193 protein-coding genes, 4 tRNA genes, 2 rRNA genes and 1 pseudogene (1 of these 200 cut by a window edge) are annotated in these 230,686 nt (G+C 40.9%); 128 read left to right on the top strand and 72 right to left on the bottom strand.

What is annotated here, in order from left to right:
* A protein-coding gene (locus KXJ59_RS12460; protein ID WP_295205063.1) for a M20/M25/M40 family metallo-hydrolase crosses the window boundary here: on the top strand, positions 1 to 44 show its 3' portion. The gene continues 1,321 nt to the left of window position 1, outside the view; the window shows 44 of its 1,365 coding nt (coding positions 1,322–1,365); the start codon falls outside the window, past its left edge; the stop codon is at positions 42 to 44.
* Position 45: 1 nt separating this feature from the next.
* Complete coding sequence (locus KXJ59_RS12455; RefSeq protein WP_295205061.1) at positions 46 to 444, top strand: hypothetical protein; 399 nt, start codon at positions 46 to 48, stop codon at positions 442 to 444.
* Positions 445 to 491: 47 nt separating this feature from the next.
* Here the strand turns inward: KXJ59_RS12455 and KXJ59_RS12450 are convergent, their stop codons facing one another.
* Entirely contained in the window at positions 492 to 1,190 is a 699-nt protein-coding gene (locus KXJ59_RS12450; protein ID WP_295205059.1) for an SAM-dependent methyltransferase, read from the bottom strand.
* Between the two features lie 3 nt (positions 1,191 to 1,193).
* Positions 1,194 to 1,955 (bottom strand): EI24 domain-containing protein, encoded by a 762-nt coding sequence (locus tag KXJ59_RS12445; RefSeq protein ID WP_295205057.1) that lies wholly within the window; start codon positions 1,953 to 1,955, stop codon positions 1,194 to 1,196.
* A gap of 49 nt (positions 1,956 to 2,004) precedes the next feature.
* Between KXJ59_RS12445 and KXJ59_RS12440 the strand changes: the two genes are divergently transcribed.
* Positions 2,005 to 2,649 carry a DNA-3-methyladenine glycosylase gene (locus KXJ59_RS12440; RefSeq protein WP_295205055.1) on the top strand — a complete coding sequence of 215 codons (645 nt, stop codon included), beginning with the start codon at positions 2,005 to 2,007 and terminating at the stop codon, positions 2,647 to 2,649.
* A 102-nt stretch (positions 2,650 to 2,751) separates the two neighbouring features.
* On the opposite strand, the gene KXJ59_RS12435 is transcribed toward KXJ59_RS12440, so the two are convergent.
* On the bottom strand, positions 2,752 to 3,765 hold the full coding sequence (locus tag KXJ59_RS12435; protein ID WP_295205053.1) for a PorP/SprF family type IX secretion system membrane protein: 1,014 nt from the start codon (positions 3,763 to 3,765) through the stop codon (positions 2,752 to 2,754).
* A 110-nt stretch (positions 3,766 to 3,875) separates the two neighbouring features.
* Positions 3,876 to 4,529 carry a uracil phosphoribosyltransferase gene (upp, locus tag KXJ59_RS12430; RefSeq protein ID WP_295205052.1) on the bottom strand — a complete coding sequence of 218 codons (654 nt, stop codon included), beginning with the start codon at positions 4,527 to 4,529 and terminating at the stop codon, positions 3,876 to 3,878.
* Positions 4,530 to 4,708: 179 nt separating this feature from the next.
* Here upp and KXJ59_RS12425 point away from each other — a divergent pair, with 179 nt between their 5' ends.
* Positions 4,709 to 5,140, top strand: a complete 432-nt coding sequence (locus KXJ59_RS12425; protein WP_295205050.1) for a hypothetical protein — start codon at positions 4,709 to 4,711, stop codon at positions 5,138 to 5,140.
* Positions 5,141 to 5,144: 4 nt separating this feature from the next.
* On the opposite strand, the gene ade is transcribed toward KXJ59_RS12425, so the two are convergent.
* Positions 5,145 to 6,812, bottom strand: a complete 1,668-nt coding sequence (gene ade, locus KXJ59_RS12420; protein WP_295205048.1) for an adenine deaminase — start codon at positions 6,810 to 6,812, stop codon at positions 5,145 to 5,147.
* A 132-nt stretch (positions 6,813 to 6,944) separates the two neighbouring features.
* On the opposite strand from ade, the gene KXJ59_RS12415 reads away from it, so the two are divergent.
* Both KXJ59_RS12415 and KXJ59_RS12410 read left to right on the top strand, forming a co-directional pair.
* Positions 6,945 to 7,820, top strand: coding sequence for a hypothetical protein (locus tag KXJ59_RS12415; RefSeq protein WP_295205046.1), 876 nt, complete (start codon positions 6,945 to 6,947; stop codon positions 7,818 to 7,820).
* A 117-nt stretch (positions 7,821 to 7,937) separates the two neighbouring features.
* Positions 7,938 to 11,078, top strand: a complete 3,141-nt coding sequence (locus tag KXJ59_RS12410) for a hypothetical protein (protein WP_295205045.1) — start codon at positions 7,938 to 7,940, stop codon at positions 11,076 to 11,078.
* 50 nt (positions 11,079 to 11,128) lie between these two features.
* Here KXJ59_RS12410 and trmD read toward each other — a convergent pair whose 3' ends face one another.
* The 5 genes from trmD to KXJ59_RS12385 form a co-directional block, all read right to left on the bottom strand.
* Positions 11,129 to 11,824, bottom strand: coding sequence for a tRNA (guanosine(37)-N1)-methyltransferase TrmD (gene trmD / locus KXJ59_RS12405; RefSeq protein ID WP_295205043.1), 696 nt, complete (start codon positions 11,822 to 11,824; stop codon positions 11,129 to 11,131).
* A gap of 73 nt (positions 11,825 to 11,897) precedes the next feature.
* Complete coding sequence (locus KXJ59_RS12400) at positions 11,898 to 12,542, bottom strand: hypothetical protein (RefSeq protein ID WP_295205041.1); 645 nt, start codon at positions 12,540 to 12,542, stop codon at positions 11,898 to 11,900.
* 323 nt (positions 12,543 to 12,865) lie between these two features.
* Positions 12,866 to 13,255, bottom strand: a complete 390-nt coding sequence (locus tag KXJ59_RS12395) for an RNA-binding S4 domain-containing protein (RefSeq protein ID WP_295205039.1) — start codon at positions 13,253 to 13,255, stop codon at positions 12,866 to 12,868.
* Between the two features lie 46 nt (positions 13,256 to 13,301).
* Positions 13,302 to 14,669, bottom strand: coding sequence for a dipeptidase (locus KXJ59_RS12390; RefSeq protein WP_295205037.1), 1,368 nt, complete (start codon positions 14,667 to 14,669; stop codon positions 13,302 to 13,304).
* Positions 14,670 to 14,789: 120 nt separating this feature from the next.
* The gene (locus tag KXJ59_RS12385; RefSeq protein WP_295205035.1) at positions 14,790 to 15,770 is read right to left on the bottom strand and encodes a cation diffusion facilitator family transporter; all 981 of its coding nucleotides are present in this window, start codon (positions 15,768 to 15,770) and stop codon (positions 14,790 to 14,792) included.
* 114 nt (positions 15,771 to 15,884) lie between these two features.
* Between KXJ59_RS12385 and KXJ59_RS12380 the strand changes: the two genes are divergently transcribed.
* Positions 15,885 to 19,151, top strand: a complete 3,267-nt coding sequence (locus KXJ59_RS12380; RefSeq protein ID WP_295205033.1) for an amidohydrolase family protein — start codon at positions 15,885 to 15,887, stop codon at positions 19,149 to 19,151.
* Positions 19,152 to 19,204: 53 nt separating this feature from the next.
* Positions 19,205 to 19,741 (top strand): hypothetical protein, encoded by a 537-nt coding sequence (locus KXJ59_RS12375; RefSeq protein ID WP_295205031.1) that lies wholly within the window; start codon positions 19,205 to 19,207, stop codon positions 19,739 to 19,741.
* A gap of 35 nt (positions 19,742 to 19,776) precedes the next feature.
* On the opposite strand, the gene KXJ59_RS12370 is transcribed toward KXJ59_RS12375, so the two are convergent.
* From KXJ59_RS12370 to KXJ59_RS12360, 3 genes are all read right to left on the bottom strand, one after another.
* Positions 19,777 to 20,187 (bottom strand): OsmC family protein, encoded by a 411-nt coding sequence (locus tag KXJ59_RS12370; protein ID WP_295205030.1) that lies wholly within the window; start codon positions 20,185 to 20,187, stop codon positions 19,777 to 19,779.
* A gap of 63 nt (positions 20,188 to 20,250) precedes the next feature.
* Complete coding sequence (locus KXJ59_RS12365) at positions 20,251 to 20,868, bottom strand: superoxide dismutase (RefSeq protein WP_295206247.1); 618 nt, start codon at positions 20,866 to 20,868, stop codon at positions 20,251 to 20,253.
* 147 nt (positions 20,869 to 21,015) lie between these two features.
* Positions 21,016 to 22,455 carry an LptF/LptG family permease gene (locus KXJ59_RS12360; RefSeq protein WP_295205028.1) on the bottom strand — a complete coding sequence of 480 codons (1,440 nt, stop codon included), beginning with the start codon at positions 22,453 to 22,455 and terminating at the stop codon, positions 21,016 to 21,018.
* A gap of 89 nt (positions 22,456 to 22,544) precedes the next feature.
* Here KXJ59_RS12360 and KXJ59_RS12355 point away from each other — a divergent pair, with 89 nt between their 5' ends.
* On the top strand, positions 22,545 to 23,168 hold the full coding sequence (locus tag KXJ59_RS12355; protein WP_295205026.1) for a hypothetical protein: 624 nt from the start codon (positions 22,545 to 22,547) through the stop codon (positions 23,166 to 23,168).
* On the opposite strand, the gene KXJ59_RS12350 is transcribed toward KXJ59_RS12355, so the two are convergent.
* Positions 23,150 to 23,533 carry an START-like domain-containing protein gene (locus KXJ59_RS12350; RefSeq protein WP_295205025.1) on the bottom strand — a complete coding sequence of 128 codons (384 nt, stop codon included), beginning with the start codon at positions 23,531 to 23,533 and terminating at the stop codon, positions 23,150 to 23,152. The genes KXJ59_RS12355 and KXJ59_RS12350 overlap by 19 nt on opposite strands.
* A gap of 294 nt (positions 23,534 to 23,827) precedes the next feature.
* Here KXJ59_RS12350 and KXJ59_RS12345 point away from each other — a divergent pair, with 294 nt between their 5' ends.
* From KXJ59_RS12345 to rimM, 5 genes are all read left to right on the top strand, one after another.
* Positions 23,828 to 24,700, top strand: coding sequence for an RNA polymerase sigma factor RpoD/SigA (locus KXJ59_RS12345; RefSeq protein ID WP_363266103.1), 873 nt, complete (start codon positions 23,828 to 23,830; stop codon positions 24,698 to 24,700).
* A gap of 84 nt (positions 24,701 to 24,784) precedes the next feature.
* Positions 24,785 to 26,107, top strand: coding sequence for a signal recognition particle protein (ffh, locus tag KXJ59_RS12340; RefSeq protein ID WP_295205023.1), 1,323 nt, complete (start codon positions 24,785 to 24,787; stop codon positions 26,105 to 26,107).
* Positions 26,108 to 26,168: 61 nt separating this feature from the next.
* A complete protein-coding gene (locus KXJ59_RS12335) occupies positions 26,169 to 28,376 on the top strand; it encodes a gliding motility-associated C-terminal domain-containing protein (protein ID WP_295205021.1) in 2,208 nt (735 codons plus the stop codon).
* 121 nt (positions 28,377 to 28,497) lie between these two features.
* Positions 28,498 to 28,950 carry a 30S ribosomal protein S16 gene (gene rpsP, locus KXJ59_RS12330; RefSeq protein WP_295205020.1) on the top strand — a complete coding sequence of 151 codons (453 nt, stop codon included), beginning with the start codon at positions 28,498 to 28,500 and terminating at the stop codon, positions 28,948 to 28,950.
* 167 nt (positions 28,951 to 29,117) lie between these two features.
* Complete coding sequence (gene rimM / locus KXJ59_RS12325; protein ID WP_295205019.1) at positions 29,118 to 29,642, top strand: ribosome maturation factor RimM; 525 nt, start codon at positions 29,118 to 29,120, stop codon at positions 29,640 to 29,642.
* A gap of 60 nt (positions 29,643 to 29,702) precedes the next feature.
* On the opposite strand, the gene KXJ59_RS12320 is transcribed toward rimM, so the two are convergent.
* From KXJ59_RS12320 to KXJ59_RS12310, 3 genes are all read right to left on the bottom strand, one after another.
* Complete coding sequence (locus KXJ59_RS12320; RefSeq protein WP_295205017.1) at positions 29,703 to 30,329, bottom strand: DinB family protein; 627 nt, start codon at positions 30,327 to 30,329, stop codon at positions 29,703 to 29,705.
* Between the two features lie 147 nt (positions 30,330 to 30,476).
* On the bottom strand, positions 30,477 to 31,070 hold the full coding sequence (locus KXJ59_RS12315) for a Crp/Fnr family transcriptional regulator (protein WP_295205015.1): 594 nt from the start codon (positions 31,068 to 31,070) through the stop codon (positions 30,477 to 30,479).
* Positions 31,071 to 31,075: 5 nt separating this feature from the next.
* Entirely contained in the window at positions 31,076 to 32,521 is a 1,446-nt protein-coding gene (locus KXJ59_RS12310) for a S41 family peptidase (protein ID WP_295205014.1), read from the bottom strand.
* Positions 32,522 to 32,630: 109 nt separating this feature from the next.
* Here KXJ59_RS12310 and dinB point away from each other — a divergent pair, with 109 nt between their 5' ends.
* Positions 32,631 to 33,791, top strand: coding sequence for a DNA polymerase IV (gene dinB / locus KXJ59_RS12305; protein WP_295205013.1), 1,161 nt, complete (start codon positions 32,631 to 32,633; stop codon positions 33,789 to 33,791).
* Positions 33,792 to 33,905: 114 nt separating this feature from the next.
* On the top strand, positions 33,906 to 35,183 hold the full coding sequence (locus KXJ59_RS12300; protein ID WP_295205011.1) for an amidohydrolase family protein: 1,278 nt from the start codon (positions 33,906 to 33,908) through the stop codon (positions 35,181 to 35,183).
* Between the two features lie 71 nt (positions 35,184 to 35,254).
* On the opposite strand, the gene KXJ59_RS12295 is transcribed toward KXJ59_RS12300, so the two are convergent.
* From KXJ59_RS12295 to rlmN, 3 genes are all read right to left on the bottom strand, one after another.
* Positions 35,255 to 35,962: an RluA family pseudouridine synthase gene (locus KXJ59_RS12295; protein WP_295205009.1), complete on the bottom strand. Its 708-nt coding sequence runs from the start codon at positions 35,960 to 35,962 to the stop codon at positions 35,255 to 35,257.
* A gap of 35 nt (positions 35,963 to 35,997) precedes the next feature.
* Positions 35,998 to 37,077, bottom strand: coding sequence for a pseudouridine synthase (locus KXJ59_RS12290; protein ID WP_295205006.1), 1,080 nt, complete (start codon positions 37,075 to 37,077; stop codon positions 35,998 to 36,000).
* A 139-nt stretch (positions 37,078 to 37,216) separates the two neighbouring features.
* Entirely contained in the window at positions 37,217 to 38,260 is a 1,044-nt protein-coding gene (gene rlmN, locus KXJ59_RS12285; RefSeq protein ID WP_295205004.1) for a 23S rRNA (adenine(2503)-C(2))-methyltransferase RlmN, read from the bottom strand.
* A 143-nt stretch (positions 38,261 to 38,403) separates the two neighbouring features.
* On the opposite strand from rlmN, the gene KXJ59_RS12280 reads away from it, so the two are divergent.
* Both KXJ59_RS12280 and KXJ59_RS12275 read left to right on the top strand, forming a co-directional pair.
* Complete coding sequence (locus KXJ59_RS12280) at positions 38,404 to 39,597, top strand: acetyl-CoA C-acyltransferase (RefSeq protein ID WP_295205003.1); 1,194 nt, start codon at positions 38,404 to 38,406, stop codon at positions 39,595 to 39,597.
* Between the two features lie 101 nt (positions 39,598 to 39,698).
* Entirely contained in the window at positions 39,699 to 40,091 is a 393-nt protein-coding gene (locus tag KXJ59_RS12275) for a hypothetical protein (protein WP_295205001.1), read from the top strand.
* 45 nt (positions 40,092 to 40,136) lie between these two features.
* On the opposite strand, the gene KXJ59_RS12270 is transcribed toward KXJ59_RS12275, so the two are convergent.
* The 3 genes from KXJ59_RS12270 to KXJ59_RS12260 form a co-directional block, all read right to left on the bottom strand.
* On the bottom strand, positions 40,137 to 40,643 hold the full coding sequence (locus tag KXJ59_RS12270) for a hypothetical protein (RefSeq protein WP_295204999.1): 507 nt from the start codon (positions 40,641 to 40,643) through the stop codon (positions 40,137 to 40,139).
* Between the two features lie 96 nt (positions 40,644 to 40,739).
* A complete protein-coding gene (hisS, locus tag KXJ59_RS12265; RefSeq protein WP_295204997.1) occupies positions 40,740 to 42,107 on the bottom strand; it encodes a histidine--tRNA ligase in 1,368 nt (455 codons plus the stop codon).
* A gap of 123 nt (positions 42,108 to 42,230) precedes the next feature.
* On the bottom strand, positions 42,231 to 42,692 hold the full coding sequence (locus KXJ59_RS12260) for a low molecular weight protein-tyrosine-phosphatase (protein WP_295204995.1): 462 nt from the start codon (positions 42,690 to 42,692) through the stop codon (positions 42,231 to 42,233).
* A 259-nt stretch (positions 42,693 to 42,951) separates the two neighbouring features.
* Between KXJ59_RS12260 and KXJ59_RS12255 the strand changes: the two genes are divergently transcribed.
* The 21 genes and pseudogenes from KXJ59_RS12255 to KXJ59_RS12160 all read left to right on the top strand — a co-directional run bounded on the left by KXJ59_RS12255 (position 42,952) and on the right by KXJ59_RS12160 (position 62,438).
* Positions 42,952 to 43,185, top strand: a complete 234-nt coding sequence (locus KXJ59_RS12255) for a hypothetical protein (RefSeq protein WP_295204993.1) — start codon at positions 42,952 to 42,954, stop codon at positions 43,183 to 43,185.
* Between the two features lies 1 nt (position 43,186).
* Complete coding sequence (locus tag KXJ59_RS12250) at positions 43,187 to 44,113, top strand: substrate-binding domain-containing protein (RefSeq protein WP_295204992.1); 927 nt, start codon at positions 43,187 to 43,189, stop codon at positions 44,111 to 44,113.
* A 24-nt stretch (positions 44,114 to 44,137) separates the two neighbouring features.
* Positions 44,138 to 45,886 carry a tetratricopeptide repeat protein gene (locus KXJ59_RS12245; protein ID WP_295204990.1) on the top strand — a complete coding sequence of 583 codons (1,749 nt, stop codon included), beginning with the start codon at positions 44,138 to 44,140 and terminating at the stop codon, positions 45,884 to 45,886.
* A gap of 91 nt (positions 45,887 to 45,977) precedes the next feature.
* Positions 45,978 to 46,379 (top strand): NADH-quinone oxidoreductase subunit A, encoded by a 402-nt coding sequence (locus KXJ59_RS12240; RefSeq protein WP_295204988.1) that lies wholly within the window; start codon positions 45,978 to 45,980, stop codon positions 46,377 to 46,379.
* Between the two features lie 86 nt (positions 46,380 to 46,465).
* A complete protein-coding gene (locus tag KXJ59_RS12235) occupies positions 46,466 to 47,056 on the top strand; it encodes an NADH-quinone oxidoreductase subunit B (RefSeq protein ID WP_295204986.1) in 591 nt (196 codons plus the stop codon).
* Positions 47,057 to 47,102: 46 nt separating this feature from the next.
* Entirely contained in the window at positions 47,103 to 47,609 is a 507-nt protein-coding gene (locus KXJ59_RS12230; protein ID WP_295204984.1) for an NADH-quinone oxidoreductase subunit C, read from the top strand.
* A gap of 96 nt (positions 47,610 to 47,705) precedes the next feature.
* A complete protein-coding gene (locus KXJ59_RS12225) occupies positions 47,706 to 48,938 on the top strand; it encodes an NADH-quinone oxidoreductase subunit D (protein ID WP_295204982.1) in 1,233 nt (410 codons plus the stop codon).
* A gap of 106 nt (positions 48,939 to 49,044) precedes the next feature.
* Entirely contained in the window at positions 49,045 to 49,545 is a 501-nt protein-coding gene (locus tag KXJ59_RS12220) for an NAD(P)H-dependent oxidoreductase subunit E (protein ID WP_295204980.1), read from the top strand.
* Between the two features lie 2 nt (positions 49,546 to 49,547).
* Positions 49,548 to 50,030, top strand: coding sequence for a copper resistance protein NlpE (locus KXJ59_RS12215; protein ID WP_295204978.1), 483 nt, complete (start codon positions 49,548 to 49,550; stop codon positions 50,028 to 50,030).
* Positions 50,030 to 50,461: a nuclear transport factor 2 family protein gene (locus tag KXJ59_RS12210; RefSeq protein ID WP_295204976.1), complete on the top strand. Its 432-nt coding sequence runs from the start codon at positions 50,030 to 50,032 to the stop codon at positions 50,459 to 50,461. The genes KXJ59_RS12215 and KXJ59_RS12210 overlap by 1 nt, the downstream gene beginning before the upstream one ends.
* A gap of 44 nt (positions 50,462 to 50,505) precedes the next feature.
* Entirely contained in the window at positions 50,506 to 51,861 is a 1,356-nt protein-coding gene (gene nuoF / locus KXJ59_RS12205) for an NADH-quinone oxidoreductase subunit NuoF (protein ID WP_295204974.1), read from the top strand.
* A 56-nt stretch (positions 51,862 to 51,917) separates the two neighbouring features.
* A pseudogene (locus KXJ59_RS16025) lies at positions 51,918 to 52,274 on the top strand (four helix bundle protein).
* Positions 52,275 to 52,326: 52 nt separating this feature from the next.
* A complete protein-coding gene (locus tag KXJ59_RS12200; RefSeq protein ID WP_295204972.1) occupies positions 52,327 to 53,445 on the top strand; it encodes a 2Fe-2S iron-sulfur cluster-binding protein in 1,119 nt (372 codons plus the stop codon).
* A 12-nt stretch (positions 53,446 to 53,457) separates the two neighbouring features.
* Positions 53,458 to 54,510 (top strand): NADH-quinone oxidoreductase subunit NuoH, encoded by a 1,053-nt coding sequence (gene nuoH, locus KXJ59_RS12195; protein ID WP_295204970.1) that lies wholly within the window; start codon positions 53,458 to 53,460, stop codon positions 54,508 to 54,510.
* Positions 54,511 to 54,634: 124 nt separating this feature from the next.
* On the top strand, positions 54,635 to 55,168 hold the full coding sequence (nuoI, locus tag KXJ59_RS12190) for an NADH-quinone oxidoreductase subunit NuoI (RefSeq protein WP_295204968.1): 534 nt from the start codon (positions 54,635 to 54,637) through the stop codon (positions 55,166 to 55,168).
* 64 nt (positions 55,169 to 55,232) lie between these two features.
* Complete coding sequence (locus tag KXJ59_RS12185) at positions 55,233 to 55,736, top strand: NADH-quinone oxidoreductase subunit J (protein ID WP_295204966.1); 504 nt, start codon at positions 55,233 to 55,235, stop codon at positions 55,734 to 55,736.
* Between the two features lie 84 nt (positions 55,737 to 55,820).
* Entirely contained in the window at positions 55,821 to 56,156 is a 336-nt protein-coding gene (gene nuoK / locus KXJ59_RS12180) for an NADH-quinone oxidoreductase subunit NuoK (RefSeq protein ID WP_295204964.1), read from the top strand.
* Positions 56,157 to 56,233: 77 nt separating this feature from the next.
* Positions 56,234 to 58,156, top strand: coding sequence for an NADH-quinone oxidoreductase subunit L (nuoL, locus tag KXJ59_RS12175; protein WP_295204962.1), 1,923 nt, complete (start codon positions 56,234 to 56,236; stop codon positions 58,154 to 58,156).
* A 25-nt stretch (positions 58,157 to 58,181) separates the two neighbouring features.
* Entirely contained in the window at positions 58,182 to 59,615 is a 1,434-nt protein-coding gene (locus tag KXJ59_RS12170; RefSeq protein ID WP_295204960.1) for an NADH-quinone oxidoreductase subunit M, read from the top strand.
* An 81-nt stretch (positions 59,616 to 59,696) separates the two neighbouring features.
* A complete protein-coding gene (locus tag KXJ59_RS12165; RefSeq protein WP_295204958.1) occupies positions 59,697 to 61,082 on the top strand; it encodes an NADH-quinone oxidoreductase subunit N in 1,386 nt (461 codons plus the stop codon).
* A 75-nt stretch (positions 61,083 to 61,157) separates the two neighbouring features.
* On the top strand, positions 61,158 to 62,438 hold the full coding sequence (locus KXJ59_RS12160) for an ABC transporter permease (protein ID WP_295204957.1): 1,281 nt from the start codon (positions 61,158 to 61,160) through the stop codon (positions 62,436 to 62,438).
* Positions 62,439 to 62,571: 133 nt separating this feature from the next.
* On the opposite strand, the gene KXJ59_RS12155 is transcribed toward KXJ59_RS12160, so the two are convergent.
* Positions 62,572 to 63,285: a hypothetical protein gene (locus tag KXJ59_RS12155; RefSeq protein ID WP_295204956.1), complete on the bottom strand. Its 714-nt coding sequence runs from the start codon at positions 63,283 to 63,285 to the stop codon at positions 62,572 to 62,574.
* 103 nt (positions 63,286 to 63,388) lie between these two features.
* A complete protein-coding gene (locus KXJ59_RS12150; RefSeq protein ID WP_295204954.1) occupies positions 63,389 to 67,195 on the bottom strand; it encodes a S8 family serine peptidase in 3,807 nt (1,268 codons plus the stop codon).
* Between the two features lie 86 nt (positions 67,196 to 67,281).
* Here KXJ59_RS12150 and KXJ59_RS12145 point away from each other — a divergent pair, with 86 nt between their 5' ends.
* Positions 67,282 to 67,749, top strand: a complete 468-nt coding sequence (locus KXJ59_RS12145; RefSeq protein ID WP_295204952.1) for a hypothetical protein — start codon at positions 67,282 to 67,284, stop codon at positions 67,747 to 67,749.
* A 65-nt stretch (positions 67,750 to 67,814) separates the two neighbouring features.
* Complete coding sequence (gene mfd, locus KXJ59_RS12140; RefSeq protein ID WP_295204950.1) at positions 67,815 to 71,213, top strand: transcription-repair coupling factor; 3,399 nt, start codon at positions 67,815 to 67,817, stop codon at positions 71,211 to 71,213.
* A 43-nt stretch (positions 71,214 to 71,256) separates the two neighbouring features.
* On the opposite strand, the gene KXJ59_RS12135 is transcribed toward mfd, so the two are convergent.
* From KXJ59_RS12135 to gyrB, 3 genes are all read right to left on the bottom strand, one after another.
* Entirely contained in the window at positions 71,257 to 72,810 is a 1,554-nt protein-coding gene (locus tag KXJ59_RS12135; protein ID WP_295204948.1) for a DUF4394 domain-containing protein, read from the bottom strand.
* Positions 72,811 to 72,927: 117 nt separating this feature from the next.
* Positions 72,928 to 73,134: a hypothetical protein gene (locus KXJ59_RS12130; RefSeq protein WP_026768059.1), complete on the bottom strand. Its 207-nt coding sequence runs from the start codon at positions 73,132 to 73,134 to the stop codon at positions 72,928 to 72,930.
* Positions 73,135 to 73,326: 192 nt separating this feature from the next.
* Entirely contained in the window at positions 73,327 to 75,306 is a 1,980-nt protein-coding gene (gene gyrB / locus KXJ59_RS12125; protein WP_295204946.1) for a DNA topoisomerase (ATP-hydrolyzing) subunit B, read from the bottom strand.
* Between the two features lie 209 nt (positions 75,307 to 75,515).
* Here gyrB and KXJ59_RS12120 point away from each other — a divergent pair, with 209 nt between their 5' ends.
* Positions 75,516 to 76,439: an AraC family transcriptional regulator gene (locus KXJ59_RS12120; RefSeq protein ID WP_295204944.1), complete on the top strand. Its 924-nt coding sequence runs from the start codon at positions 75,516 to 75,518 to the stop codon at positions 76,437 to 76,439.
* 178 nt (positions 76,440 to 76,617) lie between these two features.
* On the top strand, positions 76,618 to 78,246 hold the full coding sequence (locus KXJ59_RS12115) for an amidohydrolase (protein WP_295204942.1): 1,629 nt from the start codon (positions 76,618 to 76,620) through the stop codon (positions 78,244 to 78,246).
* A 109-nt stretch (positions 78,247 to 78,355) separates the two neighbouring features.
* On the opposite strand, the gene fumC is transcribed toward KXJ59_RS12115, so the two are convergent.
* Positions 78,356 to 79,756, bottom strand: coding sequence for a class II fumarate hydratase (fumC, locus tag KXJ59_RS12110; RefSeq protein ID WP_295204940.1), 1,401 nt, complete (start codon positions 79,754 to 79,756; stop codon positions 78,356 to 78,358).
* Positions 79,757 to 79,944: 188 nt separating this feature from the next.
* Here fumC and KXJ59_RS12105 point away from each other — a divergent pair, with 188 nt between their 5' ends.
* The 4 genes from KXJ59_RS12105 (at position 79,945) to KXJ59_RS12090 (ending at position 84,018) form a co-directional block, all read left to right on the top strand.
* Positions 79,945 to 81,027 carry an alkaline phosphatase family protein gene (locus tag KXJ59_RS12105; RefSeq protein ID WP_295204938.1) on the top strand — a complete coding sequence of 361 codons (1,083 nt, stop codon included), beginning with the start codon at positions 79,945 to 79,947 and terminating at the stop codon, positions 81,025 to 81,027.
* A 186-nt stretch (positions 81,028 to 81,213) separates the two neighbouring features.
* Positions 81,214 to 81,468: a hypothetical protein gene (locus KXJ59_RS12100; protein WP_295204936.1), complete on the top strand. Its 255-nt coding sequence runs from the start codon at positions 81,214 to 81,216 to the stop codon at positions 81,466 to 81,468.
* A 101-nt stretch (positions 81,469 to 81,569) separates the two neighbouring features.
* Entirely contained in the window at positions 81,570 to 83,312 is a 1,743-nt protein-coding gene (locus KXJ59_RS12095) for a GMC family oxidoreductase (protein ID WP_295204934.1), read from the top strand.
* Positions 83,313 to 83,358: 46 nt separating this feature from the next.
* Complete coding sequence (locus tag KXJ59_RS12090; RefSeq protein ID WP_295204932.1) at positions 83,359 to 84,018, top strand: gluconate 2-dehydrogenase subunit 3 family protein; 660 nt, start codon at positions 83,359 to 83,361, stop codon at positions 84,016 to 84,018.
* A gap of 43 nt (positions 84,019 to 84,061) precedes the next feature.
* Here KXJ59_RS12090 and metG read toward each other — a convergent pair whose 3' ends face one another.
* Positions 84,062 to 86,179: a methionine--tRNA ligase gene (metG, locus tag KXJ59_RS12085; RefSeq protein WP_295204930.1), complete on the bottom strand. Its 2,118-nt coding sequence runs from the start codon at positions 86,177 to 86,179 to the stop codon at positions 84,062 to 84,064.
* A gap of 154 nt (positions 86,180 to 86,333) precedes the next feature.
* On the opposite strand from metG, the gene KXJ59_RS12080 reads away from it, so the two are divergent.
* The 3 genes from KXJ59_RS12080 to KXJ59_RS12070 are packed head-to-tail and all read left to right on the top strand — an operon-like array spanning position 86,334 to position 88,352.
* Entirely contained in the window at positions 86,334 to 87,212 is an 879-nt protein-coding gene (locus tag KXJ59_RS12080; protein ID WP_295204929.1) for an SPFH domain-containing protein, read from the top strand.
* A 26-nt stretch (positions 87,213 to 87,238) separates the two neighbouring features.
* Positions 87,239 to 87,424: a hypothetical protein gene (locus KXJ59_RS12075; RefSeq protein WP_295204928.1), complete on the top strand. Its 186-nt coding sequence runs from the start codon at positions 87,239 to 87,241 to the stop codon at positions 87,422 to 87,424.
* A 19-nt stretch (positions 87,425 to 87,443) separates the two neighbouring features.
* Positions 87,444 to 88,352: an LD-carboxypeptidase gene (locus KXJ59_RS12070; RefSeq protein ID WP_295204926.1), complete on the top strand. Its 909-nt coding sequence runs from the start codon at positions 87,444 to 87,446 to the stop codon at positions 88,350 to 88,352.
* Positions 88,353 to 88,388: 36 nt separating this feature from the next.
* Here the strand turns inward: KXJ59_RS12070 and KXJ59_RS12065 are convergent, their stop codons facing one another.
* The 4 genes from KXJ59_RS12065 to KXJ59_RS12050 form a co-directional block, all read right to left on the bottom strand.
* Positions 88,389 to 89,189: an alpha/beta fold hydrolase gene (locus KXJ59_RS12065; protein ID WP_295204923.1), complete on the bottom strand. Its 801-nt coding sequence runs from the start codon at positions 89,187 to 89,189 to the stop codon at positions 88,389 to 88,391.
* A gap of 117 nt (positions 89,190 to 89,306) precedes the next feature.
* Positions 89,307 to 90,089 (bottom strand): alpha/beta fold hydrolase, encoded by a 783-nt coding sequence (locus tag KXJ59_RS12060; RefSeq protein WP_295204921.1) that lies wholly within the window; start codon positions 90,087 to 90,089, stop codon positions 89,307 to 89,309.
* Between the two features lie 115 nt (positions 90,090 to 90,204).
* A complete protein-coding gene (locus KXJ59_RS12055) occupies positions 90,205 to 90,501 on the bottom strand; it encodes a rhodanese-like domain-containing protein (RefSeq protein ID WP_295204920.1) in 297 nt (98 codons plus the stop codon).
* A complete protein-coding gene (locus tag KXJ59_RS12050) occupies positions 90,498 to 92,486 on the bottom strand; it encodes a KUP/HAK/KT family potassium transporter (protein WP_295204919.1) in 1,989 nt (662 codons plus the stop codon). The genes KXJ59_RS12055 and KXJ59_RS12050 overlap by 4 nt, the downstream gene beginning before the upstream one ends.
* A gap of 248 nt (positions 92,487 to 92,734) precedes the next feature.
* Between KXJ59_RS12050 and KXJ59_RS12045 the strand changes: the two genes are divergently transcribed.
* The 5 genes from KXJ59_RS12045 (at position 92,735) to KXJ59_RS12025 (ending at position 98,502) form a co-directional block, all read left to right on the top strand.
* Positions 92,735 to 94,255 (top strand): hypothetical protein, encoded by a 1,521-nt coding sequence (locus KXJ59_RS12045; RefSeq protein ID WP_295204917.1) that lies wholly within the window; start codon positions 92,735 to 92,737, stop codon positions 94,253 to 94,255.
* A 17-nt stretch (positions 94,256 to 94,272) separates the two neighbouring features.
* On the top strand, positions 94,273 to 95,262 hold the full coding sequence (locus KXJ59_RS12040; protein WP_295204916.1) for a hypothetical protein: 990 nt from the start codon (positions 94,273 to 94,275) through the stop codon (positions 95,260 to 95,262).
* Between the two features lie 118 nt (positions 95,263 to 95,380).
* On the top strand, positions 95,381 to 96,040 hold the full coding sequence (purQ, locus tag KXJ59_RS12035; protein WP_295204914.1) for a phosphoribosylformylglycinamidine synthase subunit PurQ: 660 nt from the start codon (positions 95,381 to 95,383) through the stop codon (positions 96,038 to 96,040).
* A gap of 44 nt (positions 96,041 to 96,084) precedes the next feature.
* The gene (locus KXJ59_RS12030; protein WP_295204913.1) at positions 96,085 to 96,537 is read left to right on the top strand and encodes a protein-disulfide reductase DsbD domain-containing protein; all 453 of its coding nucleotides are present in this window, start codon (positions 96,085 to 96,087) and stop codon (positions 96,535 to 96,537) included.
* A 15-nt stretch (positions 96,538 to 96,552) separates the two neighbouring features.
* Positions 96,553 to 98,502: a thioredoxin family protein gene (locus KXJ59_RS12025; RefSeq protein WP_295204912.1), complete on the top strand. Its 1,950-nt coding sequence runs from the start codon at positions 96,553 to 96,555 to the stop codon at positions 98,500 to 98,502.
* 4 nt (positions 98,503 to 98,506) lie between these two features.
* Here the strand turns inward: KXJ59_RS12025 and KXJ59_RS12020 are convergent, their stop codons facing one another.
* A complete protein-coding gene (locus KXJ59_RS12020; RefSeq protein WP_295204910.1) occupies positions 98,507 to 99,088 on the bottom strand; it encodes a sigma-70 family RNA polymerase sigma factor in 582 nt (193 codons plus the stop codon).
* 381 nt (positions 99,089 to 99,469) lie between these two features.
* Here KXJ59_RS12020 and uvrA point away from each other — a divergent pair, with 381 nt between their 5' ends.
* A complete protein-coding gene (gene uvrA / locus KXJ59_RS12015; protein WP_295204908.1) occupies positions 99,470 to 102,322 on the top strand; it encodes an excinuclease ABC subunit UvrA in 2,853 nt (950 codons plus the stop codon).
* A gap of 72 nt (positions 102,323 to 102,394) precedes the next feature.
* Here uvrA and KXJ59_RS12010 read toward each other — a convergent pair whose 3' ends face one another.
* Entirely contained in the window at positions 102,395 to 102,802 is a 408-nt protein-coding gene (locus tag KXJ59_RS12010) for a DUF4293 domain-containing protein (RefSeq protein ID WP_295204907.1), read from the bottom strand.
* Between the two features lie 65 nt (positions 102,803 to 102,867).
* A complete protein-coding gene (gene glyA / locus KXJ59_RS12005; RefSeq protein ID WP_295204905.1) occupies positions 102,868 to 104,148 on the bottom strand; it encodes a serine hydroxymethyltransferase in 1,281 nt (426 codons plus the stop codon).
* 280 nt (positions 104,149 to 104,428) lie between these two features.
* Here glyA and KXJ59_RS12000 point away from each other — a divergent pair, with 280 nt between their 5' ends.
* Together KXJ59_RS12000 and KXJ59_RS11995 are read left to right on the top strand one after the other, a co-directional pair.
* A complete protein-coding gene (locus KXJ59_RS12000; RefSeq protein ID WP_295204903.1) occupies positions 104,429 to 105,421 on the top strand; it encodes a sugar phosphate nucleotidyltransferase in 993 nt (330 codons plus the stop codon).
* 142 nt (positions 105,422 to 105,563) lie between these two features.
* Positions 105,564 to 106,508 carry a nitronate monooxygenase gene (locus KXJ59_RS11995; RefSeq protein WP_295204901.1) on the top strand — a complete coding sequence of 315 codons (945 nt, stop codon included), beginning with the start codon at positions 105,564 to 105,566 and terminating at the stop codon, positions 106,506 to 106,508.
* 82 nt (positions 106,509 to 106,590) lie between these two features.
* Here KXJ59_RS11995 and KXJ59_RS11990 read toward each other — a convergent pair whose 3' ends face one another.
* The 8 genes from KXJ59_RS11990 to dprA form a co-directional block, all read right to left on the bottom strand.
* Entirely contained in the window at positions 106,591 to 107,079 is a 489-nt protein-coding gene (locus tag KXJ59_RS11990; protein WP_295204899.1) for a DinB family protein, read from the bottom strand.
* A 7-nt stretch (positions 107,080 to 107,086) separates the two neighbouring features.
* Entirely contained in the window at positions 107,087 to 107,842 is a 756-nt protein-coding gene (locus tag KXJ59_RS11985) for an SDR family NAD(P)-dependent oxidoreductase (protein ID WP_295204897.1), read from the bottom strand.
* 105 nt (positions 107,843 to 107,947) lie between these two features.
* On the bottom strand, positions 107,948 to 110,578 hold the full coding sequence (locus KXJ59_RS11980) for a PKD domain-containing protein (protein ID WP_295204896.1): 2,631 nt from the start codon (positions 110,576 to 110,578) through the stop codon (positions 107,948 to 107,950).
* 233 nt (positions 110,579 to 110,811) lie between these two features.
* Positions 110,812 to 113,412, bottom strand: coding sequence for a gliding motility-associated C-terminal domain-containing protein (locus tag KXJ59_RS11975; RefSeq protein WP_295204895.1), 2,601 nt, complete (start codon positions 113,410 to 113,412; stop codon positions 110,812 to 110,814).
* A gap of 35 nt (positions 113,413 to 113,447) precedes the next feature.
* Positions 113,448 to 114,335 carry an alpha/beta hydrolase gene (locus KXJ59_RS11970; RefSeq protein ID WP_295204894.1) on the bottom strand — a complete coding sequence of 296 codons (888 nt, stop codon included), beginning with the start codon at positions 114,333 to 114,335 and terminating at the stop codon, positions 113,448 to 113,450.
* Positions 114,332 to 115,891, bottom strand: coding sequence for an apolipoprotein N-acyltransferase (lnt, locus tag KXJ59_RS11965; protein ID WP_295204892.1), 1,560 nt, complete (start codon positions 115,889 to 115,891; stop codon positions 114,332 to 114,334). Before lnt ends, KXJ59_RS11970 begins: the two co-directional genes overlap by 4 nt.
* 86 nt (positions 115,892 to 115,977) lie before the next feature.
* Positions 115,978 to 117,477 carry an IMP dehydrogenase gene (gene guaB, locus KXJ59_RS11960; protein WP_295204890.1) on the bottom strand — a complete coding sequence of 500 codons (1,500 nt, stop codon included), beginning with the start codon at positions 117,475 to 117,477 and terminating at the stop codon, positions 115,978 to 115,980.
* A gap of 125 nt (positions 117,478 to 117,602) precedes the next feature.
* Positions 117,603 to 118,703 (bottom strand): DNA-processing protein DprA, encoded by a 1,101-nt coding sequence (dprA, locus tag KXJ59_RS11955; RefSeq protein WP_295204888.1) that lies wholly within the window; start codon positions 118,701 to 118,703, stop codon positions 117,603 to 117,605.
* A 97-nt stretch (positions 118,704 to 118,800) separates the two neighbouring features.
* Here dprA and KXJ59_RS11950 point away from each other — a divergent pair, with 97 nt between their 5' ends.
* On the top strand, positions 118,801 to 119,499 hold the full coding sequence (locus KXJ59_RS11950; RefSeq protein ID WP_295204886.1) for a GLPGLI family protein: 699 nt from the start codon (positions 118,801 to 118,803) through the stop codon (positions 119,497 to 119,499).
* Here the strand turns inward: KXJ59_RS11950 and KXJ59_RS11945 are convergent, their stop codons facing one another.
* The 3 genes from KXJ59_RS11945 to KXJ59_RS11935 form a co-directional block, all read right to left on the bottom strand.
* Positions 119,500 to 121,419, bottom strand: a complete 1,920-nt coding sequence (locus tag KXJ59_RS11945; RefSeq protein WP_295204885.1) for an OmpA family protein — start codon at positions 121,417 to 121,419, stop codon at positions 119,500 to 119,502.
* Positions 121,420 to 121,468: 49 nt separating this feature from the next.
* On the bottom strand, positions 121,469 to 122,050 hold the full coding sequence (locus tag KXJ59_RS11940) for a 7-carboxy-7-deazaguanine synthase QueE (protein ID WP_295204883.1): 582 nt from the start codon (positions 122,048 to 122,050) through the stop codon (positions 121,469 to 121,471).
* A 96-nt stretch (positions 122,051 to 122,146) separates the two neighbouring features.
* The gene (locus tag KXJ59_RS11935; RefSeq protein ID WP_295204882.1) at positions 122,147 to 123,031 is read right to left on the bottom strand and encodes a bifunctional 5,10-methylenetetrahydrofolate dehydrogenase/5,10-methenyltetrahydrofolate cyclohydrolase; all 885 of its coding nucleotides are present in this window, start codon (positions 123,029 to 123,031) and stop codon (positions 122,147 to 122,149) included.
* Positions 123,032 to 123,415: 384 nt separating this feature from the next.
* Here KXJ59_RS11935 and KXJ59_RS11930 point away from each other — a divergent pair, with 384 nt between their 5' ends.
* The 3 genes from KXJ59_RS11930 (at position 123,416) to KXJ59_RS11920 (ending at position 128,617) form a co-directional block, all read left to right on the top strand.
* Positions 123,416 to 126,634, top strand: coding sequence for a SusC/RagA family TonB-linked outer membrane protein (locus KXJ59_RS11930; protein ID WP_295204880.1), 3,219 nt, complete (start codon positions 123,416 to 123,418; stop codon positions 126,632 to 126,634).
* A 20-nt stretch (positions 126,635 to 126,654) separates the two neighbouring features.
* A complete protein-coding gene (locus KXJ59_RS11925) occupies positions 126,655 to 128,097 on the top strand; it encodes a SusD/RagB family nutrient-binding outer membrane lipoprotein (RefSeq protein WP_295204878.1) in 1,443 nt (480 codons plus the stop codon).
* A 211-nt stretch (positions 128,098 to 128,308) separates the two neighbouring features.
* Positions 128,309 to 128,617: a DUF3467 domain-containing protein gene (locus KXJ59_RS11920; protein WP_295204876.1), complete on the top strand. Its 309-nt coding sequence runs from the start codon at positions 128,309 to 128,311 to the stop codon at positions 128,615 to 128,617.
* A 62-nt stretch (positions 128,618 to 128,679) separates the two neighbouring features.
* On the opposite strand, the gene radC is transcribed toward KXJ59_RS11920, so the two are convergent.
* The gene (radC, locus tag KXJ59_RS11915; RefSeq protein ID WP_295204874.1) at positions 128,680 to 129,369 is read right to left on the bottom strand and encodes a DNA repair protein RadC; all 690 of its coding nucleotides are present in this window, start codon (positions 129,367 to 129,369) and stop codon (positions 128,680 to 128,682) included.
* A gap of 73 nt (positions 129,370 to 129,442) precedes the next feature.
* On the opposite strand from radC, the gene KXJ59_RS11910 reads away from it, so the two are divergent.
* The gene (locus tag KXJ59_RS11910) at positions 129,443 to 130,396 is read left to right on the top strand and encodes a ribose-phosphate pyrophosphokinase (RefSeq protein ID WP_295204873.1); all 954 of its coding nucleotides are present in this window, start codon (positions 129,443 to 129,445) and stop codon (positions 130,394 to 130,396) included.
* Between the two features lie 193 nt (positions 130,397 to 130,589).
* Positions 130,590 to 131,180 carry a 50S ribosomal protein L25 gene (locus KXJ59_RS11905; protein WP_295204871.1) on the top strand — a complete coding sequence of 197 codons (591 nt, stop codon included), beginning with the start codon at positions 130,590 to 130,592 and terminating at the stop codon, positions 131,178 to 131,180.
* Positions 131,181 to 131,231: 51 nt separating this feature from the next.
* Here KXJ59_RS11905 and KXJ59_RS11900 read toward each other — a convergent pair whose 3' ends face one another.
* On the bottom strand, positions 131,232 to 132,521 hold the full coding sequence (locus KXJ59_RS11900; protein WP_295204869.1) for a HAMP domain-containing sensor histidine kinase: 1,290 nt from the start codon (positions 132,519 to 132,521) through the stop codon (positions 131,232 to 131,234).
* A gap of 103 nt (positions 132,522 to 132,624) precedes the next feature.
* On the opposite strand from KXJ59_RS11900, the gene pth reads away from it, so the two are divergent.
* From pth to KXJ59_RS11880, 4 genes are all read left to right on the top strand, one after another.
* On the top strand, positions 132,625 to 133,200 hold the full coding sequence (gene pth, locus KXJ59_RS11895) for an aminoacyl-tRNA hydrolase (RefSeq protein ID WP_295204867.1): 576 nt from the start codon (positions 132,625 to 132,627) through the stop codon (positions 133,198 to 133,200).
* Between the two features lie 121 nt (positions 133,201 to 133,321).
* On the top strand, positions 133,322 to 133,933 hold the full coding sequence (locus KXJ59_RS11890; RefSeq protein ID WP_295204865.1) for a fumarylacetoacetate hydrolase family protein: 612 nt from the start codon (positions 133,322 to 133,324) through the stop codon (positions 133,931 to 133,933).
* The gene (locus tag KXJ59_RS11885; protein WP_295204863.1) at positions 133,914 to 136,025 is read left to right on the top strand and encodes an alpha-ketoacid dehydrogenase subunit alpha/beta; all 2,112 of its coding nucleotides are present in this window, start codon (positions 133,914 to 133,916) and stop codon (positions 136,023 to 136,025) included. The genes KXJ59_RS11890 and KXJ59_RS11885 overlap by 20 nt, the downstream gene beginning before the upstream one ends.
* Before the next feature lie 47 nt (positions 136,026 to 136,072).
* Positions 136,073 to 136,146, top strand: a tRNA-Met gene (locus tag KXJ59_RS11880).
* A gap of 331 nt (positions 136,147 to 136,477) precedes the next feature.
* Here the strand turns inward: KXJ59_RS11880 and KXJ59_RS11875 are convergent.
* Complete coding sequence (locus tag KXJ59_RS11875; protein WP_295204861.1) at positions 136,478 to 137,377, bottom strand: helix-turn-helix domain-containing protein; 900 nt, start codon at positions 137,375 to 137,377, stop codon at positions 136,478 to 136,480.
* A 150-nt stretch (positions 137,378 to 137,527) separates the two neighbouring features.
* Here KXJ59_RS11875 and KXJ59_RS11870 point away from each other — a divergent pair, with 150 nt between their 5' ends.
* The 20 genes from KXJ59_RS11870 (at position 137,528) to galE (ending at position 162,973) form a co-directional block, all read left to right on the top strand.
* A complete protein-coding gene (locus KXJ59_RS11870) occupies positions 137,528 to 138,379 on the top strand; it encodes an aldo/keto reductase (protein ID WP_295204859.1) in 852 nt (283 codons plus the stop codon).
* Between the two features lie 19 nt (positions 138,380 to 138,398).
* Positions 138,399 to 139,382 carry an aldo/keto reductase gene (locus KXJ59_RS11865; protein WP_295204857.1) on the top strand — a complete coding sequence of 328 codons (984 nt, stop codon included), beginning with the start codon at positions 138,399 to 138,401 and terminating at the stop codon, positions 139,380 to 139,382.
* A gap of 28 nt (positions 139,383 to 139,410) precedes the next feature.
* Positions 139,411 to 139,893, top strand: a complete 483-nt coding sequence (locus KXJ59_RS11860) for a nuclear transport factor 2 family protein (protein ID WP_295204855.1) — start codon at positions 139,411 to 139,413, stop codon at positions 139,891 to 139,893.
* Positions 139,894 to 139,967: 74 nt separating this feature from the next.
* The gene (locus KXJ59_RS11855; RefSeq protein WP_295204854.1) at positions 139,968 to 140,426 is read left to right on the top strand and encodes a cupin domain-containing protein; all 459 of its coding nucleotides are present in this window, start codon (positions 139,968 to 139,970) and stop codon (positions 140,424 to 140,426) included.
* 11 nt (positions 140,427 to 140,437) lie between these two features.
* Positions 140,438 to 141,025, top strand: coding sequence for a flavodoxin (locus KXJ59_RS11850; protein WP_295204852.1), 588 nt, complete (start codon positions 140,438 to 140,440; stop codon positions 141,023 to 141,025).
* A 37-nt stretch (positions 141,026 to 141,062) separates the two neighbouring features.
* A complete protein-coding gene (locus tag KXJ59_RS11845) occupies positions 141,063 to 142,655 on the top strand; it encodes a carboxylesterase family protein (protein ID WP_295204850.1) in 1,593 nt (530 codons plus the stop codon).
* Between the two features lie 10 nt (positions 142,656 to 142,665).
* On the top strand, positions 142,666 to 143,718 hold the full coding sequence (locus KXJ59_RS11840; protein ID WP_295204848.1) for a carboxymuconolactone decarboxylase family protein: 1,053 nt from the start codon (positions 142,666 to 142,668) through the stop codon (positions 143,716 to 143,718).
* Positions 143,719 to 143,939: 221 nt separating this feature from the next.
* Positions 143,940 to 146,201, top strand: a complete 2,262-nt coding sequence (locus tag KXJ59_RS11835) for a molybdopterin cofactor-binding domain-containing protein (protein ID WP_295204846.1) — start codon at positions 143,940 to 143,942, stop codon at positions 146,199 to 146,201.
* A 12-nt stretch (positions 146,202 to 146,213) separates the two neighbouring features.
* Entirely contained in the window at positions 146,214 to 146,681 is a 468-nt protein-coding gene (locus KXJ59_RS11830; protein ID WP_295204844.1) for a (2Fe-2S)-binding protein, read from the top strand.
* 35 nt (positions 146,682 to 146,716) lie between these two features.
* Complete coding sequence (locus KXJ59_RS11825) at positions 146,717 to 147,358, top strand: hypothetical protein (RefSeq protein ID WP_295204843.1); 642 nt, start codon at positions 146,717 to 146,719, stop codon at positions 147,356 to 147,358.
* A 603-nt stretch (positions 147,359 to 147,961) separates the two neighbouring features.
* Complete coding sequence (locus KXJ59_RS11820) at positions 147,962 to 149,329, top strand: PAS domain S-box protein (protein WP_295204842.1); 1,368 nt, start codon at positions 147,962 to 147,964, stop codon at positions 149,327 to 149,329.
* Between the two features lie 299 nt (positions 149,330 to 149,628).
* On the top strand, positions 149,629 to 151,542 hold the full coding sequence (nagB, locus tag KXJ59_RS11815) for a glucosamine-6-phosphate deaminase (protein WP_295204840.1): 1,914 nt from the start codon (positions 149,629 to 149,631) through the stop codon (positions 151,540 to 151,542).
* A gap of 53 nt (positions 151,543 to 151,595) precedes the next feature.
* Positions 151,596 to 152,621, top strand: coding sequence for a LacI family DNA-binding transcriptional regulator (locus KXJ59_RS11810; RefSeq protein ID WP_295204837.1), 1,026 nt, complete (start codon positions 151,596 to 151,598; stop codon positions 152,619 to 152,621).
* A 237-nt stretch (positions 152,622 to 152,858) separates the two neighbouring features.
* On the top strand, positions 152,859 to 155,834 hold the full coding sequence (locus KXJ59_RS11805; RefSeq protein ID WP_295204834.1) for a SusC/RagA family TonB-linked outer membrane protein: 2,976 nt from the start codon (positions 152,859 to 152,861) through the stop codon (positions 155,832 to 155,834).
* 18 nt (positions 155,835 to 155,852) lie between these two features.
* Positions 155,853 to 157,358 carry a RagB/SusD family nutrient uptake outer membrane protein gene (locus tag KXJ59_RS11800; RefSeq protein WP_295204832.1) on the top strand — a complete coding sequence of 502 codons (1,506 nt, stop codon included), beginning with the start codon at positions 155,853 to 155,855 and terminating at the stop codon, positions 157,356 to 157,358.
* 58 nt (positions 157,359 to 157,416) lie between these two features.
* Positions 157,417 to 157,974 carry a discoidin domain-containing protein gene (locus KXJ59_RS11795; protein ID WP_295204830.1) on the top strand — a complete coding sequence of 186 codons (558 nt, stop codon included), beginning with the start codon at positions 157,417 to 157,419 and terminating at the stop codon, positions 157,972 to 157,974.
* Between the two features lie 131 nt (positions 157,975 to 158,105).
* Positions 158,106 to 159,419 carry a DUF5077 domain-containing protein gene (locus tag KXJ59_RS11790; RefSeq protein ID WP_295204828.1) on the top strand — a complete coding sequence of 438 codons (1,314 nt, stop codon included), beginning with the start codon at positions 158,106 to 158,108 and terminating at the stop codon, positions 159,417 to 159,419.
* An 18-nt stretch (positions 159,420 to 159,437) separates the two neighbouring features.
* Positions 159,438 to 160,796 (top strand): Gfo/Idh/MocA family oxidoreductase, encoded by a 1,359-nt coding sequence (locus KXJ59_RS11785; protein WP_295204826.1) that lies wholly within the window; start codon positions 159,438 to 159,440, stop codon positions 160,794 to 160,796.
* A gap of 23 nt (positions 160,797 to 160,819) precedes the next feature.
* Positions 160,820 to 161,875: an aminoglycoside phosphotransferase family protein gene (locus KXJ59_RS11780; protein WP_295204824.1), complete on the top strand. Its 1,056-nt coding sequence runs from the start codon at positions 160,820 to 160,822 to the stop codon at positions 161,873 to 161,875.
* Between the two features lie 87 nt (positions 161,876 to 161,962).
* Positions 161,963 to 162,973, top strand: a complete 1,011-nt coding sequence (galE, locus tag KXJ59_RS11775; RefSeq protein WP_295204822.1) for a UDP-glucose 4-epimerase GalE — start codon at positions 161,963 to 161,965, stop codon at positions 162,971 to 162,973.
* 252 nt (positions 162,974 to 163,225) lie between these two features.
* On the opposite strand, the gene KXJ59_RS11770 is transcribed toward galE, so the two are convergent.
* Together KXJ59_RS11770 and KXJ59_RS11765 are read right to left on the bottom strand one after the other, a co-directional pair.
* Complete coding sequence (locus KXJ59_RS11770; protein ID WP_295204820.1) at positions 163,226 to 165,226, bottom strand: OmpA family protein; 2,001 nt, start codon at positions 165,224 to 165,226, stop codon at positions 163,226 to 163,228.
* 76 nt (positions 165,227 to 165,302) lie between these two features.
* The gene (locus tag KXJ59_RS11765; RefSeq protein ID WP_295204818.1) at positions 165,303 to 167,792 is read right to left on the bottom strand and encodes an Ig-like domain-containing protein; all 2,490 of its coding nucleotides are present in this window, start codon (positions 167,790 to 167,792) and stop codon (positions 165,303 to 165,305) included.
* A 473-nt stretch (positions 167,793 to 168,265) separates the two neighbouring features.
* Here KXJ59_RS11765 and KXJ59_RS11760 point away from each other — a divergent pair, with 473 nt between their 5' ends.
* The 4 genes from KXJ59_RS11760 (at position 168,266) to KXJ59_RS11745 (ending at position 173,035) form a co-directional block, all read left to right on the top strand.
* Positions 168,266 to 168,892, top strand: a complete 627-nt coding sequence (locus KXJ59_RS11760; RefSeq protein WP_295204816.1) for a hypothetical protein — start codon at positions 168,266 to 168,268, stop codon at positions 168,890 to 168,892.
* 362 nt (positions 168,893 to 169,254) lie between these two features.
* The gene (locus tag KXJ59_RS11755; RefSeq protein WP_295204814.1) at positions 169,255 to 170,469 is read left to right on the top strand and encodes a cellulase family glycosylhydrolase; all 1,215 of its coding nucleotides are present in this window, start codon (positions 169,255 to 169,257) and stop codon (positions 170,467 to 170,469) included.
* A gap of 136 nt (positions 170,470 to 170,605) precedes the next feature.
* On the top strand, positions 170,606 to 172,222 hold the full coding sequence (locus KXJ59_RS11750; protein ID WP_295204798.1) for a M20/M25/M40 family metallo-hydrolase: 1,617 nt from the start codon (positions 170,606 to 170,608) through the stop codon (positions 172,220 to 172,222).
* A 345-nt stretch (positions 172,223 to 172,567) separates the two neighbouring features.
* A complete protein-coding gene (locus KXJ59_RS11745; RefSeq protein ID WP_295204796.1) occupies positions 172,568 to 173,035 on the top strand; it encodes a response regulator in 468 nt (155 codons plus the stop codon).
* Positions 173,036 to 173,110: 75 nt separating this feature from the next.
* Here KXJ59_RS11745 and KXJ59_RS11740 read toward each other — a convergent pair whose 3' ends face one another.
* On the bottom strand, positions 173,111 to 174,505 hold the full coding sequence (locus tag KXJ59_RS11740; RefSeq protein WP_295204794.1) for a hypothetical protein: 1,395 nt from the start codon (positions 174,503 to 174,505) through the stop codon (positions 173,111 to 173,113).
* Between the two features lie 178 nt (positions 174,506 to 174,683).
* Between KXJ59_RS11740 and KXJ59_RS11735 the strand changes: the two genes are divergently transcribed.
* The 7 genes from KXJ59_RS11735 to KXJ59_RS11705 are packed head-to-tail and all read left to right on the top strand — an operon-like array spanning position 174,684 to position 178,620.
* Complete coding sequence (locus tag KXJ59_RS11735; RefSeq protein ID WP_295204792.1) at positions 174,684 to 175,244, top strand: RNA polymerase sigma factor; 561 nt, start codon at positions 174,684 to 174,686, stop codon at positions 175,242 to 175,244.
* A gap of 25 nt (positions 175,245 to 175,269) precedes the next feature.
* A complete protein-coding gene (locus tag KXJ59_RS11730; protein WP_295204790.1) occupies positions 175,270 to 175,590 on the top strand; it encodes a hypothetical protein in 321 nt (106 codons plus the stop codon).
* A 10-nt stretch (positions 175,591 to 175,600) separates the two neighbouring features.
* Positions 175,601 to 176,152 (top strand): Spy/CpxP family protein refolding chaperone, encoded by a 552-nt coding sequence (locus tag KXJ59_RS11725; protein ID WP_295204788.1) that lies wholly within the window; start codon positions 175,601 to 175,603, stop codon positions 176,150 to 176,152.
* Between the two features lie 57 nt (positions 176,153 to 176,209).
* Entirely contained in the window at positions 176,210 to 176,959 is a 750-nt protein-coding gene (locus tag KXJ59_RS11720) for a YHYH protein (RefSeq protein WP_295204786.1), read from the top strand.
* A gap of 10 nt (positions 176,960 to 176,969) precedes the next feature.
* Entirely contained in the window at positions 176,970 to 177,365 is a 396-nt protein-coding gene (locus tag KXJ59_RS11715) for a hypothetical protein (protein WP_295204785.1), read from the top strand.
* A gap of 2 nt (positions 177,366 to 177,367) precedes the next feature.
* Positions 177,368 to 178,006: an SCO family protein gene (locus KXJ59_RS11710; RefSeq protein ID WP_295204783.1), complete on the top strand. Its 639-nt coding sequence runs from the start codon at positions 177,368 to 177,370 to the stop codon at positions 178,004 to 178,006.
* Positions 178,003 to 178,620, top strand: coding sequence for a hypothetical protein (locus tag KXJ59_RS11705; RefSeq protein WP_295204781.1), 618 nt, complete (start codon positions 178,003 to 178,005; stop codon positions 178,618 to 178,620). Before KXJ59_RS11710 ends, KXJ59_RS11705 begins: the two co-directional genes overlap by 4 nt.
* Positions 178,621 to 178,895: 275 nt before the next feature.
* Here the strand turns inward: KXJ59_RS11705 and KXJ59_RS11700 are convergent, their stop codons facing one another.
* Positions 178,896 to 180,089, bottom strand: coding sequence for a pyridoxal phosphate-dependent aminotransferase (locus KXJ59_RS11700; RefSeq protein ID WP_295204780.1), 1,194 nt, complete (start codon positions 180,087 to 180,089; stop codon positions 178,896 to 178,898).
* A 97-nt stretch (positions 180,090 to 180,186) separates the two neighbouring features.
* Positions 180,187 to 180,579 (bottom strand): DUF1573 domain-containing protein, encoded by a 393-nt coding sequence (locus tag KXJ59_RS11695; RefSeq protein WP_295204779.1) that lies wholly within the window; start codon positions 180,577 to 180,579, stop codon positions 180,187 to 180,189.
* 220 nt (positions 180,580 to 180,799) lie between these two features.
* On the opposite strand from KXJ59_RS11695, the gene KXJ59_RS11690 reads away from it, so the two are divergent.
* On the top strand, positions 180,800 to 183,190 hold the full coding sequence (locus KXJ59_RS11690) for an alpha-ketoacid dehydrogenase subunit alpha/beta (protein WP_295204777.1): 2,391 nt from the start codon (positions 180,800 to 180,802) through the stop codon (positions 183,188 to 183,190).
* Between the two features lie 175 nt (positions 183,191 to 183,365).
* Here KXJ59_RS11690 and KXJ59_RS11685 read toward each other — a convergent pair whose 3' ends face one another.
* The 3 genes from KXJ59_RS11685 to KXJ59_RS11675 form a co-directional block, all read right to left on the bottom strand.
* Positions 183,366 to 183,785, bottom strand: coding sequence for a DCC1-like thiol-disulfide oxidoreductase family protein (locus tag KXJ59_RS11685; RefSeq protein WP_295204775.1), 420 nt, complete (start codon positions 183,783 to 183,785; stop codon positions 183,366 to 183,368).
* Between the two features lie 167 nt (positions 183,786 to 183,952).
* Positions 183,953 to 184,675 (bottom strand): YebC/PmpR family DNA-binding transcriptional regulator, encoded by a 723-nt coding sequence (locus KXJ59_RS11680; RefSeq protein ID WP_295204774.1) that lies wholly within the window; start codon positions 184,673 to 184,675, stop codon positions 183,953 to 183,955.
* A gap of 94 nt (positions 184,676 to 184,769) precedes the next feature.
* Positions 184,770 to 186,269, bottom strand: a complete 1,500-nt coding sequence (locus tag KXJ59_RS11675; protein ID WP_295204772.1) for an amino acid permease — start codon at positions 186,267 to 186,269, stop codon at positions 184,770 to 184,772.
* A 152-nt stretch (positions 186,270 to 186,421) separates the two neighbouring features.
* Between KXJ59_RS11675 and KXJ59_RS11670 the strand changes: the two genes are divergently transcribed.
* From KXJ59_RS11670 to KXJ59_RS11640, 7 genes are all read left to right on the top strand, one after another.
* Positions 186,422 to 187,681 carry a dicarboxylate/amino acid:cation symporter gene (locus KXJ59_RS11670; RefSeq protein ID WP_295204770.1) on the top strand — a complete coding sequence of 420 codons (1,260 nt, stop codon included), beginning with the start codon at positions 186,422 to 186,424 and terminating at the stop codon, positions 187,679 to 187,681.
* Positions 187,682 to 187,694: 13 nt separating this feature from the next.
* Positions 187,695 to 188,378, top strand: a complete 684-nt coding sequence (locus KXJ59_RS11665) for a VTT domain-containing protein (protein ID WP_295204768.1) — start codon at positions 187,695 to 187,697, stop codon at positions 188,376 to 188,378.
* 63 nt (positions 188,379 to 188,441) lie between these two features.
* On the top strand, positions 188,442 to 189,674 hold the full coding sequence (locus KXJ59_RS11660) for an MFS transporter (RefSeq protein ID WP_295204766.1): 1,233 nt from the start codon (positions 188,442 to 188,444) through the stop codon (positions 189,672 to 189,674).
* A 218-nt stretch (positions 189,675 to 189,892) separates the two neighbouring features.
* Positions 189,893 to 190,894: a glycosyltransferase family 9 protein gene (locus tag KXJ59_RS11655; protein ID WP_295204764.1), complete on the top strand. Its 1,002-nt coding sequence runs from the start codon at positions 189,893 to 189,895 to the stop codon at positions 190,892 to 190,894.
* Between the two features lie 295 nt (positions 190,895 to 191,189).
* On the top strand, positions 191,190 to 191,396 hold the full coding sequence (locus tag KXJ59_RS11650; protein ID WP_295204762.1) for a helix-turn-helix transcriptional regulator: 207 nt from the start codon (positions 191,190 to 191,192) through the stop codon (positions 191,394 to 191,396).
* A gap of 7 nt (positions 191,397 to 191,403) precedes the next feature.
* On the top strand, positions 191,404 to 191,727 hold the full coding sequence (locus tag KXJ59_RS11645; RefSeq protein WP_295204761.1) for a HipA N-terminal domain-containing protein: 324 nt from the start codon (positions 191,404 to 191,406) through the stop codon (positions 191,725 to 191,727).
* Positions 191,724 to 192,749 carry a HipA domain-containing protein gene (locus tag KXJ59_RS11640; protein ID WP_295204760.1) on the top strand — a complete coding sequence of 342 codons (1,026 nt, stop codon included), beginning with the start codon at positions 191,724 to 191,726 and terminating at the stop codon, positions 192,747 to 192,749. Before KXJ59_RS11645 ends, KXJ59_RS11640 begins: the two co-directional genes overlap by 4 nt.
* A 162-nt stretch (positions 192,750 to 192,911) precedes the next feature.
* Here KXJ59_RS11640 and KXJ59_RS11635 read toward each other — a convergent pair whose 3' ends face one another.
* From KXJ59_RS11635 to KXJ59_RS11600, 8 genes are all read right to left on the bottom strand, one after another.
* Complete coding sequence (locus KXJ59_RS11635) at positions 192,912 to 195,341, bottom strand: TonB-dependent receptor (RefSeq protein ID WP_295204759.1); 2,430 nt, start codon at positions 195,339 to 195,341, stop codon at positions 192,912 to 192,914.
* A 191-nt stretch (positions 195,342 to 195,532) separates the two neighbouring features.
* Positions 195,533 to 196,462: a malate dehydrogenase gene (gene mdh / locus KXJ59_RS11630; RefSeq protein WP_295204757.1), complete on the bottom strand. Its 930-nt coding sequence runs from the start codon at positions 196,460 to 196,462 to the stop codon at positions 195,533 to 195,535.
* A gap of 245 nt (positions 196,463 to 196,707) precedes the next feature.
* On the bottom strand, positions 196,708 to 197,217 hold the full coding sequence (locus tag KXJ59_RS11625; protein ID WP_295204754.1) for a redoxin domain-containing protein: 510 nt from the start codon (positions 197,215 to 197,217) through the stop codon (positions 196,708 to 196,710).
* 10 nt (positions 197,218 to 197,227) lie between these two features.
* Entirely contained in the window at positions 197,228 to 198,016 is a 789-nt protein-coding gene (locus KXJ59_RS11620; RefSeq protein WP_295204752.1) for an ATP-binding cassette domain-containing protein, read from the bottom strand.
* 24 nt (positions 198,017 to 198,040) lie between these two features.
* Positions 198,041 to 199,258: a diaminopimelate decarboxylase gene (gene lysA, locus KXJ59_RS11615; protein WP_295204750.1), complete on the bottom strand. Its 1,218-nt coding sequence runs from the start codon at positions 199,256 to 199,258 to the stop codon at positions 198,041 to 198,043.
* A gap of 50 nt (positions 199,259 to 199,308) precedes the next feature.
* Positions 199,309 to 200,106 (bottom strand): SMC-Scp complex subunit ScpB, encoded by a 798-nt coding sequence (gene scpB, locus KXJ59_RS11610; protein ID WP_295204749.1) that lies wholly within the window; start codon positions 200,104 to 200,106, stop codon positions 199,309 to 199,311.
* 132 nt (positions 200,107 to 200,238) lie between these two features.
* Entirely contained in the window at positions 200,239 to 201,123 is an 885-nt protein-coding gene (atpG, locus tag KXJ59_RS11605) for an ATP synthase F1 subunit gamma (RefSeq protein WP_295204747.1), read from the bottom strand.
* A 142-nt stretch (positions 201,124 to 201,265) separates the two neighbouring features.
* Entirely contained in the window at positions 201,266 to 201,811 is a 546-nt protein-coding gene (locus KXJ59_RS11600) for a hypothetical protein (RefSeq protein WP_295204745.1), read from the bottom strand.
* A 222-nt stretch (positions 201,812 to 202,033) separates the two neighbouring features.
* Between KXJ59_RS11600 and secA the strand changes: the two genes are divergently transcribed.
* From secA to KXJ59_RS11550, 10 genes are all read left to right on the top strand, one after another.
* Positions 202,034 to 205,339: a preprotein translocase subunit SecA gene (gene secA / locus KXJ59_RS11595; protein ID WP_295204743.1), complete on the top strand. Its 3,306-nt coding sequence runs from the start codon at positions 202,034 to 202,036 to the stop codon at positions 205,337 to 205,339.
* Between the two features lie 67 nt (positions 205,340 to 205,406).
* Positions 205,407 to 206,078 carry a deoxyribose-phosphate aldolase gene (gene deoC / locus KXJ59_RS11590; RefSeq protein ID WP_295204741.1) on the top strand — a complete coding sequence of 224 codons (672 nt, stop codon included), beginning with the start codon at positions 205,407 to 205,409 and terminating at the stop codon, positions 206,076 to 206,078.
* 177 nt (positions 206,079 to 206,255) lie between these two features.
* Positions 206,256 to 206,684 carry an SPOR domain-containing protein gene (locus KXJ59_RS11585; protein WP_295204739.1) on the top strand — a complete coding sequence of 143 codons (429 nt, stop codon included), beginning with the start codon at positions 206,256 to 206,258 and terminating at the stop codon, positions 206,682 to 206,684.
* A gap of 8 nt (positions 206,685 to 206,692) precedes the next feature.
* A complete protein-coding gene (locus KXJ59_RS11580; protein WP_295204737.1) occupies positions 206,693 to 207,874 on the top strand; it encodes a M20 family metallopeptidase in 1,182 nt (393 codons plus the stop codon).
* Positions 207,875 to 208,144: 270 nt separating this feature from the next.
* Complete coding sequence (locus tag KXJ59_RS11575) at positions 208,145 to 210,487, top strand: NADP-dependent malic enzyme (protein WP_295204734.1); 2,343 nt, start codon at positions 208,145 to 208,147, stop codon at positions 210,485 to 210,487.
* Positions 210,488 to 210,607: 120 nt separating this feature from the next.
* On the top strand, positions 210,608 to 211,345 hold the full coding sequence (locus KXJ59_RS11570) for an ABC transporter permease (protein ID WP_133473206.1): 738 nt from the start codon (positions 210,608 to 210,610) through the stop codon (positions 211,343 to 211,345).
* Between the two features lie 236 nt (positions 211,346 to 211,581).
* Complete coding sequence (locus tag KXJ59_RS11565) at positions 211,582 to 212,070, top strand: thioesterase (RefSeq protein WP_295204731.1); 489 nt, start codon at positions 211,582 to 211,584, stop codon at positions 212,068 to 212,070.
* A 17-nt stretch (positions 212,071 to 212,087) separates the two neighbouring features.
* A complete protein-coding gene (locus KXJ59_RS11560) occupies positions 212,088 to 213,494 on the top strand; it encodes an MBL fold metallo-hydrolase (protein WP_295204729.1) in 1,407 nt (468 codons plus the stop codon).
* A complete protein-coding gene (gene galK / locus KXJ59_RS11555; RefSeq protein ID WP_295204726.1) occupies positions 213,491 to 214,657 on the top strand; it encodes a galactokinase in 1,167 nt (388 codons plus the stop codon). Before KXJ59_RS11560 ends, galK begins: the two co-directional genes overlap by 4 nt.
* Positions 214,658 to 214,755: 98 nt before the next feature.
* Complete coding sequence (locus KXJ59_RS11550) at positions 214,756 to 215,163, top strand: hypothetical protein (protein WP_295204724.1); 408 nt, start codon at positions 214,756 to 214,758, stop codon at positions 215,161 to 215,163.
* 30 nt (positions 215,164 to 215,193) lie between these two features.
* Here KXJ59_RS11550 and KXJ59_RS11545 read toward each other — a convergent pair whose 3' ends face one another.
* From KXJ59_RS11545 to KXJ59_RS11530, 4 genes are all read right to left on the bottom strand, one after another.
* Positions 215,194 to 215,607 carry a hypothetical protein gene (locus KXJ59_RS11545; protein WP_295204722.1) on the bottom strand — a complete coding sequence of 138 codons (414 nt, stop codon included), beginning with the start codon at positions 215,605 to 215,607 and terminating at the stop codon, positions 215,194 to 215,196.
* A gap of 115 nt (positions 215,608 to 215,722) precedes the next feature.
* On the bottom strand, positions 215,723 to 216,124 hold the full coding sequence (locus KXJ59_RS11540) for a hypothetical protein (protein WP_295204719.1): 402 nt from the start codon (positions 216,122 to 216,124) through the stop codon (positions 215,723 to 215,725).
* Positions 216,125 to 216,204: 80 nt separating this feature from the next.
* On the bottom strand, positions 216,205 to 216,696 hold the full coding sequence (locus KXJ59_RS11535) for a hypothetical protein (protein ID WP_295204717.1): 492 nt from the start codon (positions 216,694 to 216,696) through the stop codon (positions 216,205 to 216,207).
* Positions 216,697 to 216,819: 123 nt separating this feature from the next.
* Positions 216,820 to 216,891, bottom strand: a tRNA-Glu gene (locus KXJ59_RS11530).
* Between the two features lie 300 nt (positions 216,892 to 217,191).
* Here KXJ59_RS11530 and gap point away from each other — a divergent pair.
* From gap to KXJ59_RS11505, 5 genes are all read left to right on the top strand, one after another.
* The gene (gene gap, locus KXJ59_RS11525) at positions 217,192 to 218,205 is read left to right on the top strand and encodes a type I glyceraldehyde-3-phosphate dehydrogenase (protein WP_295204715.1); all 1,014 of its coding nucleotides are present in this window, start codon (positions 217,192 to 217,194) and stop codon (positions 218,203 to 218,205) included.
* A 114-nt stretch (positions 218,206 to 218,319) separates the two neighbouring features.
* Positions 218,320 to 219,513, top strand: a complete 1,194-nt coding sequence (locus tag KXJ59_RS11520; protein ID WP_295204713.1) for a phosphoglycerate kinase — start codon at positions 218,320 to 218,322, stop codon at positions 219,511 to 219,513.
* A gap of 108 nt (positions 219,514 to 219,621) precedes the next feature.
* A complete protein-coding gene (locus KXJ59_RS11515; RefSeq protein ID WP_295204711.1) occupies positions 219,622 to 220,215 on the top strand; it encodes a LemA family protein in 594 nt (197 codons plus the stop codon).
* A gap of 71 nt (positions 220,216 to 220,286) precedes the next feature.
* Positions 220,287 to 220,748, top strand: coding sequence for a TPM domain-containing protein (locus KXJ59_RS11510; RefSeq protein WP_295204709.1), 462 nt, complete (start codon positions 220,287 to 220,289; stop codon positions 220,746 to 220,748).
* A gap of 41 nt (positions 220,749 to 220,789) precedes the next feature.
* Positions 220,790 to 221,578 (top strand): TPM domain-containing protein, encoded by a 789-nt coding sequence (locus KXJ59_RS11505; protein ID WP_295204707.1) that lies wholly within the window; start codon positions 220,790 to 220,792, stop codon positions 221,576 to 221,578.
* Positions 221,579 to 221,821: 243 nt separating this feature from the next.
* On the opposite strand, the gene KXJ59_RS11500 is transcribed toward KXJ59_RS11505, so the two are convergent.
* A complete protein-coding gene (locus tag KXJ59_RS11500; protein ID WP_295204705.1) occupies positions 221,822 to 224,284 on the bottom strand; it encodes a M1 family metallopeptidase in 2,463 nt (820 codons plus the stop codon).
* Positions 224,285 to 224,407: 123 nt separating this feature from the next.
* Between KXJ59_RS11500 and KXJ59_RS11495 the strand changes: the two genes are divergently transcribed.
* The 6 genes from KXJ59_RS11495 to KXJ59_RS11470 all read left to right on the top strand — a co-directional run.
* Positions 224,408 to 225,163 carry a hypothetical protein gene (locus tag KXJ59_RS11495; protein WP_295204703.1) on the top strand — a complete coding sequence of 252 codons (756 nt, stop codon included), beginning with the start codon at positions 224,408 to 224,410 and terminating at the stop codon, positions 225,161 to 225,163.
* Positions 225,163 to 225,927 carry a tRNA pseudouridine(38-40) synthase TruA gene (truA, locus tag KXJ59_RS11490; RefSeq protein ID WP_295204701.1) on the top strand — a complete coding sequence of 255 codons (765 nt, stop codon included), beginning with the start codon at positions 225,163 to 225,165 and terminating at the stop codon, positions 225,925 to 225,927. Before KXJ59_RS11495 ends, truA begins: the two co-directional genes overlap by 1 nt.
* A 692-nt stretch (positions 225,928 to 226,619) precedes the next feature.
* A 16S ribosomal RNA gene (locus KXJ59_RS11485) occupies positions 226,620 to 228,150 on the top strand.
* Between the two features lie 80 nt (positions 228,151 to 228,230).
* Positions 228,231 to 228,304: transfer RNA gene (locus tag KXJ59_RS11480), tRNA-Ile, on the top strand.
* 107 nt (positions 228,305 to 228,411) lie between these two features.
* Positions 228,412 to 228,485, top strand: a tRNA-Ala gene (locus KXJ59_RS11475).
* 240 nt (positions 228,486 to 228,725) lie between these two features.
* Positions 228,726 to 230,686 (top strand): 23S ribosomal RNA (locus KXJ59_RS11470); the annotation flags it as partial.

Below are 230,686 nucleotides of genomic sequence, written 5' to 3'. Positions count from 1 at the left end.
ATATGGCAGCACTGATTTATCTTATTGATAAATACGGGTTATAAAATGAATAAACGTAAGATTATCTGGACCATCGTAACGGTGCTGCTTCTGGCACTAATAATTTTTATTTACTGGCGTTACTATTTTATTTACGCAGAAGGCACCAAAGCAGGCTTGCTCAACACCTTTCAGAAGAAAGGTATTCTGTTTAAAACATGGGAAGGAAAGATTATCCAAAGCGGATTTCGGGCCAATGTACAAAGTAATGAATTTGATTTCAGTGTAACGAGTGAATCAGTGGCTGAACAATTACTTCGTTGCTCAGGTAAAGAAGTAGAACTGCATTATAAAAGATATATAGGTACATTGCCCTGGAGAGGATTGGAAAGAAATATTGTTGACAGTGTTTATGAAGTAAGGGGTGCGGCAACAGAAAGCATCATCGCACCTAAACAACCTTAATTTTTCTTTTAGCCCCAGACTTAAGTCTGGGGCTAAGAAAGAAAAAATTAAGCATGCAATAAAAATATAGCCAGCCGTTTATGAATATCAACCGGTTGCTTTTTCCATTCCTGTATGAGTTTGGTTTGAATGGATTCATTTACTGCAGTGATGTCTACAGCAATACAGAGTTTTGTTTCCTGTTTACAGGCTTGTAAAAGATCATTGATCAACGCATTGTTCCGGTAAGGGGTTTCAATAAAAAGTTGTGTGCAGTTTCTTTTGTATGAATCCGTTTCGAGTTCTTTTATTTTCTTTTTTCTTTCAGCAGCATCAATGGGCAAATAGCCGTGAAACTGGAAACATTGTCCGTTCATACCACTCGCCATAAGCGCCAGCAGGATTGAACTTGGTCCAACCAATGGTTTTACAACAGCATTGATGGCCTGTGCCGCTTCCACTAATACCTGACCGGGATCTGCTACGCCCGGACAACCGGCTTCGCTGATAATACCAATATTTTTACCTTCTTTTAGTAATTGTACAAACTGCGACCGTACTTCAGTCTCTGCTTTATGAATAGCAAACCACTGGTAATCATCGATAACCATTTCTCTCCATAGTTTTTTCAGAAATCTGCGTGCTGTTTTTTCCTGCTCCACAAAAAATACGGAACAATCTTTAACCGCATCCAGTATATAGGCAGGAATGGTTTGTAATGCTTCTTCGTGTAATACTGTAGGAATAAGATAAACTTTACCTGTCATGCTTTATTTCTTTGCGTTGGCAGGATAAATACTGAGGGTAGCTGCCACAACTGCATAGGCAGGGGCGAGTATCCAACCAATAATGGGTATTATATGCATCATATAAAAAACAACACCATTACCCAATGCCAATCCTTTATGATGTCCAATATAAAAAATACTTTCAGCGGGTGTTTTTTTCTGACGTTCCATACTGTAGTCGAGCATGGAGAATCCATAATAATAACATTCTACAAGAATGGCGAGCACAGGCGTTAACCAACCCACCAATGGTATTAAACTCAGGAATAAAATGGCCAATACATATACAGTCTGCCATACACTGTTTCGTAAAGCAATAGAAATGCCTCGGAGAATGTCTTTTCCGAGTTGTTTAAAACTGAATGGGTAATCTTTTCCTTCAATAATAGAAGCTGTTTTTTCACTCAGGTATGCAAATAAAGGAGAACCGAGAATAAGGAAAAGGTATTTGAATAATGAAAAATACAGGAGCATGAGTAACAGCCATAGCAATGCGGTGCCGAATACAAAAAGAAATCCGATAAAACTGCTTGATAATTCATCAATCCAGTTTCTTAAGCCGGTTTTCAGTGTCATCCAGGCAATAAAATCAGAAGCTGTTTGTCCGAAATAATACATGCCGGTGATAAAAAGCAGGGTATATAAAATACCGGGTATCAATATCCATTTCCATAGTTTATGGCGCACAATAAAATGGTGCGCCTGTATATAAGATTGGATGGCAATGATGAGTTCTTTGAGCACCGGGGGTATTTTAGATGCACTAAGTTAATGTATTCAGTATGTTTATCCAGTGAAAGCTTCAACAGAATACAGACATCAACAATTACTTCCTGCATTTTACCTCCAGAAAAATGTGTGTAAAATAGCAAAAGAGCTGATTGGCAAGCTTCTTATTTCCTGTTTTGATGGTCAGTTAACTGCAGGTCGTATTGTTGAAACAGAAGCCTATAATGGTGTTGTTGATAAAGCATCGCATGCATATGGTGGTCGATATACCAGCCGCACGGAAGTGATGTACGCTTCCGGTGGACTGGCTTATGTATATCTCTGTTATGGTATTCATCACCTGTTTAATGTAGTAACCAATGTGGAGGGTATTCCACATGCTGTTTTGATCAGAGGCATTGAACCTGTACTTGGTGTTGACATAATGCTGGACAGGATGCGGAAAACAAAAATGGATCATGCTGTTGGCAGGGGGCCGGGCAATGTATCGAAGGCACTGGGTATACAGGTAATACATTCGGGAACCGATCTCTGTAGTGATTCGATATTTATTGTAGATGACGCTTTTCGTGTTAAAAATTCTTCCATTATTGCCACACCGCGGATAGGCGTTGATTATGCGGAAGAAGATGCTTTATTACCTTACCGTTTTATCATAAAAGACCACCCGCATGTAACCAAACACCCCAATAATAAAAAAACTAATTAACCGCTCTGCGTAACCTCTGCTATCTCTTGTTCTTTGCGGTAAATTTACCCGGATGCTCACCGCAGAGAACGGGAGGACACAGCGTTTACGCTGAGGAGAGAATTAAAACTTTGGGCAATTCACAATCTTATCTGAAGAAGGTCTTCTGATATAAATTAAAGACAGCTCAATACCTCCGCGGTTCATCGAAGCTGTTTTTAAAGAAGAAGAGTTATAGTCGTAACTGACACCCAGTCTGAAATCATCAAACTCTAGTCCAACATAAGGAATAATGGCATCTTTAAAGCGCATCCATGAACCCACGTATAAACTGGTGGATTTAATATCGTCGGGGGTGGCATTGAATTGTAAAGCAGCACCAATCATCGTGGATGAAGCAGCTCCCTGAAACATTTGCATACCACTCAGGTGTAAGGTAGTAGTAGCGCCTACAGGAAAATAAGTACCGGCATGCACAGTAGTACGTGTTGGCAAAATATAATTGGCACCCGTAAATTGTTGTTTGGGCCGGTTAATATGATACATACTCACTCCAACATAAAAATTGTTTCGCTCATTTGAACTGCCATTGTATAACAAACCTGCATTGATGTCAACATAATTGGCTTTTAAATTCCCTGAATTAAATACTTCTGATGTTACACCGGTAAAACCAGCTGTTGTTAACTGATCTTCAAATTTCAGCATATTGGTGTTGATCAGCATATTGGCATAGGTTACCTGAAAACCTGCCCCTAACTGATGAAATCCATCTTCATCTAATCCTTTATGATAAGCTGTGGATACAGATCCGTAATTGAATTTAACTGCTCCATTGGCACTGTTGTCGGTATAACCCATAAAACCAAGTCCCCAGGTATCATTGTTCGAAATCTGGCCTTTCATGATCTGAAAATCGGCGGAGGCGGTAGCGGTAGTATAGGCTTTCTCAATACTGGGCCACTGATTACGGTAATTACCGGCAACGCGGTAAGACCCAAAGAATTTACCCGTAAAAGCAGGGTTTAAAGTAAGGGGGGATGAAAAAAACTGTGAGAAATTAGGATCCTGTGCTGATGCAGTATTCATCAACATCAACAAAAATCCCAGACAGCTTATTTGGTACAGCTTTTTCACTCAGGGGCTAATTTAGGGTAATCTGATTGAATCAAATACGGTTATCAGGAAGATTAGGTTGTCCTTAACGTAGATGATTGACCAGAAAAGGAGGCAGAGCGCTGCTCAGGTCAGGATTGATTTTTAGTGCCAAAAGCCAGATCGCCGGCATCTCCCAATCCGGGAACAATATATCCTTTGGCTGTGAGTTCATCATCAATATCCCCGCACCAGATATGAATATCATCGCCACATTCGCGGTGAATTAGTTCAATACCAACCGAACAGGCAATGGCAACCACTACATGAAATTCCTTAGGGGTGCCTTCGTCTTTCATATACTGAATGGTTTTTACAATAGAAGCACCTGTTGCCAGCATGGGGTCACTGATTATAACAATCCTGTCATCCAAAGAAGGGCAACTCATATATTCGAGACTGATCTCAAAAGAGCCGTCGCGATGGTGTTTGCGGTAGGCAGATACAAAAGCATTATCAGCCTTGTCGAAATAGTTCAGCATACCATTGTGCATGGGTAGGCCGGCACGCAGAATGGTAGCCAGCACAGGCTGCTGATCCAGTCGCTTGCTTTCATGAATACCCAGCGGGGTAGGCACTTCAACTATGCTGAAAGGCATGTGTTTGCTGATTTCATAGGCAGCAATCTCACCAATACGTTCCAGGTTCCGGCGAAAACGCATACGGTCGCCCTGGATATTGATATCTCTTAACTCGGCTACCCAGTTGCTCACAAGACTATGCTCCTGGCTAAGGTTTACAATCATAACTCGGGAATAAAGGTTGGAAAAGGCTTCAAAACTAAAATCTATCTGCTGGAATGAGAAATTTATGTTTAAATCTGTGAATCTCTTGCCAAAACTATTTTTGTGGGTATGTTCATTACTCCTCTTTTAACGCAATAAAAACAGGGAAAAACCTAATTTAGGTGAAATTAATAACCCTTATGCAAAAAATTGCCCTTGGTCTGGCCGTTTTGGTTTTCTTGACTGCCTGTAAAAATGATAAAAAAGAAAAAAGTTTTGATAACAGCAGTTATGAAACCGTAAAAGAATCTTTGGCTGAAAAAGAAAAAAATAACCCCCAACGTTTTTTAATCGTCAGTAACAGCGATCGCAAGAACCTGATTGGGCAAACAGTGGTAAAAGGGTCTATATCAAATAAAGCAACTGTATGCTGGTATAAAGACGTGGAACTGCGTCTTTCCTTTTACAGTAAAACAGGTGTAAAACTGGATGAAGGACTGGAAACGATTTATGAAAATATCGGCCCAGGCAAAAGCATCAAATTCAAAACCAAATATTTTGCACCCAAGGGAACAGATAGTGTAGCTATCAGTGTAAACAAAGCTACAGGCGATATTTCTGCAGCAGAATAATTTATTAAGCCATAGTACCTGATACAAATTCAAAACGATCTCCATCAAATAATCCCTTATCGCTTAGCTTCAAATGTGGTATTACGAGTAAAGCCATAAAACTTAAAGTCATAAAAGGAGCCTGTAAAGTTGAACCCATTTCTTTGGCCATGTGGTCAATATTGGTATAAGCTTCTGCTACTTTATATCCATCTTCTGTACTCATCAGTCCGGCAACAGGTAAACCCAATACCTGCTGCTCATCTGCTGTTGCATAACAGCTCACACCTCCCTGTTCTTTTATTACCAGATTGATGGCTGCTGCAAGGCTTTCATCATCTACGCCTACAGCCACTATATTATGACTGTCATGCGCCACCGAAGAAGCAATAGCGCCTTTCTTCAAACCAATATTTTTGATGAAACATTTAGCTACTGGTGCCTGGTGGTAACGATTTACAACCACCATTTTCAGGATATCATCGTTCGCATTTGTTGTCCATTGCCCGTTCATCAATGTCCCGGGAAGTGATAATTTATTGGTGATGAGCTGTCCTTCCAATGCTTCCATTACGGGAATAAACCCGCCTGATGAGGGGGAGCTGGTTTCCGGAATAATAAGATCGTTACTTGATACGGGTTTGCAGTCAAATTGATTGATAATAGTGGCATCCACTTTTTCAATCAATGTTTTTCCGTTTTTTGCCACAAGTATTCCGTTGATATAGGTTTCTAGTACTTCAAAAGTAGAAAGGTCTTTCACTACAATAAAATCAGCCGGATCTGTTTCCTGTAATAAACCGATAGGTAAACGATAATGAAGTACCGGATTAACACATGCTGCTTTCAATACATGAAATACATCAATTCCCTTGGCCACAGCTCTCGCACAAAGTTCATTGATATGTCCGGCCACCAAACTATCCGGGTGTTTATCATCACTGCAGAAAAGTGTATGATTGGGATGATCTTCCACCAGTTCAATCAATGCCTCAAAATTTCTGGCAGCACTTCCTTCACGGATGATGATTTTCATACCGTGTTGTAATTTGTCGATTGCTTCATCCAGTGTGAAACATTCGTGGTCGGTAGAAATGCCCGCTTCAATATATTGTTTCGCCTGTTCGCCCCTCAGGCCAGGAGCATGCCCATCAACAGGTTTACCCATTTTGTGTGAAGCAGCAATTTTTTTCATTACTTCAGGGTCCTTCATCAGTACGCCCGGAAAATTCATCATTTCGCTCAGGTAAACAATTTCAGGCCTTTGTAAAAGAGCCGCTACTGCTGAACTGTCAATGGCGGCACCTGCTGTTTCAAAAACAGTGGCAGGAACACAACTGGGTGCACCGAAATTAAATTTAAACGGTACTTTTTTGCCATTTTCAATCATATAATCAACCCCAGCCACACCACAAACATTGGCAATCTCATGCGGGTCACTTACCGTTCCCACTGTGCCATGAACCACGGCCAGTCTTGCAAACTCAGAGGGGATGAGCATACTGCTTTCAATATGAACATGGCTGTCTATAAAACCGGGTAAAATAAACCGATCAGGTACCTCGTTATTGTCTTCATGTTTTTCAATGGCACTGATTAGTCCGTCCTTTACCTGAACAGTGGCCGGATAGATTTGTTTTTTACGTATATCGACAAGTTGCCCCGAAACGCTGAAAGTGGTGTTTTGATACATGATACGAAGATAACAGATCTGCTGATGCACCAATAATTCCGGCACTTCCCCCGTTCATCATATCTTTTTTTTATTCAGGAGATGGTAGCGAAACTGTCTGTAAGTTTACAGACGATAGAAAACAAGATAAACATGAAAAAACAAATCCTGACCACCGGTCTCTTATTGTTGGTATTTTTTGCTTCTGCACAAACAGTTGAAGAAGTGATGACCAAATTTGAAGAGGCCAATGGTGGAAAAAATAAACTGAAAGCCATCAAAACACTTCAGATGGAAAGTGTGATGAAGATGAATATGATGGGACAAAGTTTTGATATCAGCCTGAATAGTATCCGTGAAAGAGGTAAACTTTTCCGCAGACAGATAGGTGGAATAATGGGCATGGGTAATTCATGGACCATGGTTACTGATACTGCAGGTTATATACTTATACCCGCCATGCCCAATTTTGGCGGTGGGGGAGGTTTTGGTGGCGGCCCCGGCGGTGGACAAGGCGGACAGAGAGGTGGAGGAAGTAACCAGGGGGCGTCGGGTAGCGGGGCTACGGTTACAAAAATGACTGATGACGATCTTCGCAAACAACAACATGAACTGGATTGTGCGGGTGTTTTTTCCATGTTGGTGGATTATGCCAAAAAAGGATATACAGCAGAATTGCTTGGCACATCGAAAGTGAATAAAGAAGAATGTTATAAAGTAAAACTGACCATGAAAGATGGTCTTACCGGCACTTTTTACATTAATAAAAATAATTTCCTTGTGCAACAGGTTGACGCAGCAGATGAAATGGCTGCTGCTATGACAGGTTTTGGCAGCATCATGCGAATGATGGGTGGAGGCAGACGTAGCATGAAAGTGTCTATTCAATACAGCGAGTACAAAGAAATAGCCGGGATCAAATTTCCGATGAAACAACTCATCAGCCTTGGCTCTGTTGAAACCCTGATTGAACACCTTGATATCAAACTGAATGAGCCGGTGGATGAAGTATGGTATAAAGTGAAATAAACAGAGAAACAGCGGAATATCCAATAATCAATTTCGAAGTTGGACATTCCTCAGTTTCTCTGTTCTGCTGTTTTACATTTTTCTTCGTAAATTCCCTATCCAATTTCAATACTGCATATGAAAAAACTTTACTGGCTGCTCTCTGCAGCTCTTCTGCTTGGTACTACAGTACAGGCTCAGAAACAGGATAATAAAAAAACAACCAATGCTGTTACTGCGGCAGATCCTTCCGCGGAATTTTTTTCCAAACTGAAATACCGACTGGCTGGTCCTTTTAAAGGAGGACGTAGTGCTGCGGTAGCAGGTAGTTATAAAAATAAAACCACTTTTTACTTTGGAGCCACAGGTGGTGGACTCTGGAAAACAACTGATGGAGGCAGCAACTGGAAAAATATTGGTGACAAATACTTGGGTGGTAATATCGGTTCAATTGCAGTGGCCCACACTGATGAAAATATTATTTATGCAGGTGAAGGAGAGAATACGGTTCGTGGTAATGTAGCTGAAGGATTAAATGGCATCTGGCGTAGCGATGATGGAGGACGTAGCTGGAAAAACCTGGGTTTAAAAGAAGGGCGTCATATCATTCGTATTATCATACATCCACGTGATCCGAATACGGTATGGGTGGCAGCATTAGGACATTTATTTGGGCCGAATGAAGAACGCGGTGTATTTAAAACAACAGACGGTGGCAAGAGCTGGAAGAAAGTATTATACGTGAATAACCAGACCGGTGCCTCAGACCTGGTTATTGATCCTGTAAATCCTAATGTGATGTATGCGGGTATGTGGAGGTTAATCCGTACCCCACATAGTCTTGAAAGCGGCGGTGAAGGAAGTGGTATTTATAAAAGTAATGATGGTGGTGAAACATGGACTAATATCAGTACTGCTAAAGGATTTCCCAAAGGTGTCTGGGGAATTGTAGGTGTGGCTGTGGCTCCGTCTAATACGGATAAAGTATATGCCATCATTGAAAATGCAAATGGTGGTTTATATACCAGTAATGATGCAGGAGAAACATGGACACTCGCGAGCAGCGATAATAATATTCGTCAGCGTGCATGGTATTACAGCAAAGTATTTGTTGATCCGAAAAATGAAAACCTGGTATATGCACTCAATGTAGGTTTTATGCGCAGTCGTGATGGAGGCAGAACTTTTCAGAGTGTAAGAACACCGCATAGCGACCATCATGATCTGTGGATTGATCCTGAAAATGGAAATCGTATGATTGTTGCCGATGATGGCGGCGGGCAGGTGAGTTTCGACGGAGGAGAGAACTGGAGCAGTATGGATAACCAACCTACCGGACAGTTTTACCGTGTGTCTACCGATAATGCACATCCTTATCGTATTCTTGGTGCACAACAGGATAACTCTACTATCCGAATGAGAAGCAGAACCGCAGGTGCCGGTATTACCGACCGCGATTGGGAAACAACAGCAGGTTCAGAAAGCGGTTATGTAGTAGCCGATCCATTGAATCCGGATATTGTATATGGAGGTAATTATGGTGGTTATCTGGCAAGACTCGATCACAGAACAGGCGAAAACCGTGCCATCAACGTTTGGCCCGATAACCCGATGGGTGCCGGTGCCGATGTTTTGAAATATCGTTTCCAATGGAATTTCCCCATTTTCTTTTCACCACATAATCCGAAACGACTGTATACAGCAGGTAACCATTTATTCGTAAGCGAAAATGAAGGACAAAGCTGGGAAATGATCAGTCCTGATTTAACTACCAATGATAAAACCCGTCAGGCATCAAGCGGCGGACCTATTACAAAAGACAATACTTCAGTTGAATATTATTGTACCATTTTCACCGCAACAGAATCCGGTTTGGAAAAAGATTTATTATGGACCGGCAGCGATGATGGGTTATTACATGTAAGTAAAGATGGGGGTAAGAACTGGGAAAATGTAACACCGGCAGATGCTGGTAAATGGATGATGTGGAACTGTATTGAAACAGATCCATTTAAAAAAGGAACGGCTTATGTGGTAGGAACAAAGTATAAACTGGATGATTTTACACCTTATATCTTTAAAACAGAAGATTATGGTAAAACATGGAAGAAGATTGTAAATGGAATTGATAAAATGCATTTCACCAGGGCCATGCGTGCGGATAAAAAAAGACCCGGTTTGTTGTATGCAGGAACGGAATATGGTATGTATATCAGTTATGACGATGGTGCCAACTGGAAAAAATTTCAGTTGAATTTACCTGAGACACCTATTACAGATCTTACCATCAAAGAAAATGATTTGATCGTTGCTACACAGGGTCGTGCATTTTGGGTATTGGACGACCTGAGTGTTGTTCAACAGATGAATGCAGCTGTACTTGATAAAAACCTGTATGTATTTGATGTAAATACCGTTTACAGATCGGAAGGTGGCGGAAGAGGCAGAAGAAATTTTGGCGGGGTAGTTACCAATATGGGAATGAATCCGGCTTCGGGCGTAGTTATTAACTATTACCTGAAAGGGGTAACAGATAGCGCCAGGGTCTCTGTCACTGTTTTTGATAAACAGTCGAAACCCATTCGCACATTCAGTAAAAACGCAAGAGAATTAACCGACAGGATAGAATTCAGTAACGGTATCAACCAGTTTGAATGGGATATGTTATATCCACCGGCTGAACGTTTGGAAGGACTGATTTTGTGGACTGGAGGTATTGGCGCCGCCAAAGCTGCCCCAGGAAAATACAAAGCTCGTATTCGTTATGGTAAAGACTCTGTAGATGTTCCTTTTGAAATTAAAGCCAATCCAAATTATGCCACTACAGAAGCAGAATACGACGAGCAACTAAGTTTTCTTTTACAGGTACGCGATAAATTCAGCGAAGTACAAAGAGCCATCAAAAATATCCGTGCCTTAAGAACACAGATGAGTGAATTTACCGGCCGACTGGATGGTAATAGAGAAATAAAATCTTTTGCAGACAGTATCAATAAAAAAATTACTGCTGTAGAAGAAGCACTCTACCAAACCAAAGCAAAAAGCAGTCAGGATGTATTGAATTTCCCTATTCGACTGAATGATAAACTTTCAGGTTTATACGGTGTTGCTTCCAGTGGACAAAACCCGCCAAGCAGGCAGGTGAAGGAAGCATTTGCAGAAATGGCCGGCCAGGCAGATGCTCAGCTGGCTAAACTAAAAGCTGTAATGGAAAATGATGTGAAAGCCCTGAATAAACTCATCAATGAAAAACAGGTGCCTGTAATCAATATTAAATAAGTAGTAAAAAAGTAAAAGCCACAGATTCACTTATTGAATCTGTGGCTTTTTTATATCCCAAATCCGACATCAGACATCAAATCCGGTCTTCTGTCTTTGGTACGTTGAACAGCTTGCTCATACCGCCACTCATCTACTTTTTTTGGATCACCCTGTAGTAATATATCAGGTACCTTCATACCTCTGAAGTCTGCAGGGCGTGTATACACCGGCGGTGCTAATAAATTGTCCTGAAAGGAATCTGTAAGGGCAGAGGTTTCATCATTTAATACACCGGGAATCAAACGGCCAATGGCGTCAACTACCACTGCTGCTGCGAGTTCTCCTCCACTCAATACATAATCGCCAATAGAAATCTCCATGGTTACATATTGCTGCCTGATGCGTTCATCAATGCCCTTATAATGACCACAGATGATAAGTATATTTCCTTTTAATGAAAGTTGATTGGCCATTCGCTGGTCAAAACGTTTACCATCGGGCGTCATATAAATAATTTCATCAAATGGCCTGTCTTTTTGCAATTCATCAATGGCATTGGCCAATGGTTCACACATCATAACCATGCCGGCACCACCGCCATACTGGTAATCGTCTACCATGCCGTATTTATTTACAGCCCATTTACGTAACTGGTGTATATGTACTTCCAGTAACCCTTTTTCCTGTGCCCTTTTCATAATACTGTGAGCGAATGGACTTTCGAGTAATTCGGGTAAAACGGTGAGAATTTGAATGCATAACATACAGCAAAGGTAAGAAAGAGATCGTAGGATAAATTATTGGAGGGATGAACCTTTCTCCTGTATTCATTACCATTTACCGACTCTGTAATAATTCGAAGGCTGACTGATGCAGTACCTGAAACCTGTTTGTTTGAGGTAGCCAGTTTGTCAGGTCCTTATTTAACCAGCTCAGAATATCCAGTATGGCTTTATGATTTTTCTCAAGAGCACTTAAATCATTACAAATCGGTTCATAATGGAAAATCCTGTTCCTGAACTTGCGTACATTCTCTAACTGGTAACTGATTTTATCTCTATGTTTTAGTTCAGCAGGTATATAAGGAAATGTATGCATTAGTGGTTTCCAGAAATATTTTGCATAGCGTTTATGAAATAATGAGGTCCAAAAACCAAATGTTAACTCAGCTACCAGTAAATCAGGCGTTGGTGTTTGTTGCCGGCTTATGATTTTTTTCGACGCCTTCTCTACCCGGTCATTTATACTGATGATACCACTCTCAAGTAACCAGCTGTCAGTTCCGAAATGCGCCGTGCACGAATTGTGTATGGCATTTCGTAGAACAATTTCTACAGTAGATAATAAGGGATAAAATGATTTCGAGATCTCGATATTTAACAGGTAATACGCAAACGCTTTTTCTTTATCGCCATGCAACAGCTGATAGTAAGTTTGCAAACGTTTTGATGAGAATAATATTTCCAGTTCTGAAATATGCACAAACGATATTTTTTTCTTTGAAAATAATTTTTTTCATAAATTTGTAGTGTTATGCCTGGTAACTCCTCTCTCCCCTGTGGGATGATGAAACCAGGTTTTTTGTTTTATATACCTCCTGTTTTTATATATCCGTTTGAAAATCAATTTCCTCAAAAAGGTGTTTGACAACAATTGCTTTTGTTTCCTGAAACCCGGGAGTAAAAAATATGCGGAAAATACGGAGTAGTTCTACCTGGCATAATCGTTCTGTTCAAACTAATTAGTAGGCTTCCTTTGAAATACAGAAATTAGATAAGGGTATTAATAGTAGAAGGTGGAAAGAATTAATCTGCCAAAAAATCGCCCAGGTCTCTTCTTTGTTTTTTAGTAGGTCTTCCAATTTTACTTAAACGTTTACCTGTTTGATAAGTAGCTGCTTCAAACTTTACCCGGTCCAATTCTTCGGCAGGAGTAATATCAATATAGAATTTTATCGCTTCACTGTATTGCACCCGGTGATCCAGTAATCCTGTTACTTTTACTACCCAGCGCTTGGTTTCAGTTTTTACTTCATATTCATCTCCCATACTTACGATACGGGATGCTTTAACGGCTGTTCCGGCCAGTTTTACTTTTCCTTTACTGCATGCGTCGCCCGCCTGGCTCCTTGTTTTAAACAAACGTATGGCCCAAAGGTATTTGTCGATCCGTAATTTTTCTTTCACTTCACTCATAACAAAAACAAAACAGGAGCAAATGTACATCTGCTCCTGCGCTTATTTATTTCCCTTCCGTATAATATTGATGGAAGTAAGGGATGGTTTCAATACCCTTATAAAAATTAAAAATATCGTACTTCTCATTCGGACTATGCAGGTTATCGCTGTCTAAACCAAAACCCATGAATACGATTTTCAAACCGAGTTCTTTTTCAAATAAAGCACAGATGGGAATACTGCCACCGCCACGAACAGGAATGGGTTCTTTGCCGAAAGTGGTTTCTATGGCTTTGGCTGCAGCGCGGTATTCATTAGAATCAATAGGAGTCATATACGGCTCCCCACCATGATGTTCATGTGCTTTTACGCTAACCCCTGCAGGCGCTATGCTGATAAAATAATCCAGTATTTTTTTGGTGATTTTTTCTGATGACTGATTAGGTACCAGCCGGCAGGAAATTTTTGCGTATGCTTTTGAAGGCAATACGGTTTTGGCACCTTCTCCTGTATATCCACCCCAGATACCATTTACTTCCAGTGTTGGACGAATACCGGTTCTTTCATTGGTGGTATATCCTTTTTCACCCCATAACTGATCAATACCCAGGTCGGTCTTGTATTCAGTTTCACTAAAAGGAGCTTTAGCCATTTTAGCACGTTCTTCAGCAGTAGCTTCTACCACATCATCATAAAAACCCGGAATAGTGATATGATTGTTTTCGTCGTGACAGGATGCAATCATTTTTGCCAGCATAGTAACAGGATTGGCAACAGCACCACCGTACACCCCGCTATGGAGATCGCGGTTAGGACCGGTTACTTCTACTTCAATATAACTCAGTCCACGTACACCAATATCAATGGAAGGATTATCCATGCTTAACATAGATGTATCGCTGATCAGTATTACATCGGCTTTTAATAATCCCTTATTTGCTTTTACAAAACTGGCGAGGTTTGGACTTCCAACTTCTTCTTCACCCTCAATCAGGAATTTTACATTGCAGAACAGGCTATTGGTTTGTACCATGGTTTCCAAAGCTTTTACATGCATATAAAACTGGCCTTTATCATCGCAGGCGCCACGGGCATAAATTTTTCCTTCTTTAATTACCGGTTCAAAAGGGCCGCTGTGCCAAAGTTCTAATGGGTCGGCAGGTTGTACATCGTAATGACCATATACCAGAACGGTGGGTTTATTCGGGTCAATTATTTTTTCTCCATAAACTATCGGGTGACCAGCAGTGGGGTAAATATGGGTGCTGTCTGCACCGGCATCTTTCAAGCTTTTTTCAACAGCTTCTGCGCAACGAATCATGTCGTCTTTATGTTCGCCCCGGGCACTTATGCTTGGTATGCGGAGCAGGTCGAGTAATTCATTCAAAAAACGATCCTTGTGTGCTTGTTGATAATCTTTCCAGGCTTGCATGGCAATGGTATTTGTATGAGGGTGCAATTTAGGATAACCTATTAAGAGTTGATGTTTTTTTCCAACAGAAATGAGTTGATATTGCTGAATTTGACATATGGTTACAATCCAAAAATATTTTTATAGCTGATGTTTCTTGTCAGAAATAATATTCTCAAGTGTCCACGCTATTTTTTGTTCAAAAGGATTTTGTCTTTCAGCGCAATCTTTATTGCAAATCCTGCAACTGAAAGGCAAACAACCATCTGTGTGAACAAACAATTCAATCGAATCGCCAAATTCCTGTTTAATCAATGCCGAAAGGCTATCAATCTCTTTGTGTGCCTCATGTATGTTGAGGTACCAGGGTACGGTAAGATGACAATCCACATGTAATAAGCTACCATATTTAATAACACGAAGATTATGAAGGTCGATCCAGTTAATACTACGATGATTGTTCAGCACTTCAATAAATCGCCCCAGTATTTGCATATCGGCTTCATCCATAATACCCGCCAATGATGAACGAATGATTTTATAACCATTATAAATGATTAGTATACTCATGGCAAAGGCAATCAGTTTGTCAAGCCAGTATAATTGTGTAACCAGTATAATAATCAAACCGGCTATAATACCAAGTGTGGAGTACGTATCTATTTGTAAGTGCTTTCCACTGGCCTGTAAGGCGAGAGAATTATTTTTTTTGCCAATGTTTAAACAGACAGAGCCTGCAACAAAATTTATAAAAGCAGTGGCACCCACCAGCCATAAGCCGGTATCTAATTGATGAACAGGTTCGTTGCGGAGTATATTGGCCACTGTTTCATAAATGATCATAAAGCCGGCTGCAACAATTAATCCGCCTTCTACGGCAGCTGAAACGAACTCGGCTTTTCCGTGCCCATAAGGATGTTCGAGGTCTTTGGGTTTTGCGGCAATATATAAACTGTATAATCCGATAAAACCTGCAATTACATTCACAATACTTTCCAGCGCATCTGATAAAATGGCAAGCGAATGTGTAACATAATAGGCCACAATTTTAGCAAGAAATAATACCACACTCAGCATGCTGATCCATAACTGTACCCTGAAATTTTGTTGTGCTGCGTTCAACTCCGGTCTTTTTATAAAGATAGTTGTCTGTTTAGAGATGCCCAACCCCGAATTTTTATAACCGGTCCCGACGACTCTCATCTTTACGTATCTTTCAACATTAAACCACTAACCATGCTTAGAACTATATTGTTCTCTACGGCAATTTTATCTGTAGCCATTGTTCAGGCCCAGGATAAGCCTACTGCAAAATGGGATGTAAATAATCCTCCCGGTCCAACCAAAGAAATCAGTTTTACAGTTAATGAAGGAACATGGATGAACCTTGATGTATCTCCGGATGGACAGGAGATTGTGTTTGATTTATTGGGTGATATTTATACAATGCCCATTGGTGGTGGTACCGCAAAACTATTGCGTGGTGGTCATGCATTTGAAGTGCAGCCAAGATACAGTCCCGATGGAAGTAAAATCTTATATACTTCCGATGCAGGTGGTGGCGACAATATCTGGGTGATGCAACGTGATGGGAGTAATCCGGTACAAATTACAAAAGAGACATTTCGTTTGCTGAATAATGCAGCATGGATGCCTGGAGGTGAGTATATAATAGCACGTAAACATTTTACTTCTACCCGTTCATTGGGTGCGGGTGAAATGTGGATGTATCATATCAGTGGAGGAGCCGGGTTACAATTAACTGTTCGTAAAAATGATCAGCAGGATGTAAACGAACCAGTAGTATCTCCTGATGGCAGGTATGTATATTTCAGTGAGGATATGTATCCGGGTGGACAATTCCAATACAATAAAGATCCCAATAACCAGATTTTTGTTATACGAAGGCTTGACAGGGAAACTGGGCGTATTGATAATATAACCGGAGGCCCGGGTGGTGCCGTTCGTCCGCAATTATCACACGATGGTAAAACATTGGCATTTGTAAAACGTGTGCGTACCAAATCTGTTTTATACCTGCGGAAACTGGAAACCGGAGAAGAATGGCCTGTATATGATGATTTATCAAAAGATCAACAGGAAGCATGGTCCATTTTTGGTTTATACACCGGGTTTAACTGGATGCCAAATGACCAGGAAATTGTGATCTGGAGCAGAGGTAAAATTGTTCGTGTTAATATTAATGAAGCGAATAAATCAACCAATATTCCTTTCACTGTTCATGTGAAACAGAAAATTGTTGAAGCAGTTCGTTTTCAGCAAAACCTGAATCCTGAAACTTTCCAGGCCAATGTCATTCGTCATGCAGTTACTTCTCCCAATGGTAAATGGCTGGTGTTTAATGCTATTGGTTATTTATGGAAAAAAGAATTACCCAATGGTAAAGCCACACGTATCAGTAATGGAACCGATTTCGAATATGAACCTTCATTTTCACCTGACGGTAATTCTATCGTATATACCACCTGGAACGATGAAAACAGCGGTGCTATTTACAGTATTGGTTTAAACGGTGGAGCCGCGAGAAAAATTACTGCAGTAAAAGGTATCTATCGTCAACCCTCATTCTCACCTGATGGCAAATGGATAGTATTCCGCAAGGAAAATGGTAGTGATGCCATGGGGCCGGCTTTTACTGCTGTAACCGGTACTTTTATGATGCAGACAGATGGTACTGCGGAGAAACTGGTAACGCAGAGAGGCGATCAGCCGCGCTTTAACGGAAATGGTACCCGTATCTATTATACATTGGGAGGTGGAATGAACCGACAGTTTGCAAGCTGCGATTTATCCGGTAATGATGAACGTATTCATCTGAGAAGCACTTATGGCAGTCAGTTTACTGTATCTCCCGATGATAAATGGATATCATTTATAGATCTCCATGAAGTATATGTGGCCTCTTTCCCGTTAACCGGTAAAACAGTTGATATCAGCGCCAATACCAAAGATTTCCCTGTTCGTATTGTTTCAAAAGATGCAGGTATTAACCTGCATTGGTCGGCCAACAGTAAAACATTGTATTATACCCTGGGTAACCAGTATTTCAGCATACCGTTGCAAGACAGGTTCGGATTTGTAGCAAACAAACCTGAATCAGATTTTAAAGTGCCTGAAAAAGGAGTCGATATTCAGGTAGAGGTATCGACTGATAAACCAACTGGTATGATAGCTTTTACCAACGCCACTATTATTACCATGAAAGGGGATGAAATAATAACTGGTGGAACCATTCTGGTAGAAAATAATATCATCAAACAAATCGGAAAAGCTGCTGCAATAAAAATTCCAACTGGGACTAAAATCATTGATTGCAAGGGTAAAACTATTATGCCTGGTTTTATTGATGCGCATGCACACGGCAGTCATTTTCGCTCCGGCATGTCGCCGCAAAAACACTGGCCTTATTACACCAATCTGGCTTACGGTGTAACTGCGATGCACGATCCGTCTGCCAATAGTGAAATGGTTTTCGCGCAAAGTGAAATGGTGAAAGCCGGAGTGATGACCGGTCCACGTGTATTCTCAACAGGAACTATTTTATATGGTGCCGATGGCGATATGAAAGCTGTGGTGAATTCAATTGATGATGCCCGTAGTGCCTTGCGCAGAACAAAAGCGTTCGGAGCTTTCTCTGTAAAAAGTTATAACCAGCCACGTCGCGAACAGCGACAGATGATTATACAGGCAGCAAGAGAACTGGGTATGGAAGTGGTACCTGAAGGTGGTTCTTTCTTCTTTCATAATATGACGATGGTAATGGATGGCCATACTACCATTGAACACAATATTCCGGTAGCACCTTTGTATAGTGATGTAATCAATCTCTGGAAAGAATCTAAAACAGCATACACACCTACACTTATAGTAAACTATGCAGGTGTAAGTGGTGAGTACTACTGGTATCAGCATACCAATGTATGGGAGAAAGAAAGATTGCTTCGTTTTACACCCCGAACTGTAATTGATACGCGTAGCAGACACAGAACCATGTTGCCTGAGGAAGAGTATAAAAATGGGCATATACTTACTTCTGAAAGTGCAAAGAAATTAAATGATAATGGCGTAAATGTAAATATTGGGGCACATGGACAGATTCAGGGTATGGGTGTGCATTGGGAAATATGGATGATGCAACAGGGAGGTATGAGTAACCTGCAGGCTTTGAAAACAGCTACCATTAATCCTGCGCAAAGTCTTGGACTTGATAAATGGATTGGTTCGCTTGAAGCGGGTAAACTGGCCGATATGATTGTGCTGGATAAAAGTCCACTGGAAAGTATCCGAAATACCGAATCCGTTAAATACACAATGGTAAATGGAAGATTGTACGATGCTGATACCATGAATGAAGTAGGTAATGCAAATAAACCCCGAACTAAATTTTATTGGGAACAGATTAAAAATGCAGCTGCATTCAGTTTCCCATGGGCTACAGAAGCATCCATAGAAACAGAAACCTGTTCCTGTGGTAAACATTAATATTCAGTGATAATCAATTGAACATGAAAAAATTCACTTTATATTTAGTATGTATGCTTCTTGCATTTCTCGTCAAGGCTCAGTCCGGGCAGGAATTATTTTGGAGCGAACTAAAAAAACTCTGTGGTAAAACATTTGAAGGTAAAGTAGTAACAGCCCCGCCCAACGATACCGCATTTGCCAATAAAAAATTACAGATGCATGTAAGGGCTTGTGAAGAAGAGAGAATCAGAATCCCTTTTCATGTTGGTACAAATTATTCACGTACATGGGTACTGACGAAAACAACAGATCGTATTCTCTTAAAACACGATCACCGGCATGAAGACGGAAGTGCAGATAGGGTAACTATGTATGGCGGCTTATCAACCAATACCGGAACCAATACTATGCAAGTATTTCCTGCAGATCAGGAAACAGTGAACCTGTTACCAAGGGCTGCAAATAATGTCTGGTGGATCAGCATTGTGCCGGGTCAATCTTTTACGTATAACCTGAGGGGTATTGGTTCTGAAAGGCAATTCAGTATAGCCTTCGACCTGACAAAAGAAATACCATCTTCGCCTGCACCATGGGGATGGAAAGATTAAAAGAAAAGGTCTTGTTATTCAACAAGACCTTTTCTTTATAGTAATTCAATTTTGTAGTTGATCGGACAATGTTTTCCAAGCATTGCAGAAATGCCACAATATTTTTCGTGTGATAAACTCACGGCCCTGTTCAGTTTATCAATATTATCGGCAGATATATCGCAACGGTATACCATATCGATAAATTTAAAAACTTTTGGATGATCATCGGTTTGTTCGGCCGAAGCTTCGATTTCCAGTTTGGTGAAGGATACTTTCATTTTATGAAGAATATCCACTACATCAATACCACTGCAACCACATAAAGATCCCAATAACATTTTTTTGGGATTCATACCTGTACCAGAGCCACCATTCTCAACGGTTGTATCAATACGTACAGTCTGACCCGTATCGGCTGTAACATCAAATGCTAATGTCTGAACCCAGCTTGTTGTAACTTTCATTGTATTCTTTTTCTTTGAAAAATATTATCCGGTCTTGCGGACTTATTGACTTTCTGACTTTTTTTATTTATTCATTCTCGCTGCCACTACATCCCAGTTCACTACATTCCACCAGCTATTGATATAATCGGGTCTTCTGTTCTGGTATTTGAGGTAATATGCATGCTCCCACACATCCAGACCCAGTAAAGGTGTTCCCCAGGTTTCACTCACATCCATTAAAGGGTTATCCTGATTAGGTGATGATACAATAGCAAGTGCATTATCGCTGTTAATAATAAGCCATGCCCAGCCACTTCCAAAACGAGCTTTTGCTGCATCTGAAAATTGTGTTTTGAATGCGTCAAATGAACCGAAGGATTGAATGATGGAACTGGCCAGTTGGCCTGAAGGAGTAGCTGACCCTCCTGGTTTCATGGTTTGCCAGAACATTTCATGGTTAAAATGACCACCCGCATTATTCCGCATTTTTGGAGAATATTTCGAGATATTTCTTAAAACAGACTCCAATGTTTTACTCCCTGTATTAACGCCCTCCGCTGCACAGGCTTCTCCTAAACTTTTGGCATATGCTGCAGCATGTTTGCTATAATGTATTTCCATAGTGAGGGCATCAATCGATGGTTCAAGTGCATTATAGGTATAGGGTAATGCCTGTTGCTGAAATTCATTGGCTGCCATACCACTCGCACGTAATACAGCTGGTAAACTTGCAGCTAAACCAATAGCGAGTCCGGCTTTACCAGATGTTTTGACAAAATTGCGACGTGATGTTTGATGGGTCATAAAAAAGATTAAATGGTGAATAAACCTGTATCTCTTGCTTCTTTATCCTTGGTTCTTTCTAAAATTATTCCAAATCTTACGGAATCGTGTAAAAGTTCGGTAATAAAATTCCTGGTTGAAAAGTTGTGAATCGCTCATGGCTTTAAAAATAAGGAATGCACCGATTGGTATTAGTATCAGGGTAGATAACCACATTCCTTCCATGGGGGAGGCCTGACCCGAGCGTACAAATTTCTCACCAAATGTGTTGAAGAGGTGAAAGAGTACAAAGAAGATAATCGCAAACACCAATGGGGTGCCTAATCCTCCTTTTCTGATAATAGAACCCAGAGGGGCACCAATGAGGAATAAAACAATACAGGCAACAGAAAGCGTGAATTTCCGGTGCCATTCAATTTCATGGTAACGCAGCGATTTGTATTTGTCTTCATAATCGGAAGCCAGAAAACCCACATTGCCCTTGATACTGGTAATTTGTCCAAGTGTGCCGTCGATAATACTTTCACGTAAAGAGTCGGGTAATAAAGCGTCGAATGTTTTAGCCGTTTTAATGGATGCAGTATCTGTTTTTATCCAGCCTGTATCATTTGCATAACGGGCAAAACGTACATATGGAGTTATCTCAGTCCGGGCTTTTCTTGTATAGAACGTATCAATATGTTCCAATGAATCGATGGCGGAGTTCAGTTGTCTTAGGCTCAACATTTTTGGGTCATAAAATGCACTGTCGCCCGATTTGTTCATCTGGAAACTTTTCAGGTCAAATACTTTTTTATATTCTTTAAAACCTAACCTGATAAATTCTGTATTGGTAGTGCCCCTGGAACCTCTTTCTTCAAAACGCCAGCCATTCTTTAAAATAAACTCAAGGAATTTTTTATCAGGGGTAATGCGCATAATACCGGTCTGGGCCATCAGCATATTATCCTGAAGACCATAATTCTTTTCAAACAAAACGATATCATGTATTACACTGTCATTTTTTTCCTTTTTACCCAGCTTTATTACATAACCGTCCAGTTTATCATAAAAAACACCTTCTTTAATATCAATGGCAGGTTTAGAAACGATGATATCATATTTTAAAGCAGCCAGTTTTAATTGTGTAACAGGAATAATATTATTGGAGAAAAGAAAAGCAAGTCCGCTTAAAAAAATGGTGATGATAAATAGCGGCCGCATAAAACGTAACAATGGAATACCAGACGCTTTGATAGCTACGAGTTCAAAACTTTCGCCCAGGTTACCAAAAGTCATGATAGAAGAAAACAGCAAAGCGAGTGGTAAAGCCATCGGCACCCAGAATAACATGACCAGTCCTACCAATTTCATCACCGTAAAAAAATCAAGTCCCTTCCCAACCAGGTCATCAATGTACAACCAGAAAAACTGCATGGTAAGTACAAACAATGAAATAGCAAAAGCCGCCAGAAAGGGGCCAATAAAGGAGCGGATGATGAGTATGTCTAGTTTTTTGAGCATCGGCAGAGTGAGTAGTGAGTAGTGAGTAGTCAGTAGGGATGTGATAGATTACTCACTACTGACTACTCACTACTCACTATCTTTAATCCATGTTACCCGCAAAACTAACACTTTCGGAAGAGGAAAGATTATTGATGATGGATACCCGCTTTATTTTAACAAAGAATGCGGTACTGAAAAAAGCAGAGCTCTTATTTGGCGCTGTAAGCGAAACAATGCGGCAGAGAGTGGCGGAACTGGGCTTAAACGACTCCTCATTGTTTATACTGAGTCCCAAAATTGCAAGAGGCGAACAGTACCAGAATCTCCCATGGGTAATGCTGGATGACCCAAGGATTTTTACGAAAACCGGAACCTGCGCGATCCGCTGCTTTTTCTGGTGGGGTCATTATTGGACCATTACATTGCAACTGGCTGGTTCTTATCTTGATCAATACCGGGAGGCAGTGAAACAATTTGTAACAGAACAGTCAGTTGAAAAAGACTGGTATTTGTCTGTAGGTGACAATCAATGGCAACATGAACTCGAACCTGCGGAGTATGCTGCAGCACATTCAATCGATATATCGTACTGGCAAAACCATCGGCCCTTTCTCAAACTGGTAAAAAAAATCCCACTCACGATGGAGTGGGATGATATAATGCCATTACTGGAAAAAAATATTTTTTCGTTGCTGATGATCCTCAAAATGCATCAGGCACCCAGTCGGTGAAACAACTCTTTCACCTGGTATTCCCATAGCTGACTCTGATCTTTGATTTCATTTTTTTCTGCAAAATCCTTGATCAGTAAAATTGTCTGATTGGAGATTTCAGTTTTTTCAATGCGGAACTCAAAATATTCATTCTTTTCAGTGTGCAGCCAATGAAAGCGAATAAACTTATCCTGTTCCTGGTCTAGAATAGAAGCTTTGTCGGGTGTGCCACCATTCCATGAAAAACTGTAAACACCTTCCCATTCATCTACTTTATCTGCAAACCATTCCTGCAAACCTGCTGGCGTAGCCAGAAACTCAAAAAGGATGGCTGGGGAACATCTCACTGGAAACTCTAATGTAAATAACTGCTTTTTGCTCATTACTATCTCTTTAACTACCGTCAATCGTAAGGCTGCAATAATATTAAATAATCTATACCCTCCAAATGTTTTTTTAATGAAGGGCTGTGTTTTAAGGGGGCGATTTCTAAATAATGAATTGCCAAGACCATAAGTGCTTGTTTTTCAGTATGTTGTATCAAATGTTTTTTTTGATAGAATATGAAAAATGCTTAAATTGCTGTAAAGACAGGATCAGACGCCAGCGCAGGAGAGGAGGGAGCTTATCCCAGGTTATATCTAATTACCCTAACATACAACCAAAACTATTTCCACATGAGTATGCGTCAACTCAAAATCACGAAATCGATTACGAACCGTGAATCGCAGAGTCTTGAGAAATACCTGCAGGAAATCGGAAAAGTAGACCTCATCAATCCGGAAGAAGAAGTACAACTGGCTATGCGTATTCGCCAGGGCGATCAGCGTGCACTGGATCGTTTGGTGAAATCGAATCTACGTTTTGTGGTTTCCGTGGCCAAACAATACCAGAATCAGGGGCTTACTTTACCTGACCTGATTAATGAAGGAAACCTGGGTCTGATAAAAGCAGCTTTACGTTTTGATGAAACAAGGGGGTTTAAATTTATTTCATATGCCGTATGGTGGATCAGACAAAGTATCCTGCAAGCGCTGGCTGAACAAAGCCGTATTGTAAGACTTCCATTGAATAAAGTTGGACTTACCAACCGCATCAGCAAAGCCTATCAGTTGCTGGAACAGGAATTTGAGCGTGAACCCACGGCCCAGGAACTGGCCGATTTACTGGAACTGAGTATTGAAGAAGTATCGGCTACTATGAGTGTTGGCTTCCGTCACGTAAGTATGGATACGCCTTTATCGGATGGGGAAGATGGTACACTGATGGATGTAATGGAAAATCCAAATGCCGAAAAAACAGACGAAAACCTCGTGCATTATGAGTCGCTGCGTCTGGAAATTGAAAGAAGCCTGAAAACACTTACTGAAAGGCAGAAGGATGTGCTCTGCTTTTTCTTTGGAATTGGTGTAGATAATCCATTGAGCCTGGAAGATATAGGCGAACGTTTTAATCTTACCCGTGAAAGGGTTCGGCAAATAAAGGACAAGGCCATTACCAAGCTGAGAAGTACCAGCAGATGTAAGCACCTGAAAGTGTATCTGGGATAAAAAATCCGTACTATATTTGCATCGCATAAGTGAACCTCAGATTGGTTCACTTTTTTATTGGTGAATGACCAGAAATAGTGAATTATGTTTCAGAATCTCTCCGAAAGATTAGAGTCGGCTTTTAAAAACCTCAAAGGTGAATCGCGTATTAATGACCTTAATATTGCGAATACCGTAAAAGATATTCGTCGTGCCCTCATTGATGCCGATGTAAACTTTAAAATAGCCAAAGAGTTTACTGATAAGGTAAAAGACAAAGCAGTTGGTGAGAAAGTAATCAATGCCATCAGTCCTGGTCAACTCATGGTGAAAATTGTACAGGATGAGCTGACAGAGTTAATGGGCGGAACAGAAGCTGCTTTCAATATTACCGGTAACCCGGCTGTTATTCTGATTGCGGGTTTACAGGGTAGTGGTAAAACAACTTTTAGCGGAAAACTGGCCAATTACCTCAAGACCAAAAAAGGGAAATCGCCTTTACTGGTTGCAGCTGATATTTACAGACCTGCAGCGATTGATCAGTTAACCGTACTGGCAGAGCAGGTAGGTGTTGATATTTACAGTGAGCGTGAAAACAAAGATGCAGTAGCCATTGCCTTAAATGCCATTAAAGAAGCGAAAGCAAAAAACAAGAACGTAGTCATCATCGATACCGCCGGCCGACTGGCTATTGATGAAGTGATGATGAAAGAAGTAGCAGATATTAAAGCTGCTGTAAACCCTGCTGAGATACTTTTTGTAGTAGATTCCATGACCGGTCAGGATGCAGTAAACACTGCCAAAGCATTTAATGACCGACTCGATTTTTCCGGCGTGGTATTGACCAAACTGGATGGTGATACAAGAGGTGGTGCTGCTTTATCGATCAAATACACGGTAAACAAACCCATCAAGTTTGTAAGCAGCGGAGAGAAGTTAGATACACTTGATATTTTCTATCCCGAAAGGATGGCACAGCGTATCCTGGGTATGGGTGATATTACCACACTGGTAGAAAAGGCACAGGCTCAGTACGATGAGGTGCAGGCAAAAAAACTGGAGAAAAAAATTCGTAAAAACCAGTTCGATTTTCAGGATTTTCTGGATCAGTTGCAGCAGATCAAAAAAATGGGTAACCTGAAAGACCTGATGGGTATGATTCCGGGAGTGGGAAAAGCCATAAAGGATGTAGACATTAATGATGATGCATTCAAAGGTATTGAAGCCATGATTAGCTCTATGACACCTTTTGAAAGAGCCAATCCCGACAGCCTTACGCCCAGCCGTAAACAAAGAATTGCCAAAGGAAGCGGGAAGGATATCGCAGAAATAAATGCTTTTATGAAGCAGTTCGAACAAATGAAACAGATGATGAAGATGATGAATAATATGCCCATGGGTGGCAGGCTCCCGGGAATGCGCCGATAAATTGTTTGTTCGGTACAATATTTTTCATTCGGGCGGTGTCATAGCTTTGATTTAAGATCTTATGCGGCGACTGGTTTTCATATCCATCTTATTAAGTACACTCATCAGCCATTACCATGTAAATGGACAAGCTGCGATATTGGTATCAGCGGAAGGAAAATTCTATGACTTTGATATTGTAAACGGGGTATGCGTTACAAAAGAAAAAACCAGTTTTTGCAACCTGAATGTACCAGGGTTTTCAGTGGCTCAGTATAAAAACAAAGTCTATTACAATACCACCGGTGGTGAATTGTATGAAACCGATCTGGTGAATCCGGCACTTTGCAAACCTCTTTCGGTATTCACAGTAGGTAATGCCATGACTGCAGATAAAAACGGCACTTTATATTGGGTATTCGCAAATAGTTTATACCGCTTGCCTAATGGCTGGACGCAACCAGAAAATCTTGGAGCACTTCCTTTTACAGCAGCTGGCGATCTTATTTTTTACGGGGATAAATTACTAATGGCTGCAAATCCTAATGGAACAGTTAACAATTTCAGTCTGGTTGAAATAAATATTGCATCGCCGCCGGCAAGTAAAGTATATATGGAAACTCCCGGGTATAGTTTTTTTGGCATAATGAGTGTATCTATAGGATGTAATGACAACAAAGTATTTGCTATTTCGAGTAGCCTGGTAGGGCCAGGTAGCGATATTGTAGAAATAGATATAGCCAATAAAAAAATTGTCGGGATATTTTGTTCGGTCAATTTTCAAGTTTATGATGCAGCGAGTGCTACAGAAACAGGAGAAGTGAAGGGGATTAATATTAATTCTATTACCGTAAAGCCACAATGTGATGGCTTGGGGTTGGGTGAAATAGGCGTAGCTGCAACCAGTGCTACTGCAGCTGCCAAACTCTTTTTCTCTTACAATAATAATCCTTCTATAGAGTCAGGATTATTTCCCAATTTAACTTCTGGAAACTATGCCATTAAAGTAACAAGTTCTGATGGGTGTAGTAAAGACACTTTCGCTACCGTGCCATTTATTGAAAGATTACGGGTGAGTACGTTAACGCGCCCCGATACATGTGGAGCTTTAAATGGTGCAGTAGAGATCAACCCAATAAGCAATCATACCGGGTTTCGTTTTTCGCTTGAAAATGCAGCTTATGTGGCGGGTAATGTGTTCAACAATCTTGGCGCAGGCATTAAATCATTGAAAGTAATAGAAACCAATGGATGCGTGCTCGATACAAGTTTTGTAGTGGGCACTTTTCAGCCACCCATACCTGTTACATCTTTAAATATCAGCAGTGCAAACTGTTCAAATGCGGATGGAACAATTACCGTTAATTATACAACAGGAGCCAATATTCAGGGAGCAAGAATAAATGGAGGTATTGTTCAAAACTCCAATCAGTTTACCAACCTTTTAGCAGGTATGCATCAGATACAGATTATTACTGCCAGTTGTATTTACGATACAACGGTAACTGTACCGCTTCAAAGTACGCCAGCACCTGCAGTTTCCTATATAACCAATTCACCTGATTGTGGTGGAAAATCGAATGGGTCTTTGCAGATTAACCTTACCGGAACGGTTGCTCCATATACTTATAGCTTTAATAATTCACCCTATACGAATGAAACCAGCTATCGTAACCTGACTCCGGGAAATTATCCGGTGGCGGTAAAAGATGCACAGGGTTGCATATTTACAGGATCAGCAACCATTCAGCCCTATATAGCCAAACCGGTAAACGTACAATGGAATATGACTCCGGCAGACTGCTGGCAGGGTGGTGGTAAAATAACCGTTACTGTTACAGGTTCCGAAGCACCCTATTTTTATAGAATCAATAACCAGGCATACCAGGCAGGGCAACAGGCAACAGGTTTAACAGCAGGTAATTATATGGCTTTGATCAGGAATGGGAATAATTGTTTGATTGATTCTGTACAGGTAACCGTTACGGAACAAAATACGCCTGGAGTGGTTTGTGATACAGTCTATGTTCCAACCGGATTTACACCCAATGCAGACGGTAAAAATGATATATTAAAACCTACCGCCGGTTCTGGCATTAATAACTTCATTTTCAGGGTATATAACAGGATTGGACAGGTTATTTTCGAAACCCGGCAATCCCAGAAAGGCTGGAATGGCCGTTTTAAAGGACTGGATCAACCCCAGGGGGCTTATGTTTGGACCTTCTCCTATACCCTGCAGAATGGTCAGACAAAAGTGTTTCGGGGTACAACAGTGCTGATACGGTAACACTATCTTAACTTTTATGGTGAATATGGCTTTGGAATTATACCTGTAAACACTTATTTTTGCCGCCTGATTCACCCTATTTATTAACGCCTTTAAATTTCTATTTAACATGGCAGTAAAAATGAGATTACAGAGACACGGCAGCAAAAAACGCCCGTTCTACTTCATCGTAGTGGCCGATGGCCGTGCTCCAAGGGATGGTAAGTTCATCCAGAAGATCGGAACTTACAATCCGCTGACTGTTCCAGCAACTATCCAGTTAGACCGTCAAAAAGCCCTGGAGTGGTTGAACAAAGGTGCTCAACCCACCGATACAGTCCGCCGAATCCTCTCTTTCAAGGGAGTGTTGTACCTGAAACACCTGTTAAGAGGTGTGAAACTGGGTCTGTTTGATGATGCAACCGCTATGACTAAATTTCAGGCATGGCATAATGAGCATGAAGCAAATGTTACCCGTCGTAATGAAGAGCACAGAAGAACCCAGCGTGCAAAAAGAGCTTATACGCCAGTCGTAAGAAAGGTGGAAGCTAAAGCTGAAGAATCTGCTCCCGCTGAAGGAAGTACCGAAGCTTAATCACGATAAGTTCAACATATTCCTGAAAGCCCCGATAGCAATATCGGGGCTTTCTAATTATTGCAGGATGGCAGATCTCAGATGGCAGATCTCAGATTTATATATTATCAATATAAATCTGAGATCTGCCATCTGACATCCTCAAATTCCTATCTTATTTTTGCATTATGGAATCATACATTCACATCGGTCGTATTGTAGCTAGTTTTGGATTGAAGGGAGAAGTGATCGTGCAACATGCACTGGGAAAAAAGACGGCATTGAAAGAAGTGAAGGTCTTATTTGTCGAAGAACAGAAAGGCTCTTACCTGCCTTATTTTGTAGAGAGCTCTAAAGCAAAAGATGATGATGAAATGTATGTAAAGCTCGAGGGAGTAAATACCAAAGAATCTGCTGCAAGAATCAGTACCAGAAATGTATGGTTAAAAGATACAGATTTTCGTAAGCTCGCCGGTAAATCATCACCCATTTCATTATTGGGCTATACCGTTATTACCGATGAAGAAGAAAACCTCGGCCCGGTTGAAGAAGTAATTGAACAGCCACACCAGGTACTATTAAAACTCATGCTCGATGGTCATGAGGCATTGATACCCCTTCATGAAGAAACACTCGATGGGATTGATCATGATAAAAAAGAAATCCATGTAGTACTACCCGACGGTCTGCTGGATATCTATAGAGAAAGTTGATAGTAGATAGTTCGTGGTGCATAGACCATAGACCATGGACCATGGTCTATGGTCTATGGTCTATCTCACCAGCTTATTCAGATCAAATTCAATAATACTTGTTCCGGTTACTACGTTGGCTACTTTTAATGCTCTTTCGGCCTGTAGTATATGTCTGTATTGATGTGCAATATAGAACAGGAAAGTATCTCCCAGTTTTAGTTTAACCAATTTTGAAATGGAAATAGCGCAAGTGGCTTTATTAAGGTCTATGCTTTGTGCGGCATCAAGTAATTGCAATAATTGCTCCTGCTGCTCTATAAATTCAGCAATTACTTTATAACTATCTGCGTTGCTGGTTGGATAATGATCTTTGGGTGATGACATTTTTTTGCCAACAGATCCGTCTTTAACAGGCATCATCAGTTTTGTAAAATAATTACCCAGCCATCCTGATTTAAAATGTGTAGCAGGCTCCCAGCTTTTTGCTTTTGCCTTGTTGATGGCTTTTTCCATTTCAGGTAAATAAAAACGACCATAACTGTTCAGGTGCTCGATACATTGGGTAGCACTCCATTTTTCAGGCGATGCTTTATAACCAAACTGGCTATGCCTGAGTAACTGCCACTCACTGATGGCTTTATTTAAAAATGATTCTGTTTGTTCCTGTAACTCGCTCAGGAGTTTGTTTGATAAGTAAATAGGCATTTTGCTTTGATTTTGTTACAGCAAAGCTGCGACAGCACGTTTATTAAAATCTTGGTCTGTACCAAGATTTTAGTGAGTAGTGAATAGTCAGTAGTGAGTAAGAGGTAAAGATTAATTACTCACTACTGACTACTCACTACTCACTATTCATATCCTCACTTTCCCAAGCAGCTTACTAAACGTTGTTGCATCGATACCGAGGTAAGAGGCAAGGTATTTATGTGGTATGAGCCGGAGTACATGCGGACTTCTTTTGAGTAATACTTTAAATTTTTCTTCAGCAGAAAAACATTGTAATTCAATCTGTCGCTCCAATACACCTGCCAGCGAAAAGCTGGTTGCTTTTCGAATCAGGGTTTCAAAATTGTGGTAACGTATCATCAGCTCATTTACCTGCTGGTAAGTAGTTCTTATAAATTCACTTTTAGTAAGCGCTTCAAGAAAGAACCTGGAAGGGGTTTGTGTTAGAAAAGAATCGGCCACCCCGGAGAAGGAAAAAGGATAAGTAAATACAATGGTGGCTTCTCTTTCATCATCACCGGTATAATAAGCACGCTGTACACCTTCAGTTACAAAATAAAGGTAGCGTTCTGTTTCACCCTGTTTGGTGAGTATGGTTTTTCTTTTAGCTGAAAAAGACTGCCAGCAGGCAGAAAAATCAGTCCATTCATCCTCCTGTAAAGGGTGAATCTTATGACAAAATTGTTTCAGTTCTGCTAAAGCATTTGTATCGGTGTTCAAAACGGCTATTGATTTAATACCCAATTTACGGCTGTTTCCAATACCTTATCTTTTTTCAGCTTAAGGTCTGTATCAGTGGGGCGAACAATGACATCAGGTATAACCGCACCAAAATCTTTTTCATCTTTATTGGCCCTCGTAAACATTTTTGTAGAGCCCCGGGCAATAATATAGCTGTTGGGTAACATAAAATTGAACATCTCACCAAAATCGTTTGGCGACTCACCTGTGGGTTCTCCAAAAGTTTTAGCCAGTTCATAACTCACTACACCATCAGCCAGCATATTGGCACTGGAGAAAGTGCCGGTGCCTATCAGAAAAGCCACTTTGCCTGAAAAGAAAGGTTCTTTAACTGCTGGCTTTTTCAATTCCTTATTAAGGTAGACATAGGTGTCGCCGTCTTTCTGATTCATATAAAAACGATTATCGGCTTCGTTATAATTAGCCTGACTTTTCAGGAAGGTTTTATAAGCGGCACTTATTTTCCATTTCATACCTCCGGCAAAAATGTAGGGTTTACGGTTAAAATAACGAAGCAATAATTCCCCTAACTGCGAATCGCCACCACCATTTTCACGCAGATCGATGATTAATCCTTTTGCATTGCTGTCATTCAAACGCGTAAATGTTTCGTCGAGAAATTTTTCAAAAGGCTCCGACCTCTCATTGCGCATGCTTCTGTAATTCAGGTAGCCGATTTGTGCTGATAAAAAACGAAATTCATAAGGTTTATTACCCTGGCTGTTCATCTTTGCTGTTAACACACGATTAATACTGTCGGCCTGAGAACGAGGAAAGCCGGTAACGCTGAAACTGCGCTGCTCACCGTTTTCTTTGATGGCTTCAATGTGGAATGGACTATGTACCCCATCCAGAAACAAAAGCTTGCGGCTGTAAAAAGCAACCTGCTCATGTTTCCAGGTGTCAAGACCTCCAAATAACCGCAGATAACGTTTATTCAGCTCTTCAATTGAAATGCCATTGATGCTTGTGATGCGATCGTTCATGTCGAGTTGCTGCGCAGCACTTAGGTCATATGAAATACGCCAGGACTCTTTTTCCACTTTCCGGATCATAAAAGGGAAACGTAAACTGTTATTATACAAACTATCGGTAATACGACTACTAACGAGCCCCAGGTGTCCCTCATTTAAAGCTGCGCTCAGGCGGCTGAATAAAAAAACGGTTTCGGTATGGTTGAGGCTATCTGTATGATTGCTCAGTAAGTCGTTCGACAATGATAATAACTGATTTTTACTGATGGTATGATAGAGGTTTACATGAGAAGCTTCCATGGTTTCTATCCAGAAACGAATATCTTCCCGAACCTGGTTTATCGCGATTCTTTTCGCATAAAAATCTACAGGATGCTTTTGCTCAAAGGCGATGCTTTGTTGTGCGGAAGCAGTAATGGTTAAGATCGACAGCAAAAAGGAAAAAACAATTTTCATCAAGGGTGTTTTGTGGTCAAACGTACAAACATGCGGTGGAGTTACAATCACATAAACGGGGGATTGTTTCCGGGATAAGCGGGCTTAAATTTTTATCTTAGCTGTATAGATGCCATCACCACAACGTTATATTGCCCATTTTGATCTCGATTCATTCTTTGTAAGTGTAGAGATGATTAACGATCCTTCATTAAAAGGCAAAGCTGTTATTGTTGGAGGCTCAAGAGACAGGGGAGTGGTTACCACCTGTAGCTATGAGGCCCGGAAATTTGGCGTAAAAAGTGCCATGCCCATGAAAACGGCCATGCGTTTATGTCCGCATGCCATACTGGTTCGTGGTACAAGGGGTGAGTACAGTCGCTATTCACGTTGGGTAACAGAAATAATTGCGGCAAAAGCACCGTTATTTGAAAAAGCATCCATTGATGAATTTTATATTGACCTGACGGGGATGGATCGATTTTTTGATCCCTACCAATGGACCATCGACCTGCGAACAGAAATTATTGAAAAAACACAGTTGCCTATTTCCTTCGGTTTAGCTACCAATAAAATGGTAGCCAAAATTGCAACCGATGAAGCAAAGCCCAATGGTTACCTGTTTATAAAACCGGGTATGGAAAAGGCTTTTCTTGCGCCCCTGCCCGTGAATAAATTTTCAGGTGTAGGTGAAAACACTTTTAAAACCTTACAGGCAATGGGTATTCATACCATTCGCGATGTAAGTGAAACTGCAATCGAAGTGCTTGAGAAAAAACTGGGCAAATGGGGTTCGGATCTTTGGTATAAATCGCAGGGCCTGCATAATGGAGAAGTACATGCTTACCATGAGGCAAAATCTATTTCCACTGAAAATACTTTTGAAGAAAATAAGACCGATGTTGATTTTCTCTTGAGTGAATTGGTTCGAATGACAGAAAAAGTGGCGTATGAATTGCGCCGCGATGAAAAATTAACGGGCTGTATAGCTGTGAAAATCCGGTATCCCGATTTTGAAACCACATCCAAACAAACCACTATTGATTATACATTAAGGGATGACGAACTGATACCTGTAGCGATAGATCTTTTTCATAAACTTTATCGAAAAGGTCAGCCTGTTCGATTATTGGGTGTACGCCTCTCTGAGCTTACCAATCATGCCGTACAAGGAAGCCTGTTTGATGATGCCGAAAAGAAGAATGAACTCTATAAAGCCATTGATGATGTAAAGAATAAATTCGGTAAATCACTACTGCAGAAAGCAAGAACGGTAAAAGGGAAGAAGTAACGGGGAAGGGATGAAGGAAGACAGGCAAGAAAATATTAGCTACGCATGGTGAATCAGGTAGACTTGCGAGATGAAATATGATGTATCTTACTAGACAAACATTAAAAATTTACTATGATTAAATTTCTATCCGCCATTATTGGCATGCTATTGCTATCTGTTTCCATAGCCCAGCGAACTGTGATTCATTGCGGACAACTGGTAGATGTGAAAAACCTGCAGCTACTAAAAGAAATGACCATCATTACCGAGGGTAATAAAATTGTAGATGTACAGAAAGGATATATTGCAGGAGCAGCCGGAGATAAACTGATAGACCTTAAATCAAAAACCGTGATGCCGGGTCTGATAGATATGCATGTGCACATGGAAAGCGAAACCAATCCGGGTAAGTACATGGAAACTTTTACATTCAATCCGGCTGATTATGCATACCAATCAGTTGTATTTGCTGAAAGAACATTGATGACTGGTTTTACCGCTGTGCGCGACCTGGGTGGAAGCGGCGTGAATATTTCATTGCGTAATGCCATTAATAAGGGATTGATCAAAGGTCCACGTGTGTATACTGCTGGAAAATCTATTGCTACAACCGGTGGGCATGCCGATCCTACCAACGGGTACAGGAGAGATTTAATGGGAGATCCTGGTCCGGATGCCGGTGTAGTGAATGGTACTGATGAGGCGGCTAAAGCAGTAAGACAGCGTTATAAAGAGGGGAGTGATGTAATAAAAATTACTGCTTCAGGTGGTGTATTGAGTGTTGCGAAGAGCGGAGAGAATCCTCAGTTTACAGAAGTGGAAATAAAAGCAATTGTTGAGACAGCAAAGGATTATGGTTTTAAAGTAGCAGCGCATTGTCATGGTACAGAAGCCATGAAAAGAGCTGTAAATGCAGGTGTTCATTCGATTGAACATGGAACTTATATGACAGAAGAAGTTATGACGCTGATGAAAAAAATGGGAACTTATTATGTACCCACTATCACTGCTGGTAAATCGGTGGGAGATTCGGCCAAGAAACCCGGTTATTATCCAGAACTGGTAACACCCAAAGCATTAGCCATCGGCCCAAAAATTCAAAATACATTTTCGAATGCATATAAAGCCGGTGTGAAAATTGCGTTTGGAACAGACGCAGGTGTATATGCGCATGGTAAAAACTGGCTTGAATTTGTGTATATGAATGAAGGGGGAATGCCCGCACTGGAAACCATTCGCGCAGCAACCTTATATGCTGCCGATTTATTGGGAGATGACAGGATTGGCGTTATTGAAAAAGACAAACTGGCCGATATTGTTGCCATCGATGGCGACCCAGTAAAAGATATCCGCGCAATGGGCAAAGTGAAATTTGTGATGAAGAATGGGGTGGTGTACAAACAAGAATAAACAGAAGAACAGAAGAACAGAGAAACAGAGGAACATCCAATTTCGAAATTCGATGTTTCTCTGTTCTTCTGTTATTTCACTTTTCTTAACTGCGCCAACATAGCCCTCAAATCTTTGGGTAGTTCTGCTTCTAACTCAAATTTTTCTCCATTGAAGGTAAAACTCAATCTGTGCGAGTGAAGAGCAAGTCTGTTCATGAGAGGTCTTTCCTGCTCATCGTGTTTCGATAATTTGAATTTCTTTTTCAGTGCAGACAATAAAACGGGAGAAGGATCTCCATATAATTCGTCGCAAACAATCGGGTGACCCAAATGCTGCATATGAACGCGTATCTGATGTGTGCGGCCAGTATGTATCTGAAACTGTAACCAGCTGTATAAGCGAAAACTTTCTAATACTGCATAATCAGTAAGCGAATGTTTGCCCTTTACATGGGTAATCATTTTCCCGATCTTACCCGGATGTTCCATAATTGCGGCATCAATACTACCGGTCTCATTGATCAGCTTGCCATGTACAAGCCCGAGGTAAAATTTCTCTACTTCTCTTCCTTCAAATAATTGCGAAAGCTGTTTGTGTGACTCTTCGTCTTTGGCAAATACAATAATACCACTGGTGTCTTTATCCAACCGGTGAACGGTATAAATATGCTCATAACGTGCTTTCAATAGGTCTTTCAAAGAAAGTTCCTGCCCCAGGCGGTCGGGAATACTCAACAGACCGGAAGGTTTATTTACAGCAACAAAAAAAGAGTTTTCGAATATAATATCTGGACGCATAAGAAGATAATAGACCATAGTCCATGGTCCATGGTCTATTGACTAGTTACTTTCTTTTTCAAAAAGGAATTATTCATAAATTTCAACAGCCTCACTTCCTTCTCATTCAGAAAACGCCATTTACCACGGTCTACGTTCTTTTTGGTGAGATTGGCAAACATTACACGATCAAGCCCTTTAACATCATAACCCAGGTGTTCAAAAATGCGACGAACAATCCGGTTACGGCCGCTATGGATTTCAATACCTACTATATTCTTTAGTTTGTCATCTGCATAACCAACAGCATCGGCCTGCACAAAGCCATCTTCCAAAGTAATACCACTGAGAATAGCTTCCAGGTCTTTTTTAATGACTGGTTTATCAAGCGTAACCTCATATATTTTTTTCACTTCAAAAGAAGGGTGAGTAAGTTTCTGGGCCAGTTCGCCATCATTGGTAAGGATAAGTACGCCTGTAGTGTTTCGGTCTAAACGACCTACCGGATATACTCTCTCAGGTGTAGCGGTTTTAACCAGGTCAAGTACCGTTTTTCGTCCCTGAGGGTCGCTGGCTGTAGTAATATAATCTTTGGGTTTGTTCAGTAAAATATAGACAGCATTTCTTTGCAGAAAAACCTGCTTACCTTTTACCAATACCTTGTCTTTGGACGATACTTTGTAACCGGGTTCAAAAACCTTATCACCATTCACGGTTACTTTGCCATCTTTTACCAGGTCGGCTGCTTCTCTTCTGCCGCAAACCCCTGCATGTGCAATAAACTTGTTCAAAGGCATTTGTTCATCCCCTGTTTTACCCTGAATAGGGAGATTCGGAGCCTGTGCTTCTGGTACAGTATTTTTTTGTTTTGAACTAGTATGTTTCTTGGCACCTGTATGGCTCGATGCCCGTGGCTCAAAGCCCGCAGCTTTTCCCTTACTAGCGGCTTGCGGCTTAAAGCTTGTAGCTTTCTCCTGTTCCCCCCGCATTTTTTCAATCTTCTTTTTCCGCATTTCTTCGCCGGCGGCCCTGGCTTCAGCTTTTATTTTTTTCTTTTCCTGGCGGAAAGCTTCTTTAATCGCACTGCCTTTTTTCTGATTGGCAAACTTGTCGAAATTGTCTGTTCTTTTTTTCATTTTTTTGTTTTTGCTGTTTTACAACAGGATCAGAGGAAAGCTCCAAGCCACAAGCTACAAGCTGCAAGATAATCTGGTAATAAAATTAACCTTTCTTGTAGCTTGTGGCTTGAAACTTGCAGCCTGCGGCTTGCAGCTTTTACCCTTTGTTCGCCAATTGCCCACAAGCCGCATCTATATCTTTTCCGCGGCTTCTTCTCAAACGAGCATTTACACGGTTCGAGTCAAGGAACTGCATGAAATTTTGAATGCCTTCTTCATCGGGTTTGGTGAACCTGAATGCATCTATCGGATTGTATTCAATAATATTTACAAGATCGGCAGGAACCTGTCGGTATATTTTAATCAACTCTTCCGCATCTTTTTGCGAGTCATTAAAATTCTTGAAGAGAATATATTCAAAAGTGATTTCGTTACCTGTTTGTTTATAGAAATAATTCAGTGCATCGATCAATACCTTGATATTATTGGTTTCATTGATCGGCATAATTTCATTACGCTTGGTGTCATTAGCCGCATGTAAAGAGAGTGCCAGCTTAAAACGAACCTGATCATCACCCAGTTTGCGGATGGCTTTGGCAACACCTGCGGTTGAAACGGTGATCCTTCTTGAACTCATGAACAAACCATCTTCGGCCGATATCCGTTCTATAGCTTTGAGTACATTGCCATAATTAAGTAATGGCTCGCCCATACCCATGAATACAATATTGGATAATTTTTTCTGGAATTTTTCCTCGCTCTCTTTGTTAATCAACACTACCTGATCATAAATCTCATCATAAGTGAGGTTGCGTTTACGGTCCATATAACCTGTAGCACAAAATTTACAACTCAGGCTGCAACCAATCTGGGAAGAAACACAGGCTGTTTTTCTTTCATCAGTAGGAATCAAAACACCTTCTATCAGGTGATTATCATGTGTACGAAAACGACTTTTGATGGTGCCATCTTCACTGTATTGAACAGCATCTACTTTCAGAGCGGGTAAAATGTAGTTCTGAGCAAGCTTTGCACGAAGCTCTTTGCTCAGGTTGGTCATGTCGTCAAAACTGTGTGCATGTTTCTGCCATAACCACTCATGCACCTGTTTTACCCTGAACTTCTTCTCGCCAATGCTATTGAAATAATCTTCCAAGTCATTGATACTCAGGTGCCTGATATTTGGTAGTTCCGTATTCATCCTGCAAAGATACCCAAGAAACAGAGAAATGTCGAATAATGAATATTCAACGTTCAACGGAGGTATTATTTCGATATTCGATATTCGACATTTCTCTGTTTCTCTGTTACATTCCTGTTATCTTGCGCATCAATTATTTTTATATGAACGCTTGTTATGTTATAGATGCAGTACGCACGCCCATTGGACGATATGGTGGCAAATTGAGCTCTATTCGTCCGGATGATTTACTGGCTCATGTAATTACAGCTTTATTACAAAGAAACAATACCATTGACCCGGCTGCTTTCGAAGATGTTATTGCAGGTGCGGCCAACCAGGCGGGAGAAGATAACAGAGATGTGGCACGCATGGCGGCTTTACTCGCCGGCTTACCGGTAACTGTTGGTGGTAATACTGTAAATCGGTTATGTGCCAGCGGATTACAGGCAGTGATGGATGCTTCCCGCGCCATTATGTGCGGAGAAGGAATGTTGTACATAGCAGGGGGAGTGGAAAGCATGACGCGAGCACCCTTTGTAACCGCCAAAGCAGAAACAGCTTTCAGCAGAAAAACAGAAACATTTGATACAACCATCGGATGGCGTTTTGTAAATAAAAAACTGGCATCCATGTATCATCCATACAGCATGGGCGAAACGGCAGAAAACGTGGCAAAAGACTGGAACCTAACGCGAGAAGAGCAGGATGCTTTTGCATTATCATCTCAGCAAAAATATTTTGCTGCACTGGAAGCTGGTAAGTGGGACGATGAAATTGTAGCAGTAGAAATGATCAATGACAGACTCATATCATGGTTCAATCAGGATGAACATCCTCGTCAGACTTCCATGGAGAAGCTGGCTGCATTAAAACCTGCATTTGCAAAAGACGGAACTGTTACAGCCGGGAATTCATCTGGTATTAACGACGGTGCTGCTGCAATGATATTGGCGAGTGAAGAAGCAGTAAAACTGTTTAACCTGAAACCAATGGCACGTGTAGTAAGTATGGGTGTAGCAGGTGTTGATCCCGCCATCATGGGCATTGGCCCGGTACCCGCTTCACAAAAAGCGATGATAAGAGCCGGACTATCAGCAAAAGACCTTGATCTGGTTGAGCTGAATGAAGCTTTTGCTTCACAGAGTCTTGCCTGTATGAAAGACCTTGAACTCGACTCCTCCAGGGTAAATGTAAATGGCGGATCTATTGCCATCGGTCATCCCCTGGGTTGTAGTGGTGTGCGCATTTCCGCCACATTATTACATGAAATGAGCAGGCGACAGTCTAAATACGGACTTGCTACCATGTGTGTGGGAGTAGGTCAGGGTGCAGCAGTTATTTATGAAGGATTATAAACCGGTGCATGAAGCTTTTGTAAACAGCTTCTTTTGTGATATGTTTTTTGTAACTTTTCGTTGCTAAAAACGTTACGCTAAAAAACTAAAACCTGATACACATGAAAAAGTTGATGATGTTCTGTCTTTTATTAAGCACTGTAGTTTTTGTACAAGCACAGACAAAGGACAGCACTTTACAAGATTTTGTAGGTAAATATAAATTCCCTGAAGGAAGTATCGTTACCGAAGTGGTAGTGAGTATGGAGGGTGAGGGGCTGGTAATGAGTTCGAGTGTAGGAAATTCAACACTGGTTAAAACAGGGGAAGATCTTTTTTCTATCACCGCTTATGATGGCACGGCACAATTTAAAAGAGATGCCAATAAAAAAATAATAGGTATCAACATCAATGCAGGTGGCTATGTGCTGGAAGGAACCAGATCGGATGGTATTGCATTGAATCATGCTTCAGCCGTATTATTGAAACGACAACTATTTTTTCAGCGGAAATAATTGGAAGGAATAAAATATAAATAACAAAGGGCCACTGGCCCTTTGTTATTTATAATAAGTTTCATCCAGGTAAAACAATCCGTCTTCTTTTTGCCAGTACCAGAATTTTTTTCTGTACACCACATATTTACCTCTTGTAGTTGTTTTGATATAATTCTCAGGAACAAATAAAATTCGTGGTGGAACAATTTTATAACGGTAAATCAGATTGGTACGTTGGTTGGGGGTGAATGCCCGGCTCAATATCCTGTAATCTGCTTTGGCGGCGATGTCTTCGGGTAATTTATCTTTTGGTGTGATAACATTCCCCATTCCATCGATTACAACCATTGGCAAGAGTTCTTCTTTTGCTTCGGTTTTTACATCCGTTTTTTCCTTCTCCTCTTTTTCTTTTTTTAGGAGTGGTGGCGCTGTCGGCAAACTTTTACTCTCCGGTGCTTTTACGGCTGGCGATTTTGCACCCGCAGTTGTTGTTTTACCAGGTAAGGTTTTTCTTCCACAACTCATTATGAGCAGCGTACAAGCAGCTAGTATCAAGATTGGCTGTTTCATAACGTTATTTTGCTATGACATGCCAATATTGTGCCAGAATAGGGGGGTGGTTGATAGTCAATAGTCCATGGACCATAAACTATGGACTATGGTCTATCAACTCATAGCTGTTATAAGTGCAGACTGGGCTATCTCCTCCTGTGTTCCTTTTGCAAGGTCTTTTACGATACAGGTGCCCTGTTCCAGTTCTTTTGACCCAATGATGACTGCATAGGGAATATTTTTCTTTTCAGCGTATTTGAACTGTTTATCAAACTTGCTTTGTTCATGGAACAATTCTGCTGCAATATTATTTTTCCTGAGTTCCTGTAATAAACCAAAAGCTGTTTTGCTTTCAGCCTCGCCAAGGTTAAAAAACAATACTTTGGTGCCTATTTGTACCGTATCAGGAAAAACCTGTAATTCTTCCATTACATCATAAATACGATCTACACCAAAACTAATTCCAACGCCAGGCACATTGGGTACGCCAAATAAACAGGTGAGGTCGTCGTAGCGCCCGCCACCACCAATGCTTCCCATCTGTACATTCAATGCTTTTACTTCGAAGATGATACCCGTATAATAATTCAGGCCACGTGCAAGTGTGAAATCGGTAACAAGACAGTTAGGACTGTTTTCTAAATTGCAGTTCGACAACAGGTATTGTATTTCTTCCAGCCCTTTTTTACCCGATTCGTTATTGCCAATCAATGCAGATAGCCGGGCAATCTTTTCTTCATTACTTCCGCTGATGGATAAATATTGTTCGATGACAGCAACCTGTTCATTGTTTAATCCACGTTGTGCCAGCTCTTCTTTTACTTTATCGATACCAATTTTATCCAGTTTGTCGATGGCTACTGTTATGTCTACCATTTTATCGGCACCTCCACAAACTTCTGCCAGTGCAGCCAGAATTTTACGGCTGTTGATGCGAATTTCTACAGGTACATTCAGTTGTTCAAAAACGGAAGCGTAAATAAGTGTCAGTTCAACTTCATTCAACAAACTGTTGCTGCCAACCACATCTGCATCACATTGATAGAACTCTCTGTAGCGGCCTTTCTGCGGGCGATCAGCACGCCATACCGGTTGTAGCTGATATCTTTTGAACGGCATGGTAAGCTGGCCATAGTTCATGGCTACATAACGTGCAAAAGGAATGGTGAGATCATAGCGAAGTGCTCTTTCTGTAATGCCTTTATTGTTTTTTCCTTCCAGTATTTTTTCGAAATCGGTTTTTGCCTGCTCATGTTTGGCCGGGTTATCAAGACCATTATTGAGTATTTTAAAAATCAGTTTATCACCTTCTTCACCATATTTGCCCATGAGTGTATCGAGGTTTTCCATGGCGGGTGTTTCCAATGGCTGAAAACCATATAATTCAAATACAGAACGGATGGTCTGGAAAATATGGTTGCGTTTGCGCACCACTGCCGCGCTGAAATCTCTTGTTCCTTGTGGTAAACCTGGTTTACTCATAATCTTTTATGATAATTGATTTCTCTGCGAAACCTCTGTTATCTCTCGTTCTCTGCGGTGAATGTGCAATTTTATTCACCGCAGAGAACGAGAGATAACAGAGGTTATAAGCAGAGTCGTTTTTTATTTAATTGAACCGTATTTTTCAATGATCCTGTCACAGGCTGCCGATAAAAGTCCGAAAACATGGTGGTAATCTTTTTCAGTACCATACCAGGGGTCTGGTACTGCATTATCCACAGCTTCCATTTCATCTAGTATTAACATGGTTTTTGTTTCATCCCATATTGGCCCACTCATCCTTTTTACTTCCTTATAATTATCATGATCCATTACATAAATCAGATCAAAATCTTCCATATCAGATGCCCTGAATTGTCGGCAGCGTTGCTGGCTGATGTCGATCCCATTTAACCTGGCTACTTTCTGAGAAAGTATATGTGGTGCTTCACCAATATGATAATTACCTGTACCCGCACTGTCTATCTTCCAGTTAAGTCCGGCCAGAAAGGTCTTATGTTGTAAAATACCTTCTGCAAGCGGACTTCGGCAAATATTACCCAGACAGACCATCAATACTTTCATGGCGGCAAAGATAATGTTCAGTCGGCAGAATGCGATTGGAGGGAATCTGTAAACGACCTCCACGGTTTACGCATGATAAAAAAAACTATAATTCTTACTAACGGCTATTAGTGAGTTTAACATTGGGCATTATGGAAAGATATAATGGGTGCATCTTACTATTAAATCAGGAATATTTTATTGTAAAATGAACACTTGATTTCAACGACTAAATAAAATTATTAACTAAATTGCCCACCCCGGGTACAAAAAAGGCCATATGGAACAGGATTTCAGAGAGAAACAAAAGAAGAGTTACAGGATGATGAGAATGATTTATGACCTCTCTATGGCCGTTTTCATTCTGGGTATGGCTTTTATTTTGTTGCTTGCTGAACAGTTAAAGATCGAACAGTTAATGCTGGTAGATCCGATGTACAGGTACCTGATGGGATCGGTATCTGTATTGTATGGTGGCTACAGGTTGTACAGGGGAATTAAGCGGGATTATTAAGATGCGAAAAGGATTTTTTTATACAATAGGATCGTTTTTTCTGTTCTTGTGGTTATTGTCCTGTAACAGTTCAGGTAATGTTAAGACTGAAACGGATACACCAACCAGGGGAACGATTAATATAAGTGTGGATGAGAGTTTTAAACCGGTTATTGAAGAGCAGATAAGGGTACATAAATCTTCTTTTCCCGAAACCCAGATCAACGTTTCCTACAAACCGGAATCGGATTGTTTCAGGGATTTGCAAAAAGACAGTACCCGAATGGTCATTGTGGCCCGAGGATTAACGAAAGAAGAAGCATCGTTCTTTGAGAATCAGTTGTCATATTCCCCGCAATATGGTGTACTTGCGTATGATGCGGTAGCCGTTATTGTAAACAGGCAATCACCTGATAGTATTTTCACCCTGAGCAAACTTCGCAATATCCTGAGTGGTAAGGACAAGATTACTGCTGTAATGGATGGAAATAAAGCAACCAGTACGGTGCGCTATTTAAAAGACAGTATCCTGAGAGGAGGAAATTTTGGCAACAATGTTGTGGCTGCTGAAAATAGCCAGAATGTACTGGATGTGGTTGCTTCCAGAAAAAATGTAGTGGGTTTTGTGGGAATCAGCTGGATTGCCGACAGTTATGATCCGGTTCAGTTGGCATACCTGAAAAAAATCAGTCTGGGATTGGTAGAATGTGTTAAATGTGAGGAAAAAGATATATTCGCAAAGCCTTCACAGGCAACTATTTCATATGGACAGTACCCTTTGGCACGTCCATTGTATTATATATTGAAAGAGAATGCAACCGGTCTCGGAACAGGCTTTATGAATTTCATGAGTCTGGAAAGAGGACAGTTGATTTTCCGGAGAGCGTTTCTGGTTCCCGCTAAAATGGGATTCGGGAAAAGATCCGGAAGTATAAAAGACGCAGATTAACAGAACAACTATAAAAACCGACAAATGAAGAAGACCGTTTCTTTGATCGTAACAGCCTTGCTTGCTGTACAGTGTTTGATGGCGCAGGTAGCGGAGGGAATCAAGTTCCTCAACTACGAGAAGTATAAGAGCGCCCGTGAAACTTTGAAAAAGGCTTATGATGCCAATCCGAAAGATCCACAGGCGATCTATTGGTACGGTCAGTCGCTGATTGCCGCTGAGGCAGGTGAACTTACCAAAGCCATGATTACTTCAGCTAAAGATGTATACCAGAAGGGTTTACAGGAAATTGGCAGCGATGCATGGTTGTTAGTAGGTATGGGTCACCTCGAAATACTGGAAGGTGGCGATATCAATTCAGCCAAACAGAAATTTGAACAGGCCATTACTGCAACCACAGAAACCAGAGGCCGTAATAAAGGAAAGGGTAATCCCGGTATTCTTAATGCCATTGGACGTGCGAACGCTGATGGCGGTAGCAAACTCGGTGATCCCGTTTATGGTATTGAAAAACTGAAGCAGGCTGCTGCACTTGATTTAACCAATCCTGATATCTACATTACAATGGGTATCAGTTACCTTAAAATGGGTGGTGAAAATGGTGGTGAGGCTGTAAAAGCTTATCAGGAAGCTATCGTACGTGATCCAAAGAATGCGAGAGCCATGTTCAGAATCGGAAGAATTTACCAGAGTCAGAATAATAAAGAATTATTCGATCAGTTTTATGGTAATGCAATAGCTGCAGACCCTACTTATCCCCCGGTGTATTATAACTTATACAATTATTATGCAGATAAGGATGTGCCTAAAGCAAAAGAATACCTTGATAAATATGTAGCCAATGCAGATAAGGATCCTAATACCGATTTGTTTGTGGCCGATTACCTGTTCCGTGCGGGTAAATACAATGAGAGTCTGGAAAAAGTAAAACAGATTGAGGCTGAAGTAGGTGGTATCGACAAAATGCCTAAACTATATGGTATTTATGCTTATAACTACGACAGAACAAATGACTCTTTAAAGGCAAAAGAATCCATTGAAAAATTCTTTGCAACTGCCGATGCTGCTTCTCTTACATCTGAATACTATGGATTGGCCATCAAAATATACTCACGTTTTCCCGGTAGTGAAGATGTAGCGGCAGGTTATATTGAAAAAGCAATGCAACTGGATACATTGGCTGCCAGCAGGGTGAATTATGCTAAGATGGCTTCTGATATGTATGCAAAAGCCAAAAACCCTCAAAAACAGCTTGTATGGCTGAAAAAAGGGGTAAGCTTCAAAAAGGAAATGGGTATCACAGATTATTTCTACATAACAGATGCTTCTATTAAAGCAGGCGAATTAGACGAAGCTTTACGTTTAAGCAATGAAATGATCCAGAAATTCCCTGATCAGATTTATGGATACAGATTTGCGGTACAGTCTGCAGTAGCAATAGATTCAGATACTACAAAAGGTACAGCAGTGCCTTCCATCATGCAGTATATTGATTTCTTAAAGAAAGATCCAGCCAAGAATCAGCGAATTTTGCCTTTTCAGTTCTATTACCTGGCTTCTTATTACCATGATAAAGCCAAAGATTTCACCAAAACCCTGGAAGTGTTAAACTCACTCCTGTCTATTTATCCGGAAGATAAATATGGTTTGCAGGTAAAACCTATTGTTGAGAAGGAAATAGCTGCAGCGCAAAAACAGCAAGGATCAGGAGGTAAAACCACCGGAAATACAAGCTCTTCATCGGGGACTTCGGGAGCCGGTAGTAATCTTTAAAAATAATTCGGTAAAAACTCCTCCAATATGGGGGAGTTTTTCTTTTTATATGCTTCACAGGCTTATTTTTGCGGGACATTAATGTTTTAACATGAACTGGCTTACTTTTTTGTTAGATGCCTCCGCTACCAGTAATGCCTATGGTTATCTGCCCATCGGTTTGCAGTTGATTTTTGCAGCCGGTTTTGTGGCCACCATGATCGCCGTTTCTCAATGGCTGGGACCCAAAAGAAAAACATCAGATAAACTGGAAACCTTTGCCAGTGGTATCGAAAGTCATGGCGATGCCCGCCAACCAATGGCCATCAAATACTTTCTGGTCGCTATTCTGTTTGTTTTATTCGATGTGGAAGTGATTTTCTTCTATCCGTATGCTGTTAATTTCAGGGAACTGGGTTGGGAAGGATTTTGGGCAGTATTGATGTTTGTATCCTTTTTCCTGACAGGTTTTGTGTATATTATCAAAAAAGGCGCCCTTAAATGGGAAGATTAATATTCCTGTGAATACAATTCGCAGGTTTTTTGCAACAAGAAAAAGTTTAAATGGTTATATAGTAACCATTAACCAATAGAAAGAATATGGCACGTCCAGTTAGATTTAATATCAACCCCATACCTGCCAATACGGCTGATGCCATTTCAACGGTGAAGGCACCGGAAGGCTTTTCAGGAGAAGGGTTTTTTACCACAAAATTGAGTAGTGTAGTAGGCCTGGCCCGTAAAAATTCTCTCTGGCCCTTACCTTTTGCTACATCCTGTTGTGGTATTGAATTCATGGCCACCATGGGATCGCATTACGATTTGGCCCGTTTTGGCTCTGAGCGAGTGGGTTTTTCTCCCCGACAGTGCGATCTGCTGATGGTAATGGGAACCATCGCCAAAAAAATGGGCCCTGTATTACGCCAGGTATACCTGCAAATGGCAGAACCCCGCTGGGTAATTGCAGTTGGCGCCTGTGCATCAAGTGGTGGTATTTTTGATACTTATAGCGTTTTGCAGGGTATCGATCAGGTAATACCGGTAGATGTATATGTGCCTGGATGCCCGCCACGCCCCGAAGCCATCCTTGATGGGTTTATGAAAATCCAGGACCTGGTAGGACAGGAAAGTATCAGAAGAAGAAACAGTGAACATTATAAAGCATTGCTGAACAGCTACGGCATTCAGTAAATAGACCATAGTCCATGGACCATGGTCTATGACCAAAAAAATAACAATGGCTTTAACCAACGAATACATACAACAAAAACTGAAAGAGAAGTTCGGAGAACTGGTATACAACTTTGAGGAAACTTATGGCATGCTGAGTTTTGAGGCGCCCAAAGACCAGAACCTGAAAGTGCTGCAGTTTCTATACGACGAAGAATCACTTCAGTTTCGTTTTCTCACCGATTTGTGTGCTGTAAATTATCCGGATGATGCCGGCAGAGAACTCGCAGTGGTATATCACCTGCATAATCTTACAGAGAATATCAGGATTCGCTTTAAAGTCTTTACGGCAGTAGAAACACCTGATGTATTTACAGCCTCACAACTCTTCTCCAGTGCCAACTGGATGGAGCGAGAGTCTTATGATTTCTATGGTGTAAATTTTGTTGGGCATCCCAACCTCAAGCGTATTTTAAATGTGGATGAAATGGACTATTTCCCTTTAAGAAAAGAATATCCATTAGAAGACCAGACGAGAATTGATAAGGATGATGAAATGTTTGGAAGGGGATAATATTAGTGAGCAGTCAGTAATACTCACTACTGACTACTCACTGCTCACTATAATAAAACGAATTATTCAGCTCAATAGCTGATCAATAAAGTAAACATGTTAGCGCAACAACAACATAACATTAAATTACCTGAAGGCTCCATTGAAAAAGAGACCACTACGTTAAACGTAGGACCAACACACCCTGCAACACACGGTGTGTTTCAGAATATCATGGAACTGGATGGAGAAAGGGTGGTATCAACTGAGCAAACAGTAGGATATATTCATCGTGCATTTGAGAAACTGGCTGAGCGCAGACCCCTTTATCAGATTACGCCGATTACTGACCGACTGAACTACTGCAGCAGTCCCATCAACAATATGGGATGGCACCTTACCTGTGAAAAACTATTGGGAGTAAGCACACCAAAACGTGTAGACTACCTGCGTGTGATTATTATGGAGCTGGCAAGGATTTCAGATCACCTGATCTGTAATTCAATTGTAGGTGTAGATACGGGAGCTTATACCGGCTTCCTGTATGTAATGCAATACCGTGAATTAATCTATGAAATATATGAAGAAGTATGTGGGTCCCGCCTTACTACTAATATTGGGCGTATTGGCGGTTTTGAAAGGAATTTCACAAATACAGCGTTTACGAAACTCGAGAAATTCCTGAAAGAATATCCGAAAGTGCTGAAAGAGTTTGAAAACCTCTTTACAAGGAACCGCATTTTTATGGAACGTACACAAGGTACCGGTGGTATCAGTGCAGAACGTGCATTGAATTATGGTTTTACCGGCCCCAATCTTCGTGCAGCCGGTGTTGATTATGATGTACGTGTTCATAGTCCTTACAGCAGTTACCAGGATTTCAACTTCACAGTTCCTGTTGGTACCACTGGCGATAACTACGACCGTTTTCTGGTGCGTAATGCAGAAATGTGGCAAAGTCTGAGCATCATAGAACAGGCATACCAGAAAATTCAAGAATTCAAAGGCGCTGATGCGGAAGTATACCATGCCGATGTACCTGAATATTATCTGCCAAAGAAAGAAGATGTGTATACCAAGATGGAAGCATTGATCTGGCACTTCAAGATTATTATGGGAGAAGTAGAAATGCCCAAAGGAGAAGTGTACCAGGCAGTAGAAGGTGGCAATGGCGAATTAGGGTTTTACCTGATCAGCGATGGAGGACGTACACCGTTCCGCCTGCATTTCAGAAGACCCTGTTTCATTTATTACCAGGCCTACCCCGAACTGATACAGGGCGGCATGTTAAGTGATGCAATTGTAACAATGAGTAGCTTAAACCTGATAGCAGGAGAGCTAGACGCATAATAATTTGTCCGAAGGACTCCTTTGGAGGAAATTTGGAGATTTGAAAATGTGCTAATAAAACTACATTTCCAAATTTCCAAATTTCCAAATTTCCAAATTGATTTGTATGGTAAGATTTTCAGAAGAACAGATGACCGAGTTTAAAAGACTGGTGGCACGTTATCCAGACGGAAAGCAGAAGAGTGCATTATTGCCGGTATTACATCTGGCACAGGATAGTTTTGGAGGTTGGTTAAGTGCTGAAACAATGGATTATGTAGCCGAACTGCTGCAGATAGCTCCAATTGAAGTATATGAAGTAGCTACCTTCTATAGTATGTATAACCTCAAACCTGTAGGCAAATACATGTTTGAAGTTTGCCAGACAGGTCCATGTATGCTGCGTGGAAGTGATGATATCATTGCTTATATCGGAGAGAAACTGGGTATAAAACCCGGTGAAACAACGCAGGATGGCATGTTTACATTGAAAACAGTAGAATGTTTGGGAGCTTGTGGATATGCACCCATGATGCAGTTAGGTAAACATTATCGTGAACACCTGACCAAAGAAAAAGTGGATGCCATTATTGATGAATGTAGAAAAACAGCAGCTAATCTGAATTAAGAATGAAGAAGGCAGTATCATATCTTCTTATTGCTGGCTCTATGTTTGCAATCGCTTGCGAGAATGAATCTGTTACTGGTGTTACAGAAGTAACAGTCAGCGATACAAATATGGAAGCGATAGGGCCGGATTCAAGTTATCCTGCTGTAATTGAAATGGGAGCAACTGCCAAAAACTCTCTGGATGTAATTGGAAAATACAAAGGTGTTTTACCCTGTGCAGATTGCGAAGGAATAGAAACAACCATTGAATTAAAAGCAGACAGTTCTTATAGCCGTGAAATGAAATACCTGGGTAAAAAAGACAACACATTTACTGCAACGGGTACATGGATCTGGGTAAGTGAATTTGTGATCAATCTGGGAAGTATAAAAGAAGGCCCCAACAGGTATTTTGTGGCAGAAGGAAAATTAGTGCAGTTGGATATGAGTGGCAAAAAGATCAGTGGAGCATTGGCAGATAAATATGAATTGAAGAAACAGTAATGAAAAAAGGATTCGTCATATTATTCACCCTGTTTTCACTTACTGCAATTGCACAAGGCAAAGCAGAAAAGAAAATACTGAACAATATAAAAGCATTAAACAGCGCCATTTTTGAAAACAGAGACAGTGCTGTCTTATTGCAAATAGTAGGCGAGCGCGTAACATATGGTCATTCCAGCGGGAAAATTGAAAACAAAACAGAAATGGTGCATAACGCCATGGTAAGTCCAACTACATACAAAGAGTTTGGAATGAGTGATGTTTCAATTACGGTGGATGGAAAAACAGCAATTGTTCGACATGTATTAAAAGCAAGATCATTTGATGCAGCCGGTAAAGAAGGCATATTGCATTTGAATGTATTGCAGACATGGATCAAGAAAAATAAACAATGGATATTGGTAGCGAGACAGGCTGTTAAATTATCCTGAGTAGTTATATCAAATACAAAACTCCTGAAAGGGAATGCAGGTATATGAGTAAAAAATTATTGTTAGAAAAGGCGCATGTAGAAGGTATCCGCTATTTCGATGTATATCGGAGAGAAGGCGGTTACCGTAGTGTGGAGAAAGCATTGAAGGAAATGGGTCCCGAAGCGATTGTAGAAGAGGTGAAGAAGAGTGGTCTGAGAGGTCGTGGAGGTGCAGGTTTCCCGGCAGGAATGAAATGGAGTTTTATTGCCAAACCTGAAGGAGTGCCACGTCACCTGGTTTGTAATGCTGATGAAAGCGAACCGGGTACATTCAAAGACAGGTACCTGATGGAATTTATTCCGCACCTGTTGATTGAAGGATTGATTGTATCCTCATTTGCATTGGGAAGTAATGATACCTATATCTATATCCGTGGAGAATATGCATGGATTGTAGATATTTTGGAAGAAGCTATCAATGAAGCAAAGAACAATGGGTTCCTTGGGAAAAATATTTTAGGCACAGGCTTCGATTGTAATATTCATGTACAGCGAGGAGCTGGCGCATATATCTGTGGAGAAGAAACAGCCCTGATAGAATCGTTGGAAGGAAAACGTGGTAACCCAAGAATTAAACCACCATTCCCGGCGGTAAAAGGGGTTTGGGACAGACCTACGGTGGTAAATAATGTGGAAACGCTGGCTGCGGTAGTTCCCATCATTAATCTGGGAGGCGATGAGTATGCCAAAATTGGTGTGGGTCGTTCAACAGGAACAAAACTCATCAGTGCCTGTGGTAATATCAATAAACCAGGTGTATATGAGATCGATATGACCATTTCTGTAGAAGAGTTTATTTACAGTGATGAATATTGCGGAGGTATTCCGAATGGAAAAAAACTAAAAGCCTGTATCCCGGGTGGATCATCGGTTCCTATTTTACCTGCTAACCTTTTATTGAAAACAGCAAAAGGTGAAACACGTTACATGAATTATGAGAGCTTGGCAGATGGTGGTTTTGCCACTGGTTCTATGATGGGCTCTGGAGGGTTTATTGTATTGGATGAAGACCAGTGTGTGGTGAGGCATACATTATCACTCGCACGTTTCTATCGTCATGAAAGTTGCGGACAGTGTTCACCATGCAGAGAAGGAACAGGATGGATGGAAAAAATTCTGAAAAATATTGAATACGGAAAAGGAAAGATGACTGATATTGATTTGTTATGGGATATTCAGCGTAAGATTGAAGGGAACACCATTTGTCCATTGGGCGATGCTGCAGCATGGCCTGTAGCTGCTGCTATCAGACATTTCAGAGATGAGTTTGAATGGCATGTGCTGAATCCTGAAGAATCACAAAAAAGGAATTATGGGTTGGCGCATTATGCAGACCCGATACATGTGCCGGTTGGATAAATCAAAATTCAAAAGTAAAAATTCAAAAAATAGAGAATGAATTTGATGCTTTTGAAGTGAATGAAGGCGAGAAACCATATAATATCAGGCACAGGTGTTATTTCTTCTCAAAAGAGGTTATCTTCTTTGTAGGAGATTGTAAATATGACAGGATTTATAGTTCTTTATTTGATCAGTTAGTAAGAAGTGGAACTTCGATAGGAGTAAATGTTGTAGAAGGGAAAGCCGGAAGCTCTAAGAGAGATTGAAAAAAATATTTTGACATTGCATTGAAATCGGCAAATGAAACAAAATACTGGTTGTGTCTGATAAGAGACACGCTTGATGTTTCGAAACCGAAAGTAAATGAACTGATCAAAGAAGCAGATGAAATATCAAAAATCATCGCTTCAATAATCATTAACGCCAAATAGTTGAAGTCGGAACTGTTTTTGACTTTTGACTTTTGATTTTTGAATTAATGTTATGTCTGAACAACAATTGTTTAAAGTAACGATCGACAACATCACGATCGAAGTGCCGGCAGGAACTACCATTCTGAATGCTGCACGTAAGATTGGTGGTGATGTAGCACCTCCTGCTATGTGCTATTACAGCAAGCTGGAAGGAAGTGGAGGTAAATGCCGTACCTGCCTGGTAGAAGTGAGCAAGGGTTCTGAAAAAGACCCACGCCCTATGCCAAAACTGGTAGCGTCGTGCCGAACCACGGTGATGGATGGAATGGAAGTAAAAAATATTACCAGTGAAAAAGTAATTGATGCAAGAGCTGGTGTGGTAGAATTTTTATTGTTGAATCACCCACTCGATTGCCCAATCTGCGACCAGGCGGGTGAATGTCATTTGCAGGATCTCAGCTATGAACATGGTAAAGAAGGAACACGTTATGAGTTCCAGCGCAGAACATTCAAAAAACACGATATAGGTCCATACATACAGTTACACATGACCCGTTGTATTCTTTGTTATCGTTGTGTATTCACAGCAGATCAGTTAACAAAGAAAAGGGAACATGGTATATTGGATAGAGGTGATCATGCAGAGATTGCAACATTCATTGAAAAAAGCCTTGACAACGATTTTATCGGAAACGTAATTGATGTTTGTCCGGTAGGCGCATTAACAGATAAAACATTCCGTTTTAAAAACCGGGTATGGTTTCTTAAACCGGTAGATGCACATCGTGATTGTACAACCTGCTGTGGTAAAGTAACTTTATGGAATCGGGGAGATGAAGTGTTTCGGGTAACAGCCCGTAAAGATGAGTGGGGAGAAGTTGAGAATACAGAAGATGGAAAACCAGGCTGGATCTGTAATACCTGCCGCTTTGAGAAAAAGAAAACAAGCGACTGGGTAATTGAAGGTCCGAGACTCATCAACAGGCATTCAGTGATTTCGCAAGGACATTATGCCGGTAAAGTGGGGACACATGTACCTACAGAAACTTTTGAAGCAGTGAATGATGGAAGACAACCTCAGTTACTGATGGATATACATTCGGTAAGTGAAGTGAATAAACCTGAAGTGCAGTTAAGCCTTATCGATGGTCCTGCTCATTCACAGGTATTTAATCAGAACAAAGACTAATTGCATTTTATAATGACACTACTTGCTTTTGATTGGGCTTTATTGATAGAAAAACTCGTACTGATAGCAGTGATTGTTTTCAGCAGTCTGGGTATTGCACTGTATACCACTTTTGCAGAAAGAAAAGTAGCAGCAATATTGCAGGATCGTCCGGGTCCAAACCGCGCAGGACCTTTTGGTCTGTTACAGCCATTTGCCGATGGACTGAAGCTGATGATGAAAGAAGAAATCATTCCCAATACCTCCAATAAAGTATTATTTATTCTTGGTCCGGGACTGGCAATGACTGCTGCATTAATGACCTGTGCAGTTATTCCCTGGAGTAGTCATGTAGAATTATTCGACAGGAAAATTGAATTGCAGATAGCTGATATCAATATTGGTATCCTCTATGTATTTGGAGTGGTAAGCATGGGCGTATATGGTATTATGATTGGTGGCTGGGCGTCTAATAATAAATTTTCACTCATGGCTGCATTACGTGGTGCCTCGCAAGCCATCAGTTATGAACTGGCCATGGGACTTTCACTGATAGCAGTACTGATGTTATCCGGTTCACTGAGTCTGAAAACAATTGTAGGCGAACAGATGGCAGATGGTAATTTCTGGAATATCGTTTACCAGCCACTCGGATTCCTCATTTTCTTTGTGTGTGCACTTGCAGAATGTAATCGTACTCCATTCGATTTACCGGAAGCAGAGAATGAGTTGAACTTTGGTTACCACCAGGAATACTCATCTATGAAACTAGGGTTCTACCTGTTCGCAGAATATGTAAATATGATCATGAGCAGTGCTGTAATGGCCTGTCTGTATTTTGGGGGTTATGATATTCCATTCCTGGATGAATCAACACTTGCACCAAATATTGCAGCAATACTGGGTGTAGGAGCTTTGCTTACCAAGATTGTAATTTTCATTTTCATATTCATGTGGATACGCTGGACCATCCCGCGTTTCCGTTACGATCAGTTGATGAACCTGGGCTGGAAAACAATGATACCATTGGCACTGGCAAATATGCTGATAACAGGGGCAGTGATTTTGTGGAGGGCAGGAGGATAGGTCAGTAGTGAATAGTGAGTAGTCAGTAAGAAATATATACTCACTGCTGACTACTCACCACTCACTAACAATAGAGTCGAAAAATATTTTTTGCAACATTAAAAATCCCGCAGGGATATAACATATGCAGGCATTAACAAACAGGGCAGAAGGAGTAAGTCGCAAACCTATGAGTTTCATGGAGCGGCTTTATATTCCCGCTATTCTGAAAGGTATGGCCATTACATTCAGCCATATTTTCAAAAAGCAGCCCACGATCCGTTACCCGGAACAGAAACGACCATTCAGTCCTGTATTCAGGGGATTACATGTATTAAATCGCGATGAGGAAGGCCGTGAACGTTGTACCGCCTGTGGCCTTTGTGCTGTAGCTTGTCCTGCTGAAGCCATTACCATGGAAGCAGCCGAAAGAATGCCCAATGAAGAGAATCTGTACCGGGAGGAAAAATATGCAGCAAAATATGAGATCAATATGCTGCGTTGTATTTTCTGTGGTTTATGTGAAGAAGCCTGTCCGAAAGATGCAATTTATTTAAGCGAAACATTTGCGCCTGCTAATTATACGAGGAAAGGATTTATATACGGGAAAGAAGAATTGTTAATACCAAACCCCAAAACCAATCCTGAAGCATATGCAGAGGCCAAAGGTTTGAAATAATTAAAAAATCAGTTGCAGTTTTTTTTGATCTGCTGTTTATGATGAAAGCCTAATTAAAACACCAATGAGTATAACCGAAATATTATTCTTTTTTCTTTCTGCACTTGCTGTATTCAGTGCCATTATGGTGCTGGTAAGTCGAAACCCGGTTCATAGTGTATTATGGCTGATTGCGGTATTCTTTGCTATATCAGGTCATTATATTTTATTGAACGCTCAATTTCTGGCTATTGTAAACCTTATTGTATATGCTGGTGCCATTATGGTACTGTTCCTGTTTGTAATCATGCTGATGAATCTTAATAAAGAAACAGAACGCAATAAACATATCTGGATGAAACTGGCAGGTGCAGTTTCAGGTGGCTGTTTTCTGATGGTACTGGTATCACTGGTTCGACAGGCAAGCGATTTTCAGGAAAAAACGGCCCTAATGGGTACAGGAGATATTGGACTAATTAAAAACCTGGGTAAAGCTTTGTTCAGTGATTTTGTGGTACCCTTTGAGATCAGCAGTGTATTATTCCTGAGTGCAATGGTAGGTGCGGTAGTAATTGGGAAGAAAGAGTAGGATAATAGTCCATGGTCGATAGTCCATGGTAAGAAAACAGAATAATTACCATGGACTATTGACCATGGACCATAAACTAAGTATATGCCGATACAATATTATATCTATTTGAGTCTTGCATTATTCAGCATTGGTATCATTGGGGTATTAACACGCCGCAATGCCATCATTGTTTTTATGTGTGTTGAGCTGATGCTGAATGCAGTGAACCTGCTGTTGGTTGCTTTTTCCAAAATGCACCATGGCGTGGCACTGGCTACAGATCCTGCTACAACAGCTGGGATAGACGGGCAGTTGTTTGTATTTTTTATTATGGTAGTGGCTGCAGCTGAAGTTAGTGTTGGGCTGGCCATTATTGTAATGATGTACAGGAATGTACATTCTGTAGATATTAACTTTTTGAATCGGTTAAAAAATTAATTCCTGAAAAGGAATCATTGTTGACCCCATCTCAGAAATGAGATAAAAATGGTCCCGCCTTAGGCGGGATGAAGGCTATGAGTAAATTTGTTTATCTGGTACCACTTTTTCCCCTGATCGGTTTTCTGATCAATGGGTTAGGAAGAAAAGCTATGACAAAATCAATGATCAGTATCATTGGTTGTGGGGTAATGCTTGCATCTTTTGTGGTGAGCGTTCTGGTATTCTTTGACGTAAAAGAACATGGTGCTACTGTGGTTAACCTGTTTTCTTTTATCAAAGCATACAGCTTTCAGGTTCCTTTTGCTTTTCAGGTAGATCAACTATCATCTTTATTTCTGCTGATCATCACCGGTATTGGTTTCCTGATACACCTGTATTCAGCGGCCTACATGCACGAAGAAGAAGAGCAACATTTTGGAAGGTATTTTGCTTACCTCAATCTCTTCGTGTTCTCCATGTTATTATTGGTATTAGGTGCCAACTATGTAATCATGTTTATCGGCTGGGAAGGTGTTGGACTATGTTCTTACCTTCTCATAGGTTTCTGGTTTAAAAACGATCAGTATAATTATGCAGCCAAGAAAGCTTTTGTAATGAACCGTATTGGTGACCTTGGTTTCCTGCTGGCTGTATTCTGGCTGATCTTTAAACTGGGCACTGTTTCTTATGGCGACGTATTTGCCAATATAGATAAGCTGTCTGATTTGGATATTACAGCCATCACACTTTTATTATTTGTAGGTGCCATGGGTAAAAGTGCCCAGCTGCCATTATACACCTGGCTGCCCGATGCAATGGCTGGACCAACACCCGTATCTGCATTGATCCATGCCGCAACCATGGTAACAGCAGGTATTTACATGATTGCCAGAAGTAATATTCTTTACACACTGGCACCTGTATCGCAAACAGTGGTTGCCATTGTAGGATTAGCCACAGCCATATTCGCAGCAACGATCGCACTGAAACAAAACGACATAAAAAAAGTATTGGCTTACTCAACGGTTAGCCAGTTAGGATATATGTTTCTTGGTCTGGGTGTTGGTGCTTATACCGGCGCCGTATTTCATGTAATGACTCATGCATTTTTCAAAGCGTTGTTATTCCTTGGAGCAGGGTCTGTTATACATGCTATGCATCATGAACAGGATATTCGTAAAATGGGTGGATTGAAAAAACATATGCCCATTACACATATAACATTCCTGTTGGCATGTTTGGCTATTGCTGGCATTCCTCCATTCTCAGGTTTCTTCTCAAAAGACGAAATACTGATGGCTGCATACAACAGTAATCCATTATACTATTATGTTGGAATGGCGGGTGCATTAATGACTGCATTCTATATGTTCCGTTTATACACCATGACTTTCCTTGGTTCATTCAGGGGAACACACGAACAGGAGCACCACCTCCATGAGAGTCCTTCTGCTATGACTATTCCATTGATTGTATTGGCAGTATTATCTGTGTTGGGAGGATTTGTAGGAATACCGGAAGTATTTGCATCAGATGCTCACAGTCTCGAACATTTTCTGGCGCCCATATTTGCTGAATCTGCAAAGATTCAACATGGACATCATCTGTCACATACACAGGAATATATGATGATGGGCGTATCAACCATACTCATCATTGGTATTATACTGTTTGCTGTATCAAAATTCAAAAAGACTCAAGCACAGCAAACGGAAAGTAGCGGTATTGCAAAACTGCTGGAAAATAAATGGTATGTAGATGAACTCTATGATACTGTTATTGTGAAACCATTACACCTGCTATCTGTTTTCCTGAAAAATATTGTTGAAAAAAGCGGTATTGACGGAGCTGTTAATGGAGTAGGTAAACTGGTTGGCTATGGATCAAGACAGCTAAGATTGTTACAGAGCGGACAGGTAGGTAATTATCTGCTGATTATGGTTATGATTATGATTGTGTTTGTTCTGATCTGGTTCAATGACCTGACCATCATGAATTTTCTGAAAAAACTATTTTAACCGCATAGCGCGATAAAGCATATTTATGATTCCAGTTTTTTTGATATTACTCCCCTTACTAACAGGCATCGTTGGTTTCTTTATTAAAGAAGACAATGCAGCTAAAGGATGGGCATTGTTATCGGCAGTATTAACACTGGTAGTAGCCATTGCAGGAATTTATTTCTACCCTTCCATACAACAATCTTTCGATAGTGCATGGCTGCCCGCACTCGGCAGTCGATTCACATTGACCATGGATGGAATGAGCAAAATGCTTGTATTACTCACAGCAGTTTCATTTCCACTGATTTTTCTTGCTACGTATAAAAATAGGTATAAAAATGCCGGATCGTTTTATGCCCTGATGTTGTTAACACAGGCTGGTCTGATGGGTGTGTTTGTAGCCAATGACGCATTATTGTTTTATTTCTTCTGGGAACTGGCGCTCATACCTGTTTATTTTCTCTGCTCTCTGTGGGGAGGTGAAAAACGTATTGCGGCTACTTTTAAATTCTTTATCTACACATTCGTAGGTTCACTCATGATGCTGGCTGGTATTCTGTATTTGTATTTCCAGACTGCTGATCATTCCTTTGCATGGCAGTCGTTTTACGCAGTGCAAATGGAGCCATCTCAACAATCACTCATATTCTGGTTATTCTTTGTGGCTTTTGCCATCAAGATGCCAATATTCCCTTTTCATACCTGGCAACCAGATGCATATGAACAATCTCCTACAGCCACAACAATGGTATTGAGTGGGGTTATGGTAAAAATGGGAATTTTTGCAGTAGTAAAATGGCTGATCCCATTTTTTCCGGCAGCAGCAGATAAATATGCACAGATCATCATTGTTTTATCTGTAGTGGGTATGTTATATGCTTCTCTTATCGCTATCAGACAGGATGATATAAAAAGACTGATCGCTTATTCATCCATAGCACATATTGGTTTGATGAGTGCAACATTATTCACCAACAGTCGCGTTGGACTGGAAGGTGTAATGATTCAAATGTTTAACCATGGCGTAAATGTAATTGGTCTGTGGATTGTAGCCGATGCAATAGAACAGCAACTCGGTACCAGAAAGTTAAGTGAACTGGGCGGGCTTGCACAAAAAGCACCTGTACTGGCTATTCTGTTAGTAGTAATGGCATTCGCAAATATTGCATTGCCCTTAACCAATGCGTTTATTGGTGAGTTCCTGATGTTTAACGGTTTGTTCAGTTATAATATATGGATAGCAGCTATTGCAGGTATAAGTATCATTTTAGCCGCAGTGTACACGCTGAATATGGTACAGAAAGTATTTTATGGTAATACAACAGTGGTTACTGAAAATGCAATAGATATCAGTGGACATATAAAACTGGCATTGGTAGTATTAGTGGTAGTGGTGATTGCGTTGGGTGTATATCCTCAACCAATGATCGATCTAACAAAAGATACTGTGGGTGCTACCATGGCAGGGAAATAAGGAAGAGGTAAATTTATTTGATTATTCACAAGTGAAAGTGGTAACGCTTTCACCCTAAATTCCCGCAGGGGAGTTGGTTTTATGAACGCAATTATATTATCAGCATTATTGGGAGTTGTTATGATGTTCAGTGGTATCATAACAAATAATAAATCTGTATTGAAATATATCGCAGCAGCAGGACTGTTGTTGTTGATAGCAGCCAATCTGCTTGATACTTATGCATTGTTCAAGATCAATATCAATACTCATGGTTTACTGAGTTTCGAAAAATTCGGACTCTATTTCAATACCCTTGCATTTGGTGCTACATTGGTTTACGTATGCCTGAGTGGCAGCGATATTGAAAAAGCCGGAATTAATGTTGCTGAATATTTTGCCCTGATCTTTTTTGTTTTATGTGGTATAAGTATTCTCTCCGGATTTAATGGTTTGTTGATGTTATTCCTTGGGATTGAAATACTCTCTATTCCTTTATATATTCTAACCGGTGCCGATAAACGAAACCTCAAAAGCAATGAAGCTTCATTGAAATATTTCCTGATGGGGTCGTTTACAACAGGTATTATGTTAATGGGTATTGCACTTTTTTATGGTGCTACCGGTTCTTTTGCACTTAATGCACCTGCCATTATTCCAACAACAGGAGGTATTAATCCCTCATTTCTGCAGGTAGCTGCTTTGCTGCTCTTATTTGTAGCAATGGCTTTTAAAGTTTCTGCAGCCCCTTTTCATTTCTGGACACCAGATGTGTATGATGGAGCCCCTGGTGTATTCACATCTTTTATGGCCACCATTGTAAAAGCTGCTGGCTTTATTGCATTTATCCGTCTCTTTCAGAGCCAGTCAGTTGTATTGGGGCCAACATGGAAAATTATTTTATCTTTTGTAATTATTGCCACATTGCTAATTGGTAATATAACAGCAGTATTTCAGCAGAGTGTAAAACGGATGCTGGCTTATTCCAGTATTGCACAAGCCGGCTTTATGCTTTTCGCCTTGTTTGCCGGCAATGATTTAGCAAGAGAAGGGATCATTTTATATAGTGTAGCCTATAGCCTTGCAACCATTGGTATTTTTGCCGTACTGATTAAAATGTCGGACTATACATTTGACGGATTTAATGGGTTGGCTAAAAAACATCCTGTACTGGCTTTTACCACTACTATTTTCCTGCTGTCATTGGCAGGTATTCCATTAACCGCAGGTTTCTTTGCCAAATATTATATGCTGGCGGCAGTGGTAAAAGAAGGTGGGGCCCTCTGGTTGGTGATTATTGCACTCTTTTTTGCTGCAGTGAGCGTGTATTATTATTTCAAAGTAATACAGGCCATGTATTTTAAAGAAGGAGATGCAGAAACAACTGAGATAACAGGTGCTTTCAAAACAGGGCTGGTATTGCTGGCTGCATTTGTTATCCTGATTGGCATATGGCCATCGATTATCCTGAATGGGTTTTATTTCTAACCGTTCCTCACTTTTTTCAGTGCTGTCAATACCAGACAGGATTTCTCCGTTATCTTTATAGGAAGAATTTCCTGTATGAAGGGTATGACTATTTTCGATTCACTCTCGCTGGCCTGGCGTACGGTACGCAGTAATAAACTGCGTACAGGTATTACAGTGGCTATTATTGCCTTTGGTATTATGGCATTGATTGGTATTATTACGGCCATTGAAGCAATGAACCAAAGCCTGAAAGAGAGTTTCTCTTCTATGGGAACAAATGCCTTTAATATACGTTTCAAAGATTCCAGGGTACGATTCGGTAACAGTTCCGATCTGAAAAAAACTACGCGTGGAAAAAAGGAAAAAAAATCAAACCTCGACAAACCCATTCTTAAAGACGAGGCAGAATATTTCCGGGATAATTTCAATTTTCCATCTGCACAGGTAAGCATATACCGAAGAGGACCGGGGGGACAGGAGATTCATTACAAAGACAAAAAAACGAATCCGCAGATAGCAGTGTGGGGTGGCGATGAAAACTATCTTACTGTAACCGGTTATACCATAGCGGCTGGCCGGAACCTGAATTCACTCGATCAGCAAAGCGGAAGAAATGTATGTTTATTGGGTAGCAATGTTGCCAAAACATTGTTTGGTACAAGTCCTGAAAAAAGTATTGATAAAGTAATACGTGTGGGTGGTTTGCCTTATCGTGTAGTTGGATTGCTGAAAGAGAAGGGTTCAAGTGCCATGCTCAGACAGGATGATGTAATTGTTACTACCTATACCAATATCCGTCATTTTCAGAATGTAAGTAAATCTTATATGGTTGGTGTAATAGTGGGCAATGTGAACGATCTGGACCCTGCAAGTGGAGTAGCAACTTCCATATTTCGTTCTGTAAGAAGATTGCAGCCCATTGAAGAAGATAATTTCGTGATTGAAAAGAGCGATAAGTTCGCTGAAATGTTTATTGGGTTCCTCAGCAGTATAACAGGCTCGGCAGGTGCTATTGGTCTTATTACCCTTATCGGAGCAGCTATTGGTTTGATGAATATTATGCTGGTTGCTGTAAATGAAAGAACAAAAGAAGTGGGGCTGATTAAAGCGATAGGTGGAAAAAGCAGAAATGTGCGTCAGCAGTTTTTGTTTGAAAGTATGATCATCAGCCTGTTGGGTGCAATTTTCGGAATAATTTTAGGTGTGCTGGTGGGAAATCTTTTCGGACTTGTTCTTAAAACCGGATTTATTGTACCGTGGGGATGGGTAATAACGGGTGTTATTATTTGCTCAATTGTAGGTCTTGCTGCCGGTATCTATCCAGCCATGAAAGCCGCTCGATTAAACCCCATTGTGGCATTACGCTACGAATAATTTCTTTTAAACAACTTTCCTAACTACCCTTCTCCCGTTCTCTTTGTTAGAAAAAACAAGTAGATAATAAATTTACTTTTACTTAGACTCTGTTAACAAAGAGAACGGGAGAAAGGGAGTTTATACAGGGGGGTTATTTCTTTGAAAAGATTTTTAATTGCTCGTTAATGTAATACTGAATATCCTCCTCAGTAGTATGTTTTCTCAGCCATTCATACGAAGGTCTGTGACGTTGGCTGAACAGGTGTAATTTCTCGTCCCGGAAACCTGTAAGAGATTGTACCAATACTGTATTGAACCTGTAGTTGATATAGGCTTCTTTTTCATTGGTTTCATAAAATTGCATCGCCCTTCTCTTATTTTTTTCATGACGTGAAAAACGATCGAGATTCAATGCAATACCTGCGCCTGAATTGGCCTGCGATACGGTGGGTATGGTATAGTTAACTATATCCTGTAAAAAATCTTTTCTTCTTTCCATACTGTCTAACTGATACCGGCTCATACCCCTTGCTGTAACAGTTACATTTCCCAGATCTCTGGCAAGCGGAACGAGAAAGGGGTATAAAGTATCTTGTAGCGCATTTATGTTGTTGTACCGGAGTGTATCAAAGAAATAACCCACAGCTGCAAAAGATAGAATATGATTTTCACCGACTTCAATAGCAAACCTGCCTGCGTTATTGGTCATAACGGTGGTATTGGTACTAATATTCCGAACACTGGCCAGTACAATTGCTGTATTGGTTACACTATCTTTTAAATAACCATACACAAATTTTCTTTTTTGTGCATTTGCAGAGAATGTGAAGGCCAATACCAATACTGCCAATATATATGTTCTCATAACCTGTTTTTACAAAGCTAATGTAATGTAAAAGCAGTATCTGGCTTAAATAAAAATGCCACTCAAAATAAATTGAGTGGCATTGCAGAACGAATAACTTTAGTTATTTAATAATAATTACTTTTTGCAGATAGGTCTTCTTATTGTGTAAAATCTTCAGCACATAGTATCCGTCATTCACATTACCCACATTCATTTGTCTGGAAAATGTTCCATTAAATCCGGGGTAAGATTGGCTAAAGACTCTTTGCCCGGCAGAGTTTAATAATTCAATTGCCAGATCTGCTTTCTCTTTCACTTCAAAACTCAGGTTGAAAATGCCTTTGTTCGGATTGGGTGACAGACTGAGTTTAATCTCACGCGCAATTACTTCAGGAGGTAATGCGGTAATGGTTACCTGTAGTGGGGCAGATGTTTTCTGGCATCCCAAGGCATCAACTACTACTACTTTATATACGCCGGATTCAATGGGTTTGTACTTGGCCAAAGTAGCGCCATTGATGCCTACATCATCTTTGAACCATTGCATGGATACTCCGGAAACACTGCTGACTAATGAATCGCCCACTTTAGTGACAACAGGCGTTGGTGCATCCGCCACCACCAGCTCTACCCGGTTACTGGGGCAACTGGTACCTGTTCTGATCTTCATATCGTAGAAGAAATAGTAGAATGGATTTGGATCGCCTGTCCCATTTATATTAACACTGTTACCGGTAATTGACATTACATTGGCAATATTGATCGGATAGGTGGTACCGGCGATATTATTATTGCGGAATATGGTGGCTCCGTTTTCGTTACATAAAACAAGTAAAATATGATCGCCTGGATCATTAACGGGAAGATTAAGATAATACACAGCACCAGTGTCAGCAGCCGGATTACCACTTACTAAACCCTGTTGTGGGTTCGGATTAGTAGCAGTTACATCAAGCGTGGTTCTCGCCAGCGGAATATAACTAAAGCTACCATCGGCGTTAACGGTACCAAGATTGGCGACAATTATTTCCACTGTTCCCGGGTTGCCAATATATAATCTGGCACTTTCAATAGTTAATGGTACACTGTTATTAAAACGTACGAAATTCCCCCTGAAATTATTATAACCACCTTCGGCATACACCATTTTGGTTGCAGGTCCGATAGAAGTTTTTACTTCATTGGCAACATAGAAAGTTTTATTACCCGGAATACTGGTAGTGCTTGCAGTAGTACCGCTTGCAAAAGGAGCAATGGCATTGGCGCTATTGTACCAGAAATAATTGCTGTTGGCAACCGGGTTATTTACCCTCAGTAGCGCATTTGCATTACAAATGGTTCCAACAACATCTGGATCAGCTGCTTTTCTGCCAATGGTAAGACTGGTTGTAAGTGTATTATTAGCAGAATTCTGATCTCCCGTTACAGTGGCTGTTGCAAGTATCGTATAAGTTGTATTCTCTGCTGTAACAAACGGTGTTTGTAAAGTGAAACTTGCATTTGATAAACCAGGAACCGCTGCGGGATAGACACTATTAAATGTTGCTACAGTAGTTGAGCCATTCTTTACTTCAACTGAAACAGGAATATTTGTTTTTGGTACACTACCATTATTTCTGATAACTACAGTAACATATTGTTTATTGTCTGCACAATCAGAAACTGAAGGTGTGGTTACTTCATTAATAGTAAAATCTGTAGAGGGATTCACAACAATCAACCTGAAATCTTCTGTTTCGCCCCTGCTGTAATTACCACATGAAACCACATCGGTTGCTGTTGATGTTTCAACCATTACAACCCTTGCACGATAGGTGCTACCAATGGTTAAAGTACTGGGGGTATTGAATGATCCTGCAAATACCTGGTTATTTCTCAGAGCTGAACTGGTTGCAACCAGTTCATTGGCATCTGTAAAGTCACCATCATTATTATAATCAATAAATAATTTTACTATTTTATCAACATCAGAACCATCGGCACTGTTCACCCTTACACGATAAGGCACAGACTGTGATGGTTCAATACTCGCTGCAATAGATGTGTTGTTTACATAAGTAGTACCACCTGTAGGATTAGCATAACGGATGGTTTGTAAACTTACACTGTCGATTCTTCCACCCGCATTGTTTGATGCTGCAGAAATGCAATGGGCTGTACCGCCTACTCCGCTCACTAATAAAGAGTAAGCCTGTTGTCCTCTTACCAGAGAACCCGCCCCACCTTTATGTGTAACGGTTATGGTATAGCTTTCACCAGCCACTGTACTGTCAATATCAATGCGCTCAACATTATCTGTAATATTATCGGCTTTTACCGCTGCGTTGGCCGGATTGGCCGGATCCAGTGTCCATGGTCTGAATGTTCTGCTACCACTTGTAATACGTATATCAAGGTCATTGATGAGTTTTTTTGCAGGGTTGTTTAATACGTCTATCTGCTCAACATTACCCTTTACATCTGTCCATGAAATAGTGGCTTTTAATGGCTCTTTACCTGTAGCGATAACTGTGGTTGAAAAAGAACTCGTAGTTCCGTTAAACAGGTTTTCGAACATCAGGTGTTCGCTGGTGGAACTGTTGTTTGATGCTACTGAGGCAGAAATAACAGCCGCGGCTTTTTGTACATTTAAAAGTCCCCATCCATTCTGGTAATCTGGCCCCGGTGTGGTGCCGGCTTCTTCGGTTGTATGAATGGCCAGGCCTTTGAGTGTTGCAGCTCTCAGAAAAGCACCACTTTTTAATTTTGAATAATGTTCCTGTAAAAGAAACAATGAACCTGATGTATTTGGGGTGGACATAGATGTTCCACTTAATGATGAGTAACTGTTGGTGCCAGTTGCATACGTAGATAATACATTTACGCCATCGGCCACCACATCTGGTTTTATACGACCGTCATCCGTTGGGCCCCATCCACTAAATGAACTCATTACAACATCTTCCGGACGGTTGTAACCGCCGGGAATACCTCTTACGGCACCTACGGTAAGAATATTTTTTGCATTGGCATCCCAGGGAATACTGCCATAGCTGTCATTACTGCTTATGTCAGCAGGTCTGTTACCGGCCGCCGCCATCTGGTTTTGCGCATTGAAACGGAAATAGGGCTCGCCAACATTTGGACCAGTTTCACCACGGTTATTACCAGCCGATTTTACAATCAGGTAAAATGGCGCATTATAAGCAATGGAATCCAGCAATTGTGCATCTGAACTGTAATAACCAAATTTATAATCTTCATTCTCATTAGGTCTTCCCCAGAATTCCCATCTGTTCTGTGCGTCATTGAAATTCCATCCGGAAACAATATTGTAGGAATGATTGGAGATAAGTAATCCGGCTGCTTCAGTAGCCTGTTCTGAATAACTATTGGTAAAGTCATAAGCAATCAAACCCTGTGCACCGTGCGACATGCCTTTTGCACTGGGATTCAAACCCGTTGCAATCATAGTACCTGTTACGTGTGTTGCATGATTATCAGTGGTTGAAGGGTTGTCTTTTTGTGTGACCCTGCCTGTTAACTCAACGTGATTGAGTAAAACACCACCGCCATCCCACACACCAATTTTGTTTTTAATGTTGGCAGAATTTCCGGAAAGGTTTAGTCCGCTGGCACCACCTGCCCAAAGCTGATTGGTTCTGGTAGTAGCCGCGGCAATACTGTTATTCTGCGTAACAAAATATTTCGGGAAATTAAAAGCATCCACACCAATGAGCGTAGCCAGTCGGCCATCTTTAGAACGGATGCTGAGTGGCCAGTTGCGTTGCTTTGCCAGCGACATTGCTTTAGTGTACTCACTTCTTTCTTTTAAGCTGATACCCTGAGCCGCATTCTTCAATACCTGAACATTTGTAACTACCTGTGCATCGGTTATAAAAACCATAAACAGACAGCCTACAAAAAAGGGTAAAAATCGTCTGAGCATAATATAGTTTAGTTTAACTTCATGATTACCGGCAACAGCCCGGGAATATTATTAAAATTAGATACTTTCACCATTCAAAGTGAAGCATGCGAAATATTCTTTTTGTCCTGTTTTTTGCCATTTTAACATTTTCAGCCTGTTCATCGGCAAAAAAGACACAAAAGGGTGAAATTGAACAGGGAATTTCAGGTCTGATAACTGAAATAAAAGGTAATCAGATGCCTAAAGTGGGTGTGGCCCCAGCTACCCCAAAACCTGTTTCTACCACCCTCTATGTATATGAACCTACCCATATTTCTCAGGTAAAACCCCTTGAAACCGGGTCTCCACTATATACGACAATTAACCGCAAACTGGTTGCTTCTGTTTTATCAGACAGTCTGGGCCGTTACAGTGTTGCTTTGCCCGCAGGCACTTATTCCGTTTTTGTTAAGAAAGGAGACTATTTCTTTGCCAATATGTTCGACAGAGAAAACAATATTCAACTGGTATCGGTCGACTCCGGTAAAATAACACCCCTTAACATACTCATCAACTCAGGCGCCAGTTATTAGCAGAACAGGGTTATCTTTGCAGCCCCTGATGGAGGATATTTTTGATCGGGGCAGGATAAGGAGCTATGAATCTGAATGTGTTGTTGGAACAGTACCAGAATAACCCCCGCCTTTTTCAACTGGTGGACAGGCTTTCTTTTGCCCAACCGCAACAAATTTTCCTGAAAAACTTACAGGGCAGTAGTGCCGAATTTGTTGTGAGTGCAGTATTCTCTCACCCTTCTTCTCAGTCTTTGAACCATATTCTGGTGTTGAATGATGCTGAAGAAGCAGCCTATTTTCATAATACACTTGAAAACCTGACACAGGCACTTGATCTTTTTTATTTCCCTTCTTCTTTCAAAAACCGGAAAAATTTCAGGATCCTCAACAGCTCACATGTTATGCTTCGTACCGAAGCACTGACCAAACTGGCTGCAGGTGGAAACAGAAAAATTCTTGTCACTTATCCGGAAGCCATTTTTGAAAAAGTAGTGCTGCCCAAAACACTGAGCAGTAATATTATCACCATTAAAACCAATGATACCATTAACCCCAACAGTTTAATGGAACTCTTTGTAATGTATGGTTTTGAAAGAACAGATTTTGTGTATGAACCAGGTCAGTTTGCCGTTAGAGGTGGTATCCTCGATATTTATTCTTTCGGTAATGAAAAACCTTACCGGGTAGAATTATTCGGAAATGAAGTAGACAGTATACGCATATTTGATCCTGAAACACAGTTAAGTGAAAGAAAACTGCTACAGGTAAATATTATACCCAATGTAGAAACACAGTTCAGTACAGAAGAAAAAGTTTCTTTATTCGATTTTGTGAATGAAAATACGGTTGTATGGCTGAAAGACTGGGATGTAATTGCAGAAAAAGTACAGCAGCAATACGATGATATGATTGGGTTTCTTGAGCTGCTGAAAGATGGCTACCAGATGAAGGGCAATGAAGACGAGGAAGATATTCGTGTACTGAAAGAAATATCGGTTGATGATTTTGTAACTGTTTCAACCATCGGGAACCAAATCATCAATCGCCATATTGTTGAGTTTGGATATAAGCCACAATTGGCCAAAACAATCATTGAATTTAATACCCGGCCACAACCTTCTTTTAACAGGCAGTTTGATCTACTCATCAAAGATCTTACAGCGCATGAAACTGCCAGGTATGGTATTTATATTTTTGCCGAACAGGTAAAACAACTTGAACGGTTAAATACCATTTTTGCTGACCTCAAAACAGAGATTCAGTTTGTTCCTGTGCCATCGAGCATACATGAAGGTTTTATTGATGAAGATCTGAAGATCGTTTGTTATACCGATCACCAGATATTTCAGCGATACCATAAATACAAGGTTAAACAGGCGTATAATAAAAACAAGGCGCTCACACTTAAAACCCTGCGCGACCTTCAGCCAGGCGATTATGTAACACATATTGATCATGGTGTGGGAACTTATAGCGGGCTGCAAAAACTGGAAGTAAATGGCAGGTTACAGGAAGCTGTAAGGATCATTTATAAAGACAGTGATATTCTTTATGTAAATATCAATTCACTACACAAAATATCAAAGTATACCGGTAAGGAAGGCACTGTTCCAAAAATCAATAAACTGGGTAGTGATGTTTGGGCAAGATTAAAAGAAAAAACGAAAACCAAGGTTAAAGAAATTGCTTTCGACCTTATTAAACTTTATGCACAAAGAAAGGCACAGGAAGGTTTTGCTCATACGCCCGATAATTACATGCAGACAGAACTGGAAGCATCTTTTATTTATGAAGACACACCCGATCAGAGCAAGGCAACGGCCGATGTAAAAAAAGATATGGAAAGCCCTTCGCCCATGGATAGGCTTGTTTGTGGAGATGTAGGTTTTGGCAAAACAGAAATAGCAGTACGTGCTGCTTTTAAATCGGTAGTTGATGGAAAACAGGCTGCTGTTTTAGTGCCAACAACCATCCTTGCGTTTCAGCATTATAAAACTTTTAAAGAACGATTAAAAGATTTCCCGGTAACGGTAGATTATATCAATCGTTTTAAATCGGCCAAAGAGAAAAAAGAAACATTAAAAAAAGTAGAAGAAGGTAAGATTGATATTATTGTAGGTACACATGGTTTATTAGGCAAGGAAGTGAAATTCAGGGACCTGGGCGTAATGATTATAGATGAGGAACAGAAATTCGGTGTAGCACATAAAGAGAAACTGAAAACACTCAAGACGAATGTAGACTGTTTAACATTAACGGCTACCCCGATTCCGCGAACACTTCAGTTTAGCTTGATGGGTGCAAGAGACCTGAGCATCATTAATACACCGCCACCCAACAGGCAGCCCATTCAAACAGAAGTGCGTGTTTTTAATGATGATTTTATCCGCGACGCCATTTACTATGAAACAGAACGTGGTGGCCAGGTATTCTTTATTCATAACAGGGTAATAGGGTTGTCTGAAATGAGCGCCATGTTGCAAGGACTTTGCCCCGACCTCAGTATTGGTTATGCACATGGTCAGTTGGAAGGCCATGAACTGGAAGAAAGAATCATGGACTTCATTGATAAAAAATATGATGTTCTGGTATGTACGAATATAGTGGAGAGTGGGGTAGACATTCCGAATGTAAATACCATCATCGTAAACAATGCCCACCAGTTTGGGTTGAGCGATCTGCATCAGTTGCGCGGGCGTGTGGGCAGAAGTAATAAAAAAGCATTCTGTTATCTGTTGGCTCCTCCTATGAGTACCTTACCCACCGATTCGAGAAAAAGACTGCAGACACTGGAACAGTTTAGTGATCTGGGAAGTGGCTTCCAGATAGCCATGCGTGATCTTGATATTCGTGGTGCGGGCAATTTGCTGGGCGGAGAACAAAGTGGTTTTATGGCAGAGATTGGTTTTGAAATGTACCAGAAAATATTAGAAGAAGCCATCCGGGAACTGAAACGAACATCGTTCAAGGATCTGTTCAAGGAAGAAATCAGTAAACAGGATGATTATGTAAGTGATTGTACTATTGATACCGATCTTGAAATATTGATACCCGATAGTTATGTAGAAAGTATTGCAGAACGCCTGTCGCTTTACTCAAGACTCGATAATTGTGAAAAAGAAGAGGAGTTACAGGCATTTCATCGTGAAATGATAGATCGTTTCGGACCTATGCCTTCTGAAGTAGAAGATTTATTTGTTACTGTAAGATGCAGATGGAAGGCTGTTGAAATAGGATTCGAAAAGATGACCTTGAAACAGGATACACTCAGGTGTTATTTCATTAACCGACCTGATTCTCCCTATTTCGAATCGGGATTGTTTAAAAATGTATTGGCTTATCTGCAAACAGGCACCAACAAAGCCAGACTAAAACAGGCGGGTAAAAATTTCTTATTAGTAGTTGATGATATAAAAGACATGAACGCCATGTTGCGATTCCTTGATGGTATGCACAAAGGCGTTGTGCAACAAAAAGACTAACCAAAAAAGGAGTCTGCACAAAGCGTGCAGACTCCTTTTGCTTTTATAAACCAAGCCCTAACGCAAACCCACGAAGTTTAGTTGTTAAACTACCTGCATTTGTTAATGCACCTGTTGTAAGATTTACAGTGTAGATATTTGTTGCAGTACCAATTGTGCCCACGGCATAAGCCATACCTGTTCTACCACCTATATCAAAACCATTCAAAGCATCTATAGTTACTCCAAGGTTACCTACTTCAACCAATGTTCCGTTATTGGGAGGATCCTGTTTAAATAATTTAGCTCCATTCAGTACATACAGCAAAGTGCTAGTAGTACCGGCGAAATTATTCGTGTAAGCAGCTCCCGTAATCATAGGTAAGCCTGGATTAATAATACCATCAGTTGCTGCAATGGTTCCGTCATTTGGATTCAGGCGAAGGTTTTGTCCGCTGTTACTCACCAGTCTGATACGATCAACAGTAGGGTTGAAATCAAATGCCCAGGCCGTTGCAGTGGCGTCAACCATGAAACCTGTTCCTACAGCCGAAGCCGCGCCGGAAGATGGATTTAGTGTGTAAAGTTTTGCTGCGCCGGTTGCGTTTACTGCAAAAGCATATAATTGTCCATTGGCAGGTCTGAAATCAATACCGTGAATCATTTCGCCTGATGCAAGACCGGTAATGGCCCTGCTCACCATTGTTTGCGGTTTTGTGGGATCGAAGATCTGTAACATATTGGTTTCATCAACACCATATGCTACAGGTGGTGTTGGAATAGCAATATCAATCAGGTTGGCTGCTATTTCATTGATATACATTGCAGCTCCTGAATTCAGGTTGATGCTGTGTAATCTTGTTTTTCCACTCTGGGTAAATGTTGCGAGTGATACCATATTGTCGGGGCTGATATCAAATCCACCTTTACCAACAAAATCAATCCCCAGCTTACCCACTTCTGCTAAAGTGCCATCATTGGGCGGGTTTTGTTTGTATAATTTTTTCTGCGAAATATCTATATCAAAAAGATCGGTTGTAGTTGCACCCGAACGACTATTGGTATAGGCAATAGAAGTGATAGCAGGATTGCTTCCTCCATTAATGTTTCCATCGGTAGCAACAACGGCCCCTGTTTCTGGATGTAAACGCAGGTTTTGTCCTGTATGAGTTACCAGCCTGATACGGTCAACAGTTGGGTTAAAATCTATATTGGCAACGGTAGAAGTTAATGCAGGTGTAAATGCAGTGGTTCCGATTGCTGTTACGTTACCATTGATAAGACTGATAACATATAACCTGCTGTTGGTAGACAGGCCATATAACTGCATGGTAGCAGGTCTGAAATCAATACTTATTAAACGTTCTCCAGCAGACAAGCCGTTAATCGTCATCGATGCTTCAACCGTGGCAGGTGCTTTGGCATTGTATCGATTGAGTTTACCATCGTCCGAAAGGCCGTAAAATACCATATCAGGACCAGCGGCTGGTGTATAAACTGGTGGCTCCGGTATATTGCCGGCGTTTCCGGATTCTTTGGTACAGCCTGTACTCAGTATGTTGATGGTTAAAGCTGCAGAAAGAATGAATAAACTCTTTTTGGTTAAAAGAATGTTCATAGTGTTCGGTATTTCGGTGAACCCTATAAACGGTAAATCTGACTAAGTGGATTGGCCAATAATAAAAAAGCCATCTCGTTTAAAACGAAATGGCTTCAAAATTTTTTCAGACAAGAATCAGAATCCTTTTTTAGCAACCCCATCGGCAATCGCCTGTAGAGCTTTGGCTTCGCCCAGTATGGCAGCCATTTTATTTCCTTTACCATCATGCCCTGCAGCCATATAGCCTCCACGAGCGGTTTTGGTGATCACTGCATCCTGCATCGGAACATTTTTTTCTTTGGTCTTCAGACAGTATGCCTTGATCATTTTTGATGTGTCCATTTTCTTTGAATTTAATTAGGTTAGTAAATAAACTACGGGTTATGTTACCACAACTTACTGTTTTTTGGTGAAAATCAAAAGGGATGGGGAAAATAGTAATCCACAGGGGGGATAAATCAAATTTCAAAAATAAAAAGTCAAAATTCAAAAAGACCAGTTTTTGAGTTTTGACTTTTTATTTTTGAATTCATTCTACACGTCAATTTTCGCGTACTTGGCATGACTCTCAATGAATTCGCGGCGTGGGGCCACTTCATCACCCATAAGCATACTGAATATCCGATCGGCTTCTGCAGCGCTTTCAATAGTTACCTGTTTCAGTGTACGACGGGAAGGGTCCATGGTAGTTTCCCATAACTGGTCTGCATTCATTTCACCCAAACCCTTGTATCGCTGAATGGTTACACTGTCATCTTTTCCACCACCTAATTTTTCAATCCACATTTTTCTCTGCTCTTCATTATAAGCATACTGTTGCTCTTTTCCTTTCTTCACCAGATACAGTGGGGGTTGAGCAATGTATACATAACCCTGTTCCACCATTTCTTTCATGTAACGGAAAATGAAGGTGAGAATCAGTGTGGCGATATGCGAACCATCCACATCGGCATCGGTCATGATGATGAGTTTATGGTAGCGCAGTTTAGTAATATTCAATGCTTTCGGATCTTCAGGTGTTCCTACTGTTACACCCAATGCAGTGTACATGTTCCTGATCTCTTCATTCTCATAAATCTTATGCTCCATTGCTTTCTCCACATTCAGAATTTTACCCCTTAATGGAAGAATGGCCTGGTAACTTCTGTCGCGTCCCTGCTTGGCTGTACCACCTGCCGAGTCTCCTTCCACGAGGTATAACTCACATTTCTTCGGATCACGTTCACTGCAATCGGCCAGTTTGCCCGGTAGACCACCACCGGTAAGCACGGTTTTACGCTGCACCATGTCGCGGGCTTTTTTTGCCGCCACCCTTGCCTGTGCTGCAAGTACAATTTTTGAAATTACATGTTTGGCTTCTTTCGGATTTTCTTCGAGATAGGCTTCAAGTACACGTGCCACCGTTGTTTGAACCACACCACTTACTTCACTGTTACCCAGTTTCGTTTTGGTTTGTCCTTCAAATTGTGGCTCTGGAACTTTTACAGAAATGATGGCACTCAATCCTTCACGAAAATCATCTCCTTCTACCTGAACTTTTGCTCTTTCAAATAAACCTTCCCTGTCGCCATAACTTTTAAACACCCTTGTTAAGGCCTGACGGAACCCTGTAACGTGTGTACCACCTTCAATGGTGTTGATATTATTTACGTAAGAGAAAATATGTTCTTTAAAATCATCATTATAAGTCAAAGCCACTTCTACTGCTACATTGGTGGTTTCATCATGTCCTTCTACATATAAGGGCTGTGCAATGATGGGGGTACGGTGGCCGTTTTTATCGAGCATCTGTACAAATTCGGTGATACCGCCTTCACTGTAGAAATTCTTGGAATACACATTACCTTCTTCATCTTTTTCCCTGAGATCGGTAAGGGTGATGCTGATGCGCTTATTCAGGTAGCTCAATTCACGTAAACGACCTTCAAGGATGTCTTTCTTATAAACTGTTTCCTGAAATATGGTGGTATCGGGCCAGAAGCGAACATGTGTTCCGGTAATAGCACTGGTGCCAATTTCGCGAACAGGATATTGTGGTACACCAATCTTGTATTCCTGTTCAAATATTTTTCCTTCACGATGAACAGTTACCTGTAAAGTGGTACTTAAGGCGTTTACACAACTCACACCCACACCATGTAAACCACCCGAAACCTTATAGGTATTCTTATCGAATTTGCCACCGGCATGTAATACGGTCATTACTACTTCCAGTGCACTTCTTTTTTCTTTGCTGTGCATGGCGGTAGGAATACCACGACCATCATCCTGTACACTGATGGAATTATCTTCATGAATGGTTACACCGATATTTTTGCAATAACCGGCCAGGGCTTCATCAATAGAGTTGTCTACTACTTCATATACGAGGTGGTGAAGGCCTTTAACGCCCACATCACCAATATACATGGCGGGTCTTTTACGAACCGCTTCCAAACCCTCTAAAACCTGTATGCTGTCGGCACCATAATTCTTATTCTGTGCCTCGTTACTGTTCAATTGTTCCTGATCCATAAATGCTTGTGAATCCTGTGTTTAAGTGAAATTTCGCAGGTCGACAAAGCTAATGAAAATAAGGCTGTTTTTGGGGTAAAAAAAGACCTGGTTTTCCACATTTTGAACGCTTTTCTGACTTGTTTGAAAAGCGCTTTTTGACAGTGCCATGACATCCTTCCGGGAACTGTTTACGTTAATTTGATGTTTATACATTAATTTTGCAGGTAATGGTGGAAGTAATGGATATATTGAGGGTGGCAAATAAAGGTGGAATTGAACCTACCATGGACCTGTTGTACCAGAAACAGCAGCAGATTCCGGGCTCCATTCATTACAATATCAGGCGTTATTATGCCCAGCACCCCTGGGTGGCAGATGATACCGGTATGATGGTGTATCATTATAACAGCCGTAAACCGGAAGATAATTATCTGGAATTACGTTATTGTACAACAGGCAACCGTTATTGCCCCGAAAAAAGTTGCGCCCAATGCGTGGAACTGCCTACCAACAATTGCAGCGGGAAACATCAGACAGTTGATGTATTTACTTTTCATTTTACCTCCACCTTCCTGCACCAGTTTGTACACAATGTAAAACTGAGCAACCGGAAAGATGAAGTGCTGGCTTTTAAACATCCTCATGCCTTTACCAAAGTGTTCCCACTTTGTAACAGAAAAAGAAACTCGCTGGATGCGCTGTTGAATCACAGTTATACCGGTGCCCTTGAAAATATTTTCGTTAATGCCAAAGTACATGAACTCTTATTGTACAGTCTCGATTGTCTTGTAGACGAGAAAGAAGAAGGCTTTACCTGTAAATTCCTGGCCGATGAAAGTGGTCGCGACCGTATTTACCAGGCAAGAGAAATTTTATTGCAACATATCGGCGATCCCATTACGATTAAAGAACTGAGCCGTAAAGTGGCCATGAACGAGTGTTACCTGAAAAAAGGATTCAAAGAGGTTTTTGGTACCACTATTTTCGATTTCTATCAGCAACAAAGAATGGAGCATGCCAAATACCTGCTCTATGAAAAAGGGTTAAGTGTAACCGATGTTTCGGCATTACTGGGGTACTCTTCTATCTCACATTTTTCTGCTGCTTTTAAAAAACATACCGGGTTGAAACCCTGCGACTTACTTCGATAATAAATTAAGTCCGGAGTCGGTAAGTCCGAAAGTCCGGTAGGATTTTATCATTGCAGTAAGTTTTTGTCAACACTTCATTTTCTGACTTCTGTCTTCCGGTCCCCGGACTTACCGACTTTCGGACTTTCAATCCTATAGATTTATTATCTTTCCCTATCTACTAACAAAACCCATACTTATGAGGAATGTTTTCTCCTTTCTCCTTCTATGCCTTTTAACGGCTTGTTCGAACAACAAAGCCGACACCATCATTCATCATGCAGTGATTTATACTGTTGATTCAGCTTTTACGACTGCTGAAGCCATGGCAATTAAAGATGGATTAATTGTAGAGACAGGCAGCAATGATTTCATCCTTAAAAAGTATAAGGCTGATGAAACAGTAGATGCGGGTGGACAGGCTGTGTACCCTGGATTAATAGATGCGCATGCTCATTTTGTAGGATATGGCCGATCATTGTTTCAGGTGGATCTCTTTGGTACCAATACCTGGGAAGAAACAGTGGCGAGGGTAAAAGCTTTTGCAGATGAACATCCCGACCTGTTCTGGATACAAGGCAGGGGATGGGATCAGAACCGCTGGCCTGGTAAAAGTTTTCCTACCAATGAAGAATTAAATCAATTGTTCCCCGATAAACCCGTAGTACTCACTCGCGTTGATGGGCATGCGTCTATCGCCAACCAGAAGGCATTGGACCTTGCAGGTATTAAAGCAGGGCAGACAATTGTGGGAGGTTCTATTGAAGTAAAAAATGGTTTGTTGACAGGTGTATTAATTGACAACGCCGACAACAGAGTGTATGCGCAGATTCCTGCTCCCACCAAAGCAACATATGTGCAATGGTTACAGGCAGCAGAAAAAAACTGTTTCGCTCAGGGATTAACTACTATTACAGATTGCGGCTTGCATTATACCGATGTTGAAGCCATTGACACTTTGCAAAAAGAAGGTAAGCTCAATATGCGTTTATATGTAATGCTGAGTGACGATGCATCTAATTATGAAAAATTTCTTCCCCGCGGTCCGTACAAAACAGATAAACTTTTTGTAAAAGGCATTAAAGTGTATGCCGATGGTGCATTGGGTAGCAGGGGTGCCTGTTTATTATCGCCATACAGTGATAGAAAAGACTGGACAGGTTTTTTATTGAGAAACAAGAACCATTATGATTCACTTGCCGGTGTTTTATCGAAAACAGATTTTCAGATGTGTACACATGCCATTGGCGATAGTGCCAATAGGGAAGTGCTGAATATCTATAATAAATATTTGGGTGGAAAGAATGATAAACGCTGGCGCATAGAACACGCTCAGGTGATTCATCCCGATGATTTTAATTTATTCGCCAGTGCCAGTGTCATACCATCTGTTCAACCAACACATGGAACCAGTGATATGTATTGGGCAGGAGAACGCCTGGGAGCAGAGAGAGTAAAAGGTGCTTATGCTTTTAAACAACTGCTGCAACAAAACGGATGGATACCATTGGGTACCGATTTTCCGGTGGAAGATATTTCTCCCTTTAAAACTTTTCTGGCAGCAGTAGTAAGAAAAGATGCAAATGGTTATCCTGAAAATGGTTTCCAGATGGAGAATGCGCTTACACGTGAAGAAACCATACGCGGCATGACCATCTGGGCGGCCAAAGCCAGTTTTATGGAAAATGAAATAGGTAGTCTGGAGAAAGGGAAAAAAGCCGATTTCATCATCCTCGATCAGGATTTAATGAAAGTGGCACCGGAGAAAATTTTAGAGGTAAAAGTAAAAACAACTTATAGTGGCGGGAAGAAAGTACATGGGCAATAAAATATAAATACCCTATTTTCTTTGTATAAAATTAAGCCACAGATTCACAGATTTTAGTAAAATAATCTGTGAATCTGTGGCTTATTAATTCTACAAATATGAGAGCGATCTATTTAATCTCACCCACCATATCTCCCGGAATTACCCAGGCATCAAATTCTTCAGCAGTAAGATAACCCAGTTTAACAGCCATTTCTTTTAGTGTAGTTCCTTCCTTGTGCGCTTTCTGTGCAATTTCGGCTGCTTTGTAATAACCGATTTTGGTATTCAGGGCAGTTACCAGCATCAGACTATTGTTAACATGCTTTTTGATATTGGCTTCTAAAGGTTCTATACCTATTGCACATTTGTCATTAAAGCTTACACAACCATCACCAATTAGTCTGGCGCTGTGTAAGAAATTATAAATCATTACAGGTTTAAATACATTCAGTTCGAAATGACCTGTAGCGCCACCAATATTTATTGCCACATCATTACCCATTACCTGTGCAGCAATCATGGTTAATGCTTCACACTGGGTAGGGTTTACTTTACCGGGCATAATGGATGAACCGGGTTCATTATCAGGAATAAATAGTTCACCAATACCACTTCTTGGACCGGAACTCAGCATGCGTATATCATTAGCAATTTTCATGAGGCTTACCGCAACAGTTTTCAGGGCACCATGTGCTTCTACGATGGCATCGTGGGCTGCCAGTGCTTCAAATTTGTTTTCTGCGGTTACAAATGGTAAACCTGTTAAGTTGGCAATATGTTTAGCCACATTTACATCATATCCTTTAGGCGTATTGATACCCGTGCCCACAGCAGTACCACCTAATGCCAGTTCACTCAAATGTGCCAGGGTATTATTGATGGCTTTCAATCCATGATCGAGCTGACTTACATAACCACTGATTTCCTGTCCGAGTGTAAGGGGTGTGGCATCCATAAAATGGGTGCGGCCAATTTTCACCACATGCATAAATGCTTTGCTTTTGGCTGCCAGTGTATCTCTTAATTTTTTGATACCGGGAATGGTTACTTCCAGTAAAATTTTATACGCAGCAATATGCATGGCTGTCGGAAAAGTATCATTAGATGACTGCGATTTGTTTACATCGTCATTCGGATGAAGAAACTTCTCTTTATCGGAGAGGTTACCACCTTTTATTACATGACCACGATAGGCCACCACTTCATTCACATTCATATTACTCTGTGTACCAGAGCCGGTTTGCCAAACCACGAGTGGAAACTGGTCATCTAATTTACCTGCCAGAATTTCATCGCACACCTGTCCAATCAGTTCAGCTTTTTCCTGTGGCAGTACACCAGCATCGGCATTGGTGAGTGCGGCGGCTTTTTTCAGGAAAGCAAATGCCTGAATAATTTCTTTGGGCATTTTATTGATGTCCTGTGCAATACGAAAATTATCGATACTACGTTGTGTCTGGGCACCCCAGTAAACATGAGCGGGTACATTTACCTCACCCATTGTGTCTTTTTCAATACGAAATTCCATATTCTGGATTTTAGATGATCGGGTAGAATGAATTGCGCTGCAAAGGTACTAAGAAGCGCAAGTAAACAGGCAAAAAATGAAAAGATTTGAAGTTTAACCTGTCATTTTTTGTATTTAGGTTAAATGAAGACAGTAACCGGTAAATACTATGCTTTTTTCTTATTTTTCATGCTCAGAAAAACAGTTTTATGCATAAAATCCTGCTATCCTTTTCCCTGCTGCTTACCTTGTTTTCTCAGGCACAAAAAACTGAAAACATCATCATAATCACCACCGATGGGTTCCGCTGGCAGGAATTGTTCAAGGGAATGGATGAAACCCTTGCTCGCGACAGCCGTTATAATCAGGACGATAGTGCAGGTGTACTAAAAACTTTTGGTGCCTCATCTGAATCAGAAAAAAGAAAAAAACTGATGCCTTTTTTCTGGAACACAATTGCTATAGAGGGGCAGCTGTATGGCAACAGAACATTGGGTAGTAAAGTGAATGTCAGTAACCGCTACTGGTTTTCTTATCCGGGATATAATGAAATTTTATCGGGTTATGCAGATAACAGGATTGATGCAAATGATTATCCTCCCAATCCAAATATCACCATCACAGAATTTTTTAATCAGCAACCGGCTCTCAAAGGAAAAGTAGGTGCATTTGGTGCGTGGGAAGCATTTAATCGTATACTCAATGAACAAAGAAGCGGTGTTCCGGTAGTGGCAGCATACGATACCTGCGGAGGTGCGAAACCGAATACCAATGAATTAATGATTAACAGGCTGCTGCGCGATTCACATAAAGAATGGCCGGAGGAATGTTTTGATGTATTTACCCATCATGCAGCCATGGAATACCTGAAAAAAGAACAGCCCAAAGTAATGTATATCGCCTATGGAGAAACAGATGAATGGGCGCATGGCTGGAAATACAAGTATTACCTGAATGCGGCTCAGCAGGTTGACCAGTGGGTGGCTGAAATATGGAATTATATCCAGTCAACACCTGCATACAAAAACAAAACAACACTATTTATTACCACAGATCATGGCCGCGGTGATAAGGATAAAAGTAAATGGACCAGTCATGGCAGTGATATTGAAGGAGCTGATGAAATATGGCTCGCTGTTATTGGGCCAGATACACCACCAATGGGGGAGATAAAAACCAACTCACAGTTTTACCAGAAACAGTTTGCACAAACCATTGCCAGACTAATGGGCTATGTTTTTAAAGCCAATCAGCCAATTGCAGATGGAATAGCGGAAGTGATGAAAAAATAACAGCCTGAGTAATTGTTCCATAGCATTAGTTATAAAAGGTAATATGTGCAGTTTTTCTGCCAATATCACTTGATAAATCTGTTGTAACCTTTTGTTGCTTTTTTGAGAAAGTATTCAAAACTTCGGTTCATAAATATGAATAGTCTCTTCTAAAAAAACTATATTCGGCACAGCAAATACCTTTCAATGAAACCACAGCCTATCTCAGAAATGAGTACCGAAAACCTGAAGAAAAATTATAAAGCCATGAAACTGGTAATGGGCATTTCATCAGGAATGTTTATTGTGATGGTAGTATCAGGCATATATATAACCCTTACCAAGGGGTTTGGTACCATCTCTATTTTGCCGCTTGTGTTCTTACCCATCTTTATCAGCAATATCACCAACCTGAAAAAGATAAAAACAGAACTCATAACCAGGGGGGAAATAATAAAATAATAAGTAAATCAAGAAAAACAAGTAAAAAGGTACAAGAAACCAAACTTTGCATTCTCAAATTTCCAATCCGCCTGAGGCGGATCAAATTTTCAAATTACTATATGGGAGATCTTCAGATTAAGAAACAGCCTAAACAATACGATGCAGTCATCGTAGGATCAGGAGCAGGCGGCGGTATGGCCGCTTATGTACTGGCTAATGCCGGACTTAAAGTTTGTTTACTCGAAGCAGGGGCAGATTATGATCCTGCCAAACATTCGTCTCAACTCAAAAATCCGTGGGATTCTCCCCGCAGAGGTGCCAGCACTAAATTCCGTCCCTTTGGCGATTTTGATGGCTGTTTCTGGGGCTGGGAAATTGATGGTGAACCTTATACCATGGCAGAAGGGAGTGATAAATGGGACTGGTGGCGCGCCCGTATGATTGGTGGTCGTACCAATCACTGGGGAAGGATATCACTGCGTTTCGGTCCGCGCGATTTCAAAAGAAGAAGTATTGACGGGCTGGGCGATGACTGGCCCATTAGTTATGATGACGTAAAGCCATATTACGATAAGATCGACAAACTACTGGGTGTATTTGGTTCGATGGAAGGATTAGAGAATGATCCTGATGGTATTTTCCTGCCGGCTCCTAAACCTCGTTTACATGAGTTAATGATCAAAAAAGCGGCAACAGGTATTGGTGTTCCTGTAATTCCGTCGCGCCTCTCTATTCTTACCAAACAAATCAATAAAGAACGTGGCGAATGTTTTTATTGTGCGCAGTGCGGACGCAGTTGTAAAGCTGCTGCCGATTTCTCGTCTTCTTCTGCATTGGTACAACCCGCTGTAAGAACAGGTAATGTAGATGTAATTACACAGGCCATGGCTAGAGAGGTAATTACCAATAAAGAAGGGCTTGCTACAGGAATATCTTATGTAGATAAGACTGATATGATGGAATACCAGGTGAACGGTAAAGTGGTGATATTGGCTGCCAGCGCCTGTGAAACTGCCCGTTTATTACTCAATTCAAAATCGCAGCGTCATCCTAATGGACTGGCCAACAGCAGTAATGTGGTTGGAAAATATTTGCATGATTCAACCGGTGCTGCATTGGGTGGGGTTCTGCCGGAACTCTTTGGACGTAAGCGTTACAATGAAGATGGAGTGGGTGGTATGCATGTGTATACACCCTGGTGGCTCGATAATAAAAAACTGGATTTCCCACGTGGTTACCATATTGAATATTGGGGTGGAATGGGTCAGCCAGCCTATGGTTTTGGTTTTGGTATGCAGGGCATGAATGGAAAATATGCTGTAAACGGTGTGAAAAAAGAAGCGGGTGGTTATGGAGCTTCATTGAAAGAAGATGTGCGTTATTTCTATGGTGCCGGAGTGGGTATGGCTGGTAGGGGTGAGGCAGTTCCACGTATTGACAATTATTGCGAGATCGATCCGAAAGTAGTAGACAAATTCGGTATTCCTGTTTTGCGTTTTCATACTACGCATTCAGAATATGAGATCAACCAGGCCAAGCATATGAAAGAAACTTTCAAAGAAATTATGCACGAAATGGGTGCTATAATTACCTGGGGTGGAGATGATGATGCTTCTAATAATTATGGTCTGGCCAATCCTGGTAATATCATTCATGAAGCGGGAACAGCCAGAATGGGTAATGACAAAAAAACATCTGCACTCAACAAATGGAGCCAGGCACATGATTGTAAAACCCTTTTCTGTGTAGATGGCAGCCAGTTTACTTCTCAGGCAGATAAAAATATCACCTGGACCATTCTGGCACTTTCTATGCGTGCATCGGAGTATATCATTGACGAACTGAAAAAACAAAATCTGTAAACCCATCCCGTCTTGTTTAAAGTAAGACGGGGCAAAACATAATACCATGGACAGAAGAAAATCCATAAAAGCATTGGTAGTTGGTACAGTAGCAACTGGTGTATTGGTAGATGCCTGTAAACCTGCGGAGAAAAAAGAGGCCGCCGGTACCATTGGGGGCATCAATGTAGAAGACAGAATGGCGGAAGAAAAAGCTTATCTGGATAAACTCAGCAAGGAAGCGAAATTTTTTACGCCACATGAAATGTCAACCATTACTATACTGGCAGACATAATTGTACCTAAAGATGCGGTGAGTGGCAGTGCAAGCGATGCCAAAGTGCCCGATTTCCTTGAGTTTATTGTAAAAGATATGCCATCGCACCAGACACCGATGCGTGGTGGGTTACGCTGGCTGGATATGCAGTGCTTCAAACAATTTGAAAAGTCATTTGTGGACTGTTCAGAACAGCAGCGGATACAACTGGTTGACCAGATTGCCTACCCTGAAAAGGCAAAGCCGGAAATGGCACAGGGTGTTGCATTCTTCAACCTGATGCGCGATTTAACCCTCACAGGTTTTTATACATCTGAAATAGGTGTAAAGGATATTGATTATCGTGGTAATGTACCCAATAAATGGAATGGTGTTCCCGATGATGTATTGAAGCAATACAAACTGGCCTATTCTGAACGAGAATTGAAAGAATGCGCAAGTTATAGTTAATTAAAAAGGGCCAATCTGAAAGACTGGCCCTTTTTAATTATTGTCAGCTCACCCCACTACCCGGGTTTATTTTTTCTTCCGGGTTAATGAAATGTAATGATCCTTTAGCATCCTCAGCCATTAGTATCATACCATTGCTTTCAATACCTCTCATTTTGCGTGGCGCAAGATTGGTTACAACTGTTACCTGCTTCCCAACAATATCTTCCGGCTTAAAATGAAGTGCGATACCCGATACAATGGTTCTGGTTTCAAAACCGAGGTCTACCTGTAATTTCAGGAGCTTATCAGCTTTCTCTACTTTTTCAGCGGATACAATGGTGCCCACTTTCAAATCAATTTTAGCAAAATCATCAAACGTAATTTCAGGTTTCACGGTGATAGCTTTCAATTCACTATTCACTACTGACTCCTCATTACTTTCTTTCTTAATACTTGCAGCATTTAATTTTTCTACCTGTTCCATAATTTCACTGTCTTCAATTTTTCTGAATAATAATTCTGGTGGGCGGAGTGTATAACCTGCGCTCAGTAATTTCATACTCCCTGCATTTTCCCAGTCCAGTATTTTGTCAACCACTTTCATCATATGGCACATTTTTTTAGCCGTGAAAGGAAGAAAGGGGTTGATGAGTATTGCCAGATTTGCTGTTAACTGTAAGCAGATATGCAAACAGTTATCTATATTTTTTTGTGCATCCGGATTTTCAGTCAGGCTTTTTGCTACGATCCAGGGCTCTTTTTTCTGCATGTACTGGTTGCCTGTTCTGGCGAGATTGATCACTTCAAATAATGCTTCCCTGAATTTATATTCTTCCAGCAAACCGGTTATTTTCTCTACTGTATTTTTTATATCAGCTATGGTTGACTGATCCAGCTCATCTGCAATCTCCTTGTGAAACGCGGGCACTTTACCACCACAGAGTTTATGCATGAGTACAAACGTGCGGTTCACAAAATTACCAAAGATGCTTACCAGTTCACTATTATTGGCATCCTGAAAACCCTTCCACATAAATTCACTGTCTTTGGTTTCAGGCGCAATCTGTGTAAGATAATAGCGTAATACATCCGCCATCTGGCTGCCGCCATTTTCCTTGTTAATAAAATCATTGATATAATCCTGCATATCGAGTTTCCAGTTGCGGCTGGTACTCATTTTATCGCCTTCCAGGTTCATGAATTCATTGGCCGGAACATTATCGGGTAAAATATTGCCATGTAGTTTCAGCATCACCGGGAAAATGATGCAATGAAATACAATATTATCCTTGCCAATAAAATGAACAAGTTTGGTGTCTTTATCTTCCCAATAGGGTTTCCAATCATTGCCGGTATTAATGGCCCATTGTTTGGTAGCGCTGATATAACCAATCGGTGCATCAAACCATACATATAATACTTTACCCGCCGCATCTGTCAAAGGTACTTTTACGCCCCAGTCTAAATCGCGTGTAACGGCACGAGGCTGTAACCCCCCATCTATCCAGCTTTTGCACTGACCCAAAACCGTTGCCCTCCAGTCATTGGCGTGTTCCTTTAATATCCAGTCGCGTAAAAAAGTTTCATGCCTGTCGAGTGGCAGGTACCAGTGTTTGGTGAGTTTTTTAACGGGTGTTTTTCCACTGAGTGTACTTACAGGGTTAATGAGTTCATCCGGACTCAAACTTTTGCCACATCGTTCGCACTGGTCGCCATAAGCGCTATCGAAACTACAATTGGGGCAGGTTCCTTTGATATAACGATCGGCCAGGAATGTTTTGGCTTCCTCGTCATAATACTGTTCTGATTCTTTGATTTCCAGGTCACCGTTATCATTCAGTTTGGTAAAAAATTCCTGTGCTGTTTCATGATGCAATGGATCGCTGGTGCGGTGATAGATGTCAAAAGCAATACCAAGGTCCTTGAAGTTTTGTTCCATCAAAGGATGGTACTTGTCGATGATGGCTCTGGCAGTGGTACCCTCCTTCGTTGCCTGGATGGGAATAGCCGTTCCATGCTCATCGCTGCCACATACAAAAACCACATCTCTTTTCTGCGACTTTAAATAACGAACGTAAATATCGGCAGGCAAATAAGCACCCGCGAGGTGGCCAATATGTTTTTGCCCGTTCGCATAAGGAAGGGCTGCTGTAATAAGGTATCTTTTTGGTTGATTCATGCTCATGTCTTCTAAATCCGGTCCATAAAACCGAGCCGGGCTGCAAAAATACAGAATGCGTGTTAAAGCCCTTGTACAGGATTTTAGCCGGAATATTTGGCGTTTCCGGAAAAAGATATATTTTTGATATCATTTTAATATCAAATTGAAAATTATGGAAAAAGTATACAAAGGGGTTTCCGGGTTCACGGCCCTTATCGTAGCGATTGTATTATTTGTAGCCGGATTATATATACTGATCGAACATGTGGCAAACGATAACTCCCCGGACGGAAGTTTGATTGTGGCAATGATTATCTGTTTTCTGGCTACGGCCTTTATTCTTAAAGGGCTGGTAATTGTTCAGCCCAATTATGGTATTACGCTTACTTTCTTTGGTAAGTATGTTGGTACTTTAAAAGAAAATGGACTTTCATTTGTAAATCCGCTTTTTGTAAAACTGAAAGTATCGTTGCGTTCAAAAAGCCTGGAGAGTGCTAAACTGAAAGTAAACGACAAAATGGGTAACCCGATAGAGATAGCCGCTGTTATTTTATGGCAGGTGCAGGATACCTATAAAGCAGTTTTTGAGGTGGTGAATTTTAATGAGTATATGACCAATCAGAGTGAAGCGGCCATTCGTCATTTAGCATCCAGTTATCCATACGATAGTATTGAAGATGAATTTGCGAATATTACATTGCGTGATGGTGGTGAAAAAGTATTTGAGTTATTGGAAGCCGAACTCAACGAACGGTTGGCCAAAGCGGGTATTGTTATTACAGAAGCAAGGATCAGTCACCTGGCCTATGCACCTGAAATAGCTGGTGCCATGTTGCAAAGACAGCAGGCTACTGCCATTGTTGCCGCAAGGAGTAAAATTGTAGAAGGGGCTGTAGGAATGGTTGAAATGGCTTTGGATATGCTTTCTGAAAAAGAAATTGTTCAGTTGGATGACGAAAAGAAAGCAGCCATGGTGAGTAACCTGATGGTGGTTTTGTGTGGCGACAAAGCGGCTTCACCAGTATTAAACACAGGTAGTTTATATCACTAGTATCTTTACGGATCAATTCAGTAGTTGTGAGTAAAAAATCATTTGTACTAAGAATAGATGAACAGGCATATGCTGCACTGGAAAAATGGGCGGCAGATGAATTTCGTAGTGTGAACGGACAAATCGAAATGCTGATTGACAAGGCGCTGAAAGATGCCGGAAGGAAGAAAGAAGCGATAGCAACAGTCAATAAGCAAAAACCAAAAAAATAACCGCAAGTTTAGTAAACTCATGACCAAAGTGCCACCCAGTCTCAGGAAAGGAGATACCATTGCAATTGTTTGTCCTTCAGGTTATATGCCTTCAGAAAAAGCAGCAACCTGTATCGAGGTATTAAAGGAATGGGGTTATAAAGTGCGGGTTGGTAAAACATTAGGTAACCAGTTCCATTATTTTTCCGGTACCGATGAAGAAAGGAGAAACGACTTACAGTTAATGCTCGACGATCCTACAGTAAAAGCTATTTTATGTGGAAGAGGTGGTTATGGAATGAGTAGAATCATCGATACACTTGATTTTACAAAATTCAAAAAGTCACCTAAATGGATCATCGGCTATAGCGATATTACATTGTTGCATGCACATCTCTATACGCAATTAAAAGCAGCATCACTTCATTCACCCATGGCTGCCGCGTTTAATGACGGTGAATTTACCAATGAATATATTCAAAGTTTGAAGAAGGCTTTAAAGGGAAACAAACTTTCGTATAAAACAGCAGTACACCCATTTAACCAGCAAGGTAAAGCAAGTGGCGAACTGGTTGGTGGAAACCTGTCATTGGTGGCGCATATGATTGGCAGTAAATCTGCTTACAATTGCAAGGGGAAAATTTTATTCCTGGAAGATGTAGGCGAATATGTTTACAATATAGATCGTATGATGATTCAACTGGAAAGAAGTGGTATGCTTTCGCAATTAGCTGGCCTCATCATTGGTGGTTTCACAGAAATGAAAGATACGGTTATTCCTTTTGGTGCTTCGGCCATTGAATTAATACAGGAGCGTGTAAGCAAATACAAATACCCGGTTTGTTTTGATTTCCCCGTAAGTCACTCACGCGAAAATTATCCCGTAAAAGTAGGAGTGAAACATGAACTGGTAGTAGGGAAGCGGTTAGTGCAGTTGAAAGAGCTCTGAGGTCTGGGCAACAGTCCATAGACCATAGACTATGGTCTACTGCTTTAATAAACTGTCGAGTTTCCGCTGCATCAGTTCAAAATTATTCAGGTTTCTGTGAGTTCCATTTTCAATGGCAATGAATTCATCTCCGGGTTTCAATACCTGTTTTAATTTACTGGCATTGCTGTACGGTATTACACCATCATCTGTTCCATGAAAAATGCTAACGGGGGCCACCACTTTTTTCATGTACTCATTCGAAGGAAACTGGTATTTGAGAATTGATTTTAGCGGATACATCCATAAATAAATACCTACCAGCGAACGCATGCTGTTATAAGGGGTTTCGAGTATCAGCCTTTTACAATCTCTCACCGAAGCCAGTTGAACCGCTACACCTGTACCCATTGATTTTCCATAAATAATAATATCTGTTGGTTCATAAAACTGTCTGGCTCTTTTATATACCTGTAAAGCCTGTTCATACATAGCTGTTTCTGATAAAGTGCCGGTTGATTTACCGAACCCCGGATAATCAGGCATCCATACGGCATAACCATTGTGTGTAAACCGTTCAACAAAACGACGATACCTTCTTATATTACCCCTGTTGCCATGGAAATATAATACAAGCCCTTTCCGAAGACTGTCTGGCACCGTAAAATGAATTAAGTGTGTTTTAGCGGATTCATCCACTTGAATCCATACCTCTTCAAATGGCTGATCAAACCGATAACTGCTGTCTTGCGCAACCACCACCGGCTGGAATAATATTTTCTGCTGAAAAGAATAAAAAAGAATGCCAATCAGCGCATACACTAAAACAATTATTTTTAACCAGCGTGAGATTTTCATGATGTCTGATGGCAGATGTTAGGTATGTTTTGGTTTTGTAAGTTAATATATTCCTTCAACCCTACTCCATATCCTATATCAGACATCTGACATCAGATATCTGATATCCGCCATCTCTCAATACTTCAAAATGTCTCTCACAAAATTATGGTATTCCGAAAAACTGGGCAGGTTATTATGTCCGCCACCATGAATACGGATGAGTGTAATTTTATGCGGGTTGAATCTCTGTAATTTTTCGCTGTGCTGAATAGGGATGAGCCTGTCTTTTGTTCCATGAATAATATATGTATGACAGTTTACTTTCTGTATCCATTTATCTGTACGTAAATGAAAACGTAGTACGTATTTGATGGGGAGTATTGGAAGGAATCTTTCCACTACTTTTTTAAAGCTATAGTATGGTGCATCTAGAATCAGGTAACGTGGCTGGTTATCGGATGCCAGTTTGGCTGCAAAGCCACTACCCATGCTTCTTCCATAAACAAGGATATGATGCTGCTGGTATTTTTCGCAGAGTTTATCATACACATGCTGCATATCATTCAGCATATCTTTTTCAGTTCGTTTGCCTGTACTCTTTCCAAATCCCCTGTAATCAACCAATACCACATCATAATCATAACGGTAAAAATCTTTGGCATATTTTGCCCAGCCCTTAATACTTCTTGTATTACCATGTAAATAAAGAAGTAAACCTTTTGGTTGGTTACGGTAAAAATGAAGACCGTTGATACGTACCCCGGGGGCGGGTTGAAAGAATAATTCTTCGAAAGGAATATCATACTCAAAAAGGAAATCCTGTTTAAGCTTCTCCGGTTTGAATATCAGTTTTTCCTGCACCAGGTAGGCCAGTACCGATAATAAGAGTATACCACCTATCGTATAAACAATAATCAAACAGCAGTGTTTGCTGTAAGTTCCGAAAAAAACAACAGTTATTGAAGTTTGATTTTATGATCTTTGATTTTTTGATTTGAGTCGGAGAAAATTACAGAATCAAACTTCACAAAAATCAAATATCCTCCTTCTTCCACGCGTCCATGCCTCCTCTGAGGTTAACGAGGTTGGAGAAACCAAATTTTTCTTGCAGTCTTTGTATGGCAATCTGGCTGCGGATACCTTTTTTGCAGTACACTACCACTGTTCGGTTGGCGGGAACCTGTTGGTATTGAAGCAGTATTTCACTTAAAGGAATAAGGATGCCACCAATATTATAATCGGCATGTTCATCGGGTTCTCTCACGTCGAGCAAGAAAACTTCTTCTTTTTCCAATAATACTTTTAGATCTTCAGGTGAAATATGGGTCATTCTAATTCACTTCCTTCATAATATACCCGTTTCAAATTGAGTCTTGAAACCGGCGCAACAATCAACGGAAATTTCTCTACTGTAACATTGCTGGGGTCAAGACCAAAACCTCTTTCTTCACCCAGACTGATTTCTTTGAGCCAGAAATACAGTTTCATCACAATGCGTTCGAAGAAAGGAAGTTCATTATCCTGGCTCAGGTATTTTTCCAGTACAATAAACTGGAAATCGCCTACTACATTGTTTTTCTCCAGACTTTCATAACGGCTCGTGATATTTACTTCCTTGTTATTCACTAACTCTTCTACTACTTTACGGAACATAAGATTGATGCGTTGCTCCACACGGAAACCAAGCCTGAACTCAACACGTATAATATCGTTGGGAATAATATGTTCTACCGAGAATTCACAGGTATAAGGATCATCCAGTACATCTACATGCACAAACCAATAGATATCTGCTCGCTTTGGTTTTTTATTGAGGATGGAATAAATAATCTTATGCTCAATTTCTTTGGGGTTGTTTGCACTCGTCATATATACGAGGTGCGTAGCGTATTTAGGGATGGTTTTATCGTTGCTCAATTCCTGGATCATGGGTATATAATGTTCCATCCGTACAAACTCTACATACCTGTTCTTGATTTTACGACTGCGGAACCATACATACATTACGGCAAATAAACCACCCCCTACGATCAACGTTACATAACCGCCATTCATGAATTTTTCCAGATTGGCTACGAGGAATGAAATTTCTATGGCCAGGTAAACAAGTAAATAGAGGTAAATCCATGCCGGCAGAATTCTCCTGCTCACGAGGAAATTAGCAAAGAGGATAGAAGTACTGATCATACACATGGTAATGGCCAGTCCATAAGCCGCACCCATATTAGCAGATTTCTGGAAGTACAGTACAATGGCTACGCAACCAACAAATAATAAGAGGCTGATACCCGGAATGTATAATTGACCTTTTTCTTCAGTAGGGTAATGAATTTTCATTTTCGGCCACAGGTTCAGTCGCATGGCTTCACTAATGAGTGTGAAAGACCCTGAAATCAATGCCTGGCTTGCAATAATGGCTGCAGTAGTGGCAATAATAATACCCGCGAGTTTAAACCAGTGTGGCATAATGCCAATAAAAGGGTTGAATCCGCCCGCAATTAAATTTTCAGGAATAGCACCACCCTCATAGTTGGCGAGTAACCATGCTCCCTGACCGAGATAATTCAGTATCAGACAGATTTTTACAAATACCCATGAGATACGGATATTGCCTTTACCACAATGCCCGAGGTCGCTGTACAAAGCTTCAGCACCAGTGGTACAAAGAAAAACTGCACCCAGTAACCAGAAACCTTTGGGGTAATTGGTCAGCAGGTCAACCGCATAATAGGGGTTAAATGCTTTGAAGATGGCAATATCATCGAGTAAATGAATGGAACCCAGTACAGCCAGCATGGTAAACCATACAAACATGATTGGACCAAAAAGTCTGCCGATAGAAGCAGTACCAAATTGCTGCATGAAAAATATCAGCGAAATAATGGCAATCACAATACCAACAATGGTGCTGGTTTGAATATGACTGAATGAGGGTATTTGTTTTAAGCCCTCAATAGCTGATGTAATAGAGATGGGGGGTGTAATAATACCATCGGCCAGTAATGCAGCGCCTCCAATCATTGCGGGTACTACCAGCCATTTTTTTCGTCTCCTCACCAGTGCATACAAACTGAAAATACCACCTTCACCCTTGTTATCTGCTTTTAGTGTAAGAATTACGTACTTAAAAGTGGTTTGAAGGGTCAGGGTCCATATTACACAAGACAGGGAGCCCAGTATTAATTGCTCATTAATGACTTTACCATGAATGATTTCATTAAGTACATAGAGAGGGGAAGTACCGATATCTCCGTAAATAATTCCTAATGCAATGATGAGTCCTGCAGAAGTTACCTTGTTTAAATTCTTGCTCACGCCAGACAGACCCGGCCTTTGTGCCGAAATCTTTAACAAATGTATAGGAAAAAACAAGGAAGTATAAACACTATTCTTACTTAGAAATTAAGATTTATTTCACCTATGTGAGGCAACAGTATTCACCGATACCGGGTTTTTACTGTTGAAAGGCTAAAGAGCCGATCGGGCGGAATGGTTTTAGTGTTGTTCCCCCGGTTCCTATCCACTTAAACCTTACTTTTGAAATACATTAAATACGGTTGGGGATGAAAAAGTTATGCTTATTGCTTGTCTGGATATCTCTGGTGGTCATAGCAAATGGTCAGGCCCAGCAAATTACCTATTCTGAACCCGACAGGGAAGACGCCCGTGCTATGGGTTTTGAGGTCATTGGAAAGATCAGCGGCAAGATCCTGGTCTATAAAAATTACCGTGACCTGAATTTTATCTGTGTTTTCGACAACAGCATGAAAATGGTGCAAAAGCAGAAACTCAATTACCTCCCTGAAAGGATGCTGAGTACCGATTTTCAACTCTATCCCGATTTTGCCTATATGTTTTATCAATACCAACGCAGAAATGTGTTATATGCCATGGTGGTAAAACTCGATGCCAATGGTAACAAAATCGGCGACCCCATTCAACTGGACACCACCAATAACATCAATTCATCTTCCAGTAAGGTCTATTCGGTGCTATTCAGCGATGATAAACAAAAGATCATGGTCTTTAAGATCAGCAGCCAGAATGAGAAGATGCATGTGCTCACCACTTTACTTTTCGACAAAGAACTAAACCTGCTAAAGAAAAGTCGTGTAGGTGTTGATATGCCCCAGCGTAACGATTTCCTGTCTGAATTCATCATCGACAATGACGGAGATCTCGCCTGTATCAGGGCATCAGGTACTTCACAAAACGATAATATCAATAAGGTAACGCTGGTAACCAAAAAGGCCGGTGAGGATAATATCCGGTTCTCAGACCTGTCGATTAAAGGGATCTACCTGGATGATATCAGGATTAAAGCAGATAACCTCAACAGGCATTATATCATTACCTCTTATTTCAGTAAACTACGGAGAGGAAATATAGACGGCTTATATTATTATCTGTGGGATAAGGATACCCAAAAAGAAATGCTGAATACTACTACAGCCTTCAACGACGAATTCAGAACCGACGCCAAGGGAGATGGCAACATAAAATCTGCCTTCAATGATTTTTTCCTGAAGAATATTATTCTGCGTAAAGATGGGGGCTTTATTGTGATTTCAGAATCGGCTTATAGCAGCACGCGTGGTAATACGCTCAGCCGCTGGGATTATTTATATGGTTCACCCTATTGGTCGCAGCTTGATTATTATTCATGGAACAGTCCACTTGGTTATTATCCATGGTGGCGCTCCTCTTCATTCAATACGAATTTAACCCGTTATTATGCCGATAATGTTACTGTTATTTCATTTGACCCACAGGGAAAGATGGAATGGAGTAATGTAATTCGCAAGACGCAGTATGACGATAATACAGATAATTTCATTGGTTTTGGCATGCTGAATGCTGGCGACCGATTACATTTTCTGTTTAATGTGCAGGAAAAAAGAGACAATGTATTATCTGACCAGAGTATTGCACCTAATGGACAGATCAACCGGAATCCAACCTTTAAAAACCTTGACAGGGGTTATAGTTTTATGCCACGTCATGCAAAGCAGGTAGGTGCAAGACAGTTGATCATTCCATGTCAGTACCGTGGTTATACCTGTTTTGCAAAAATTGATTATTAACCCATTTATCTTAAAACGTGGTTTTTTTATTTCGCGATAAGTCATTCATTAATGTTTTCTTTTTAGCGGTATTGAGTATAACTGTGCATTTTCATTTTTTTATGGAAGCACCGCTCATCGATACCAATAGTGGTAGTAATGATGGTTTATTATCGCTTATTCTCGACAGGTATATCCTTTCACTTCCTGCCAGCGTTCGTTTTCTTTTATACCATGCATTAGTACTGGTGCAGGCCATCAGACTCAATATGGCTATGAATGAGTTAAGGATGTATCCATCGGCTACATTTGTTCCGGCCATGACTTATGTATTGTTAACGGCCATGCTGCCTCAATGGTGTGCCATTTCTCCGGCTCTGGTTACCAATTCGCTGGTGATCTGGATATTCATTAAACTGAGCCGTTTGTATAACCACCCAAGTCCGAAAACATTATTATTCAATACCGGTCTGATTGCGGGTTTATCGGTAATCTGTTACCATCCCATGGCCATACTTATCGGCGTGGTATTATTTGCACTGGCAGTTGTAAGACCTTTCCGGCTGGCAGAATGGCTGGTATTGTTGATCGGGGTTGTGTTACCATATTATTTTGTGCTTTCGGCTTTATACCTCAGCGACCGGTTACCTGCTATTGCATCCATGTTACCCGATTTTTACCTGGGACTGCCCGCTGGTTCTAATGATAAAATACTTTTATGGGGTTTGGGGTATCTGGCATTGATGTTATTATTCGGACTTTTCTTCTGGCAGGTTAGTATTGGCCGTATGGTGATACAAATCAGAAAAAACTGGGGAGTAATGATGGTTTTATTACTCACACTTTTACCCGTACCCTTTATTTTTCAACTGGGTGGACTAGAATCCGGTTTACTCGTACTAATACCCATCAGTGCCTTTGCTACCAATGCTTTTGCTAATCCGCGAAACCTGGGATTGCCCAATTTATTATTTATCCTGGCCCTTGCCGTGATAGCCATGAACAACTGGCACCTGTTGAAAAATTAGGCCACCATTAACGCATGCAGGCTTACCTTTGATGTATCAAATGCAGTGTTTTCAAAAAATTGTGTTTATTTGCTTAGTCATAACTAAGTAATTCATCAAAACTTATAAATAAAACTCCATGAAATTCGGCGTTGTTGTTTTCCCGGGATCTAATTGCGACAGGGATATGCAGGATTCATTACAGAATGACCTGGGTAAAGAAGTGATCATGCTCTGGCATAAAGACAAAGACCTGAGTATGTTTACTACCGACGATTGTATAATCCTTCCCGGTGGTTTTTCTTATGGAGATTACCTGCGTTGCGGAGCCATTGCCCGTTTCAGCCCGATGATGCAGAGTGTGATTGAATTTGCGAATAAAGGTGGTAAAGTATTAGGTGTATGTAATGGTTTCCAGATATTATGTGAAAGCGGTCTTTTACCCGGCGTTTTATTACAGAATGCCAACCAACAATTTATCTGTAAGAATGTTTTTATAAAAAATGATAACGGCGATGCCCTTAAAATACCGATTGCCCATGGGGAAGGAAGATTTCATGCAGATGATGCCACCCTCGATGCAGTGGAGGCCAATGGACAGGTGATTTTCCGTTATTGTGATGAAAATGGAAAAATTGATCCGGCATACAATCCGAATGGTGCTATAAGAAATATTGCGGGTATCCGTAATGCAGGTAATAATGTGTTTGGAATGATGCCACATCCTGAAAGAGCTACATCTACTGCGCTGATGAACCTCGATGGTAAAAAAGTATTTGAAATACTGGGTCTGAATTAATTTGTAAGGTTTTTAAATAATCACAGTCATTATTGATAAGGAATATGAAAAAGTTTATTTACACAGTTTTATTTACAATTCTTGCAGGAGCTGTTACAGCGCAAATCAAAGATCCGGTAAGCTGGACTTTTGAGGCGAAGAAAAAAACAGCAGATACTTATGAAGTAGTGCTCTCCGCCAATATACAGGGTAAATGGCATATCTATTCACAGAAAACAGGTAAGGGTGGTCCTATTCCTACCAAAGTGAGTTTTAAAGCAAACCCTTTACTGAATATTACGGGTGCCGTAAAAGAAGTAGGAAAGGTAGAGAAGATATATGATGAGATATTTCAGACCGATGTATTATACCTCTCCAATAAAGTTCAATATGTGCAAACAGTTAAACTGAAAGGGAAGGCCAAAACAAATATTACAGGCACCATCGAATACATGGTTTGTGACGACACACAATGTTTGCCACCGGCAAAAAAATCATTTGATATCAAACTTCAATAATCCCCTTTCATACGGATGAAAAAAATCGCATTTTTTTTGGTGATGCTGTTTGTTGCAGCAGGTATGGGTTTTTCGCAGGAAGCGAATATGTTGCAATGGCAGGTTTCATCAAAAAAAGTAAGTGAAGGCGTATATGATATTGCTGCCAAAACTACTATACCCACAGGTTGGGTATTATATGGACTCAACCCTTCTGTTGAAGGACTTGAATCACTGAAATTCAGTTTCAGTAATGAAAATATTAAATTAACGGGTGCGCCAACTACAGAACAGAAGGCAGTGCTGGTTGTTGATCCCATTTTCGATGGAAAGTCATTATCGGTTTTTACGGCTAATATAACAGTGATACAGCGGGTCTCTATCGATGGTTTTGTGCCGGAAAAACTGCCTTTCATCATAAGCTCAAGCATCCGGAAAGCCGACGAGTTTAAAACAGAAGAATCATCACTTGAAGTTTCGCTCGAAGGAGGTAAAGCTGTAACTGAATCTGCTGCGCGAATTAAAATTCCAACTATTAACCTTGCCAGCCCTGTTAACGATTGTGGTGCAACCAGCGGCCCCATTGCCGATAACGGAGCATTGTCTATTTTTTTATTGGGATTTTTAGGTGGATTGATTGCCCTGCTTACGCCATGTGTGTTTCCTATGATACCGGTTACGGTTTCTTTCTTCACTAAAAAGGCATCGAATAAAAGACAGGCCATAAAAAATGGTGTACTGTATGGCTTTTTTATTTTGCTGATATATGTACTCGCAAGTGTTCCCTTTCATTTACTGGGAAATGTGCAACCTGAAATTTTTAACAGCATCTCTACCAATTCCTGGCTGAATATTATTTTCTTCCTCATTTTTATTGTATTCGCCATTTCATTCTTTGGCTTTTTTGAGCTGACTTTACCTTCCAATATTGCCAGCAAAGCAGATTCGAAAAGCGGGCTGGGTAGTATCGGCGGTATCTTTTTCATGGCCGTTACACTTGCCATTGTTTCTTTCTCCTGTACCGGTCCTATTCTTGGATCTTTACTGGTAGGCTCATTGAGTGGCGGGGCCTGGCAACTGACTTCGGGTTTGGCAGGTTTTGGTTTGGCATTGGCATTGCCTTTTGCATTGTTTGCCATGTTTCCTAACTGGCTGGCTTCATTACCAAAATCGGGCGGCTGGTTAGATACCGTTAAAAAAGTACTGGCTTTTGTGGAAGTGGCACTGGCGTTTAAGTTTTTATCCAATGCAGATCTCGTAATGCACTGGGGTATCCTTAAAAGGGAAGTGTTTATTGGTATCTGGGTATTAACAGGGTTGGGTCTTACCCTCTACCTTTTTGGTATACTAAGATTACCACACGATTATAAGGGTATGAAGATTAGTATGGGTAGAAAAATAGCTGGCTTGATTGCTTTACTGTTTACCCTCTACCTTGTTCCGGGTTTAACTTCTACCAAATATGCCAACCTCAAATTACTAAGTGGTTTTCCTCCGCCCCTGAGTTACAGTATTTATGGTAAGCAGAACGTACATGGGAAAGGCCTTGAACCCAATGTAATCAATGATTATGAGCAGGCATTACAAATGGCAAAAGAGCAGAATAAGCCATTATTGATAGACTTTACCGGCTGGGCCTGTGTAAACTGCAGAAAGATGGAAGAGAATGTGTGGGCACAACCTGAAGTATATAATTATATCAGAGAAAACTTTATCCTTGTTTCATTATATGTAGACGACAGGGAGAAACTGCCCATTGAGCAAAGGTTTACCTATACCACAGCCGAGGGTAAGCAAAAACAATTAATAACTGTTGGTGATAAATGGGCCACTTTTCAGGCAGAGAATTTTAACCAGGTAACACAACCATTATATGTAATTATGGATACAACAGAACGCTTGTTGAACCACCCGGTTGGTTATACGCCCGATGCATCAAAGTATGTAGAATGGCTGAAATGCGGTAGAGCAGCTTTTGGCAAATAAATGCTTAGAGTACAATCTGCTTCTCTGTCATCATCTTCCTGAGGTTTATTAAACCATAACGCATTCTTCCCAGCGCAGTATTGATACTGCAATTGGTGATCTGTGCAATTTCCTTAAAACTCAGGTTGGCATAATGCCTCAGTACAATAATTTCTCTTTGCTCTTCTGGTAAAAGGTCCAGCATCCGGCGAACCCTGTCATGACTTTGGGCCCGCATGAGTTTGGCTTCCGGACCCTCATCAGCAATCTGGATTACTTCAAAAATATCCTGGTTATCGCTGGTTTTAATGGCCGGGGCTCTCTTTACTTTACGGAAATAGTCAACACAAAGGTTATGGGCAATACGAAGTGCCCATGGAAGAAATTTGCCCTCCTCCGTATAACGTTTGTTTTTGAGCGTATCGATGATCTTGATGAATACATCCTGAAACAGGTCCTCAGCCAGATAGCTGTCCTTTACAAAGAAAAGAATGGAAGAGAATATCTTATCCTTATAACGGTTTACCAATACCTCAAAGGAATCAGCATCTCCATCCTGAAAGGAACGAATCAAATCAATATCAGACGCGTGGTCTAATGTTTTCATGGTTAAGGCTTTTGGGCGACTAAAAACAGGATATTGGATATTAAAAACCCCCTTACACCCCGATACGATTACCCGGATGATAAAACAGTTATGTTAAATTATGCATCTTTCATACCCGGTTTTCTTTTGTGGATACATTGTTTTTCAAGCGAATGGTTATTCACATTTTTTACATCTGTTTTATGCCAGGAGTTAGGAATTTGAAAATTTGAGAATGTGCTAATTTGAAAATAAAGGGCATACCAAAGAAACCGCACACTACCGGTTAGGTTAAATTAGTCCCCGTAGAGAGGCCACCTGCCTGGGGTACAACATCTAATTTTCAAATTAGCACATTCTCAAATTTTCAAATTAACCTATTGTGTTTAAATTGCTGCACTTATGGCAACAAAGACGAAAGCGGCCGGACTAAAGATCAACGACCAGGAAGGAATGGATGATATTCTGGTGAAAGGTGCCCGGATGCACAACCTCAAGAATGTTACAGTTGCTTTTCCGAGAAATAAACTGATTGTAGTAACCGGTGTTTCTGGTAGTGGTAAATCATCATTAACCATAGATACGCTTTTTGCAGAAGGCCAGCGACGTTATGCAGAAAGCCTGAGTGCTTATGCCCGTCAGTTCATGGCCCGGATGGTAAAACCCGATGTTGACTATATTAAAGGCCTATGCCCCGCCATCGCCATCGAACAAAAAGTAATTACTCGTACTCCGAGAAGTACAGTGGGGAGCATGACAGAAATTTATGATTATCTCCGTCTACTGTTTGCGCGTGCAGGTAAAACCATATCGCCCATCAGCGGAAAAGAAGTAAAGAAAGATGATGTAACCGATGTGGTAGCTGCTGTGAAAAAAATGCCCGCAGGTTCGAAAGTCTTGGTATTAGTGCCTTTTAAGCAACATGCCAACCGCGATACAAAAGAAGAACTGAGTATCCTGATGCAGAAAGGATTTTCCAGAATATGGAGCAAGACAGGAGGCGAAGGAGAGATATTGCGTATTGAAGAATTATTGGAATTAAATGATAAGGAGCTCCAACAGAAAATAGCCCCTTCAAAAAAAGCAAAAGCAGCTTTAGCCAATCCTGTATATGTATTGGTAGACCGATTGGTTACCAAAGAGTTTGAAGAAGAGGATTTACATCGCTTATCTGATTCTGTTAATACTGCATTTTATGAAGGTGAGGGAGAAATGTACCTGGAAGTAAATGGTACAGAACTTATTCATTTCAGCAATCGTTTTGAACTCGATGGTATTGTGTTTGAAGAACCTGTACCTAATCTGTTTTCATTTAATAATCCATATGGTGCCTGCCCAGTTTGTGAAGGATTTAGTCAGGTATTGGGTATCGACAGCGATTTGGTTATTCCAGACAGAAGGCTTAGCGTATATGAGGGCGCAGTGGCACCATGGAAAGGAGAGAAACTGGGCTGGTGGAAAGACCAGTTCGTAAAAGCTGCCGGTAAATCTGGTTTTCCTATTCATAAACCGGTTGCTGAGTTAACCAAAGAACAGTACCAGCAGTTATGGAAAGGAATGGGTGGAGCCCACGGTATTGATGATTTTTTTAAAGAGGTAGAACAGAATTTATACAAGGTTCAGTACCGTGTACTACTCAGCCGTTATAGGGGACGTACTACTTGTACCAGTTGTGAAGGTTATCGTTTACGCAAAGAAGCATTATATGTAAAAGTAGGAGAAAAGCATATCGGCGAACTCTGCGAGTGGCAGGTACGCGACCTGAAAAAATGGTTTGATCAGTTGCAATTGTCTGAACATGATAAACAGATAGCTAAAAGAATTTTACTCGAGGTACACCAGCGCCTGCAAACTTTGCTGGACGTAGGGTTGGGGTACCTCACCCTCAATCGTCTCGCCAATTCACTCAGTGGAGGAGAGAGTCAGCGTATACAGTTAACAAGAAGCCTTGGTAGTAATCTTACCAACTCATTATATATCCTCGATGAACCATCAATTGGTCTTCATTCGAGAGATACGGAAAGATTGATTACTGTATTAAAATCGCTGCGTGATCTGGGGAATACGGTAGTGGTGGTGGAGCATGATGAAATGATGATGCGTGAAGCAGATCATATTATTGATATGGGGCCATTGGCATCACACCTGGGTGGAGAAGTTATAGCAGCAGGTAACTACGATGAAATTATTCGTAATTCTGAAAGCCTTACCGGTAAATACCTTACAGGAACGTTAAAGATCGAAGTACCGGCTGTTGTTAGAAAATGGAACCGCTATATTACCGTAGAAGGAGCTTCACATAACAACCTGAAAAATATTACAGTTCAATTTCCGCTAAATACACTTTGTGTGGTGAGTGGGGTGAGTGGTAGTGGTAAAACAACACTGGTAAAACAAGTCTTATACCCCGCACTGAAAAAGATGAAGGGTGAGCCGGCTGAAAAAGTAGGATTACATAATAAAATCAGTGGTGATACCGATTATATTTCACAGATTGAACTGGTAGATCAGAATCCGATTGGTAAATCATCGAGGAGTAATCCTATCACATATATCAAAGCATATGATACTATCCGCGATTTGTATTCAAAACAACCACTCTCAAAAATGCGGGGTTTCCAGGCTAAACATTTTTCATTCAATGTAGATGGTGGGCGCTGCGATGCCTGTAAAGGAGAAGGTGAACAGGTGGTTGAAATGCAGTTTCTGGCCGATGTTCATCTTACCTGTGATGTATGTAATGGGAAAAGATTCAAGGATGAAGTACTGGAAGTGCAATACAAAGGGAAAAGTATTTTTAATGTACTCGATATGAGTGTAGATGAAGCCATTGAATTTTTCGGGGAAGAAAAAAATATCCGTCAAGCCATACAACCCTTACATGATGTAGGACTGGGTTATATTAAACTGGGGCAAAGCAGTGATACCCTAAGTGGTGGCGAGGCGCAACGTGTAAAACTGGCCAGTTTTTTAGGAAAGGGTAAAGGAGCAGGGCATATGTTGTTCATCTTTGATGAGCCTACTACCGGGTTGCATTTTCATGATATCAGAAAATTGCTGGCTTCTTTTCAGGCCTTAATAGAACAGGGGCATTCGCTGATTGTAATTGAACATAATACAGACGTAATTAAATCGGCAGACTGGTTAATTGATATGGGTCCGGAAGCGGGCGATGCAGGTGGGCAGGTAGTATATGCAGGTGTTCCTTCAGGTATTAAAAAATCAAAAGAAAGTTATACTGCAAAATTTCTTTAAAAAATAAGCCACAGATTCACAGATTATATTTCGCTAATCTGTGAATCTATGGCTTATGATATCAATCGAGTCTTATCTTAATCTATCCACACTCTTCACCAGTTTATCATCTTTCCTGATACCAAGAATAGCCATCAGAAAAAAAGCCGGTATTGCAAAACTGAATACAGCGCTAAGGGCGATGGCACCGGTATCGTATTTTTTAGTGTATATAAAATAGAGAACAATATTCAAAATACTTACTGCCAGTCCAGACAATCCAATCCTGAATTGCAGAGGTCTGTTGTTATAGAGAAAAATATCGACCAGTGCTACGATAGCCGCTGCAACGGTTAAAATCATGAGCAGGGTATTGGTTGTGGCCGTAAATTCTTCAGCAGGTGCGGTACCAACACTGCCTACATAGAATGGCATTTTCAAAGCCGCGAAGCCACAAATGCTGGCAGCTAACAACCACAATGTTTGTACACGTTGTATCATACTATGCAATTTAAAATTTCACTTTCTCATTCCTTATTTATCTGTTCCTCTGTTTCTCTGTTTCCTCAGTTCATTTCAGGATATAAAACAAACTGGCTCATGAATTCATTCACCTGTTTTTTTATGTCTTTCAGTTTGCTTTCATTATCTGCATTCATGAGGGTTGTATCGATGGCGTTTACTACAAATTCCATATCACTCTCCATCATTCCTCTTGTGGTAATAGCTGCTACACCAAAACGCACACCTGAAGTTACAAAAGCACTTTTATCATCATAAGGTACCATGTTTTTATTAGCGGTAATATCGGCATGGCCTAATACCTGTTCTGCTTTTTTGCCGCTGATATTTTTATTCCTGAGATCAATGAGCATGAGGTGGTTATCGGTACCGCCGCTGATGATCTGGTAATCCCTGCTGGTAAATGCTTTAGCCATGGCTTGTGCATTCTTTTGAACCTGTTGCTGGTAGACTAAGAACTCATCGGTTAATATTTCACCAAACGCAATGGCTTTTGCTGCAATTACATGTTCCAGCGGACCACCCTGTGTACCTGGAAACACTGCCATATCAATCAGGTTACTCATTAAACGGAGATTACCCTTTACGTCTTTCAGTCCAAAGGGATTTTCCCAATCTTTCTTCATCATGATCACACCCCCTCTTGGTCCACGTAATGTTTTGTGGGTGGTGGAAGTTACAAAATGACAATGTTCAAACGGGCTTGATAATAATCCTTTGGCTATTAAACCGGCAGGATGTGCAATATCGGCCATTACAAATGCGCCTACTTCATCGGCAACTTTACGGATACGTGCATAATCCCAATCGCGGCTATAGGCACTGGCGCCGCAGATGATGAGTTTTGGTTTTACTGTTCTTGCTTTTTCTTCCAGCATATCATAATCTACTAAGCCATCATCTTTTCTTACGCCATAAAAATGTGGCTGGTATAATTTACCGCTGAAATTTACTGCAGAACCATGTGTAAGGTGACCACCCATGCTCAGGTCTAACCCAAGAATGGCATCACCTGGCTGAAGAATGGCGAGCATTAAAGCGGCATTGGCCTGCGCACCACTATGCGGCTGAACGTTGGCATATTCAACATTGAAAATTTCTTTAAGTCGGTCAATTGCCAGTTGTTCTGTCTGGTCTACGATTTCACATCCACCATAATAACGACGACCCGGATAACCCTCGGCATATTTATTGGTCATAACATTCCCCATGGCCTGCATTACCTGTAAACTGGTAAAATTTTCTGAGGCAATCAGTTCAATGCCACGACGCTGGCGTTCAAGTTCCTGTTTAATAAGATCGAATACGAGGGTATCTCTTTGCATGATAAGGGAATTTGTTGCAAATATAAGAAGCACAAGGGTACAAGCTGCAAGCCACAAGCTACAAGTTTCAAAGGGAAGGAGTAAGTGTTTGTTGTGCACATATACACCTGTCAAACATGTAGCTTGTGGCTTCCGACTTGAAGCTTACTTTTAAGTGCCTAAATTTCCACAATACTTGTCCAATGACCAGATTTTCCTATTTTCGACCTCTTGATGAAGTGTCATATTTACATGATTAACCAAAGAACAGTGTGCCCTGATTCATCAAAATAAACCTCCCATGAAAGCAATCATACCTGTTGCGGGTGCTGGAACCAAACTCAGACCCCATACTTATACACAGCCCAAGGCCCTGATACCTATTGCAGGAAAAACGATCCTTAGTTATATCGTTGACCAGTTAAGAGAAGCAGGTATCAATGAATTTATTTTTATTGTAGGTTATTTGGGAGAAAAAATACAGGATTATGTAAAGCAGACTTACCCCGATATGGTAGCTCATTTTGTGTACCAGAATGAACGACAGGGTACAGGTCATGCAATAGAACTCACAAAAAATATTGTAGGTAACGATGAAGTGTTTGTTGCCTTGGGTGATACAATCTGTGAGTATGATGTAAAAGAAGTAGTGAACAGCCCGTATAGTATGTTGGGTATTAAAAAAGTAGACGACCCAAGAAATTTTGGTGTGGCTTCTGTTGGAGATGATGGATTTATTGAACAGGTTGTAGAGAAACCATCCATTCCAAAAAGTAATATGGCATTGGTAGGTTTATATAAAATCAAGGAAACTGATTTTCTGTTTGAATGTCTGCACCATATTTTTATGCAGGATATTAAAACCTATGGCGAATACAATCTTACTGATGCATTGGACTGCATGATTAAGCGTGGTGCCAAATTCCAGTCTTTTAAAGTAAAGAACTGGTTCGACTGCGGTAAGAAAGAAACATTGTTGGAAAGTAATGCCACATTACTCAAAAAATTTGGAGGTAATATTATTGGCCAGCATGAATTTAAAGACACTATTATTATTCCGCCCGTAAGCATTGCTCCTGGCTGCGATATTTCTAATTCAATCATTGGTCCGCATGTGGCAATTGGTGCCAATACTACCATCAAACACTCTATCGTTCGAGACAGCATCATTGGTTCCTATACCAATTTGTACGAAGTAGTGCTCGACAATTCCCTCATCGGCAGCGACGCTTCCGTAAAAGGTTTGAGCAGAAGCCTGAATATTGGTGATAATACAGAGATTGATTTTGGGTAATTTGAGAATTTGAGAATTTGGAAATTTGAAAATGCCAGTGTTTTAACATGGCTGGGTGAAAATAAAATTGTCTAATTTGTAGGTTAAAAATCAGCAGATGCCTCCATTTCCAAATTTCCAAATTCACAAATTTCCAAATTAAATGAACCGCATCACAACTCTATTCGGAATCCGCTACCCCCTGATTCAAGCCGGCATGATATGGGCAAGTGGGTGGAGACTGGCCAGTGCTGTGAGTAATGCAGGCGGATTGGGTTTATTGGGAGCGGGAAGTATGTATCCTGAAGTATTACGTGAACATATTCAAAAATGTAAGGCAGCCACTGACAAACCCTTTGGGGTAAATGTGCCATTACTTTATGCGGATATTGAACAGTTGATGCAGATTATTGTGGACGAAAAAGTACCCATCGTTTTTACCAGTGCAGGTAATCCTAAAACATGGACTGGTTTTTTAAAAGAGAATGGTATTAAAGTGGTGCATGTAGTGAGTAGCAGCAGGTTTGCCAAAAAAGCCGAAGAAGCCGGATGTGATGCAGTGGTAGCTGAAGGGTTTGAAGCCGGCGGACATAATGGAAGAGAAGAAACCACAACAATGGTACTTGTTCCTGCTGTATGTGCAGCCGTTACAATTCCTGTTATAGCGGCAGGTGGTATTGCTACCGGGCGGCAAATGCTCGCAGCAATGGTTTTGGGTGCCGATGGTGTTCAGGTGGGTAGTCGTTTTGTATGTACACCGGAAGCCTCATCTCATTTGGCTTTTAAGGAAGCAATTGTGAAAGCACAGGAAGGCGATACACAATTGGCCATGAAAAAAGTAGTGCCTGTACGGTTGTTAAAGAACAGGTTTGCAGAAGAAATTAAAGAAGCTGAATTACGTGGTGCTTCAGAAGAAGAGCTAAAAAATATACTGGGCCGTGCCCGCGCCAAAAAAGGAATGTTTGAAGGAGATATGAATGAAGGCGAACTCGAAATAGGACAGGTGAGTGCGTTGATACATGAAATTAAACCTGCGGGGGAGATTGTTGAGGAAATAATTAAAGAATTTGGAAATTTGGAAATTTGGAAATTTGGAAATTCGTTTTAATAAGAGACTATTTATTATATCTTCATATGCCTATATTTAGAGCTAAGTTCATACTCCTGTCATCTCCAAATTTCCAAATTATTTAATCTGCTGCTGGTAAATTATAAGCCTCCCATTCTTCAGCATTAGGACCATAAATACCGGGAACTTTCAGACCTGCCATTCTCATTAAAACGGTTAGTTGTCCTCTGTGGTGTATTTGATGTACTACTGTTACCCATAAGGCAAAACCCTTTTTCCAGGTTTCACCATACATGGGTGTTTCTTCCAGTAAAGTCTGATCATTCCATTGATTGATGGCTGTTTGTACCTGATTGACAGCACTCGTATAAGCATCAATCATTTCCTGAACAGTATGATATTCCTGTTTTTTAAAATCAACCGGCAGACCCGCTTCAAATGGAATACCATCTGCACAGGCGATAATGTGGTTCGCTATTCTTTTGATGTTGCGATAGTCGCCAAATGAACTAGTCTGTAAACTTTCATCTGTGAACATTTTCAGACACTGTAGTGTAGCATCAGATTCGGATGTCCATACTTCTTTAAAATGATTGATACTGGAAAACATCGTAAAATTATTTGTGTAAGTAAAGAGAATTAGCCTGCGATAAACAGGTTACAACCAGATCATTGATACATACATGTTCTGGCAAGGTGGCAGTATAGTAAGTGATATCAGCAATATCTGCTGCCTGTAGTGCTTTATAGCCATCATAAACAGCATCGGCTTTAGCATCATCACCTTTGAATCGTACAATAGAAAATTCTGTTTCGGCTGCACCCGGGTGAATGGCAGTTACTTTAATACGGTAAGGTAAAAGATCAATACGCATTGCTTTGCTGATGGCATCTACGGCATGTTTGCTGGCACAATAGGCATTACCATCTTTATACACTTCCTTACCTGCTGTTGACCCGATATTGATGATATGTCCTTTTTTGCGCTCTGTCATAAAGGGTAAAACAGCTTTTGTTACATACATCAAACCTTTAACATTGGTATCAATCATTGTATCCCAGTCATCGAGATTTGCCTGTTCAAAACTGTCTCTTCCCAATGCAAGCCCGGCATTATTTACCAGTACATCAATATTTTTCCATTCTTGTGGTAATGCCTGAAGGGTTTTTGTTACTGTTACCCGATCCTGTACATCAAATACCAGCGGTAATACTTTAATGGGATTGTTCTTTTCAAGGTCAGCAGCAATTTCATGTAAACGATCAGCTCTTCTGCCCGTGATGATGCAGTTCCATCCTGCGGCGGCAAATTTGTAGGCAATGGCTTTTCCAAAACCGGAACTGGCACCGGTGATGAGAATGATATTGTTCATGAAGCAAAGATAAGGGAGTTAATAGTCCATGGTCCATAGACCATAGCAGGGAATTAATTGTTTATTACTATGGACTATGGTCTATAGTCTATGCCCCGAACCTCACTACCTTATCAGTACCAAAGTTCCTTTCTTATAAATACGGTTACCTAACTGATCGGTTCCAATGGCTTCGAATACGTAAGTGCCTGCAGGTTGCTGTACACCACTGTAACTGCCGTCCCAGCCCTTGCCAAACTGTGAAGTAGCAAACAGTAGTTGTCCCCAGCGGTTAAATACCCTGAAATGTTGCAGTTGCGCAATACCTACACCAACAGGTCGGATAACATCATTTCGTCCATCACCGTTTGGCGTGAATGCAGAAGGTACGTAGAGGTCTGGTCCGTTTTTGAAAACACGCACAATCACATCATCCTCCGCAAAACAACCACCTGTTCCACTTACACGTGCGATATAGCGAATAGAGTCTACTGTTGCAGGTAAAGTAGCAATAGGCGCATCGGTTGTTGGGTCATCTAAACCGGTTGTGGGACGCCACAAATAACTGGTGCCGCCCGTTGCAGCTAATTGTATGGGTCTTCCCGCTACTACAAAAGTATCCCGGCCTGCATAAGCATTTACAGGAGGCGTAACGATAATAGTAACAGTATCGGAAACAGGACGGTCGCAGCCAATGGTATCTATGGCTGTTAACACATACTGTGTGGTTCTTGAAGGTCCGGCAATCGGAAACAGGGTATTGGCATTGATCATTGAACTGGTGGGCGACCAGGCAAAACCGGCACCTACAATGCTGCCTGATAATTGAACCCTGTCGCCGAAACAAATAATGGTATCATTATTTACCCTGGCCTCTGGGTAAGGTGCTACCAATACAAAAACAGAATCCCTGTCCTGACACCTGCCCAGGTTAGCCGTAACATAATACATGGTATTGGTTAAAGGCTGTACCAATGGATATTTTGTGTTGGCTGTAATAGTTACACCTGTAGAAGTGGTCCATTGATAACTGAGTGCATCACTTACCGGGCTTAGTGTAAACTGATCGGTTCGGCAGATGGAAGTATCCAGCCCTAATTCAACATCAATAAAATCGAGTACGTTAACGGTGACGGTATCTGTATTGATACAGCCATTATCATTTACTGTTACCACATACCTTGTAGTATCAACAGGGTACACCAATGGATTGGGTGTGTTGCTGCCCGACATTCGGGCAATACTGGCTGATCGGTCGGGCACCCACGCTACAGAACCGTTGCCCACAGTGGCATTGAGCCGGAGGGTATCGATACTGCAGATTAAGGTATCTCTGAATGCCAGGTTAACAATAGGTCGGTCTAAAATAGTAACTGTCTTTACAATGGTATCTACACAGCCCTTGCTGTTACTGGTAATCAGTCTTACCTGAACGCTTTGGGGGCTACTGTATCTCCAGGCAGTATCTTTTCTGGTAGAGGTATCGGCAGTACTTGTTAAATCACCGAGATCCCAACGCCAGCTATTTACTACGCCGTATGCGGTGGTGGTGGCATCAATAAAATTATAGCTATTGATATAGCAGGTACCCTGTACATTGAAATCAGGCGTAAAACCCGGATAAACACGTACCTGTGCAGTAGTGGAATCCTGACAACCACCTGAGCTCGTTACTTTTAGTTTTAAAGTATAGGTACCCGTATCTGAATAAGTATGTGTAGGAGTTGGACTGGAAGAAACAGGCGCATTGTTTTCACCAAAATCCCAGAGATAGCCGGTGATATTAGAACTGGTAGATTCATTCTGAAAATTCATGGTGAAACCATCGCACGTGATATAGTTTGGTTTAAGACTGGCTCCTGCTAAAGTACAGTTGCCAACAGTAATATGAATTTCTTTTCGTGTTGAGCCAATCAATTCACCATTTCTGTATTCTTCAACGCATACTGCTACAACATAATCACCTACGATTGAAGGGGCAATACCGGTGATAAGTCCTGTGTTCCGATTAATAGTTACTGTTGGACCCATCGGACTGTTTCCTGAGTAATTGGAAAAATATGGAACACTCGGATATGGCGGATTACTGGGTGTTACAGGCTTGGCTTCAGTTGTAGGTGTATTTACACCGTCACAAAAGGAATATGCAAGGCTGTCACCGTCTGCATCTGAGGCACCAAAGTCAAAAGTAAAGGGGGCGTTGAAACATATCAGCGCGGTATCTCTCTGAACAAAAACAGGGTTACTATTCGCTGAATAGTCTACTCCATTGATGATACCTGCAATTTTGGTTGTATATGTAACACCTACAGACCCTGAGTTACTTACGTTGGCTATGCCATTAATACGACAGCATCTTTGTATTGCAAGTGTATAGCCGCCATTAATATTAGGTAGCTCAACTGTTGTTACATAATTATCAATTCTGAATCTGACAAGTGGATTTGGTGGTCTTGGGTTTAGACATAAATCATAATCTGTTTTAGAAGGAAAATCAGTGCTCGTAAGATTCACATTTATTGTTTGTACTGTAGCATTGGTTAATCCATTGAATATTCCGATTGCAACAAATGCATCAACCTGTCCCGAAGTTGAATTAAAATCAAGGTATTGCCTAACAGTGATTTGATATCGTGATGAATTGGCACTTTGACCTGGACCCAGGTATTCATATTGAATCCATCCCCCTTTCAGGTGAGCAGCTTCAGCAGAGCCTGCAATAAAACAAATGAATAATAAAATGACTAATTTCTTCATGAATTGATCCGGGCAATACCAGTTAGACGTTTGTTGATTGAGCCGTGAAAATACAACCCATCTCACATGCAAAATCGCTAATATCTGTTTTTAACGGGTTTACAACACCTGAACAAGATAAGAACCGGGAGAATTTTGCTGCTTTGTTTGTCAAATAATCAACCGATGATGGGTTTTGACATACAATTTACCGGGATCGTTGCTTCCGATCGTTACAAAGAATGAGTTGACTGTTAACGGATTAATACCACTGTTCCTTTCTTAAACACAGTTTTGCCAGCGAAATCTGTACCCTGTACCATATAAACATATGTTCCCGACCCCTGTTTCAGCCCCTTAAACGAGCCATCCCAACCCTCTCCCTGTTCACTCGTGGTATAGAGGAGTTGTCCCCAGCGGTTATATATCCTGAAATACTGTAGTTGGGTAATACCAATGGTTATAGGTTTGAAAATATCATTTGTACCATCGCCATTGGGTGTAAATGCGTTTGGTACAAGAATATCAGGTCTTCCTTTGTATATCCTTACTTTTATATCATCCTCACCATAACAACCACCGAGATCGCTTACACGAAGCCGATAAATGATAGAATCCACATCATCGCCCAATTGAACAATGGGGTTTAATATGCTGGTACTGCTCAATCCCAAACCCGGCGACCATCTGTACTGATTTCCCGATGAAGCAATGGCCTGTAACTGTAATGGTTGATCTGCAACAATGGTTGTATCTCTTCCTGCATTAACCTGTATAAGGGGAATTACATTGACGCGAACAGAGTCGGTAACAGTTTTCGGACAACCGGAAAGTGTATCTCTTACCGATAATGTGTACAAGGTGCTTTGTGATGGTCCGGCAAGTGGATTAAGTGATGATGTATTGAATAAAGATGTTGTAGGCGACCAACGGTATTGTGTACCTGTAAAAGTTCCATTCAATTGTACGCGGCTGCCATAACAAATAATGGTATCTCTTGTGAGAATATCTACCCTGGGATATGGTGCTACCCGAATCGTTATCTGGTCAGTGGCCTGACATCTTCCAAGGTTTCCTGTAACGGTATAAGTTGTATTGGTTAATGGTCTGGCAAGCGGATTCCTGCTGGCAGGATCGCTGAGTGAAGCAGCCGGTGTCCAGGCAAAAGAACTGGCAATTGTATTCGGTCGCAATACAATGGCATCGGTCTGGCAAATACTGGTATCGGGGTCTAATTGTACGGTAATGAAATCAACCACATTTACGGTAACTGTATCTGTATTGACGCAACCATTTTCCACCATGGTTACAATATATCTCGTAGTGTCTTTAGGAAAAACAATCGGTCGGTTGGTATTGGGGGCGAGTATATTAGAATTGGGTAACCAGCTAAATGTACCGGCTCCGCTAACAGGAATCAGTAAACTGTCGACACTGCAAATAACAGTATCTCTAAAAGGTAATGCTATCAGGGGTCTATCTCTGATCGTAATAGCTTTACGGGCGCTGTCGATACATCCTTTACTACTCTCAGATACGAGTGTTACGAACACACTCATCCCTCCCCGTGCATATTTGTAAGAAGGGTTTTTGAGGGAAGACGTATCTGCTAAAGAAGTATCAACACCAAAATTCCATTTCCATTTATTGACAACGCCATATACGGTGGTAGTAGCATCGAGAAAAAGGTAAGGGTTTTGAAAACAATTACCGGCACTGTTGAAATCAGTGTTAAAACCGGGATATACCAATACCTCTGTACTATCTGTGCCGATACAACCTTCAGGTCCTGTTACCGTTAAACGGGCCATGTATTTTCCGGTGTCGGCATAAACAAATGTGGGCGTTGCCTGTGTAGAGAAATTATTGGGCGAAGATGGAACACCAAATTCCCACGCATAAGAAGTAATGGCAGATGAAGTAGAACCATTCTGAAATAACACCGTATTATCATCACATTTAATGATTTTGTCAGGAAGATCAGCTTCAATTAAATCGCAGTCATCTACTTTCAGGATAAAATCTTTACGGTGTTCTGCAATGGCATTGCCATTGCGCCATTCAGTAATACATACACTTACTACATATTGTCCACCTGGCGGAGCCGTACCGGAGATGATTCCTGTAATTGGGTCAATACTTACTTTATCGCCCAGCGGCTGACTTCCATTAAATGGAGAGGCATAGGAGAGTGGTTCCAGCGAAAGTGAACGCGGTACTGCAGTATTATTACTGCCACTCGCAGCAGTAAAACCTTCACAGAAAGAATAAGTAAGTTCATCTTTATCGGCATCAGTGGCACCAAAATCGAGTACGAATTTTTTATTGGTGCAAACTAGTGCCGTATCCCGAACACGAAACTGTGGACTGCTGTTGTGTTGTCCTTCAGGTAATGACGCTGTTCCGGGAATACGTGTAATATAATTACTGCCAACACTGAGTGGAGTGGCAAGATTGGAAATACGATCTATCCTGCAACAACCCAGTCTTGACAATACATAACCATTCTGGTTATTGGCAAGTGAAATAACATTGGTATAAATAGCTACTTCATAACATACTTCGGGGTTTCCAACCAAACATTGAAACAATTCAGTTTTTAAACGCAGTCTGCTTACACTGCCTTGCATGGGTAGTGATAATTCATATGCGAGAACACTGTTGTCGTATATGCCCACATTCACTCTTTCGTTTTCGAGTAAAGGACCAGGAGAAGAGCATTCACGAAACAGGCGAAGGGTAATACGATAACTACTTGTATTGGGAGAAGAACCAGTGCCCAGGTATTCGTAATACAATTCACCACCAGCTACGTGACGGGCTATAGCTGGTAATGTAATCAGCAGCAAAAACATTATGAAGAAAAGTTTCTTCATAAAGAAGAGGTGAACTATTGATGAATAAATGAAATAAGTAATTCATTGAGCCTTTCAGTTGATTCCCACATGCCCATATGTCCTACACCGTCCAGTATATGAATATACGATATTAATGGAAGATGCGTTTGCTGTAATACATCATTCAATGGTGCTGCTACATCTTCAGTACCCATAACGAATAAAACAGGCAAGGGGTTGCTTTTTAATACCTCTGTTCTGTCGGGGCGGTTCATCATGGCATAATAGTAAGCCTGTAATGATGGGGTAGACAAACCGGCGGCCTGTTTAATCAATTGTTCAACAGCTTCAGGATTATTTTTTTTGAATGCTTCACCGAAAAGGTTGGGAATGGTTGTTTTGAGAAATGAATATCCACCATATTGTTCCATGAGTTCAATACCTCTCATGCGGTTTTTTTTCTTCTCCTCACTGTCTGCAAATGCAGTAGAATGAATCAACCCGAAACCTCTGAGCAATCTGGGATATTTTTCTGCAAATGCCAGTGTAATATATCCCCCCATACTATGACCGAGTAGATAGCAGGAAGAAATGTTTTCTTGTATTAGTAAGTGGTAAATGGAGTCGGCGAGATCATCAATAGAAGGCGTGACAGGTGAAACGTGAGACGTGAGGCGTGAATTGGTTTGCTGCTCTTCATTCGCCTCCAACCGGAGTCCTTTGGGCATTAACCATTCACCTTTCACTATTGACCACAATGAGTTCCCCGTTCCGGGTAAATCAGGAATAATTAATTGGCAATGATGCTGTAAAAGGGCAACCTGCCTGTTCCAGATACTACTGTCTTCGCCAAAGCCATGTAATAAAACCAGGGGCTGGCCTTCACCATATATTTTATAATGCAGTGTACCACCAGACCAGTTGCAGCTTTTCTGAATCATTTTTTATTGTTTGTGAAACGGTCTTTTATTTTCCAAAGAATAAATAAAATACTGATGAGTGATGCCAGTTTGTATAAATAATCACCCCATCGTACATAAAAAGTTTCTCCGCTTACCACCGGTACCGCATATTTAATGGTACTCATTTTATGCCAGGGTTTACTGTCACGGATAGAACCAGTTGGATCTATTACAGCTGATATGCCTGTATTCGCACTTCTGGCTACCCACTTTCTTGTTTCAATGGCTCTTAACCGGGCATATTGTAAATGTTGTTTATGCCCCGGTGTATTACCCCACCATCCATCATTGGTCATAATGGTGAGTATGTTCGCCCCTTTCTTAACATATTCTCCAACATATTCACCATATACACTTTCATAACAAATAATGGGAGCGGCGATATAGTTATTTCCTGTTGCTGAAAATGTGGCAGCCGATTCAGATCTTCCATACCCACCCGTTGTACCACCAAACTGTTCAAAAACAGGTGCCAGGAAATTGAGAAATGTAGGTAATGATTCTACACCAGGCACCAGCTTGCTTTTATTATAAAAAGAAAGAGCCTGCCCGTTACGAATATGTACTGCAGCATTGAATGCATCATAGTAAGTGCCGTCACCGGCTTCTCTGGCAGTAGCTGTTATTTTTTCTGTGCCATAGTTTTTAAATGTTTCAATACCGGTAACAAGACTGAGCGATGGATTTTGTCTGCTGAATTCAAACACTGCCTGATAATAGAGGTTGTTACCGATATTGCTTTGCCAGTCTGCAATACTCATGGCTGTTTCGGGCCAGATAACCATTTTTGTATTACTGTCGATGGCTTCTTTGGTTAAGTTGAGTAGCGATTGAATTTGTTCTGCGCCTGTACCAGCATTGAATTTACCGTAGGGGTCTATATCTGGCTGAACGATTACTATATTATCAGTGCCCGTTTCTTTTGATAGTGTTGGTTTCAATAAATAAGCGATCAGTAAAGGAGAAGCCAGTAAGAATAATACACTCAATGCCATTTTTTTATTGAAGGATTTCTGTTGATACGACAGCCATAATTCATACAATAAAATATTAACGAGTATCACCCATAAAGTTCCCCCCTGTACACCTGTGTATTCATACCATTGAATGCTGTCGGGATAAGATGCAAACACATTACCCAATGTGAGCCATGGCCAGCTGAGTTGCCAGTTGTGATGAATATATTCGAAACACATCCAGAAAGCAATAAGTGAAATATAACCTGCATTTTTTCCTTTCTTTTTTATATGAAAATAACCCCACCATGGAAAAGTCATCAGCATGCTGTTGAACATAATGGCGGCGATGGTACCTATATCGGTTGAGTTCCACATCCACCAGGTAGTGCCACTATTCCAGATCAGCAATGCAAGAAAGGAAAGGCCAAAAAAACCAGAAGCGGTACGGGCGCGTTCAGCAACCATCAGTAAAGGTATCCATGCAATAAAAATCAAAGGCAGTAATGGCGATACAGGCCATGCGGCAAATAACAATAACCCGCTTGTGATGCTTAATAAGAGGACTGATTTTTTCAAACCGGAAATTTTAGAGCCTAAGTTCGGAATAAAAAAGAAAAGAGCGTCTTATAAAAGGGACGCTCTTTTTATGGCTGTATTATTTTTTACTTACGACTGTAGTTCGGCGCTTCTTTTGTGATATCAATATCATGTGCATGGCTTTCTTTCATACCCGCATTTGTAATTTTTACAAAAGTGGCTTGCTGTAATGCCTTGATATTTCTGGCTCCACAATAACCCATACCTGCTCTGAGTCCACCTACATACTGGTAAATAATTTCACTGAGGTTGCCTTTATAGGCTACGCGACCTTCAATTCCTTCAGGTACAAATTTTTTGATATCATCTTCCACATCCTGAAAATAACGGTCGCCACTGCCCTGGCTCATAGCTCCCAGGCTACCCATGCCGCGGTACTCCTTGAATTTTCTGCCTTCATAAATAATGGTATCACCCGGACTTTCCTGAACACCTGCAAATACACTTCCCATCATGACCATATTGGCCCCTGCTGCAAGCGCTTTTACCATATCGCCTGTATAACGAATGCCACCATCGGCAATTACGGGGATACCTTTTGTCTTTAATGCATGGGTGGCTTCCATGATGGCGGTTAACTGTGGTACACCTGCGCCCGCAACAATACGGGTAGTACAAATGGAACCAGGACCAATACCTACTTTCACGCAATCGGCACCTGCTTCTGCCAATGCTTTGGCACCCTCTGCCGTTCCTACATTTCCTGCAATGATCTGTAGGCTTTTAAAATTCTTTCTCAAAGCTTTCAAAGCTTCCATAACGCCTTTGCTATGTCCGTGAGCACTATCGAGTGTTACCACATCTACGCCTACATGTTGTAAAGCGGCGGCACGATCCATTAAGTCGCGGGTAATGCCTAATGCAGCACCTACCAATAAGCGACCCAGATTATCTTTTACCGCATTGGGGAAATTGCGCAACTGAAGAATATCGCGGTAAGTAATCAGTCCAATCAGTTTACCCTGTTTATTCACAACAGGTAATTTCTCAATTTTATAAGAGCGTAATATTTTCTCAGCTTTTTTCAGATCGGTACCCTCAGGTGCAGTGATGAGGTTTTCTTTCGTCATCACTTCTTTTACCTTTCTTTTTTTATCTGTTTCAAAACGCAGGTCGCGATTGGTGAGAATACCCACCAGTTTCTGCCCCGCATCTACAATAGGAATACCACCAATTTTATTTTCTTTCATCAGCTTTAATGCATCGCCGATGGTGGCATCTACCAGCAGTGTAACCGGATCGATGATCATGCCACTTTCACTCCTTTTTACCTTACGAACCTGGTCTGCCTGTTTTTCAATACTCATGTTTTTGTGCAGAATGCCAAGTCCGCCTTCACGTGCCAGCGCAATGGCCAAACCGGCTTCTGTAACGGTATCCATAGCCGCGGACAGAATGGGTACATTGAGCGTAATAGCTTTTGTTAACTGGGAACGGATATCAACTTCGCGGGGAAGTATTTCGCTGTAAGCCGGCATCAGCAGTACGTCATCGAAGGTGAGCCCTTCGCCAAATAGCCTGGAAGCGGCAGCGGTGTTACGGGGAGAAGATTTTCTTGTTGCCATGTGCAAAGATAGTGTGGCAGGTATATTGAGTCCAAAAAATGATTTGGGGTATGGTTAATAGTCCATGGTCCATAGTCCATAGTAACTCCATTGACTATGGACCATGGACTATTAACCATCAACTATTAGCTCACCCTGTAATATTTCCCCGGAAGCGGAATAATAATATTCTGTAGCTCAAGATTTAATATGGCGGCGGCTAATTCGGAACTGCTGAGCCGGCTTTTGAGGTAAATTTCATCTATATGCATACTGTCATGCTCTTGCAGGAGTGATAAAATAATTTGTTCATTCGTGGTCAAGTCATAGAATAATTTTTTCTCTGTAGTTTTTTTCTTTTTTATTTCGAGCCATCCCATAGTCTCCAGAAACTGTGTAGTGTTAATGAATGCCGTTGCTTTATTGTCGGTTATCAACTGCAGACATCCGGTGCTTCTAAAATCGTTGATGCGACCGGGTAAAGCAAATACATCGCGGTTATATTGAAAGGCAAGATCGGCCGTAATCATACTGCCTCCTTTGATGGCCGTTTCTATAATAATGGTAGCATCAGCCATTCCCGCTACAATTCTGTTTCGTTGAGGAAAATGATGTCTGTCGGGTAACTCATGGTATAAAAATTCTGTGAGTAATCCACCCTGTTCAATCATCTCCTGCGCCAGCGAACGGTGTAACCTGGGATAGATGGTCTGAAAACCATGTGCCAGTACACCAATGGTTGGAATTTGTTGTTGTAAAGCAGTTTTATGTGCAATAGCGTCTATGCCATAAGCGAGCCCGCTGATGATCATCACCTGATAAGGCAATAAATCTCGTATAAGCTGTTCTGTAGCCCATCGACCATATTCTGTATGGTGTCGGGTACCAATAATGCTGATGGTTCTGGTATGATTAAGGTTTGCGCGACCCCGGTAAAACAATAATAAGGGGGCATCTGCACAATTGCGTAATCTTTTCGGGTATTCCTCATCAGTGATAAAAAGCAGCTGTATTTTTTTATCAGCAATAGCCGTTAATTCAGTTTCAGAACCATGGTGGTCTTTGAATTTTTTTATTTGCCCTGCTCTGTATTCACCAATACCATCTACTACAGCCAGTTCTTTTAACCTGGCATTGAATATGGCAGTGGCAGAACCAAAATGTTCCAGTAATAACCTGGAGAGGATATTTCCCAGATCGGGCACTCTGGTAAGTGATAACAGATAGATATGTTCCTGTGTATACATCCCGACAATGTCTTGATTTTACCAATACAGAAATCAGGTATTTATACGTAGATTTTTACGCTAAAATCATATTATTGTATTCTTAATACGATTTTCAATGCGCTGTTTGTTTATAATAATTTTTATTGTTGGTTGTGCCCGCCTTCAGGCGCAAAATCAGCAACCACCATTTGCTGTACGATATATATCGGGTTACTTAACAGATAATGATTCATTCCAAATTTCTTCGTTTATAAAAAAGCATCGGTTTCATCCCGCTCCAAACTATGAGTTGGTGGTTACAGATACAGCTGCCTATATTCACGCTTATCAAAAAGAAAGGGAAAGGAATGAAAACCCGCTTGGCTCTGTTTTTCGCTCTCATAACCTGTATATCGATTTCAGGTTAAAAAAAGAATTCAGGCAATCTCAGCCATGGAATGCAGGCAGGTACCAGGTTGAAGCTACCTATCGAGCACAACAATTTGATTTATTAAAAGATTCGATGGTGATTTTAGGCTATACCTGTTATAAAGCGGTGCCTGTTAATAAGACACAAGCAGGACAAACACATTTCTGGTATGCACCTGCCTTGCCTTATGCGGTGTCTATGTATGGATTTACTGGTTTGCCCGGCCTTGTATTGGCGCAAGAAACATGGAGTCACCACATCAGATCGGTAATCATTGCAGAACGGATAGAACCTGAAACCAGAAAACTAATTAAGCCCAAAAAAGGAACACCGATTGGAGCATTAGAATTTGAGCGATTACTGAGTGACTTAAGAACTAATTTTTATCTTAGGTCTTTATATTGATTACAAACTTGTAACCGTAAAACTTGTTCTTCTGTTCTTCGCTCTCCCGCTTTCTGAATTGTTATCGGCAATGGGTTGTGTATCGCCATAACCCTTGTAAGATAAACGTGTATGATCAATTCCTTTACCCATCAAATAATCAACAATGGCTTTTGCGCGATTGGTGGAAAGTGTAAGATTATCTTTCGGATTTCCGGTATTATCGGTATGACCACTGATTTCTACTTTCAGCGTAGGGTTATCCTGTAATACCTGTACCAATTGCTGAAGCTCAACCAACCCGTTTGCTGGTAATTCAAAACTGTTGGTAGCAAATAAAATATTGTTGAAAACAAAACTGGCATTTATCTGAACAGGGTTTAGTTCAATATCTTTTTTATAGGTACTGTCGGCTTCTTTCCGGTTCAATGCATATACTTCACTATAAAATAAATACCCTTTCCTGTTTACTGTGAATGTATAATCTTTTCCAGTAGGTAGTGTTACAAGATAATCTCCCAGTTCATCGGTCTGCACTTTCATCAATACCAGGTTACTGTTATTGTTTGTTAACTCAACAGTGGAAGGAATGCCTTGTTTGGTTTTTGCGTCTGTTACTTTTCCTTTCACATATAAAGTTCGATTGGGTCTAATATTGGGACGAAGCTGAAAACTATACAAATCAAGGTTGCCACGGCTATCACTTCTGTCGCTGGCATAATATGCGGTTAAGCCGTCGGCCGATACGGCCAAACTTCCTTCATTCTCTATGGTGTTGATTGGGTAACCTAAGTTTTCAGGCGCGCCCCATTCTCCTTTTTCATTTTTACGAAGTACAAAAAGATCAGAATTACCATATCCCGGCAAACCATCGGATGTATAAAAAAGCGTCTGGTTATCGGCATGAATAAAAGGAGCCAGTTCATCACCGGCAGAATTTATAGACGGGCCCATATTAACAGCCTGTGACCAGCGACCATTGGGTTGGCGAACAGACATATACAAATCTCTTCCACCATAACCTCCCGGACGATTGCTACTGAAATAAAGTACTCTTTTGTCGGGGCTCAATGCAGGTGAACTTTCCCAGAATTCGGTATTCACTGTATTACCTAAATTTTGTGGTTCACTCCATCCCTGTGGAGTGTATTGTGAGAGATAGATATCATATCCTCCTAAACCCGGTCCCGATAAATTGCCCGCAAATAATAACCATTCACCATCCTGCGAAACTGTAATGGCTCCTTTTAATGGTTCAATATTTATGTCACCTTCAATAAGTGAAGCTTTGCCAAAACTTTTGTTGGTGATGGAACTTTGCATAAAATCTTCACGTTGGTCACCTGTTCTCCGGGTATACACAAGTAAACTATCGGTTACCGTAACAGATGGATAATATTCTGATCGTGGTCCGTTTACACTATCCCCTAAATTTATCGGTGCAAACTGGTAATCGGTTACCGGATGCTGCTTTGCATACTGAATGGCAAACTGATAAGTTGCTTTCCGGTATTGGGCACTTTTAATTCCACGCTCGCTCAGGTTGGGAATGGATAGAAAAGAATTTACTGCAGAGAGTGCTTCTTCAAACATGCCCAACCCGGCAAGGTTGATGGAATAGGGGAGATGATATACATTGAAATAGACCGGGTCTTTTGATTTTGCTTTTTGATACAGACCAACAGAACGTTGGTATTGTTTCAGTTCGCCCATGGCCCCTGCAAGCGATAAATAGGCATCAATAAAATTGGAATCGATAGTAATACAATCCAGTAAAACAGGCACTGCATTGCGCGTGTCGCCATCTTTTAGTAAGCTGATAGCTTCTTCATAACGTGCAAGCGCATTGGGTTTAACTTTATCAGGATCATATCCCTGTGCTGTAACGTTGAGCGCAATAAAAAAGGTCAGCAGACCGATGATGATATTCCGGTTTTTCACGTTTGAAAGTTCGGAAAAAACAATGGAGCAGCTTGTTAAAATTCTTTTATTATGGAACGTTGATGTATTTGTGTACCTGCAGGCTGAGTTCCCATTGCGGATGGGCTTTGATATAGTCAATGATCAAAGGTGTTACTACCGATGCTTTATCCCATTCGGGCTGCAGGTAAAGCTTGCATTGGGGATGTACGAGTGCTGCATATGTTTCAGCCCATTCAAAATCATGTTTGTTAAAAACCACCACTTTCAATTCATTTGCCAGCGGAACTATTTCAGGTAATGGTGCTTTGAATTTTTTGGGTGATAGACAGATCCAGTCCCAATGGCCACTTAGCGGCGAAGAGCCCGATGTTTCAATATTTGTTTCAAAACCTTCTTTGTGTAATGCTGTAGTCAGTTCATCCAACTGATGCATAAGTGGTTCGCCACCGGTAATTACTGCCAGTCTTCCCGGGAATGCAGCCGCAGCAGCTACAATGTCGTCAATAGTTATAAGCGGATGTTTAGCCGCATCCCAGCTTTCTTTTACATCGCACCACACACAACCCACGTCGCAGCCGCCCAACCTGATAAAATAAGCTGCCCGACCCTGATGAAAGCCCTCACCCTGCAGGGTATAGAATGCTTCCATAACTGGTAATGTAGTGGTATGTTGTTGATGGGTACTGATTGGTATAAGTTTTAGTTTGGATTAAGAGACCATAGTCCATGGACTATGGACCATGGTCTATCGTCTATCAACTCTTTCTTCATAAGCCTGCATGGTATTTTTAAGTAAGCCGGCAATCGTCATTAATCCAACACCGCCGGGTACCGGTGTAATGGCAGATGCTTTGGTGGCTACTTCTTCATATGCTACATCGCCTTTAATGCGAAATCCTTTTTTTGCGGTACTGTCTTCTACACGCGTAATACCTACATCAATAATTACTGCTCCTTGTTTTACCATATCGGCAGTAACAAAACCTGGTTTGCCCAATGCAGCTACAATAATGTCGGCCTGCAGGCAAAGTTCTTTCAGGTTAGGTGTATGCGAATGACAGATGGTAACCGTGCAGTTACCCTGCTTAAGATTACTGCTCAGTAAAATACTCATTGGTCGGCCAACAATATTGCTCCTGCCGATTACTACTGCATGTTTGCCTTTGGTTGGAATATTAAAATGTTCCAGCATAAGCATGATACCATAAGGTGTAGCTGGAATGAAGGTAGAAAGTCCCTGAACCAGTTTCCCTACGTTCACCGGATGAAAGCCATCTACATCTTTTGCGGGGTCGATGGTTTCAATTACTTTTTGTTCGCTGATTTGTTTTGGTAATGGTAACTGTACAAGTATGCCATCGATGGCAGGATCAAGGTTTAAACTGGTAATAGTTTGCAGCAATACCGATTCACTGATGTTTTCTTCCAGTCGTATCAGTGTTGATTCAAGCCCGGTTTCCTCGCAGTTTTTTACTTTACTGGCCACATAGGTTTCACTGGCGCCGTTGTTACCTACCAAAATGGCTGCTAAATGGGGTTTTCTTTTACCATTGGCGGCCAGAGCTGCCGTTTTTACTTTCAGTGATTCTTTTACTGCTGCTGCTGCAATTTTGCCATCTAATACTAACATGCTGCAAAAGTATTTAAATACAGCAGGACTTCCTTTTTCAACCATAAAAAGAAAGATTGTATGAAGAAGTATTTGAATATTACTAAAAAAATAACCAGTTTAATCGGTGAATGAGGGAGAGAAGGAGAATTCGCCGGATTGAATAAAATCAGGTTTTCTGGTAAAACGCGATCTGTTTAACTATATGTTATAAATATTTAAATATAGTTTCCTTTTTTTACATATTACCATTTTTTTCGCACAAGTAGCTAATAATCAATAGTTTTAGGATAAATGTTAAAGAAAACAGAATTATTTTGAACGGTTGAACAAAAAGATTCCTACCTTAACACTTAGAAATTGTTAATGCTTTTAACAATTATTCTTCATTCTAAAATAACGCACATGAGAAAAAGTCTAACACTGTTAGCTGCTGCTTTGCTGTGGACACTATCCAGCTTTGCGCAAACAGTGGTGGTACAGGGTCAAGTGTCTGACGACAGAGGCCCCATACCAAATGCCACTATTCAGGAAAAAGGCAGTACCAATGCCGTTAAAGCCGATGATGTCGGTAAATTCAGTTTAAGAGTAAAACAGGGAGCAAAAGTTACGGTTTCGGCCATTGGGCACGAAACCTATGAGTTTACTGCTTCCTCTACTTACCAGAACATCGTTATCAAAACACTCGCTGGCGAACTGGAAGAAGTATTTGTAACCAGTGCCTTCGGTGTAAAAAAATCACAGCGCACTACGCCATTTAGTTCACAGGTAATCAGCGATGAAAAACTGAATGTTATTCGTCAGCCAAACCTGAACAATGCAATGGCTGGTAAAGTGGCCGGTGTACAGTTCAGGGGCCAGTCTTCTGCCAAGCTGAACGATCAGGGTTTCCTGCGTATTCGTGGTGGTGGTTCTCTGGGTGATGTGGGAGCTATCTATGTTGTAGATGGTACAATCACCAACTCTTTTGATATTAACCCCGATGATGTAGCAGATATCACTGTATTAAAAGGTGCGAACGCTACAGCATTATTTGGTAGCCGTGCCGGTAATGGTGCTATTGTCATCAGTACCAAAAAAGGCGCCAGAGCCAAAGGTGTGGGTGTAGAAGTAAATCAGTCGGTTACTTTTGATAAAGCTGTTTTCATGCCACAGTACCAGAATGAGTATGGTGGTGGTGATGGTGGCTGGTTAACATTTAACTACGTAGCCGGTATGCCAACAGAATGGCAGGCCTTCAATGGTAAACGTTATCGCGATTTTACCGATGATGCTTCATGGGGTCCGAAAATCGATGGCTCAGAATATATTCCCTGGTATGCTTTTATACCCGGTCATGCACGTTCTGGTAAAACAGCCAGCTTTACGGCTCAGCCCAATAACGCCAAAGATTTCTGGAACACAGGTGTAACATCTAACACGAATGTAAGTTTTACACATAGTAATGGTGCCGGAACCAATCTTCGTGTTTCTTATACCAACCAGAACATCAAGGGTATGCTGGAGAACAGTAAGTCGCTCAGACATACACTGAATACTTCTTTCAGCATGGATATGGGTCAGTATATTACCCTGGGTGCCAACCTTAACTATACCAATCAGCAGATCAGTGGTGATTTCTCTGATGGATATGCCAACAACTCTGCAGGTAATTTTAGTCAGTGGTTCCACCGCGATCTTGATATTGATATCATGCGTGAACTATCAGGGTTAAAAACACCTATCGGAACTTTTGCCTCATGGAACTTCCGTCGTAATCCGGGTTCATGGAGTGCTGCTGCGCCAAGAAACAGTGTGTATGCTGCTAACTACTGGTACAATCCATTCACCTATTTCCAGAATATTGATCTCACACAGAGAAGAGACAGGTTATATGGTGATCTGAACCTGACTGTTAAATTCTCTAAACACTTCAAATTCAAAGGAGCCATCCGTAAAGATCAGTTTGGTGGAAACGTGGAGAACATTCTACCAAGTGTACTGGAAGTTTCTGGTGGACAAACAGGTTTGCTCGCCAGCTATGGTACAAGCAATACCGTGAACAACGAGTGGAACTTTGAAGGTGTGGCTACATACACGCAGAAATTTGGAGACCTTGATATTACTGCGAATGTGGGTGCCAACCGTTTGAACATCCGTAACAGGGCTGTAGCTGCCAATACCAATACCGGTTTGAATGTACCGGACCTGTATGCTATCAGCAACTCGAAAACAACACCTACCATTACCAATACAAGATCAGATCAGCAGGCAAATTCATTGTTTGCATTTGGTGATGTAGAGTATAAGAAATACCTCAGTTTAACATGGGCATTCCGTAACGACTGGTTCTCTACACTGCCCAAAGGAAATAACTCATTGTTATCTCCGTCTGTAGGTGCTTCGTTTGTATTTAGTGAGTTCACCAAGAAAATTTCCTGGTTGAGCTTTGGTAAAGTATTTGGTTCATGGGGTAAAAAACCAAAAACCCTCGGACCATATGCACTTAACCTGAACTACTCAGTAAATGCATTGTTATGGGGAAGCAACTTCCTGATGTCAACTCCAAACGGTTCACCTGATCCAAACCTGCGTGGTGCTTTAACAACCACCTGGGAAGCGGGTGTTGATTTACGTTTTGCCAAGAACAAGGTTCGTCTGAATATCGTTTACTATAATGAAGATAACAGAGATGAACCACTGGGTGTAACTGTAAGTGGTGTGAGTGGATTTACTTCACAAACCATCAACGCTGCCCGTGTTACCCGTTCAGGTCTTGAAGTTGAATTGGGTGTAAGCGTTCTCAAAACAAGAAACCTGAGCTGGGAAATCAATAAAACAGTTGCTTATATCTTAGATAATAAAGTACAGGCACTGGCTCCTGGTTTAACAAGCTTTACTTTATCAGGTGGTTCATTCGGAACACGTTTTGCCAGGGCCTTCCATTTTGTGGGTCAGCAATGGGGTATGTTAAGAGGTGGTGGTATCAAGCGTAATGCTGATGGCCAGCCATTAATTACTACCAACGGTTTCAGTGGCGGTTTGGGCTGGTACCAGGCTGATGCAACCAAAGACTGGGGTTCAGTTGTGCCCAGACTTACTGGTGGGTTGCAGAACTTTATTACCTACAAAAACTGGAACCTGGGTCTCACATTTGATTACCAGGTGGGTGGTAAATTCTTCTCTCTCTCTGAGCAGTGGGGTACTTTCTCTGGTTTGTTGAATACAACTGCTGGTAAAAATGATAAAGGAAATCCTGTTCGTGACCCGGTTGCTTCAGGTGGTGGTGTTCGTGTAAGAGGTGTTGATGCTGCTGATGGTAAAACACCAGTAGATGTATATGTAGATGCTTACGATTATTTCCACCAGTTCTACTATCAGCAAATTGCTGAACCATTTGTACATGACCTCACTTTTGTGAAACTCCGTGAGTTGAGTCTTGGTTATGCTATTCCAACCCAGAAACTGGGCAAATTTGGAAAAGTGTTCCAGGGTGCATCTGTATCAGTGATTGCACGTAACCTGTTCTTTATCTACCGCGATACCAAAAACTTTGATCCTTCTGAAATCAGCGGTGTATTTGGTGAAGATGGTAACCTGCCAGGTTCACGTTCTATCGGATTTAACTTAAAACTTAATTTCTAAAACCCTTAAATATCATTTATATGAAACAAGTGAATTTTAAAAGAGCCGCAATGGCATTAGGGGTTTTTGCAACCTTGTTGACGGGTTGTAGTAAGGGTATTGATGATTTCGGAAATATCAACCGTAACCCGAATGCAACCACCATTCCTATTACATCGGCACTGCTCACCAATGTGCTGGCCGGTGCAGGTGGAAACGTATGGGGCGGTGGTATCAATACCACTGCCGGACTGTACTGTCAGTACATGTCTGAAACCCAGTATACGGATATCTCCAGGTATGCACAGCCCGTTATTAACTGGGATGGAATTTATTCCGGAGACCTTTATGATCTTCAGAATATCATCAATGTAAATACAGATCCTGCTACCAAGGCAGCTGCAGCGCAGTTTGGTTCAAATAATAACCAGATTGCCGTTGCCCGTATCCTGAAAGCATATAATTTCTGGATGCTTACAGATGCTTATGGTGACCTTCCTTATTTTGAAGCTTTAAAAGGTAAAGGAACAATCGCTTATGATAAACAAGAGCTGATTTATCCCGACCTGATTAAAGAACTGAAAGAAGCTGCTGCACAATTTGATGGCGGCCTGACCATTCAGGGCGATATCATGTACAGTGGTAATACTACCAAATGGAAGAAGTTTGCCAATTCTTTAATTGCTACAATTGCACTCCGTATGTCGAAGGCCAATGCTACTTTGGGTAAAGCCGAGTTTGCAGCCGCCATTGCCGCTGGTGTAATTGATAACAATGCCGATAATGCAGCCATCGTTTATCCTGGTGGTAACTATCGTAACCCTATCTATAACTATTATGTGGTTACGCAGCGTTTTGACTTTGCTGTTAGTAAAACAGTTACAGATCAACTGACTGCTAAAAACGATCCACGCATCAATGTGTATACAAGCAATGCAAAAGGCTTCCCTTATGGAATGACACGTGCCGATGCGTTGGCCTGGCAAACTGCTAATCCAACATTTGGTTTCCTGTATGGGTTTACTGCAACTCCTCAAACCCTGCCTATGTACCTGATGACAGCCGGACAAGTGTACCTGGCTCGCGCAGAAGGCGCAAGATTGGGTTGGACAACAGAAGTAGCAGCTACCCAGTATGCCAATGGTATTACCGCAGAGTTTAACCGTTGGGGTATTACCAATACTGCAACAATTGCAACTTATCTCGCCCAGACCGATATTGCTTTAACAGGTCTGGCTTCAGATGTACAGAAAATTGCTGAACAGAGATGGTTGTCTTACTTTCCTGACGGTAACCAGGGATGGGCAGAATATCGCAGAACAGGCTTCCCTGCTATGACTCCTGTTCCGGGTTCTGCTACTGCAGTTCCAAGAAGGATTCCTTATGGTTCTAATGAACCATTATACAATCCAACCAACTATGCAAGTGCTGCTGCAACGTATAATTCAAACTCAATGAGTGCGAAAGTTTGGTGGGATAAATAGTGCTGAAAAATCGGAAAATGTTGTACATTCAAAATTGAATCAATAGTCACTCGTTTTCAGTTTTTATAGTTTATCATGCACATGAGAACGGCCGGTATTCTTACCGGCCTTCTCTTTTTAATAAACGGAGCTTCTTTTGACAGCTGATATAAAACAGGCCACATAGATTGACAGCCTTTTTCTCCTATTTTTGTCTTCTTTAAATAATGATATGGAACAACAACCCAATAACCAGTTGAATATTGAAATCAGCGAAGAAATGGCAGAAGGGGAATACGCTAACCTGGCTATTATAACCCACAGCAACGCTGAATTTGTGATTGATTTCGTAAACGTAATGCCGGGTACACCCAAGAGCCGTGTGAAATCAAGAATTATTTTTACCCCCATGCACGCCAAACGTTTTATGAAAGCACTGGAGGAAAACATAGCAAGGTTTGAAGCCGCCAATGGCGATATACAAGACCTTGAACATATTGAGATTCCTATGAACTTTGGGGGCCCTACCGCTCAGGCATAATCCGGGATGGTAATGATGGATTTGTATGCACGGGATGAACCACATTCATTTCTATCCTGCTATTACAACCTGCCTTCGTCGGCAAAACTGAAGTAGCCATCGACACTTACGATAATATGATCGAGCAGGCCTATATCGAAAAGGGCCGCCGCTTCTTTTATTTTTTGGGTAATAAGTTCATCAGCCCTGCTGGGTTGCAGGTTGCCGCTTGGATGATTATGACATAAAACAATAGATACCGCATCATGTAAAACAGCTTTTTTCAGGATAATACGGATATCGACCACAGTACCCGTTATACCTCCTTCACTTACAGTTTCCATTGTAATTACCCTGTTGGCACGATTAAGCAGTAAAATGGCAAATATTTCCTGCGCTTTATGAACCAGCTTGGCCCGCAGAAATTCGGCAATATCCTGGCTGCTTTTAATAATATCTTTTTTTACCGTTAACTGGTGCCTTCTTAGGCCAATCTCCAGTGCAGCGGTAATAGAAATGGCTTTTGCCTCACCCAATCCTTTAATACGCAGCTTGCAGATTGACTGTACCGACATACTACCCATGATATTCAGGTCGTTTTTGCAGTGCAGGAGCAATTCCCTGGCCAGCGAAAGTGCTGATTTTCCGGGAATACCGTGATTAATGAGGATGGCCAGTAATTCAGAATCACTAAGGTTTTCCACTCCTTTCGTGAGTAGTTTTTGCCTGGGCTGATCATCAGAAGCCCATTCTTTGATGGTATTTTTTTCCATGGTAAAAAAATTGAAATTTTCAAATCATAATTTCTTAACCTAATCTCTATCTTCGCCGCATATTCCCTCGATTATGAATCCATCTGTCAAGATTTTCTCCGGCACTGGCTCTCAGAAGCTGGCAGAAAAAATCGCGCAACGTTTTGGTGCACCCATCGGTAAAATCAATATCCAGAAATTCAGCGACGGAGAGTTCCAGCCTATCTTTCTGGAAAGTATCCGTGGCGATTATGTTTTCCTGGTTCAAAGCACTTATGCGCCAACCGATAACCTGATGGAACTACTGTTAATGATTGATGCAGCCAAACGTGCCAGCGCATATAAAATCATTGCAGTAATACCTTATTATGGCTTTGCCCGTCAGGATAGAAAGGATAAACCAAGGGTTGCAATCGGCTCCAAACTTATAGCAACTCTGTTGGAAGCAGCCGGAGCGGACAGGGTTATAACCATGGATCTCCACGCCGCTCAAATACAGGCGTTTTTTGATGTGCCGGTAGATCACCTCGATAGCTCAGCCATCTTTATTCCGTACATAGAACAACTGAAATTGCAGAACCTCACTTTTGCAGCACCCGATGTAGGAAGTACCAATCGCGTAAGAGAAATTGCCAGTTATTTTAACTCAGAAATGGTGATCTGCGATAAACACAGGAAAAGAGCCAATGAAATAGCCAGCATGGTGGTAATCGGAGATGTTGCCGACAGAGATATTGTTTTAGTAGACGATATATGCGATACCGGCGGAACATTGGCCAAAGCAGCCGGCCTGTTAAAAGAAAAAGGTGCCAGAAGCGTACGGGCCCTGATTACCCACCCGGTATTAAGCGGAAAAGCATACGAGAACATAGAAAACAGTGTACTTGAAGAACTGGTAGTTTGCGATACCATTCCCTTAAAACATGAGGCGCCGAAAATAAAAGTTATTTCAGTAGCCGACCTTTTCGCCATAGCCATTCGGAATGCTTACGAGAATAAAAGTATAACCAGTCTCTTTATTCACTCTCAGTTGAAAGGCAGGGGGTAAGAAAGCTATAAGCAGCTAGCTAATAGCTTCTAAATATGAATAATTACACTAAAAGTAAAATCGGTATATATTATTGATAATCAATAGTATACGCCGATTTTGTTTTTTTATCTATAGCTCGCAGCTAGAAGCTCGCAGCTCATAGCTAAAAATCGAAGATTTTCCCCTACTTTTGCCGTCCAAAATTTTTAATATGAAAACGATTACAATCGAAGGACAACTGAGGACCGAGCATGGCAAAAAAGCCGCCCGCCAGATTCGCTCTCAGGAAAACGTGCCAGGTGTAATTTACGGGGGTGCACAGGAGATCAATTTCTTTGCTCCTGCAAAGGCTTTCAAGTCTTTGGTTTACACAAGTGAATTCCAGTTGGCCGAGGTAAAAGTGGATGGTAAAACCTACAAATGCATCCTGAAGGATCTTCAGTTTGATAAAGTAGATGATGCATTGATCCACGTTGATCTGCTGGAACTGGTAGACGACAAAAAAGTAGTAGCTACATTACCACTTAAATTCACCGGCGTATCAGTGGGTGTAAAAGAAGGTGGTAAACTGGTAACTAAAATGAAGGCATTAAAAGTGAAAAGCTTTCCAAAAGACCTGAAAGAGTTCATCACAGTAGATATTACCACACTCGAACTGAATGGTAATATTCGTGTAGAAGATGTGAAAGCAGATAATATGGAAATTCTGAACTCACCTCGTATTCCCATCGCATCGGTGGTAATGACGCGTCAGTTGAAGCAGGAAGAAGCTACAGCTGCGAAAGATGAGAAGAAGAAATAATTTCTTTCATAACAAATTCATCAGCCCCGGTATTTTACCGGGGCTGTTTTTTTATATAGTCGCAGGAAAGGATACAAAGAAAACCGTACCCTTTGGTTTTCCGGCTTCTACCCATATACGGCCATTATTCTTCTCCACAAATTCCTTGCAAAGTTTTAATCCAAGTCCGGTTCCCTTTTCATTCAATGTGCCTCTTCTCGAAATAATATTAGCTGGAGAGAACAGTGCATCACGGGTAGTTGTATCCATACCATCACCTTCATCGGTAACGGTAATCATTACTTCATGGTTCAGGGTATAATGATGAATCTCAATCACACTGTTTTTATAACTATACTTTGCCGCATTTGACAAGAGATTCCTTAATACCAGTTGAAGATGATTTGGATCAACCCAGATAAGCCCTCCTTCAGATCGTATATTGACTTGTACCGATTTATTTTCCAGCTCAGCCTGCATCAGAGAAATAACCTGTCCGATTATTGTTGTAAAATCTATCTTCTGTTGATTTACCTCAATACCTCCCAACTGGCTGTTGCTCCATTGTAAGAGGTTGTCTAACCCGCCCTGCAATTGTTTTACATGCAATGAAATATGTTCAACCAGTTTATCGAATTCCTCGGGTTTGAGTAAATGCCGGTTCAGCAGATCAAGTGTGTTTTTAAGTTGGGCAACTGGTGACCTGAGATCATGTGCAATAATAGAAAAGAGCTTTTCTTTGGTAGTGTTTGATTCTTCCAGTTCACTGTTCTTTTTCTCAAGTGTCAACTGGCTTTGTTGTAACTGTCGCTCGAAAAGAGTCTGCTCATACCGGTAATAGATTAATCCGGCAAAAGCCAGTACCATGGCACTTGTCATATTTATTAGTACCCTCGAATGAGGCAGTCGTTCCAGCATCCAGGGTGTTGTATCGGTAAACCTGATGAATATAAAGCAAGCAATGGTTAACAGGGAAAGCCATATAATACCTGATGTTCTTTTTAAAATCAAACTAATGACTACAAGGTTGGTAATGAGGTAATATTCGTTTCCATTCTGGAATTTAACAGCACTCAAACAAAGACTGGCAGTAGAAAGTATACTCAGGATTATACGGGCCGTTTGTACATAACTATAATAGTTAACCATCAGGAAAACAAGGCTTCCCATTATATTGAGTGTGAGCAGCCCCACGTTCCAGTAATGGCCTTCAGCTAAATTGATGAGGATAAAAACAGCACTGTGTAGCAAACCAAGTGAAACCAGAAAATTCAATACCCTTGTCTTTTTTTGCTCTATAGCATCCAGAGACGGGTGTATGCCAATATTGACGGCTTTATCAAAAAAAGAAGGGATTTTCATCAGGGGGTTCAATAACAGTAACCGAAATTAAAACGATATTTATCGAAAACGCTATTTTTTATTTCTGTCTTGCATAAAACTCTTGATTATTTTTGTCCTATCTATGAATAAGTTCCTGATAGTCGGGTTGGGCAATATTGGTGATGAATACAGGCATACCCGTCATAATATCGGGTTTGATGTGGTAACTGCTTTTGTGTTACACCACAATGCTTTTTTTAAACTCGACAGGCTCGCCGAAGTTGCGGAAGTAAAATGGAAGGGCAGGACTTTTATCTGTATTAAACCCACCACTTATATGAACCTGAGTGGCAAGGCATTTAAATACTGGATGGATAAGGAGAAAATTGAAATTGGTAATACGCTGACCATTGTAGATGATTTAGCTTTGCCCTTGAGTAAACTCAGGTTAAGGGGATCGGGTTCTGATGCGGGTCATAATGGTTTGAAAGATATTCAGCTTACATTGGGTACCGACCAGTATCCTAAACTTCGTTTCGGAATTGGCAATCAGTATCCGAAAGGCAGGCAGGTTGATTTTGTATTGGGTAAATGGTTTCCCGAAGAACAGCCGGTGGTACAAGAGAAGATTAATAAATCGGTAGAGATTATAGAGTCTTTTGCCACTATCGGGCTCGAAAAAACAATGAATACCGTAAATAACCTGAGTTTTTTATAATATAATCTGTGTTTAGACGTTATCAGAGATCAATATTATCCATTTCAATCCTTTGAAAAACACCAACCCTTTTCAGGCCGGGTGATCGAAAAGATGTCTGGTTAATATTAAATCAATGTGTATGAAAATTTTTTGTGTTGGCAGGAATTATGTCGACCATGCAAAGGAATTAGGTAATGCGGTACCCGAAGAGCCGGTAATATTCATGAAGCCTAAGTCGGCCCTGCTACAGCCCAATACGCCCTTTTATTATCCCGAATTTACCAATGAACTGCATTATGAAGCAGAACTGGTATTGCGTATAAGTAAGAACGGTAAATACATACAGGAACACCAGGCGCACCGCTATTACGATGCTATAACCGTGGGCATTGATTTTACAGCAAGAGATATTCAGGCTGAACTCAAGAAAAAAGGCCTCCCCTGGGAAAAAGCAAAAGCATGGGATCAGTCTGCAGTAGTAGGAAAATGGATGCCATTACAACCCGATACCATGCGTTCGCCCCTGCAGTTCTCTATGCAGAAGAATAAAGAACTGGTACAGGATGGAAATACTTCACAGATGATTTTTTCCTGCGATCACATCATAGCTCATATTACGCAGTATTTTTCACTAAATATCGGGGACTTGATTTTTACCGGTACACCCGCCGGCGTAGGCGAATGCGTTGTAGGCGACATACTCGAGGGCTACCTCGGACAGGAAAAAATGTTTGAGCTGGAGATCAAATAAAAAGAGCCAGAAATCGTTATTACGATTGATGCTTACCCCGGAAATATTAATACAGGCATATAAATACATGGCCACTGCCAAAGCCATGTGTGATACTTATGATGCCAACAGACAGATATGTAAATATGTTCACTCCACATCGCGCGGTCATGAAGCCATTCAACTGGCTACAGGTATGCAGTTATTAGCCTGCGATTGGGTAAGCCCATACTACCGCGACGACAGCATCATGCTATCAATCGGTTTTCAACCATATGAACTGATGCTTCAATTGCTGGCAAAAAAGGAAGACCCTTTCTCCGGCGGCAGATCCTATTATTGTCACCCCAGCAGCAGAGATGTAAATCGTCCTTATATTATTCACCAGAGCAGTGCCACCGGTATGCAAACCATACCTACTACCGGACTGGCACAGGGGATACAGTACCTCGAAAAAATTCAAAGCGAAAAACTGCACACCATAAACGGACAATTACCCATTGTAGTATGTTCACTGGGTGATGGAAGTGTAACCGAAGGAGAAGTGAGTGAAGCCATGCAGTTTGCTGTGCTCAAACAATTACCCATCATTTATCTCGTACAGGATAACCAGTGGAGCATTAGTGCATCGGCAGAAGAAGTGCGAGCCATGAATGCATATGATTTTGCAGCAGGGTTTAAGGGATTAAAAAGATGGCAATGTGATGGAAGTGATTTTATCAGAAGCTATGAAACCATGGCAGAAGCCATAGAATATACCCGCACGGAAAGAAAACCCGCACTTGTACATGCAAAAGTTCCCCTGTTAGGGCATCATACAAGTGGGGTACGAAAAGAGTTTTACAGAAGCAGGGAAGACCTCTTAAAACATGGCTCATATGATCCCTTGCCCAAACTAAGGTTATTACTTGCAGACCTGGGTATAGCCGAACATGTGATCAGTGCCATCGAAAAAGAAGCCGAGGAAAAGGTAATAGCAGATTTTACAAGGGCACAGGCATCGCCGGAACCGGATCCGAAAACGGTGGAAGACCATGTATTTGCACCAACGCCGGTAAAAGAAGAAAAAGGACAGCGTTCACCAAAAAATGCTGAAAAAGTATTGATGGTAGATGCCGCTCTTCATGCCATTGAGGAGCTGATGGAAGATCATGCTGAAGCTGTTTTATATGGGCAGGACGTAGGTGCCCGCCTGGGGGGTGTATTTCGTGAAGCAGCAACGCTGGCCGATAAATTTGGTGAGCACAGGGTATTTAATACGGCTATACAGGAAGCCTATATTGTTGGTTCAACAGCCGGATTGTCTGCTCTGGGTATGAAACCCATGGTGGAAGTGCAGTTCGCAGATTATATCTATCCTGGATTTAATCAATTGGTGACTGAACTGTCTAAATCCTGTTATCTCTCCAACGGAAAATTTCCGGTGGGTATGGTATTAAGGGTGCCCATTGGCGCTTATGGAGGAGGTGGCCCATACCATAGTGGCAGCGTAGAAAGTACCCTGTTAACAGTAAAGGGTATTAAAATTGTATATCCATCGAATGCGGCAGATATGAAAGGCTTGTTAAAAGCGGCTTATCATGATCCCAATCCCGTAGTAATGCTGGAGCATAAAGGCTTATACTGGAGTAAAGTGCCTGGTACAGAAGAGGCCAAAACCATCGAGCCGTCCAAAGACTATATATTGCCATTGGGCAAAGCCAATATTGTAATGGCAGCCGATCCCGGAAAAATAAAAAGAGGAGAAACTGTTTGTGTGATTACCTATGGCATGGGCGTTTACTGGGCAAAAGCCGCAGCGGCCAATTTCCCGGGGCAGGTAGAAGTGCTCGATCTGCGTACACTCTATCCTTTGGATGAGGAGCAGATATACCAGTTGGTAAAAAAACACGGCAAAGTGCTGGTGCTGAGTGAAGAACAGCAGAATAATTCTTTTGCAGAAGCCCTGGCCCTGCGAATCAGCAATCATTGTTATCATTTCCTGGATGCCCGGGTAGAGGTATCAGGATCTCTGAATCTGCCAGCGGTGCCCATCAATCTGGCCCTGGAAGCAGCCATGTTACCCAATGCCAATACAGTGGCGAATAGGATCGCAAAATTGTTGGCATACTAAGCCTGAACCCCTATATTTGCACCCCGTAAATGAAAATTTACATACCCGGCGGGGTAGCTCAGGTGGTTAGAGCGTTGGATTCATAACCCAAAGGTCTCGGGTTCAACTCCCGATCCCGCTACAGAATAGGATTTTTCAATGGTTTCATTGGAAAATCCTATTTTTTTGCCTTCACAAATCATTATGATCTATTTACTAACTCAACATAGGAATTGATTTTGCGAGTTAGATATTGGTGATTTTCTGCATCAAAGAGTATACCCTCTGGAAATAAGGTTTTGTGTAATCTTCTCTTTTCGTCCAAGCTCCCTCACACCAACATTTCACTAATTTTTTCAAGCTTTTTCAAGCAGTTCCTACAAGTTAGATATTGTCTTCTTTCCGCCATTCATTTCTTGGTGTACTTGCAACAGTTTAGTACAAGGTCCAAGTTTTTTTCTTGAGTGGATATGCTAATTAAGCGATCGATACTCATTAGGAGAAACTCCTACTTTTTTCTTAAACAACCTCGAAAAGTGTTGTGGATATTTAAAACCCATCTCGAATGCAACCTGATTCACTGATTTATTAATATCGAAAATTTTTTCTTTAGCGATATTGATGATTTTGGTATGAATGAATTCCTGTGCAGTGATACCGGTTTCTTTCTTTATCAGGTCGCCAAAATAATTGGGAGATAGATTTAATTCTTCTGCGCAGAAGGCTACTGATGGCAGACCAAGGGTAAATGGCTTATCCGAATTGAAATAACTGCCAAGCAATTCTTCAAATCTTTCTAAAATTCCTTTGTGAACGTTATCACGGGTAATGAACTGGCGATCGTAGAATCTGGTACAATAGTCCAGGAACAATATGATGTTGGCAATGATAAGTTTCTTGCTGTGCTTATCGATACCATGTTCAAGTTCATAATCGATCTTTTGAAAACTTTCGAGTACAATATTTCTTTCCCTTTCCGATAAATGCAATGCTTCTCTTGTTTCATAACCAAAAAAGGAATAATCATGAATATGGCGACCTAAAGAGGTTCCCACTATCAGGTCTGGGTGAAAAATTAAACCCCAACCTTTTGGCTGATAAGCTTCTTCGCTGTAGGTTGCTGTTAAAACCTGCCCAGGCCCCAAAAAAACGAGTGTGCCTTCCTGGTAGTCATAATTATTTTTTCCATAGACTAAATCCCCACACTTCACTTCTTTCAGGAAAACGGTATAAAACCCAAATAGAGCCTTAAAGCCGCCATGGCGGGGGGCCGCTTTTGAAAAATCAACGATACTTACCAATGGGTGCTTAGTTTCATTTTTGTTGAAATCGTTGTATTTCGTAATAGTGTCAAAATTGATGATCTGTTCCAATTTAATGCGTTTAATACACAAACTTATCAAGATATCTGCTTACCTGTTATTCAATTACCCATGATCAGTAATAATGGTAGAACAAACCGTAATATGTCTTCCCTGATCGATAGTAATGGTAAGATATTTGTACTTTAAAGAGAATAGGATATGCAGGCGTTAACTTTAAATAACGGGGTGAAAATGCCGGTTCTGGGTTTTGGGGTATTTCAGGTTCCGGATTTGGCCGAATGCGAGAGAAGCGTGCGAGATGCAATTGAAACCGGATATCGATTGATTGATACCGCTCAGTCTTATATGAATGAGGCAGCTGTTGGAAGGGCTATAAAGAGTAGTAGTGTGAAAAGAGAAGAATTATTCATTACAACTAAAGTATGGATACAATCTCACGGATTAGAGGGGACAAAGAAAGCGTTTGAACAATCCATGGAAAAGCTACAACTTGACTATCTGGATCTTTACCTTATTCACCAGCCCTATGGTGATGTGTATGGAACATGGAGGGCAATGGAAGATTTGTATAAGGAAGGTAAAATTCGTGCCATAGGGGTTAGTAATTTTCAACCGGACAGATTGATAGATTTGATTATTCATAATGATGTTCGTCCTGCAATAAACCAGATCGAAACACACCCCTTCCACCAACAAGTAGAAACACAAAATTTTCTCGACAAAAACAATGTTCAGATAGAATCCTGGGGACCATTTGCAGAGGGCAAGAACAACGTATTTTCAAATGAACTTTTGAATTCAATTGGATCAAAGTATAATAAATCCATTGCACAGGTTGTGCTTCGCTGGCTCACACAGCGTGGTGTAATTGCCATTCCTAAATCAGTACATAAAGAAAGGATGGCAGAGAACATTAACATCTTTGATTTTACCTTGACCATTGAAGAGATGGAGTCAATTAAAAGTCTCGATACGAGGAGTAGCAGCTTTTTCGATCACAGAGACCCAAACATGGTGAAATGGCTTGGTGAAAGAAAACTTGAGGATTAATCTAGACAAAATTGAAGCCATGCAAAAAAGAATATTGGGAAAAAGTAATTTAGAAGTATCAGCCCTTGGATTAGGTTGTATGGGATTGAGCTTCGGGTATGGACCAGCAACAGATAGAAAGAGTGCGATACGATTACTACATGCTGCAGTTGAGACGGGAATTAATTTTTTTGACACTGCAGAAGCATATGGTCCTTTCGTTAATGAAGAATTATTGGGTGAGGCGCTAGAACCATACCGAGACAAAGTTGTGATTGCTACCAAGTTTGGTTTTAAAGAAGGTAAACCATCTTTAGGCACAGATAGCCGCCCAGAAAATATCCGGCTGGTAGCTGAAGCCTCTTTAAAAAGGTTACGTACTGAAACAATTGACCTTTTTTATCAACATAGAGTTGATCCCAATATTCCTATTGAAGACGTAGCGGGAACGGTAGGTGATTTGATCCGTGAAGGTAAAGTGAAACATTTCGGACTCTCGGAAGCAGGAGTTCAAACCATCCGCGCGGCACACGCCACTCATCCTGTGGCAGCGTTGCAAAGTGAATATTCGCTTTGGTGGCGCGAACCGGAAAAAGAAATCCTTCCGGTATTGGAAGAACTCGGAATCGGGTTTGTGCCATTCAGTCCTTTGGGCAAAGGATTTTTGACGGGTGCTATCGACAAGAATACCGTGTTTGAAGCGACAGACTTCAGAAATACGGTCCCGCGCTTTTCTGAGAAAAACCGGGTAGCCAACCAATCATTGGTCAATCAAATAAATAGCATTGCTAATGTTATGGATGCTACACCAGCGCAAATTGCCTTAGCATGGTTGCTGGCACAGAAGTCATGGATCGTTCCGATCCCAGGCACTACCAAATTACATCGCCTCAAAGAAAACAACAGTTCTGCAGAAATAAAACTGGATGAGAATGATCTCAAATCAATTGACGAGGCATTGGCAAAAATCGATGTGAAGGGGAATCGGTATTCAGATCAAGCTCAAAAAATGGTAAATCGATAACGATATTCTATAACTCAAATTCCAAACTATGAAAAAAGTAATGATCGCTTTGTTCTTTTGTTTTGCTTCAGGGCAAATAGTATATGCACAGGCAAAGCTGCCTACTTCTTCCGCGACCGATGTTTCAAAGGAGGAGCAGGAAATACTCGACCTTTCCAAAAATAAATGGGCTTGGATGGCAGATAAAAATGTGGATGCGTTAAATGAGTTGTTTGGAGAAAAATCCGTCTTCGTCCATATGGGAGGTAGTTGGGGTAAAACACAAGAATTGAGCACGATCAAAGCCGGTAGAATATGGTATAAGAAAGCTGAGGTCTACAGCGCCTCTGTGAATTTCTTCGGAAATACTGCAATCCTGTTAAACGATATTGACCTGGTGGCAGCGGTTGGTGGAAATGAGGTTGTCAATGCTTTTATGGTAACAGAAGTGTACATTAAAGAAAACGGAAAATGGAAAATGGGATCACTCACCTTTTCTCATCTTTCGCGACCTGTGAAATTGAATAAATAAAATAAGTTACAAACTGTCATCATCATCAACGTATCATAGAATAATCATCATTAAATCTCACCTAAAAAATAGCCATGAGAAAAATCAACTTGCTCCTCGTTTTTGCATTAGTTTTTGCCACTCAGATATCTGCCCAGGAAAGCACCACTTATACAAAAAACGGCGTAGCTATTCCAGTTAGGACTACACCCTCTAATACACTTATCGAATTGATCAGTTCTGACAGCATTTTCAATTTTAATATTGCCGTTGCAACATTTCCCAAAGGCCAAAAATTGGCATGGCACTCTCATCCCGGCGGACAAATTTTGGTGATCACCGAAGGGGTTGGCTACTACCAAGAAAGAGGCAAACCCAAACAGGTAGTACGCAAAGGCGAAGTAATCAAATGTCTTCCAGGCGTAGAACATTGGCATGGAGCTTCTGCTGAAACCGGCGTAAGTTATATGGCAACCTACTCAACACAAAAAGGAGTTACTATATGGTTACTGCCTGTAACTGATGCTGAATATAACAGCGAGGCCAAACTCTAATTTTCTACCTCATGAAATATTTTTTCGTTTCGCTGCTGATCATATTGTCAGGCTGCACTCAAGCTCAGAAGAGTTCTATTGATGAAATTTTAATTGTGTACTTGTCAAGAACCAATAACACAAAAGCAGTTGCAGAAATAATTCATAAACAGGTTGGGGGAAAATTAGTGGCACTTGAATTGGTAACTCCTTATCCTGAAAATTATCGTTCTACAGTTGCGCAAGTTGTACGGGAAAATGAAACAGGATATTTGCCACCTTTAAAGAACAGGATCGATAATATTGAAAACTATAAAACAATTTTCCTTGGCTTCCCTACATGGGGCATGAAATTGCCGCCACCAGTCAAAACCTTTCTTACACAATATAAACTGAATAATAAGAAAGTAATTCTCTTCAACACTAATGGAGGTTATGGTAAGGGAAGCAGTTTTGAAACTGTAAAAGAACTATGCGTTGGTTGCATTATACCTGAAGGGTTTTCAACAACGGGTGGATTTGAAAACGAAGGAAGATTGCTCGAGATTAGAAATGAAAAAGCAATTGCTGTTAATAAGGATGTTATAAAATGGTTGCGAAAAATTAAAATGATCTTTTAACATACTAGAAAAATAAACCTCAACCCAAAATGCAATTATGAAAATACTAACCGCAAGCCTCACACTGCTTTTATCCTGCTCCATCTATGCCCAAGAAGGACCAGTGGTACGTACTAATTCAGGGTTAGTACGTGGAGTTACTGAAACAGGTGTATCCAGTTTTAAAGGGATACCTTATGCAGCACCACCTGTTGGGGCTTTCCGTTGGAGGCCTCCGCAACCTGCTATTGCTTGGCAAGGCGAACGTGATGCCAGCAAATACTGCGCTGATTGCGTGCAGATGGGTTTTCCAAGAACCGATTCCCTGTCTAAAACTTCATCCGAAGACTGTTTGTTTCTAAATATCTGGAAACCTGTGAATGCAACGGCAAATGCAAAACTACCCGTAATGGTATGGATACACGGAGGTGCTTTTGTATTTGGTAGTGGTTCACAAGGTGATTACAAAGGCCTGCCCTTCACCGAAAAGGGTGTGATTCTTGTAAGCATCAATTACAGGCTAGGTCGTTTTGGATTTTTTGCTTTTCCTGCACTCAGCAATGAGCATCCTGATGAGTTCAAAGGCAATTACGGATACATGGACCAGATTGCAGCACTAAAATGGATACAGCAAAATATTTCTGCATTCGGTGGTGATCCTAAAAACGTCACCATATTTGGCGAATCTGCAGGTGGTGTTTCCGTGCAGTCACTGCTTACCATTCCAAGTGCTCAGGGGTTGTTTCAAAAAGCAATCATTCAATCTGGTGGAGGTCGGGATGGGGTATTGACCGGCAGGCCCATCAACAAAGAAAAAAACGATTCATATTACCCTGTCTCTGCTGAAACAATAGGGATTAATTTCGCTAAGAAACACGGTATTCAAGGTGCTGATGCAACAGCGTTGGATCAATTGCGTAGTTTAAGTGCAGCAAAAATACTGGACGGTGGGCAGGAAACCGACAGTAATGGCGGCGCTCCTATTTATTCAGGGCCGATTCTTGACGGTAAATTGGTTGTTGAAACAGCGCAAGCTGCTTACAATAATGGCAGGGCTCCAGAGATTCCTGTTATCATTGGATCAAACAGTGCAGAAGTTTCTGCGGGTTTTGTAAATGCGAACTCCAAAGAAGCATTATTGAATTTATTCGGAAAGATGAAGAACGAAGCAGGGGTGGTGTACGATCCTGATGGAACGACGGAATTTCCAAAAATGTTGACGATGGTAAACACAGATAAAGTCTGGGCAGAACCTGCCCGCTTTACAGCCAGAGCCATAACGCAAAATAGTTCCCCTGCCTACATATACTTGTTTTCTTATGTTTCACCATCTATGCTGCAAAGAATGCGCTATGGAGCAGCTCACGCTTCAGAAATTCCTTATGTATTTGATAATCTCAGGGCGCCCAATGGTAGTTCCGTTGATGTAAAAGATCAGCAGGTTGCGAAGTTGCTGAACACTTACTGGGTAAATTTTGCAAAGACTGGCAATCCCAATGGAAAAGGGTTACCACATTGGCCAATATTTAATGAAAGAAAGAATGAATTGCTCGAGATTCAATCTGATGGTGTAGCAGTTGGAAAACCTGATCCTAAAAAAGCGAGATTGGATCTTATTGAAAAAGCCGTTAAGAGCGGTAACCTACATTAAATAAATAATTATGGAAAAGATACTGGTATTCTTTGCAGTCTTTGTAGCTGCGAGTTCGTTCGCACAAACGCTCGATGAAAAACAACAAAGTATCGTTGCGATTTCTGCATTTACGGCAAATGGAGACCAGGCATCTTTAAAAATCTCACTACGTGAAGGGTTAGATGCGGGGCTAAGTATCAATGAAATTAAGGAGACCCTTTACCAACTGTACGCTTATACTGGCTTCCCCCGTAGTCTGAACGCAATTAATACATTTCAATCATTAATTCGGGAAAGGTTACAAAAAGGGATAAAGGATGTTGAAGGAAACTTAGCGACCCCAATCAACACGAGTAAAACAAAATATGAACTCGGTACAGAAAACCTCAACCGTTTAACTGGATCTTCTATGGCTGCGGGTGGTCAGTTCGCACCGACCATTGAACAATTTCTGAAAGAACATCTTTTTGCAGATATATTCGGGCGAGATAATCTTGATTGGAAAACCAGAGAACTGGCTACCATATCAGCTTTGGCATCCATCGGTAAAGCAGAGGGTCAATTACGGTCTCATTATAGAGTAGGTATGCGCAACGGTTTAACTGCTGCGCAATTGCAGGAAACAGTTTCTATTATTTCTGAAAAAGCAGGGAGGGTAGAAGGCGACAGTGCTTTGTCTGTGCTTCAGAGAGTCTTGGGAACAAATCCAGCCACTCCCAATCAATCTTCACCTAACATGACAGGAAACGTATCGGTAAAAATGATGGCATCTGGAGATAGCGCATTAAATGTATCTGTGGCTAGTGTGAGCTTTGAGGCTGGGGCACGATCGTATTGGCACTCCCACGAAACAGGTCAGATACTAATTGTCACGAAAGGAACTGGATATTATCAAGAAAAAGGCAAACCGGCCAGACTCATCAGAACCGGTGAAACAATCAAATGCCCGGCAAATGTTCCTCACTGGCATGGTGCGTCTTTCGCAACCGGCATGACACACATATCTATTACAAGCCGTATTGGGCGAGTTAACTGGATGGAACCCTTAACTGAACAGGAATATAAGAATGCAGGGCTATAAGTATATCTGCGTCCCTATCCCGATCAGTAGGATTGATAGTGTTGGAACTAATATCATAAAGAAAAAATCCACCGATAACACATTGCCCGAGACGACTTGCTTATCCAGATTACGGATTACTTACCAATTTTACTGGTACTGTTTAAAACGGGTAAAATACAAGATGAAGGTATTAACTTTAAGGGACACAATACCTTTAAACTAGTCAATAAAGTTTACACATGGAAAACATTGAGAATAAACAGAGCAGGCGGACATTTATGAAATCTTCCACAGTTGCAGGAGGTGGCCTGTTTTTAAGTTTTACCTGGCTTTCCGGATTCGTCACCGCTGTACCCGTCGGCGAAGCCCCATCAGGAGACTGGTATGAGTTGACTGGGTATATAAAAATTACTCCGGATAATATCATAAAGCTCATTAATCCAAATCCGGAGTTTGGACAAAACGTGATGACTTCATTGCCAATGATCGTTGCAGAAGAACTGGATGCTGATTGGCAGAAAGTAGTGGTTGAAATGGGGCCTCATGATAATGTAAAATTAGGTCCACAGTTCACGGGCGGAAGTAATTCTATGCGCATGTACTGGCGGCCATTACGTGAAGCAGGTGCCGCAGCACGTCAGATGTTAAAAGAAGCAGCAGCGCAAACATGGGGTGTGCCTGTAGATGAAGTAACAACGAAGGCGAGCATGCTTCTACATGAAAAATCAGGCAGGTCTGGAACTTACGGACAGTTCTCTTCAAAAGCTGCTACAATACCGGTTCCTAAAGGAATGAAACTAAAAGAGGTAAAGAGTTTCAATGTCGTAAGGAACTCCAAGAAAAATGTTGAAGGAGAAAAAATCATTTCTGGTAAACCCCTATTCGGACTAGATTATAAGTACGAGGGGATGCTGATAGCTATGATAGAACATCCGCCTGCATTCGGAATGAAGCTGAAAGATTTTGATGCGACTGAAACTTTGAAAATGCCGGGTATTAAAGATGTATTCAGACAAACACTCTATGAAGATGGTTTTGAACAAGGTGGATTTGATACTCGCAGTTTCAATGAGTTGCTTGTAGTAGTGGGTAAAACCACCTGGGAAGTAATGAATGCACGCAAAAAGTTAAAAGTGACCTGGGAGCCTATTGGAGATACACTTAAAAATACAATGGGTGGCAGAAATGGGAAAACTGAAATAACTGTTCCCGGAGAGCTTGAAACCACTACAAAACAACTCGAAAAATTCAAGGAGTATGCTGCGAAGCCAGCTCAACAACTAAGAAGAGATGGAGATCCAGAAACGGCGTTTAAGAATGCAGCTCAGGTTATTGAGCGGACTTATAATGCTCCGTTTTTGGCACATAACTGCATGGAACCGATGAACTTCTTTGCTCATGTAATGGATGACAAGGCGATTGTAGCCGGTCCCTTGCAGGCACCGGGTTGGTCTGAACCAACACTCGCCAAACTGATAAATCTCCCTGCCGACAAAATTGAAATCCAAATGACCCGAATGGGTGGGGGTTTTGGTTTAAGGGCTTACGGACATTACATCTATGAGGCAGCTCTAATCTCAAAAAGAATAAAAGCACCTGTTAAACTTGTATATACTCGTGAAGATGATATGACTTACGGTATCTATCGTCCTACATACACTACCACTTACCGCGCAGCATTGGACGCAAATAAAAATCTGATCGCTCTACATGTTAAAGGTGGGGGTATTCCAGAACATGCTATTCACGCGAATCGTTTTCCGGCAGGTACCATTGATAATTACCTGGCTGAAGGTTGGCGAATTCCTTCCAATATTACTACAGGTGCGTTTCGTGCACCGGGTTCGAATTTTGCTGCTGCTTCAGAACAAATGTTTCTGGATGAACTTGCTGAAGCAATGGGCAAAGATCCGATCGATTTTAGGCTTGAACTTTTAAAGAGGGCAAAGGAAAATCCAGTCGGTAGAAATAACGAATACAACGCCGACCGCTACATGAGCGTTCTACAATTGGTTAAAGAAAAATCTGGATGGAACAACTCGGAGAATAAAAAGTACAGTCGTGGAGTAGCGGCTTATTTTTGCCATAATTCCTACGTAGCACATGTGGTAGATATGGTTATGAGAGATGGTCAGCCTTATGTTGAACGGGTGACCAGTGCAGCCGATTGTGGCATTGTCATTAATCCTGATGCTGCTATAAATATGATAGAAGGTGCTGTGGTGGATGGTATTGGAAATGCTTTTTATGGTGGGTTAACAATGGTGAACGGTGAGGTTCAACAAAAGAACTTTCACCAGTATCGCATGATCAGAATCAATGAAGCGCCAAAAAAGATTGACGTCCATTTTGTTCAGAATGAAATAGATCCTACCGGGCTTGGTGAACCTCCTTTTCCCCCGGTATTTGGTTCCGTAGCCAGTGCTATGTACAAGCTAACAGGGAAGCGTTTTTATAACTTTCCTCTTATTAAAGAATTCAATAGCCTTAATAAAGCATAAACTATTTCATTTATGATCACCTTAAACATCAATAAAAAAAATTACAATATAGATGTAGATCCTAATACTCCGCTCTTGTGGGTACTTAGAGAACATATCAATCTTGTAGGAACAAAATTTGGTTGTGGGGTTGCTCAATGTGGTGCGTGTGTAGTGCATCTGAATGGAGAAGCAGTTCGTTCCTGCGTTACAAAAGTAAGCCGTGCAGTCGGACAAAAAGTTGTAACCATTGAAGGGTTATCAGAGAATGAAAATCATCCTTTACAGAAAGCCTGGATAGAAAATGACGTTTCTCAGTGTGGCTATTGCCAAGCCGGTCAAATTATGTCAGCTGCTGTTCTTTTAAGAGAGAATAAAAATCCTACAGAACAGGATATTGACAATGCAATGGCTGGCAATATCTGTAGATGTGGAACTTATTTAAGAATAAGAGATGCTATTCTTCTTGCAGCTGAAATGCAGCGAAAAGAAAAGAAATAAATACGGCATTATCTAACAGTAAACTCATTTTGATTATGAAATCCTTTTTTAATAAGCATAGTTACATTTTACCGAGAAGAATGCTGATGGTAATGTTTGTGATCATTATTGTCATTGGCGTTGCGAACTCCGCTTTTATGGCTACTAGTAATGCTGAAAATCTGGAATTGCAGCAGAAAAAAGCTTTGGACAGTGTTGCCTCAGTAAAAGCTTTTGCGGATGTTTATAGTGTTCTTATGAGTCCTCGTTGTATGAACTGTCATCCTGCAGGAGATGTGCCACTACAGGGAGACGACAGTCATCCTCACGCAATGTCGCCAAAGCGGGGTAAAGACGGTCATGGGATTTATGCTATGAAATGTGGCAATTGTCATCAACCTGAAAATACACCAGGATTGCATATGCCTCCTGGAAATCCTAAATGGGCTTTGCCACCATCAAATATGAAAATGGTGTTTGAAGGAAAGAAACCGCGCGAGTTAGCTTTACAGATTATGGATTACAATCGTAACGGGCATCTGAACAAAGCACAGCTGATTGAACACGCCAGAGATACACTTGTTAAAGCAGCCTGGAATATGGGCGAAGGCCGTAAACCACCGCCATTAACTTATAAGGAATTTGTTAAGGCGTGGGATACATGGATAGAAAAGGGTGGATATGCACCTAAACAATAAAAAAGTAAAAAGCTGGTCTAAATTAACCCACTTTTTATTGGGCTCAAAGATTGACGGCCTAAAATTTCTATTTGTCCCGATCTAAGTCTGACAAAATCAACCAATTAGCATAGTCCAATCCTCAATAATCTCATTCGATAAATACCCCGATCCCGCTACAGAATAAAAACGAAAGCCCATAGAACTTGATTCTGTGGGTTTTTTTTATGTCTTTACCAATACTTATTCAGCTAGCAAAAAAGGTTCAGATTGGTGTATTAGACATCTGAATGCTGAAATTTCTATGCGTTTAAAATCAATAATTAAACATAAGATGAATTCAACTACTACATAGCTATTTTTTATACCTTTTTTAATGAAACGGATATACACTACTATCAAAAATCAAGGTGCAGAAATGGGAATAGCACGGCACCATTTTCACGATATGAGGTGCGTTGTTTCATTTGCCCCTGGTTGTACGCCTGACGGCTCAGTTCATTAAAATTCTAAATTATTTGGTTATATTGTAGAGATAGAAAGCTTTAAAATCAAACACAATCTAACTTTTATATATTAATTATTTTTTTAATAAACTTATGATTGGGCCATTAATAACCAACTATGCGATCAAAATTTCTAACAGCTATAATTGATAATAGCCCTGAAAGTATCGTCCTCATAGGAAAAAATCATGAGGTATTAGCATTTAATAGAACGATTAAAGAAGTATTGTTAAAATACCACAATAAAGAACTTAAAGAAGGAGATTTATACTATCCCGACTTTGTAGTTGAAGATAATCAGGACTTATACCTGACTGCATTTAAAACCGCAATAGCTGGAAAGCCTTTCATAGTTCAGAATTTAACAAAGAATGAAAATGTAAGCCGTTGGTTTGAGTATAGAATGCTTCCTGTTTATGACCATAAAGAGCTAATTGGGGTAACATTAAGTGCTAAAGACATTACAACCGAAAAAGAAGCTGAAATTAAGATCATTGAACTTTCCAGAAAGTTCAAGGCTATTCTGGATAATACCGAGGACTCTATTACTTTACTGGATACAAATTATAAAATTTTAGCATTAAATCAGGTTGCAGAAAAAACAATTCAGAATAATACTCAAAAGGGCGATTTTATTGGGGCTGATTTTAGAAATTATATACCTGATACAGAGAATTCATTTTATCAATATTATCCAAAAGCATTAGAGGGGGAGATTTCTTCCGTAGAGATTTCTTATAAAAATATCAATAACGAATTGATATGGTATCAAACAGTATTCAATCCTGTTTATGATACAGAATGTAAGCTTATGGGGGTGTCGATATTTGCAAAGGATATAACCAATCAAAAAAAACTGGAGCAAAAATTAGTAGAGAGCGAGAAACGATTTCAAAAAATTATATCCTTAGCGCCTGTTGGCATAATTATAACTAATAAAGGATTTCAGATTAATTATGCAAATCATTGTGCTACTGATATTTTTGAATTCGATGAAGCTGAAATTCACAATCAGAATTTAATTGAATTGATAGAGAATTTTTCAATAGGAAATAGTAATAATAATATTAAAGTAGATGATCTGGATACTGACATCGATACTCCATTATTTATTCAGGAGAAATTTGTAGGAAAGAGTAAAAATGAAAAACTTATTCCTGTTCTACTGAGTTCCAGTGCTTTTTTTAATAAAGGAGACTTATTTTATATTTTTACAGTGGAGGATATTTCTGATATTAATCAGAAAAACCTGATTATCGAAAAACAAACAGAGAAACTGCGGGATTTGGCATGGTATCAGTCTCACATTTTCAGAGCCCCATTATCAAGTATTTTAGGTTTGTGTAAACTGATTTCTCTACAACATTCTGATAATGTAGAGCTAAATCAAAAAATATCCTATCTCTTAACATCAGCCACTCAATTAGACAATATTGTGCGTGAGATAGTTAGAGAATCTGAAGCAATCAGTAAAAATCAAATTTAATTCAATCATCGTTATTCAATTCCTGATCCTGCTATATAAGAAAAGTAGAATAAATAATATTCCGGCTTTTGCTTCTATATTCAACATCTGGTCATTGATCTTAAGTATTCCCTCTCATTGAAATAGGACAATCGTTTGCACTTCAAATAAATGGTATTAATGGTTAGGTTTGACCAGAAAGCTTTTATGTAGGTTGATTCACGATAAAATTCTACGCAGGAATTCAATAAAACAGATAAATACTATTACATAAAGAAGCTTTCTTTTAAAGCTATTCAGATATGGTAATCGGGAACGGAATGTTAAATCAGACAAACACATTTTTATTCGAAAAAATTCACACAGTCATCTATTCGTCTGCTGAAATACTTTCAAAAACAATAGCGGCAGAAATAGCAGACATTATCACTGAAAAACAAAGCCGCGGTGAAAAAACTGTACTCGGACTTGCCACCGGCTCAACGCCTAAAGAAATTTATAAGGAACTTATCCGTATGTACAGGGAAGAAGGCTTGAGTTTTAAAAATGTTGTATGCTTTAACCTCGACGAATATTACGCACTTCCAGCCAATGCATGTCAGTCTTACAGGCAATACATGAAAGAAAATTTATTTAATCATGTAGATGTGGATATGAGCTTATGTTTTATCCCGGCCACAGACATAATACAGCAGGATGTAAAAAAGCATTGTGAAGCATATGAAGAGAAAATAGCAGCGTTTGGTGGTCTTGATTTTCAGTTACTGGGTATTGGCAGAAACGGGCATATTGGGTTTAACGAACCCGGCTCTCATATAAATTCTGTAACCCGGTTAATTACACTTGATTTTACAACAAGATCTGATGCTGCATGTGAATTTGGCACAAAGAGTAATGTGCCCAGAAAAGCCATAACGATGGGAGTGGCCACAATTATGAAGGCGAAACGCATAGTACTGGTAGCGATGGGAGAGAGAAAAGCTGAAATAGTTAAAAAAGCAGTTGAAGGGCCAGTTACAGAATTTATACCTGCTTCGTATTTACAGGGACATAATAATACAACGTTTGTACTCGACAATTCAGCAGCAGCAGCGCTTACCAGAATAAAAACGCCCTGGTTAACAGATGATGTAAACTGGGACGTAAAGACAATAAAGAAAGCGGTAACTCACCTGGCAATTACTTTGAACAAACCCATTTTAAAATTAACGGCTAATGATTATAATGAAAATGGGTTAAGTGATTTGCTTGCATTGTATAAGCAGGTACATGACCTGAATATTGACGTATTTAATCAACTCCAGCAAACTATTACAGGATGGCCAGGCGGCAAACCTGGTGCCGATGATACAAACCGACCGGAAAGAGCATGGCCTGAGAAAAAAAGAGTGCTGATATTTAGCCCGCATCCGGATGATGATATTATTTCAATGGGAGGAACATTTCAGCGTCTGGTTGATCAGGGACATGAAGTTCATGTAGCTTATCAGACCAGTGGAAATATTGCAGTGGCAGACGATGAGGCATTTCGGTTTGCTGAATTTGTATATGACTTCAACAATCAATTTGCTATTAAAAGCCCCGAAGCAGAAAATATATTTAGTGAAGCACTCGAATTTTTGAAAACCAAAGAAAATGGTAAAAAAGATATCCAGTCATTGCGATACATAAAGGGATTAATAAGAAAAGGGGAAGCAAAAAGCACCTGCAGATTTGTAGGTGTTCATACGGACAATATACATTTTTTAAACCTCCCCTTTTATGAAACAGGAACCATAGAAAAAAAACCAATAGGTGAAGAAGACTATCGAATTATTGCAAACTGTATTGAATCAATAAAGCCTCATCAGATATATGCTGCCGGAGATCTGGCTGATCCTCACGGCACACATAAAGTATGTTTAGATGGAATTTTTGAGGCAATACATCGATTGAAGTATAACGACTTTATGAAAGATTGCCGGGTATGGTTATATAAGGGAGCCTGGGCAGAATGGGATATTGACTTAATTGAAATGGCTGTTCCTATGAGTCCCGATCAGGTGCTTAAAAAGCGATATGGTATATTTAAGCACCAGTCACAAAAAGATGGGGTGGTTTTTCAGGGTGCCGACAGCCGGGAATTCTGGCAAAGAGCAGAAGACAGAAATAGGGAAACTGCATGCTTGTATAATAAACTAGGACTTGCTGAGTATGAGGCAATGGAAGCATTCGTAAGATGGCATTTTGCATAACAAACCTGAATTATTTCCTACTTTTAATATCCTGAAACTAATAACCTGCATTCGTGGATAAACTGCCAACTATTAAAGAAATTGCTGTACGACTCAATGTGTCGGTGTCTACAGTATCAAGGGCATTAAGCAACCATCCACGAATTGGCCTTGGTACCAAACAGCGGGTACAGCAATTGGCTAAAGAATTAGGATATGAGCCAAATACGCAGGCTATTTTTTTTAAACAAAAAAAGACACACGTTATTGGTGTGATCATTCCCTATATCAGGGAAGACTTTTTTTCACAGGCAATAAGTGGTATTGAATCTGCAGCTATTGAACACGAATACACCATTTTATTTGGTCAGAGCTACGATGAGCTGGAACGGGAAATAAAAGCTGTTTCGGCAATGAAAAAACAAAGAGTTGATGGGTTAATCATTTCTTTATCTAAAGAAACGAACAAATACAATCACCTGGAAGCATTGAAAAAGTATGATATACCGGTTGTTTATTTTGATCGGGTACCAACAATGACAGATTCACATAAAGTATTTTGTAACTTATATAAAGGTACTATAGAATTGGTAGGATGGTTATTTAACAATGGGTACAGAAACATTGCATTCATTAATGGTCCGGATAAATTAAGAGCCAGTAAAGAAAGGCTAAAAGGATATATTGACGGAGTATCGAAACACCAGTTAAAAGTAGATATGCAACTGGTAGAAACGACCGACTTGTCGAAAGAAGGAACCGAAATGGCAATGAAAAAACTACTAGGGCTTAAAAAACTTCCACAGGCAATTATTACTTTCAACGATTATGTTCACATGGATGCTACGCAGTATGCAGCAAGAAATAATATAGCAGTGAACAAACATATTATTTTTGTAAGTTTTGCCAACCTGCCTATCACAAGTTATACAGCTTTTCCTCCACTGGCTTCTATTGAACAGCATCCTTACAGGCAGGGTGAAAAAGCAATGGATATTTTGATGACCATTCTGAAAAATAAAGAAACACAGGAAGTTTTGCCGAATACCTATTATACCGAAGAGCTTGCCCCCTCTCTTGTAGCATATAAGCAACTGTAGTTCTATAGTGTTTGTATCATTAATTTTTTATCATACACATCTTAATCTTACATCTACAAAAGACTTCTTTTTTTTCATCATGCGCAACCGTTTGCGCATGATATGACTGCAGATAAATTGATGATTTGATAACAACTGCAAACTGTTTTTTCAAAATTTGCGCACCCGTTTGCACAGTTTTTTATTAATAATTCAACCTAAACTTGATTATTAATTCAAAACTAAAACGGTTGCTGCATGAAAAAATCAAAACAAAGTTTTCATCGGGTATCATCATATCTGGTACTACTTTTTCTCGTGTTCACAACGATTGTACTGCAGAGAGCAAATGCACAGGCAAAAAGTGAAAAACTTATTATCAGTGGAACAGTAACTGATAACAACAACCAATCGCTCGCAGGAGCTAACGTTGCAATAAAAGGGAAAAAAACAGTGGCCGTTACCGATGCAGGTGGAAAATTTTCAGTTGACGTATTCAAGGGAGATGTATTAGTCATTTCTTATGTTAATATGACACCTGCAGAAATTGTAGCTGAAAAAAGCGGACCCATAGAAATTAAATTACAGACACAGGATAAACTACTTGAAGAAGTAGTAATTGTTGGCTATTCATCTAAAAAAGCAAAATATCTCTCCAGCGCAGTATCTACAGTTTCCGGCGATAAGCTGAGAGATGTTACATCAAACAACCTTGCAAGTTTGTTACAGGGTAAAGCTCCGGGTGTATTGGTATCTTCTGCTTCGGGTGACCCAACTTCAGGATCCAATATTCTTATCCGTGGTGCCGGTACCATTTCTGCAGGCTCTGGGCCGCTGGTAGTAGTTGATGGAAATATAGGAGGAACCTATAATCCTTCTGATGTGGAATCTGTTACTATATTGAAAGATGCAGCAGCAACGGGTCTGTATGGTTCAAGAGCAGGAAATGGTGTAATGATTATTACAACAAAGAGTGGAAAAGCCGGAAAATCAAAAATTGAATTCAGTTCTGTTGTTGGTTTAAATAATGCCACAACCGGAAATTTTAAATTAATGAATTCACGTCAGCTGTTCGATTATCTCTCCAGCTTTTCTACCCCCGATCCTGCAATGGTTAATACCAATACAAACTGGTGGGATTTAACTTTCAGACAGAGTCTCACACAAAACTACACACTGTCTGCTTCAGGTGGAAACGACAAAACGCAGTACTATATATCCGGAAATTTGTATAAAGAAGAGGGTACATTAATTGAAAACGATAAAACCGCTCACAATTTTCGCACCAACCTTACTCATCGATTCTCCAATAAATTGAAGTTGAGTGTATTACTTAATGGCATTTATACCAAAGATAAGTATAACCCTGAAGGTGGATTATACCAGGCATATACTTACCTGCCTTTCGACGCAGCCTATGGTACAGATGGTAGACCTGTCGATTCCCGCTATGTACAATGGTATGGGAGAGATCAAAGCAATTATCTGTATTCTATGCAGTATAATTCTTCTAATGCGAGGAGTTTTAATTTAAGCAGTGATGTTAATATTGATTATACAATTACCAGGCACCTCAGTTTTGCAACTTATAATAGAGCATCATTTTTTGATTATAGCAGCAGGTCATTCTATGATAAAAGATCGCAGGGAGGTGCCACAAATGGTGGAGAATTATACAATAGCGAATCCTTTTCAAAAACATTTGTAAGTTCAAACAGACTCAGATATGAGAACAGTTTTGGCAATCATAACATCGCTGTATTAGCTGTAGGTGAAGCCACCCAGTCTGCTTATGATGTATTGTCAACTTCAGTAAAAGGACTTCCTCCGGGCCGGCCCTTTGCATCAACAGCCACAGCAGTAATAAACGTTCCAACAGGAGGCAGAAACGAATACAGCTTCCACAAATACCTGGCGCAGGCTGATTATAATTTTGCTAATAAATATTTTGCAGTTGCTTCATTTGTCCGCGACAGGTCATCCCGCTTTGGGAATAATAATTCAGCCGCTAATTTTTATCAGTTAGGAGCATCCTGGATAGCGACAACAGAGAATTTCATGAAAGGAATCAATGCAATTAATTTTCTGAAACTTCGGATAAGTTATGGTACAACAGGTAATGCTGAAATTGGTGATTATGCTTCATTGGGTTTATACTCATTATCGACATCATCGAGCTATGCCGGTCAGCCAGGTGCAGCACCATCACAAAAAGCAAACCCGAATCTTACCTGGGAAAAACAGAAAGCCGCCAATATCGGGATAGATATTACGCTCTTGAAAAGAATTGAATTGAGTGTTGATGTATACCAGAAAACAGCAGAAGATCTGTTATATAGAAAGCCTTTACCTGCAACAACCGGTTACAGTTTCATCTTTGAAAATGTTGGTAGTGTTAGAAACAGGGGAATAGAATTCAGTCTTACTACTAAAAATATAATGAAAAGAGATTTTACCTGGGAAACAAACCTCAATATGGCGTTTAACAGAAACAAAGTACTGTCATTAAATGCCGGAGCGTTGTACAGCAATCCAGGTGCGGCCCAGCCAATAGGGGTAGGATATGATATGGATGCATGGAACCTGCCGGTTTGGGCAGGTGTAGATCCTTCAAATGGTGATCCGCTTTGGGAAAAGGTAGTGATGGATGCCAATGGAAAAAAATATGTTACATATACCAATAACTATAATTCAGTAGCCAATGCTACTTCAAGACAATACCTCGGTAAATCATCAGCCCCGAAATTCTCAGGTGGTATTTCAAATACCATTACATACAAAGGCTTTACGCTATCGGCATTTATGAATTTTGTGTATGGTAACTATGTGTATAATGATACCCGTTTTTATTATGATAATGATGGTAACTACGATTCATACAACTCAATGGTATTTCCAAAAGAGTGGACACGCTGGCAGAAAGCTGGTGATATAGCTACGCACCCCAGAGCATTACCCGGAGGAAATAAACTTTCAAATGCATCTTCATCACGTTACCTGGAAGATGGAAGTTATATCCGTTTGAGAAATATTACACTCGGTTACAACCTGCCCACTAACTTTTTAGAAAAGATGAAAATTTCAAGTGCCAGGGTATTTATTAGCGGTGATAATTTATGGACCGGTACCAATTTTTCAGGTCCAGATCCGGAAGTGGTGTTAAGTTCCGGTGTATCCAGCTTCAGGTACCCAACCAGTAAAAAAATCTTGTTTGGATTAAGCGTTTCATTCTAAATACTAAAAGCGATTAATATGTATAATTATAAATCAATCATACTTGCGGTTACTCTTGTTCTGTTGCTTAGCGCTTGCAAGAAAAACTTTGAGCCATCAACTGCAATTGATGAAAACTCTGCATTAACCAATGCTGCTGATATTGAAACGGCTACTATTGGAACATATGCAGTATTGAGAAATCCTGCATATGTTAGAAGCAGTCATTTTTTAATGGAATACCCTGGTGATGAAATTGCACAAGGCCAGAACTCATCCGACGACCTTTCCAGGGCATACAGGTACAACCATATTACTACCTCAGGACATGCTACCAATTTTTGGGTACAGTCTTATTTCGTAATAGGTGCAGCTAATAAAATTATCGCAGCCATTCCTGATAACAGCTCAGCAGATCTGCGTCAACTGAAAGGAGAAAATCTGTTTTTACGTGCCATGATGCATTTTAATCTGGTACGTGTGTTTGGAAGACCATACCCGCAAAACAGTGGTGACAATCCCGGTATCCCTGTTCTGAAGGAAGATCTCACAGAAGAACAAAAACTCACCATATCGAGAAGTAAAGTAAAAGACGTATATGCATCTGTTATTGCTGACCTTACCAATGCAGCAGATATGATGACGTTGCCCAAAGCCAATCCATTTGCCTCAAGGCAGGTAGCAAATGCATTATTGGCAAGGATATATCTGTATATGGAGAATAATGACAAAGCCATTGAGTTTGCCAATAAAGTGATTAATTCAGGTAATTATAGCTTGTTATCGCAAAGTGAATTCCCTAATTATTTTAAAATGGCGCCGGAAGGAAACAGTGAAACCATATTCTGTATCCGGCATACAAAAACAGAAGATCAGGATTTTTCAGCTATTGGCTCAATGTATTACAGTGGTGATGCAAATGGAAACCCGGCTGGGCAGGCACAAAGTGGTTGGGGAGAGATATACGCATCGAAAAAGTATTATGATTTTCTGAGCACTAATCCCGCTGATAAAAGACAGTCTTTTCTTTCTCCATACAGGATAAATGGTGTATTACAGTATAATACAAGGCTCACACCCAATACACCTATGTATTATATCAACAAATACAACTTGCAGGAAGGTATTATTAATCTTAGTTCCCCGGTATACATACGCCTGGCTGAAATGTACCTGATAAGAGCAGAAGCCAATGCTAAATTGGGTAATGCACAACTTGCTTTGGATGATGTTAATCTGATCAGGCAAAGATCAGGTCTGTCAGGAACAGCATTGCACACCGTAGCAAGTATTGCATTGAGCAGCAAGTCTGTACTGGATGTTGTATTGGAAGAAAGATGGCTCGAATTGGCATTTGAAGGACATCGTGCTTACGATTTATTCAGAAATGGTAGATCGGTAGTACGTAACTATCCTGGCACACATGCATTAAATGTTACACCGAATAATATCAACCAGACAATTACGGCAGCGGATAACAGGGTAGTTTTCTTTATACCTGAAAGTGAAAGAGCAAAAAACCCTAATCTTACACAAAATCCATAATAAGTTATTGGTTTCATATTAATTAATAGAATGTGATTATCCCTAACAAAAAATACAAATGAAAAAGAAACAATTAATATATATCGCAATGCTTGTTTCAGGTCTGGCAACTATTGTTGGTTGTAATAAATCGGAAGCAATACTTTTTACAGATAAATCAACAGTTGCAAAAGCCGATAAAACTGGCTGGACAGCAACTGCAGATAGTGAAACGCCGGATGGCTGGGAGAATACCGGAAAAGGATCTGCTACGATTGATGGAAATATTAATACCTACTGGCATACCGATTATTCGGTGGTAGTTCCGTATCCACATTGGGTATTGATTGATATGAAAAATAATAAGAACATTGTTTCTGTCGATATTGCAAACCGACAAAGAGCAGGTACTCCCAATACAGTGGGAATGAAAACATTTAAGATAGAGGGAAGTACAGATGGAACGAGTTTTACAGGTTTAGGGCAGTTTAATTTTGCCATAACAAACGACTTCCAAAGTTTTCCTGTTTCATCTGAAAAGGCGTATCGCTATTTAAAAATAACCGCATTAACACCACAGGTGGCCGGAACCAATCATACGTTCCTGGCAGAAATTGATGTGTTTACAACAAAATAGTTGTTGTAAAGGGTGACTTGATAAAAAGGTCTTGAAAATTTCTCTCATAAGTTCGACAGGTTTATAGGCAAACAACTCCGGCCATCTGGCCGGGGTTTTTCTTACCCGTATTTAATATTAAAAAATCATCGATGGTAACGAATAATATATTTTCTGTTTCTGCGAATGTCCTGTTACTGCTGTTTACCTTAACCGCAGCTTGTAAAAAAGACAAAATAACATCTCCTGGTTCATCTGCGCCTTCCGTTATTACTCCGGCAACTAATATTGCTGTTCCAATTGGGGGTAACGCATATATTACACAATCGGTAAGTGGTTTTACAGAAAAAATCAATGAAAGTGGATTAACAAATTGGATCGCTACAAGTACCACTATAAGTGTTTACTTTAAAGCAGGACAAACTGGTCAGTTAGACCTGGCTATCAAGGCAAAAACAGATCCGGCCGGAAGCAGTGTGGTAAAAGTTTTGGTAAATGGCAGTCCTTTTACTGTTAATATTAGCGGAGCTTCTTCAAAAACATATTTTGCAGGAACAGTAAATATTGCCACTGCTGGATATGTAAAAGTAGATTTACAGGGTATCAGTAAAACAGGTACTTCTTTTGCAGAAGTATCGGATATAATGATTGGCGGCACTGCTACTACAGCGAACCTTTTTTTTGCAAATGACGCTGCTAATTATTATTGGTCAAGAAGGGGGCCATCATGTCATTTGAGTTATACAGTACCAACTGGTGATATGGAATATTTTTACAGCGAACTCACTGTTCCGGTAGGGGAAGATAAAATCGGATCATACTTTATGGCCAATGGTTTTGGTGAAGGATATTTCGGTATCCAGGTAAATTCACCCAGCGAAAGAAGGGTGCTGTTTTCTGTATGGGATCCATCAGCAGGACAAACTACATTGGTAAGAAAAGGTACCAACGTGACCGCCGGAAGGTTTGGGGGAGAAGGAACTGGTGGACAGAGCTATATGATTTTTAACTGGCAGGCTGGTACTACTTATAAATTTCTTACACATGCTAAACCCGATGGAGCAGGGAATACAATTTATACCTCCTGGTTTTTTACACCGGAAACAGGCAGCTGGACATTGCTCGCTACTTTTACAAGACCTAATACCAGTAAACATCTCACAAATTTTCATGGGTTCCTTGAAAACTTCTATGACTACAATGGTTATTTCGGAAGAAAAGCCCACTGGACCAATCAATGGGTACGAACTGCGGCAGGTGTATGGAATGAAGTAACAGCTTTTAAGTTTACTGTAGATGCAACAGGTAACAATAAACAGCGAATGGATTTTGCAGGTGGAGTAGAGAATGGGAAATTCTTTTTACAAAATGGCGGCTTCTTTGCCAATAACATAACACCCGGCACTATGTTTACCAGAACAGCTACAGGTATTTCTCCAATAATTGATTTTACCAGTTTGCCTTAACAATAAAAATTGAACACAATGAACAGGAAAGAATTTGTAAAAAATACAGGACTTGCTGCTGCAACGCTGGCCATATTACCAGCGGATAAATTATTTGCTTCAGCAGCGGATACAAAAATTAAAATTGCCATGATTGGTGTTGGCCTCCGCGGGCAAAACCACCTTGACCTGGTACTAAGAAGAAATGATGTGGAGTTGGTTGCTATTTGTGATATTGATGATAGAATGCTTACGAGGTCAAAAGAAATGGTTGTAAAGAGCGGTAAAAAAATGCCTCAGATTTTTACCGGCGATCTCTATGCATGGAAAAAAATGCTTGAAATGAAAGGAGGCATAGACGGAATTATCATCGCAACTCCATGGGAATGGCATAAAGAGATGATTATTGGTTCCATAGAAGCAGGAATTAAATACATTGGTAGTGAAGTAATGATCGGTATCACATTGCAGGATCATTGGGATGTTGTAAAAGCAGCGGAAAAATACAAAGCGCATGTAATGATGCTCGAGAACGTATGCTATCGAAGAGATGTAATGGCTATACTGAATATGGTAAGGCAGGGCTTATTTGGCGAAATGATACATCTTCAGGGTGGCTATCAACATGATTTGAGAGATGTGAAATTTAACAATGGTACGAAAGCGTATGGTGGAGGATGTGAGATTGGTGATAAAGCCTGGAGCGAAGCAAGCTGGAGAACACATCATTCGATTCACAGAAATGGAGATTTATACCCAACACATGGAATTGGGCCTATTGCACATTGTATAAATATTAATCGTGGAAACAGGTTTGTGAATATCTCATCTTTCTCAACAAAGGCAAGAGGATTACATGAACATGTGATAAAAAATTGTGGTCCTGATCATCCTAATGCTAAGATTAAGTTTAAGCTAGGCGATGTAGTAACCACATCAATTGGCTGTGCAAACGGGGAAACAATTTTATTACAGCATGATACCAATTTGCCACGACCTTACTCATTAGGTTTCCGTGTGCAGGGAACAGAGGGGATATGGATGGATTTAAACAGAGGGATTTATATTGAAGGAAAATCTCCAAAGCCTCACCAGTGGGATGAGGCTAAGATTTGGCTGGATAAGTATGATCACCCATTATGGGCAAAATGGAGCAAGGAAGCTCAGGGTTCCGGACATGGTGGCATGGACTTTTACGTTATTCATTCTTTTGTTGAATCAATAAAAAGAAATGCACCAACACCAATGGACGTGTATGATGCGGCAGCCTGGAGTGCCATTACACCATTAAGTGAAATGTCGATAGAAAAAGGAAATGAAACAATTGAGTTTCCTGATTTTACTGGCGGACAATGGATGTACAGAAAGCCCGTTTTTGCATTAAATGATGAATATTAAAAGGCCTAATTAAGAGAACGTTCATGCTTGAATCAGTATTAAACCAGTATGGAATTGTAGAAAAGTCATTGGTAGTAGAAAATTTTGGTAGTGGATTGATTAACAATACCTGGAAAATTTCTGAAAACGGTAATGCTTTTATTGTACAGAAAATAAATACAAATGTTTTTAAAAAACCGGGCGATATAGAGCAAAATATAGATTTAATCGCCGGTTTTTTGAAAATACATAACCCAGACTATTTATTTGTTTCTCCGTTGCAGGCTGTTAATGGTAAGTCGATGGTATACGCAAATGAGGAAGACTTTTACAGGGCTTTCCCATTTGTTCCGGGATCATATTCGAAAGATATTGTTGAAACACCAGAGCAGGCTTTTGAAGCTGCCACACAGTTTGGTAGGTTTACAAAAAAACTGAAAGGGATAGATGTAACAAAACTTAAAATTACTATTCCATCATTCCACGACCTTGCTTTACGATACAACCAGTTTTTAACAATAATTGAAACAGGAAATAAAAAACGGTTAGCAGAATCTGCTGAGTTGATCAGACAATTAAAAGACTGGTCATATATAGTGGATGTTTACGAGCGAATAAAAAGGCAATCAACTTTTAAATTGCGGGTAACCCATCACGATACTAAAATAAGCAATGTACTGTTTGATAAACTCGATAAAGGCTTATGTGTAATTGATTTGGATACGGTAATGCCAGGCTATTTTATCAGCGATTTGGGTGATATGTTCAGAACCTATCTTTCCCCCTGCAATGAAGATGAAAAAGATTTTTCAAAAGTGATTGTCAGGCCTGATTTTTTTGAGGCTATTACGGCCGGATATCTTAGTGAAATGGGGAAAGAATTGACAAACGATGAAAAAGAACATTTCATATATGCCGGTGAGTTCATGATATATATGCAGGCTATCCGTTTTTTTACTGATTATATCAATGGAGATATTTATTACCAGGCCAGATACGATAAACACAATTTAGTTCGTGCGCAAAACCAGGTTGCATTATTACAGGCCTATCAAAAAGAGAAGGAGTGTTTTACCCGGATTGTTGGGAAATACCTGTAAAATATAAAGTGGTCTGTAGATAGTATATCTGTCTTTGGATAGTGAGGATAGTTAAAACAACTTAATAGGCTAATAATTTCTGTAAAAGTGGAAAAGAATATATTGGTAACCGGTGGATTAGGCTATATAGGTTCTCATACAGTAGTTGAATTATTGCAAGCTGGGTTTAATGTAATTATAGCAGATAACCTGAGTAATGCTGATATCTTCATTTTATCGCGTATTCAGGAAATTACGAAAAGGGAACCTGTATTTCTTGAGATTGATTTGTGTGATTACGAAGCTACTCAAACTATTTTTCAGCAATACAAAATTGATGCAGTCATTCATTTCGCTGCCTTAAAATCAGTATCTGAATCTGTTGCAAATCCACTTTTCTATTACCAGAATAACCTTGGGTCGCTGATGAACGTTTTGCTGAGTATGAAAAAATACAGGGTCAGGAATATTGTATTTTCTTCATCAGCTACTGTTTATGGAGAACCAGATAAATTGCCGGTAACGGAAAACAGTCCTTTTAAAAAAGCCTTATCTGCATATGGAAGTACCAAGCAGATGGGAGAGGAAATATTGGAGAGTTCCGCTGCAAATGGTTTTGCAGATATAATTGTATTACGGTATTTCAACCCGGTAGGAGCACATGAATCTGCTTTAATAGGCGAGTTGCCCAGAGGAATACCAAATAACCTGATGCCTTTTATTACACAAACGGGGGTAGGGAAAAGAGAAAAACTTACCGTATTTGGCGATGATTACAACACAGCCGATGGCACCTGTATCCGCGATTTTATTCATGTAGTAGACCTTGCAAAAGCCCATGTGCTGGCTACAGAACGGTTGCTCAATAGGAAATATGAATCAGCGTTTGAAATATTCAATTTGGGTACCGGGAATGGATTTTCAGTGATGCAGTTGATAAATGCTTTTCAAAGAGTTACAGGAACAACACTCAATTATCAGATTGGAGGAAGGCGGGCAGGCGATATTGAATGTATTTATGCCGACGCTTCAAAAGCCAATAGAATACTTAAATGGAAAGCTGAATTGGGGTTGGATGAAATGATCAGGTCAGCTTGGAAATGGGAAAATAGTATATAGTTTCTGATGGTTTAATATTCAATATCCGGCAAAGAGTATCGAACGTCCAATATTTTTGAATTGGATATGGAGAATCTAAAGGTTCTCTGTTCGATATTCTTCGTTTTTCTTGAATCAAAAAACAAGTGTCCCGAAATACAGGTGAACTAGCTTTTAAAACAGTGTAAGTTGATATTAAGCTTTTACAGGTAATCTAAAAATAAGAAGAGCCAGTTTTATATAACCAGCTCTCCTTATGAGTTCATCAATTTATTACTTTCCTGGAATAATATCAATAATCACTGATCTGTTATAAAATCTTTCTTCTGGAAATTTATTATTGAATGGGGCAAGATTTTGGTCTTCGCCGAATCCAAAACTTTCAAATTTCACGTTTCTTTTTCCAGCTCTGTTTAAGGCATTTTCTATAATCTTTTGTGTGCCCATAGCTCTCTCATGTGACAGTGTATGATTATATTTTTCATCTCCAATAATATCTGTGTGTCCGTGAATGATCACAGTTCCATTCTCAGGGATCAATGGTGTAACTACATCGGTCAGAAATTTTTCGTAAGAGGAGAGAGCATCTGCTTTATCAAAATCAAATAAAATACTATAGCGAAGGCCCTCTTCCTTACCCTTTTCAGTTTTCATTAAGCTTACTGAACTTTCCTTTTTAATTGAACGTCCGCTAACAGTTTCACCAGTCATGATAATCTTATAATTACCAGATGCATTATCCCCCAAAATTGTTGAACCGGGAATAGATGCCCTGTCTGTATAAAAGGGGCCATAATACTTAGAGAATCCTTTCTCATCAATGACTTCCACCGACCATGATTTCATAAGTGTACTGGCACCTTCTGTATTCAATATTACATGACTATCTAACGGATCAACCTGATAAGAAGTGAATTGAACGGGTTTTAAAAAAGGTGAACTGCTTCCCCCTACTTGTAATAATAGTTCAGTTGAATTACTTTCAATATCAACTCTTCTGTCTCCTTCGCGCAATAAGTCGAGATCTTGTGTAGCATTGGGTTGCTCAGATGGAACCATAGGTTTACTTCTGCCGGTAGTATTAATTCTTGATGGGTCAATACCAAAATTAGTAACGAGATAGGTTTTGATATTCTCCGCCATTAATTTTCCTTCTTCTGGGTTATTGACAGAAGCACCGGTTAAAGTAATAGAGCTATTCGGACTATTCCTTAAACGATCTCCTTTGATATTAAGGATATTATAGTATACGGCCATTTGTCTGGCTGAACGACCTGCGTTCAGATTATCTGGTTGGTTTTGTTGTAATGCTTCTTCTTTGAAATTTGAGGCTTCTGTTTTATTGAGTTGTACATATCTGGCTGGAATATTACTGGACCCCATATCAAAGAATACAGAACTCCGTAATGGGAAAGTCTCTTTTACTTGTCTTTGTGCAGGTATAATTTTAGGTGCACGTACAGTAAAAAATATTTCTTTTTCTTCAACGGTAACAACTGTTTTTTCTGTTACTACTGTTTTAGGAGTAACGATAACTGCATCAGGAACTTTTTTCAATGCCGTTTTTTTGGTCCCGAATTTTAAAGCAACTCCCGTGCGAACAGTATATATCGACCATGTTTCAACAGAACGTGGTGAATTACCCAGATCTGTCTGAAAAGAAGCAAAAGGCGATAAAGTCATTTGCGTTTCACTGTTACGTGCCGAAACTGGAATATCAATGCCTAAACCAGCCTGAGCAGAGATTATAGTCTTACGGATATCACTCCAGTCAGCCCTGACGTCTGTTTGTTTTTCCTGTTTATAAGTAAATGCTTTTGATAAATTGATACCAACTGTTGGGCCTACAAAAACATAAAAAGCAGACGAAAATGGAGCGATTCTTAAGCTGGGTTCAATGGCTAAATAACTGAGACCTGTTGACAGGTCAGCTGGACAATTACATGGAGCCATAACTGTTTCAAATTCTCCACCACGATTATCCCATGCCACATTTAACATGCCACCCAATGTTTTATTAGGACGATATTCTGTTAGTATGGAAATATACGGACGAATACTATTGCCTTTGTGAAAGGCAGTAGGAACACTCAAACCACTATTGAGCATTTGGGTGGTACCGCGATATTGATTGAAATTAATGGCACCTGATTGTCCGAACCACCAGGTAGGTTGTACACGATTTGGTTTCTGTGCACCCGCTGTTAAGCCTGTAAAACTTACCATCAGTATCAGTGCGATGAATTGCTGAAGAGATTTATAAAAGTGTGACATAATGCGTTGTTTAATAGTTGCTGTTTGGTTAACGTTAGCCCGCAGAATTAATTTAATCCTGCGGGTAACTTAGATTTTATTGAACGTTGATAGTTGTATTCACCATGGTTACGGAAGCATTTAAAGAAAGTGCCCGACCATTTAAAACTGTTTGTACAGCATTTCCTGCTGTAGAGAAAGTAACACCTTGTGCGGCAATAATATTGCCAGACATAATTCCACCACCAGCACCATTAATGGTAGCTGAACTTCCTACATACCAGAAAACATTTTTAGCGAGGCCTCCATTGATCATAGTTACACTACGAGCACCTGCTGGGCCGGCTATACCCACTGTTAATCCGGCATCTGTTTGGAATATCCAAACTGCATTCGGATCGCCTTTGGCATCTAAAACCAGATTACCATTGCTTATTTTAAATGTTCCGCTTGCAGATTTATAAATTCCTGGTGCTAATGTAAGACCGCCTAATTCACCTGCACCTGGATCTGTTCCACCCGGTTTTGAAGCAGGAGAAATGCTGTTATAAGCTGTAGTGGCATCCGAAAGTGCCAGCGTTGCTTTAGTAAATGAAGTTGATGTTCCCGGAGCGGGAGGAGCTGTAAAAATTCCACCAGTTACATTTCCTTTATTCAGGGGTGTTTCTGTGTATACATCCGCTGTTAATCCATCATGGAAACCGGTAACAAGTGTTGAAGCAGCTGTAGTGCCCAATCCACCATTATTAATTACCGTATTTAAACCCTGATTGGTTACTCCTGCACTACCACCAAATGCACCAAATGCAGCTGCAGATCCTAATGAAGGAGGAGGTGTGAGTGTTGTGAAATTCCAAACATAATTTGCTGCTAACGTATTACCCGCCAGATCTGCAACAGCTGTAGTAATTGTGGCAACATAATTTATGTTTGCCAGCAGATTGGAAGCTGGAGTAAAAGTTGCTATTAAGCCAGAATAAGTGATTGTTCCTGCGATAGGAACAGTACCATTTCTAACTAAGAATGAGGAAGCATTAATAGATGCAGGATTCATCGACTCACTGAATGTTACAGTAATTATTTTGTTTAATGCTACACCTATTGCATTGTTGACAGGATCAGTAGAAACAACTGTAGGTCTTAAAGCATCAGGAGCTGCAGCTGTAGTGAAAGACCATGTATAATTTGTTGCAATAGTATTGCCTGCAAGATCTTTAGCACCAGTAGTTATTGTTGCTGTGTATACGGTAGATGCAGCAAGATTGGTTTGCGGTGTAAATGTGGCTATAAGACCATTATAAGTTACAGTTCCTATAACTGTAATAGTTCCATTTCTTAAAGTAAATGTCTGCGTGTTGATGGATAACGGATCCATTACTTCGCTGAATGTGGCTGTTACTCTTTTATTAAGTGCAACTCCGGTAGCCGCATTCAAAGGGTCTGAACTGACAACTGTAGGACGAACTATATCCGGAGCTGCTCCGGTTGTAAATGACCAGGTATAATCAGTAAGTAAGGCATTTCCCGCAAGGTCCGTGGCGGCCTGTGTAATAACTGCTGTGTAAACAGTATTTGCTAACAGGGTGGCTGTGGGTGCAAAAGTAGCAATCATTCCTGTATAGGTAACAGTACCCGGAACACTTGTTGAACCCTGGTTTAATTTGAAACTGCTACTCGATATAGTAACAGGATCCATCGCTTCACTGAATGTAGCCGTTAACTTTGAGTTGAGTGGAACGTTTGTAGCAGTATTTATTGGAGTTGTAGAATTTACTACGGGTCTTGTTACATCAGGTGCGGCACCTGTTGTAAAATTAAAAACATAGTTGGCAACTAAAGTATTGCCAGCAAGATCTTTTGCAGAAGTTGTGATAGTAGCTGCATAAGTTGTATTTGCTAACAAATCATTGGTAGGGAAGAATACGGCAGTTAAGCCTGAATAAGAGACAGAACCAACAACAACGCTACCTCCTGAAGTGGTATTAGCTAAAGTGAAACTTTTTGTAACAGCCAGAGAATCCATGGGTTCACTAAAAGCTACAGCAATTTTTTTGTTGAGTGATACACCGATAGCTGCATTCTCAGGATCAGTTGAAGTGATTGTTGGCGGTACAATATCTGGTCCCGCACCTGTGGTAAAACTCCAAGTAAAATCCGCGATCATCGCATTTTTAGCCGGATCTTTAATACCTGTTGTAAGTCTGCCGGTATACACTGTATTCGGCATAAGATTATTGGTTGGTGTAAATGTAGCAGTTACGCCACTATAACTTATTACACCAGCGATAGGAGTTGTGCCCTGTGTTACTAGGAATGTCGATACATTGACGGATGATGGATCTAATGCCTCATTAAAACCTGCGGTAATATTGCTATTCAAGTTAACACCTGTAGCATTATTTGCAGGAGTAGTAGTTAATACTGCCGGGCAAAGTCCTGAAAGTCCAACTTCTTCTACTACCTTTTTGCAACCTGCTGCAAAAAAAATAAGTACCAATGCGGTACACCATTTATAGTTAAAAAGTTTTAATAGAGTATCTCCAACAGTTGTTAGTCTATTACTAAGCTTGTGTAATGTTATTCTCATAATATATTGTATCATAGCTGCTTTAAAATTTGCAGAATGAGACAATACAAAACTATACTAACACTGTGCCACCTATGTTACAGGATAATAGCTATGATTTGTATATTTCACTTATCTAAGTGAAAATAAATGAAACAGATAATTGAGTTGAAGACTGTTAGTCAAAAAGTAGGTACTTATTGGTGCATTCATCTGTAACGACGATACCTTTAAAATTCAAAATGTACTCATAGTGCTATTTTAGTGTATGCTTCATGCACAATTGAGCGAATATATTTTTCGTATAGTAAATAGTGATAGTTTCAGACTCAACTTCATTTCTTTACAGGCGAATATCCGTTAGTACGAAAGTATAGTTCAAAAGAGTGCTTAGCTAGGTATTTTTGTATAGTTCAATATGAAAAGAAATAAGCGAATACTTTTACTTCTATTTTCTTAATAGTCTCACTAAGAAAATGTCTAATATTGAACCAATGAGTAAGAATAAAGTAATTAATGTAAAGCGACCCCTAAAAGTAGTACAAGTATATAGAAACGCCAGCCTCTTTGAAAAGGGAGAACATATATTTACAAATGGTCGAGATTGGCTATGTTGGCCTGAAAAAAAATCAGTAAGCGGTTATGTCAAACAGGATGATCTCTACCTGCCCGAAAAGGATGGAGGCTTCGACGAAATGAACAGGTATTCCATGGTATTTCTTCTGGATGATTTTTCTGAAAAAGAAAAAGACAGATTGTTTGCATGGAAACAAACTGTCTTTTTATTTACCCAGACTTCAGCATCGGTTGGGTTGGATTTTTTGCAGGTAAGATCTGCTGACGAAATTGAGATTTATTTCAATGGACCAAAATACCCCTGGTACCCAAAGCGGAAAGCATCTTTTCAACTCTGTACCCTGAAAAAGAATAAACCTGTTGAAATAAAACTCAATGGTAAATCAGACGGACACCACCAGCGCTACTACATGGAAGAACAATTTATTTTTGAATACCTGGGTGAGTTTACCCAATTTAAAATATTAGCTAATCAGGAACCGGCTTTTAGTAAACAGGTTCCAGGTGAAAGAAAACTAATTGACTTACGCGAATTGCTTTGGTGAGTATTCAACTATTACCAGATAACTATAGGAATATGTTTCAATAAAGAAGCCCCCGATTAGGAGGCTTCCTGGTGCTTAATAAGAACCAATATACTGCCATATAAGGTCCTCCAGAATAATGCGTCCAAGAAAATGGACAACTGAATCATAATACAGACTCTCTCTATTTCACTATTTAAAGTGTCAAAACTACAATTATAATTTTGTTAACGAATATTATTTATTATAAGCCCAGTTTTTTTAGTGATAGACGGTCTGATAATTTCAACGATTAAACGGCAGCATGTAAAGCTTCCAACTGTTAGTAATAGTAAGGCATTCAATATTTTTTATGGTAAATTGTATGACCTAAGTGAATTGCCATGCGAAAACTATTGCTGCTGACATTTATTTGTTTTTCTTTTTCTTCTTTCTCTCAAAGTGGGTTTATCAGTGTAAAAGGGAAAGAGATTATTACCCCAAACGGTAAACCTGTGCTGATTAAAGGCACCAACCTGGGCAACTGGCTGCTGCCGGAAGGATATATGTTCAAGTTTGAAAAAGTAAATGCCCCATGGATGATAGAACAGGTTTTACTTGAACTGATTGGCCCATCGGCCAATACCCGTTTCTGGAAAAAATACCTCGACAATTATGTTACAGAAACCGATATCCGCCTGTTAAAAGAAATGGGCTCCAATTCTGTGCGACTACCGTTTGATTACCGGCTTTTTACCAATGAATCTTATCTGGGTGCCAACGACAGCACCCGTGGTTTTTATTATATAGATCAGGTAGTTAAGTGGTGTAAAAAATACCAGTTGTATTTATTGCTCGATATGCACGGGGCACCTGGTGGACAAACAGGCGACAATATTGATAACAGTTATGGATATCCGTTTCTTTATACAGACAGTGGTTGTCAGCAGAAAACCATTGATATCTGGAAACGTATAGCTGCCAGGTACCGTAATGAAACCATCATACTTGGTTACGATTTACTCAATGAACCCATTGCACATTTCTTTGATCAGGATAAACTGAATCCCTTACTGGAACCATTGTATCGAAGAATTGTTGATGCCATCAGACAAACGGATAAAAATCACCTGATCTTTTTGGAAGGAGCACAATGGGCATCAAAATTCAATATGTTTTCAAAACCCTTTGATACCAAACTCGTTTATAGTTTTCATAAATACTGGACCGATACAACTCAGGAAGTAATACAGGAATATGTTGATTTCAGGAATCGATTTGATGTGCCCATTTATGTTGGCGAAACAGGTGAAAATGACGATCGCTGGATATTGGCTTTCAGAAAATTACTTGAAAAAAATAATATCGGCTGGCATTACTGGCCCTATAAAAAAATGGGAAGTACCAGTTGCCTTGTTAGTTTTCCAAAACCTGCTATGTGGGACACGCTGGTGGCCTATACAAAAGCGACCCGTACTTCACATGAAGACATACGAAAAGCCCGTCCCAAAGACATAAACAATATTCATCAGGCACTGGAAGAATTTCTGAATATGCTGCAAAGCCGAAACTATAGTTTTAATAAGGCATATATTACCGGAATTGGACTAACTGATTAAGGAATGCCCATTCAAAAGTAAAAAATCAAAAAAGTACTTTTTTTGAATTTTGACTCTTGTCTTTATACTCCCATCCGTTCATCCTAAAAATGGAGCCTGTCTTTTGCTTTACGGGCTCTTTGGCTATCTTACGTGCATGAAAACCAAAACCAACTTTTTGCGATATGGCCGTATCAGGTATATGGCATCGCTTTTTATTATGGCGGCAATGTTTACCGCAGGTCTGGCTGTTGCCCAGCGGCCCGGTGGTGGCCCGCCTCAATCTATCAAAGATGCTACTGTGGATGCCATTGTAAAGGAAGGCACAGAGAATTCGCAATTGGAGAAACTGGCACATGAACTAATGGACGGTATTGGTCCGCGCCTGGTGGGCAGTCCCAAAATGAAACAGGCAAATGACTGGGCTGTAGCCAAATATACTGGTTGGGGCATAACCTCCCGCAATGAAAAATGGGGTGAATGGCGTGGCTGGGATCGTGGTATTACCCATATAGATATGGTAGCTCCCTGGACCAAATCACTCGAAGGCACACAACTGGCCTGGAGTCCGAGTACAGGTGGCAAAACAGTAACCGGTGAAACTGTAATTATTCCTGATCTGGCAGACTCTGTTGCTTTTCAGCAATGGCTGCCCTCTGTAAAAGGTAAGTTTGTATTGGTTTCAATGCCTCAACCAACCGGTCGCCCGGATTATAACTGGGACGAGTTTGGTACCAAAGAGTCGATTGAAAAGATAAAGAAGCAAAGAACTGAGCAAACACAGGCATGGGCCAGAAGAATTTCAAAGACAGGGTATAATGCCCGCACGCTGGCCGTTGCATTAGAGAATGCAGGAGCTTTGGGGCTGGTACAGTCTAACTGGTCTAATGGATTCGGTGTAAATAAAATCTTCAGTGCCAACACCAAAAAAACACCAACAGTTGACCTTGCGCTGGAAGATTATGGTTTATTATATCGCTTAACTGAATCGGGTAGTAAACCACAGATCAGTGTGCGTGCCGATTCAAAAGAAACAGGTGTACAGCCTACTTTTAATACTATTGCAGAAATCAAAGGATCGGAGAAACCCGATGAGTATGTGATTCTATCTGCACACTTCGATTCATGGGATGGAGGAACCGGCGCAACCGATAATGGTACAGGTACTTTAACCATGATGGAAGCCATGCGTATCCTGAAAAAAATATTACCCAACCCTAAAAGAACCATTCTTGTTGGTCATTGGGGTAGTGAGGAGCAGGGCCTGAACGGGTCACGTGCTTTTGTGGAAGATCATCCCGAGATTGTAAACAATATGCAGGCATTGTTTAACCAGGACAACGGAACAGGACGGGTAAGTAATATTTCGGGTCAGGGTTTCTTACATTCTTATGAATATATCAACCGCTGGTTATCGAGAGTGCCAGGTGATATCCGGCAGCATATTACTACCAATTTCCCCGGAGCTCCCGGTGGTGGTGGATCAGATTTTGCATCTTTCCTGGCAGCAGGTGCCCCCGCATTTTCGTTGAGTTCATTAGGATGGTCTTATGGTAATTATACCTGGCATACCAACCGCGACACCTATGATAAAATTGTGTTTGATGATGTGCGTAATAATGCCATCCTTACTGCTATACTGGCTTATATGGCGAGTGAAGACAGCTCTAAAACTTCTCGCGAAAAAAGTGTCTTGCCAATCAGTCCAAGAACAGGAAAACCCGGTGATTGGCCGGCGCCTACAAAAGCTACCCGTAAAGGTGGACTGAACTAATATTATTTGACTGTTGATTAAGCAAAATGCCCCGGTGAAAACCGGGGCATTTTCTGTTAGAAGAGGCTTTGTATATAATAGATATTCAATAAGTTAAAAATATCAGGCACGCTTATTGGATGTAGTAGTATTACTACCTATTGTATTTGATTTCCTACTGCATATCAAAGGGAAACGCTATTGCGTAAGGCGTTTATTCATTCTTACTTTGCTATACTATATCATTTGTTCTGTTGTATGCAGAATGAAAAAATATAGAGGTTTTCAAATCCAATATCCACCCCCTAATGATTTCATTGTTTACCCGCAATGAAAAGGGATTAGATAACCTTAAAAACAGTGTATATGTTCAGGAAAGTAATGGTTGTGAATGATGATGAAATCTCTCTGTTTGTATCAAGTAAAATGATTGCTAAAACAGGTTTCGCAGGTGAGGTAGTTACGGCAATGAATGGCCTGAAAGCATTACAGGTGTTTGATAGCTTTTTGCTAAACAGTAAAGGCCCGAACGATGTGCCTGAACTGGTATTTCTTGACCTTCACATGCCGGTAATGGATGGTTGGGAATTTATGGAAATGTTTGCTGAAAAATATGCTTACATATTCCCATCTGTTCGATTTGTTATTTTATCTTCTTCAATAGATCCGGATGATATTCAAAAACTAAAACGTTTTTCTGCAGTCATTGAACTCATTCGTAATCCATTGAGTTTTGAAATACTCAACAGACTCAAAGAAAAATTCGGAAAAATAGATTTCCGGTTCCCCCCAATAGGACAGCTTACCACAACGCAGGGGCAGATGATTGCCTAAGTTGGTAAGCAGTGAATAGTTGGTAATGAATATCCACTCAAACACTCACTACTGACTATTCACTACTCACTATTATTATTCCGGACAATCCAGTTTACTGATTACTTTCTTCTTATTAAAAGGATGAATGCTTAACATCAGGTAACCACCACCGCTTAAATTTTTGATTTGTTTTACCCATTGAAGATTATGAATACCCAGTACCAATGGGCCAGCTTTTAATGCTGCACCTATATGAAACTGTCCCTGACTATTGTATTGTATGGGTAAATAAACGCCCCAGTTAATGGTTTCCCATCTGGGTGTTACAGTTAATAAATTGATTTCCCTCGTCAGTAAACGTTTATAACCGGAAGTTCCATGAAGATTGATATTCAGGTCTGCATTCAGGTATAAATTATTCCCGAAAGACCGATCTACATTTATAACCAGTCTTGTCGGACTTCCAATCTTAAATTTGTCGCCTACACTGTCGGCACTGGTGAAAACCGTTGCAAGTGAATCGCGTAAATCGCGCCCGCTTTGTATGTTCATGAATTTCTGATCCATGGTAATATCAGTAATACCCGGATCAATATTTCTGAATTGTGAACTGAACTCACTCGATTTATAACGGCTGGCACCGAGATCCATCAATGAAACACCAATTTTCCATTGATAATTCATGGCATTATTTTGTTGATAACTGCTTGGTGTTTCTGCATACAGTAAATACTCTACACCCAGACTAAGTCCGAAATTGGTTACCGTATTCTTCAAAAATTCTTTTGGTGTGGAAGATGTTCCCGATGAAGTTTCATCATAGTTTGATGAATAGCCAAAAGCCCCCCCGCCGGTTACAAAAGTGTATACCGTATCGGTTGATGTTTTTGATTCCAGATAGCTCATTTTGCTTACACGTCCATAAGCGGCAGAAATATTTTTCATCACCTGTAATGTAACGCCACCAGTGAGCCTGCTATTATGATTCTCATTTAATATGCGGGAATAATTAAAATCGCCCTGTATCCAGCCTGAATGTGTAACAAAACCCTCAAGATAGGGAGTGGTTCTGTTTTGTACGATAAAATCGTGGATGCTATAGATGGAATCGCTGGCAAAAATGGGTGCCGTACGAATATGGTTATACGTTCTTGCCCTTAGGTTAAAAGCAAAAGCCTGTTGGTTGTTGGGTTTGTATAAAAAGTTGAGCAGACTGATATCAACATTATTATGTAAAAACCGACTATGTGAGCCACCGGTTAAAAATGCAGAATCATTACGCATGAAAAGTGAATTGGTACTGGCCCTCACTTGCGCCGTGAAAAGGGTAAGATCCCATTTATAAGCTGAATTCACAGAAGCAGCGGGATTGTTTTTAATTGAAGTACTGCCTGCATAGGCAGAGCCATAGGTAGACTGGTAGCTTTGCGCTTTCAGCCCGGAGAAGCATATGAGCAGGGTGAGGCAGGAGATCAGGTTTTTCTTCATACGATAACAGATACTCTTTTACACCGGCCTGTTGCTTTTTTATGGCTCCTGGCTTGTTAAACAGTTGATAAAAGAATTTCTATGGCAAGTTAACCACCCGGACCGGGAATCAAAAAAATTATTACACCGGCGAAGGATTTTGTAGGTTGAGCCGTCTAATACCTAATTGATTCCCTTTTTGAACCAAGAAGACCTGATTCAGCAATTAAAAGCCGGCAATGAGCAGGCTTTCCGCCATTTGGTAGAAAACTGCCAGGATATGGTGTATAATACTGTTTTGGGTATTGTACAGGATATGCAGGAAGCAGAAGATGTGGCGCAGGAGGTTTTTATGCAGGTTTACCGGTCGATCGGAACATTCAGGGGAGAAGCAAAACTGAGTACCTGGCTCTACCGGATTTCCATTACAAAGGCACTCGACTGGCAAAGAAAAAAGAAACTTAGAAAAGGAATTCATACGGTGGCATCCTGGATTGGTCTTGGTGAACCCGCGAATGAACCGGTACATTTTTATCATCCCGGGGTAGAACTGGAGCAGAAAGAAAAATCGGCAATAATTTTTAAAGCCATTCAATCACTGCCGGAAAATCAAAGAGTATGCTTTTTACTGCTTAAAACAGAAGGTCTTAGTTATGAAGAAGTGGCTGATATATTACAAATAAGCATTAAAGCGGTGGAGTCGTTGATGCACAGGGCCAGAGAGAACCTCCGAAAAAAATTGACGTCAGCACGATATTAATTCATCAAATTATACTACACATTATATGCATACCGATCATCAACATACAAATGACTTCTTAGACAGTATTGGTAAAATTGAAAGAGCCAAAGCCCCTGTTTTTTTTCAGACAAGACTTATGGCCAGGCTTGAAAAAGAAATATTGCCTCAACAATTACCGGTATGGCAACGGATATTGAAACCGGTTCCTGTACTGGCTTTATTAGGATGCCTGGTGGTACTTAATCTCTATACACTTGGGAATATGGTATTCAGTAAAAATATAACTGTGCAAAAAGAAGAAGCAAATCTTTCAGGTTTTGCCAGTGAATACAATTTGTATAATACGGTTGATATTAATAATTAAATCAATCCTCATGAATTTCATTACAAAAAATAAATGGCTTGCTGTAGCTTTTGTATTATTGATCTTAATCAATATTGCCACGCTAACAGCTCTTTGGTGGGTAAAAAAAGGCCTTCAGTCTGAAGACAAGCCGCCACAGGGAGGGGCAATTGCTTTTCTGATTAAAGAATTACAACTGGATAGTTCACAACAACAACAACTGAAAGAGTTGAGAGATGAACATCGTTCAGCTACTCAGGATACCAGAAAAAAAAACCGGGAAGCCAAGGAAACTTTTTTCAGTTTACTCAGTAAGGAAAACATCACAGATGCTGAAATCGATCAAGCTGCTTCTGTCTCTGTACAGTATGATGCTGAACTTGCTAAAATTACGTTTGATCATTTTAAGAAAATAAAAACCATTTGTACGGAAAGGCAGAAAGAAAAATTTGATGAAATTATACACCAGGTATTACGTATGATGGCAGGCCCCCAAGGCCCACCACCACCGCGTGATGGCAGACGACCAGGCCCGCATGCCGACGGGCCACCGGCACATATAGAACCGCTTCCTGAAAAATAAATTTGAAGAAGGCCGAAGGTTTTTTTGCAGCAATGCATCTAATTAGAAAAACCTAGTATGAAATATTTAATGCTGAAAACCACCTGTTTGCTGATTGTGGGAGCTACGCTGGTTCTTTCCTGTAAAAAAGATGCTGCAAGTTCGGGCACCGGAACTACCACTACTGTACCAGATGTATTTAAAAAGTTCAATACATCGGTAACTATATCTGTTGAGGGTAATTATATAGTACTAAAGAGTACAGGGTTGCCGGATCATAAAAGCCCATATTTTGCTACAACACATGCACAGTACGAAGCATACAATGGAACGAATCCCAATTATGCCAAAAATCCAAACAGTATACAGTCGCAGAACTATGTATTCAAGATACCAGTAAATCCTGCAAAAGCAGGTTCGGCGGTTGCTACTTCACTGGGGCCGATGGGCATTTCCATCAATGGTGTTCCATTGTTTAATCAGTATGCAGCGGGTAATGCACCGCTTACCAATGAGATCAACAGTTTTGATCAATACAATGGACATCCACAGCAAACGGGGCAATATCATTATCATGTCGAGCCTTTTTTTATCACTGCTCAAAAAGGGCGTAATGCATTAATCGGCTTTCTGCTCGATGGTTATCCTGTTTACGGTCCTATGGAAAATGGTTCTATTCTTACAAGCAGTCAGTTGGATGCTTATCATGGTCATGTTGCGGTTACTGCAGATTATCCAAATGGCATTTATCATTATCATATTACTGCCGATGCTCCATACATTAATGGTAATGGTTTTTATGGCACACCCGGTACTGTAACTCAATAAAAAAAATAGTATGAAAAAAGTAATTGGTTTAACACTGGTGCTGATAGCCACCTGTTTTGTATCGCATGCACAACCAAATGATGGGCCACCCAAACCACCTTCTGCAGCGGAGCGTTTAAAGCGTGTAAATGAAAAACTAAAGACCTCATTGCAGTTATCAACCAAACAACAAACTGTGGTGAATGATGCTTTCAAACAATTTTTTGCAGAAGCTGACAAACTTCGGCCACAAGCACCACCTCCGCCTCCGCGGCCAGATAAGGCAAAGATTGAGCCATTGGCACAGAAACGCGATGCTGCTATCAAAGCAGTATTAACAGAGGAGCAATATAAAAAATATGTAGAGGTAGAAAAAACCTTGAGACCTCAAGGCCCTCAGGGTGCACCTAAACCACCCAAACAATAACCATGTACAGGAGCATCGTAATAATTCTGGTTGTACTCTTACAGGCTTGTACGGGTAAAGATGAACGCAAAGACAAATTGCCTTATTATATCACTTCAGATTTTACCCCTCATTGGTTGAGTGAAAAAGAACTGCAAGGGGCTGTACACCAGATACCTTCTTTTTCATTCATTAACCAAAGTGGAGAAAATGTAACGGAACAAACGGTTAGTGGGAAAATTTATGTGGCTAATTTTTTCTTTACCAGTTGCCCTGGCATATGTAAGCGACTCACCAATAATATTTCACTCGTACAGGAAGCTTACACAGCAAATAAGGATGTAGTGATTCTCTCTCATTCAGTTACACCGGAGACCGACAGTGTTGCGAGGCTGCAACAGTACGCTGAACAGTATAAAATCAATCAGCAACAATGGCATTTACTTACAGGGCAACGCGAAGCGCTATACAGGATAGCCAGAAAATCTTATTTCGCTGATGAAGACCTTGGCGAAGTGCAGGCCGAGAATGATTTTCTTCACACAGAAAATGTACTATTGATAGACAAACAACGGAGAATAAGAGGCGTTTATAAAGGCACGTCAGAAGCTGATATCAGAAATCTAATCATTGATATTAAACGGTTACAGGAAGAAAGATGAAATGGTACACTAATATTTATATTGTTCTTATGATTGCCTGTGTAAGTGATCAGCCGATGGTTGCTAAGGAGGTGGTTCGTGCTGTAATACCATCGGTTGGAATTATAGCTGATGATTCGAAACTGAAACTGGTAAACGGCCTTTGGTATTATGCAGATACACTCTTCAGCGGACATGTACATGCATTTCATGCAAACGGAAACATGCAAAGAATGCAGGGTTATTATAGTGGTAAGGAAGAAGGATTGTTAATGACCTGGTTTCCGGATGGACAAAAAGAATCGGAACGGTATTTTGTAAATGGAGAGAAGGAGGGTGTTCATAAGGGATGGTGGGAGAATGGGCAACAACGCTTTGAATACCATTTCTCAAACGGACAATACGAGGGTGATTTCAGGGAGTGGTCGGTAAACGGAACGATGGCCAAACATATTGAGTATAAGGATGGGAAAGAACAAAGAGGAAAAGCCTGGCGTGAAAATGGGAAAGTGTATATGAGTTTTGAAGTGAGGGGCTCAAGAAGGTATGGTATGATGAATGCCAAACCCTGTTATACGCTTCGTAATGAAAAAGGAGAATACATTGAAGTAGCTGTAAATAAAAGTCCCCTGTAGAAACAGGGGACGTCTTCGATTGCTTGCCATATAAGAAAAAAAGATAGATCGCGTTTAGTGTTTCATCACATCTCTACTCTCTCTCACTTGCTGAAACAAAAATAGGGGAATTTTCATTTCAAAGTTCATTTTTTTATAATTAATATGTTTTTATGATTTTTTATTAAAAAAAATGTGTTTTTGTCTGTAAAAGTAAATATTTAATTATTTAATAATATTAAAATAATAAAGGGCAATCTTAATCAAGATTGCCCTTTATTTATATGATAATCAGTCTATTGCTTGCCAGGATATACTTTTAATGCAGCTTCAAGGCAATCCATGGCTAAATTTATATCATTTAAATTTAATACGTATGCAAGCCTTACTTCCTGTTTACCTAAACCAGGGGTTCCATAAAATCCGGTAGCGGGGGCCAGCATCACTGTCTGCTGGTTGTGTTCAAAACTTTCAAGGAGCCACTGACAAAAAACATCGGCATCATCAATGGGTAATTTGGCAATGGCATAAAAAGCGCCTCCCGGATTTGGGCAAAATACCCCTTCCATGGCGTTTAATCTTTTAACTAGTAAGTCTCTGCGTGATCGGTATTCGGCTTTGGTAGTATCAAAATAATCTGAAGGCAGATCAATAGCAGCTTCACCGGCAATTTGTGCAAAACTGGGTGGGCTCAGCCTGGCCTGGGCAAATTTCATGGCGGCATCCAATAAAGCCTGGTTTCGGGTAATAAATGCGCCAATACGTCCACCGCAGGCACTGTACCTTTTACTGATGGTATCCATGATAATCACATGGTCATCCACACCTTTTAAATGCAAAGCACTTACCTGGTGTCCATCATAACAAAATTCACGGTAAGCTTCATCTGAAAAGAGATAGAGATTATGACGAAGGATAATATCTTTTAACTGTTCCATTTCTGCCGCACTATACAAATAACCAGTGGGGTTATTGGGGTTGCAGATAACGATGGCTTTTGTTCTGCTTGTAATTTTTTTCTCAAACTCTTCAATGGGGGGTAATGCAAACCCGTTTTCAATATGTGAAGTAACAGGAACCACATTTACACCTGCTGCCACTGCAAAACCGTTGTAGTTGGCATAAAATGGCTCGGGTATAATTACTTCATCACCGGCATCCAAACAAGCCATAAAACCAAAGAGAATGGCTTCACTACCACCAGTGGTGATGATGATCTGCTGATGGTTTACATCAATACCTACCGACTGATAATAACCCACCAATTTTTTCCTGTAACTCTCATTGCCGGCACTGTGACTGTATTCCAACACTTTGAAATCGCTGTTGCGAACGGCATCGAGAACCATCTTGGGGGTTTCTATATCGGGCTGACCTATATTGAGGTGATACACTTTGGTGCCTTTCTTTTTTGCAGCTTCTGCATAGGGTACCAGTTTTCTGATGGGAGAGGCAGGCATGGCCTGTCCGCGTTGACTAATGGCTAACATGCCGCAAAGATAAGGTGAGGTTTCGCTTCAAAACAAAAGCGGTCCCAAACAAAGGACCGCTTAACATAAATATCAACTATCAATCAGGGTATGGAAACTATTTTGCGCCTGCTTTTGGTTTGGCGGCTACTACTTCACCCTCGATCGTTAAAATAACAGGATCATTAATACCTGCAAATTTAACTGTTACACGTTTGCTGAATGCGCCCATGGCTGCAGCATTATAAGTAACTTTTACAGTACTTGATTTGCCCTTCATAATCGCTTCTTTGCTGTATTCAGGAGTAGTGCAACCACACTCAGCACTGGCAAATTCAATCACAGCAGGTTTTGCACCATTATTGGTGAAAGTAAAAATATGCGTAACAGGTTTGTTCTGCTCAATCTTGCCAAATTTAAAAGATCCTTCTGCGAATTTAATGTCTTGCTGCGCCATAACACTTACCGTAGAAATCAGCCCAATAATGGCCAGGAATAAATACTTCTTCATATGATGTTTATTTATTTTTCAATTCAAAGTTACAACTAAACTAAATTAAGGGGTTTTCCCTTGCCTTAAAATTTTATTAGATAAATGACCTGGATTAATCGATAAAGCAGGATATACCGCAACAATTGCCAATTTCGTGCCGGATTTTGGATAAATCCACAATTTTTCCGGAAAACTAATTTCCGTTAGTCCATTCCATTGGTAATGCTATTTTTGTCGCATGGAATCAACTTCTGCATTGGGGTATAAAAACGATATGTTATCGTTCGACGGATTCAGGGAAACGGTAATCGGAGATTACCGTATGGCTGTTATCAGCAGGGAAGTAAGTCTGCTGGGCCGTCGTGAAGTATTGACCGGCAAGGCCAAATTTGGCATTTTTGGTGATGGTAAAGAAGTAGCGCAGATTGCCATGGCCAAATTTTTTCAGCCCGGTGATTTCAGAAGTGGATACTATCGTGACCAGACTTTTATGTTTGCCTCAGGACTGGCCAGTGTGGAACAATATTTCGCACAGTTATATGCCGATCCGGATCCAAAGAATGAACCTTTTAGTTCGGGTAGACAGATGAATGCCCATTTTTCTACCCGTTTTGTGGATGATCATGGTAATTGGCTCGATCTGGCTAATCGTAAAAATATTTCCTCTGATATTGCACCTACTGCCGGACAAATGCCACGTGGTCTTGGACTGGCTTTTGCTTCACGTTGTTTTAGGGCCAGCAGGTATCAGAACCAGTTGGAACATTTGAGCCATAATGGGAATGAAATTTGTTTTACCACCATCGGTGATGCAAGTACCAGTGAAGGACATTTCTGGGAAACTATAAATGCAGCAGGTGTATTGCAAGTGCCTTTGGCAGTGTTTGTATGGGATGATGGATATGGCATTTCGGTACCTAAGAATTTTCAAACCACCAAAGGTTCTATTTCAGCAGCTTTAAAAGGTTTTCAGAAACAGGCCGATACGAATGGTATTCATATTTATAAAGTAAAAGCCTGGGATTATGCAGGCATGTGTGAAGTGTTTGAAGAAGCATTACAGAGAGTAAGAGAAACACATGAGCCCGCATTGTTTCATGTAGAAGAAGTAACACAACCACAAGGACATTCAACAAGCGGCAGTCATGAACGTTACAAAACACCGGAAAGATTAGAGTGGGAGAAGGAATGGGACTGTATTAAAAAGATGAAAGAGTGGATGCTGGAAAATGGATTGGCGTCTATTGAAGAACTCGCTGCTGTTGAAGCCGAAGCAAAAGAAACAGTAAAAGAGGGTCGTAACCTGGCCTGGGAGAAATACATCGCACCTATAAAAATGCAGGCCACCAAAGCGAGTGAACTCATTCGAGAGTCGATAGTGAATGATATTGATAAATACAACCAGTTACAACAAATGGCCAATGACCTGGCCAATAATAAAGAACCACTTCGCCGCGATGTGATACGCAACATCGCCCTTGCGGTTGAAGTAGCGCCTTCTTCTCCATCAGCAGCAGATCTAAATGCTTTGCGACAGGAACTGTTGGATGAAAGCAAACAGTTATACAACAGTCATCTTTATAATGAAGGCCCCAAAAGCGCGTTAAAAGTATCTGAAGTAAAACCACTGGTATCTTTTGATGCAACAAGTGTGAATGGTTATGAAATACTGAATAAATATTTTGATGCCTTGTTTAATGCCAATCCTAAAGTATATGCATTTGGAGAAGATGTAGGATATATTGGAGATGTGAATCAGGGTTTTGCCGGATTGCAGGAAAAACACGGCAAAGACAGGATACTCGATACAGGTATACGTGAATTAACGATTGTTGGACAAGCTATCGGCATGGCTTTGCGTGGATTAAGACCCATTGCAGAAATTCAGTACCTCGATTATTTATTATATGGTCTGCAGCCATTGAGTGATGATGTATGTACCACTCATTTCAGAACAGGCGGTCAACAAAGTTGTCCGGTTCTTATCCGCACACGAGGTCATCGCCTGGAAGGAATATGGCACAGTGGCTCGCCAATGGGTGTGGTAATTAATGCACTCAGGGGCATGCATGTATGTGTGCCGAGAAATATGGTACAGGCAGTGGGTATGTACAATACTCTGTTACAGGCCAATGATCCTGCTATTGTTATTGAATGTTTGAATGGGTACCGCCTCAAGGAAAAAATGCCCGATAACCTCCTTGAGTATACTGTTCCATTAGGTGTTCCGGAAATTATCAGAGAAGGAGAAGATGTAACCATTGTTTCTTATGGTTCTACACTACGTATTATACAGGATGCAGCCGAGCGTCTTGCCAATGAAGATATCAGTTGTGAGATAGTAGATGTACAAACCTTATTGCCTTTCGATCTGCATCATGTAATTCTCTCATCACTCAAAAAAACCAATCGGATTATTTTTGTAGATGAAGATGTACCTGGTGGCGCAGCAGCTTATATGTTCAATAAAGTAATGGAAGAACAGGGTGGATATAAGTGGATGGATGCAAGTCCGCGAACACTCACAGCAAAAGCACATCGCCCCGGTTATGGAAGTGATGGTGATTATTTCTCCAAGCCCAATGCAGAAGATGTGATGGATGCGGTGAGAGCGATGATGGCGGAGTAGGTTGCTGTAAGCTGTAGGCCTCAAGCCTCAAGTTTTGGGCTACTAGCTGCGAGCCTCTGGCTACTAGATTAAAATGATAATGATCATGTGTTGTTTCACTTTATGAGTGGCACATGATTTTTTTTTAGCTAGTAGCCAGCAGCTAATAGCTAAAAGCTGCAAACCAAAGCTTATATCAATCGTAGAATAATGTTTTTAGCTCCGGCGTCGGCAGCCAGCAGGCTTCTTGTTTGCCAAACCATTTGTATCGGTTACGGGCGATGATATCGTAAAAAAAATTGCGGATAAAAGGAGGGATGATCATCAGTGGATAATACAACCATTTCCATCCACCACTCATCTGTTTCATCACTTTTAAGGCAGCAGTTGACTTAGTAAATAATTTTCCGTTTTGCAATAACAAAAAAGAATTGAACTGTGTGGCAGGTAAATGAAAATGTTGTAAAACTTCCTGCCCTAATTGTCCCTGCAAAGAAGCATAACGAAATTTCCTTTCCGGATCGTGTTTAATAACTTTCTGAACACTGCTGTTACAAAGATTACATACCCCATCGAAGAGAATTACGGGATGCTGTATGTTTTGCAGCGTTTGCATAGGCAAAATTACTGAAAAGAAAGCTGTGAGCCATGAGCTTCGAGCCGTGAGCAACTAGTTAACACTTTAGCATACTATTAACTTAAACGATCCAATACTTAATAGAAAGTAATGGACCGTTATATAAAACTCATGGCTCATGGCTCGCAGCTCATAGCTACTGCTTCCTAGCCCATATTATGAAACACCTTATTCACATCTTCATCCTGTTCCAGTTTATCAATCAGCTTACTTACGTCTTCAGCCTGTTCGTCGGTAACGGGAACGGTGGTAGTGGGTATCCACTCCAGTTCGGCGCTGATAGGGCTGAGTCCTTTATCTTCCAATGCTTTTTGCAGACTGCCAAAATCAACAAAGGCGCAACGTAATACGATGATAGGGTTGCCGTTATCATCATTACTTTCTCCCAGTTCTTCCAAGCCAAAATCAATCAGTTCCAGTTCAAGATCATCAATACTCAAACCTTCGGGTTTCAGTTTAAATACACCCATCTTTTTAAACTGGAAACTTACACTGCCACTGTTACCCAGTGCGCCATTTCCTTTGTTAAAATGACTTTTAACATTGGCAACGGTTCTTACATGGTTATCGGTGGCTGTTTCTACCAGGAGGGCTACACCATGGGGTGCATATCCTTCATATAAAATTTCTTCATAGTTGGAAGTGTCTTTACCCTGAGCACGTTTAATAGCGGCTTCTACACGATCCTTGGGCATACCCACACTTCTTGCATTCTGGAAACACCTACGCAGCGCCGGATTGGTAGCAGGGTCGGGGCCACCGGCTTTAACTGCAATCACGATTTCTTTTCCCACACGGGTAAACTGTTTGGCCATCCTGTCCCAACGGGCAAACATGGTGGCTTTACGTACTTCAAAAATCCTTCCCATAATAAAAGTTTAAATGAACGGGCTGCAAAAATAAGCCTATTGATCATAAAAAAACCCGCTACTTGAGCGGGTTTTATAATAGTATGACTTCGTTCTATGGTTGTTTACGGAGTTTACTGTTGTTTTTGCTGTAAAGGAAGTAAACCACCAAGCCAAGTGCCATCCAGGCAAAAGCTACTTTGAGGGTTTGGGCATCCAGTGCAACAATCATTCCCAGACAAACTATGGCACCCAATATCGGTACGAGAGGTACCAATGGGGTTTTGAATGGTCGCTCGATGTCAGGAGATTTAATACGTAATATCCATACACCAATACTTACCAGTACAAAGGCAAACAGGGTGCCAAAGCTGGTGAGGTCACCTGCTACGTGTCCGGGAACAAATGCAGCAAATAAACCTACGAATACAAACAGTATCCAGTTGGCTTTATACGGTGTTTTGAATTTTGGATGCAATACACCAAATGCTTTTGGAATCAGTCCATCATTACTCATGGTATAGAAAATACGGCTCTGTCCCATCAACATCACCAGGATTACTGATGAGAAACCCGCGAGGATGGCCACTGTTACAGCGGTTGACAGCCATGCGTATTTGGTCATATAAGTAGAAATGGCATAAGCAACAGATGCTTCACGACCTTTCTCCGGATCAACAAATTCCTGCCAGTTGGCAACACCTGTTAATACGTGTCCGAACAGGATGTACAGGATGGTACAAACCACCAGTGAACCCAAAATACCGATTGGCATATCGCGTTTAGGGTTTTTGGCTTCCTGAGCGGCGGTACTTACTGCATCAAAACCAATAAAGGCAAAGAATACAATTGCGGCACCACCAAGAACGCCACCCCATCCATGTTTGAAGGCACCAGAATAGTCGGCAATTACTTTACCGGCACTATCAGTAACGGCAGCCGTACCTTCGGGAATCATGTAAGGTGTATGGTTTTCAGGGCGGATATATTGCCAGCCAAGAATAATAAAGAGTATAACGATGGCCACTTTAATAAATACAATCACGGCGTTCACCATCGCAGATTCCTGTGTACCCTTGATGAGCAATAAAGTGAGTAACAGTAAAATCACCAGTGCAGGTGCATTGATTACTCCTTTATGTAATACCCCGGCAGAGTCGGTAAAACTCTCGAAGGGGCTATGCGACCATTCATAGGGTATACCTCCATCCAATAGTTTATTCAGGTATTCGCTCCATGCAATAGATACAGTTGCGGCACCCAGTGCATATTCCATGATCAGGGCCCAGCCAATGATCCAGGCAACCAGTTCACCCATGGTTACATAACTGTAAGCATAAGCACTACCGGCAATAGGAATCATGGCAGCAAATTCTGCATAACATAATCCTGCAAAGGCACAACCAATGGCTGCTACAATAAATGAAATGGTAACGGCAGGACCAGCAGCCTGTCCGGCAGCAGCGGCTGTTCTTACAAACAATCCGGCTCCGATAATGGCACCAATACCAAGGGCAATCAGGTTACCGGCGCCGAGGGTACGTTTTAATCCTTTATCGCCCTCATCGGCCTGTGCCAGTAATTGGCCCAATGGTTTCTTTACAAATAAACTCATAGTACAGTTTGGTTAAGTTTCTGAATAGAAAAGTTTTGGCAAAATAGGTATTTATTGGTTTCAGCCCCCAAAACTTTTAAGAATCGGTGATTTGGCAGTCAGGTCAGGCCATTTAAACATAAATACTATATTGCGGCACTAATAAGGCCCCAATGAAAAAATCGAACAGGCTTACCTTATATATTGTCATAGCCATGATAGCGGGTGTAATACTTGGCTATTTTGTACATGAAAATGCCGGACCCGATACTATTCAGTCTTTCTCTAAAAACCTGAAACTCTTTACTACCATTTTCCTCAGACTGGTGCAGATGATCATCGCACCACTTGTATTCTCTACGTTGGTGGTAGGTATTGCTAAACTGGGCGACCTGAAAACCGTAGGCAGGGTAGGAGGAAAAGCTTTATTATGGTTTGTATCTGCATCTCTGGTGAGTCTGTTATTGGGTATGTTACTGGTGAATATTTTTCAGCCCGGTAAAGGAATCGACCTGAGTAATGCAGATATTACCGGTGCACAGGATCTGGTTGGTAAAACACAGGAATTCAGCATTCAGAAGTTTGTGGAACATGTGTTTCCGAAAAGTGTGATAGAAGCAATGGCCACTAATGAAATACTGCAACTCGTAGTCTTCAGTATATTTTTTGGCGTAGCAACCGCCGCATTGGGAGAGAAAGCAAAAATTGTAGTGAAAGGACTCGATGCCGTGGCGCATGTAATCCTTAAAATGGTGGGTTATGTAATGAACTTTGCACCCATTGGTGTATTTGGTGCCATTGCAGCAGTGATTGCCACAAAAGGACTGGATGTATTTGTTTTCTATGGCAAATACCTCATGTATTTCCTGATGGGTATTGCAGCTTTATGGCTTATTTTATTAACTGTTGGTTTTATTATTCTGGGTAAACGTCTGCCCGATCTGCTTCGCCGCATATTCCCACCACTTATTATAGCATTCAGTACCACCAGCAGTGAAGCCGTGTTCCCTAAGCTCACAGAAGAGCTGGAACGTTTTGGTTGCAAGGATAAAATTGTGTCTTTCATTTTACCACTGGGTTATTCCTTTAACCTCGATGGCAGTATGATGTATATGACATTTGCCAGTATTGCCATTGCCCAGGCATATGGGATAGAACTCGATCTGGGTACGCAGTTAACGATGTTGATTGTACTGATGCTCACCAGTAAAGGAATAGCAGGGGTTCCAAGGGCATCATTGGTAGTTGTAACTGCCACCTGCGCCATGTTCAATATTCCACCTGAAGGTATTGCATTGATATTGCCCATCGACCATTTCTGCGATATGTTCAGAACCGCCACCAACGTTGTAGGTAATGCACTTGCTACCAGTGTGGTGAGTAAATGGGAAGGTGCGTTGGACGAACCAACCGATATTTCAATGACCACATAAGATCATTTAATCGATGTTACAGATATTATTAGAGTTTCACTGGAGTCAATTATTGCAACCACAGTTTTATATAGAACATGGTGGTTTATGGTTAATATTACTCGTTGTATTTGCAGAAACCGGATTATTCGCCGGGTTCTTTTTACCGGGCGACAGCCTTCTGTTTGTTGCAGGTATTTATAGTACCAATCTCGCCAACGAGTTTATCCCAACCGGAAATGAATACCTCGATCTAGTGGTATTAATGTTACTCATTTCAGCCGCAGGTATAGCAGGAAACACCGTTGGTTATTGGTTTGGACGAAAAGTAGGTCCGGCCATGTATAACTGGAAGGAAAATATTTTATTCAAACGCAAATACCTCGAACAGGCACATGAATTTTATGAAAAACATGGAGGTGGAGCCATTATTGTGGCCCGTTTTATTCCGATTATAAGAACATTTGCTCCTATTGTAGCAGGTATTGTTTCGATGGACAGAAAGAAATTTGTGTTCTTCAATATAGTAGGATGTGTGGCCTGGGTATTCAGTATGTTGTTTGCCGGACATTTTCTGCAGAAATGGATTCTCAACCAGTTTGGATTTGATCTGAAAGATCATTTAGAAGTGATTGTAATAGGCATCGTACTGGTAACAACCGCGCCGGTAATCATCAAACTTTTCTTCGGAAAAAAGAAAAATAAAAACGAAGCATAAACATCATACTTCCGGACTTCCGGTCTCGCGGACTTTCGGACTAAAACGCCAAACCTGCTAGTCATGACCGAAAAAAAATACGGAATCTTTTCTCTGCCTGTGATTGTTGCAGCATTGGGTTATTTTGTCGACATCTACGACCTCCTGCTTTTTACCATTGTAAAGAAACCCAGTATGCTGGGTGTGGGTTCAACCGACGCTACGATGCTGGTAGACAGCACCCGTGTTATCAACTGGCAGATGACGGGTTTATTATTGGGAGGAATTTTATGGGGTGTTTTGGCAGATAAAAAAGGAAGACTGAGTGTATTGTTTGGCTCCATCATTTTATATTCTATTGCCAATTTCGCAACAGGTTTTGTTCAAACTGTTGATCAGTATGCAGCCTGTCGTTTTGTTGGTGGACTTGGATTAGCAGGTGAACTCGGTGCCGGTATTACCCTGGTGAGTGAATTGTTACCAAAGAACAAAAGAGGATTGGGAACTTCTATGGTAGCAGGTATTGGATTGAGTGGTGCAGTGGCAGCCTATTTTACGTATCAGTTTACAGATGACTGGAGACTCTGTTATAAAATTGGTGGGATACTGGGAATCGGGTTACTCTTGTTGCGCGTAAGTGTAGCCGAATCCGGCATGTTCAATCAGGCAAAAGAACAGAAAGTAGCAAGAGGCAATTTCTTCATGTTATTTAATAATGGCAAACGCTTAAAAAAATATGTATTCGCTATTTTAATCGGATTGCCCACCTGGTATGTAATCGGAATTCTGGTAAACCAGAGCGATCGTTTTGGTAAAGCCATGTTCGACAGTACAACCATCGACTCTGGTCGTTCCATCATGTTTGCCTATGCAGCCATTGCCATTGGCGATATGCTGGTTGGAGTGGTGAGCCAGTATTTTAAAAGCAGGAAAAAAGCCTTGTTGCTTTATTATATGCTCACTATAATTGGGTTGCTTCTTTTCTTCAGCAACTATAATAATTCAGATATGTCTATGTACAGCATCTGTGCATTGCTGGGTTTTAGTACCGGATTCTGGGCCATATTTGTAACGATGGGGGCTGAACAGTTTGGTACCAATTTAAGAGGAACGGCTGCCACCACTATTCCAAACATGGTGCGAGGCGCGTTGCCATTGATTAATATGTTATTCCTCGATCTGTTTCAGAAGTCATGGGGTTGGAGCCTCATTAATAGTGGTATCGTAACCGGTATTGTAGTAATGAGTGTCACGCTTATTGCTTACTACTTCACCGAAGAAACTTTCCATAAAGATTTGAATTACGTGGAGGAGTAAGTCCGAAAGTCGGAAGACCGGAAGTCCGAAAGAATATAAGTACATCCTCCGTGTAACTCTGTGCCTAACTCCGTTACCTCTGTGGTTAACCACGGTGTTGCACAAGTACGGCACAGCGTTACACGGAGGGTTTGTTCTTGCAACAACATCTTCCCGACTTTCGGACTTTCCGACTTTCGGTCTTCTTTTCTTCGGACTTTCCGACTAATATTGTATTCATGAAATTTCTGGTGATTCGTTTTTCTTCCATTGGTGATATTGTGTTAGCCACACCAGCCATCCGTTGTCTTAAACAGCAGGTAGAGAATGCGGAAGTTCATTTTCTTACGAAACAATCGATGAAAGCGGTAACAGAAGGCAATCCATATATTGATCGCTTTCATTATTTCAATAACAACCTCGATCAACTGATCAAAACTTTACAGGAAGAAAGATTTGATTACATCATCGACCTGCATAAAAATTTCAGAACCTGGCGTATCAAAAAAACATTGAAGGTCCCGGTACTCTCCTACAACAAAGAAGTAATAGAAAAAGTATTACTCACCCGGCTGCATATCAATAAAATGGCAGGCAGACATGTTGTAGAGCGTTGTATTGATGCACTCGCCCCATTGGGTGTACAGAATGATGGGAAGGGAATGGATTATTTTATTCCATCAAATGTGCGGGTACGTGCAGAAGATTTACCGTTATCGCATAGTGCGGGTTTTGTAGCTATTGTAATTGGCGCTTCTTATTACACCAAAAAATTGCCTGTTTATAAACTGAGAGAGCTCTGTAATAAAATTCAGCATCCCATTGTACTGGTAGGAGGGAAAGAAGATAAAACAGAAGGCGAAAAAATTACAGAGACCGATCCCATGAAAATTTACAACGCCTGTGGTAAATTTAGTTTACATGAATCGGCAGATATCATAAGACAATCTAAGCTCGTGATCTCACACGATACAGGTATGCAATACATTGCCTGTGCATTGAATAAACCTGTACTCGCCATCTGGGGTGGTACATCACCTGCCTTGGATGTTGAACCTTATTATGGAGTAGAACAATTGCAACAACATAACCAGCCAGCTTATCATAATTTCATTGTAAAAGGACTGCCCTGTCAGCCCTGTTCTAATTATGGAACAAAGACTTGTCCAAGAGCGCATTTTAAATGTATGCAGGATCAGGATGTAGATTTGATAGCGAAGACTGCTTATCAATACCTGTAAACCATAATTTTTCAATTGATAATTTTATATCCCCTTTCTACCACAAGTACTAAAGTGAAGGATTGAACACAGATTGTCATGATACATCATGACAATCATGAAAATCAGCGTTCTATTTACCAGTCAGCACTACTACAAGGTTTATTTCCTATTTAATCTAAAAATCACATTATAATGAGATTTTGGCGTAGCTAACCTGATAGCATGCTGAATCTATCAAAAAATCACACTATAATGTGTTTTTACTGAGTTTATGATCAAAAATGTGTATTTTTAACTCATAAATCACACTATAATGTTATTTACACACCTCGGTGAAGCCATAAAAGACAGAAGAAAGGAACTGAATATCACCCAGCATCATCTGGCTGAACTGTCGGGCATTAGTGTGAATACCCTGTATAAGCTGGAGCGAGGGCAGGGAAATCCATCGCTGGAAGTATTAAACAAACTGGCCGAAGTATTGGGTATGGAATTGAAATTAGAAGTAAAAAAGAACTGAGTAATACATGAGAGCAGCAACCATATACCGCAACGGCATACTGGCAGGAACACTCACCGAAGAAAACCGTCGGCATTATATATTCCGGTACGATGATTATTATTTTAATGATTCCACCAAACCAGCCATCAGTATCACCATCCCTAAAAACCAACAGGAACACAGCAGTCCGTTTTTATTTCCGTTTTTCTTTAACCTCTTAAGCGAAGGAGTCAACAGAAAATTACAAAGCACACAATTACGGATTGATGAGGAAGATGATTTTGGTTTATTGCTCGCAACAGCTCAATACGATACCATCGGCGCAGTAACTGTACAACCTAAAACATGAGTTTGAAAACATTGAAATATTGTCCAGGCACATTGGCTGAAGGTTATAGCACCTATAGTCCGGGTTGTTTGCGCAATCTGTTCAGGGGAAAAAAAGTAAGTCATCTTTTACCTTATGTACAACCAGGGCAAAGTGAAGAAGTGGCTGGACAGTTTATAGAAAACCGCAAACGTATATCTATATCCGGTGTACAGGAAAAGTTAAGCCTGCTGCTCGAAAAAAATCTATTGCGTTTAACGCAGGAAGGCGAACAGGGAACCTACCTGCTAAAACCTATACCCAGAGATTTGAAAAAGGTAGACCAGGTACCAGCAAACGAACACCTTACCATGCAGATTGCTAAGCAGGTATATGGCATACATACAGCAGAAAATGCCATGATTTTTTTTAAAGATGGTACGCCGGCCTATATCACCAAACGGTTTGATGTAAAAGAAGGAAAACAAATATCAGGCAATCAGCAGGAGAAATGGGGTAAGGAAGATTTTGCAACGCTGGCAGGTAAAACCAGAGACAATGCAGGACCCAACTTCAAGTATGAGTATAGCTATGAAGAACTGGGTTACCTGATACAGCAAAATGTTCCGGCATGGCGGGTAGAAATAGAAAAATATTTTTCTTTGGTAGTATTCAACTTTCTTTTTTCAAATGGAGATGCGCACCTGAAAAACTTTTCACTGCTCGAATCAACCAAAGGTGATTACCTGTTGAGTCCGGCATATGATTTAATCAATACACACCTGCATGTAGACGATACAGATTTTGCATTGAGTAAAGGTTTGTTTGCAGATGATACAAAAAGCGAAACATATAAACGTAGCGGCCATCCCTGTCAGCAGGATTTTATAACCCTGGCCAAACGAATAGGTGTTACAGCAAGCAGGATAGAAAAAATGATGCACCCTTTTTTAGAAAAGCAACCCTTTGTGGAAACACTGGTAGACCATTCTTTTTTAAATGAGGCGAATAAAAGAGGGTATTTACAGCTGTATTATGCAAAGCGGAACTATTTACTCGCATAATCCTTTTCATTAAACCAGTTATTGAACACAGATTATCATTATTGTTATGAGTAATCATGATAGATCATAACAATAATGGCAATCTGCGTTCCATTAATACTAAAAGAAAAGGCTCCGGATTTTCCGGAGCCTTTTTCTATATATTCAAAAACCAACTGTTGCTTATCCTTTAATTCTCTTCGCTTCTGTTTCCAGACCTGTCTGACGCTGACGGGCCGCTTTTACCTGGCTGTTACCAAAGCGCCATGAGAAAGCTAAACGAACGGTACGGCTTTCATTTCTACCACTACCATTGATATACAATCCACCAAAATTGCTGGAAGCTGTCCATGGGTTCGTGAAGAAGATATCTGTAACACTTAGTTTAACAGTACCCTGTTTTTTCAGCACCTGTTTTTGAAAACCAAGATCTAATCCACCCAATGAACGTGTTTTCCAGGTAGCACCCCAAATGCTTGGTCCGCTAAACCATCCGCTTAACTCGGCAGTATAACCACCACCCAGTGTGAATGAATGTTGCATATAAGCACCAAACATCGGGATATCTGTTTTCACTTCATTCTCACCAATCTTTCCTTTAAACATCTGATAGTTGTACCAAACATTTGCATAACCATTCCACCATTTAGCAATAGGCAATGGAGAGCCAATGCTGAAACTCAGGATACGCTGTGTAGCCAGATTTTTCTGCTGAACGAAAGTAGCGTTATTGGTAGTGTCCGTTGTTTGCGTAGCAAAATCTTTTACATGGCTGAAACCAATTGTAGTATTCAACATGTATTTGAATGTATGCGATAACTCAACAGTGTTGGTGTACTGTGGACGTAAGAAGGCATTACCTTTTTCGTAAGTCAGTTCATCTAATTTATTTTCAAACGGATTCAGGTCCTGGTAAGTAGGACGATCAATCCTTCTGCTGAAAGTAAGGTTCAATGTATGTTTCTGGTTCACTGTCCAGGTTAATGCTGCACTCGGAAACAGATCGAGGTAATTACGTTTAACAGTATTATCGGCCTGTACCACACCATCTGCTCTTGTTAAAACACCTTCGCTGTTTGTTTGCTCCATACGTAAACCTGTTTGCAGGCTCCATTTTGGATTTAACTGGCGCTGGTAGTTAACATAAGCGGCATTTACATTCTCTTTATAAGTAAAACTGTTACTTCTGCTCAATATTTTTACAGGTGCTCCATTGATATCATTAAAGAAATCAAAAGTATTGGTGGTTTTCACATAAGAAGATTTGGCACCAAAACCCAATTTGCCTTTCCATTTAGGTTGATCCACATCAACCTTGGCTGTATAAATATCAATATTGGTTGGAGTATAGTTTCTGTTCACCACCTGCGATAAATTATTGCCGTTCTGGTCTACATAATAGTTAGGCTGGTGACTTCTGCCTGTACCACGGAACAAACCATAGTCGGCATCGAAGTTGATTTCTTTACCTGTTGTATCAACATAACGATAGTTGATATTGCTGTTCATATTGGTTCTGCTGCCGGGAATGGTATTCAGTGCCACCAGTTTTTTCACGAACTGATTGGTGGGTTTATAGGTAATATTGGTATTACTTTCACTGGTCCAGTCGGTGTTACCAAAATTAGTGGTCACCAGAAAACCTAAAGTGCTTTTACTGTTCAGGAACAGATCGGCTCCAAGTTTAGCGTTTACACTTTTGTTATGGCTCCAGTTGGTGCTTACCTGATCGTACAGGGTATCGCGTTGAATACGATATAGGTTAAGTGTATTCTCCTGTCTGCCAAGGTTGGCGCCGATATTACTAAACAGGTTTACTTTTTTATCGCGGTAATTCAAACTCACCGAACCATTACCTTTTGGTGTAACGCCCTGGATAAAACCAAGATTCATTGAACCATTGGTTCCGAATTTCTTGTTTTTCTTCAGGCGTATATTAATGATACCTGCATTACCACTGGCATCATAACGTGCGCTGGGGTTACTAATCATTTCAATGGCTTCTACATCATTGCTGTTAATGCTTTTCAGGTAAGCGGCCAGATCCTGGCTTCCCAGTTGGGTCATTTTACCATCTACATAAATGCGAACACCGGTTTTTCCTTTCATGCTGATGTTCTCATTGTTATCAACCTGAATACCGGGGCTCTTCTGTAACAGTTCGAGCGCATTGCTACCTGTAGCGTTAATACTGTTCTCCACATTAAAAACCGTTTTATCGGCTTTGATCTCGATCATGGGTTTACGTGAAGTAACAGTAACATCTGCCAGTTTATTGGCAGCTGCTTGCAGGCTGATGGTTCCGGCATCAAAACCCTGTCCGTTCTTTACTTCAAAAGCATTGGAATACGTTTTTTCAAAACCTATCATTGTATAATTCAGTAGGTATTTTCCTGCGGGTGCAATTACCAGTTCAAATGCACCGTTAGCATCGGTTACATCTGCTTTAACCAAACTGCTGTCTGTTGCTTTTAAGAGTGATACTGTAACAGACTGAATGGCCTTGCCTGAATTGTCTGTAATCTTTCCTTTAATGCTGTGGCTGCTTTGCGCGAATGCTGAATTGAAAATCGTAGTCAATCCCAACACTGCCAATACTAAAATCCGTCTCATGTTGTTTTGTTTTAGGTGCTCAATCAGACGCAAAGCACTTATAAATGTTACAGCGTAAAACACCGTTTAGGGATGAGTAGTAACAAAACCATGACGAGCGGTTGCCCGTCTTTATGAAAAAAGCCCCGTCGGATTTTTACCAACGGGGCTTTGAGTATGAACGGTTTTTAAATCAGATGAGCAGCAGAAAATTATAAAGTCTTCAACACATCATTCATGCTTCTTACTGCTTCAGCGCTCTTATTAAAGAGAGCCTGCTCTTCTTCATTCAATTTGAAATCAAGAATTTTTTCCCAGCCATTTTTTCCAATCACAACCGGAACACCCAGACAAATATCTTTTTGTCCGTATTCGCCATCGAGGCTTACGCAACAGGTAAACAATTTTTTCTCATCACGTAAAATGCTTTCAACCAGCGCAGCTCCTGCGGCACCGGGTGCATACCATGCTGAGGTTCCGATCAGTTTGGTTAAAGTAGCACCACCCACCATGGTATCGGCTACAATTTGCTTTTGCTGATCCGCTGAAAGGAAATCAGATACAGGTGCACTGTTCCATGTAGCATAACGAATCAAAGGAATCATGGTAGTATCTCCATGTCCACCAACTACTACTGCATTCAAATCAGCCGGACTGCAACCTAAGTGCTGGCTTAATTGGTATTTGAAACGTGCGCTGTCAAGTGTTCCACCCATACCAATGATCCTGTTCTTTGGCAAGCCGGTTGACTGGAGTGCCAGGTAGGTCATGGTATCCATTGGATTACTGATCACGATGATGATAGTATTGGGAGAATATTTGAGTATATTTTCACAAACACCTTTTACAATACCTGCATTGGTACCAATGAGTTCTTCACGGGTCATACCTGGTTTACGGGGTAAGCCTGAAGTAATAACAACCACATCTGAGCCAGCAGTTTTTGAATAATCATTGGTACTACCGGTAATACGGGTATCGAAACCAAGTAGTGCAGCGGTCTGCATCATATCCTGGGCCTTGCCTTCAGCCAGACCTTCTTTAATATCAAGCAATACCAGTTCTTCTGCCAAAGCGGCACGGGCAATATTGTCGGCACAGGTAGCTCCAACGGCTCCGGCACCTACTACGGTTACTTTCATAAAAAATGATTATTTAAGAATGAGGAATTTTTCGGTGCAAAGGTAAGGGAGCGAGGGGGAATGGAATAATGAATATCCAATATTGAATAAAGTCCGAAGGACCCCTTTAGGGAATGTCAGAGTAAAATGAAGTTTTTTGAACGGAAACGGTCCTTTTGCCGGGGGCATAATTCGCATACTTTAATTCAGAAACTATCTGATATGCATCGCTCATTGCCCGTAGCTCAATGCTCACAGCCTTCTCCCTACTGCTTATTGGTTGCTAAAAAACGATTCAGCTCCGGCATTTCCACACCACCCTCAAAAGCCTTTAAATACTCACCTTTCTTATTATATACCGCTACATAAGGGGTGTATTTTACCTGGAAAAAGGAGGGAATGGCATAATTGGGGTCACGACCCACTTTCAGGTTCTTATGGTTGAAAAAACCATAGGTTTCGGCAAAACCTTTAATGTCCGGCATGTCGCGATAACTTACCCAGAGAATAAAAGTATTTTTCAGGCTGTCCATATTATTTATCATCTCTTTGGCCTCATGCTGGCAATGCCCGCAGTCGGGACTGAAATAAACGATGATGGTAAAATCGGCCGCAGGTAGCTGTTGTTTTGTAAACCAGGTGCTGTCGGTTTGGAGTATATTAAACTCTGGTAGTTTTTTGGTTTTCATAAAAGGTGGGAGATCAGACCCGCCATCCTGTGCGAAAAGCCCGAGTGTAGCAGCCACAGCAACAAAAAACAATACAACCTGTTTCATAGCAATACCGTTATTGATTCTTTTTATTCAAACCATTTTGTTCCATCATCCGCATTTCTTTGGCATCCTGCAGGAATTCGGAAGCAAAAATGAATTTATTCAGCAATTCATCCTTACTGAAAATAATATCCTTATTAGTTCCTTCCCATTGTTTTTTCCCTTGGTGGAGGTAAACAATATGATCACCAATTTCCATCACACTGTTCATGTCATGTGTAACCACAATGGTAGTGATATTAAATTCGACTGTAATTTCCTTGATAAGTTTATCGATGACCATCGATGTCTGCGGATCGAGACCCGAATTGGGTTCATCGCAAAACAGGTATTGTGGATTGAGAACAATAGCCCTTGCAATACCTACCCTTTTCTTCATGCCACCACTGATTTCAGATGGGTAACGTTTATGTGCGTCTTTGAGGTTCACCCTGTCGAGCACTTCATTGACTCTTTTTCTTTTTTCTGCTAATGACCAGTTGGTAAACATATCGAGAGGAAACAAAACATTCTGTTCCACCGTCATCGAATCGAACAATGCTGTACCCTGAAACAACATGCCAATCTGCTGTCGTAATAATTTGCGCTCATCATTATTCATGAGCAGCATGTCTTTGTTGTCGTAATGAATCTCACCCTGCTCAGGACGGAAAAGTCCAACCATACACTTGGTAAGTACTGTTTTACCGCTACCACTGGTTCCAATGATAAGGTTACATTTACCGGCTTCCATTACGGCGCTGATATCATCAAGGATGGTGCGATCCCCAAAAACCTTTTTTATATTTTTGATCTCAATCATGCGACTGCAAACTACTCTTTTGTTTTAGAATGGCTCAACCAGATTCCTTAATAAATCCTCAAAAACTTCTCTTTTGCGGATAAGACCTGCTTTTCCATCTTTCACCATCACTTCTGCCGGGCGAAAACGTGAGTTGAAATTACTGGCCATTTCAAAACCATAGGCGCCTGCATTGTCAAATACCAGAAGATCGCCTTCTTTTGTTTCATTCAGCGCACGGTCCCAGGCAAAAGTGTCTGTTTCGCAGATATTTCCAACAACAGCATATTTTTTCAACTCCCCCTGTTCATTACTGATATTACGGATTCGATGGTAGGCTTCATAAAACATGGGTCGGATAAGGTGGTTAAAACCTGTATCAATACCTACAAATGTTGCAGTGGCAGTTGGTTTTATTACATTCACTCTGGTAAGCAGGTAACCTGCTTCACTCACAATATATTTTCCCGGCTCAAACCATATCTGGAAATTGCGCTGATAGGTATCGGCTATTTTTCTTTCAAAAGCCATGATCTCATTAGCCAGCAATTGAATGTCTGTTCCTTCATCACCCTCTTTGTAAGGCACTTTAAATCCGCCGCCCATATCGAGAAACTGTAATTCGGGGAAATAGGGAATCATCTCCAGAAACACACTGCTCACTTTCATGAACACGTCCACATCTTTTATCTCACTACCGGTATGGTTATGCAAACCAGCGATATGAATATTGTATTGCTTCATGAGTTGTACAATATCACCGAGTTGCTCGATGGGAATGCCAAACTTGCTGTTCTCATGTCCGGTTGAAATTTTCAGGTTACCACCTGCCATAATATTAGGCCTGATGCGGATACCTACCGGATAACCATGACCGTATTTTTTGCCAAACTTCTCCAGGTTGGAGAGACTATCAATATTAATGTTGATACCCAATGCAACGGCTTCTTCAATTTCATCAAATGCAATACCATTGCTCGTGTACAGAATATTCTCTGCTGTAAAACCTGCATGCACAGCCAGTTTCGCTTCATTGATGGAGCTGCAGTCTACATTACAGCCAATCTGTTTAATATGCTTGAGGATGCTGATATTGGTGAGGGCCTTGCAGGCATAGAAAAAGCGAACCTTATCGCTGTGCTTAAAAGCAGATTGTAAAGCTGTATACTGATGGGTAATACGGTCTGCATTGTACAGGTAAAGAGGTGTTCCGAATTCCTGTGCAATGGTTCTTAATTGCTCATTCGATAGTTGTAATGACATGTCGCGAAGATACTTGTCTTCACGATATCCATAAAAAACCAGGCGTTTTCTTATTGTGGATTTTCATCAGAAGACTTTTCTTCATCCTGGCCCTCATCCGAAGCAGGTGTGTCAATGTCTTCTGCGGGAGTGGCTTCATCGTTCAATTCTTCGTCGCCCTTGATGATGAGTTCTCCGTCTTCATTTACGGTTAACAAAGAAGTATCGCCTTCTATTACAGGCTCATCACTATGTGTTTCTTCAGCTACTGGCTGATCGGTAAAGTCTTCCGGTCGAATAACGGTTCCCTCTACAATCTGTTCTGCCAGTACCTCTCTTATCTTTGGCAGGTCTTCAGGAGAATTGATGCCAAAATAATCCATGAAGTTTTTAGAAGTGGCATATACCAGTGGTTTACCAGGCATCTGTTCGTTTCGGCCACTGATGAGTATAAGTTCTTTTTCGAGCAGTTTCTGGATACTATAATCACTGTTCACACCACGAATCGATTCAATTTCACCTTTGGTGATGGGTTGTTTATAGGCAATAATGGCCAGTGTTTCAAGTGCCGCATTACTCAGGCGTTTCAGGAATTTGTCGCCATTAAGTTGTGCAATGGTTTTATGGAAATCTTTTTTGGTAAGGAACTGCCAGCCACCCCCGCTTTCACGTACCTCAAACGGATAAAACTCAGAATCATATTTCTCGCAGATACCCTGAATGGCAGCTTCTACCTGGTCTAGTGTAACACGCTCTTCGAGGAAACCAAAAGTATTGTTGATGAGTTCAACGATATCCAAAGAAGTAAGTGGTTTTTCACTTGCAAAAATCAACACTTCAATGTGGGGTATGATCTGGCTTATTTCCATGATTAATTTGAAAATTTGGAAATTTGAAAATTTGAAAATGAAATATTCAAGTGGTTTTGAATTGTTAAGTTCAATCAAACATAACAATCATTTTCAAATTACCACATTTTCAAATTTTCAAATTAGGTTCTCCTATCCCTGCAACGCTGCTGCACCACTCACAATCTCTGTAAGTTCGGTAGTGATGGCTGCCTGGCGTGCACGGTTATAACTGATCTTCAGTGTTTTCAGCAATTCGTTTGCGTTTTCGCTGGCTTTATCCATAGCAGTCATACGTGCACCGTGTTCGCTTGCATTGCAATCCAGCACTGCTTTGTATAACTGGGTATTGAGGATTTTAGGCATCAGTTCGGCGATCAGTTCTTCTTTTGCCGGCTCAAAAATGAAATCCGATTTCTTCTTGGAAGAACCGGTATTCGCCACTTTTGGAATGGGTAGGAATTGTTCGGCAGTAAAACGTTGTGTAGCGGCATTTTTAAATTCACTGTACACAATTTCAACTGCGTCAAACTCTTTGTTTTCAAAAGCTTTCATGGCAGCTTGTGCAGCAGCCTGAACGTTTTCAAAATTGAGGTTCAGGAAAATATCTTTAAAAGTAGCATCGGCTTTATAACCTGCTTTCAGTAAACTTTCATATCCTTTTTTACCAATATTCCAAATGGTAACATTGCCTTTTTTATGCTGGTCTGCGTATTTTTCAGCAATGGTTAATTTGGCCAGTTTAATGAGGTTGGCATTATAACCACCGCATAAACCACGGTCGCTGGTAATAACAATCAACAATACTTTCTCTACAGTTCTTTCTTCGGCCAGTTTAATGCTCATATCGCCTTCGGTATTGCTAACGATATTGCTGAGCATTTCCTGCAATTTCTGCGCATAAGGCCTCATTTGGGTGATGGCATCCTGCGCACGGCGCAGCTTGGCCGCACTTACCATTTTCATTGCTTTGGTAATCTGCTGGGTACTTTGAACACTCTTGATCCGGTTACGTACTTCTTTTAACTGACCTGCCATGGGGTAAAAGTTTCAAGTTTTCAAGAAACAAGGTACAAGGACTATCCTGAGTACCCTTTTTCAATTTGGCTGCAAAAGTAGCAGAAACGGCCTGAAATTCCATCAAAACTTTGCTTTTTTACCCACTGTTCGTAAACGTTATTCAGAACCGGTAGTGGAGGGCCAGCCCATTTCCGCCCAAACCCAGTTCCAGCTTGCCTTGTTGCTCTTCGAGCCATTTGGTGTTTCTACGGTGCTGTCCATATTGAATAAGGTCGAAAATGAGCAAAAAACCGCCCTGTAGCAATAAACTATTGCCATAACCTTTGTTGCGGTCGTTGTTTAGTCTGGTACCTCGTTCTTTTAGGTATAAGCCGGTAGCTATATAGGCCAGGTCGAGACCGGTATTCAGCAAGAGGATCTTTTCCAGTTGATGTTGGGCCCTGAGATTGCTGTTCAGGCTGTGTTCCTGTTTCAATTGTTTCCTGATACCTAATAAACCCACCCCGGCAATGGCCAGGTTAACCGTGTTCCAGTAGGCATTCATCTGGTGCAGGTAATGCTCACTGCCGTTGGTATTACTGGCCGAAATGGTACCCTGTATAATATTGGCACCCGCCCAGGCACCCAGTACATACATATTGTTTTTCACCAGTTTAATTCTTTCCCGGGCAATGGAATCCTGTTCACTGGTTTGTGAATGTGCCATAAAGGCGGATATTATTCCGAAAAACGACATCCATAAACGCTTTGAAATCATAGCAATCCGTTAAGTATTTGATAAATAAAAACCAGTTTATGAGCGGAGTACACACTCTACCCAAATTCTTTACCTTTGGCGGCCTCAGTTGAAAAATGCCAAATTGGCTCAAAAACTTTTTGCGCACCGTTTTTGACTGTTAAAATTTTCTAATACACCAGACTCAGTCATATGTTGAAATTTATCTCAAAATTATTCGGGAGTAGTAAAAGTGAAAAAGATGTGCAGCAGATTATGCCCATCATTCAGAAAATTGGCCAGTTTTATGAGCAATACCAGCAACTGACCAACGACGAACTCCGCAACAAAACACAGGAATTCAGACAACGTATTAAAGCGCATCTTGTTTCAATAGACGAACAGATAGAGGCCAAAAAACAGGAAGCAGAAAGCTTACCCGAAAATGAAATCCATAACAGGGATGTTATTTATCAGGAAGTAGATAAGTTGAAAAAAGAAAGGGATAAAAAGATTGAGGAAATACTTGCCCAGATTCAGCCAGAAGCTTTTGCAGTGGTAAAAGAAACGGCAAGACGTTTTAAAGAGAATACTGAAATTGTTTCGGCCGCAACAACACTTGACCGCGAATTAAGTGTGAAGAAAGAATATATCCGTATAGAAGCTGATAAAAGTATTTTCAAAAATACCTGGGCCGCCGCAGGTGCACCTGTTACCTGGAACATGGTACACTATGATGTACAGTTAATAGGTGGTAGCGTGTTACACTCAGGCAAGATTGCTGAAATGGCAACTGGTGAAGGTAAAACACTGGTATCAACCCTGCCAGCTTACTTGAATGCACTGGCTGGTGAGGGAGTTCATATTGTAACAGTGAATGACTACCTCGCACGAAGAGACAGTGAATGGAATGGAACCATTTTTGAATGGTTGGGATTGAGGGTAGATTGTATTGATAAACATGAACCGAGTACAGAAGCACGTCGCAATGCTTATCTCGCCGATATTACTTATGGTACCAATAATGAATTTGGTTTCGACTACCTGAGAGATAATATGGTGCATTCACCTGCCGAAATGGTACAACGTAAACACCATTTTGCAATGGTGGATGAGGTGGATTCTGTTTTGATTGATGATGCCCGTACACCATTGATTATATCAGGTCCAATTGGTCATAACACAGGTGAACAACAATTCTTCGAATTAAAACCACGTATTGAAAGGCTGGTAGAAGCGCAGAAAAAAGCGGTGAACCAGTTTTTGAATGAAGCCAAGAAAAAAATTGCAGAAGGAAACGATGATCCGAAAGACGGAGGTCTGGCATTGTTTCGTGCGCATCGTGGTTTACCCAAAAACAGTGCATTAATCAAGTTCCTGAGTGAGCCTGGTATGCGTGTGAAATTACAGAAGGCGGAAAATCATTATCTCGCCGATCAGCAACGCGAAATGCCAAAAGCCGATGAAGAACTATACTTCTATATTGATGAGAAAAATAATTCAGTAGAACTCACTGATAAAGGCATTCAACTTATTACCAAAGCAGGAGAAGATACCAGCTTCTTTATCCTGCCTGATATCAGTGTATCACTGGCTGCTGTTGACAAAGATGAGTCTGTTTCGGCAGAAGAAAAACTGCATAGCAAGGAAAGCCTGATTAATGATTACTCGGTAAAAGCAGACCGTATTCATACCGTTCAGCAATTGTTGAAAGCCTATACTTTATTCGATAAAGATGTAGAGTATGTGGTGATGGATGGCGCAGTAAAAATTGTAGATGAACAAACGGGACGTATTCTTGATGGGCGCCGTTATTCTGATGGACTGCATCAGGCCATTGAAGCGAAAGAAAATGTAAAAATTGAAGCAGCAACACAAACCTATGCCACGGTAACACTCCAGAACTATTTCAGGATGTACCATAAGCTGGCGGGTATGACGGGTACTGCAGAAACGGAAGCATCTGAGTTCTGGGATATTTATAAACTCGATGTAGTAGCTATTCCAACGAATGTTACTGCCATCAGAAAAGACGAACAGGATCTGGTATACAAAACCAAGCGTGAAAAATTTGGTGCTGTTATCGATGAAATCGCAAAACTGCGTGATGCCGGACGTCCTGTACTGGTAGGTACCACATCGGTAGAAGTAAGTGAATTGTTGAGCAGGATGTTGCGTCAGAAACAGGTGCCACATAATGTATTGAATGCCAAACAACATGCGCGTGAGGCTCAGATTGTGGCGGAAGCAGGTCTGGCAGGAGCCGTAACCATTGCTACCAATATGGCCGGTCGTGGTACCGATATCAAACTCGGTCCGGGAGTAAAAGAAGCAGGTGGTCTGGCTATACTTGGTACGGAAAGACATGAGTCGCGTCGTGTAGACAGACAGTTGCGCGGTCGTGCCGGTCGTCAGGGAGATCCGGGATCATCACAATTCTTTGTATCGCTGGAAGATGATCTGATGCGTATGTTCGGCAGCGATCGTATTGCGAAGATCATGGACTTTGCAGGTTACAAAGAAGGGGAAGTGATACAGCACAGCATGATCACTAAATCAATTGAACGCGCACAGAAAAAAGTAGAAGAAAACAACTTTGGTATCCGAAAGCGTTTGCTCGAATATGATGATGTGATGAACAAACAGCGTACGGTGGTGTATACAAAACGCAGCCATGCATTGTTTGGAGAAAGACTTGCACTCGATCTGGATAATGCTTTTTATGCAGTGGCAGAAGACCTCGTAAATTCATTCAGAGAACAGAATGACCATGATGGATTCAGGCTGGCGGCAATTGTAAATTTTGGTATTGATACCAATATTACCGCTGAAGAGTTTGCAAAAGCTACAGAACAGCAACTGGCAGAAAAACTATACCTGCAGGCTGTTACCAATTACGACAGAAAGAAACAGGAAATGATGGTTCAGGCCATTCCTGTTTTCAAAAATATACGTCAGCAGCAGGGTAGCCATATTGAAAATGTAATCGTACCGTTTACAGACGGAAGAAAAGGTATGCAGGCATTGGCCAATATGGAGAAAACGCTCAACAGCAATGGTGCGGAACTGGTGAATGCTTTAGAGAGAACAGTAACGCTGGCTTTGATTGACGATGCGTGGAAAGAACACCTGCGAGCCATGGATGACCTGAAACAGAGTGTACAGACGGCCACTTACGAGCAGAAAGATCCACTGGTAATTTATAAGATGGAAGCTTATAATATCTTCAAGAAAATGGATGGGGAGGTAAATACAAATATTGTACAGTTCCTGAGCCATGCCGGTATTCCTTTGAATGATGGAGAAGAAGTAAGAGAGGGTCGTCAGCAGAAAACAGATTTGAGTAAACTCAGTACCAGCAAAGAAGATGTGGATGCGCCACCAACAGAAAATGATTATTATGATCCCACACCGGCAAAACAACAGCCGATCAGTGTAGGCCCGAAGATAGGGCGAAATGATCCTTGTCCTTGTGGAAGTGGCAAAAAATACAAAGCCTGTCATGGCAAAGACTTATAAAAGAAAAGCCTCCTGAAACAGGAGGCTTTTCTTTTATATTTTTGTACTTCATTTATAGATAGATTTTATGTCAAATCTCCATCATTACATAGATCATACCATCTTGAAACCCACCACACTGATAGCTGATATTGAAAGGCTTTGCGATGAAGCAAAGCAATACAGTTTTGCAGCAGTATGTGTACCACCCAATTTTGTAAAGAAAGCCAAATCATTATTGGAAGGAACTGACGTTAAAGTGGCAACGGTGATTGGTTTTCCATTTGGGTATTCGGCTGTGGAATCTAAGATTGCAGAAATTGTACTGGCCATGGTAGATGGTGCCGATGAACTGGATGTAGTGATTAATATTTCAGCAATTAAAAATGGCGACTGGGTGTATCTCGCCAATGAGATCAATCATATTATGCCCATAGTAAAAAGTAAAAATAAAGTGATCAAGATTATTATTGAATCGGGTGTGCTTACAGATGATGAGATCATTAAATGTTGTGAATTATATGGTGTGGCCGGAATAGATTACCTGAAAACATCCACCGGTTATGCAGAAAAAGGTGCTACTATAGAGGCAGTAAAACTGTTCCGGTTACATTTACCTGCACAGGTGCACATAAAGGCATCAGGCGGTATACGCGATCATATTTTTGCACAACAGCTGGTTGAAGCAGGAGCCACCAGACTGGGTTGCAGTGCAGGTGTAGCTATTGTGAAAGGGGAAAGAGGAGAGGGAAACTATTAACAATGAATTTTGAATGATATTTTTTATTAGCCACAGATGCACAGATTTTTCTCTAATCTGTGCATCTGTGGCTAATAATGTATCTGCCTTCGGGGTTGCGGATTAACAATATCGTCAATCGTAACCCTGTATCTTTGCTCTAATTTATTTATCTTACTGAAAACATTCATGATGTTTGTGTTGATCAGATGTTTAGCCTGTTGTTTGTTGCTTGCCAGTGGCCATTTTTTGTGGGCATCAGATACGATTTTGGTAAAAAAAGATGCACGTCTCGATCTGCTCACAGCTAAACAGGCGCAGATCAATAAAAGAACGGCCATGCTCACCAGTAATGGTCAGTATAAAGGCTATAGGGTACAGGTAATCAGCACCAACAGCCGTGATCAGGCTTTCAGGATTAAAACAGAATTGCTCAGCCGCTTTCCGGATCAGAAAACATATACATCTTATCAGTCGCCATTATTTAAGGTACGTATTGGTAATTTTATAAGAAGGGAAGATGCGGAACAGTTTCGTAAAACAGTAAACAGGTTTTATCCGCAGGGGGTATATGTGGTGGAAGATGTGATTGAATATAATCAGGTGGAAGATGAACTGACACAATAAACAGGACCATGTTATTACAACAGATAAAAGATTTATCATCTAAATATGCAGCCGATAGTGTGGCCATCCGTTCACACCTGCATGCTCATCCTGAACTGAGTTATCAGGAATTTGAAACATCGAAATTTGTGCAGTTAAAACTGCAGGAAATGGGTATTTCTTTTGAAGTAATGGCCACCACGGGGGTGCTGGCAATTATTCGTGGTAAAAATCCCGAAACCCGTGTCATTGCTTTACGTGCCGATATGGATGCTTTACCCATTCAGGAAGAAAATGAAACAGCTTATCGTTCACAAAACCCGGGTGTAATGCACGCCTGCGGACATGATGTACATACTTCTATACTATTAGGGGCAGCCAGAATTTTACAGGAATTAAAGAATGAATGGGAAGGAACGGTAAAACTCTTGTTTCAGCCAGGAGAAGAAAAAAATCCGGGTGGTGCCAGTTATATGATCAGAGATGGGGCTTTAAAAAATCCGATACCACAGGGTATTATTGGTTTGCATGTTCATCCCGGACTGGACACAGGTAAGCTCAGTTTCCGAAAAGGGAGAGTGATGGCGAGTGCCGACGAAATATATATCACCATTAAAGGTAAGGGTGGACATGCTGCATCACCCAACCTTACAGCAGATACGGTATTGATTGCCTCGCATTTGATTGTGAGTTTACAGCAGATTATTTCCCGGAATAAGAATCCATTATCGCCATCGGTATTATCTATCTGCTCCATACAGGGCGGGCATACCACCAATGTAATACCCAGTGAAGTAAAACTCATGGGAACTTTCAGGGCTATGGATGAAGCCTGGCGTTTTAAGGCACATGAATTAATTCGCAAAAATGCTGTTGGATTGGTAGAATCGATGGGCGGCGAAATTGATTTGCATATTGATGTTGGTTATCCGACAGTAGATAACGATCCTGTATTTACAGAAACCGCCTGGAAGCAGGCTGATCTTTTTATAGGGAAAGAAAATGTATTGGAAACAGAGATGCGGATGGGAGCGGAAGATTTTGGCTATTACACTCAGGTAATTCCTGGTTGTTTTTTTCGTTTAGGTGTGCGTAATGAAGCAAAAGGTATCATTCATAATGTACACACTCCGCGTTTTGATATTGATGAAAATGCCATTGAAATCGGAATAGGCAATATGGCCTGGCTGGGTGCCACCGTGAAATTCTGATTCCTCCGCGAAACCTCCGTGTTCTCTCGTTCTCTGCGGTGTTTTTTTTCACCGCAGAGAACGAGAGAAGCAGAGTTTACGCAGAGTGTGGTTTAGAGAAAAAGAACCATCATAAATGGGCCACCTCATGAAATAAAAGCCCCTATTTTATTTATATTGTATTTTGCAGCCCTGAATCTCTGGTTGCCCGGTCAGCGAACCGGACCCTGAAGTGAGTGACACAACCCAGGCTGAACAGTGTTGTGTTGCCGGTTAACGAAAAAAAACAGTATGGCTAAAAAGACAGATCTGCGGAAGGAACAGGCACTTGAATACCATGCCAGCGGCAGACCCGGAAAAATTGAAGTGGTTCCAACCAAAGAAGCCAAAACCCAGCGCGATCTTTCACTGGCGTATAGTCCGGGTGTGGCAGAACCTTGTAAGGAAATCTTTAATAATGTTGAGGACGTGTATAAATATACCGCCAAGGGTAACCTGGTAGCGGTAATCAGTAATGGTACTGCAGTTCTGGGATTGGGTGATATTGGTCCGGAAGCCAGTAAACCTGTAATGGAAGGGAAGGGCGTATTATTCAAAATATTTGCCGATATCGATGTGTTTGATATTGAGATCAATGAAAAAGATCCTGAGAAATTTGTTCAGATAGTAAAAGCACTGGAACCCACTTTTGGTGGTATTAACCTGGAAGATATTAAAGCACCTGAGTGTTTTTATATAGAACAGCAGCTTAAACAGCAGATGAATATTCCGGTGATGCACGATGACCAGCATGGCACAGCTATTATCAGTGGTGCAGCTTTGCTGAATGCATTGGAACTACAGAAAAAGAAAATCGAAAAAGTACGTTTCGTGGTAAATGGTGCGGGTGCTGCAGCCATGGCCTGTACACAATTGTATGTAGCACTTGGAGCGAAATATGAAAACTTCATCTTGTTCGATAAGGATGGTGTTTTACATGATGGCAGAAAAGACCTTGATGCCATACGTAAAAAGTTTGCTGTAAAACGTTCCGATATTACATTGGATAAAGCAATGAAAGATGCCGACATATTTTTAGGATTGAGTGTTGGTAATGTGGTGACGCAGGAGATGGTAAAAAGTATGGCCAAAAATCCAATCGTATTTGCCATGGCCAATCCCGATCCGGAAATCAGTTATGAGGATGCAATTGCGGTACGTAAAGACATTATTATGGCTACCGGCAGAACGGATTATCCCAACCAGGTAAATAATGTACTTGGGTTTCCTTATATATTCAGGGGTGCACTGGATGTTCGTGCCACACAGATTAATGAAGCCATGAAACTGGCGGCTGTAAAGGCTTTGGCAGAACTGGCCAAATCGGCAGTACCCGATATTGTGAACATGGCTTATAACCAGACAAATATGTCGTTTGGTCCAGAATACATTATTCCCAAACCACTTGACCCGAGATTATTATCAACCGTGGCGCCTGCAGTAGCTAAAGCCGCAGTGGAAAGTGGTGTGGCACAAAAGAAAATACACAATTGGGATGCCTATGTACTCGAACTGAACAAGCGTTTAGGTTTGGATAACCAATTGTTGCGCGTAATTGGTAACAAAGCAAGACGTGATCCTAAACGACTCGTATTTGCCGAAGCCGATAACCAGAAAATATTAAAAGCCGCCAGCATTATTTATGATGAAGGTGTGGCATATCCTATCTTACTCGGCGATCCGTTAAAGATTAACAGGATTGCAGAAGAATATAATATTGATATCACTGATCTCCCGATCATTGATCCACGTAGTGATGAGATGGAATCGAAACGCGAGTTTTATGGCGAATTGTTTTTCAAGAAAAGACAGCGAAGGGGTTTCAATCATTATGAGAGTCTGAAAATTATGAAAGACCGCAACCATTTTGGTTGTATGATGGTAGAAACAGGAGATGCAGATGCCATGTTATCGGGGCTCACAAAAAATTATGCAGAAGCTATTCGTCCGGCATTACAGATTATTGGAACAGAGGAAGGGGTAAAGAAGATAGCAGGAATGTATTTACTGCTTACCAAAAAAGGGCCACTGTTTCTGGCAGATACTACGGTTAATTTCAACCCTACTGCTGATGAACTGGCCGATATTGCGATGATGGTGGCGAAGGAAGTGCGCAATTTTAATGTAACGCCACGTATAGCCATGCTGAGTTACAGCAATTTCGGTAGCAGCGATTCACCAGAGGCCAAACTGGTGGCAGAAGCAACACGCATCCTGAAACAGCGCAATCCATCACTGGTTGTAGATGGGGAGATGCAGGGTAGTATGGCTTTCAATAAAGAAATACTACGCGATAATTATCCATTCAGTGAACTGGTAGATGAAGAGGTGAATGTGTTGATATTTCCCAACTTAACGGCTGGTAACGTAGCTTATAACCTGTTAAAAGAAGTAGGTGGTGCCGATGCAATTGGGCCGATTTTGTTAGGACTGAAAAAGCCTGTGCATGTATTACAACTGGGAAGTACGGTAAGAAGTATCATCAATATGTCATTGGTAGCAGTGGTAGATGCACAGCTCAAATGCCGCATGGATACCAATGAAGTGATTCAGCGTAGTAGCTGGTGGAAGCGGTTAAAAAAGAGGAACAAGTAGGAGATAGAGAATAGACCATGGTCCATAATCAATGGATATGGATTGGTTTTTAAATAAAAAATTTACTATGGACTATTCACTATGGTCCATAGTCCATAGACCATAGCAAAAAGCGAAGCAATGTCATTTTTCACCCATTTAGGTTCATACTTACTCATGTTGAAAGGCATGTTTACCAAGCCCGAGAACTGGCGCATGTACTGGAAAGAATTTATGCACCAGTGCGTAGAGATAGGGTTAGGTGCATTACCAATTGTGGTGATTATTTCTCTCTTCCTTGGTGCCGTAACTACTGTGCAAACAGCGTATCAGTTGGTAAGTCCATTGGTACCACAGGCCACCATTGCACAAATTGTGCGAGACAGCATGATACTTGAATTATCTCCTACGGTTGTAAGTATTGTACTGGCCGGTGTGGTGGGAAGTAAAATTGCGAGTGAGTTGGGTAATATGCGTATCAGTGAACAGATAGATGCATTGGAAATTATGGGGATCAATACCAAAAGCTATCTTGTGATGCCAAAAATTCTGGGATCACTATTAGTGATTCCCTGTCTGATCACTATTTCTGCAGTATTGGGTATCTGGGGAGGAAGAACAGCAGGAAATATGGCAGGTATTCTGGCACCGGATATTTTTGATATCGGACTGCGTCAGAACCTGAACCTGTATAATATAAATTTTGCCTTGTATAAATCCTACACTTTTGCTTTTATTGTGAGTAGTATATCTGCCTATTATGGATATAATGTAAAAGGAGGGGCATTAGAAATTGGCAGGGCCAGTACCAGCGCGGTGGTAGTGAGCTGTATCCTCATTCTTTGTGCCGATTATATGCTGGCAGCACTGCTGCTATAGGTAACAGAGGAACAGAGGAACAGAAGAACAGAAGAACAGAGGAACAGAGGAACAGAGGAATGTTCAATATCGTCTGAGGGATCCCTTCGGGGAATTTCGAAGTTGGGAGTTGTATATTCGATATTCATTTTTAACCTCGCTTCATCTATATACCTGCGATTAAAATCGTAAGAAAATAATGTTTTTCCCTTTCATTCGCTTTGCTCTTGTTACATTTATGGTGAAAGCAAAACACCATGAATCCTTCATTTGAAGTTTTCCGGAAACAAATATCAAATCCCCTAAAGTTTCGCCTGTTTTTATTACAGCGCTTACCTTCTGCTTTTTTCTCGGGATTGAAGATCCGTTCCTTTAATCAGCATCAATCTATAATAGGTGTACGTTATAGCTGGTTCTCTCAAAACCCGTTTCGCTCCATGTATTTTGCGGTGCAGTCGATGGCAGCAGAAATGAGTACAGGGATATTAGGTTTTGCACAAATCTACCAGCGTAAACCTGGCATCAGTATGCTGGTATTAAAAGTGGAAGGAAATTTTTTGAAAAAGGCAACAGGGTTCATTCTTTTTACCTGTACCGATGGAGATAAAATTATAGCAGCAGTTGAACAGTCTATAATTACCGGAGAAGCACAAACTGTAATATGCCATTCTATTGGCACCAATGAGCAACAGGAAGTAGTGGCAGAATTTTCTGTAACCTGGACCTTCAAGGCAAAACAATCTTAAAATCGAAAGAGGTACATATGAAAATAGCATTTCACGGAGCGGCACAAACAGTAACAGGATCAAAGCACCTGTTAACATTAAAGAACGGGAAAAAAATATTACTCGACTGTGGTCTATTCCAGGGAATGGGAAAAGAAACTGATGTATTGAACAGTGAGTTTGGATTTGAAGCCAGATCGGTTGATATACTTGTATTATCGCACGCGCATATTGATCATTCCGGACTCATACCCAAACTTGTGAAAGAAGGATTTGAGGGAAAAATATTTGCAACCCCTGCTACAAAAGAACTGGGTGGAATTTTGCTGGAAGATTCGGCAGTTATACAAAGAGATGATACCAAATTTATTAATAAACGAAGGGCCAAACAAGGCTTGCCTCCCTATGAGCCATTATATGATTTGGAAGATGCGGCTAAGGCCCTGGAACTATTTGTTGAAGTAAATTATGAAGAGTGGACAACCATCACCGAAGGGGTGGAATTATTATTTACCGATGCGGGTCATATTATCGGAAGTGCTGCCGTTCATTTAAAAATAACAGAAGATGGTAAAACTACACAGGTAACTTTCAGTGGCGATGTGGGAAGGTATAATGATGCCATACTTCGTTCGCCATCTGTGTTTCCACAGGCAGATTTTATTATTCTTGAAAGTACATACGGTAATAAGCTGCATGATGAAGTACATGGTACACCAGATACTTTGCTGCAATGGATTGAGAAGACCTGCATACAGAAAAAAGGAAAGCTTATTATCCCGGCGTTTAGTGTAGGTCGAACACAGGAATTACTATATGCACTTAATCAACTGGACCTTGAAAACAGACTGCCAAAAGTGCCGGTATATGTAGACAGCCCGTTGAGCAGAGAAGCTACTGAAATGCTGAAAGCTTATCCGCAGTATTTTAATAAACATATCAGGAAAGTGATGGAGAAAGATGATGATCCGTTTGATTTTCCAGGGTTGAAATTTATTAAAACGGTGGATGAGAGTAAATACCTGAATGAGTTACCTCAGCCCTGTGTTATCATATCTGCCAGTGGTATGGCCGATGCAGGAAGAGTGAAACACCATATCATGAATAATATTGGCGACAAAAAAAATACCATTCTGCTGGTGGGTTATTGTGAGCCAAGATCACTCGGCGGGCGTCTGGCCAATGGGGCAGAGCAGGTGAAAATTTTCGGAGAAATGTATGATGTACAGGCAGAGGTTGGACAAATGCGGAGTATGAGTGCACATGGCGATTATGAGGATCTCTGCCAGTTTTTAGCCTGCCAGAATCCGTTACAGGTAAAAACACTTTTTCTGGTGCATGGTGAATACGATGTGCAACAGGATTTTGCTTACCGGCTGATGCGAAAAGGGTTTAAGGAAGTAGTAATTCCTGAAATGCATTATCAGACAAAACTGGAAGGATGAATCTACTGATACAGGATGCAGGACGTTATTATCGTGAACATTTTGGAGAACCCAATATCATTGTACGTTCACCCGGCAGGATAAATTTAATTGGCGAACACACCGATTATAATGATGGGTTCGCATTGCCTGCTTCTATTGATAATGCCGTATATGTTTCTATTGGAGCAAGGACAGATGATCAGATTCACCTGTTTTCGGTCGATTATAAAGAATTCTATAAAGGCAATACAGCCACCATCGAAATTTCGCTTCAAAGCTGGGCCAATTATATATTGGCGATCGTAGATGTATTGCAAAAAGCAGGATATAACTGTGGTGGTTTTAATGCTGTGGTAAGAGGTGATATACCTATAGGAGCAGGTTTGTCATCATCGGCAGCTGTAGAATGTGCTACTATTTTTGCACTGAATGAATTATTCGGATTTAAACTCGACCGGATGACCATGGTAAAAATGGCACAGCAGGCAGAGAATGAATTTATTGGTGTACGCTGTGGTATCATGGATCAGTTTGCCAGTATGTTTGGAAAACCTGACCAGGTAATAGAACTGGATTGCCGTTCACTTGATTATACTTATTTCCCTTTTGAATCTGCCGAGTATGAGTTATTGCTGATCAATAGTCGTGTTAAACATTCTCTCGCTGATTCTGAATACAATCTTAGAAGGCTTGATTGTGAAGCCGGGGTAGCACACCTGCAAAGATTTCATCCGAATATTAAAAGCCTCAGAGACGCTACACCGGAAATAGTAAAACAGGAACTGCATTTGCTGGATAAAAAAATAGTTCAACGCTGCCTCTATGTGGTAGAAGAAATAGCCAGGGTACAGGAAGCCTGTGAGGATTTGAAACGTGGTGATTTTATATCTTTTGGAAAAAAAATGTTTATCACACACAAAGGGTTGAGTGAGTTATACAATGTAAGCTGTCCTGAACTCGATTTCCTGGTGAATGCTGCAGCAGCGCATAAAGATGTTATCGGGGCGCGTATGATGGGAGGTGGTTTTGGGGGTTGTACACTTAACCTCGTAAAAAAAGAAGCTCTTGCTGAATTTATAGACAGGGTGTCTGAAACTTATCTGGAAACCTATGGAGTATTACCCGGCGCTTACCCTGTAACTATTGAGGGAGGAACAGCTGTTGTTGGGCCTGCGAAGTAAATCCCCGGTATCTTACATTAAATATTAGCAGAAAAACAGTCAAATGCTTGCAAAGGCGGAATTCCTGTTGTAATTTTTATCAACAAAAATTGCCTGCCATGAAGAACTATCATATTATATCGCGTATCGCGATCTATTTATTAGCAGTTGTTATGATCAGTTTCGGTATCTACCATTTCCAGCATGCACGTGAACTGGTGGTATATATTCCATCTTCCCTGCCCGGAGGAATTATATGGGTATATTTAGTAGGCGCAGCTTTTATACTTGTTGCGCTTTCTTTTGTAACCAACCGTATGGTAAAGACTTCTGCTTATTTACTCGCCATCATGTTGTTTATTTTCATCCTCACCCTGCATGTACCTAATTACTTCAATGCAGGTGATAAGGAGATGAAAGCACTGGCACTGGTGAATATTTTAAAAGATACGGCTATCGCCGGTTTTGCGCTTCATATAGCTGCAGGTGCCCATCACCAGAAATTACATTTGGAAGAAAGTGATTAAACAAATAAAAAGGGACTTTTAAGCCCCTTTTTAGTAATTACATTTTTCTGAAAATTTAACAGGTATTGTTTTATTTGGTGCATTAGCTACAACAGCCATACAAGAAACACAATTCGGATCACTCGCTTCAGGTTGTTCGAGTATTTGAATATAGAATGGCTTGTCTGCAACACCCATATTAGGCCTCGCAGAATTATCGGAAGGGAGTGTGCAGGGGAAAATGGTAGTAAAAACATGGTCATAGGTGACACCATCTTTTACGTACCCGTTAACACCCAAATGATAATAGGCAGGATCAGTGATTTGCAAAACAGCGCTCCTGCAAATCGCATCCAGTAATCTTACCTGTACACAACCTTCAGGGTGTGTTTCTTCATTTTTTTCACATGCGGAGAGGAATGCCAGGCAGAATGCCATCAGCAAAACAGAATAGCTTTTTTTCATGGTCATTGATTTTTCTTTTATGAGGTAGAATACAAAAGAATCGTTGCGTCTTCTTGGGAAAATAATATGAATATGATTATTGCGTTAATGAATACCGTGAAATACGCTTTGTTTCTCAATTACATTTTTCTGAAAACTTTACAGGTATCCATTTAGCTGGTGCATTCGGAACAATGGCGGCACAACGTACACAAGCAGGATCATATTCTTTCTGCTTCAGTATTTTTATATTAACTACGAGCCCGCGTAAAGAAGGAGCAAGGGTTTGAAATTTGGAAAGATCGGTACAACTTATTTCTGTAGAGAAAACATGGTCATAGGTAACGCCATCCAGTTGATAACCATTCACACCATATTTATAATAGGCTTCATCCTGAATCTGCATCACTGCTGTACCGCATACTTCATCAAGTATTTTTACTTTAAAACATTGCTGTAAAAGTTCTTCTTCTGTTTTTTCGCAACCTGTAAGTATAAGGGTCAGGCAGGTAAGGGCTGATACAATTATCTTTTTCATTTTCATGCTTTTTATCACTGACCCTGACAGAAACAAAAGCGTTGCATGAAATTTTAGTATCCCCGGGTTTAACAAAATGCTTAAGAATCGGCCTCCTCATCGTTGAGGCGGTTCCTGGTACGACGGCCTTTAATGGTGCCTTTCAGACAATATTCGCAGTTACAGGGAGGCCTGTTATGACTGTAAGGCATATGTCGCCAGCCAAGGGTTTGTGGGAGCTGTTTTATTTTGGTGATTTCATCCGCTTCAATCTTTCTCGGCACAATTAATTCATATCCCAAAGGATCATCCATTTCCATGATTTCTTTGATGGCGGTACCTAATGTTATATGCCTGTGTGGTTTACCATATTTCCCGGCATACACTTTTTCCGAACTGTGGACCCTGAAATAAATGCCCACCAATGTTCTGGCACCACCCTGCTTTAGTTCTCTCAACCATTGATGTGTTACGAAGAAATTCTGCAAAACCGGCATACAATAAATGCCGGAATGATAACGCCCTGTTTTGATGCCATTCTTTAAAATTTTGGCTGTATTTTTTTCGTCTGCAAGGTGAACAAGAATGGGCATAGCAGAAATGATTTAATCAGGTATAAATATTTCAAATTTAGTGTGAAACCCGATCAGACATTCGCCAGAGTTAGGGGTAGGCAGACCAACAAAAACAAAAGGCACTCAACTTGAGTGCCTTTGTACCCGGTACGGGAATCGAACCCGTCTTTCCTCCGTGAAAGGGAGATGTCCTAGCCGATAGACGAACCGGGCATTTTTTTGTCAATCGGGACGCAAAAATAGGCTTTGAAAACTACCCGCCAAAATTTTTTCGCTTTTTTATGAAAATCAGGGACTTGATGAAAATAAAACAATGCCCTACACCGGGCAGGAGTGTTGATTTTAGCCACAGATTCACAGATTCTGACTTAAAATCTGTGAATCTGTGGCTAAAATCGAATACTTGTCAGACCAAAGTCAACAAATCACCCACCTTAAAAAATATCCGCTTTTTTCCTGTCAATCCATGTAAATTTGCCACTCTTTAAGCCATATACCTAAAACAAAAAACAAATGAGTACAGTTAAAGTTGCCATCAACGGTTTCGGACGTATCGGCCGTTTGGTGTTTCGTCAGATCTACAATATGGAAGGTATTGATGTGGTAGCGATCAATGATCTGACCAGTCCTAAAGTATTAGCACACTTATTGAAATACGATAGTGCACAGGGACGTTTCGACGCCACTGTTACTTCTACTGATGACGCCATCATTGTAAACGGCGAAACAGTAAAAATCTATGCACAAAAAGATCCTGCGCAAATTCCCTGGGGAAATCATGGTGTGGATGTAGTAATAGAATCAACAGGTTTCTTTACTGATAAGGAAAAAGCAGAATCACATATTAAAGCAGGCGCCAAGCGCGTGGTGATTTCAGCTCCGGCTACCGGCGACCTGAAAACAGTGGTATTTAATGTAAATCATAATATCCTCGATGGCAGCGAAACCATTATTTCCTGTGCATCATGTACTACCAACTGTCTGGCACCAATGGCAAAAGTGCTGAATGATAAATTTGGTATTGCAACAGGCATCATGACCACCATTCATGCTTATACCAACGACCAGAATACACTGGATGCCCCACATCCTAAAGGAGATCTGCGCAGGGCAAGAGCAGCTGCAGCGAATATTGTTCCAAACAGTACCGGCGCAGCAAAAGCCATTGGACTGGTATTACCAGAACTGAAAGGTAAACTGGATGGCGGCGCACAGCGTGTTCCAACCATTACCGGGTCACTGACTGAACTGGCAGTAATCCTGAATAAAAAAGTTACAACTGAAGAAATCAATGCAGCCATGAAAGAGGCCAGCAATGAAAGCTTTGGTTATACTGAAGATGAAATTGTAAGTTCTGATATTATTGGTATCCATTACGGTTCATTGTTTGATGCCACACAAACCAAAGTAATGACCGTAGGTGAAGCGCAACTGGTAAAAACAGTAAGCTGGTACGATAACGAAATGAGCTATGTAAGTCAACTGGTAAGAACCGTGAAATATTTTGCGGGACTGATCTCTAAATAATACAAATTTGGAAATTTGGAAATGTGGCAATTTGAAAATGTGTAAAGCATCATTCAATTGCCACATTTCTTTTTCTACTCATTTCCAAATTTTCAAATTTTCAAATTACTACAAATGAGCAAATTTCTCAACCACAACTTCAGCCAGCAAAAAGCATTGATCAGGGTAGATTTTAATGTGCCCCTGAATGCTGCTTTTGAAATAACAGATGATACACGTATGCGTGCTACCATTCCCACTATTCAAAAAACACTGGCAGATGGTGGTGCCGTAATACTCATGAGTCACCTGGGCAGACCCAAAGAAGGTCCAACTGAAAAATATTCACTTAAACACCTGATAAAACATTTATCAAAACTGTTGGGTGGTGTTGATGTATTGTTTGCAGATGATTGTATTGGTGAGTCGGCTATTACACAGGCTGCCTCTTTGCAGCCAGGGCAGGTATTATTATTGGAGAATCTTCGATTTTATAAAGAAGAAGAAAAAGGTGATTTGGCTTTTGCTGAGAAGCTGAGTAAGCTGGGAGATGTATACGTAAATGATGCTTTCGGAACGGCGCATCGTGCGCATGCATCAACTGCAGTCATCGCACAATTTTTCTCCCTCGAAAAAAGAATGTTTGGTACGGTGATGGATGGAGAAGTAGCCAGCGCTGAAAAAGTAATGCATGCCAGCGAAAAACCATTTACGGCTATCATAGGTGGAGCCAAAGTGAGCGATAAAATTCTCATCATCGAAAACCTGCTCGAAAGAGCTACAGATATTATTATCGGCGGCGGTATGGCTTATACATTTATGAAAGCACAGGGTGGAACCATCGGTAATTCATTGTGTGAAGATGATCGCCTTGATACAGCTGTTGCATTGCTGAAGAAGGCAGAAGAAAAAGGCGTATGTATTCATCTGCCACCCGATTCTATTATTGCCGATAAGTTTGCGGCCGATGCCAACACATCAACAGCGCCCAGCAACCATATTCCCGATGGCTGGATGGGGCTTGATATTGGCGCCAGTGCCTGCGAACAGTTTGCCAACTGCATCAAGCGCTCCAAAACCATTCTCTGGAATGGCCCGATGGGTGTATTTGAAATGGAGAAGTTTCAGCACGGTACAAAAACCATTGCTATCGCAGTAGCGGAAGCTACGGCCAATGGTGCTTTTTCACTGGTAGGTGGTGGCGACAGTGTAGCGGCGGTAAACCAGTTCGGTTTTACCGATAAAGTAAGTTATGTATCTACCGGTGGTGGTGCCATGCTCGAATATTTTGAGGGAAAGGAATTACCGGGAATAGCGGCGGTGAAGTAGGCGCAGGTAGTCCATAGACCATGGTCTACTGTAATGTTTTTCACCATCCTACTACTAATGAGCTAAATAACTGGATAAATAACTAATTTCATAAAAATCAAGTCAAACATGAGTACAAAAAATTTAACCTTAATCGTCATTGCAGCATTGGTAATTATTTTGGGATGGAAAGGCTGCAGTAGTTATAATGGATTGGTTTCTAATGAACTTGAAGTGAATAAAGCTTGGAGTAATGTTGAAACCAATTATCAGAGAAGAACAGACCTTTATAGCAGTGTAGTAAAAGTAATAGAAGGATCAGCAAATTTTGAAAAATCAACATTAAAGGATGTTTTAGAGGCAAGAGCAAGTGCCACGCAAGTAAAGGTTGATATTAACGATCCAGCATCTTTGGCAAAGTATCAGGCGGCACAAGGGCAGTTGCAATCGGCTTTTGGTAGATTAATGGCTGTTGCTGAAGCATATCCTGATTTAAAAACTACAAAAGCATTTCAGGATTTTCAAACAAATATTGAGGGTACTGAAAACAGAATCAACACTGCCAGAAGAGACTTTAACGATGCCGTTAACAATTACAATTTAAAAGTGAGAAAATTCCCAAACAATATTTTTGCTTCAATTTTCGGTTTTAAAGCGAAAGAGTACTACAAAGCAGATGCTGGTTCTGAAAAGAATCCGGACATCAATTTTAATATCAAGTAAATCATATTACTTTAAATAAAAACAAGCCAGGATTTTTAATACATTTCTGGCTTGTTTTTTAAATAACCGCCATGTTCGGACTCTTCAGAAAAAAGCCGGAACGTTATTTCTCAGAAGAAGAGAAACAAAAAATTGTAACTGCCATTCAATCTGCTGAACAGCGGACCAGTGGGGAAGTGAGAATTTTTATTGAGAATAAATGTGCCTATGTAAACCCATTGCACCGAGCACAGGAACTTTTCTTCAACCTTGAAATGAGTCAGACCGCGGAACGCAATGGTGTACTTGTTTATGTAGCCATGAAAGACCGCCAGTTGGCTGTATTTGGCGATGAAGGAATACATCAGAAAGTAGGCAGCGCATTCTGGGATGCAGAAGTAAAGAAAATGCTGGCAGAATTCAGGCAACAGCATTACGCTGAAGGACTGGCTGCAATCATAGAAGATATTGGTGCAGCACTCGCTCATCATTTCCCTTATGATCGTACAGGAGATAAAAATGAACTGCCTGATGATATTGTTTTTGGTAAATAAAAGCAGTGTCAATATTTAAATGACACTGGAACAAAACCAACATGAAAAAATTACTCGTCATATGGATCATGCTGCTGGGCTTTGTGATGGCACAGGCTCAGGAAGTATTGCCCAAACCCAACCCTCCTAAACTGGTTACCGACAAAGCCAATGTTTTGTCGAAGGAGCAGTTAGAAATATTGGAACATAAATTAGTGGCATTAGACGATAGTACATCTAACCAGATTGCCATTGTATTATTACCCACACTCGACGGTTACCCGATTGAAGAGTATGCCAATAAACTATTCCGCGAATGGGGTATTGGGAATGCAAAAACCAATAATGGAGTATTAATTATTGCGGCGATAGAAGACAGGAAGATCAGAATAGAAGTAGGTTATGGGCTGGAAGGAGCTATTCCGGATATTATTGCATCGAATATTATTCAGAATGATATTGGACCGAATTTCAGAGAAAGCAATTATTACCGGGGTTTAGACAAAGCCATAGAATCATTATCAAAAGCAGCGGTAGGTGAATACAAAGTAAAGCGCGCTAAAAAAGGAAATAGTGGTTCGTCAGGAAAATCAATACTCACATTTGTGTTGATTTTGTTTGTGGTATTGATGATTGTGGCGCGAGGTGGCGGTGGAAAAGGTGGTGGAATGGTAAGCAGAAAAGGATATGGAGATATTGCAGAAGCTATTCTCTGGTCATCCATACTTGGCGGTGGCCGTCGAAGCAGTGGAGGCTGGGGTGGTGGAAGCGGTGGTGGTTTTGGTGGAGGTGGCTTCGGTGGTTTCGGCGGTGGAAGCAGCGGTGGTGGTGGCGCCAGCGGCGGATGGTAGGGTGATGATAAATAAGGAATAAGAAATATGAAATAAGGAATCAGAAAATGTATTATACAGAAAGCCTTCCATTTTGGAAGGCTTTTTTTTTGGTTGTAGTTAGAAAACTGGTAAACAGCAGAATGTCGAATGATGAGTAACGAATAAGCAAGAAATAAAGAAAGCCTCCCATATGGAAGGCTTCTTTCTTGGTTGTAGTTGGAAAGTATAAAACAGAAAAATTATTTTCTCATTTCTTATTCCTCATTTCTTTTCTCCCGGTAATTTGCTCTTTACATATTCTGCCATTTCTTTTGCTCCTGCGGTTTCTTTGGTGGCAGCCAGCTCCTTCAGGGCATTGTTAATAGTAGGATCTGTTTGCGGCCTTGCAGATGCAGGAATCAAATCTCTGAAAGCAACAATTGCATCAACAGCCCGTTTGAATTCATTCAGTTTGGTGAGTTTGGCTGCAAATGCTGCATAAGTGGCACTCATTTGAACTTTCGGAAAGGATAAAGGCATTTTTTCATAACTCTCAGCTACCACAGGAAAGGCAGTTTCATCACCAAACATGATCAACACACCTGAAATAGATTCACTCAGTCTGCCTTTCGAAGGCGCTTTACTCAGCTCTTTTGCAAGTGCAAGGGCAGTAACACTGTCAATGGCAGCAAGTGCATCAAGACCGGCACCGGCCAATGTGTACGAAGAATCTTTAGTAGCCTGTGTAAACAATGATTTGTAACTGTCTTTTTTCAGGTTACCCAAAAAATCGATGGCTTCAGCTTTCACTGTTCGCTTGGGGTCATTTTTTGCGATGGCTTCCATCTTTGCAATCAATGCATCATCGGGTGTTACTTTACCAAGGCTGGTAATGGCAAGCGAACGAATACGGAAATAAGGGTCGCCTAATGCATCCATCAATAATTGAACAGCTGCGGGTTCTTTTACATTATTAGCTGCAAAAGCCACAGCTTCACGGCGATCCAGATAATTACCTGCATGTTTAAATTGGTGAATAAATTCAGTCAATGTTTTATTGTCTTTTTTATCAACCAGTAAATATTTATCCGCATCTACATTAATCTGATCTGGTTTCGATTTTACGCTAAAAGTGAAAGTATCAGCCTTATTTTCCATCCAAACCTGCTGTCTTGTTTTTTCATGTCCATGCCAGATATCGATGGTAAAAGGTAACCTGAAAATTTTGTCACCTGCCTGTATCTGTTTAATGATTACGCTGGCAAGCTGCTTCTCAGCATTGTATTGATAGCTGATATCAATACGCGGATGTCCATTGCCAAAATACCATTGATTAAAGAACCAGTTCAGGTCTTTGCCGGTTACTTCCTCAAAAGCCAGGCGAAGTTTGTGTGCATTACCTGTACCGAATTTATTGGCAGTAAGATATTTATTGAGTGAAGCAAAAAAAGCATCGTCTCCCACCAGGTTACGTAACATGTGTAAAATGCGTCCACCTTTATTATAGCTGATGGCATCAAACATATCTTCTTTATCCTTGTAATAAAAACGCACCAGATCACGTGCCTGCTGGCCACTGCCGATGTATCCGCGCATCTGATTGAAATTCTCAAACATGGCTTCGTCTTTACCATATTTGTATTCAGACCATAGGTACTGGCTGTAATCGGCAAAACTTTCATTTACGGTAAGGTTGCTCCAGCTTTCTGCTGTTACTAAGTCGCCAAACCATTGGTGAAACAATTCGTGTGCTATAGTAGATTCCCAGCCGTTGCCATCAACCAGTTCACGTGCATCCTGCTGTGCGCTTTCCTGGTGTAAGGTAGCCGTTGTATTTTCCATGGCACCACTAACATAATCTCTTGCTGTCATCTGGCTGTATTTAACCCATGGATATTCAACACCTAATTTCTTGGAGAAGAAAGCCATCATTTCAGGGGTGTCACCAAAAATTTTACGGGCTACTTTTTCATATTCTTTCTCAACGTAGTAATTAACTTCTTTTCCTTTATAAGTATCTTTTACAATGGCATAATCGCCGATACCCATAAAGAACAGGTAAGGGGCATGTGGCTGATCCATCGACCAGGTATCTGTACGGGTACCATCTGTATTTTTCTTTTGTGCTATGAGTTTACCATTTGATAGAGATACATATTTATTCGGAACAGTAAGGTTGAACAACTGTGTTGTTTTCTGATTCGGACGATCAATGGTAGGTACCCATACAGATGTGGCTTCTGTTTCACCCTGGGTCCAGATTTGTGTGGGCTTATCTTTTTCTTCGCCTTTAGGATTTACAAAATACAAACCCTTTGCATCTGTAATGGCGGCACTGCCGGCCACTTTAAACTCGTTGGGTTTGGCGGTATAGTCAATATATACAGTATACCGTTCTCCTTTTTTATAGGCTTTGTCCAGTTTAATGGTTAGAAAAAGACTGTCGTATTGGTATTTCAACGGAATGTTTTTTCCTGTTTTCACAAGGGCAACCTGATGAATATTCATACCCTTTGCATCGAGCTGCACCGAATCGGCAGTATAAAAATGGGGTTCAAGGGTAATCCATACTTTACCGTTGAGATAAGCATTCTCATAATCAAATCTGGCATCCAGTCTTGTGTGAACGAGGTCATTCACTTTTGTGGCGAAAGAGCGGTAGACCTTCTTCCAGTCATCAACTCCAGAAGTTTGGGCCATAATAAATGCCGGAAAAAAAGCAATCAGCAATAATAGTCTTTTCATGTTCGAGTTTTAGAGGCCTAAAGATAAACCTGAAGCAGAAGCAGAATGTTAGAATTTTATTAATGGTTGGAAGGGTTATTCACTACTGTGGTGGGAGCAGATTAAAACTGTAAATTTGTTGGTATGAAGGGGGTGAAACCAATACGAAACTGTTTTCTGGTACTGGGCTTATTATTAGTGGGGCTTGGTTCATCGTCTGCACAAATCACACATTATTTATTCTTTCAGACGGAAAACAACAAGCCATTTTACCTGCGCATTATGGGCAGTACGCTGAGTTCAAATGCAAGCGGCTACCTGTTAATTCCTAAATTAACCGATGGAAAGTATGAGCTTCATATCGGCTTTGCACAGTCCGAAGCCGAACAGCAGTTTGAAATAACGGTGGAAGGCCGGGACCTTGGTTTTTCAGTAAAACAGGAACTGGATAATAGCTGGAGCCTGTTTAACCTGGTAGATTTCTCTCAGTATAAAGGCAAAACAGTGGCAGCAGTACCTAAGCCGCAAATAAAAACAGTGGAAGAGCCTGTTTTGGCCGATACAGTGAAGGAAGAAGAAAAACCAGCGGTAAAAAAAGAAAACAGGCCTGCAGACAGCTTGTTCAAACCCGAAATGGTAAAAGAGGTTCAAAAGAAGAAAATACCCCTCCCATTGATTGCAAAGATTTACGATAAAACTTCATTGGATGGCATAGATATGGTTTTTGTGGTGAATGGAATACCCAAAAGCGATACGGTCATTATTTATGTACCGGCTATCAAGCCCCCTGGAATGGCGGGTGGCCACCTGAAAAGCCGGGAGATACAGCATAATAAAGTAGAGCAGGTATTTGTGAATCCTGTTCAATCCGTTATTACCAACCCCTTTAAACATCCCTGATGCGTTATTTTCTTTCTGTAGCCTACCAGGGAACTCACTATGCCGGTTTCCAGATACAGGATGGACAGGAAACCATACAATCGCAGCTTACAAAGGCGCTGGAAATCCTTTTCAGGGAAAGTTTTACCCTAACCGGCTCATCCCGTACAGATGCAGGCGTGCATGCAGAACAGAACTATTTTCATTTCGATACGGCGGTTGAATTGAAGTCGGGCCACAGGTATAACCTCAATGCTATATTACCCAGCGATATAGCTGTAACCGGCATTTATGGAGTGTCTGAAACAGCCCATTGCCGTTTTGATGCCACTGAAAGAGTATATAAGTATCTGATTTATAAGCAGAAAAATCCATTTTTGACCGATAAGGGCTGGTTATACCCTTATCCTTTAAACCTGGATATACTCCAGCGCTTGTCGGTTGTGCTGCGGGACTATGAGGATTTCAGTTCTTTTTCGAAAAGAAATACGCAGGTGTTTACCTACAATTGTGCCATTGGTTCGGCTTACTGGCAGGAGAGGGAAAAGGAGGAGCTGGAGTTTCATATCAGGTCGAACCGTTTTTTAAGGGGAATGATCAGGGGTATTGTAGGTACTATGCTAAGGATAGCGAGGACAGCACAAACACTGGAAGAGGCGGAACTGATGTTCAGGGGAGTTATTGAAGCAAAGGATTGTGCTAAAGCTGATTTCACAACACCTGCACGTGGTTTGTACCTGATGGAAGTAAATTATCCGGAAGGGTTATTGAAAGAGGTGGATTGAAATGAGTGATGGTGATGTTTGATTAAACGGGTATATCGTATCTTTTGTAAGTGAATGAAGACAATGATGATGAGTGTCTTCATTTTTTTTATACGCTGAAACCCTTTACTGTAAAGGGTTATAACATTTCGTACTGAAATAGTTTTGAAAAAGATTTGGCAGGGAACAAATCACTCTTATCTTTGCAACCCGCTTTTAAAAAAAGAGGATGTTCTTTGAAGGCAGCTACAATGAATGGTGAAAGAAAAACAGAAAAATTTTAAATAAAATTTGGTGTTTTAAATAACACGCTTATCTTCGCCGCCCGTTCAACAAAAACGGAAGTTCATTGAAGCATAAATAAGGGCTGAAAAAAATAAAAATCAAATAAAATTTGGTACTAAAAAATAAGCGCTTATCTTTGCCGTCCGTTTGAAAAAAACGGTAGTTCTTACAGTGATTTTGACAGCAAAAAAAGTTTGAAATTTCTTCAAATAATTTTGGCTGATAAAATAAAGGCTCTTACCTTTGCAACCCCAACAAAAATGGGGGCTTTGATAAAGCCAAAAGATCTTTGAAAGTTTGGAAGCAACAGCACAATTAAACATAATTACAAATTAGTTTACTTGTAAGGTTAACAGCAATCAAAAACAATTAACACAATCCGACGTTAATTTCGATTATTTGAGATTAAGTCAGATCAAACAACATTTACAATGGAGAGTTTGATCCTGGCTCAGGATGAACGCTAGCGGCAGGCTTAATACATGCAAGTCGAGGGGCAGCATGAGTGTAGCAATACATTTGATGGCGACCGGCAAACGGGTGCGGAACACGTACACAACCTTCCTATAAGTGGGGAATAGCCCAGAGAAATTTGGATTAATACCCCGTAACATAATGATGTGGCATCACATTATTATTATAGCTACGGCGCTTATTGATGGGTGTGCGGCTGATTAGATAGTTGGCGGGGTAACGGCCCACCAAGTCTACGATCAGTAGCTGATGTGAGAGCATGATCAGCCACACGGGCACTGAGACACGGGCCCGACTCCTACGGGAGGCAGCAGTAAGGAATATTGGTCAATGGACGCAAGTCTGAACCAGCCATGCCGCGTGAAGGATTAAGGTCCTCTGGATTGTAAACTTCTTTTATCTGGGACGAAAAAAGGCTATTCTTAGTCACTTGACGGTACCAGATGAATAAGCACCGGCTAACTCCGTGCCAGCAGCCGCGGTAATACGGAGGGTGCAAGCGTTATCCGGATTCACTGGGTTTAAAGGGTGCGTAGGCGGGCAGGTAAGTCAGTGGTGAAATCCTGGAGCTTAACTCCAGAACTGCCATTGATACTATCTGTCTTGAATATTGTGGAGGTAAGCGGAATATGTCATGTAGCGGTGAAATGCTTAGATATGACATAGAACACCTATTGCGAAGGCAGCTTACTACGCATATATTGACGCTGAGGCACGAAAGCGTGGGGATCAAACAGGATTAGATACCCTGGTAGTCCACGCCCTAAACGATGGATACTCGACATACGCGATACACTGTGTGTGTCTGAGCGAAAGCATTAAGTATCCCACCTGGGAAGTACGACCGCAAGGTTGAAACTCAAAGGAATTGGCGGGGGTCCGCACAAGCGGTGGAGCATGTGGTTTAATTCGATGATACGCGAGGAACCTTACCTGGGCTAGAATGCTATTTGACCGTGGGTGAAAGCTCATTTTGTAGCAATACACAGATAGTAAGGTGCTGCATGGCTGTCGTCAGCTCGTGCCGTGAGGTGTTGGGTTAAGTCCCGCAACGAGCGCAACCCCTATCATTAGTTGCCAACAGGTAATGCTGGGAACTCTAATGAAACTGCCGCCGTAAGGCGTGAGGAAGGAGGGGATGATGTCAAGTCATCATGGCCTTTATGCCCAGGGCTACACACGTGCTACAATGGGCAGGACAAAGGGCTGCAACACAGCGATGTGAAGCCAATCCCAAAAACCTGCTCTCAGTTCAGATCGTAGTCTGCAACTCGACTACGTGAAGCTGGAATCGCTAGTAATCGTATATCAGCAATGATACGGTGAATACGTTCCCGGACCTTGCACACACCGCCCGTCAAGCCATGGGAGTCGGGTGTACCTAAAGTCGGTAACCGTAAGGAGCTGCCTAGGGTAAAATCGATGACTGGGGCTAAGTCGTAACAAGGTAGCCGTACCGGAAGGTGCGGCTGGAATACCTCCTTTTAGAGACGGCTTTAACCGGCTGTTGCTTTCACAAACTTTCATTATTTAGTTCTTTAAAAAGTACTATTAGTACCCGAATCAGACCCGTAGCTCAGTTGGTTAGAGCGCTACACTGATAATGTAGAGGTCACCAGTTCAACTCTGGTCGGGTCTACTAGTTAAGCTTCAACTCTGAAGCTAAAACCATGGGGGGTTAGCTCAGTTGGCTAGAGCATCCCGAACTTGTTCGGGAGTGGTCAACGGTTCAACTCAACAAAAAATGGGGGGTTAGCTCAGTTGGCTAGAGCATCTGCCTTGCACGCAGAGGGTCATCGGTTCGACTCCGATATCCTCCACATTAAGTAGAATAAGTGAGAGGGTGCGGTTTTTAAAAAGTTCTTTCAAACATTAGATGTAGGCAACAGGCCAAAAGGATCGAATCCTTAACATCTGCAACTGTATAAGCTGTATCCTGAATCTTGGTTCTTGAACCCTGATACCTGATACTATATACTTTAGCTCTTTGACATATTGGGAAAGCGAAATCAATAACAAGAAGGTTATGACTCTTATGCAAGGTCATAACTGATAAATTTTTTAAAGCGAATAAGGGCGCATGGTGGATGCCTAGGGTCTGAGAGGCGATGAAGGACGTGGTAAGCTGCGATAAGCTACGGGGAGCTGCACACGAGCGTTATATCCGTAGATTTCCGAATGGGACAACCTAATATACTGAAGGTATATTATTCCGACGCAAGTCGGAAAGCCAACCCCGAGAACTGAAACATCTAAGTACCGGGAGGAAAAGAAAACAATAGTGATTCCCCAAGTAGTGGCGAGCGAAAAGGGAAAAGCCCAAACCGAGTCGGCGTGCCGATTCGGGGTTATAGGACTGCATTTAGAAAGCATTATCAAACTGAATCATCTGGAAAGATGAGCCATAGCAGGTGATAGCCCTGTAGGTACAAATTAATGTGGACGAGCAGTATCCTGAGTAATGCGGGACCGGAGGAATCTTGCATGAAGTTGCCAGCACCATCTGGTAAGGCTAAATACTCCTCAGACACCGATAGTGAACCAGTACCGTAAGGGAAAGGTGAAAAGCACCCCGAACAGGGGAGTGAAATAGTACCTGAAACCGTGCGCCTACAAGCGGTCGGAGCTCTGCAATATGAGTGACGGCGTGCCTTTTGCATAATGAGCCTACGAGTTACTCCTAACTGGCGAGGTTAAGTTCATATTTAACGGAGCCGAAGCGAAAGCGAGTCCAAATAGGGCGATTAGTCAGTTGGGGTAGACGCGAAACTTTGTGATCTATCCATGGGCAGGTTGAAGGTTAGGTAAAACTAACTGGAGGACCGAACCCGTTGACGTTGAAAAGTCTTGGGATGACCTGTGGATAGGGGTGAAAGGCCAATCAAACTGAGAGATAGCTCGTTCTCCCCGAAATGTTTTTAGGAACAGCGTTGCATATAGAAGTTTATTAGAGGTAGAGCTACTGATTGGGCTAGGGGGCTTCACCGCCTACCAAACCCTGACAAACTCCGAATGCTAATAAATATCTGCAGCAGTGAGGCTTTGGGCGCTAAGGTCCAGGGCCGAGAGGGAAATAACCCAGATTAGCAACTAAGGTCCCTAATACGTAGTTAAGTTGATCAAACGAGGTGGGATTTCTATAACAGCCAGGATGTTGGCTTGGAAGCAGCCATTCATTTAAAGAGTGCGTAACAGCTCACTGGTCGAGAGATCCTGCACGGAAAATAATCGGGCATCAAACTACGAACCGAAGTTCTAAATTTCCGCCTTGTGCGGAAGTGGTAGGGGAGCATTGAAATCTGCACTGAAGGTGTATGGCGACATATGCTGGAGCGATTTCAAAAGAAAATGTAGGCATAAGTAACGATAATTAAAGTGAAAAACTTTAACGCGAAAAGTCTAAGGTTTCCTGATCAACGTTAATCGGATCAGGGTTAGTCTGGTCCTTAGGAAAACCCGAAAGGGGCATCTGATGGAAAGCTGGTTAATATTCCAGCACCTGCTATACATTAAAAGTGACGCAGGGACGTGGTGGTTGCGTACGGACGGAAGTGTACGCCTGAGTGGAGTCTTCGGACAAAGCGAAACCATAAAATCCCTGCCAAGAAAAGCGAGTATAGCAGCCAGTACCGGAATCCGACACAGGTAGACGGGATGAGTATTCTAACGCGCTCGGGTGAGCCGTGGAGAAGGAACTAGGCAAATTGACGCTGTAACTTCGGGATAAAGCGTACCGCAGCGATGCGGTCACAGTAAAATGGTTCAACCAACTGTTTAACAAAAACACAGGGCCCTGCAAAAACGTAAGTTGACGTATAGAGCCTGAAACCTGCCCGGTGCTGGAAGGTTAAGGAAGGGTGTTCGGCGCAAGCCAAAGCTCCTGACTGAAGCCCCAGTAAACGGCGGCCGTAACTATAACGGTCCTAAGGTAGCGAAATTCCTTGTCGGGTAAGTTCCGACCTGCACGAATGGTCTAATGAGTTGAACACTGTCTCCTCCACGAGCCCGGTGAAATTGTAGT

Origin of the sequence: Sediminibacterium sp., from assembly GCF_019264485.1 — a bacterium.
Lineage (GTDB): Bacteria > Bacteroidota > Bacteroidia > Chitinophagales > Chitinophagaceae > Sediminibacterium.
This window is presented reverse-complemented; position numbering and strand designations above follow the sequence as displayed.

Bases quoted from the DNA above. Each gene is read 5' to 3' on its own strand.
- KXJ59_RS12020 (WP_295204910.1), bottom strand. From the start codon at position 99,088: ATGAAAACATTAGACCACGCGTCTGATATTGATTTGATTCGTTCCTTT.
- fumC (WP_295204940.1), bottom strand. From the start codon at position 79,756: ATGGAATTTCGTATTGAAAAAGACACAATGGGTGAGGTAAATGTACCC.
- scpB (WP_295204749.1), bottom strand. From the start codon at position 200,106: ATGGAAATAAGCCAGATCATACCCCACATTGAAGTGTTGATTTTTGCA.
- KXJ59_RS12010 (WP_295204907.1), bottom strand. From the start codon at position 102,802: ATGATACAACGTGTACAAACATTGTGGTTGTTAGCTGCCAGCATTTGT.
- KXJ59_RS11870 (WP_295204859.1), top strand. From the start codon at position 137,528: ATGCAGGCGTTAACTTTAAATAACGGGGTGAAAATGCCGGTTCTGGGT.
- KXJ59_RS11535 (WP_295204717.1), bottom strand. From the start codon at position 216,696: ATGCCCATTCTTGTTCACCTTGCAGACGAAAAAAATACAGCCAAAATT.
- KXJ59_RS11865 (WP_295204857.1), top strand. From the start codon at position 138,399: ATGCAAAAAAGAATATTGGGAAAAAGTAATTTAGAAGTATCAGCCCTT.
- KXJ59_RS12045 (WP_295204917.1), top strand. From the start codon at position 92,735: ATGAAAAAGTTATGCTTATTGCTTGTCTGGATATCTCTGGTGGTCATA.
- KXJ59_RS11540 (WP_295204719.1), bottom strand. From the start codon at position 216,124: ATGAAAAAGATAATTGTATCAGCCCTTACCTGCCTGACCCTTATACTT.
- KXJ59_RS12335 (WP_295205021.1), top strand. From the start codon at position 26,169: ATGCGGCGACTGGTTTTCATATCCATCTTATTAAGTACACTCATCAGC.
- KXJ59_RS11725 (WP_295204788.1), top strand. From the start codon at position 175,601: ATGAATTTCATTACAAAAAATAAATGGCTTGCTGTAGCTTTTGTATTA.
- KXJ59_RS11780 (WP_295204824.1), top strand. From the start codon at position 160,820: ATGCTTGAATCAGTATTAAACCAGTATGGAATTGTAGAAAAGTCATTG.
- KXJ59_RS11625 (WP_295204754.1), bottom strand. From the start codon at position 197,217: ATGAAACAGGTTGTATTGTTTTTTGTTGCTGTGGCTGCTACACTCGGG.
- KXJ59_RS12200 (WP_295204972.1), top strand. From the start codon at position 52,327: ATGTCTGAACAACAATTGTTTAAAGTAACGATCGACAACATCACGATC.
- KXJ59_RS11770 (WP_295204820.1), bottom strand. From the start codon at position 165,226: ATGTCACACTTTTATAAATCTCTTCAGCAATTCATCGCACTGATACTG.
- KXJ59_RS12365 (WP_295206247.1), bottom strand. From the start codon at position 20,868: ATGGCAGCCAATGAATTTCAGCAACAGGCATTACCCTATACCTATAAT.
- KXJ59_RS11500 (WP_295204705.1), bottom strand. From the start codon at position 224,284: ATGAAAAGACTATTATTGCTGATTGCTTTTTTTCCGGCATTTATTATG.
- KXJ59_RS11940 (WP_295204883.1), bottom strand. From the start codon at position 122,050: ATGGAAGCATTCTATACCCTGCAGGGTGAGGGCTTTCATCAGGGTCGG.
- KXJ59_RS11505 (WP_295204707.1), top strand. From the start codon at position 220,790: ATGAAAAAATTACTCGTCATATGGATCATGCTGCTGGGCTTTGTGATG.
- purQ (WP_295204914.1), top strand. From the start codon at position 95,381: ATGAAATTCGGCGTTGTTGTTTTCCCGGGATCTAATTGCGACAGGGAT.
- KXJ59_RS12080 (WP_295204929.1), top strand. From the start codon at position 86,334: ATGGAAAAAGTATACAAAGGGGTTTCCGGGTTCACGGCCCTTATCGTA.
- KXJ59_RS11785 (WP_295204826.1), top strand. From the start codon at position 159,438: ATGAACAGGAAAGAATTTGTAAAAAATACAGGACTTGCTGCTGCAACG.
- KXJ59_RS12360 (WP_295205028.1), bottom strand. From the start codon at position 22,455: ATGCTCAAAAAACTAGACATACTCATCATCCGCTCCTTTATTGGCCCC.
- KXJ59_RS11730 (WP_295204790.1), top strand. From the start codon at position 175,270: ATGCATACCGATCATCAACATACAAATGACTTCTTAGACAGTATTGGT.
- KXJ59_RS11670 (WP_295204770.1), top strand. From the start codon at position 186,422: ATGAAAAAATCGAACAGGCTTACCTTATATATTGTCATAGCCATGATA.
- KXJ59_RS12250 (WP_295204992.1), top strand. From the start codon at position 43,187: ATGCGAAAAGGATTTTTTTATACAATAGGATCGTTTTTTCTGTTCTTG.
- KXJ59_RS12370 (WP_295205030.1), bottom strand. From the start codon at position 20,187: ATGAAAGTTACAACAAGCTGGGTTCAGACATTAGCATTTGATGTTACA.
- KXJ59_RS12240 (WP_295204988.1), top strand. From the start codon at position 45,978: ATGAACTGGCTTACTTTTTTGTTAGATGCCTCCGCTACCAGTAATGCC.
- glyA (WP_295204905.1), bottom strand. From the start codon at position 104,148: ATGCAAAGAGATACCCTCGTATTCGATCTTATTAAACAGGAACTTGAA.
- rlmN (WP_295205004.1), bottom strand. From the start codon at position 38,260: ATGAATACGGAACTACCAAATATCAGGCACCTGAGTATCAATGACTTG.
- trmD (WP_295205043.1), bottom strand. From the start codon at position 11,824: ATGTTATGCATTCAAATTCTCACCGTTTTACCCGAATTACTCGAAAGT.
- KXJ59_RS12255 (WP_295204993.1), top strand. From the start codon at position 42,952: ATGGAACAGGATTTCAGAGAGAAACAAAAGAAGAGTTACAGGATGATG.
- KXJ59_RS12410 (WP_295205045.1), top strand. From the start codon at position 7,938: ATGAAAAAACTTTACTGGCTGCTCTCTGCAGCTCTTCTGCTTGGTACT.
- KXJ59_RS11835 (WP_295204846.1), top strand. From the start codon at position 143,940: ATGGAAAACATTGAGAATAAACAGAGCAGGCGGACATTTATGAAATCT.
- KXJ59_RS11560 (WP_295204729.1), top strand. From the start codon at position 212,088: ATGAAAATAGCATTTCACGGAGCGGCACAAACAGTAACAGGATCAAAG.
- KXJ59_RS11675 (WP_295204772.1), bottom strand. From the start codon at position 186,269: ATGAGTTTATTTGTAAAGAAACCATTGGGCCAATTACTGGCACAGGCC.
- KXJ59_RS11695 (WP_295204779.1), bottom strand. From the start codon at position 180,579: ATGAAGAAGTATTTATTCCTGGCCATTATTGGGCTGATTTCTACGGTA.
- KXJ59_RS12355 (WP_295205026.1), top strand. From the start codon at position 22,545: ATGTTACCCGCAAAACTAACACTTTCGGAAGAGGAAAGATTATTGATG.
- KXJ59_RS12235 (WP_295204986.1), top strand. From the start codon at position 46,466: ATGGCACGTCCAGTTAGATTTAATATCAACCCCATACCTGCCAATACG.
- KXJ59_RS12130 (WP_026768059.1), bottom strand. From the start codon at position 73,134: ATGGACACATCAAAAATGATCAAGGCATACTGTCTGAAGACCAAAGAA.
- radC (WP_295204874.1), bottom strand. From the start codon at position 129,369: ATGGAAAAAAATACCATCAAAGAATGGGCTTCTGATGATCAGCCCAGG.
- KXJ59_RS12135 (WP_295204948.1), bottom strand. From the start codon at position 72,810: ATGAACATTCTTTTAACCAAAAAGAGTTTATTCATTCTTTCTGCAGCT.
- KXJ59_RS11575 (WP_295204734.1), top strand. From the start codon at position 208,145: ATGGCTAAAAAGACAGATCTGCGGAAGGAACAGGCACTTGAATACCAT.
- KXJ59_RS11820 (WP_295204842.1), top strand. From the start codon at position 147,962: ATGCGATCAAAATTTCTAACAGCTATAATTGATAATAGCCCTGAAAGT.
- secA (WP_295204743.1), top strand. From the start codon at position 202,034: ATGTTGAAATTTATCTCAAAATTATTCGGGAGTAGTAAAAGTGAAAAA.
- KXJ59_RS11950 (WP_295204886.1), top strand. From the start codon at position 118,801: ATGCGCTGTTTGTTTATAATAATTTTTATTGTTGGTTGTGCCCGCCTT.
- KXJ59_RS12320 (WP_295205017.1), bottom strand. From the start codon at position 30,329: ATGCCTATTTACTTATCAAACAAACTCCTGAGCGAGTTACAGGAACAA.
- KXJ59_RS11510 (WP_295204709.1), top strand. From the start codon at position 220,287: ATGTTCGGACTCTTCAGAAAAAAGCCGGAACGTTATTTCTCAGAAGAA.
- KXJ59_RS11715 (WP_295204785.1), top strand. From the start codon at position 176,970: ATGAAAAAAGTAATTGGTTTAACACTGGTGCTGATAGCCACCTGTTTT.
- KXJ59_RS11755 (WP_295204814.1), top strand. From the start codon at position 169,255: ATGCGAAAACTATTGCTGCTGACATTTATTTGTTTTTCTTTTTCTTCT.
- KXJ59_RS11910 (WP_295204873.1), top strand. From the start codon at position 129,443: ATGAATCCATCTGTCAAGATTTTCTCCGGCACTGGCTCTCAGAAGCTG.
- KXJ59_RS11970 (WP_295204894.1), bottom strand. From the start codon at position 114,335: ATGATTCAGAAAAGCTGCAACTGGTCTGGTGGTACACTGCATTATAAA.
- KXJ59_RS12380 (WP_295205033.1), top strand. From the start codon at position 15,885: ATGCTTAGAACTATATTGTTCTCTACGGCAATTTTATCTGTAGCCATT.
- guaB (WP_295204890.1), bottom strand. From the start codon at position 117,477: ATGGCAACAAGAAAATCTTCTCCCCGTAACACCGCTGCCGCTTCCAGG.
- KXJ59_RS12290 (WP_295205006.1), bottom strand. From the start codon at position 37,077: ATGAAAAAAAGAACAGACAATTTCGACAAGTTTGCCAATCAGAAAAAA.
- KXJ59_RS12000 (WP_295204903.1), top strand. From the start codon at position 104,429: ATGAAAGCAATCATACCTGTTGCGGGTGCTGGAACCAAACTCAGACCC.
- KXJ59_RS11905 (WP_295204871.1), top strand. From the start codon at position 130,590: ATGAAAACGATTACAATCGAAGGACAACTGAGGACCGAGCATGGCAAA.
- KXJ59_RS12185 (WP_295204966.1), top strand. From the start codon at position 55,233: ATGAGTATAACCGAAATATTATTCTTTTTTCTTTCTGCACTTGCTGTA.
- KXJ59_RS12450 (WP_295205059.1), bottom strand. From the start codon at position 1,190: ATGACAGGTAAAGTTTATCTTATTCCTACAGTATTACACGAAGAAGCA.
- KXJ59_RS11990 (WP_295204899.1), bottom strand. From the start codon at position 107,079: ATGTTTTCCAGTATCAATCATTTTAAAGAAGTATGGACATCCGAATCT.
- KXJ59_RS12025 (WP_295204912.1), top strand. From the start codon at position 96,553: ATGAAAAAAATCGCATTTTTTTTGGTGATGCTGTTTGTTGCAGCAGGT.
- KXJ59_RS11545 (WP_295204722.1), bottom strand. From the start codon at position 215,607: ATGAAAAAAAGCTATTCTGTTTTGCTGATGGCATTCTGCCTGGCATTC.
- KXJ59_RS11830 (WP_295204844.1), top strand. From the start codon at position 146,214: ATGATCACCTTAAACATCAATAAAAAAAATTACAATATAGATGTAGAT.
- gap (WP_295204715.1), top strand. From the start codon at position 217,192: ATGAGTACAGTTAAAGTTGCCATCAACGGTTTCGGACGTATCGGCCGT.
- KXJ59_RS11645 (WP_295204761.1), top strand. From the start codon at position 191,404: ATGAGAGCAGCAACCATATACCGCAACGGCATACTGGCAGGAACACTC.
- KXJ59_RS12100 (WP_295204936.1), top strand. From the start codon at position 81,214: ATGAAACCACAGCCTATCTCAGAAATGAGTACCGAAAACCTGAAGAAA.
- KXJ59_RS11550 (WP_295204724.1), top strand. From the start codon at position 214,756: ATGAAGAACTATCATATTATATCGCGTATCGCGATCTATTTATTAGCA.
- KXJ59_RS12275 (WP_295205001.1), top strand. From the start codon at position 39,699: ATGAAAAAGTTGATGATGTTCTGTCTTTTATTAAGCACTGTAGTTTTT.
- KXJ59_RS12425 (WP_295205050.1), top strand. From the start codon at position 4,709: ATGCAAAAAATTGCCCTTGGTCTGGCCGTTTTGGTTTTCTTGACTGCC.
- KXJ59_RS11740 (WP_295204794.1), bottom strand. From the start codon at position 174,505: ATGAAGAAAAACCTGATCTCCTGCCTCACCCTGCTCATATGCTTCTCC.
- KXJ59_RS11620 (WP_295204752.1), bottom strand. From the start codon at position 198,016: ATGATTGAGATCAAAAATATAAAAAAGGTTTTTGGGGATCGCACCATC.
- KXJ59_RS11650 (WP_295204762.1), top strand. From the start codon at position 191,190: ATGTTATTTACACACCTCGGTGAAGCCATAAAAGACAGAAGAAAGGAA.
- KXJ59_RS11640 (WP_295204760.1), top strand. From the start codon at position 191,724: ATGAGTTTGAAAACATTGAAATATTGTCCAGGCACATTGGCTGAAGGT.
- KXJ59_RS11795 (WP_295204830.1), top strand. From the start codon at position 157,417: ATGAAAAAGAAACAATTAATATATATCGCAATGCTTGTTTCAGGTCTG.
- KXJ59_RS12160 (WP_295204957.1), top strand. From the start codon at position 61,158: ATGAAGGGTATGACTATTTTCGATTCACTCTCGCTGGCCTGGCGTACG.
- atpG (WP_295204747.1), bottom strand. From the start codon at position 201,123: ATGGCAGGTCAGTTAAAAGAAGTACGTAACCGGATCAAGAGTGTTCAA.
- KXJ59_RS11920 (WP_295204876.1), top strand. From the start codon at position 128,309: ATGGAACAACAACCCAATAACCAGTTGAATATTGAAATCAGCGAAGAA.
- KXJ59_RS11800 (WP_295204832.1), top strand. From the start codon at position 155,853: ATGTATAATTATAAATCAATCATACTTGCGGTTACTCTTGTTCTGTTG.
- pth (WP_295204867.1), top strand. From the start codon at position 132,625: ATGAATAAGTTCCTGATAGTCGGGTTGGGCAATATTGGTGATGAATAC.
- KXJ59_RS12165 (WP_295204958.1), top strand. From the start codon at position 59,697: ATGAACGCAATTATATTATCAGCATTATTGGGAGTTGTTATGATGTTC.
- KXJ59_RS12215 (WP_295204978.1), top strand. From the start codon at position 49,548: ATGAAGAAGGCAGTATCATATCTTCTTATTGCTGGCTCTATGTTTGCA.
- KXJ59_RS11520 (WP_295204713.1), top strand. From the start codon at position 218,320: ATGAGCAAATTTCTCAACCACAACTTCAGCCAGCAAAAAGCATTGATC.
- dinB (WP_295205013.1), top strand. From the start codon at position 32,631: ATGCCATCACCACAACGTTATATTGCCCATTTTGATCTCGATTCATTC.
- upp (WP_295205052.1), bottom strand. From the start codon at position 4,529: ATGATTGTAAACCTTAGCCAGGAGCATAGTCTTGTGAGCAACTGGGTA.
- KXJ59_RS12030 (WP_295204913.1), top strand. From the start codon at position 96,085: ATGAAAAAGTTTATTTACACAGTTTTATTTACAATTCTTGCAGGAGCT.
- metG (WP_295204930.1), bottom strand. From the start codon at position 86,179: ATGAATCAACCAAAAAGATACCTTATTACAGCAGCCCTTCCTTATGCG.
- KXJ59_RS11985 (WP_295204897.1), bottom strand. From the start codon at position 107,842: ATGAACAATATCATTCTCATCACCGGTGCCAGTTCCGGTTTTGGAAAA.
- KXJ59_RS12150 (WP_295204954.1), bottom strand. From the start codon at position 67,195: ATGCTCAGACGATTTTTACCCTTTTTTGTAGGCTGTCTGTTTATGGTT.
- KXJ59_RS12350 (WP_295205025.1), bottom strand. From the start codon at position 23,533: ATGAGCAAAAAGCAGTTATTTACATTAGAGTTTCCAGTGAGATGTTCC.
- KXJ59_RS12310 (WP_295205014.1), bottom strand. From the start codon at position 32,521: ATGAAAATTGTTTTTTCCTTTTTGCTGTCGATCTTAACCATTACTGCT.
- KXJ59_RS11900 (WP_295204869.1), bottom strand. From the start codon at position 132,521: ATGAAAATCCCTTCTTTTTTTGATAAAGCCGTCAATATTGGCATACAC.
- KXJ59_RS11685 (WP_295204775.1), bottom strand. From the start codon at position 183,785: ATGCAAACGCTGCAAAACATACAGCATCCCGTAATTCTCTTCGATGGG.
- truA (WP_295204701.1), top strand. From the start codon at position 225,163: ATGCGTTATTTTCTTTCTGTAGCCTACCAGGGAACTCACTATGCCGGT.
- KXJ59_RS11700 (WP_295204780.1), bottom strand. From the start codon at position 180,089: ATGTTAGCCATTAGTCAACGCGGACAGGCCATGCCTGCCTCTCCCATC.
- KXJ59_RS12090 (WP_295204932.1), top strand. From the start codon at position 83,359: ATGGACAGAAGAAAATCCATAAAAGCATTGGTAGTTGGTACAGTAGCA.
- KXJ59_RS11580 (WP_295204737.1), top strand. From the start codon at position 206,693: ATGTTATTACAACAGATAAAAGATTTATCATCTAAATATGCAGCCGAT.
- KXJ59_RS12280 (WP_295205003.1), top strand. From the start codon at position 38,404: ATGAACGCTTGTTATGTTATAGATGCAGTACGCACGCCCATTGGACGA.
- KXJ59_RS11790 (WP_295204828.1), top strand. From the start codon at position 158,106: ATGGTAACGAATAATATATTTTCTGTTTCTGCGAATGTCCTGTTACTG.
- KXJ59_RS12300 (WP_295205011.1), top strand. From the start codon at position 33,906: ATGATTAAATTTCTATCCGCCATTATTGGCATGCTATTGCTATCTGTT.
- KXJ59_RS11980 (WP_295204896.1), bottom strand. From the start codon at position 110,578: ATGAAGAAATTAGTCATTTTATTATTCATTTGTTTTATTGCAGGCTCT.
- ffh (WP_295205023.1), top strand. From the start codon at position 24,785: ATGTTTCAGAATCTCTCCGAAAGATTAGAGTCGGCTTTTAAAAACCTC.
- KXJ59_RS11935 (WP_295204882.1), bottom strand. From the start codon at position 123,031: ATGTTAGTATTAGATGGCAAAATTGCAGCAGCAGCAGTAAAAGAATCA.
- KXJ59_RS11975 (WP_295204895.1), bottom strand. From the start codon at position 113,412: ATGTTTTTGCTGCTGATTACATTACCAGCTATAGCCCGTCACGTAGCT.
- KXJ59_RS12345 (WP_363266103.1), top strand. From the start codon at position 23,828: ATGAGTATGCGTCAACTCAAAATCACGAAATCGATTACGAACCGTGAA.
- rpsP (WP_295205020.1), top strand. From the start codon at position 28,498: ATGAGATTACAGAGACACGGCAGCAAAAAACGCCCGTTCTACTTCATC.
- nuoK (WP_295204964.1), top strand. From the start codon at position 55,821: ATGCCGATACAATATTATATCTATTTGAGTCTTGCATTATTCAGCATT.
- KXJ59_RS11600 (WP_295204745.1), bottom strand. From the start codon at position 201,811: ATGGCACATTCACAAACCAGTGAACAGGATTCCATTGCCCGGGAAAGA.
- KXJ59_RS12260 (WP_295204995.1), bottom strand. From the start codon at position 42,692: ATGAAAGTATTGATGGTCTGTCTGGGTAATATTTGCCGAAGTCCGCTT.
- KXJ59_RS11690 (WP_295204777.1), top strand. From the start codon at position 180,800: ATGGAATCAACTTCTGCATTGGGGTATAAAAACGATATGTTATCGTTC.
- ade (WP_295205048.1), bottom strand. From the start codon at position 6,812: ATGTATCAAAACACCACTTTCAGCGTTTCGGGGCAACTTGTCGATATA.
- KXJ59_RS12415 (WP_295205046.1), top strand. From the start codon at position 6,945: ATGAAAAAACAAATCCTGACCACCGGTCTCTTATTGTTGGTATTTTTT.
- KXJ59_RS11860 (WP_295204855.1), top strand. From the start codon at position 139,411: ATGAAAAAAGTAATGATCGCTTTGTTCTTTTGTTTTGCTTCAGGGCAA.
- nuoH (WP_295204970.1), top strand. From the start codon at position 53,458: ATGACACTACTTGCTTTTGATTGGGCTTTATTGATAGAAAAACTCGTA.
- KXJ59_RS11680 (WP_295204774.1), bottom strand. From the start codon at position 184,675: ATGGGAAGGATTTTTGAAGTACGTAAAGCCACCATGTTTGCCCGTTGG.
- KXJ59_RS12115 (WP_295204942.1), top strand. From the start codon at position 76,618: ATGAGGAATGTTTTCTCCTTTCTCCTTCTATGCCTTTTAACGGCTTGT.
- KXJ59_RS11720 (WP_295204786.1), top strand. From the start codon at position 176,210: ATGAAATATTTAATGCTGAAAACCACCTGTTTGCTGATTGTGGGAGCT.
- KXJ59_RS11825 (WP_295204843.1), top strand. From the start codon at position 146,717: ATGAAATCCTTTTTTAATAAGCATAGTTACATTTTACCGAGAAGAATG.
- KXJ59_RS12375 (WP_295205031.1), top strand. From the start codon at position 19,205: ATGCTTCTTGCATTTCTCGTCAAGGCTCAGTCCGGGCAGGAATTATTT.
- KXJ59_RS11925 (WP_295204878.1), top strand. From the start codon at position 126,655: ATGAAACAAGTGAATTTTAAAAGAGCCGCAATGGCATTAGGGGTTTTT.
- KXJ59_RS11765 (WP_295204818.1), bottom strand. From the start codon at position 167,792: ATGAGAATAACATTACACAAGCTTAGTAATAGACTAACAACTGTTGGA.
- KXJ59_RS11850 (WP_295204852.1), top strand. From the start codon at position 140,438: ATGAAATATTTTTTCGTTTCGCTGCTGATCATATTGTCAGGCTGCACT.
- nagB (WP_295204840.1), top strand. From the start codon at position 149,629: ATGTTAAATCAGACAAACACATTTTTATTCGAAAAAATTCACACAGTC.
- galK (WP_295204726.1), top strand. From the start codon at position 213,491: ATGAATCTACTGATACAGGATGCAGGACGTTATTATCGTGAACATTTT.
- KXJ59_RS11635 (WP_295204759.1), bottom strand. From the start codon at position 195,341: ATGAGACGGATTTTAGTATTGGCAGTGTTGGGATTGACTACGATTTTC.
- KXJ59_RS12155 (WP_295204956.1), bottom strand. From the start codon at position 63,285: ATGAGAACATATATATTGGCAGTATTGGTATTGGCCTTCACATTCTCT.
- KXJ59_RS11805 (WP_295204834.1), top strand. From the start codon at position 152,859: ATGAAAAAATCAAAACAAAGTTTTCATCGGGTATCATCATATCTGGTA.
- KXJ59_RS12065 (WP_295204923.1), bottom strand. From the start codon at position 89,189: ATGAAAATCTCACGCTGGTTAAAAATAATTGTTTTAGTGTATGCGCTG.
- rimM (WP_295205019.1), top strand. From the start codon at position 29,118: ATGGAATCATACATTCACATCGGTCGTATTGTAGCTAGTTTTGGATTG.
- KXJ59_RS11930 (WP_295204880.1), top strand. From the start codon at position 123,416: ATGAGAAAAAGTCTAACACTGTTAGCTGCTGCTTTGCTGTGGACACTA.
- KXJ59_RS12055 (WP_295204920.1), bottom strand. From the start codon at position 90,501: ATGACCCATATTTCACCTGAAGATCTAAAAGTATTATTGGAAAAAGAA.
- KXJ59_RS11890 (WP_295204865.1), top strand. From the start codon at position 133,322: ATGAAAATTTTTTGTGTTGGCAGGAATTATGTCGACCATGCAAAGGAA.
- uvrA (WP_295204908.1), top strand. From the start codon at position 99,470: ATGGCAACAAAGACGAAAGCGGCCGGACTAAAGATCAACGACCAGGAA.
- dprA (WP_295204888.1), bottom strand. From the start codon at position 118,703: ATGTATACACAGGAACATATCTATCTGTTATCACTTACCAGAGTGCCC.
- KXJ59_RS12170 (WP_295204960.1), top strand. From the start codon at position 58,182: ATGATTCCAGTTTTTTTGATATTACTCCCCTTACTAACAGGCATCGTT.
- KXJ59_RS11515 (WP_295204711.1), top strand. From the start codon at position 219,622: ATGAGTACAAAAAATTTAACCTTAATCGTCATTGCAGCATTGGTAATT.
- KXJ59_RS12245 (WP_295204990.1), top strand. From the start codon at position 44,138: ATGAAGAAGACCGTTTCTTTGATCGTAACAGCCTTGCTTGCTGTACAG.
- KXJ59_RS11710 (WP_295204783.1), top strand. From the start codon at position 177,368: ATGTACAGGAGCATCGTAATAATTCTGGTTGTACTCTTACAGGCTTGT.
- KXJ59_RS12220 (WP_295204980.1), top strand. From the start codon at position 49,045: ATGGTAAGATTTTCAGAAGAACAGATGACCGAGTTTAAAAGACTGGTG.
- KXJ59_RS11665 (WP_295204768.1), top strand. From the start codon at position 187,695: ATGTTACAGATATTATTAGAGTTTCACTGGAGTCAATTATTGCAACCA.
- nuoF (WP_295204974.1), top strand. From the start codon at position 50,506: ATGAGTAAAAAATTATTGTTAGAAAAGGCGCATGTAGAAGGTATCCGC.
- KXJ59_RS11660 (WP_295204766.1), top strand. From the start codon at position 188,442: ATGACCGAAAAAAAATACGGAATCTTTTCTCTGCCTGTGATTGTTGCA.
- KXJ59_RS11995 (WP_295204901.1), top strand. From the start codon at position 105,564: ATGAACCGCATCACAACTCTATTCGGAATCCGCTACCCCCTGATTCAA.
- gyrB (WP_295204946.1), bottom strand. From the start codon at position 75,306: ATGGATCAGGAACAATTGAACAGTAACGAGGCACAGAATAAGAATTAT.
- nuoI (WP_295204968.1), top strand. From the start codon at position 54,635: ATGCAGGCATTAACAAACAGGGCAGAAGGAGTAAGTCGCAAACCTATG.
- KXJ59_RS12295 (WP_295205009.1), bottom strand. From the start codon at position 35,962: ATGCGTCCAGATATTATATTCGAAAACTCTTTTTTTGTTGCTGTAAAT.
- KXJ59_RS12095 (WP_295204934.1), top strand. From the start codon at position 81,570: ATGGGAGATCTTCAGATTAAGAAACAGCCTAAACAATACGATGCAGTC.
- KXJ59_RS11565 (WP_295204731.1), top strand. From the start codon at position 211,582: ATGAATCCTTCATTTGAAGTTTTCCGGAAACAAATATCAAATCCCCTA.
- hisS (WP_295204997.1), bottom strand. From the start codon at position 42,107: ATGAGTAAACCAGGTTTACCACAAGGAACAAGAGATTTCAGCGCGGCA.
- KXJ59_RS11845 (WP_295204850.1), top strand. From the start codon at position 141,063: ATGAAAATACTAACCGCAAGCCTCACACTGCTTTTATCCTGCTCCATC.
- KXJ59_RS11760 (WP_295204816.1), top strand. From the start codon at position 168,266: ATGAGTAAGAATAAAGTAATTAATGTAAAGCGACCCCTAAAAGTAGTA.
- KXJ59_RS12225 (WP_295204982.1), top strand. From the start codon at position 47,706: ATGTTAGCGCAACAACAACATAACATTAAATTACCTGAAGGCTCCATT.
- KXJ59_RS11840 (WP_295204848.1), top strand. From the start codon at position 142,666: ATGGAAAAGATACTGGTATTCTTTGCAGTCTTTGTAGCTGCGAGTTCG.
- mfd (WP_295204950.1), top strand. From the start codon at position 67,815: ATGAATCTGAATGTGTTGTTGGAACAGTACCAGAATAACCCCCGCCTT.
- KXJ59_RS12455 (WP_295205061.1), top strand. From the start codon at position 46: ATGAATAAACGTAAGATTATCTGGACCATCGTAACGGTGCTGCTTCTG.
- KXJ59_RS11495 (WP_295204703.1), top strand. From the start codon at position 224,408: ATGAAGGGGGTGAAACCAATACGAAACTGTTTTCTGGTACTGGGCTTA.
- deoC (WP_295204741.1), top strand. From the start codon at position 205,407: ATGTCAAATCTCCATCATTACATAGATCATACCATCTTGAAACCCACC.
- KXJ59_RS12230 (WP_295204984.1), top strand. From the start codon at position 47,103: ATGGCTTTAACCAACGAATACATACAACAAAAACTGAAAGAGAAGTTC.
- KXJ59_RS12210 (WP_295204976.1), top strand. From the start codon at position 50,030: ATGAAAAAAGGATTCGTCATATTATTCACCCTGTTTTCACTTACTGCA.
- KXJ59_RS12145 (WP_295204952.1), top strand. From the start codon at position 67,282: ATGCGAAATATTCTTTTTGTCCTGTTTTTTGCCATTTTAACATTTTCA.
- KXJ59_RS12070 (WP_295204926.1), top strand. From the start codon at position 87,444: ATGACCAAAGTGCCACCCAGTCTCAGGAAAGGAGATACCATTGCAATT.
- KXJ59_RS12395 (WP_295205039.1), bottom strand. From the start codon at position 13,255: ATGAGTGAAGTGAAAGAAAAATTACGGATCGACAAATACCTTTGGGCC.
- KXJ59_RS12390 (WP_295205037.1), bottom strand. From the start codon at position 14,669: ATGCAAGCCTGGAAAGATTATCAACAAGCACACAAGGATCGTTTTTTG.
- KXJ59_RS11705 (WP_295204781.1), top strand. From the start codon at position 178,003: ATGAAATGGTACACTAATATTTATATTGTTCTTATGATTGCCTGTGTA.
- lysA (WP_295204750.1), bottom strand. From the start codon at position 199,258: ATGTCATTACAACTATCGAATGAGCAATTAAGAACCATTGCACAGGAA.
- KXJ59_RS12105 (WP_295204938.1), top strand. From the start codon at position 79,945: ATGCATAAAATCCTGCTATCCTTTTCCCTGCTGCTTACCTTGTTTTCT.
- KXJ59_RS11750 (WP_295204798.1), top strand. From the start codon at position 170,606: ATGAAAACCAAAACCAACTTTTTGCGATATGGCCGTATCAGGTATATG.
- KXJ59_RS11855 (WP_295204854.1), top strand. From the start codon at position 139,968: ATGAGAAAAATCAACTTGCTCCTCGTTTTTGCATTAGTTTTTGCCACT.
- KXJ59_RS11745 (WP_295204796.1), top strand. From the start codon at position 172,568: ATGTTCAGGAAAGTAATGGTTGTGAATGATGATGAAATCTCTCTGTTT.
- mdh (WP_295204757.1), bottom strand. From the start codon at position 196,462: ATGAAAGTAACCGTAGTAGGTGCCGGAGCCGTTGGAGCTACCTGTGCC.
- KXJ59_RS11570 (WP_133473206.1), top strand. From the start codon at position 210,608: ATGTCATTTTTCACCCATTTAGGTTCATACTTACTCATGTTGAAAGGC.
- nuoL (WP_295204962.1), top strand. From the start codon at position 56,234: ATGAGTAAATTTGTTTATCTGGTACCACTTTTTCCCCTGATCGGTTTT.
- KXJ59_RS12120 (WP_295204944.1), top strand. From the start codon at position 75,516: ATGGTGGAAGTAATGGATATATTGAGGGTGGCAAATAAAGGTGGAATT.
- KXJ59_RS11655 (WP_295204764.1), top strand. From the start codon at position 189,893: ATGAAATTTCTGGTGATTCGTTTTTCTTCCATTGGTGATATTGTGTTA.
- KXJ59_RS12270 (WP_295204999.1), bottom strand. From the start codon at position 40,643: ATGAAACAGCCAATCTTGATACTAGCTGCTTGTACGCTGCTCATAATG.